Annotated in this window: 215 protein-coding genes, 4 tRNA genes, 1 pseudogene and 1 riboswitch (1 of these 221 only partly in view); of the genes and pseudogenes, 118 read left to right on the top strand and 102 right to left on the bottom strand. The window is 67.2% G+C overall.

Translation table 11 applies throughout. The features are described 5' to 3' along the window. The 3 genes in view from AC1DYD_RS06635 to AC1DYD_RS06625 are tightly spaced (at most 48 nt apart) and all read left to right on the top strand, a layout consistent with a single transcriptional unit that may run on beyond the window. Positions 1-1,781, top strand: the 3' portion of a protein-coding gene (locus tag AC1DYD_RS06635) for a hypothetical protein (protein WP_478171946.1). It extends 451 nt beyond the left edge of the window; 1,781 of the gene's 2,232 nt are visible here — the last part of the coding sequence; the start codon falls outside the window, past its left edge; the stop codon is at positions 1,779-1,781. Next, on the top strand, positions 1,778-4,084 hold the full coding sequence (locus tag AC1DYD_RS06630) for a LamG-like jellyroll fold domain-containing protein (protein WP_478171945.1): 2,307 nt from the start codon (positions 1,778-1,780) through the stop codon (positions 4,082-4,084). The genes AC1DYD_RS06635 and AC1DYD_RS06630 overlap by 4 nt, the downstream gene beginning before the upstream one ends. 48 nt (positions 4,085-4,132) lie before the next feature. Then, positions 4,133-4,387 (top strand): hypothetical protein, encoded by a 255-nt coding sequence (locus AC1DYD_RS06625; protein ID WP_478171944.1) that lies wholly within the window; start codon positions 4,133-4,135, stop codon positions 4,385-4,387. Positions 4,388-4,769: 382 nt separating this feature from the next. Here the strand turns inward: AC1DYD_RS06625 and AC1DYD_RS06620 are convergent, their stop codons facing one another. Continuing rightward, a complete protein-coding gene (locus AC1DYD_RS06620) occupies positions 4,770-5,528 on the bottom strand; it encodes a 3-hydroxyacyl-CoA dehydrogenase (protein WP_478171943.1) in 759 nt (252 codons plus the stop codon). A gap of 121 nt (positions 5,529-5,649) precedes the next feature. Further along, positions 5,650-6,207: a phasin family protein gene (locus tag AC1DYD_RS06615; protein WP_478171942.1), complete on the bottom strand. Its 558-nt coding sequence runs from the start codon at positions 6,205-6,207 to the stop codon at positions 5,650-5,652. A gap of 167 nt (positions 6,208-6,374) precedes the next feature. Between AC1DYD_RS06615 and AC1DYD_RS06610 the strand changes: the two genes are divergently transcribed. Further along, on the top strand, positions 6,375-7,313 hold the full coding sequence (locus tag AC1DYD_RS06610; RefSeq protein WP_478172026.1) for a histone deacetylase family protein: 939 nt from the start codon (positions 6,375-6,377) through the stop codon (positions 7,311-7,313). Further along, complete coding sequence (locus AC1DYD_RS06605; protein WP_478171941.1) at positions 7,310-7,744, top strand: acyl-CoA thioesterase; 435 nt, start codon at positions 7,310-7,312, stop codon at positions 7,742-7,744. Before AC1DYD_RS06610 ends, AC1DYD_RS06605 begins: the two co-directional genes overlap by 4 nt. A gap of 83 nt (positions 7,745-7,827) precedes the next feature. Here the strand turns inward: AC1DYD_RS06605 and AC1DYD_RS06600 are convergent, their stop codons facing one another. Further along, positions 7,828-8,061: a CsbD family protein gene (locus AC1DYD_RS06600; RefSeq protein WP_478171940.1), complete on the bottom strand. Its 234-nt coding sequence runs from the start codon at positions 8,059-8,061 to the stop codon at positions 7,828-7,830. A gap of 188 nt (positions 8,062-8,249) precedes the next feature. Between AC1DYD_RS06600 and pncB the strand changes: the two genes are divergently transcribed. From pncB to AC1DYD_RS06575, 5 genes are read left to right on the top strand one after another with little or no spacing between them, the layout of a single operon-like run. Beyond that, positions 8,250-9,467, top strand: a complete 1,218-nt coding sequence (gene pncB / locus AC1DYD_RS06595) for a nicotinate phosphoribosyltransferase (protein ID WP_478171939.1) — start codon at positions 8,250-8,252, stop codon at positions 9,465-9,467. Further along, positions 9,467-10,894, top strand: a complete 1,428-nt coding sequence (locus AC1DYD_RS06590) for a sodium:proton antiporter (protein WP_478172025.1) — start codon at positions 9,467-9,469, stop codon at positions 10,892-10,894. The genes pncB and AC1DYD_RS06590 overlap by 1 nt, the downstream gene beginning before the upstream one ends. A gap of 2 nt (positions 10,895-10,896) precedes the next feature. Beyond that, positions 10,897-11,883 (top strand): 2-hydroxyacid dehydrogenase, encoded by a 987-nt coding sequence (locus tag AC1DYD_RS06585; protein ID WP_478171938.1) that lies wholly within the window; start codon positions 10,897-10,899, stop codon positions 11,881-11,883. A 5-nt stretch (positions 11,884-11,888) separates the two neighbouring features. Then, positions 11,889-13,235, top strand: coding sequence for a DNA recombination protein RmuC (locus tag AC1DYD_RS06580; RefSeq protein WP_478171937.1), 1,347 nt, complete (start codon positions 11,889-11,891; stop codon positions 13,233-13,235). A 58-nt stretch (positions 13,236-13,293) separates the two neighbouring features. Next, the gene (locus AC1DYD_RS06575) at positions 13,294-14,475 is read left to right on the top strand and encodes an MFS transporter (protein ID WP_478171936.1); all 1,182 of its coding nucleotides are present in this window, start codon (positions 13,294-13,296) and stop codon (positions 14,473-14,475) included. Positions 14,476-14,578: 103 nt separating this feature from the next. Here the strand turns inward: AC1DYD_RS06575 and AC1DYD_RS06570 are convergent, their stop codons facing one another. From AC1DYD_RS06570 to earP, 3 genes are all read right to left on the bottom strand, one after another. Next, positions 14,579-15,451: an LOG family protein gene (locus AC1DYD_RS06570; RefSeq protein WP_478171935.1), complete on the bottom strand. Its 873-nt coding sequence runs from the start codon at positions 15,449-15,451 to the stop codon at positions 14,579-14,581. A gap of 117 nt (positions 15,452-15,568) precedes the next feature. Then, on the bottom strand, positions 15,569-16,123 hold the full coding sequence (gene efp / locus AC1DYD_RS06565) for an elongation factor P (protein WP_478171934.1): 555 nt from the start codon (positions 16,121-16,123) through the stop codon (positions 15,569-15,571). A gap of 146 nt (positions 16,124-16,269) precedes the next feature. After that, on the bottom strand, positions 16,270-17,340 hold the full coding sequence (gene earP / locus AC1DYD_RS06560; RefSeq protein ID WP_478171933.1) for an elongation factor P maturation arginine rhamnosyltransferase EarP: 1,071 nt from the start codon (positions 17,338-17,340) through the stop codon (positions 16,270-16,272). 47 nt (positions 17,341-17,387) lie between these two features. Here earP and AC1DYD_RS06555 point away from each other — a divergent pair, with 47 nt between their 5' ends. The 4 genes from AC1DYD_RS06555 to AC1DYD_RS06540 all read left to right on the top strand — a co-directional run bounded on the left by AC1DYD_RS06555 (position 17,388) and on the right by AC1DYD_RS06540 (position 21,512). Further along, a complete protein-coding gene (locus AC1DYD_RS06555) occupies positions 17,388-17,870 on the top strand; it encodes an OsmC family protein (protein ID WP_478171932.1) in 483 nt (160 codons plus the stop codon). Positions 17,871-17,875: 5 nt separating this feature from the next. Beyond that, the gene (uvrC, locus tag AC1DYD_RS06550; RefSeq protein ID WP_478171931.1) at positions 17,876-19,840 is read left to right on the top strand and encodes an excinuclease ABC subunit UvrC; all 1,965 of its coding nucleotides are present in this window, start codon (positions 17,876-17,878) and stop codon (positions 19,838-19,840) included. Between the two features lie 233 nt (positions 19,841-20,073). Next, a complete protein-coding gene (gene pgsA / locus AC1DYD_RS06545) occupies positions 20,074-20,640 on the top strand; it encodes a CDP-diacylglycerol--glycerol-3-phosphate 3-phosphatidyltransferase (protein WP_478171930.1) in 567 nt (188 codons plus the stop codon). Further along, positions 20,637-21,512, top strand: a complete 876-nt coding sequence (locus AC1DYD_RS06540; protein ID WP_478171929.1) for a DMT family transporter — start codon at positions 20,637-20,639, stop codon at positions 21,510-21,512. The genes pgsA and AC1DYD_RS06540 overlap by 4 nt, the downstream gene beginning before the upstream one ends. Here the strand turns inward: AC1DYD_RS06540 and AC1DYD_RS06535 are convergent. Further along, positions 21,502-22,437 (bottom strand): LysR family transcriptional regulator, encoded by a 936-nt coding sequence (locus AC1DYD_RS06535; protein ID WP_478171928.1) that lies wholly within the window; start codon positions 22,435-22,437, stop codon positions 21,502-21,504. The two genes, AC1DYD_RS06540 and AC1DYD_RS06535, sit on opposite strands and share 11 nt — an antisense overlap. A gap of 75 nt (positions 22,438-22,512) precedes the next feature. Between AC1DYD_RS06535 and AC1DYD_RS06530 the strand changes: the two genes are divergently transcribed. The 7 genes from AC1DYD_RS06530 (at position 22,513) to AC1DYD_RS06500 (ending at position 27,733) form a co-directional block, all read left to right on the top strand. After that, complete coding sequence (locus AC1DYD_RS06530; RefSeq protein WP_478171927.1) at positions 22,513-23,409, top strand: alpha/beta fold hydrolase; 897 nt, start codon at positions 22,513-22,515, stop codon at positions 23,407-23,409. Continuing rightward, positions 23,406-24,491, top strand: a complete 1,086-nt coding sequence (locus AC1DYD_RS06525) for a tartrate dehydrogenase (RefSeq protein WP_478171926.1) — start codon at positions 23,406-23,408, stop codon at positions 24,489-24,491. The genes AC1DYD_RS06530 and AC1DYD_RS06525 overlap by 4 nt, the downstream gene beginning before the upstream one ends. Before the next feature lie 224 nt (positions 24,492-24,715). Then, entirely contained in the window at positions 24,716-24,988 is a 273-nt protein-coding gene (locus tag AC1DYD_RS06520) for an HU family DNA-binding protein (RefSeq protein WP_007830705.1), read from the top strand. Positions 24,989-25,004: 16 nt separating this feature from the next. After that, positions 25,005-25,080, top strand: a tRNA-Val gene (locus tag AC1DYD_RS06515). A gap of 74 nt (positions 25,081-25,154) precedes the next feature. Beyond that, entirely contained in the window at positions 25,155-27,068 is a 1,914-nt protein-coding gene (locus AC1DYD_RS06510; RefSeq protein WP_478171925.1) for a SurA N-terminal domain-containing protein, read from the top strand. A gap of 30 nt (positions 27,069-27,098) precedes the next feature. Further along, positions 27,099-27,174, top strand: a tRNA-His gene (locus AC1DYD_RS06505). Between the two features lie 220 nt (positions 27,175-27,394). Then, positions 27,395-27,733 carry an H-NS histone family protein gene (locus tag AC1DYD_RS06500; protein ID WP_478171924.1) on the top strand — a complete coding sequence of 113 codons (339 nt, stop codon included), beginning with the start codon at positions 27,395-27,397 and terminating at the stop codon, positions 27,731-27,733. A 192-nt stretch (positions 27,734-27,925) separates the two neighbouring features. On the opposite strand, the gene AC1DYD_RS06495 is transcribed toward AC1DYD_RS06500, so the two are convergent. After that, positions 27,926-28,912: an NADPH:quinone oxidoreductase family protein gene (locus AC1DYD_RS06495; RefSeq protein ID WP_478172024.1), complete on the bottom strand. Its 987-nt coding sequence runs from the start codon at positions 28,910-28,912 to the stop codon at positions 27,926-27,928. 129 nt (positions 28,913-29,041) lie between these two features. On the opposite strand from AC1DYD_RS06495, the gene surE reads away from it, so the two are divergent. The 5 genes from surE to rlmD are packed head-to-tail and all read left to right on the top strand — an operon-like array spanning position 29,042 to position 34,014. Then, positions 29,042-29,815, top strand: coding sequence for a 5'/3'-nucleotidase SurE (gene surE, locus AC1DYD_RS06490; RefSeq protein ID WP_478171923.1), 774 nt, complete (start codon positions 29,042-29,044; stop codon positions 29,813-29,815). A 2-nt stretch (positions 29,816-29,817) separates the two neighbouring features. Further along, positions 29,818-30,591 (top strand): protein-L-isoaspartate(D-aspartate) O-methyltransferase, encoded by a 774-nt coding sequence (locus AC1DYD_RS06485; protein WP_478172023.1) that lies wholly within the window; start codon positions 29,818-29,820, stop codon positions 30,589-30,591. 11 nt (positions 30,592-30,602) lie between these two features. Continuing rightward, a complete protein-coding gene (locus tag AC1DYD_RS06480; RefSeq protein ID WP_478171922.1) occupies positions 30,603-31,547 on the top strand; it encodes a peptidoglycan DD-metalloendopeptidase family protein in 945 nt (314 codons plus the stop codon). A gap of 4 nt (positions 31,548-31,551) precedes the next feature. After that, positions 31,552-32,538: a sigma-70 family RNA polymerase sigma factor gene (locus AC1DYD_RS06475; protein WP_478171921.1), complete on the top strand. Its 987-nt coding sequence runs from the start codon at positions 31,552-31,554 to the stop codon at positions 32,536-32,538. Between the two features lie 42 nt (positions 32,539-32,580). Beyond that, entirely contained in the window at positions 32,581-34,014 is a 1,434-nt protein-coding gene (gene rlmD, locus AC1DYD_RS06470; protein ID WP_478171920.1) for a 23S rRNA (uracil(1939)-C(5))-methyltransferase RlmD, read from the top strand. A gap of 49 nt (positions 34,015-34,063) precedes the next feature. Here rlmD and AC1DYD_RS06465 read toward each other — a convergent pair whose 3' ends face one another. After that, positions 34,064-34,765 (bottom strand): Bax inhibitor-1/YccA family protein, encoded by a 702-nt coding sequence (locus tag AC1DYD_RS06465; RefSeq protein WP_478171919.1) that lies wholly within the window; start codon positions 34,763-34,765, stop codon positions 34,064-34,066. A gap of 167 nt (positions 34,766-34,932) precedes the next feature. Here AC1DYD_RS06465 and AC1DYD_RS06460 point away from each other — a divergent pair, with 167 nt between their 5' ends. Then, positions 34,933-35,340, top strand: coding sequence for a GlcG/HbpS family heme-binding protein (locus AC1DYD_RS06460; protein WP_478171918.1), 408 nt, complete (start codon positions 34,933-34,935; stop codon positions 35,338-35,340). A gap of 175 nt (positions 35,341-35,515) precedes the next feature. On the opposite strand, the gene hemP is transcribed toward AC1DYD_RS06460, so the two are convergent. From hemP to bfr, 13 genes are all read right to left on the bottom strand, one after another. Then, on the bottom strand, positions 35,516-35,728 hold the full coding sequence (gene hemP, locus AC1DYD_RS06455; protein ID WP_478171917.1) for a hemin uptake protein HemP: 213 nt from the start codon (positions 35,726-35,728) through the stop codon (positions 35,516-35,518). A 93-nt stretch (positions 35,729-35,821) separates the two neighbouring features. Further along, a complete protein-coding gene (locus AC1DYD_RS06450; RefSeq protein ID WP_478171916.1) occupies positions 35,822-36,235 on the bottom strand; it encodes an ExbD/TolR family protein in 414 nt (137 codons plus the stop codon). 5 nt (positions 36,236-36,240) lie between these two features. Continuing rightward, on the bottom strand, positions 36,241-36,957 hold the full coding sequence (locus tag AC1DYD_RS06445; RefSeq protein ID WP_478171915.1) for a MotA/TolQ/ExbB proton channel family protein: 717 nt from the start codon (positions 36,955-36,957) through the stop codon (positions 36,241-36,243). Positions 36,958-36,976: 19 nt separating this feature from the next. Then, positions 36,977-37,675 carry an energy transducer TonB gene (locus AC1DYD_RS06440; RefSeq protein WP_478171914.1) on the bottom strand — a complete coding sequence of 233 codons (699 nt, stop codon included), beginning with the start codon at positions 37,673-37,675 and terminating at the stop codon, positions 36,977-36,979. A 101-nt stretch (positions 37,676-37,776) separates the two neighbouring features. Continuing rightward, entirely contained in the window at positions 37,777-38,049 is a 273-nt protein-coding gene (locus AC1DYD_RS06435) for a (2Fe-2S)-binding protein (protein WP_478171913.1), read from the bottom strand. 115 nt (positions 38,050-38,164) lie between these two features. After that, positions 38,165-38,845 carry a Fe2+-dependent dioxygenase gene (locus tag AC1DYD_RS06430; protein ID WP_478171912.1) on the bottom strand — a complete coding sequence of 227 codons (681 nt, stop codon included), beginning with the start codon at positions 38,843-38,845 and terminating at the stop codon, positions 38,165-38,167. Positions 38,846-38,929: 84 nt separating this feature from the next. Beyond that, complete coding sequence (locus AC1DYD_RS06425) at positions 38,930-41,326, bottom strand: catecholate siderophore receptor Fiu (RefSeq protein WP_478171911.1); 2,397 nt, start codon at positions 41,324-41,326, stop codon at positions 38,930-38,932. A gap of 220 nt (positions 41,327-41,546) precedes the next feature. Beyond that, positions 41,547-42,911 (bottom strand): sulfite reductase subunit alpha, encoded by a 1,365-nt coding sequence (locus tag AC1DYD_RS06420; RefSeq protein WP_478171910.1) that lies wholly within the window; start codon positions 42,909-42,911, stop codon positions 41,547-41,549. Beyond that, on the bottom strand, positions 42,908-43,819 hold the full coding sequence (locus AC1DYD_RS06415; protein WP_478171909.1) for an FAD:protein FMN transferase: 912 nt from the start codon (positions 43,817-43,819) through the stop codon (positions 42,908-42,910). The genes AC1DYD_RS06420 and AC1DYD_RS06415 overlap by 4 nt, the downstream gene beginning before the upstream one ends. A gap of 125 nt (positions 43,820-43,944) precedes the next feature. Further along, on the bottom strand, positions 43,945-44,748 hold the full coding sequence (locus tag AC1DYD_RS06410; RefSeq protein WP_478171908.1) for a DUF4198 domain-containing protein: 804 nt from the start codon (positions 44,746-44,748) through the stop codon (positions 43,945-43,947). Positions 44,749-44,783: 35 nt separating this feature from the next. After that, positions 44,784-45,305: a DUF2271 domain-containing protein gene (locus AC1DYD_RS06405; RefSeq protein ID WP_478171907.1), complete on the bottom strand. Its 522-nt coding sequence runs from the start codon at positions 45,303-45,305 to the stop codon at positions 44,784-44,786. A gap of 20 nt (positions 45,306-45,325) precedes the next feature. After that, entirely contained in the window at positions 45,326-45,970 is a 645-nt protein-coding gene (locus AC1DYD_RS06400; RefSeq protein WP_478171906.1) for a PepSY-associated TM helix domain-containing protein, read from the bottom strand. 196 nt (positions 45,971-46,166) lie between these two features. Further along, positions 46,167-46,643: a bacterioferritin gene (gene bfr, locus AC1DYD_RS06395; RefSeq protein ID WP_478171905.1), complete on the bottom strand. Its 477-nt coding sequence runs from the start codon at positions 46,641-46,643 to the stop codon at positions 46,167-46,169. Between the two features lie 217 nt (positions 46,644-46,860). Between bfr and ahpC the strand changes: the two genes are divergently transcribed. Further along, positions 46,861-47,433, top strand: coding sequence for an alkyl hydroperoxide reductase subunit C (gene ahpC / locus AC1DYD_RS06390; RefSeq protein WP_478171904.1), 573 nt, complete (start codon positions 46,861-46,863; stop codon positions 47,431-47,433). 82 nt (positions 47,434-47,515) lie between these two features. Then, positions 47,516-49,093, top strand: coding sequence for an alkyl hydroperoxide reductase subunit F (gene ahpF, locus AC1DYD_RS06385; RefSeq protein WP_478171903.1), 1,578 nt, complete (start codon positions 47,516-47,518; stop codon positions 49,091-49,093). Positions 49,094-49,113: 20 nt separating this feature from the next. Here ahpF and ppsR read toward each other — a convergent pair whose 3' ends face one another. Further along, the gene (gene ppsR / locus AC1DYD_RS06380; protein ID WP_478171902.1) at positions 49,114-49,935 is read right to left on the bottom strand and encodes a posphoenolpyruvate synthetase regulatory kinase/phosphorylase PpsR; all 822 of its coding nucleotides are present in this window, start codon (positions 49,933-49,935) and stop codon (positions 49,114-49,116) included. Positions 49,936-50,124: 189 nt separating this feature from the next. On the opposite strand from ppsR, the gene ppsA reads away from it, so the two are divergent. From ppsA to dnaB, 7 genes are all read left to right on the top strand, one after another. Then, positions 50,125-52,518, top strand: coding sequence for a phosphoenolpyruvate synthase (gene ppsA / locus AC1DYD_RS06375; RefSeq protein WP_478171901.1), 2,394 nt, complete (start codon positions 50,125-50,127; stop codon positions 52,516-52,518). A gap of 209 nt (positions 52,519-52,727) precedes the next feature. After that, the gene (locus tag AC1DYD_RS06370) at positions 52,728-53,243 is read left to right on the top strand and encodes a hypothetical protein (RefSeq protein WP_478171900.1); all 516 of its coding nucleotides are present in this window, start codon (positions 52,728-52,730) and stop codon (positions 53,241-53,243) included. A 183-nt stretch (positions 53,244-53,426) separates the two neighbouring features. Continuing rightward, positions 53,427-53,801 (top strand): 30S ribosomal protein S6, encoded by a 375-nt coding sequence (gene rpsF, locus AC1DYD_RS06365; protein ID WP_478171899.1) that lies wholly within the window; start codon positions 53,427-53,429, stop codon positions 53,799-53,801. 1 nt (position 53,802) lies between these two features. Then, complete coding sequence (gene priB / locus AC1DYD_RS06360) at positions 53,803-54,099, top strand: primosomal replication protein N (RefSeq protein ID WP_478171898.1); 297 nt, start codon at positions 53,803-53,805, stop codon at positions 54,097-54,099. A gap of 57 nt (positions 54,100-54,156) precedes the next feature. Continuing rightward, positions 54,157-54,438 carry a 30S ribosomal protein S18 gene (gene rpsR, locus AC1DYD_RS06355; RefSeq protein WP_007830781.1) on the top strand — a complete coding sequence of 94 codons (282 nt, stop codon included), beginning with the start codon at positions 54,157-54,159 and terminating at the stop codon, positions 54,436-54,438. Positions 54,439-54,451: 13 nt separating this feature from the next. Beyond that, positions 54,452-54,904, top strand: a complete 453-nt coding sequence (gene rplI, locus AC1DYD_RS06350; RefSeq protein ID WP_478171897.1) for a 50S ribosomal protein L9 — start codon at positions 54,452-54,454, stop codon at positions 54,902-54,904. A 170-nt stretch (positions 54,905-55,074) separates the two neighbouring features. After that, positions 55,075-56,475 carry a replicative DNA helicase gene (gene dnaB / locus AC1DYD_RS06345; RefSeq protein WP_286367287.1) on the top strand — a complete coding sequence of 467 codons (1,401 nt, stop codon included), beginning with the start codon at positions 55,075-55,077 and terminating at the stop codon, positions 56,473-56,475. Here dnaB and AC1DYD_RS06340 read toward each other — a convergent pair. The 7 genes from AC1DYD_RS06340 to AC1DYD_RS06310 form a co-directional block, all read right to left on the bottom strand. Beyond that, positions 56,472-57,176: a helix-turn-helix transcriptional regulator gene (locus AC1DYD_RS06340; RefSeq protein WP_478171896.1), complete on the bottom strand. Its 705-nt coding sequence runs from the start codon at positions 57,174-57,176 to the stop codon at positions 56,472-56,474. The two genes, dnaB and AC1DYD_RS06340, sit on opposite strands and share 4 nt — an antisense overlap. Before the next feature lie 28 nt (positions 57,177-57,204). Next, positions 57,205-57,654, bottom strand: coding sequence for a GyrI-like domain-containing protein (locus AC1DYD_RS06335; protein WP_478171895.1), 450 nt, complete (start codon positions 57,652-57,654; stop codon positions 57,205-57,207). Positions 57,655-57,674: 20 nt separating this feature from the next. Continuing rightward, positions 57,675-58,124, bottom strand: a complete 450-nt coding sequence (locus AC1DYD_RS06330) for an EVE domain-containing protein (RefSeq protein WP_478172022.1) — start codon at positions 58,122-58,124, stop codon at positions 57,675-57,677. A 13-nt stretch (positions 58,125-58,137) separates the two neighbouring features. Further along, entirely contained in the window at positions 58,138-58,509 is a 372-nt protein-coding gene (locus tag AC1DYD_RS06325) for a VOC family protein (RefSeq protein WP_478171894.1), read from the bottom strand. Positions 58,510-58,824: 315 nt separating this feature from the next. Next, positions 58,825-60,573 carry a PhoH family protein gene (locus AC1DYD_RS06320; RefSeq protein ID WP_478171893.1) on the bottom strand — a complete coding sequence of 583 codons (1,749 nt, stop codon included), beginning with the start codon at positions 60,571-60,573 and terminating at the stop codon, positions 58,825-58,827. A 190-nt stretch (positions 60,574-60,763) separates the two neighbouring features. Beyond that, positions 60,764-61,240, bottom strand: a complete 477-nt coding sequence (locus tag AC1DYD_RS06315) for a peroxiredoxin (RefSeq protein WP_478122107.1) — start codon at positions 61,238-61,240, stop codon at positions 60,764-60,766. Between the two features lie 130 nt (positions 61,241-61,370). Then, the gene (locus AC1DYD_RS06310) at positions 61,371-61,754 is read right to left on the bottom strand and encodes an Mth938-like domain-containing protein (RefSeq protein WP_478171892.1); all 384 of its coding nucleotides are present in this window, start codon (positions 61,752-61,754) and stop codon (positions 61,371-61,373) included. 66 nt (positions 61,755-61,820) lie between these two features. Here AC1DYD_RS06310 and AC1DYD_RS06305 point away from each other — a divergent pair, with 66 nt between their 5' ends. Genes AC1DYD_RS06305 through AC1DYD_RS06280 form a run of 6 tightly spaced genes read left to right on the top strand, consistent with a single transcriptional unit; the run spans position 61,821 to position 67,943 of the window. After that, positions 61,821-63,044 (top strand): pyridoxal phosphate-dependent aminotransferase, encoded by a 1,224-nt coding sequence (locus tag AC1DYD_RS06305; protein WP_478171891.1) that lies wholly within the window; start codon positions 61,821-61,823, stop codon positions 63,042-63,044. Positions 63,045-63,072: 28 nt separating this feature from the next. After that, a complete protein-coding gene (locus AC1DYD_RS06300) occupies positions 63,073-64,395 on the top strand; it encodes a homoserine dehydrogenase (protein ID WP_478171890.1) in 1,323 nt (440 codons plus the stop codon). After that, complete coding sequence (locus AC1DYD_RS06295) at positions 64,395-65,891, top strand: threonine synthase (RefSeq protein WP_478171889.1); 1,497 nt, start codon at positions 64,395-64,397, stop codon at positions 65,889-65,891. The genes AC1DYD_RS06300 and AC1DYD_RS06295 overlap by 1 nt, the downstream gene beginning before the upstream one ends. 12 nt (positions 65,892-65,903) lie before the next feature. Next, positions 65,904-66,449 carry a molybdopterin-guanine dinucleotide biosynthesis protein B gene (gene mobB, locus AC1DYD_RS06290; protein ID WP_478171888.1) on the top strand — a complete coding sequence of 182 codons (546 nt, stop codon included), beginning with the start codon at positions 65,904-65,906 and terminating at the stop codon, positions 66,447-66,449. Then, positions 66,442-67,689 carry a molybdopterin molybdotransferase MoeA gene (locus tag AC1DYD_RS06285; protein ID WP_478171887.1) on the top strand — a complete coding sequence of 416 codons (1,248 nt, stop codon included), beginning with the start codon at positions 66,442-66,444 and terminating at the stop codon, positions 67,687-67,689. Before mobB ends, AC1DYD_RS06285 begins: the two co-directional genes overlap by 8 nt. Before the next feature lie 2 nt (positions 67,690-67,691). Then, complete coding sequence (locus AC1DYD_RS06280; RefSeq protein ID WP_478171886.1) at positions 67,692-67,943, top strand: MoaD/ThiS family protein; 252 nt, start codon at positions 67,692-67,694, stop codon at positions 67,941-67,943. Here the strand turns inward: AC1DYD_RS06280 and dapA are convergent. After that, a complete protein-coding gene (gene dapA, locus AC1DYD_RS06275; RefSeq protein ID WP_478171885.1) occupies positions 67,930-68,820 on the bottom strand; it encodes a 4-hydroxy-tetrahydrodipicolinate synthase in 891 nt (296 codons plus the stop codon). The two genes, AC1DYD_RS06280 and dapA, sit on opposite strands and share 14 nt — an antisense overlap. Positions 68,821-69,070: 250 nt before the next feature. Between dapA and AC1DYD_RS06270 the strand changes: the two genes are divergently transcribed. Continuing rightward, positions 69,071-69,547 carry a molybdenum cofactor biosynthesis protein MoaE gene (locus AC1DYD_RS06270; RefSeq protein WP_478171884.1) on the top strand — a complete coding sequence of 159 codons (477 nt, stop codon included), beginning with the start codon at positions 69,071-69,073 and terminating at the stop codon, positions 69,545-69,547. A 150-nt stretch (positions 69,548-69,697) separates the two neighbouring features. On the opposite strand, the gene AC1DYD_RS06265 is transcribed toward AC1DYD_RS06270, so the two are convergent. Beyond that, positions 69,698-70,690: a Bug family tripartite tricarboxylate transporter substrate binding protein gene (locus tag AC1DYD_RS06265; RefSeq protein ID WP_478171883.1), complete on the bottom strand. Its 993-nt coding sequence runs from the start codon at positions 70,688-70,690 to the stop codon at positions 69,698-69,700. A gap of 93 nt (positions 70,691-70,783) precedes the next feature. Between AC1DYD_RS06265 and clpB the strand changes: the two genes are divergently transcribed. Continuing rightward, positions 70,784-73,405: an ATP-dependent chaperone ClpB gene (gene clpB / locus AC1DYD_RS06260; protein WP_478171882.1), complete on the top strand. Its 2,622-nt coding sequence runs from the start codon at positions 70,784-70,786 to the stop codon at positions 73,403-73,405. A gap of 5 nt (positions 73,406-73,410) precedes the next feature. Continuing rightward, positions 73,411-73,749 (top strand): hypothetical protein, encoded by a 339-nt coding sequence (locus AC1DYD_RS06255; RefSeq protein WP_478171881.1) that lies wholly within the window; start codon positions 73,411-73,413, stop codon positions 73,747-73,749. On the opposite strand, the pseudogene AC1DYD_RS06250 reads toward AC1DYD_RS06255, so the two are convergent. Next, positions 73,750-74,091, bottom strand: a pseudogene (locus tag AC1DYD_RS06250) (long-chain fatty acid--CoA ligase); the annotation flags it as partial. An 87-nt stretch (positions 74,092-74,178) separates the two neighbouring features. On the opposite strand from AC1DYD_RS06250, the gene arfB reads away from it, so the two are divergent. Further along, complete coding sequence (gene arfB, locus AC1DYD_RS06245) at positions 74,179-74,592, top strand: alternative ribosome rescue aminoacyl-tRNA hydrolase ArfB (protein WP_478171880.1); 414 nt, start codon at positions 74,179-74,181, stop codon at positions 74,590-74,592. Here the strand turns inward: arfB and AC1DYD_RS06240 are convergent. Further along, entirely contained in the window at positions 74,561-76,273 is a 1,713-nt protein-coding gene (locus AC1DYD_RS06240; RefSeq protein ID WP_478171879.1) for a SulP family inorganic anion transporter, read from the bottom strand. The two genes, arfB and AC1DYD_RS06240, sit on opposite strands and share 32 nt — an antisense overlap. A gap of 70 nt (positions 76,274-76,343) precedes the next feature. Here AC1DYD_RS06240 and AC1DYD_RS06235 point away from each other — a divergent pair, with 70 nt between their 5' ends. Next, positions 76,344-77,741, top strand: a complete 1,398-nt coding sequence (locus tag AC1DYD_RS06235; protein ID WP_478171878.1) for a coniferyl aldehyde dehydrogenase — start codon at positions 76,344-76,346, stop codon at positions 77,739-77,741. Between the two features lie 9 nt (positions 77,742-77,750). On the opposite strand, the gene AC1DYD_RS06230 is transcribed toward AC1DYD_RS06235, so the two are convergent. Further along, positions 77,751-78,581: an AraC family transcriptional regulator gene (locus AC1DYD_RS06230; RefSeq protein WP_478171877.1), complete on the bottom strand. Its 831-nt coding sequence runs from the start codon at positions 78,579-78,581 to the stop codon at positions 77,751-77,753. Positions 78,582-78,669: 88 nt separating this feature from the next. Here AC1DYD_RS06230 and AC1DYD_RS06225 point away from each other — a divergent pair, with 88 nt between their 5' ends. Further along, entirely contained in the window at positions 78,670-79,908 is a 1,239-nt protein-coding gene (locus AC1DYD_RS06225; RefSeq protein WP_478171876.1) for an MFS transporter, read from the top strand. A gap of 47 nt (positions 79,909-79,955) precedes the next feature. Here AC1DYD_RS06225 and AC1DYD_RS06220 read toward each other — a convergent pair whose 3' ends face one another. Continuing rightward, positions 79,956-80,468: a 6,7-dimethyl-8-ribityllumazine synthase gene (locus AC1DYD_RS06220; protein WP_478171875.1), complete on the bottom strand. Its 513-nt coding sequence runs from the start codon at positions 80,466-80,468 to the stop codon at positions 79,956-79,958. A gap of 85 nt (positions 80,469-80,553) precedes the next feature. Next, a riboswitch (FMN riboswitch) is annotated at positions 80,554-80,716 on the bottom strand. Positions 80,717-80,823: 107 nt separating this feature from the next. Beyond that, a complete protein-coding gene (locus AC1DYD_RS06215; protein WP_478171874.1) occupies positions 80,824-81,921 on the bottom strand; it encodes a DNA glycosylase AlkZ-like family protein in 1,098 nt (365 codons plus the stop codon). Positions 81,922-82,159: 238 nt separating this feature from the next. Between AC1DYD_RS06215 and AC1DYD_RS06210 the strand changes: the two genes are divergently transcribed. The 3 genes from AC1DYD_RS06210 (at position 82,160) to AC1DYD_RS06200 (ending at position 84,987) form a co-directional block, all read left to right on the top strand. Continuing rightward, entirely contained in the window at positions 82,160-83,014 is an 855-nt protein-coding gene (locus AC1DYD_RS06210) for a hypothetical protein (RefSeq protein ID WP_478171873.1), read from the top strand. Positions 83,015-83,093: 79 nt separating this feature from the next. Then, positions 83,094-84,167: a TAXI family TRAP transporter solute-binding subunit gene (locus AC1DYD_RS06205; RefSeq protein WP_478171872.1), complete on the top strand. Its 1,074-nt coding sequence runs from the start codon at positions 83,094-83,096 to the stop codon at positions 84,165-84,167. Positions 84,168-84,333: 166 nt separating this feature from the next. Then, positions 84,334-84,987 carry a peroxiredoxin gene (locus AC1DYD_RS06200; RefSeq protein ID WP_478171871.1) on the top strand — a complete coding sequence of 218 codons (654 nt, stop codon included), beginning with the start codon at positions 84,334-84,336 and terminating at the stop codon, positions 84,985-84,987. 70 nt (positions 84,988-85,057) lie between these two features. Here AC1DYD_RS06200 and AC1DYD_RS06195 read toward each other — a convergent pair whose 3' ends face one another. Both AC1DYD_RS06195 and AC1DYD_RS06190 read right to left on the bottom strand, forming a co-directional pair. Then, positions 85,058-85,492 carry a cupin domain-containing protein gene (locus tag AC1DYD_RS06195; RefSeq protein WP_478171870.1) on the bottom strand — a complete coding sequence of 145 codons (435 nt, stop codon included), beginning with the start codon at positions 85,490-85,492 and terminating at the stop codon, positions 85,058-85,060. A 111-nt stretch (positions 85,493-85,603) separates the two neighbouring features. Continuing rightward, positions 85,604-86,239 (bottom strand): FABP family protein, encoded by a 636-nt coding sequence (locus AC1DYD_RS06190; protein ID WP_478171869.1) that lies wholly within the window; start codon positions 86,237-86,239, stop codon positions 85,604-85,606. 400 nt (positions 86,240-86,639) lie between these two features. Between AC1DYD_RS06190 and AC1DYD_RS06185 the strand changes: the two genes are divergently transcribed. Continuing rightward, the gene (locus AC1DYD_RS06185; RefSeq protein WP_478171868.1) at positions 86,640-87,290 is read left to right on the top strand and encodes an FMN-binding negative transcriptional regulator; all 651 of its coding nucleotides are present in this window, start codon (positions 86,640-86,642) and stop codon (positions 87,288-87,290) included. Between the two features lie 4 nt (positions 87,291-87,294). Continuing rightward, positions 87,295-87,720 carry a hypothetical protein gene (locus AC1DYD_RS06180; protein WP_478171867.1) on the top strand — a complete coding sequence of 142 codons (426 nt, stop codon included), beginning with the start codon at positions 87,295-87,297 and terminating at the stop codon, positions 87,718-87,720. 63 nt (positions 87,721-87,783) lie between these two features. On the opposite strand, the gene AC1DYD_RS06175 is transcribed toward AC1DYD_RS06180, so the two are convergent. From AC1DYD_RS06175 to AC1DYD_RS06140, 8 genes are all read right to left on the bottom strand, one after another. Then, entirely contained in the window at positions 87,784-88,662 is an 879-nt protein-coding gene (locus tag AC1DYD_RS06175) for a sugar phosphate isomerase/epimerase family protein (protein ID WP_478171866.1), read from the bottom strand. Between the two features lie 12 nt (positions 88,663-88,674). Beyond that, on the bottom strand, positions 88,675-89,577 hold the full coding sequence (locus AC1DYD_RS06170) for an NAD(P)-dependent oxidoreductase (RefSeq protein WP_478171865.1): 903 nt from the start codon (positions 89,575-89,577) through the stop codon (positions 88,675-88,677). A gap of 11 nt (positions 89,578-89,588) precedes the next feature. Then, complete coding sequence (locus AC1DYD_RS06165) at positions 89,589-90,284, bottom strand: SDR family NAD(P)-dependent oxidoreductase (RefSeq protein WP_478171864.1); 696 nt, start codon at positions 90,282-90,284, stop codon at positions 89,589-89,591. Continuing rightward, entirely contained in the window at positions 90,281-91,246 is a 966-nt protein-coding gene (locus AC1DYD_RS06160) for a Bug family tripartite tricarboxylate transporter substrate binding protein (RefSeq protein ID WP_478171863.1), read from the bottom strand. The genes AC1DYD_RS06165 and AC1DYD_RS06160 overlap by 4 nt, the downstream gene beginning before the upstream one ends. 25 nt (positions 91,247-91,271) lie before the next feature. Beyond that, the gene (locus AC1DYD_RS06155) at positions 91,272-92,459 is read right to left on the bottom strand and encodes a dihydrodipicolinate synthase family protein (RefSeq protein WP_478171862.1); all 1,188 of its coding nucleotides are present in this window, start codon (positions 92,457-92,459) and stop codon (positions 91,272-91,274) included. A 10-nt stretch (positions 92,460-92,469) separates the two neighbouring features. Beyond that, entirely contained in the window at positions 92,470-93,645 is a 1,176-nt protein-coding gene (locus tag AC1DYD_RS06150; protein WP_478171861.1) for a Gfo/Idh/MocA family protein, read from the bottom strand. 25 nt (positions 93,646-93,670) lie between these two features. Beyond that, entirely contained in the window at positions 93,671-94,645 is a 975-nt protein-coding gene (locus tag AC1DYD_RS06145; protein WP_478171860.1) for a tripartite tricarboxylate transporter substrate binding protein, read from the bottom strand. Between the two features lie 190 nt (positions 94,646-94,835). Continuing rightward, positions 94,836-95,483 carry a TetR/AcrR family transcriptional regulator gene (locus AC1DYD_RS06140; protein WP_478171859.1) on the bottom strand — a complete coding sequence of 216 codons (648 nt, stop codon included), beginning with the start codon at positions 95,481-95,483 and terminating at the stop codon, positions 94,836-94,838. 99 nt (positions 95,484-95,582) lie between these two features. On the opposite strand from AC1DYD_RS06140, the gene AC1DYD_RS06135 reads away from it, so the two are divergent. Next, positions 95,583-97,304 carry a thiamine pyrophosphate-binding protein gene (locus tag AC1DYD_RS06135; RefSeq protein WP_478171858.1) on the top strand — a complete coding sequence of 574 codons (1,722 nt, stop codon included), beginning with the start codon at positions 95,583-95,585 and terminating at the stop codon, positions 97,302-97,304. Positions 97,305-97,365: 61 nt separating this feature from the next. On the opposite strand, the gene AC1DYD_RS06130 is transcribed toward AC1DYD_RS06135, so the two are convergent. Continuing rightward, the gene (locus tag AC1DYD_RS06130) at positions 97,366-97,788 is read right to left on the bottom strand and encodes an SWIB/MDM2 domain-containing protein (RefSeq protein ID WP_478171857.1); all 423 of its coding nucleotides are present in this window, start codon (positions 97,786-97,788) and stop codon (positions 97,366-97,368) included. A gap of 172 nt (positions 97,789-97,960) precedes the next feature. Beyond that, positions 97,961-98,827, bottom strand: coding sequence for a DMT family transporter (locus AC1DYD_RS06125; RefSeq protein ID WP_478172021.1), 867 nt, complete (start codon positions 98,825-98,827; stop codon positions 97,961-97,963). 90 nt (positions 98,828-98,917) lie between these two features. On the opposite strand from AC1DYD_RS06125, the gene AC1DYD_RS06120 reads away from it, so the two are divergent. Together AC1DYD_RS06120 and aceA are read left to right on the top strand one after the other, a co-directional pair. After that, positions 98,918-99,322, top strand: a complete 405-nt coding sequence (locus AC1DYD_RS06120; protein WP_478172020.1) for a gamma-glutamylcyclotransferase family protein — start codon at positions 98,918-98,920, stop codon at positions 99,320-99,322. A 398-nt stretch (positions 99,323-99,720) separates the two neighbouring features. Further along, positions 99,721-101,040, top strand: a complete 1,320-nt coding sequence (gene aceA, locus AC1DYD_RS06115; RefSeq protein ID WP_478171856.1) for an isocitrate lyase — start codon at positions 99,721-99,723, stop codon at positions 101,038-101,040. An 85-nt stretch (positions 101,041-101,125) separates the two neighbouring features. On the opposite strand, the gene AC1DYD_RS06110 is transcribed toward aceA, so the two are convergent. Further along, positions 101,126-102,094 (bottom strand): GlxA family transcriptional regulator, encoded by a 969-nt coding sequence (locus AC1DYD_RS06110; protein ID WP_478171855.1) that lies wholly within the window; start codon positions 102,092-102,094, stop codon positions 101,126-101,128. Positions 102,095-102,209: 115 nt separating this feature from the next. On the opposite strand from AC1DYD_RS06110, the gene AC1DYD_RS06105 reads away from it, so the two are divergent. The 10 genes from AC1DYD_RS06105 (at position 102,210) to AC1DYD_RS06060 (ending at position 110,780) form a co-directional block, all read left to right on the top strand. Continuing rightward, positions 102,210-102,521 (top strand): putative quinol monooxygenase, encoded by a 312-nt coding sequence (locus AC1DYD_RS06105; RefSeq protein ID WP_478171854.1) that lies wholly within the window; start codon positions 102,210-102,212, stop codon positions 102,519-102,521. 221 nt (positions 102,522-102,742) lie between these two features. Continuing rightward, complete coding sequence (gene thrS, locus AC1DYD_RS06100; RefSeq protein WP_478171853.1) at positions 102,743-104,650, top strand: threonine--tRNA ligase; 1,908 nt, start codon at positions 102,743-102,745, stop codon at positions 104,648-104,650. A 97-nt stretch (positions 104,651-104,747) separates the two neighbouring features. Continuing rightward, on the top strand, positions 104,748-105,365 hold the full coding sequence (gene infC / locus AC1DYD_RS06095) for a translation initiation factor IF-3 (RefSeq protein ID WP_478172019.1): 618 nt from the start codon (positions 104,748-104,750) through the stop codon (positions 105,363-105,365). A 155-nt stretch (positions 105,366-105,520) separates the two neighbouring features. Then, positions 105,521-105,724 (top strand): 50S ribosomal protein L35, encoded by a 204-nt coding sequence (gene rpmI, locus AC1DYD_RS06090; protein WP_028253491.1) that lies wholly within the window; start codon positions 105,521-105,523, stop codon positions 105,722-105,724. Positions 105,725-105,748: 24 nt separating this feature from the next. Continuing rightward, on the top strand, positions 105,749-106,108 hold the full coding sequence (gene rplT, locus AC1DYD_RS06085; RefSeq protein WP_012747009.1) for a 50S ribosomal protein L20: 360 nt from the start codon (positions 105,749-105,751) through the stop codon (positions 106,106-106,108). Positions 106,109-106,240: 132 nt separating this feature from the next. Then, complete coding sequence (gene pheS / locus AC1DYD_RS06080; protein ID WP_478171852.1) at positions 106,241-107,317, top strand: phenylalanine--tRNA ligase subunit alpha; 1,077 nt, start codon at positions 106,241-106,243, stop codon at positions 107,315-107,317. A 25-nt stretch (positions 107,318-107,342) separates the two neighbouring features. After that, positions 107,343-109,775 carry a phenylalanine--tRNA ligase subunit beta gene (gene pheT / locus AC1DYD_RS06075; protein WP_478171851.1) on the top strand — a complete coding sequence of 811 codons (2,433 nt, stop codon included), beginning with the start codon at positions 107,343-107,345 and terminating at the stop codon, positions 109,773-109,775. Beyond that, positions 109,772-110,143: an integration host factor subunit alpha gene (locus tag AC1DYD_RS06070; RefSeq protein ID WP_478171850.1), complete on the top strand. Its 372-nt coding sequence runs from the start codon at positions 109,772-109,774 to the stop codon at positions 110,141-110,143. The genes pheT and AC1DYD_RS06070 overlap by 4 nt, the downstream gene beginning before the upstream one ends. A 63-nt stretch (positions 110,144-110,206) precedes the next feature. Further along, on the top strand, positions 110,207-110,677 hold the full coding sequence (locus AC1DYD_RS06065) for a MerR family transcriptional regulator (RefSeq protein ID WP_478171849.1): 471 nt from the start codon (positions 110,207-110,209) through the stop codon (positions 110,675-110,677). Positions 110,678-110,703: 26 nt separating this feature from the next. Further along, positions 110,704-110,780 (top strand) — tRNA-Pro (locus AC1DYD_RS06060). Between the two features lie 23 nt (positions 110,781-110,803). Here AC1DYD_RS06060 and AC1DYD_RS06055 read toward each other — a convergent pair. Continuing rightward, the gene (locus tag AC1DYD_RS06055) at positions 110,804-111,229 is read right to left on the bottom strand and encodes a hypothetical protein (RefSeq protein WP_478171848.1); all 426 of its coding nucleotides are present in this window, start codon (positions 111,227-111,229) and stop codon (positions 110,804-110,806) included. Positions 111,230-111,306: 77 nt separating this feature from the next. Here AC1DYD_RS06055 and AC1DYD_RS06050 point away from each other — a divergent pair, with 77 nt between their 5' ends. Both AC1DYD_RS06050 and AC1DYD_RS06045 read left to right on the top strand, forming a co-directional pair. Beyond that, positions 111,307-111,522 (top strand): hypothetical protein, encoded by a 216-nt coding sequence (locus AC1DYD_RS06050; RefSeq protein ID WP_478171847.1) that lies wholly within the window; start codon positions 111,307-111,309, stop codon positions 111,520-111,522. Beyond that, positions 111,519-111,692 (top strand): hypothetical protein, encoded by a 174-nt coding sequence (locus tag AC1DYD_RS06045; protein ID WP_478171846.1) that lies wholly within the window; start codon positions 111,519-111,521, stop codon positions 111,690-111,692. Before AC1DYD_RS06050 ends, AC1DYD_RS06045 begins: the two co-directional genes overlap by 4 nt. A 49-nt stretch (positions 111,693-111,741) precedes the next feature. On the opposite strand, the gene AC1DYD_RS06040 is transcribed toward AC1DYD_RS06045, so the two are convergent. Then, complete coding sequence (locus tag AC1DYD_RS06040) at positions 111,742-112,377, bottom strand: Crp/Fnr family transcriptional regulator (protein ID WP_478171845.1); 636 nt, start codon at positions 112,375-112,377, stop codon at positions 111,742-111,744. A 294-nt stretch (positions 112,378-112,671) separates the two neighbouring features. Between AC1DYD_RS06040 and AC1DYD_RS06035 the strand changes: the two genes are divergently transcribed. Then, positions 112,672-114,522: a lipoxygenase family protein gene (locus AC1DYD_RS06035; RefSeq protein WP_478171844.1), complete on the top strand. Its 1,851-nt coding sequence runs from the start codon at positions 112,672-112,674 to the stop codon at positions 114,520-114,522. Positions 114,523-114,558: 36 nt separating this feature from the next. Here AC1DYD_RS06035 and AC1DYD_RS06030 read toward each other — a convergent pair whose 3' ends face one another. Continuing rightward, the gene (locus AC1DYD_RS06030; RefSeq protein ID WP_478171843.1) at positions 114,559-118,362 is read right to left on the bottom strand and encodes a serine/threonine-protein kinase; all 3,804 of its coding nucleotides are present in this window, start codon (positions 118,360-118,362) and stop codon (positions 114,559-114,561) included. Positions 118,363-118,483: 121 nt separating this feature from the next. Here AC1DYD_RS06030 and AC1DYD_RS06025 point away from each other — a divergent pair, with 121 nt between their 5' ends. The 5 genes from AC1DYD_RS06025 to AC1DYD_RS06005 all read left to right on the top strand — a co-directional run bounded on the left by AC1DYD_RS06025 (position 118,484) and on the right by AC1DYD_RS06005 (position 122,232). Continuing rightward, positions 118,484-120,343, top strand: a complete 1,860-nt coding sequence (locus AC1DYD_RS06025) for an FHA domain-containing protein (protein WP_478171842.1) — start codon at positions 118,484-118,486, stop codon at positions 120,341-120,343. 9 nt (positions 120,344-120,352) lie between these two features. Beyond that, positions 120,353-120,625, top strand: a complete 273-nt coding sequence (locus AC1DYD_RS06020; RefSeq protein WP_478171841.1) for a hypothetical protein — start codon at positions 120,353-120,355, stop codon at positions 120,623-120,625. Positions 120,626-120,780: 155 nt separating this feature from the next. Further along, a complete protein-coding gene (locus tag AC1DYD_RS06015; RefSeq protein WP_478171840.1) occupies positions 120,781-121,206 on the top strand; it encodes a hypothetical protein in 426 nt (141 codons plus the stop codon). Between the two features lie 107 nt (positions 121,207-121,313). Then, a complete protein-coding gene (locus tag AC1DYD_RS06010; protein ID WP_478171839.1) occupies positions 121,314-121,622 on the top strand; it encodes a hypothetical protein in 309 nt (102 codons plus the stop codon). A 19-nt stretch (positions 121,623-121,641) separates the two neighbouring features. Then, positions 121,642-122,232, top strand: coding sequence for a hypothetical protein (locus AC1DYD_RS06005; RefSeq protein WP_478171838.1), 591 nt, complete (start codon positions 121,642-121,644; stop codon positions 122,230-122,232). A gap of 170 nt (positions 122,233-122,402) precedes the next feature. On the opposite strand, the gene AC1DYD_RS06000 is transcribed toward AC1DYD_RS06005, so the two are convergent. Both AC1DYD_RS06000 and AC1DYD_RS05995 read right to left on the bottom strand, forming a co-directional pair. Further along, entirely contained in the window at positions 122,403-124,034 is a 1,632-nt protein-coding gene (locus tag AC1DYD_RS06000) for an adenylate/guanylate cyclase domain-containing protein (RefSeq protein ID WP_478171837.1), read from the bottom strand. A gap of 175 nt (positions 124,035-124,209) precedes the next feature. Next, positions 124,210-124,887: a DUF4148 domain-containing protein gene (locus AC1DYD_RS05995; RefSeq protein ID WP_478171836.1), complete on the bottom strand. Its 678-nt coding sequence runs from the start codon at positions 124,885-124,887 to the stop codon at positions 124,210-124,212. A gap of 301 nt (positions 124,888-125,188) precedes the next feature. Between AC1DYD_RS05995 and AC1DYD_RS05990 the strand changes: the two genes are divergently transcribed. Further along, a complete protein-coding gene (locus AC1DYD_RS05990; RefSeq protein WP_478171835.1) occupies positions 125,189-125,764 on the top strand; it encodes a sigma-70 family RNA polymerase sigma factor in 576 nt (191 codons plus the stop codon). Further along, positions 125,751-126,434 (top strand): anti-sigma factor family protein, encoded by a 684-nt coding sequence (locus AC1DYD_RS05985; protein WP_478171834.1) that lies wholly within the window; start codon positions 125,751-125,753, stop codon positions 126,432-126,434. Before AC1DYD_RS05990 ends, AC1DYD_RS05985 begins: the two co-directional genes overlap by 14 nt. A 46-nt stretch (positions 126,435-126,480) precedes the next feature. Here the strand turns inward: AC1DYD_RS05985 and AC1DYD_RS05980 are convergent, their stop codons facing one another. Further along, positions 126,481-127,167, bottom strand: coding sequence for a hypothetical protein (locus tag AC1DYD_RS05980; protein ID WP_478171833.1), 687 nt, complete (start codon positions 127,165-127,167; stop codon positions 126,481-126,483). Positions 127,168-127,374: 207 nt separating this feature from the next. On the opposite strand from AC1DYD_RS05980, the gene AC1DYD_RS05975 reads away from it, so the two are divergent. Together AC1DYD_RS05975 and AC1DYD_RS05970 are read left to right on the top strand one after the other, a co-directional pair. Further along, positions 127,375-128,316, top strand: coding sequence for a metallophosphoesterase family protein (locus AC1DYD_RS05975; RefSeq protein WP_478171832.1), 942 nt, complete (start codon positions 127,375-127,377; stop codon positions 128,314-128,316). A gap of 44 nt (positions 128,317-128,360) precedes the next feature. Continuing rightward, on the top strand, positions 128,361-128,717 hold the full coding sequence (locus AC1DYD_RS05970; protein WP_478171831.1) for a cupredoxin domain-containing protein: 357 nt from the start codon (positions 128,361-128,363) through the stop codon (positions 128,715-128,717). A gap of 316 nt (positions 128,718-129,033) precedes the next feature. Here AC1DYD_RS05970 and AC1DYD_RS05965 read toward each other — a convergent pair whose 3' ends face one another. Both AC1DYD_RS05965 and AC1DYD_RS05960 read right to left on the bottom strand, forming a co-directional pair. Then, the gene (locus tag AC1DYD_RS05965) at positions 129,034-129,267 is read right to left on the bottom strand and encodes a hypothetical protein (RefSeq protein WP_478171830.1); all 234 of its coding nucleotides are present in this window, start codon (positions 129,265-129,267) and stop codon (positions 129,034-129,036) included. A gap of 948 nt (positions 129,268-130,215) precedes the next feature. Next, entirely contained in the window at positions 130,216-130,353 is a 138-nt protein-coding gene (locus tag AC1DYD_RS05960) for a hypothetical protein (protein ID WP_478171829.1), read from the bottom strand. A gap of 295 nt (positions 130,354-130,648) precedes the next feature. On the opposite strand from AC1DYD_RS05960, the gene AC1DYD_RS05955 reads away from it, so the two are divergent. After that, a complete protein-coding gene (locus AC1DYD_RS05955) occupies positions 130,649-132,073 on the top strand; it encodes a phenylacetate--CoA ligase family protein (protein ID WP_478171828.1) in 1,425 nt (474 codons plus the stop codon). Between the two features lie 6 nt (positions 132,074-132,079). Here AC1DYD_RS05955 and AC1DYD_RS05950 read toward each other — a convergent pair whose 3' ends face one another. The 3 genes from AC1DYD_RS05950 to AC1DYD_RS05940 form a co-directional block, all read right to left on the bottom strand. Continuing rightward, positions 132,080-133,066 carry a zinc-dependent alcohol dehydrogenase family protein gene (locus AC1DYD_RS05950; protein ID WP_478171827.1) on the bottom strand — a complete coding sequence of 329 codons (987 nt, stop codon included), beginning with the start codon at positions 133,064-133,066 and terminating at the stop codon, positions 132,080-132,082. A gap of 11 nt (positions 133,067-133,077) precedes the next feature. Next, positions 133,078-133,803, bottom strand: a complete 726-nt coding sequence (gene phbB / locus AC1DYD_RS05945; RefSeq protein WP_478171826.1) for an acetoacetyl-CoA reductase — start codon at positions 133,801-133,803, stop codon at positions 133,078-133,080. Between the two features lie 111 nt (positions 133,804-133,914). After that, on the bottom strand, positions 133,915-135,624 hold the full coding sequence (locus tag AC1DYD_RS05940; protein ID WP_478171825.1) for a PHA/PHB synthase family protein: 1,710 nt from the start codon (positions 135,622-135,624) through the stop codon (positions 133,915-133,917). 161 nt (positions 135,625-135,785) lie between these two features. Here AC1DYD_RS05940 and AC1DYD_RS05935 point away from each other — a divergent pair, with 161 nt between their 5' ends. After that, positions 135,786-136,607 (top strand): universal stress protein, encoded by an 822-nt coding sequence (locus AC1DYD_RS05935; protein WP_478171824.1) that lies wholly within the window; start codon positions 135,786-135,788, stop codon positions 136,605-136,607. A gap of 27 nt (positions 136,608-136,634) precedes the next feature. On the opposite strand, the gene AC1DYD_RS05930 is transcribed toward AC1DYD_RS05935, so the two are convergent. From AC1DYD_RS05930 to lon, 3 genes are read right to left on the bottom strand one after another with little or no spacing between them, the layout of a single operon-like run. Further along, the gene (locus AC1DYD_RS05930; RefSeq protein WP_478171823.1) at positions 136,635-137,432 is read right to left on the bottom strand and encodes a L,D-transpeptidase; all 798 of its coding nucleotides are present in this window, start codon (positions 137,430-137,432) and stop codon (positions 136,635-136,637) included. Then, positions 137,429-137,824, bottom strand: a complete 396-nt coding sequence (locus tag AC1DYD_RS05925; protein WP_478171822.1) for a CBS domain-containing protein — start codon at positions 137,822-137,824, stop codon at positions 137,429-137,431. The genes AC1DYD_RS05930 and AC1DYD_RS05925 overlap by 4 nt, the downstream gene beginning before the upstream one ends. Before the next feature lie 25 nt (positions 137,825-137,849). Continuing rightward, positions 137,850-140,303, bottom strand: a complete 2,454-nt coding sequence (gene lon, locus AC1DYD_RS05920; protein ID WP_478171821.1) for an endopeptidase La — start codon at positions 140,301-140,303, stop codon at positions 137,850-137,852. Between the two features lie 171 nt (positions 140,304-140,474). Between lon and AC1DYD_RS05915 the strand changes: the two genes are divergently transcribed. From AC1DYD_RS05915 to AC1DYD_RS05895, 5 genes are all read left to right on the top strand, one after another. Next, positions 140,475-141,461, top strand: coding sequence for a DHHA1 domain-containing protein (locus tag AC1DYD_RS05915; protein ID WP_478171820.1), 987 nt, complete (start codon positions 140,475-140,477; stop codon positions 141,459-141,461). Positions 141,462-141,897: 436 nt separating this feature from the next. Next, on the top strand, positions 141,898-145,050 hold the full coding sequence (locus AC1DYD_RS05910) for an AAA family ATPase (RefSeq protein ID WP_478171819.1): 3,153 nt from the start codon (positions 141,898-141,900) through the stop codon (positions 145,048-145,050). Position 145,051: 1 nt separating this feature from the next. Next, positions 145,052-145,954, top strand: a complete 903-nt coding sequence (locus AC1DYD_RS05905) for a DUF3237 domain-containing protein (RefSeq protein WP_478171818.1) — start codon at positions 145,052-145,054, stop codon at positions 145,952-145,954. 39 nt (positions 145,955-145,993) lie between these two features. After that, positions 145,994-146,917, top strand: coding sequence for an encapsulin (locus tag AC1DYD_RS05900; RefSeq protein ID WP_478171817.1), 924 nt, complete (start codon positions 145,994-145,996; stop codon positions 146,915-146,917). A gap of 1 nt (position 146,918) precedes the next feature. Further along, the gene (locus AC1DYD_RS05895; protein ID WP_478171816.1) at positions 146,919-149,882 is read left to right on the top strand and encodes an FAD-dependent oxidoreductase; all 2,964 of its coding nucleotides are present in this window, start codon (positions 146,919-146,921) and stop codon (positions 149,880-149,882) included. Positions 149,883-149,934: 52 nt separating this feature from the next. Here AC1DYD_RS05895 and AC1DYD_RS05890 read toward each other — a convergent pair whose 3' ends face one another. The 4 genes from AC1DYD_RS05890 to AC1DYD_RS05875 form a co-directional block, all read right to left on the bottom strand. Continuing rightward, positions 149,935-150,474 (bottom strand): murein hydrolase activator EnvC family protein, encoded by a 540-nt coding sequence (locus AC1DYD_RS05890; RefSeq protein ID WP_478171815.1) that lies wholly within the window; start codon positions 150,472-150,474, stop codon positions 149,935-149,937. A gap of 186 nt (positions 150,475-150,660) precedes the next feature. Then, entirely contained in the window at positions 150,661-151,137 is a 477-nt protein-coding gene (locus AC1DYD_RS05885) for a CreA family protein (protein ID WP_478171814.1), read from the bottom strand. Next, entirely contained in the window at positions 151,134-151,685 is a 552-nt protein-coding gene (locus tag AC1DYD_RS05880; RefSeq protein WP_478171813.1) for an NUDIX hydrolase, read from the bottom strand. Before AC1DYD_RS05880 ends, AC1DYD_RS05885 begins: the two co-directional genes overlap by 4 nt. Before the next feature lie 187 nt (positions 151,686-151,872). Next, on the bottom strand, positions 151,873-152,574 hold the full coding sequence (locus AC1DYD_RS05875; protein WP_478171812.1) for a fumarylacetoacetate hydrolase family protein: 702 nt from the start codon (positions 152,572-152,574) through the stop codon (positions 151,873-151,875). Positions 152,575-152,677: 103 nt separating this feature from the next. Between AC1DYD_RS05875 and maiA the strand changes: the two genes are divergently transcribed. Together maiA and pgeF are read left to right on the top strand one after the other, a co-directional pair. Beyond that, a complete protein-coding gene (gene maiA, locus AC1DYD_RS05870) occupies positions 152,678-153,316 on the top strand; it encodes a maleylacetoacetate isomerase (protein WP_478172018.1) in 639 nt (212 codons plus the stop codon). A 59-nt stretch (positions 153,317-153,375) separates the two neighbouring features. Beyond that, complete coding sequence (pgeF, locus tag AC1DYD_RS05865) at positions 153,376-154,131, top strand: peptidoglycan editing factor PgeF (protein WP_478171811.1); 756 nt, start codon at positions 153,376-153,378, stop codon at positions 154,129-154,131. On the opposite strand, the gene AC1DYD_RS05860 is transcribed toward pgeF, so the two are convergent. Continuing rightward, a complete protein-coding gene (locus AC1DYD_RS05860; RefSeq protein ID WP_478171810.1) occupies positions 154,063-154,359 on the bottom strand; it encodes a hypothetical protein in 297 nt (98 codons plus the stop codon). The two genes, pgeF and AC1DYD_RS05860, sit on opposite strands and share 69 nt — an antisense overlap. A 103-nt stretch (positions 154,360-154,462) precedes the next feature. Here AC1DYD_RS05860 and phaC point away from each other — a divergent pair, with 103 nt between their 5' ends. The 3 genes from phaC to AC1DYD_RS05845 all read left to right on the top strand — a co-directional run bounded on the left by phaC (position 154,463) and on the right by AC1DYD_RS05845 (position 158,242). Next, entirely contained in the window at positions 154,463-156,193 is a 1,731-nt protein-coding gene (gene phaC / locus AC1DYD_RS05855; protein WP_478171809.1) for a class I poly(R)-hydroxyalkanoic acid synthase, read from the top strand. Positions 156,194-156,381: 188 nt separating this feature from the next. Then, positions 156,382-157,560: an acetyl-CoA C-acetyltransferase gene (locus AC1DYD_RS05850; RefSeq protein WP_478171808.1), complete on the top strand. Its 1,179-nt coding sequence runs from the start codon at positions 156,382-156,384 to the stop codon at positions 157,558-157,560. Between the two features lie 4 nt (positions 157,561-157,564). Beyond that, on the top strand, positions 157,565-158,242 hold the full coding sequence (locus tag AC1DYD_RS05845) for an RraA family protein (protein ID WP_478171807.1): 678 nt from the start codon (positions 157,565-157,567) through the stop codon (positions 158,240-158,242). A gap of 42 nt (positions 158,243-158,284) precedes the next feature. Here the strand turns inward: AC1DYD_RS05845 and AC1DYD_RS05840 are convergent, their stop codons facing one another. Genes AC1DYD_RS05840 through AC1DYD_RS05820 form a run of 5 tightly spaced genes read right to left on the bottom strand, consistent with a single transcriptional unit; the run spans position 158,285 to position 163,311 of the window. Then, positions 158,285-159,160, bottom strand: a complete 876-nt coding sequence (locus AC1DYD_RS05840) for an endonuclease/exonuclease/phosphatase family protein (RefSeq protein WP_478171806.1) — start codon at positions 159,158-159,160, stop codon at positions 158,285-158,287. Next, positions 159,157-159,993: a carbohydrate ABC transporter permease gene (locus AC1DYD_RS05835; RefSeq protein WP_478171805.1), complete on the bottom strand. Its 837-nt coding sequence runs from the start codon at positions 159,991-159,993 to the stop codon at positions 159,157-159,159. Before AC1DYD_RS05835 ends, AC1DYD_RS05840 begins: the two co-directional genes overlap by 4 nt. A 58-nt stretch (positions 159,994-160,051) precedes the next feature. After that, positions 160,052-160,954 (bottom strand): carbohydrate ABC transporter permease, encoded by a 903-nt coding sequence (locus tag AC1DYD_RS05830; RefSeq protein WP_478171804.1) that lies wholly within the window; start codon positions 160,952-160,954, stop codon positions 160,052-160,054. Positions 160,955-160,970: 16 nt separating this feature from the next. After that, complete coding sequence (locus AC1DYD_RS05825; protein WP_478171803.1) at positions 160,971-162,269, bottom strand: ABC transporter substrate-binding protein; 1,299 nt, start codon at positions 162,267-162,269, stop codon at positions 160,971-160,973. A 25-nt stretch (positions 162,270-162,294) separates the two neighbouring features. Then, complete coding sequence (locus tag AC1DYD_RS05820) at positions 162,295-163,311, bottom strand: ABC transporter ATP-binding protein (protein ID WP_478171802.1); 1,017 nt, start codon at positions 163,309-163,311, stop codon at positions 162,295-162,297. A 132-nt stretch (positions 163,312-163,443) separates the two neighbouring features. Here AC1DYD_RS05820 and phbB (AC1DYD_RS05815) point away from each other — a divergent pair, with 132 nt between their 5' ends. The 3 genes from phbB (AC1DYD_RS05815) (at position 163,444) to AC1DYD_RS05805 (ending at position 165,922) form a co-directional block, all read left to right on the top strand. After that, complete coding sequence (gene phbB / locus AC1DYD_RS05815; RefSeq protein WP_478171801.1) at positions 163,444-164,181, top strand: acetoacetyl-CoA reductase; 738 nt, start codon at positions 163,444-163,446, stop codon at positions 164,179-164,181. A 116-nt stretch (positions 164,182-164,297) separates the two neighbouring features. Then, complete coding sequence (locus AC1DYD_RS05810; RefSeq protein WP_478171800.1) at positions 164,298-165,647, top strand: dicarboxylate/amino acid:cation symporter; 1,350 nt, start codon at positions 164,298-164,300, stop codon at positions 165,645-165,647. Positions 165,648-165,793: 146 nt separating this feature from the next. After that, positions 165,794-165,922: a hypothetical protein gene (locus tag AC1DYD_RS05805; RefSeq protein ID WP_478171799.1), complete on the top strand. Its 129-nt coding sequence runs from the start codon at positions 165,794-165,796 to the stop codon at positions 165,920-165,922. Between the two features lie 14 nt (positions 165,923-165,936). Here AC1DYD_RS05805 and AC1DYD_RS05800 read toward each other — a convergent pair whose 3' ends face one another. Then, complete coding sequence (locus AC1DYD_RS05800; protein WP_478171798.1) at positions 165,937-166,341, bottom strand: hypothetical protein; 405 nt, start codon at positions 166,339-166,341, stop codon at positions 165,937-165,939. A gap of 234 nt (positions 166,342-166,575) precedes the next feature. On the opposite strand from AC1DYD_RS05800, the gene AC1DYD_RS05795 reads away from it, so the two are divergent. Together AC1DYD_RS05795 and AC1DYD_RS05790 are read left to right on the top strand one after the other, a co-directional pair. Next, complete coding sequence (locus AC1DYD_RS05795) at positions 166,576-166,794, top strand: hypothetical protein (protein ID WP_478171797.1); 219 nt, start codon at positions 166,576-166,578, stop codon at positions 166,792-166,794. Positions 166,795-166,823: 29 nt separating this feature from the next. Further along, entirely contained in the window at positions 166,824-167,396 is a 573-nt protein-coding gene (locus AC1DYD_RS05790; protein ID WP_478171796.1) for a hypothetical protein, read from the top strand. A 39-nt stretch (positions 167,397-167,435) separates the two neighbouring features. On the opposite strand, the gene AC1DYD_RS05785 is transcribed toward AC1DYD_RS05790, so the two are convergent. The 15 genes from AC1DYD_RS05785 to AC1DYD_RS05715 all read right to left on the bottom strand — a co-directional run bounded on the left by AC1DYD_RS05785 (position 167,436) and on the right by AC1DYD_RS05715 (position 185,615). Next, positions 167,436-168,788: an amidase gene (locus AC1DYD_RS05785; protein WP_478171795.1), complete on the bottom strand. Its 1,353-nt coding sequence runs from the start codon at positions 168,786-168,788 to the stop codon at positions 167,436-167,438. After that, the gene (locus AC1DYD_RS05780; protein ID WP_478171794.1) at positions 168,788-169,507 is read right to left on the bottom strand and encodes a DUF2848 domain-containing protein; all 720 of its coding nucleotides are present in this window, start codon (positions 169,505-169,507) and stop codon (positions 168,788-168,790) included. The genes AC1DYD_RS05785 and AC1DYD_RS05780 overlap by 1 nt, the downstream gene beginning before the upstream one ends. Positions 169,508-169,509: 2 nt before the next feature. After that, a complete protein-coding gene (locus AC1DYD_RS05775) occupies positions 169,510-170,850 on the bottom strand; it encodes an MFS transporter (protein ID WP_478171793.1) in 1,341 nt (446 codons plus the stop codon). Positions 170,851-170,889: 39 nt separating this feature from the next. Next, entirely contained in the window at positions 170,890-171,579 is a 690-nt protein-coding gene (locus tag AC1DYD_RS05770) for a hypothetical protein (protein ID WP_478171792.1), read from the bottom strand. A gap of 141 nt (positions 171,580-171,720) precedes the next feature. Further along, entirely contained in the window at positions 171,721-172,638 is a 918-nt protein-coding gene (locus AC1DYD_RS05765; RefSeq protein WP_478171791.1) for a LysR family transcriptional regulator, read from the bottom strand. 52 nt (positions 172,639-172,690) lie between these two features. Beyond that, complete coding sequence (gene xylB / locus AC1DYD_RS05760) at positions 172,691-174,157, bottom strand: xylulokinase (RefSeq protein WP_478171790.1); 1,467 nt, start codon at positions 174,155-174,157, stop codon at positions 172,691-172,693. A gap of 176 nt (positions 174,158-174,333) precedes the next feature. Then, positions 174,334-175,275 (bottom strand): AraC family transcriptional regulator, encoded by a 942-nt coding sequence (locus tag AC1DYD_RS05755; RefSeq protein WP_478171789.1) that lies wholly within the window; start codon positions 175,273-175,275, stop codon positions 174,334-174,336. A 27-nt stretch (positions 175,276-175,302) separates the two neighbouring features. Continuing rightward, positions 175,303-176,730 (bottom strand): D-arabinitol 4-dehydrogenase, encoded by a 1,428-nt coding sequence (dalD, locus tag AC1DYD_RS05750; protein ID WP_478171788.1) that lies wholly within the window; start codon positions 176,728-176,730, stop codon positions 175,303-175,305. Between the two features lie 14 nt (positions 176,731-176,744). After that, the gene (locus tag AC1DYD_RS05745) at positions 176,745-177,776 is read right to left on the bottom strand and encodes an ABC transporter ATP-binding protein (RefSeq protein WP_478171787.1); all 1,032 of its coding nucleotides are present in this window, start codon (positions 177,774-177,776) and stop codon (positions 176,745-176,747) included. A 169-nt stretch (positions 177,777-177,945) separates the two neighbouring features. After that, complete coding sequence (locus AC1DYD_RS05740; RefSeq protein WP_478171786.1) at positions 177,946-178,770, bottom strand: carbohydrate ABC transporter permease; 825 nt, start codon at positions 178,768-178,770, stop codon at positions 177,946-177,948. A gap of 10 nt (positions 178,771-178,780) precedes the next feature. After that, on the bottom strand, positions 178,781-179,638 hold the full coding sequence (locus AC1DYD_RS05735; protein WP_478171785.1) for a carbohydrate ABC transporter permease: 858 nt from the start codon (positions 179,636-179,638) through the stop codon (positions 178,781-178,783). A gap of 38 nt (positions 179,639-179,676) precedes the next feature. Beyond that, complete coding sequence (locus tag AC1DYD_RS05730) at positions 179,677-180,984, bottom strand: ABC transporter substrate-binding protein (RefSeq protein ID WP_478171784.1); 1,308 nt, start codon at positions 180,982-180,984, stop codon at positions 179,677-179,679. Positions 180,985-181,213: 229 nt separating this feature from the next. Further along, positions 181,214-182,377, bottom strand: a complete 1,164-nt coding sequence (locus AC1DYD_RS05725; protein ID WP_478172017.1) for an MFS transporter — start codon at positions 182,375-182,377, stop codon at positions 181,214-181,216. 38 nt (positions 182,378-182,415) lie between these two features. Then, positions 182,416-183,684: an MFS transporter gene (locus AC1DYD_RS05720; protein ID WP_478171783.1), complete on the bottom strand. Its 1,269-nt coding sequence runs from the start codon at positions 183,682-183,684 to the stop codon at positions 182,416-182,418. 110 nt (positions 183,685-183,794) lie between these two features. After that, a complete protein-coding gene (locus AC1DYD_RS05715; protein ID WP_478171782.1) occupies positions 183,795-185,615 on the bottom strand; it encodes a hypothetical protein in 1,821 nt (606 codons plus the stop codon). A 125-nt stretch (positions 185,616-185,740) separates the two neighbouring features. On the opposite strand from AC1DYD_RS05715, the gene dusA reads away from it, so the two are divergent. Continuing rightward, positions 185,741-186,718 carry a tRNA dihydrouridine(20/20a) synthase DusA gene (dusA, locus tag AC1DYD_RS05710; protein WP_478171781.1) on the top strand — a complete coding sequence of 326 codons (978 nt, stop codon included), beginning with the start codon at positions 185,741-185,743 and terminating at the stop codon, positions 186,716-186,718. 141 nt (positions 186,719-186,859) lie between these two features. Here the strand turns inward: dusA and AC1DYD_RS05705 are convergent, their stop codons facing one another. Then, entirely contained in the window at positions 186,860-187,507 is a 648-nt protein-coding gene (locus AC1DYD_RS05705) for a GntR family transcriptional regulator (RefSeq protein WP_478171780.1), read from the bottom strand. Between the two features lie 126 nt (positions 187,508-187,633). Here AC1DYD_RS05705 and scpA point away from each other — a divergent pair, with 126 nt between their 5' ends. Genes scpA through AC1DYD_RS05675 form a run of 6 tightly spaced genes read left to right on the top strand, consistent with a single transcriptional unit; the run spans position 187,634 to position 196,016 of the window. Continuing rightward, positions 187,634-189,793, top strand: coding sequence for a methylmalonyl-CoA mutase (gene scpA / locus AC1DYD_RS05700; RefSeq protein ID WP_478171779.1), 2,160 nt, complete (start codon positions 187,634-187,636; stop codon positions 189,791-189,793). Positions 189,794-189,795: 2 nt separating this feature from the next. After that, positions 189,796-190,857, top strand: a complete 1,062-nt coding sequence (gene meaB / locus AC1DYD_RS05695; protein WP_478171778.1) for a methylmalonyl Co-A mutase-associated GTPase MeaB — start codon at positions 189,796-189,798, stop codon at positions 190,855-190,857. A 46-nt stretch (positions 190,858-190,903) separates the two neighbouring features. Then, positions 190,904-192,436: an acyl-CoA carboxylase subunit beta gene (locus AC1DYD_RS05690; RefSeq protein WP_478171777.1), complete on the top strand. Its 1,533-nt coding sequence runs from the start codon at positions 190,904-190,906 to the stop codon at positions 192,434-192,436. Positions 192,437-192,453: 17 nt separating this feature from the next. After that, positions 192,454-194,502: an acetyl-CoA carboxylase biotin carboxylase subunit gene (locus tag AC1DYD_RS05685; RefSeq protein ID WP_478171776.1), complete on the top strand. Its 2,049-nt coding sequence runs from the start codon at positions 192,454-192,456 to the stop codon at positions 194,500-194,502. Then, positions 194,503-195,543 (top strand): biotin synthase BioB, encoded by a 1,041-nt coding sequence (bioB, locus tag AC1DYD_RS05680; protein ID WP_478171775.1) that lies wholly within the window; start codon positions 194,503-194,505, stop codon positions 195,541-195,543. Next, a complete protein-coding gene (locus tag AC1DYD_RS05675) occupies positions 195,540-196,016 on the top strand; it encodes a VOC family protein (protein WP_478171774.1) in 477 nt (158 codons plus the stop codon). Before bioB ends, AC1DYD_RS05675 begins: the two co-directional genes overlap by 4 nt. Positions 196,017-196,145: 129 nt before the next feature. Here AC1DYD_RS05675 and AC1DYD_RS05670 read toward each other — a convergent pair whose 3' ends face one another. From AC1DYD_RS05670 to AC1DYD_RS05650, 5 genes are all read right to left on the bottom strand, one after another. After that, complete coding sequence (locus AC1DYD_RS05670) at positions 196,146-196,778, bottom strand: LysE family translocator (RefSeq protein ID WP_478171773.1); 633 nt, start codon at positions 196,776-196,778, stop codon at positions 196,146-196,148. Further along, on the bottom strand, positions 196,775-197,404 hold the full coding sequence (locus tag AC1DYD_RS05665) for an RnfABCDGE type electron transport complex subunit B (protein ID WP_478171772.1): 630 nt from the start codon (positions 197,402-197,404) through the stop codon (positions 196,775-196,777). The genes AC1DYD_RS05670 and AC1DYD_RS05665 overlap by 4 nt, the downstream gene beginning before the upstream one ends. A gap of 4 nt (positions 197,405-197,408) precedes the next feature. After that, on the bottom strand, positions 197,409-198,806 hold the full coding sequence (locus AC1DYD_RS05660) for a polyhydroxyalkanoate depolymerase (protein WP_478171771.1): 1,398 nt from the start codon (positions 198,804-198,806) through the stop codon (positions 197,409-197,411). A 114-nt stretch (positions 198,807-198,920) separates the two neighbouring features. Further along, positions 198,921-199,532, bottom strand: coding sequence for a nucleotidyltransferase family protein (locus AC1DYD_RS05655; RefSeq protein ID WP_478171770.1), 612 nt, complete (start codon positions 199,530-199,532; stop codon positions 198,921-198,923). Then, positions 199,505-200,701: an amino acid aminotransferase gene (locus AC1DYD_RS05650; RefSeq protein ID WP_478171769.1), complete on the bottom strand. Its 1,197-nt coding sequence runs from the start codon at positions 200,699-200,701 to the stop codon at positions 199,505-199,507. Before AC1DYD_RS05650 ends, AC1DYD_RS05655 begins: the two co-directional genes overlap by 28 nt. A 106-nt stretch (positions 200,702-200,807) precedes the next feature. Between AC1DYD_RS05650 and uvrB the strand changes: the two genes are divergently transcribed. The 13 genes from uvrB to AC1DYD_RS05585 all read left to right on the top strand — a co-directional run bounded on the left by uvrB (position 200,808) and on the right by AC1DYD_RS05585 (position 211,823). After that, on the top strand, positions 200,808-202,916 hold the full coding sequence (uvrB, locus tag AC1DYD_RS05645) for an excinuclease ABC subunit UvrB (RefSeq protein WP_478171768.1): 2,109 nt from the start codon (positions 200,808-200,810) through the stop codon (positions 202,914-202,916). Between the two features lie 335 nt (positions 202,917-203,251). Beyond that, entirely contained in the window at positions 203,252-203,788 is a 537-nt protein-coding gene (iscR, locus tag AC1DYD_RS05640; RefSeq protein WP_158720462.1) for a Fe-S cluster assembly transcriptional regulator IscR, read from the top strand. A gap of 75 nt (positions 203,789-203,863) precedes the next feature. Further along, the gene (locus AC1DYD_RS05635) at positions 203,864-205,084 is read left to right on the top strand and encodes an IscS subfamily cysteine desulfurase (protein WP_478171767.1); all 1,221 of its coding nucleotides are present in this window, start codon (positions 203,864-203,866) and stop codon (positions 205,082-205,084) included. A gap of 19 nt (positions 205,085-205,103) precedes the next feature. Further along, on the top strand, positions 205,104-205,517 hold the full coding sequence (gene iscU, locus AC1DYD_RS05630; protein WP_478171766.1) for a Fe-S cluster assembly scaffold IscU: 414 nt from the start codon (positions 205,104-205,106) through the stop codon (positions 205,515-205,517). A gap of 1 nt (position 205,518) precedes the next feature. Further along, positions 205,519-205,842 (top strand): iron-sulfur cluster assembly protein IscA, encoded by a 324-nt coding sequence (gene iscA, locus AC1DYD_RS05625; RefSeq protein WP_286368289.1) that lies wholly within the window; start codon positions 205,519-205,521, stop codon positions 205,840-205,842. 49 nt (positions 205,843-205,891) lie between these two features. Then, on the top strand, positions 205,892-206,410 hold the full coding sequence (gene hscB / locus AC1DYD_RS05620; RefSeq protein ID WP_478171765.1) for a Fe-S protein assembly co-chaperone HscB: 519 nt from the start codon (positions 205,892-205,894) through the stop codon (positions 206,408-206,410). 42 nt (positions 206,411-206,452) lie between these two features. Continuing rightward, positions 206,453-208,309, top strand: a complete 1,857-nt coding sequence (hscA, locus tag AC1DYD_RS05615) for a Fe-S protein assembly chaperone HscA (RefSeq protein WP_478171764.1) — start codon at positions 206,453-206,455, stop codon at positions 208,307-208,309. Between the two features lie 3 nt (positions 208,310-208,312). Further along, on the top strand, positions 208,313-208,651 hold the full coding sequence (fdx, locus tag AC1DYD_RS05610; protein ID WP_478171763.1) for an ISC system 2Fe-2S type ferredoxin: 339 nt from the start codon (positions 208,313-208,315) through the stop codon (positions 208,649-208,651). After that, positions 208,651-209,370, top strand: coding sequence for a DNA polymerase III subunit epsilon (gene dnaQ / locus AC1DYD_RS05605; protein WP_478171762.1), 720 nt, complete (start codon positions 208,651-208,653; stop codon positions 209,368-209,370). The genes fdx and dnaQ overlap by 1 nt, the downstream gene beginning before the upstream one ends. A gap of 76 nt (positions 209,371-209,446) precedes the next feature. Continuing rightward, positions 209,447-209,521 (top strand) — tRNA-Val (locus AC1DYD_RS05600). Positions 209,522-209,604: 83 nt separating this feature from the next. Then, complete coding sequence (locus AC1DYD_RS05595) at positions 209,605-210,702, top strand: NAD(P)/FAD-dependent oxidoreductase (protein WP_478171761.1); 1,098 nt, start codon at positions 209,605-209,607, stop codon at positions 210,700-210,702. Between the two features lie 92 nt (positions 210,703-210,794). Beyond that, on the top strand, positions 210,795-211,103 hold the full coding sequence (locus tag AC1DYD_RS05590) for a glycine zipper domain-containing protein (RefSeq protein WP_478171760.1): 309 nt from the start codon (positions 210,795-210,797) through the stop codon (positions 211,101-211,103). Between the two features lie 33 nt (positions 211,104-211,136). Further along, the gene (locus AC1DYD_RS05585; RefSeq protein ID WP_478171759.1) at positions 211,137-211,823 is read left to right on the top strand and encodes a phage holin family protein; all 687 of its coding nucleotides are present in this window, start codon (positions 211,137-211,139) and stop codon (positions 211,821-211,823) included. 11 nt (positions 211,824-211,834) lie between these two features. Here the strand turns inward: AC1DYD_RS05585 and AC1DYD_RS05580 are convergent, their stop codons facing one another. Then, on the bottom strand, positions 211,835-212,902 hold the full coding sequence (locus AC1DYD_RS05580; RefSeq protein ID WP_478171758.1) for a quinone-dependent dihydroorotate dehydrogenase: 1,068 nt from the start codon (positions 212,900-212,902) through the stop codon (positions 211,835-211,837). A gap of 74 nt (positions 212,903-212,976) precedes the next feature. On the opposite strand from AC1DYD_RS05580, the gene rpiA reads away from it, so the two are divergent. Next, positions 212,977-213,711, top strand: a complete 735-nt coding sequence (gene rpiA / locus AC1DYD_RS05575) for a ribose-5-phosphate isomerase RpiA (protein ID WP_478172016.1) — start codon at positions 212,977-212,979, stop codon at positions 213,709-213,711. A 16-nt stretch (positions 213,712-213,727) separates the two neighbouring features. On the opposite strand, the gene AC1DYD_RS05570 is transcribed toward rpiA, so the two are convergent. The 5 genes from AC1DYD_RS05570 to AC1DYD_RS05550 all read right to left on the bottom strand — a co-directional run bounded on the left by AC1DYD_RS05570 (position 213,728) and on the right by AC1DYD_RS05550 (position 220,766). Beyond that, positions 213,728-214,354 carry a glutaredoxin family protein gene (locus tag AC1DYD_RS05570; protein WP_478171757.1) on the bottom strand — a complete coding sequence of 209 codons (627 nt, stop codon included), beginning with the start codon at positions 214,352-214,354 and terminating at the stop codon, positions 213,728-213,730. A gap of 34 nt (positions 214,355-214,388) precedes the next feature. Next, positions 214,389-216,437, bottom strand: a complete 2,049-nt coding sequence (locus AC1DYD_RS05565; RefSeq protein ID WP_478171756.1) for a M3 family metallopeptidase — start codon at positions 216,435-216,437, stop codon at positions 214,389-214,391. 34 nt (positions 216,438-216,471) lie between these two features. Beyond that, positions 216,472-217,353 carry a bifunctional methylenetetrahydrofolate dehydrogenase/methenyltetrahydrofolate cyclohydrolase FolD gene (gene folD, locus AC1DYD_RS05560; RefSeq protein WP_478171755.1) on the bottom strand — a complete coding sequence of 294 codons (882 nt, stop codon included), beginning with the start codon at positions 217,351-217,353 and terminating at the stop codon, positions 216,472-216,474. 246 nt (positions 217,354-217,599) lie between these two features. Beyond that, the gene (locus tag AC1DYD_RS05555; RefSeq protein WP_286368208.1) at positions 217,600-218,232 is read right to left on the bottom strand and encodes a response regulator transcription factor; all 633 of its coding nucleotides are present in this window, start codon (positions 218,230-218,232) and stop codon (positions 217,600-217,602) included. After that, on the bottom strand, positions 218,229-220,766 hold the full coding sequence (locus AC1DYD_RS05550; RefSeq protein WP_478171754.1) for a PAS domain-containing sensor histidine kinase: 2,538 nt from the start codon (positions 220,764-220,766) through the stop codon (positions 218,229-218,231). Before AC1DYD_RS05550 ends, AC1DYD_RS05555 begins: the two co-directional genes overlap by 4 nt. A 197-nt stretch (positions 220,767-220,963) precedes the next feature. On the opposite strand from AC1DYD_RS05550, the gene aceE reads away from it, so the two are divergent. Continuing rightward, a complete protein-coding gene (gene aceE, locus AC1DYD_RS05545; protein WP_478171753.1) occupies positions 220,964-223,678 on the top strand; it encodes a pyruvate dehydrogenase (acetyl-transferring), homodimeric type in 2,715 nt (904 codons plus the stop codon). A gap of 37 nt (positions 223,679-223,715) precedes the next feature. After that, positions 223,716-224,025: biotin/lipoyl-containing protein (locus tag AC1DYD_RS05540; RefSeq protein ID WP_478171752.1), on the top strand; the 310-nt coding region annotated here is incomplete at its 3' end.

Below are 224,025 nucleotides of genomic sequence, written 5' to 3'. Positions count from 1 at the left end.
CGCTGACATCTCCGCTCACGATTGCAACGACACAAGCTGGCATTGCAACAACGAAGGCAGCAGAGGCAGCAGCAAGCGCAACGTCCGCTTCAACATCTGCCAGCACTGCAACGACAGGTGCAGGTACAGCTACAACGAAAGCGAGCGAAGCTTCCACGTCAGCAACGAATGCAGCGAACAGCGCAGCATCAGCAAACAACAGCGCCATCGCAGCAGCTAACAGCGCAGCGGCAGGTGTCGGTGTTGTCGCAAGTGCTGAAGCAGCAGCAGACGATGCAGCACTAAGTGCATCGACCGCACTGACCTACAAGGACAACGCTGCGACTTCAGCATCAGAGGCATCGGCTTCCTCCGCTGCTGCGCTGATCTCCAAGAACAGCGCAAGCGCTTCCGCAACATCGGCTGCAAATGCGGTTGTGGCTGCTGAAGGCTTCCGTGATGAAGCACAAACAATCGTTGACGACTTCGCAGCGTCTGGTGGTGTTGCTTCCGTCAATGGCCGCACAGGCGCGGTCACGCTGGCGAAGGCAGACGTTGGTTTGTCGAACGCAGACAACACATCCGATGCGAACAAGCCAGTCAGCACGGCAACACAGACTGCACTGGACCTGAAGGTCAACAGCTCGCTGATCGGTGCCAACAACGGCGTCGCTTCTTTGGACAGCGGCGGCAAGGTTCCATCCTCGCAACTGCCAAGCTACGTTGACGATGTACTTGAGTACGCGAACCTGGCTGCATTCCCGGGTACGGGTGCTGCTGGTGTGATCTACATCGCAGCGGACACAAACAAGACGCACCGTTGGAGTGGTTCAGCTTACGTTGAAATCAGCGCGTCACCGGGCAGCACCGATGCCGTCACGGAAGGCTCAACGAACAAGTACTACACAGACACGCGTGTTCGTGCTGCGGTCCTGACCGGTTTGTCCACTTCCACGAATGCCGCAATCACCGCGACCGACACGGTGTTGTCTGCTGCTGGCAAATTGCAGAAGCAGATCACGGACCACGACACATCAATTGCCGCGAAGGCGAACACGTCAAGCCTTGGCACGGTTGCGGCTCTGAGCTACCCAGGTGGCACAACGAACTTCCTACGTGCTGACGGTACGTTCGCTGCGCCTCCTGGTGGCGGTGGCGGCACATGGGGTTCGATCACGGGCACACTGTCAAGCCAAACGGACTTGAACACAGCACTGGGTCTGAAGGCGACCGTTGCTTCTCCAACGTTCACAGGCACGGTCACGATTCCGTCTGGTGCTTCAATCTCTGGCTTCGCTACGCTTGCATCACCAACGTTCACTGGCACGCCTGCCGCACCTACAGCTACTGCTGGCACAAACACAACTCAGCTTGCAACGACCGCGTTCGTTACGACAGCAGACAACCTGAAGGCCAACCTTGCTGGTGGCGCTCCATTCACTGGCGCTGTCACGATCAGTTCTGCTGGCTCGTTGGTTGTGTCCTCGAAGGCATTGACGGCACCTGTGAGCGTTTCGTTCTCAGCGACGCCAACGTTCAACGCTGCGACAAGCAACGTCTTCTACTTCGGTGCGCTGACAGCAAACGTCACCTCCGTGACGATCAGCAACCCAACAGACGGACAGACGATCCAGATTCGTTTCGTTCAGGACGCAACAGGCTCACGCACTGTGACTCTTCCTTCATCCGTGAAGGCTGACGGCACGATGCTGGCTACGGCGTCTCGTGCATCTTGGTTGAGCCTCACCTACGTGTCCTCTGCGTCACAGTGGGAAGGCGGTTGGACACAGGTGCCAGCATGACATTTTCTGTTCGACCTTACCGCATCTACGCTGTCCCAATCGATCCGTACGCAAGCTACGTTCGTTCATTGCTGCACTTCGATGCAAGCGGAACCACGATTACAGATGTGTACTCACTGAACCTATGGACGGCGTACGGCACGGCTACACAAAGCTCGTCGTCACCGATCTATGGTTCCGGTAGCTACTACTCAGCTTCAGGAACGGACGGCGACAACGTCCGCACAAAGACAGCGCCAGCGAACTTCAACTTCGGCACAGGTGACTTCACGGTTGAGTTTTCGATCAAAGCGCCTGCACAGACTGCATCGTTCCCTACTGCAATCGAGCTGTACAACAACTCGGGCGGTGGTGCTTACGCCGATGCGAACATCATCTGGCAGCTCTACTTCAACCCTGCAAGTGGTGATGCTTCTCGTTGGTACTGCGGCGCCGCCGGCGACATTGTCACAGGCAGCGCATCCACAATCTTCAACGACGCAACACACTACGTCGCGTACTCTCGCGTTAGCGGTGTTGGCTACTTGTACGTTGATGGTGTGCGAGTTGGTACTGCTGCTGACACACAGAACTACACGGGCGGCACTGTGCTTTCCGTAGGAAGCACGAACGGCAGCAGCGACACGGTCAAGGGCAAGCTCGATGAAGTTCGAATCACGAACGGCGTCGGTCGTTACTCAGGATCGACCTACACGGTGCAAACAACTGCGTTCCCTGACATTGGCGTTGGCAAGGGCGAAACAGCTTGGATGTCTCCTACGACTGCTGTCCCTGCGGACGCATCGGGTGCGCCTGATTGGTCGAACCTGACGAACATCTTGTCGAGTGACAACAGCTATGCAACTGTGACTGTTGACGGTGCTTCGCCAACGATCTACTGGAGCGACTATGTGTACGCTCAGAACTTCGGCTTCTCGATTCCTACCGGCAACGTGATCACTGGCCTCGACATCAAGTACGAAGGCTATGCTTCTACGGCAGACGGAAAGATGTGGGGCTTCATGGTGCAAGGAGCTGGTAGCTCCTACTCGTGGAACGTTAGCCCGATGCCAACCACAGAGGGAACAATCACTGTGTCTTCCAACGTCGATGGCATCTCGAACAACAACACGAAGGCTGGCGCTCAGTACATGGTGATGGGTCAGACAGCGCTGACGCAGGCGATGGTGAACGATTCAACCTTTGGCATTGGCTTCCAGTACCGCCCAGGCTCGCTGTCGACACTGACGCTCGACAACGTTCAGATGAAGGTGTACTACGCACTTCCAACTTCGCCAATGGCTCGCTACGCGGTTGACACAACTACGTCTAGCTCCGGCACGGTGAATTGGACCTTCGCTAGCGGCGATTCGTACTTTGCTCCTGACGGTGGGTTTGCTACTCAGGCGGTCTCGACCACAACTGCGAACAACAAGGGTCTGCACRACTTCGCGTACGGCTTTGACATTCCATCAACCGCAACGATTGACGGCATTGAAGTTGCCTACACATGGAAGAAGGATTCATCCCCGAACATCACACCGGTAACAGTGCAGCTCGCAAAGGACAATGGAAGCGGTAGCTGGGCAACTGCGGGCTCGAACCTTGGCGATGCAACTGCGTTGCCTACGACGGTGGGCACGAGAACGTTCGGCGGTCCGACGAACCTGTGGGGTACGACATGGACGCCAGCAGAAATCAAGGCAGCGAACTTTGGTCCGTACGTTCAGTTCGCTCGTTCGGGTGGCACCGGCAACGCGTACGTCGATGCTGCGCAGGTCAAGGTGTACTGGCACATTGACGTCCCAACATCGCCGACTTCCTTGCGCTATGCAACCAACTACGGCCCGCACGGCGGCTCTGCAAGCTGGACGAACCCGAACTACGGGATGGCCGCACCTAACGGCTTGTTCGCTACACAGACGCCAACAACGGTAACTGCGGACAACAATGGCTTGGCCTTGTACGAGTACCTGTCCAATGTTCCATCTGACGCAATCATTGACGGCATTGAACTCATCTACACGTGGAAGCGAGACTCAGCTGCGACGATTACGCCTGACATTATCCGGGTCATTCGGGAGGACGCTGGGGGTGGCACTTACAACGCATCTCTCGGTTCGAACCTCGGGAACGCAACCGCGCTGCCAACAACACTCAGCACGACTACGTTCGGTGGCCCAACGGAACTGTGGGGCTACACGTGGACGGCAGCACAAATTAATTCGAAGTGGTTCGGGTCGTACATGCAGTTTGGTCGCACAGGCAGCTCTGGTGTCGTGTCGGTTGACTCATGCCAGATCAAGGTTTACTGGCATCAGTGATTGAGCGGCGAACAATAAATAAGGGGCAACCCAACTATGACAATCACAATGGCAACATCAGCAAACCAACCCATCAGCTTGACGAAAGCTGCAGCAACAATCCTCGGGCCTTTGCTCGTGTCACTCATCATCGGTGGGTTCACTTTGATCTGGAAGATCGACAAGTTGACGGAGACGTTGACGTACCGCTTCGAGACGGTCTCTGGTCAAGTTAAGGGGCACGACAGCCGCCTTGATGAGATCGACCGCCGTCTTCGGCTTCTTGAGATCGAAGTGGCGATGACCGGGAAGAGAGGACGTTGATGCTCGTCCCTAAGTTCTGGAAGTCATGGAGCTGGCTCGTTGCCAGCTTCGGCCTTGTGCTGCCTGAGGTGCTTCAGGTCGTAGCCGATCACTCAGACCTCATTCCGTACTTGGAGCCAGACACGAAGAATGCGATTCGTCTCGCATGTCTGGTAGCTGTGATCGTGGTTCGCCCAATCCAGCAGAAGTCGCTCCGTTGACCTATCGAGTGACCCCGGAGGATTCAGTCAATGAATCCTGCTGCGTAGGTCACTGATCCCAATTTCAGCTCCCGCTCATCCCGCATGATTCGTGGGGTTTATCAAAAGGGTCAAAGCGATAGTGACCCTTTATCTTTTGGTGAGTAGAGGCTAACCTCTAATCGCGCATGTACTGCGGCGTCTCACCTAGGGGCAAGTCTGATGGCTCCATCCAAACGAATGACTTCGCCGTTGAGCATGTCGTTCTCGATGATGTGCCTGGCCAGCTTGGCGTAGTCCTCGGGCGTGCCCAGGCGCGAGGGGAAGGGCACGCTGGCGGCCAGGGCGTCCTGCACCTCCTGCGGCATGCCGAACAGCATCGGCGTGCCGAAGATGCCGGGGGCGATCGTCATGTTGCGGATGCCGCTGCGCGCCAGGTCGCGGGCGATCGGCAAGGTCATGCCGACCACGCCGCCCTTCGAGGCGCTGTAGGCGGCCTGGCCGATCTGGCCGTCGTAGGCCGCCACGGAGGCGGTCGAGATCAGCACGCCGCGCTCGCCGGTGGGCTCGGGCTCGTTCTTGCCCATCGCGTCGGCCGCCAGGCGGATCATGTTGAAGCTGCCGATCAGGTTGACCGTGACCGTCTTGCTGAACACCGCCAGCGCGTGCGGGCCGTTCTTGCCCACGGTCTTCTCGGCCGGCGCGATGCCGGCGCAGTTGACCAGCCCGACCAGCTTGCCGAGCTGGAGCGCCGCCGCCACCGCGGCCTGGCCGTCGGCCTCTTGGCTGACGTCGCACTTGACGAAGACACCGCCGATGTCCTTCGCCACGGCCTCGCCCTTGTCCGCCTGCATGTCGGCGACGACCACCTTGCCGCCGTTGGCCGCCAGCATGCGCGCCGTGCCTTCGCCGAGGCCCGAAGCGCCGCCGGTCACGATAAAAACCTTGCCGTTGATTTCCATGCCAATCTCCAAATGGTGTGGCGGCCATTATCGAAGACCCGACTCGGGCGCAAAAAAAAGGCCTCGTCCGAAGACGAGGCCCTGAATTGGATCCCGAAGGACCCAAGGAGACAATGCTAGCTCAGCGCTTGCGGGTCGCGGTTTGAGCGGTGCTCTTCGCTGCGTTCACGGCGGTGGTCGACACGGCCTGGAAGTTGGCTTCGGCAACGTCGGAAGCTTGCTTGACAGCCTTTTGCACCGATTCGAAAGCGTTGTTGGCGGCAGCCACGGCGCTCTTCATCACGGCGACGGCGGTTTCCGAACCGGCCGGGGCGTTCTTGGCGGCGCTGTCGACCAGGCCGACGAAGGCTTGCTGGGCTTCAGCGGCCTTGGATTCGAAAGCCTTGGTGAACTCGGCGCTGGTGCCTTGGGCGATGTCGTACAGGTGACGGCTGTAGGCGGCGGTCTTCTCGGCCAGGGGCTGGAACAGGCTGGCTTGCAGCGACATCAGTTCTTGCGCATCCTTGACGCTCAGCAGAGCCTGGCTGGTGCCGGCGGCTTCGGTCAGGGCGGCCTTCGAGGCGGTCACATTGAGTTCGACGAGCTTTTCGACGCCTTCGAATGCCTTGGTGGTCAGGCCGAACAGCGTTTCGAGGGTGGCTTTTTGCGAAGAGATGATTTGGTCGGCGGTGAGGGCCATGTGGGTGCTCCAGTTGAATTGAAAGGGTAGATTCGCGCTTGAGCTGCCCCTCTACTTTTGTTGCGGTGCAGCATGGGCTCAAGTATAGGCAGCCACGCGTTTGGGACAAGGGGTTTTTGTTGCGTCGCAGCAATTTAGAACGCGCTTTCTAAAACCTCTCCATGAGAATGTTCCGCATGCGTGCATTCAATTCCGGCCAGTTCGTATTGCCGCTTCCAACCGGCCACCGCTTCCCGATGGGGCGCTATGCGATGCTGCGCGAACGGCTCGAGGCGCAATTGCCCGAAGTGCGAATGATGGAGGCGCCGCGCGCCAGCGACGGCGAGCTGGCGCTGGCGCACACGCCGCAATGGATCGCCGCGATCAGCGAAGGCAGCGTGGCTCCCGCCGCCATGCGCGAGATCGGCTTTCCGTGGAGCGAGGCCATGGTCGAGCGCTCGCGCCGTTCGGCCGGCGCGACCATTGCGGCCTGCCGAACCGCATTGGCGGAAGGCATCTCGGCCAACATGGCCGGTGGCACCCACCACGCAAGTGCGGGCAAGGGCGGCGGCTTCTGCGTCTTCAACGATGCGGCGGTGGCGGCGCGCCTGATGCAGGCCGAGCAGGGGCGGCGGGCCCGGCCGCCGCTCAAGGTCGCGGTGATCGATCTCGATGTCCACCAGGGCAACGGCACGGCCAGCATCTTCCGGGACGACCCCAGCGTCTTCACGCTGTCGCTGCATGGGCAGAAGAACTTTCCGTTCCGCAAGGAGGCGAGCGACCTCGACGTCGAACTGCCCGATGGTTGCGGCGACGCCGACTACCTGAGCGCGCTGGAGCAGGCGCTCGACGAACTGGAGCGGCGCTTCACCCCAGGCTTGATCATCTATCTGGCGGGGGCCGATCCCTTCGAGCGCGACCGGCTGGGGCGCCTGAAGCTGAGCTTCGACGGCCTCGAGGCGCGCGACCGGCGGGTCTTCGACTACGCCTGGCAGCGCCGGCTGCCGCTGGCCTTCGCGATGGCCGGCGGCTATGCCAGCGATATTTCCGAGACGGTGCAGGTTCAACTGGGCACGTTCAGGGTGGCCTTGGCGTACTGGCGGCGCTGGCAAAATGCCCGGCCATGAGCGCTCGACCGACCCCCCATTCCCGTGGCAGCTACCGCGCCTTCCGCAGCATCCCGACGCGCTGGGCCGACAACGACATGTACGGCCATGCCAACAACGTCGTCTACTACGCCTGGTTCGACACGGCGGTGAACGCGCTGCTGATCGAGCGCGGCGCGCTGGACATCCACCAGGGCGCGACGATCGGCTTCGTGGTCGAGACCCAGTGCAACTATTTCGCCCCGCTGGCCTTCCCGCAAACGGTGGAGGCGGGCATCCGGGTGGCGCAGGCCGGCAGCTCCAGCGTGCGCTACGACATCGCGTTGTTCGCCGAAGGGGCCGAAACGGCGGCGGCGCAAGGGCACTTCGTCCATGTGTACGTCGATCGGGCGACCCGGCGCCCGGTCAAGTTGCCGGCGGCCCTGCAGGCAGTCATCGACGACCTCCAATGACAACACCCCCTGTCAGTTCGGGCGCCCTCGCGGAACCGGCTTCGCCGGACCGCTGAGGGCGCCCTCGATCTCAGCCTTGCCCTTCAGACCCGCTCCATCCAGATCGCGGCGGGCGTGCGGCCATCGCGGCGCTCCCAGTCGGCGACCTGACTTTCGGCTTCTTCGCGGCTGATGCCGTGGCGCTGCTGGATGCGGCCCAGCAGCTTGTCGCGCTGGCCGGCGATGACGTCGAAATCGTCGTCGGTCAGCTTGCCCCATTGCGCCTTGATCTTGCCCTTGAACTGCTTCCAGTTGCCTTCGACGGTGTCCGTGTTCATGGCGTATCTCCTTCAGGTTCAGATGGTTGCTCGCCGGTCGGAACACTCGCCCACCGGCGTGAAGCCACTGTCGCCGCGGGCTGTCGGCGGCACGGTAGGACGCCCGGGGAAGGGCTCGTAGGCACTTGCCGACGCGGCCCGTGATAATCGAACGCACACCCGAAATCCGGAGACCAGCGCGCCGCACCATGATCATCCACAGCCTGCTCGATACCGATCTCTACAAGTTCACGATGATGCAGGTGGTCCTGCACCACTTTCCGGGCGCGCGCGTGGAGTACCGCTTCAAGTGCCGCAACCCCGGAATCGACCTGGCGCGCTTCGCGGTACAGATCCGCGAGGAGGTGCGGCATCTCTGTTCTCTGCAGTTCCGCGAACCCGAGCTGAGCTACCTGCGATCGATGCGCTTCATCAAGAGCGACTTCGTCGACTTCCTCGGGCTGTTCCGGCTCAACGAGAAGTACATCGACATCGTTCCCCAGCCCTCGGGCGACCTCGAGATCAGCATCAAGGGGCCGTGGCTGCACACCATCCTGTTCGAGATCCCGGTGCTGGCGATCGTCAACGAGGTGTACTTCCGCAACACCCAGCCGCAGCCCGACCTGGCCGAGGGCCGGCGCCGCCTCGAGACCAAGATCGCCCAGCTGCAGGACGACCGGCTGGCCGACCTCAAGATCGCCGACTACGGCACGCGCCGGCGCTTCTCCAAGGACTGGCACGAGGAAGTCCTGCGCACGCTGTCCAGCCGCCTCGGCGCGGTCACCGCGCCGGCGCCGCTGCACGCGAGCGCGAAGCTGCCGCAGCTCGCCGGCACCAGCAATGTGCTGTACGCGATGAAGCTCGGCCTGATCCCGCTCGGAACCATGGCGCACGAGTACCTGCAGGCCTGCCAGGCCCTGGGCCCCCGGCTGCGCGACAGCCAGGTCTTCGGCTTCGAGTCGTGGGCCCGGGAATACCGCGGCGACCTCGGCATCGCGCTGTCCGACGTCTATGGCATGAGCGCCTTCCTGCGCGATTTCGACCTCTATTTCTGCAAGCTCTTCGACGGTGCGCGCCACGACAGCGGCGACCCGTTCCAGTGGGGCGAGCGCATGCTGGCCCACTACATCGCCAATCGCGTCGACCCGTTGACCAAGACCCTGATCTTCAGCGACGGTCTCACCGTGCCCAAGACCATCGAGCTCTACCAGCAGTTCCGCGGCCGTTGCCAGCTGGCTTTCGGCATCGGCACCAACCTCACCAACGACCTCGGCTACGAGCCGCTCCAGATCGTGATCAAGATGATTCGCTGCAACGATCAGCCGGTGGCCAAGCTCTCGGACACGCCGTCGAAGAACATGTGCGAGGACGAACGCTACCTGGCCTACCTGCGCCAGGTGTTCGAGATCGCGCAGCCCGCCGCGTGATGGGGGCGCGGTTTCCGAGCCGATGGCTGCGGCTGCTGACGGCCGGCGCCTTGACGATGGCCTTCCCGGCGCTGGCCGCCGCCGCCGAATTCGATGGCGGCAGCCTGTCGCCGCTGTGGGGCTTGCCCTTTGCCGGCATCCTGTTGTCGATCGCACTGCTGCCGCTGCTGGCGCCGTCGTTCTGGCATCACCACTACGGCAAGGTGTCGGCGGCCTGGTCGCTGGCCTTCCTGCTGCCCTTCGGGGCGATCTACGGCGCCCCGCAGGCCGGGGCGCAATTGGTGCATGCGCTGGTGGCCGAGTACATCCCGTTCATCATCCTGCTCGCGGCCCTGTTCGCGGTGGCCGGCGGCATCCACATCCGCGGCAACCTGCACGGCTCGGCGGGCCTCAACACCGCGATCCTCGCGATCGGCGCGGTGCTGGCGAGCCTGATGGGCACCACGGGCGCCTCGATGCTGCTGATCCGGCCGCTGATCCGCGCCAACGACAACCGCAAGCACAAGGTGCACGTGGTCGTGTTCTTCATCTTCATCGTGTCGAACGTCGGCGGCTCGCTGACGCCGCTGGGCGATCCGCCGCTGTTCCTCGGCTTCCTGAAGGGCGTCGACTTCTTCTGGACCGCGAAGAACATCTTCCCCGACACCCTGTTCGTGGTCGGTGCGTTGCTGGCGCTGTTCTATGCGCTCGACCGCTGGTACTTCAGGCACGAGGGCGTCGCGCCCTTCGACCCGACGCCCGACACCCGCGGCGTCGGTTTCGACGGCGTGGTCAATTTCTGGCTGCTGGGCGGCGTGCTGTTCCTGGTGCTGCTCAGCGGCATCTGGAAGTCCTCCATCGGTTTCGATGTCCATGGCACGCCGGTCGGCCTGCCGGGCATCGTGCGCGATGTCGGGCTGGTGGCGATCACGCTGCTGTCGCTCAAGCTCACCGCCGCCAAGGTGCACGCCGACAACCAGTTCGGCTGGGGCCCGATGATCGAAGTGGCCAAGCTGTTCGCGGGCATCTTCCTGACCATCGTGCCGGTCATCGCGATGCTCAAGGCCGGCCTCGGCGGCCCCTTCGGCGCCGTCGTCGCGGCCGTGACCCGGCCCGATGGCCAGCCCGATCCGGCGATGTACTTCTGGGCCACGGGCATCCTGAGCTCCTTTCTCGACAACGCGCCGACCTATCTGGTGTTCTTCAACACCGCCGGCGGCGACCCGCAGGCGCTGATGACCACCTACGCGACGACGCTGGCGGCGATCTCGGCCGGCGCCGTGTTCATGGGCGCCAACACCTACATCGGCAACGCGCCCAACCTGATGGTCAAGGCCATCGCGGAGAGCCGCGGCGTGCGCATGCCGAGCTTCTTCGGCTACATGCTGTGGTCGGGCGCGATCCTGATCCCCTTGTTCATCCTTTCCACCTTCATCTTCTTCCGTTGACCATGACCCAAGCCAAAGTCCTCGTCGCCCGTTCGATCTTCCCCGAGACCCTCGCGCGGCTCCAGGCGCACTTCGAAGTCGAGTCCAACCAGGCCGACGAGGACTGGAGCGCGGCCCAGCTGATTGAAAAGCTGCAGGGCAAGCAGGGCGTCTTCACCACCGGCAGCGAGCGCATCGATGCCGCGCTGCTGGCGGCCTGTCCCGAGCTGAAGATCTGCGCCAACATGGCGGTGGGGTACAACAACTTCGACCTCGACGCCATGACCGCGCGCGGCGTGCTCGCCACCAATGCGCCGGACGTGCTGACCGAGAGCACGGCCGACTTCGGCTTCGCGCTCTTGATGGCGACCGCCCGGCGGATCGCCGAGAGCGAGCATTTCCTGCGCGCCGGCAAGTGGCGCAAGTGGCGCTACGACATGTTCTCCGGCTCCGACATCCATGGGTCGACGCTCGGCATCATCGGCATGGGACGCATCGGGCAGGGCATCGCGAAGCGCGGTGCCTTCGGTTTCGGCATGAACGTGATCTATCACAACCGTTCGCGGCTCGATGCCGCGCTCGAGGCCGAGTGCAAGGCGCGCTACGTGAGCAAGGAAGAGCTCCTCAAGACCTCTGACCACGTTGTCCTGGTGGTGCCCTACACGGCGGCTTCGCACCACACCATCGGCGCCGCCGAGCTGGCACTGATGAAGCCGACCGCGACCCTGGTCAACATCGCGCGCGGCGGCATCGTCGACGATGCGGCACTCGCGGCCGCCCTGCGCGAGCGCCGCATCGCCGCCGCCGGCCTGGATGTCTTCGAGGGCGAGCCCAAGGTGCATCCGGACCTGCTCACCGTGCCCAACGTCGTGCTGACGCCGCACATCGCCAGCGCCACCGTGCCGACGCGGCGCGCCATGGCCGACCTGGCGGTCGACAACCTGATCGGCTTCCTGGTCGACGGCAAGCCGGTCACGCCGCTGAATCCAGCGGTGCTGGCAGCGCGCTGAGCGTCGTGGTCGAACTCTGGATCCTGCTGGCCCTCGCGGCCCTGAACATCGCGCTCGTGCTGTGGCTGCTGCTGCGCCCGCCGCCGGCGCCCGACCAAGCGGCGCTGGTCGCCACGCTGGCTGCCGGCAACGAGCGCATCGAGCGCGAACTGCGCCGCGAGATCAGCGAAAGCTCGCGCGGCGCCCGACAGGAAAGCACGCAGGCGTTCGCCACCTTCCAGCAGTCGCTGCTGCACCAGGGGGCGGAATCCACGCGGACCCAGAACGCGCAGATCGACGCCTTCGCGCAGCAGCTCGCGCTGCTCCAGAAGACGCTGGCCGATACCTTGAACACGCAGCTGCAGGGCCTGAGCGAATCGAATGCGCGCCGGCTCGCCGAAGTGCGCGCAACGATGGAAACCCAGCTCGCGCAGCTGCAGCAGAGCAACACGGCCAAGCTCGACGAGATGCGAAGGACGGTCGACGAGAAGTTGCAGAGCACGCTCGAGGCCCGGCTCGGCGAGAGCTTCAAGCAGGTGGCCGACCGGCTCGAGCAGGTGCACAAGGGGCTGGGCGAGATGCAGTCGCTGGCCGTGGGTGTCGGCAGCCTGCAGCGCGTGCTGACCAACGTGAAGACTCGCGGCGTGTTCGGCGAGGTGCAGCTCGAGGCGCTGCTCGAGCAGGTGCTGACCGCCGAGCAGTACGCCCGGCAGGTCGAGACCAAGCCGCGCAGCGGCCAGCGGGTCGATTTCGCGGTCCGCTTCCCGGGCCGCGGCGGCGACGGCGCGCCGGTCTGGCTGCCGATCGATGCCAAGTTCCCGCGTGACGACTACGAGCGCCTGCTCGACGCCCACGAGCGCGCCGATGCGCCCGCAGCCGAACTGGCCGCCAAGGCACTCGAGGCACGCATCCGCACCGAGGCCCGGTCGATCGCCGACAACTATCTGGCGGCGCCGCACACCACCGACTTCGCGATCCTGTTCCTGCCGGTCGAGAGCCTTTACGCCGAGGTGTTGCGCCGTCCCGGCCTGATGGATGCGATCCAGCGCCAACACCGCGTGACGCTGGCCGGCCCGACCACGCTCCTGGCCATGCTCAACAGCCTGCACATGGGCTTTCGAACGCTGGCGCTCGAGCACCAGGCTTCCGAAGTCTGGAAGGTGCTGGGCGCGGTCAAGACCGAGTTCGAGCGCTACGGCGAATGGGTGGCGCGCATCAAGGAGCAGGTGGCCAAGGCCTCCGACACGCTCGACAAGGCCGACACCCGCGCCCGCCAGATGCGGCTGGCGCTGCGCAAGGTCGAAGCGCTGCCCGAAGCGCAGACCCAGGCGTTGCTGCCGCTGACCGACGACGAGGACGACGGCACCCTGTGAACGCCGCCCGGCCGCCCGAAGGCGTTGTCACCGCAGTGCGAAGCACGCAGGTTCACCTATGAATGCTGGGTTGTTGCGCCTGATCCTGGCGCAGGTCTGCCTGCACGCGGCGATGACGGGCACCCGGCTGGCGGCCCCGCTGCTGGCCTTGCGCGAGGGCTACAGCCCGGCGGCGGTCGGGATGCTGCTGGCGCTGTTCGCGCTGACGCAGGTGTTCCTGGCGCTGCCGGCCGGGCGTTTCGCCGATCGGCACGGCCTCCGGCGGCCGCTGGGCATCGCGGTGACTGCGGCGACCTGCGGGGCCGCGTTGGCCGGCGCCTGGCCGGTGTTCCCGGTGCTTTGCCTGGCGGCGCTGCTGACCGGCGGCGCCACCGGCATCGCCGTGATCGCGCTGCAGCGCCATGTCGGCCGCGCGGCCACCAACCCGACCCAGCTCAAGCAGGTGTTCAGCTGGTTGGCCATCGCGCCGGCGGCGGCCAATTTCGTCGGGCCTTTCGCCACCGGGCTGCTGATCGACCATGCCGGGCCGGTGCCCGGCGACCTGATCGGCTATCGCGTGGCTTTCGGACTGCTGGCGCTGCTGCCGATCGCCTGCTGGCTGCTGGCGCGCGGCGCGGCCGAGCTGCCCCTGTCCCGGCCTGCTGTCGGCGCGCCCCGGCCGCGCGCATGGGACCTGCTCGGCCAGCCGATGTTCAGGCGGCTGCTGTTCGTGAACTGGCTGCAGTCCGCCTCCTGGGACGTCCACACCTTCGTGCTGCCGCTGCTGGGCCACGAGCGCGGCCTGAGCGCCTCGATGATCGGAACCATCCTCGGCGCCTTCGCGGTGGCGGCGGCCGGCATCCGCCTGGTGCTGCCGCTGGTGGCCTCGCGCTCCAGCGAGCGCGGCGTGATTGCTGCGGCCAATGGGGTCACGGCCCTGGTGTTCGCGGTCTATCCGCTGATGAACTCGGCGCTCGGCATGGGCGCCTGCTCGGTAGTGCTCGGCATCGCGCTCGGCGCGGTGCAGCCGATGGTGATGAGCATGCTGCACCAGATCACGCCGCATGCCCGCCACGGCGAGGCGCTCGGCCTGCGCGTGATGACGCTCAATGCCTCCAGCGTCGCCATGCCGATGCTGTTCGGCGCCGCCGGCGCGCTGATCGGCGTCGCCGGCGTGTTCTGGATCGTCGGCGGCGTGGTGGCCCTGGGCACCCGCTCGGTGTTCGGACTTCAGGTCCCGCGCAGCGAGGTCACGCGCTGACCACGCACTGACGTCTTTGCATCGGCCGGCGCAGCCAGGGCCGCTGCCTCTGGCAGCGACTCGAGGCGCCCGGACACGAAGCGCCGGGCAACCTGGGGGCGAGCTACAGCTTGTAGAAGGTCTTGATGTAGTCCCACGCATCGGCGGGCGCATCGACGTACTCGATCAGCCTCACGTCCTCGGGCGAGATCACGCCTTCCTCGGCCAGGAACTCGAAATTGACCAGCTGCTTCCAATAGTCCGAGCCGAACAGCACGATCGGCACCGGCTTGGCCTTGCGGGTCTGCACCAGCGTGATGACTTCGAACAGTTCGTCCAGCGTGCCGAAGCCGCCCGGGAAGGCCACCAGCGCCTTCGCCCGCATCATGAAATGCATCTTGCGGATCGCGAAATAGTGGAACTTGAAGCTCAGCGCCGGCGTCACGTACGGATTGGCTTCCTCTTCCATCGGCAGCGCGATCGCCAGCCCGACCGAGAGGCCGCCGCCCTCGTAGGCGCCGCGATTGGCCGCCTGCATGATGCCGGGCCCGCCGCCGGTGCAGACGAAGAGCTTGTCCTGCGGCTCGCGGTCGTTGCTGTACTGCGCCACCATCTTGCCGAAGGCGCGCGCCTTCTCATAGTAGTGCGAGCTGCGCGCGAGCTTGCGCCAGCGGTCGGCCGCCGCGCTGTCGCCGGCGGCCTCGGCCTGGGCGATCAACGCGCCCGATTCCTCCTCGCTGCGGAAGCGCGCGCTGCCGAACACCACCACCGTGTTCTCGATGCCGTGGGCCCGCATCTCGAGGTCGGGTTTCATGAGCTCGAGCTGCATGCGCAACCCGCGGGTTTCGCGGCGCAGCAGGAACTCGGGGTCGGCGAAGGCCAGCCGCGAAGGGTCGTTGTGCAGCGGCAGCCCCTTGTCCGAATGGGCCTGCAGGGTGGCCCAGGCGTCGGCCAGCCGCTTGTCGTGAAGGTCGTGTGTGCTGTTGTGCATGGTCATGCCGGAATAACGGTTCTGGATTGTGCGCGTTGCAGGTTCCGGGCCGCTTTGTGGAGTTTCAGGAAAAAATACGCAAAAAAGGCTCCCGCGGGAGCCTTTTCGCCGAGTCGCAGCCGTTCAGACGCGCTTGCGGTATTCGCCGGTGCRGGTGTCGATTTCGATCTTGTCGCCCTGGGCGACGAACAGCGGCACGCCGATCTCGAAGCCGGTGGAGATCTTGGCCGGCTTCATGACCTTGCCCGAAGTGTCGCCCTTGACGGCCGGCTCGGTCCAGGTGATTTCGCGCTCGACGCTGGTCGGCAGTTCGACCGAGATCGCCTTGCCGTCGTAGAACACCACTTCGACCGGCATGCCGTCCTCGAGGTAGTTGAGCGAGTCGCCCATGTTCTCGGCTTCGACTTCGTACTGGTTGTACTCGGTGTCCATGCAGACGTACATCGGGTCGGCGAAGTAGGAGTAGGTGCACTCCTTCTTGTCGAGCACGATCTGGTCGATCTTGTCGTCGGCCTTGAAGACCACTTCGGTGTTGAAGTTGGCGATCAGGCTCTTGAGCTTCATGCGCACCGTGGCGGAGTTGCGGCCGCCGCGGCTGTATTCGGTCTTCAGGACGACCATCGGGTCCTTGCCGTGCATGATCACATTGCCAGCGCGGATTTCTTGAGCGATTTTCATAAACAGGGTCTCTGGATGTTGGCCGCTCGGAGCACGGTCAGGCCCCTTGGCCCTCTGGCGCATTCACCGCGGCGGGTTCAGCGGAAGCTTCGACTGACCCAACCAGCGGGCTGGTACGGCGTCGGAATCCCGCAAAGCCCGCAATTTTAGCTTTTTTGGACGATGCATCGGCGAAGCCGGGTCAAAAGGTCGTCCTGCGCGAGCAGTCGTGTGCGCGCTGCCTGCGTGGTGCGGGCCCAGGAGGCGAGGGTCGCGGGGTCCAGCAGCGGCAGCTCGCCGGCGCCGATGCCGCTCCACAGGTGATGGAAGCCGCGCAGCGAAGGCGGCGCCTCCAGCCAGTCCAGGAAGGCGTTCAGCTTCTCGTGGTGGGCGTCGTCGTCCTGGGGATAGATCTGCCAGACGAAAGGCGCGCCGGCCCAGAGCGCCCGCACCAGCGAATCCTCGCCGCGGACGAAATTGAGGTCGCAGGCCCAGAGCAGGTGGTCGTACTCCGGTTGCGGCAGGGCGGGCAGCCAGGTGATGGCCAGCGCCCCGCGCTGCGCCGGGCCGGGCGGCAACGCGGCGCTGGCGCGCCCGGCGGTGACCAGCAGGCGGGTCGGCCCGGCCGCGTGCTCGAACTGCGCCAGCAAGGCCGCCAGCGCCGGCGGCTCGTAGCAGAACAGGGAGACCAGCCGTTCGCCTTGCCACGCGATGCCCTGCCGCGCCAGCCAGGCTGCGCGGTCGAAGCGCTCGCGCCGTGCCATCAATCCGCTCCCGCGCAGCAGGCCGCCCGTGCGCACGGTGAATCCCGGGTAGAAGAAATGCTTGGTCAGGCCAGCGCCGGGTTGCCGGAATACCGGGGAGGGCAGCCCGTGGAGGCGCTCGACGTACGGTTCCGCCGACAGGTATTCCAGGTTGATCCAGCGGTGGCTGGCGCCGTCCCGGCGTCTTTGTTCGGCGAAGCGGGCGACGGCCTCTGGCGCGGGATCGCAGCCGAAGGCCTCGATCAGCACGTCCGGTGCCGGGGCCTCGGCGGCCGCGCGCGCCGCATCGGCCGCAGTCCAGGGGATGACCGTGACGCCCTCGCAGCCGTCCGGCGCCATCCACGCCAGCGCGGCCGGGTCGTCGATCCACAGCCGCACCGTGTCGCCCTCGGCGGCCAACCCGGTCGCCAGCCGCCAACAGACGCCAACGTCGCCATGGTTGTCGATCACCTTGCAGAAAATTTCCCAGCGCATCGCGGGATACTCTACAGCCCCTCATGAAGACACCGGAGACAGCGTCCATGCCACACCATTCGGCCGACATCCTCTGGCAGCGCGGCGACCAGGACTTTCTGGGCAACCGCTACAGCCGCCGCCACACCATCCGCTTCGACGGCGGCGCCGAATGGGCCGGCTCGTCCTCTCCCCACGTGGTGCCGCTGCCCTTGTCGGACGCCTCCGCGGTCGATCCCGAAGAGGCCTTCGTCGCCTCGCTGTCGAGCTGTCACATGCTGTGGTTCCTCTCGATCGCGGCCTCCCGCGGCTTCTGCGTCGAACGCTATGCCGACAGCGCCAGCGGAAAGATGGGGCGCAACGCCGACGGGAAGATCGCGATGACCATCGTCACCCTGCGCCCCGTGGTGCAGTTCTCGGGCGACAAGCTGCCGTCGCCGGAGCAGCACGAGGCGATGCACCACTCGGCGCATGACCAGTGTTTCATCGCCAACTCGGTCAGGACCGAGGTGCGCTGCGAGCCGGTGCTGGCGGCCGCCACGCCACAATGAAGACGATGTCAGAGACCCGACCCGCGCATTCCGATCAACTGCTCAGCGAAGTGGCGGCCTTGCCGCAACTGCCCGGCGTCTACCGCTATTTCGACGCCGCCGGCGCGGTGCTCTATGTGGGCAAGGCGCGCAACCTCAAGAAGCGGGTGGCGAACTACTTCCAGAAGAACCATGGCGGCACGCGCATCGGCCACATGATCTCGAAGATTGCGCGCATGGAGACCACCGTGGTGCGCTCCGAGGCCGAGGCGCTGCTGCTCGAGAACAACCTGATCAAGTCGCTCAAGCCGCGCTACAACATCCTTTTTCGCGACGACAAGAGCTACCCGTACCTGAAGATCGCCTCGCACGATTTCCCGCGCCTGGCCTACTACCGCGGCGCGGTCGACCGCAAGCACCGCTACTTCGGCCCCTACCCGAGCGCCTGGGCGGTGAAGGAATCGATCCAGCTGCTGCAGAAGGTGTTCAAGCTGCGCACCTGCGAGGACACGGTCTATGCCAATCGCACGCGACCCTGCCTGCTCTACCAGATCAAGCGTTGCACCGCGCCCTGCGTCGGCCATATCACGCCCGAGGCCTACGCGCAGGACGTGGCCAACGCCGAAGCCTTCCTGATGGGCGACACGCAGGCGGTGCTGACGCAGCTCGAGGCCCGCATGATGGCGCATGCCGAGAAGCTGCAGTTCGAGCAGGCGGCCGAGCTGCGCAACCAGATGTCGGCGCTGTCGCGCGTGCTGCACCAGCAGTCGATCGAGATCGCCTCCGACAAGGACGTCGACATCCTCGTGGTCAAGGTGCAGGGCGGCAAGGCCTGCGTCAACCTGGCGATGGTGCGCGGCGGCCGGCACCTGGGCGACCGGGCCTACTTCCCGGTGCACGTCGAGGACGCGTCGCAGATGCAGCATGCCGAGGCCGAGGCCGAGGGCGACGACGGTCCGCCGCCGGCTGACGCGGTCGAGGTGCAGGTGCTCGAGGCCTTCATTGCCCAGCACTACATCGACGTGCCGGTGCCTGCCACGCTGGTGCTCAGCGAGCCGGTGAGCCGCGAGCTGATCGAGGCCGTGTCGCAGCAGTCCGGGACGCGCATCACGGCCGTGTTCCAGCCGCGCGAGCAGCGCCGGCTGTGGCTCGAGATGGCGAGCAAGAATGCCGGGCTGCAGCTGGCCCGCCTGCTGGCCGAGGAAGGCTCGCAGCAGGCCCGCACGCGGGCACTGGTCGATGCGCTCGAACTGGTGCCCGACGACCTCGACACCTTCCGCATCGAGTGCTTCGACATCTCGCACACCGCGGGCGAGGCGACCCAGGCCTCGTGCGTGGTGTTCGAGCACCATGCGATGCAGAACCGCGAGTACCGGCGCTACAACATCGAGGGCATCACGCCGGGCGACGACTACGCGGCCATGCGCCAGGTACTGCACCGCCGCTACGGCAAGCTGGCCGAGGCGATGGCAGCCGAGACCGAGGCGCCGCCGGCCGGCGATGCCGCCGGCGCCGATGCGAAGCCGGGCACCCGGTCGGCGCGCATGCCCGAGCTGGTGCTGGTCGATGGCGGCAAGGGCCAGGTGTCGATGGCGCGCGAGGTGTTCAGCGAACTGGGCCTGCCGCTGTCGCTGATCGTCGGGGTCGAGAAGGGCGAGGGCCGCAAGGTCGGTCTGGAGGAACTGGTGTTCGCCGACGGGCGCGAGAAGGTCTACCTGGGCCGCGATTCGGCCGCGCTGATGCTGGTGGCGCAGATCCGCGACGAGGCGCACCGCTTCGCGATCACCGGCATGCGCGCCAAGCGCGCCAAGGTGCGGGTCGGCGGCAGCCAGCTCGAGGACATCCCGGGCATCGGGCCCAAGCGGCGCGCGCGCCTGCTGCAGCGATTCGGCGGCATCCGCGGCGTGGCGGCGGCGAGCGTCGAGGACATCGCGTCGGTCGACGGCATCGCCTTCGACCTGGCCGAAGAGATCTACCGCGCATTGCACTAGGCCACACGAAGTGAGGGAGCGTGGGGGCGACCCAGGCCGCCGCCGGGCCGCTCCCAAGGCGGCCTGCGGCCCCCTCGGGGGGCAGCGACCACACGAAGTGAGGGAGCGTGGGGGCGACCCAGGCCGCCGCCGGGCCGCTCCCAAGGCGGCCTGCGGCCCCCTCGGGGGGCAGCGACCACACGAAGTGAGGGAGCGTGGGGGCGATCCACTCCGGCCCCATATACTCCAACGCAATGTTCTGGACCCTGCCAACGATCATGACCTGGACGCGCATCGTCGCGATTCCCTTGATCGTGGGCGTGTTCTACCTGCCGCTGGCCGAGCCGATGCGCAACCTGATCGCCACGGTCATGTTCATCGTCTTCGCGGCCACCGACTGGCTCGACGGCTTCCTGGCGCGCCGCCTGAAGCAGACCTCGGCCTTCGGCGCCTTCCTCGATCCGGTGGCCGACAAGTTCCTGGTCTGCGCCTCGCTGCTGGTGCTGGTTCACCTGAACCGCGCCGATGTCTTCGTGGCGCTGATCATCATCGGCCGCGAGATCGCGATCTCCGCGCTGCGCGAATGGATGGCGCAGATCGGCGCCAGCAAGAGCGTCGCGGTCCACATGGTCGGCAAGGTCAAGACCGTGGTGCAGATGGTGGCGATCCCGTTCCTGCTCTTCGATGGCAACCTGTTCGGCCGGATCGACACCGGCACCTGGGGCCAGTGGCTGATCTGGATCTCGGCCGTGCTGACGGTCTGGTCGATGGTCTACTACCTTCAGAAAGCGATTCCCGAAATCCGGGCGCGCGCGAAATGAGCGCCGCGGCCCGCTCGGCGGGCTGGCTGCGGGCGATGCCGGGGGTCTTCGTGCTGATCTGGAGCACCGGCTTCATCGTGGCGCGCTACGGCATGCCCTATGCGCCGCCGCTCAAGTTCCTCACGGTGCGCTATGCGCTTTCGGTGCTCTGCTTCCTGGTCTGGGTGCGCTGGGCCCGGGTGACCTGGCCGCGCGATCGCGCGCAATGGGCGCATCTGGCCGTGACCGGCGTGCTGATGCAGGCCGGCTATCTCGGCGGCGTCTGGGCGGCCGTGCGCGCCGGCATGGGTTCGGGGCTGGTTGCGCTGCTGGTCGGCATCCAGCCGGTGCTCACCGCGGTCTGGCTGTCGATGCGCGGCGGCAGCATCACCCGCTCGCAATGGGCCGGCTTGTTCCTCGGCTTCGCGGGGCTGGTGATGGTGGTCTCGCGCAAGCTGGGGCAGGGCGGGGAGGTGAGCGTGCCGACCATGGCGCTGGCGCTCACGGCGCTGTTCTCGATGACGGCCGGAACGCTCTACCAGAAGCGCTTTCTCGCGCCCTGCGACGTCCGCAGCGCGAGCGCGATCCAGCTCGGGGCGGCACTGCTCGTCACCTTGCCTTTCGCGGCCATGGAGTCCGACAGCATCCAGTGGAACCTGGCCTCCGGCGGGGCCATGGCCTGGTCGGTGCTGGCGCTGTCGCTGGGCGGCAGCTCGCTGCTCTACCTGTTGATCCAGCGCGGCACCGCCACTGCGGTCACGAGCCTGCTCTACCTGGTGCCGCCCTGCACGGCCGTGATGGCCTGGCTGCTGTTTTCGGAGCCGATCACGGCCCTGACGCTGGCGGGCATCGCGACCACCGCGGTCGGGGTCAGCCTGGTCGTCAGGCGCTGAGCTGCTTCCACGGTTCGCCGCGGAATCGCTCGACCAGGAAATCGATCAGGAGCCGGACCCGGCGCGGCGTCTTCGGGCGCCAGGGGGCGAGCCACTGGATGTCGGCGTCGGGCATCGCGAACTGCGGCAGCACGCGGACCAGCGCACCCGACGCGAGTTGCGGCGCGATGTCCCACAGGCTGCGCAGCATGATGCCGCGGCCGGCCAGGCACCAGTCGCGCACCATCTCGCCCGAGTTGCTCGACAGCGGACCGCGCACGCGCACGCGCGCCGTCGTGCCGTCACGGGCGTGGCGCAGGGTCCAGAGCGCGAACTCGCGTTCGTTGCCCTCACTGTTCTCGCGCGTCACAAGGCAGTCGTGCGAAGCCAGGCCGGCGACGTCCGCCGGCGTGCCGCGCCGCGCGAGGTAGGCCGGGCTGGCGGCCAGCACCCGCTGATTGCGCGCGATGCGCCGCGCGACCCAGTCGCCGGCCCGAAGGTGTTGCGGTGTCCAGAGCCAGACCGCGCCGTCGAAGCCCTCGGCGCCGAGATCGGGCAGCTTCTCGGCCAGCATCAGCTGGATCTCCAGCCCCGGGTGCCGCTGGTTGAAGTCCGCCAGCACCGGGCCGAGCCAGCGCCGGCCGAAGCCGAAAGTGCCGACCAGCCGCACCGTGCCGCTCAGCTCGCTCTGCCGCTCGCCCAGTTCGTCTTCGAGGGCGGCAAAGGCTTCGAGCAGGCCCTTGGCGTGCTGGCACACCGTCTCGCCTTCGACGGTGGCGCTGAGGCGGCGCGTGGTGCGGTCGAACAGCCGCTGGCCGATCCGGGCCTCCAGCGCGCCCAGCCGCTTGGTCACGACCGACGGCACCACGTCCAGTGCCAGCGCGGCGCCGGCCAGGCTGCCACGGCTGCGGATCGCCAGCACCAGTTCGAGGTCATTGCGGTCCATTGTTGCCATTCAGGAAATTATCAATTGGTTCATTGTTGCTTGATGCTCCATGGGGCGCAACGCACAATCGGCCGGATGTTCGATGCCTTCTCCTCCTTCGGCCTGTCGCGCGACGGGGTCCGCGTGCATGGCCGCATCGGCGGCAACGGGGCACCCTTGCTGTTGCTGCACGGCCACCCGCAGACCCACGTCAACTGGCACCGCGTGGCACCGCGCCTGGCGGAGCATTTCACGGTCGTCCTGCTCGACCTGCGCGGCTACGGCGATTCGGGCCGGCCGCCGGCCGACGAGTCGCATCGGACCTACAGCAAGCGCGAAATGGCGCTCGATGCGCTCCACGCGATGCGGCAGCACGGCTTCGAGCGCTTCGGCGTGCTGGCGCACGACCGCGGTGCGCGGGTCGCCCATCGGCTCGCCGCCGACCATCCCGAGGCGGTCGAGCGGCTGCTTCTGCTCGACATCGCGCCGACGCTCGCGATGTACGAGAACACTTCCGAGGCCTTCGCACGGGCCTATTGGCACTGGTTCTTCCTGATCCAGCCGCCGCCGCTGCCGGAAGCGTTGATCGAGAGCGATCCGGGGCGCTACATCCGCAGCGTGATGGGCGGCCGCCACGCGGGTCTCGCGCCTTTCGCGTCCAAGGCCCTGGCCGAATACGAGCGCTGTGCCGCGATCCCCGGCAGCGCGCAGGCCATCTGCGAGGACTACCGTGCCTCGGCCGGCATCGACCTCGCGCACGACCGGGCCGACATCGCCGCGGGCCGCAAGCTGAAGCAGCCGCTGCGCGTACTGTGGGGCGAACACGGGGCGGTCGGGCGCTCGTTCGACGTGCTGGCACTGTGGCGCGAGCGGGCCGAGGACGTGGCCGGCGGCGCCCTGCCGTGCGGGCACTACATTCCCGAGGAGGCGCCGGTCGAACTGTTGACCGAAGCGCTCTCCTTTTTCAAAGCGAACCCAAGGATCGTGACATGAGCACCCAACGCATCGCAGTCATCGCCGGCGACGGCATCGGCAAGGAAACCATGCCCGAGGGCCTGCTCGTGCTGGACGCCGCGAGCCGCAAGTTCGGCATCGACCTGAAGTTCGACCACTTCGATTTCTCGAGCTGGGACTACTTCGAGAAGCACGGCAAGATGCTGCCCGACGACTGGAAGGATCGGATCGGCGGCCACGACGCGATCTACTTCGGCGCCGTCGGCTGGCCCGAGAAGATTGCCGACCACGTCTCGTTGTGGGGCTCGCTGCTGCTGTTCCGGCGCGAGTTCGACCAGTACATCAACCTGCGGCCGGCGCGCCTCATGCCTGGCATCGTGGCGCCGGTGGTGCGGCGCGACGGCACGCCGCGCGAGCCTGGCGAGATCGACATGTACATCGTGCGCGAGAACACCGAAGGCGAGTACTCGAGCATCGGCGGGCGCATGTACGAAGGCACGGCGCGCGAGATCGTGGTGCAGGAAACCGTGATGTCGCGCATCGGCGTCGACCGGGTGCTCAAGTTCGCCTTCGAACTGGCCCAGTCGCGGCCCAGGAAGCACCTGACGAGCGCGACCAAGTCGAACGGCATCTCGATCACCATGCCCTACTGGGACGAGCGCGTGGCAGCGATGGCGAAGCGCTATCCGGAGATCAAGCTGGACAAGTTCCACATCGACATCCTGACCGCGCACTTCGTGCAGCGGCCCGACTTCTTCGACGTCGTGGTGGCCAGCAACCTGTTCGGCGACATCCTGTCCGACCTCGGGCCGGCCTGCACCGGCACCATCGGCATCGCGCCGAGCGCCAACCTGAACCCCGAGCGCACGACGCCGTCGCTGTTCGAGCCGGTTCACGGTTCGGCGCCTGACATCGCGGGCAAGGGCATCGCGAACCCGATCGGCCAAGTCTGGTGTGGCGCCATGATGCTGGAATTCCTCGGCCACAAGGCCGCGCACGATGCCATCCTGGCCGCGATCGAGAAGGCGTTGGCGCCCGGCAGCGGCGCGCCGCGCACGCCGGACATCGGTGGAACCGCCGGGACTGTTGATCTAGGTAAAGCGATTGCCCAGGCGCTTTGAAAAGCGGTTCGCCAAAACGCCACTAAAATCGCGCTCCTCGCTGTGCTTCAGGGGGCAGCGTCGTATTGACACCCCCGAGACCAGTGGTTGTAATCCTTGTCGGCAGCGCGCTGCCGGCGCGTCAGAGCTGCCACCCATCTTCTGTACCCACCCCCGTGGCGTCGTCACGGGGCTGGCGCCGCTTCTGACGACCCTGATCAACAATTTTTCTGCAAGGGGCCCTTGTGAACAAAACCGAACTGATTGAGCACATCGCAAAGAACGCCGACATCTCCAAAGCCGCGGCCACGCGGGCACTCGAATCCACCATCGGCGCCATTCGTACCACGCTCAAGAAGGGCGGTTCCGTGTCGCTCGTCGGTTTCGGCACCTTTGCGGTCGGCAAGCGCGCCGCCCGGACCGGCCGGAATCCCCGCACCGGCGACGCGATTAAAATCAAGGCCGCCAAGATCCCCAAGTTCCGTCCCGGCAAGGCGCTCAAAGACGCGCTGAACTGAGACATTGTTTAAGGTGGGGTGCTTAGCTCAGTTGGTAGAGCGGCGCTCTTACACGGCGTAGGTCGGGGGTTCGAGCCCCTCAGCACCCACCACCCGATGCAAAGGCGAACGGACCGTTCGCCTTTTTTCTTGCTGCGTCAATATCCGTCCTAGAGAGTGCTCAAGCATGTTTGATTCCTTCCGCAAGTACAACAAGATCATCATGGTGTTCTTGTTCTTGCTGATCATTCCCTCGTTCGTGCTGTTCGGCGTCGATCGCTACCAAGGCGGCGGCCAGGGCGAGAAGGTCGCGCGGGTTGCCGGCGTCGACATCACGCGGCCCGAGTGGGACGCCCAGCATCGCAGCGAGGTCGACCGGATCCGCCAGCAGGCACCCAACATCGAGCCGTCGCTGCTCGACTCCGACGCCGCGCGCTATGCGACGCTGGAGCGCATGGTGCGCGAACGCGTGCTCGCCGCGGCGGCATCGAAGTCCAACATGACGGTGTCCGAGGAACGGCTGGCACGCCTGTTCGCTGCCGATCCGGGCCTGGCCAGCTTCCGGACCGCCGACGGCAAGTTCGATCGCGAGGCCTTCATGCGCGCGACCGGCCGCACGCCTGAGCAGTACGAAGCCTCGGTGCGTGCCGACCTCGCAACGCAGCAGGTGTCGCTGGGCGTATCGGGAACGGCCTTCGCGACGGCGGCCCAGGCCGCGGCCACGCTCAATGCCTTCTACGACCGTCGCGAGATCCAGGTCGCGCTGTTCAATCCGGCTGATTTCGCGTCCAAGGTCAGCGTCAGCGATGCCGACCTGGAGGCCTTCTACAAGTCGCATGCGGCGCAGTTCCAGCAGCCCGAGCAGGCCAAGGTCGAATACCTGCTGCTCGATCTCGAGGCCGCCAAGAAGAACATTGCGGTCAGCGAGGCCGATCTGCACAGCTACTACGACCAAAATGCGGCTCGCTTCGGCAGCAAGGAAGAGCGCCGCGCGAGCCATATCCTGATTGCCGTGCCACAAGGCGCGCCGGCCGCCGAACGCGAGCAGGCGCGCAAGAAGGCCGAGCAATTGCTGGCGGAGGTCCGCAAGGCCCCCAACAGCTTCGCCGAGGTGGCGCGCAAGAACTCGCAGGACCCCGGTTCGGCGGAGAAGGGCGGCGACCTCGACGTCGTGACGCGCGGCGCGATGGTCAAGCCCTTCGAGGATGCGCTGTTCTCGCTCAAGAAGGGCGAGATCAGCGGCCTGGTGGAAACCGAGTTCGGCTACCACATCATCCTGGTCGGCGACATCAAGCCGGCCGTGGTGCCGCCCTTCGACAAGGTGCGCGCGACGATCGAGAACGAAGTGCGCAGCCAGCAGGCGACGCAGGAGTTCGCCAAGGCTGCCGAGGCCTTCACCGACATCGTCTACCAGCAGCCCGACAGCCTGCAGCCGGCGGCCGACAAGCTCAAGCTGACGATCCAGACCGCGAACAACGTCGCCCGCACGCCGGTCCCGGGGGCCACCGGCCCGCTGGGCAACCGCAATTTCCTGAATGCGCTGTTCGCCCCCGATACGCTCGAGCGCAAGCACAACACCGAGGCGATCGAGATCGGTGCCAACCAGCTGGCCTCCGGCCGCGTGGTGCAGTACGCGCCGGCGCGCACGCTGCCTTTCGACGAGGTCAAGGACAAGGTCCGCACGCAGCTGGTCGCCGAACGCGCCGCGGCCCTGGCCCGCGCCGAAGGCGAGTCGAAGCTGGCGGCCTGGAAGTCCGATCCCGCCGGTGCCGGCTTCGGCGCTCCCGTCACCGTGTCACGGCTCGAGACGCAATCGCAGCCGCTGCCGGTGATCGAGGTCGCGCTGCGCGCCGACGCCGGCAAGCTGCCGGCCCTGGTCGGCGCCGACCTTGGCGCTCAGGGCTACGCCGTGGTACGCGTGATCAAGAGCGTGCCGCGCACGCCGCCGGCGCCCGACATGGCCAGGCAGGAGAACGAGCAGGTCGCCCAGGCCGTGGGCGCGGCCGAGACCGCCGCCTACTACAACCTGCTGAAGGACCGCTTCAAGGCCGAGATTCTGGTGCCGAAGCCCGCGGTTTCGACGCCGGGCGCTGGACGCTAGTTTTTTCACGCTACAATTGAAGGCTTGACGGTGGCTGTAGCTCAGCTGGTAGAGTCCCAGATTGTGATTCTGGTCGTCGTGGGTTCGAGTCCCATCAGCCACCCCAAAGACATTCGGCAGTCAAACAGGCACTTCGGTGCCTGTTTTGCTTTGTGGGCATGGCGAGTCAGCCGTATCGCGCACCGGACCGGTCTCCCTTCCTTCACGATGCTTCCATTGAAGCAGCGCCACCCGGTGAATACCAAGCACTTTTTTGTGAGGGGCTTGCTTGCGGCAATTTGGATTTGAATTAGAATTTTGGCTTTCCAATTAGAGGATAAGCACAGATGGCTTCAACCCTTGCCGACATCAATTCCCAGATCAAGAAGCATGATGAGCAGATCGCGCAATTGCGGAAGCAAGCGGAGGATCTGCGGAATCAGGAGCGGGCTGGCGTCATCGAAGAAGTCCGCAAGAAGATTGCTGAATACGGTCTGACCGCCAGCGATCTCAAGCTCGGCGTGCGCGGCGGCAAGCGCAGCGTGGGCGCGGCGGCACCCAAGAGCGCCGCCAAATACCGCAGCCCTACCGGCGAAACCTGGTCCGGTGGCCGCGGCCGCAAGCCGCGCTGGATCACCGAAGCCCTGACCGCCGGCAAGTCCCTGTCGGAATTCGAGATCAAGTAAGCGCGAAGGCCTCACTGCCCACAGAAAGCCCGCATCCGCGGGCTTTTTTGCGTCCAAAGGCCGGCGCAGCCTGGCCCGTCGGTGAAACACCGCGGAACCGGCAACGCCCGGCCGCTGGTGTTGCCCCCGGCAGGGGGTGGGCGCCCGGACACGAAGTGCCGGGCAACCTGGGGCGAGCCACATGCCTCGAGTTCAGTTCACCAGCACCAGCTTCCCCTTGACACCCCGCGAGCCCATGCGGGCATAGGCGGCGCGGAGTTCCGACATCGGCAGGGTCTGGTCGATCACCGGCTTGATCTTGCCCTGCCCATACCACTTGGCCAATTCGGCCATCATTTGCGTATTGGCCTTGGGTTCGCGCCTTGCGAAATCGCCCCAGAACACGCCGACCAGCGAGGCCCCCTTGAGCAGAGGCAAATTCAAGGGCAGCGACGGAATCGGACCGGCGGCGAATCCGACGACCAGGTAACGGCCGCGCCAGGCGATCGAGCGGAATGCGGATTCGGCGAATTCACCGCCCACCGGGTCGTAAATGACATCCGGCCCCTTGCCGTCCGTCGCCGCCTTGATCGCGTCGCGAAAGCCATTGGGTAGCGCATGCGTGCTGTAGTTGATCGCCGCATCGGCGCCAATGGACTTGCAAAGCTCGCATTTCTCGTCGGTCGATGCCGCCGCAATGACCCGGGCCCCTGCGGCCTTGGCAATCTGGATGGCTGCAGTGCCGACGCCTCCGGCCGCGCCCAGCACCAGAACGGTTTCTCCGGCCTTCAATTGAGCGCGGTCCATCAATGCGTGCCAGGAGGTCGCATAGGTCATGATGAATGCCGCCGCGTCGACATGGCCGAAGCCGTCGGGCAATGGCATGCACAAAGCCGCCGGCGCCAGCGTATGGGTGCCGAAGCCGCCGGTGCCCGAGAGGCAGGCGACGTTCTGCCCGATCTTCAGGTGGGTGACGCCTTCGCCTACCGCGGCGACCACTCCGGCGTACTCGGAGCCGGGCACGAAAGGCAGCGGCGGTTTTATCTGGTATTTGTTCTGAACGATCAGCAGATCCGGGAAATTCAGGCTGGCGGCCTTGATTTCGATCAGTACCTGTCCGGGGCCCGGGGTGGGCGTCGGCAGTTCTTTCCATGTCAGCGCCTCGACGCCGATGGGGTTCTCGCAGAGCCATGCGTGCATGCTCGTGTCTCCTGTGAATGAGTCTGGGGGCAACGAAAAATCCGGGTCATGATAGGCGGGCGCCGCCGCCATCGCATGTCCCTGCCGTGACGTAGGCGCGGCCTACAATCGCCGCCACTGACTGACGCCATGAAGATACTTATTTCGAACGACGACGGTTTCCAGGCACCCGGCCTTGCCGCCCTGCACGACGCCTTGAAAGACATCGCCGAGGTCGAAGTGGTCGCCCCCGAGCACAACAACAGCGCGAAATCGAACGCCCTGACGCTGGCCGCGCCGCTGTACGTGCACAAGGCGCACAACGGCTTCCGCTACGTCACCGGCACGCCGGCCGACTGCGTGCACATCGCCCTCAAGGGCCTGCTCGACTATCGGCCCGACCTGGTCGTGTCCGGCATCAACAATGGCGCCAACATGGGCGACGACACGATCTATTCGGGCACCGTCGGTGCCGCCATGGAGGCTTATCTGTTCGGCATTCCTGCCATCGCCTTCTCGCAGATCGAGAAGGGCTGGGCGCATGTCGATGCCGCGGCGCAGGTCGCGCGGCGGCTGGTCCAGCAGATCGAGCGCGAGCGGATGATCGACGGCAATGCCTTCCTGCTCAACGTCAACGTGCCGAACCTTCCCTTCGATGAGCTCAAGCCCATCAAGGTCTGTCGCCTGGGCCGCCGCCACGCGGCCGAGAAGGTCATCACGCAGGACAGCCCGCGCGGCGAGACCATGTACTGGATCGCCGGTGCCGGCGGGGCCAAGGACAGCGGCGAAGGCACCGATTTCCACGCCACCTCGGCGGGCCACGTCGCCTTGACTCCCTTGCAGATCGACCTCACCGACCACGCGAATCTCGGCCATTGGCACGACACCATGGCGCGCGTCGCACGCAGCTCGGCGAGGGGCTGACTTTGGCAAGCCAACGGCCCGGATTCCCGGTACGCCTGAGCCCCACGGCTTCCGCAGCGACGCGCGGGCGCCTGCCGGCGGTGCCGGTCAAGCCGATCGTTCCCACCACCCCGTCGATGGCGTCGGACGCGGTGCGGGCGCGCATGGTCCAGCGCCTGGCGGCCCAGGGCATTGCCGACGGCCGGGTGCTGCGCGCCATGGGCACGGTCGAGCGCCATCTGTTCGTCGACAGTGCCCTGGTCAACCAGGCTTACGAAGACACCAGCCTGCCGATCGGCCTCGGCCAGACGATCTCGAAGCCTAACGTGGTGGCGCGAATGATCGAGCTGTTGCTCGGTGCCCCGGCGCTGGCCAACAAACCCGGCGAGCGCCTCGGGCGGGTGCTCGAGATCGGCACCGGCTGCGGCTACCAGGCGGCGGTGCTGAGCCATGTCGCGGCCGAGGTCTACAGCATCGAGCGCTTGCGCGGGCTGCACGAGAGGGCGCGGGTCAATCTGCGCTCGTTCCGCCTGGCCACGGTTCATCTGATGCTGGGCGACGGCATGGTCGGCTACCCGAAGGGCGCGCCCTACGCGGGCATCATCGCCGCGGCGGGCGGCGAGGCCGTGCCCGAAGCCTGGATCACGCAGCTGGCGGTCGGTGGCCGGATTGTCGCGCCGACCCAGTCCGCGACCGGCGGTCAGGCGCTGGTCGTCATCGACAAGACCGCCCGTGGCGTCGAGCGCCGCATTCTTGAGGCGGTCCACTTTGTCCCCCTAAAATCGGGAATTGCTTGAAGGAAAGAACAATGCAGGGTATTGGCAATCGGAGCTGGCTAGCCGGCGTTTCGCTGGTGAGTGCGCTCGTGATTGCGGGGTGTGGCGCACCGCGCGGTCCGGTGCCGGTCGAGGACCGCGGCACCATGACGCAGGCACCGGGCGCGACGACCAACGGCTCCGGCGTCCCCGGTGGACCTCCAATCACCACCGATGCATCGGGCAAGCCGCTGGCGGGCATCGAGAACTACGGCAAGCCCGGCTACTACGCCGTGCGACCGGGTGACACCATCCGTCGCATCGGCATCGAGACCGGACAGACCTGGCAGAACATCGCCCGCTGGAACAATCTCGACAATCCCGATCTGATCGAAGTCGGTCAGGTCCTGCGCGTGATTCCGCCGACCGGCGCAACGGCCTCGGTCGCCGATGCGCGGCCCGTCGCGCAGCCGATCGTCGCGCCTGCCACTTCGGCAGCGGCTGCGGCTGCGCAAGCGGGCTCGGCGGCGGCAGGCGCCGCGACGCCGGCCCCGGCCGCCAGCGCGGCAACCAAGCCCGCCGCGACGGTCACTGCCTCGCCGACCCCTCCGGCCGCCGCTTCCGGTGACGAGGACGTGGGTTGGATCTGGCCCGCGCAAGGCTCCCTGATCGCCGGTTTCGACGAAGCCAAGAACAAGGGCCTCGACATCAGCGGCAAGGCCGGCGATTCGGTGCTGGCCGCCGCGGACGGCCGCGTCGTCTACGCGGGTGCGGGCCTGCGCGGCTATGGCAACCTGATCATCCTGAAGCACAACAACACCTACCTCACGGCCTATGCGCACAACCGCACCTTGCTCGTGAAGGAAGACCAGTCGGTCCAGAAGGGCCAGAAGATTGCCGAGATGGGCAACAGCGACGCCGACCGCGTCAAGCTGCATTTCGAGATCCGCCGCCAGGGCAAGCCGGTCGATCCGGCCCGCTACCTGCCGGTGCGCTAGCGCCATGGCCGCCTCTCGCCCTCATCGCACCGCGGACGTGCGGCGAGTGGCGGGCAACGGCGGCGTCCCACCCTTGCTGCACATCGCCGAGCCGGATCCGGACGGCAGGGCCGGCGAGGCGCTGCCGCCCGAACTGGGCGGCGGCGATTCGCTGACCATCTACCTGCGCGAGATCCGGCGCACCCAGCTGTTCACGCCCGACGAGGAATACCGCACCGCCTGCGCCGTTCGCAGCGGCGACTTCGCGGCCCGGCAGTCGATGATCGAGCACAACCTGCGCCTGGTGGTCAATATCGCCAAGAGCTACCTGGGGCGCGGCGTGCCGATGGCCGATCTGATCGAGGAGGGCAATCTCGGCCTGATGCACGCGATCAACAAGTTCGAGCCCGAGCGCGGCTTTCGCTTTTCCACTTACGCGACCTGGTGGATCCGGCAATCGATCGAGCGCGCGGCGATGATGCAGGCGCGCGCGATCCGCCTGCCGGTGCACGTGGTGCGCGAACTGCATCAGGTGGTGCGCGCCCGCCGGACCCTCGAGGGCGACGCCGAGTTCCTGGCCCGGCGGCCCGATGGCGTTCGGGTCGAGGATGTGGCGGCGCTGCTCGGCCGCGAGGTGCAGGAGGTCGCCGAACTGCTGGCGCTCGCCGAGGCGCCGCGTTCGCTCGATGCCGGTGGCGAGCGCGGCGACGACAGCTTCACGCTGGCCGACACGGTGGCTTCGGACGACGAGGGCGGCGATCCCACCGGCGTCACGCAGACGCACGAGGTCGAGACGCTGCTCGACCGCTGGATCCTCGTGTTGAGCGAGCGCGAGCGCGAGGTGCTCGAAGGCCGCTTCGGCCTGCATGACCGCGACCCGGAGACGCTCGAGGTGCTTAGCGTACGACTGGGTCTGACGCGCGAGCGCGTGCGGCAGATCCAGAACGAGGCGCTGGCCAAGATGCGCCGGCAACTGGCGCGGGCGGGCGTGCAGCGCGACGCGCTGCTGTGAGGGGCGGAGCCTGGGCCCCCGCCGGCCTGAGACAATCCGGGGATGACGGAAGCTACAGAGAAAAAAGCAGCGCCTCCCGTGCGCGATGAATGGCTGCAGGTCGAGTCGCTCGACCTCGACGCCCAGGGCGTGGCGCACAAGGCCGACGGCATGGTGGTGTTCATCGAGGGCGCACTGCCCTTCGAGGAAGTGCGCTTCAACGTGCACCGCAAGAAGAACAACTGGGAGCAGGGTACGGTGAGCGCGATCAACCGCGAGTCCTCGCAACGCGTGCGCCCGGGCTGCCCGCATTTCGGCCTGCACGCCGGCGCTTGCGGCGGCTGCAAGATGCAGCATCTCGACGCGGCGGCGCAAGTCGCGGTGAAGCAGCGCTCCCTCGAAGACAACCTCTGGCACCTCGGCAAGGTGCGGCCCGAGAACGTGCTGCGGCCGCTCGAAGGCCCGGCGTGGCACTACCGCTACCGGGCCCGCCTGTCGGTGCGCCACGTCGTCAAGAAGGGCACGGTGCTGATCGGCTTCCACGAACGCAAGAGCCGCTACCTGGCCGACATGAAGGTCTGCCCCGTCCTGCCGGCGCAGGTCAGCGACATGCTGATGCCGCTGCGCGAACTGATCGGGTCGATGGACGCACGCGAGACCTGCCCGCAGATCGAGCTGGCCTGCGGCGATGCACCCGTCGGCAACGGCCTCGGCGTGATCGCCCTGGTGCTGCGGCACCTGGAGCCGCTGTCCGATGCCGACGTGGCGCGCCTGAAGGCCTTTGCGGCCCGCAACGAGGGTGTCCAGTGGTGGCTGCAGGCCAAGGGCCCGGAGACGGTCAGGCTGCTCGAAGAGGACGGTCCGGTGCTGTCCTACGCGCTGCCCGAATTCGGCGTCACGATGCCGTTCAAACCGACCGATTTCACCCAGGTCAATCCGCACATCAACCGCGTGCTGGTCGGGCGTGCGCTGCGCCTGCTCGACGTCCGGCCCGACGAGCGCGTGATCGATTGGTTCTGCGGCCTCGGCAATTTCACGCTGCCGCTCGCGAGCCGCGCCCGCGAGGTGCTGGGCATCGAGGGCAGCGACACGCTGGTGGCGCGTGCCACCGCCAATTTCGAGCGCAACCGTCCCGCAGTGCCGGGCCGTCGCGCGCTCTCGCCGACGACCTTCGTAGCCCGCAACCTGTTCGAGATGACGCCCGCGATGCTGGTCGCCGACGGCGCCGCCGACAAATGGCTGGTCGACCCGCCGCGCGAAGGCGCGTTCGCGCTGGCCAAGGCGCTGGCCGACCTGCACCAGCAGGTCGAGCCTCACGACGGCGGCTGGACACCGCCGAAGCGCATCGTCTACGTCAGCTGCAACCCCTCGACGCTGGCGCGCGACGCCGGCCTGCTGGTGCATCAGGCGGGCTACCGGTGCACCCACGCCGGCGTGGTGAACATGTTCCCGCACACGGCGCACGTCGAGTCCATCGCCGTCTTCGAGCGCGCATGAAAAAAGGGCCCCTCGGGGCCCTTCGCGATGGCCTTCGCAGGCCGCGCGTTCAGTCGCGCTCGCCGCCGAAGATGCCCAGCAGCGCCAGCAGGCTCTGGAACACGTTGAACAGATCCAGGTAGAGGGCCAGCGTGGCGCTGATGTAGTTGGTCTCGCCGCCGTCCATGATCTGCTTCAGATCGTAGAGCATGAAGGCCGAGAAAATGCCGATGGCCGCCACCGAAATGGCCATCATGCCGGCGCTGGAGCCGACGAAGATGTTGATGATGGCGCCGAACATCAGCACCATCGCACCGACGAAGAGCCACTTGCCCATGCCCGACAGGTCGCGCTTGATCACGGTCGCCAGCGATGCCATGACGAAAAACACGCCGGCGGTGCCGCCGAAGGCGGTCATGATCAGCTCGGAGCCGTTCTTGAAGCCCAGCACCATCGCGATCAGGCGCGACAGCATCAGGCCCATGAAGAAGGTGAAGCCCAGCAGCACCGGCACGCCGGCGGCCGAGTTCTTGGTCTTTTCGATCGCGAACATGAAGCCGAAGGCGCCGCCCATGAAGACGATCAGGCCCAGACCGCCGGTCAGCGGGCGGGTGATGCCGGTGGCGACGCCCAGCCAGGCGCCGAGCACGGTCGGCAGCAGGCTCAGGGCCAGCAGCCAGTACGTATTGCGCAGGACGCGCTGGCGTTCTGCCTGCGGCAGCGTCTGGCCGTAGCCGACGGAAGTGTCGAGGGTGTTGACGCGGTCGTTCATTGCTGAAAGCTCCTGGGTTGCCTGCAACGCTGCAGGTGGGCGCATTCTAGGGGGCTGCAAGGCCGGCCTCGCACAAAAACCCCGCCATTCGACATTCCTACCGCCGGCTCGATCCGTCTTCATCCTGAACGCTATGCTCCAGGGTTGCTCAACTTTCCTGGAAGACCATGAAGACCAAATCCTTTCTCGAGCTCGCGGACCTCAAGGCCATCGCTGCCGCAGCCGAAGCGGAGGCGCTCAAGAACAACTGGGCCGTGACCATCGCGATCGCCGACGATGGCGGCAACCTGCTGTGGTTGCAGCGCCTGGACGGCGCAGCGGCGCTGTCGGCCCGCATCGCGCCTGCCAAGGCCCACACGGCCGCCATGGGCCGCCGCGAAAGCAAGACCTACGAGGACATGATCAACGGCGGCCGGACCTCCTTCCTGACCGCGCCGGGCATCGAAGGACTGCTCGAGGGCGGCGTGCCGATCGTCAAGGACGGCCAGGTGATCGGCGCCGTGGGCGTGAGCGGCGTCAAGTCGAACGAGGACGCGCAGATCGCGAAGGCGGGCATCGCTGCCATCGGCCTCTGATCCAGGCCCGCGACAAGGCAAAACGCCATCCCTGGGGACGGCGTTGTTCGGTGGTCAGCGTGAAAAAAAAAGCTTGGCTGGTCGGCGAACCGTTGGCTAGCTAAAAACGACCCTTCGGAGATGAATCTCCTCGAGTCGCCCCACGATGAAACTTGCGCGGGAGGCGGGCTGATCGCTACTTGGTCAGGATCAGCTTGCCGAGTTTGGTGGCTTGCAGGCGATACAGCGAGCCGTTGTGCAGGATGCCGACCGCCTTGCCGCCCTTGAGGAGTTCCGTGCTTTCGAGCAGCGGGGCGGGACGGGCCGATTCGGCCGCCGCACGGCCCCCGCCCGCGTGGTCCAGCGAGGGATGGTTCAGCACGGTGAAGGCGTTGGGCGTTGCGGACATTCGATGAATCCTGTGTCGAAGCGATTTGGTAATGATAACCATTCTCAATTAAAAATCAATCGCCACGATTGATTTTTTTGGCTGATCGCGCTGCTACTTCGCGTCGGGCTCGGTCACGAAGCCGATCTTGCGCACGCCGGCCTCGCGTGCCGCCGACATCGCCTTCGCCACGCGCTCGTAGCGCACCGCCTTGTCGCCCCGGATATGCAGTTCGGGCTGCGGTTCCTTGGCCGACTCAGCGGCCAGCCGGCCGACCAGTTCGGCATCCTCGATCTTCTGTTCGTTCCAGTAGTAGCTGCCGTCGGCTGCGACCGTGAACAGGATGTTCTGCGGCTTGGTCTGCTCCGGCTCACTGCTGGCGCGGGGGAGGTCGATGTTCACCGCGTGCTTCATCACCGGCACGGTGATGATGAAGATGATCAGCAGCACCAGCATGACGTCGACCAGCGGCGTCATGTTGATCTCGTTCATGACCTCGTCGGGTTCGTCCTGTGTTCCGAAGGCCATGGCGGTCAGACCTTCTTGAGCGGAACGACCGTGGCTTCGCCGCCGCTGCTCTGGACGCGGGCGCCGGTCACGAAGTAGGCGTGCAGGTCGTGCGCGAAGCTGTTGAGCTTGGTCAGCACGAACTTGTTGCCGCGCACCAGCGCGTTGTAGCCCAGCACGGCGGGGATCGCGACCGCCAGGCCGAGGGCCGTCATGATCAGCGCCTCGCCGATCGGGCCGGCCACCTTGTCGATGGTCGCCTGGCCGGCGGAACTGATGCTCATCAGCGCGTGGTAGATGCCCCAGACGGTGCCGAACAGGCCGATGAAGGGCGCCGTGGAGCCGACCGATGCAAGGATCGCGAGCCCGGTCTGCAGGTGCGCCGTGAACTCGTCGATGCCGTTGCGCAGCGCCCGGGTGATCCAGTCGCTGACATCGAGCGCGTCGTGCAGGTGGGCCTTGGTATTGCGGTGGTGGGCGGCCGCTTCGCGGCCTTCGAGTGCCAGCGCGCGGAACGGGTTGCCGTCGCCCTTTCCGAGCTTGGCCAGGGCGGTGGCGAAATCCTCGCTGTGCCAGAAGTCCTGCGAATGGCGTGCGAGGCGCTTGTACTTGATGACGTCGAGCGCCTTGATCAGGATCACGATCCAGGAGGCGAGCGACATGCCGATCAGCAGCAGCGCGACAGCCCTGGTGACGAAGTCGCCTTGCTGCCAGACGTTCATCAGGCCAAAGTGGGAATCCATACGAAACTACTCCAGAAAATTAATTGAGAACCCAGTTGATCGGCACGTTGAACTCCATCGGTTCGACGACCCCGTTGCGTTTGCCCGGCACGTAGCGCCAACTCATCACGGCGGTGCGCGCGGCCTCGTCGAGCCGCTCGTAGCCGCTCGATTGACGAATGCTGGCCTGCGTGGGAAGCCCGTCGACCCCGATCAGCACCCGCACGATCGTCTTGCCTTGCTCGCCGAGCCGCTTGCTCATGGCCGGGTAGACCGGCTTCGGGTTCTGCAGGTAGTCGGCGTTGCTCGACGGCAGCTGGACCGAGGGCGGGGCTGGCGGGGCCGGCGGTGGCGCGGGCGGCTCCGGCGGCGCGGGCGGGGCGGGCGGTGCTGGTGGCGGCGGTTCGATGCTTCCCGTCGGCGCGTTCGGCGCCGGCGTCGGCTTGGCCTCGCGGATGGCCTGGGGCCGGGGCGGCGGCGGTGTCTTGGTCACCTGGCGCTTGGGTTCGGGCGGTGGTGGCGGAGGCGGAGGCGGCGGAAGTTCCTTGGGCTTCGGCGGTTCGATGATCTCGCTCAGGATCTCGACCGGGATCACCACTTCGGCGGCGCGGCGCAACAGGCCGCTTTGCAGGGCCCAGAGCGCCGCGACGTGGAACAGCACCACGCTGCCGGCGATGACGGCGTTGCGCGACAGGCCGAAGGCCGAGGGGGGCGAAGAAAAGCGGTCAGACACGTTCAACCATTCGAATGCGGGCGCCCACGAAGGTGCCCGGTGCAGCAAAACCGCTACGCTAACGACTTACTTGCGAAGAATCCACCAGACCGAGCTGGCGACCAGGATCAGGCTGCCGCCGAGTGCCGAGACGAGTTCCATGCGTTGCTTTCCTTGATGGAATTGGCAAGCTGGATCGCCTGGGGGCCGGACTCGCGGTGAAGCGCGGCGACCGGGTGCGAGGCGCTGCATTGCGCGACCACGTCGCGTGCGCAACCTTCGCACTGGCCGCACTGGGTGGCCACGCCGAGTTCGAACTGCACCTCGTCGAAGGTCATGCCGGCGCGCGCATGGCGCGCGATTTCACGGTCGGAGATTCGGCGGCAGACGCAGACGATCATGGCGGTGAAGGCGGCTTGTAGCTGGCTTGTTTGAAGAAGGCTCGATTATAAATACGAATTCTTCGCATTTGCAATAACTATCGCGGCTGCAGGGTCGGGCCTTGGGCGGACCTGCCTAGACTTCGGACCACATGCGCAGCAGGTTGTGGTACTGGCCGGTGAGCGCGACCGTTTCCTCGCATTCGCCGAGTCGGCCGCGCAGTTTCTGGATCACCTGGTCGAGCTCGAACAGCATCGCGCGCTGGCGCTCGTCGCGGACCATGCTCTGCAGCCAGAAGAAGGAGCACACGCGGGCGCCCGCGGTCACCGGGTGGACGCGGTGCAGGCTGCTGGAGGGGTAGAGGATCAGGTCGCCCGCGGGCAGCTTGACCTCGTGGGTGCCATAGGTGTCGACCACCTCGAGTTCGCCGCCTTCGTAGTCCTCGGGATCGCAGAGGAACAGGGTGCAGGACAGGTCGGTGCGCAATTGCTCGCCGGTGCCCGGCACCGAGCGCACCGAGCCGTCGACATGCAGCCCGTAGTGCTCGCCGCCCTCGTAGCGGTTGAACAGCGGCGGCACGAAGCGCAGGGGCAGGGCGGCCGAGAAGAAGAGATGGCTCCGGGCCAGCGCGCCGAGGATCGCCTTGCCCAGTTCGCGGCCCACCGGCGATTGCTCCGGCAACTGCCGGTTGCGCTTGACCCGGGCGCCCTGATCGCCGACCGTCTCGCGGCCGTCGACCCAGTCGGTGGCGTCCAGGACGGCTCGAATCTCGCGCACCTGCTCTGGGTTCAGCACGTCGGGCACATGCAGCATCATGTTGCGGTTTCCTCAAAGAAAAAGCCCCGGGCCAGGCCGGGGCTCGAGTGTCGCATCGCGCGGATGCGACGGTGTTGACCCCGGTCAGAACGCGAAATTGGCCGTGATGCGGGCCGAGCGCGGAGTGCCCGGCACGTAGCGATAGCCGCTCTTGTTGATCGCCGCCACGTATTCCTTGTCGAACAGGTTGTAGAGGTTCAGCTGCAGCTCGACATTCTTGTTGACGCGGTAGGAGGCCATCGCGTCGAACACCCAGTAGGCGTCTGTGTAGGCCGGCGTGCCGACCGCGCCGTCGAAGCCGCGGGTGAGCTTGCCGTTGTAGCGCGCGCCGCCGCCGATCGTGAGGCCGAACGGGAGCTGGTAGCTGGTCCAGGCGGTGAAGGCCTGTTTCGGCGTGTAGGGGATCACGTCGATCCGGTCCGCCGCGTTGGTGGCGCCGTTGACCTTGGTGTCCATCGTGGTGAAGCCCGCGCTGATGCCCCATTGGTCGGTGATCGCGCCGGCCACGCCGAGTTCGATGCCCTGCACCCGCTTCTTCCCGTCCTGGGTGTAGAGCGCGGTGTTGGTCGGGTCCTGCACGATCTCGTTGCGGACTTCGGTCCGATAGAGCGCCGCAGTCAGGGAGAGGTGCTTGTTGAGCACATCCCACTTGGTGCCGATTTCGTAGGTGTCGGCCTTCTGCGGCACGAAGTCCACGCGCGAGGCGCTGTTGCCGGTGCCCGAGGCGGCCAGCGAGAAGTTGGCACCGCCCGGGGGCTGCGCCGAATTGCCGTAGGCGGCAAAGAAGCTGGCGTTCTCGACTGGCTTGTAGACCACGCCGATCTTGCCGGTCCAGAGGTCGCCGGAGGTCGACAGGCTGGTCGGCGTGATCGCGAAGGCGGGCCCGGTGCCCATCGTGGTCGCCCAGTAGTCGGTGCTGTAGTGGTCGTAGCGCAGGCCGCCGGTGAGCTGCCATTGCTCGTTGATCTTCATCGTGTCGAAGGCATACAGGCTGACGGTGTCGGTCTTGCCGTAGTTGCCGGTGCCGTTCGGGATCCGGTTGTAGCCGGTCACGTAGGGGTTCGGGTTGTACAGGTTGGCGACCGGCCATGAGCCTGCCGGTGCGAAGGTCGTGTTGGCCGACGCGAAGCCCGGGCCGAAGTAGTTCGTGTTGTCCTGGCTTTCGCGCATCAATTCCAGGCCGATGTTCGCGGTGTGGCTGAAGCTGCCGGTCTTGAACTTCGACGACAGGCTGGTCTGGTTGACGAAGATGTTGTTTTCGACGTCCTTGTTGGTCGGCAGGTTGCGCGTCACGGTCCAGGTCGATGGATTGCCCGGCACGACCGTGTTGATGAAGCCCGCGGTCACCGCAGGCACCGTGCCGCGGTAGGTGTTGCTGTTGCCGACCTGGGTGGCAGTCAGTCCGCCGAGCATGAAGGACGTCAGCATGTAGTCCTGCGAGCTCTGGCCCCAGCGCGTGACGTTGCGCACGGTCATGTCGGGCGTGATGTCGTGCTCGACCCGTGCCGTGAACATGTTGCCCGTGACGTCGTTGAAGTCGGAGCTGGTGCCGTAGAAGTTGCTCGAGTCGACCTTCGCCGCGTAGTTCAGGAAGGTGCGGCGCAGGGTCGGCGAATTGATCAGCAGCGCGTCGGGCGTGGTGTAGCCCGGCAGGCCGATGGTGGGCACGCCGCCGTCCGGGATGTTGTTCTGCTTGACGTACAGGTAGTCGAGGAACACGCGGGTCGGCGTGTTGAGGCCGAAGGCCAGCGAGGGCGCGATCGCCGAGCGCTTGTTGTTGACGATGTCGCGGCCGTCGACGCCGGCGTCTTCGGCCACCGCGTTCAGCCGGAAGGCCGTGCCCGAGCCGTCGGCGCCGCTCACCACCTTGTTCCAGTCGATGGTGCCGCGCTTGTAGCTCGCGGTGCCGAAGCCGAGCGAGCCCGAGAAGCTGTCTTCCAGCTTGGGCTTCTTGGTGATCAGGTTGATGTAGCCGGTCGGCGAGCTGCGGCCGACGTCGGTGCCCGACGGTCCCTTGACCACTTCGACCTGTTCGATGTTGAAGACGTCGCGCGAGAACGAACCCAGGTCGCGGATGCCGTCCACGAAGATGCTGCCCGAGGCGTCGAAGCCGCGCATGAAGATCGAGTCGCCGGTCGTGGTGTTGCCGTTCTCGCCGAGGAAGAAGGCGCCTGCGCCCGGCGTGTTGCGCAGCGCTTCGGTCAGGGTGGTGGCGCCTTGCTCGCGCATCAGCGTTTCCGGAATCACCTGGATCACCTGCGGGATGTCGATCAGCGGTGCGGTGAACTTGGGGTTGGCCGATTGGTCGACCTTGAAGTCGCTCGCGGCGCTGTCTTCGACGCGCACTTCCTTGAGCGTGTTCGACGGGGTCTGTGCGGCGGCAGGAAGGGTCAGCGCGAGCAGCGTGGCGGCGGCAGCAGCACTGCCGAACGGGGGCAGCGCGCGCGCGACGGCGTGCTTGCGGCTCTTGATGTAGGCCATGAAGGGTTCCCAGGTGAAAGCAAGACTGAGAGCTCGACTGGCGGGTCCCGCGCAGCATCGGCGAGCGAGCGGCAGGATTGGCTGGGTGAGCTGATTCGCGGAAGCGCGAATTCAGTAAATGATAATGAATCTCAATACGTTTGTTAACACAGCGTTCATACTGGGAGACATTTCAGAGACGAGCGCGGCGTTTTCGTTGCGTCTGCACAACCTGTTGGGCTCAGTACACGTCGCGACGGTACCTGCCGCTTGCCAAAAGCCGTCCCATTGCGGCTTCGCCGACGATCTGCCGGAGCGCCGCATCGACGCCGCTCGCCATGCCTTGCAGGCTGCCGCAGACGTAGATCGCAGCATCGCGCGCGAGCCAGGCGCGCACTTCGTCGTGAAGCTGCAGCAGCCGGTGCTGGACGTAGCGCCGCTCCGGCTGGTCGCGCGAGAACACCATGTCGAGCCGCTGCAGGACGCCATTGCGCTGCCAGGCCTCGAGTTCGCCGCGGCAGAGGTAGTCGTGCGCTTCGTTGCGTTCGCCGAAGACCAGCCAGTGGTCCTGCCGGCCCAGCGCCGCGCGGGCGCGCAGATGGCCGCGCAGGCCGGCCAGCCCGGTGCCGTTGCCGATCAGGATCAGCGGGCGCTGCGCATTCTCGCCGAGGCGGAAATTGCGGTGCGGGCGCAGGCGCAGCGAGACCGTGTCGCCCGGGCTCAAGGTCGAGGTCAGCAGGCCCGAGCCGGCGCCGAGGCTGCCGTCCGGGTGCAGTTCCTGGCGCACCAGCAGATGCAGTTCGCCGTCGGCGGGGATGGATGCGATCGAGTAGTCGCGCGGTCGCCCGGGATCGCTCGCCAGGCTGAGCTGGGCGATGTCGCCGGACTCCCAGTCGGGCGCCGGGCTGCGGACCGGCGCGAAGGCGAGCAAGTAGACCGGTGCGCCGGCGCTGCCGTCGTTCAGCACGCTGCGCCTGGCCAGGCGCCAGGGTGCGGCAACGGATTCGACCGCGGCGGCCGGACCGGCGCCCGGCGTGCCGCCGCACTGCGCCTGCCAGGCGGCCAGCGCCGCGGGCTCCGCGTTGTCGACCTCGATGCGATCGAAGCTGCGCGTCGCGCCGGCTGCATGGAGCCATTCGTCGAGCAGGCGCCCGAAGCGGCAGAAGTTGGCGTACTGGCGGTCGCCCAGCGCCAGCACCGCGTAGCGCAACGAGGACAGGTCCGCCGTGGCGCCCATCATGCGCTCGGCGAACACGCTGGCGCCGTCGGGCGCGTCGCCCTCGCCGTAGGTGCTGGCGATGAACAGTGCGCGCGGTGCGCCGCGAAGGAGAGCCGTGTCGGCATCGTTGAGCGGCATCACGCGCGCCGGCATCCCGGCATCGTGCAGCCAGCGGCCGGTTTGCCAGGCCAGGGCTTCGGCCTGGCCGGTCTGGCTTGCGAACAGCACCAGCGTGGCGGCGCCCGGGTCGTTGCCGGCGAGGGCCGCGGCCCGTTGCGCCACGGCATCGCGCTGCCGGCGCTGCTGCAGCCAGATGGCCGTGCACAGCCCGGCATAGGCGAGCACCGTCAGGCATGCGGCCAGCGCGCGCAGTGCGGAATCGTTCATGGGCCCGCCGCGTGGGTCGGCCAGCGGACGCTGGTGAACGACCGCGCTTGCTCGCCGTCCCGGCAGACGAAGAGCGCCGGGAGCGCGTGGCGGTCGGCGAAGACCAGGCCGTCCTCCGGCCCGAGCACGGTCAGCACCGTGGCGAGCGCGTCGGCCTGCATGCATTCGCGGTGCAGCACCGTGACCGATGCAAGCGCGTGGCCGACCGGCTCGCCGGTGCGCGGATCGAGGGTGTGCGACCAGCGCCGGCCCTGGTGTTCCCGCGTGTGCCAGCGGTCGCCGGAGGTGGCGATCGCCATGTTGTCGAGCGCCACCCGGTGCGTCGTTTCGGGCCGCGCCTCCACCGCCACCTGCCAGGGATCGCCGCCGGGGCGGCGGCCGGCCGCCCGCAGTTCGCCGCCGACCTCGACCAGGAAGTCGGACAGTCCGAGCGCCTGCAGTGCGGCCGCGGCCTGGTCGACCGCGAAACCCTTGGCGATGCCCGACAGGTCGAGCTCGGCACCGCCCGGTTGCACCACGGTGCGCCCATCGGTGTCGAGCACCAGGCGCTGCCATCCGACCTGCTCGCGCGCCCGGGCCAGCGCCGCCGGGGAGGGCGGGCCCGCGACGGCTGCGTCGGCGTGGGCGCCGAAGCCCCAGAGTGCGACCAGCGGCCCGATGCTCGGATCGATCGCCCCGCCGCTGGCGGCGGCCCACCGCAGGGCGCAGGCCAGCACGTCGGCAAACCCGGGCGCCAGCACATGCCGGCTGCCGGCGTCGGCGCGATTGAAGCGGCTGAGGTCCGAATCCGGCTCCCAGGTGCTCATCTGCGCAACCACCCGGTCGAGTGCGGCCTGGGCGCCGGCGCGCACCGCGTCGAGCGCGATCATGCGCGGATTGTCGAAGCGCAGCGACCAGGTCGTGCCCATGCTGCGGCCCGCCAGGGACTGCAGGGTCGGCGGGTCGGCGCGGCGCGGCCGTGGCGTGTTGGCGTAGCCGCCCGCGCGCCAGGTCGCGAACGAAGGGCGCGGCGCGGCCGGATCGTCCGTGGAATTCAGGGCATCACTTCCAGGGTGGCGGCGTAGCTCAGTCGGCGCTCCTTGGCCTTCGGCACCGAGGTGTTCTTGTCCGTCGTGCTGGCGTCGAGCCAGTACATGCCGGCTTCCGGCCAGGTCACGCTGAACTGGCCCTTGGCGTCGGTCTTGAGCTTGAGCTCGTCGAGCTTGTCGCGATAGCGGGTGTTGCCCAGCGTGACCGTGACCTCGAGCGCCTTGGCGGGCTGGCCGTCGAGCTGCAGCGTGAAGCTGGTCTTCTCGCCTTTCACCAGATCCGTCGGGTTGGCCGTGACCAGCTCGAGGCCCTTGCCGGTCGGGCGCAGCGCGCTGGGCTTGCCGACGGTGACGAAGGTCTCGTTGCGGCCCGCCGACTGCGTGATCTCGACCTCCAGCGCATCGGCCGGGATCTGGGCCGCGAAGTTTTCGGGCGTGCCGCGGGCGCGCTTGGGCTGGCCGGTGGCCTTGTCCTTCCAGCGGGCGAAGACGCCCTCGTTGAGCAGCGCGACGCGGTAGGTGCCGGACTGGGTCAGGTTCAGGTCGAACACGCTGCGCAGCTTGCCCTTGAAGACGTTCTCGGGCTTGAGCGTGCTGCCGTCGGGTGCGGTGACCGCCAGGCTGTCGATGTTCAACGGGACGTGGTTGAAGAAGAAGAGGTCGTTCGACACCGCGGCGTCGACCGTGATCCAGTCCGCCTTCGACAGCACGGTGCTCGACGGCATCAGCCAGGCGTTGTGGGCCTGGACGGCCGCGGTGCCGGCGCAGAGGGCGAGGCCGAGGGCGAGGGTGCGCAAAGTGACTTTCATGATGGATTCCGAAGAGCTTGGAGACGAAGAAGGGGTCAGGGCTTGAGTTCGAGCGAGACTTCGCCGAGCTCGCTGCTGCCCGCGACCTGCGATTGCTCGGCCTTCGCGGGCGGCCACTGGAAGGGGATGCTCACGATCTCGCGGCCGCCGACCTCGCGCGCCGCCTCGACATACAGCTTGTAGGCACCGGGCGCCAGCTTGGGCAGCGCCACGGCGCCTTCCGATACAGCGATCTGATGCTTGCCGGCGGGCCGTGTGGCGCTGCTGACCCCATCGATGGGCATCTGCAGCTCGCGGCCGGTGCGCCGCCACCACTGGCGCATGTCCTTGAGCCACTTGGTGCCTTCGCCTTCCGCGTTGCCCTTGTTCTTGACGTCGTACCAGACCGCCAGCGTGCCGGCCACCGACTGGTCGGGCCGCTCGATCCAGGCCGCCACGTAGGGTCGGTGGTACTCGGCCACGTTGAGGCGCGGCACTTCGATGTTGACCGTGAGCCCCGCGGCGAAGGCCGGTGCGCCGAACAGGGCGGCGAGCGCAAGGGAGTAGCGAACTTGCACGAAAAACCTCTTTTCCTGAATCAGTGGATGAACAGCAGCGCAAGCAGCACCGGGATGACCAGGCCCATGCCGACCATCGGCCAGGTGAAGGGCCGGTTGCCGGCGTGCATCTTGAGGATGAAGAGCCCGGTGATCGAGAACACCAGCGTGGCGGCCGCGAAGAGGTCGATGAACCAGCTCCAGGCGGCGCCGCTGTTGCGGCCCTTGTGCAGGTCATTGAAGTAGGAGAGCCAGCCGCGGTCGGTGCGCTCGTACTCGGCCTCGCCGTCGGCGAGGTTCAGCCGCAGCCAGGCGTCGCCGCCGGGGCGGGGCAGGGACAGGTAGATCTCGTCGTCCGACCACTCGGCATCGCGCCCGGCCGTGTCGATGGCCCATTGTTTCCGGATCCAGTGCTGCAGATCCGCGGGCAATTCGGCCTTGCCCTTCTGCGCCTTGGCCGCGGGCAACCGCTCCAGTAGCGCCTCGCGCAGCGCATCGTCCACCGTCGCGGTCCGGCTCGTGACCTTCGGCTTGGCTTCGATGCCGGCCGCGTGATTGAGCGTGAAGCCGGTGATGCCGAACAGCAGCAGGCCGATCAGGCAGAGCGCCGAACTGACCCAGTGCCATTCATGCAGGGTCTTCAGCCAGTAGGCGCGGCGGCGGTTGTCGGAGGGGGCGGCGGTCATCGGAGCGGAGGATTCTAGCCGCTCAGATGCGAATGAATTCTATTTGCAAGTGCGGGGACCGACCCCGTCGAAGCGAGCGGATGTCGCTTCAGGCATTACTGTGCCTAAGCTTCGTGCTCGCATTTCGATAGCAATGAAGTTTCGTAAAGTCGAAAAAAAGCGGGGCCTTGCCCCGCTTGCCTGGCGTCCTGCCCGCCTACTCGATCTCGCCCATCTGCGACTGCAGGTAGTTCTGCAGCCCGACCTTGCCGACCAGGTCGATCTGGGTCTCGAGGAAATCGATGTGCTCCTCGGTGTCGTCCAGGATCTCCTGCAGCAGGTCGCGCGAGACATAGTCGCGCACGCTTTCGCAATGGGCGATGCCGGCCTTGATCGTCGCCTGCGCGCCGGTCTCGGACCGCAGGTCGCATTCGAGGATCTCGGGCACGTCCTCGCCGATCTGGAGCTTGGCCAGGTCCTGCAGGTTCGGCAGGCCGTCGAGCATGAAGATCCGGTCCATGAGCTTGTCGGCATGCTTCATCTCGCCGATCGACTCGTCGTATTCCTTCTTGGCCAGCTTGTCCAGGCCCCAGTGCTTGAGCATCCGGTAATGCAGGAAGTACTGGTTGATCGCCGTCAGCTCGTTCTTGAGCTGCGCCTGCAGGTGATCGATGACTTGCGGGTCGCCCTTCATGATTTTTCCTTGTTCTTCAAAAGGGTCGATTGTGAGAGCCCGCCGCGGGGCGGCGCAAGTAAACCCATGCGCCGGCACTCTGCATGCGGGTGAGGGTGATAGGTGTTCGCATTCATAGGGGTGCCCAATGCTTTTAATAGCGCATCACTATTGGTTGGCAATGATTGGTAGTTATACTAATCGCTCGCACTTTTCATCAGCCACCAAGGAAACCTACATGTCCCTGATCAACACCGAAATCGTCCCGTTCAAGGCCACCGCCTATCACAATGGCAAGTTCGTGCCCGTCAGCAACGAGAACTTCAAGGGCAAATGGTCTGTCGTCGTGTTCTACCCGGCCGACTTCACCTTCGTGTGCCCGACCGAACTGGGCGACCTGGCCGACCACTACGCCGAATTCCAGAAGCTCGGCGTCGAGGTGTATGGCGTGTCGACCGACACCCACTTCACCCACAAGGCCTGGCACGATACGTCGGAGACCATCGCCAAGGTCCAGTATCCGCTGATCGGCGATCCGAGCCAGCAGCTGGCGCGCGCCTTCCAGGTGCTGATCGAAGAAGGCGAAGACGCCGGCCTGGCCTACCGCGGCACCTTCGTGATCGACCCCGAAGGCAAGATCAAGACCATCGAAGTGCACGACAACGGCATCGGCCGTGACGCCGCCGAATTGCTGCGCCGCGTGAAGGCGGCCCAGTACGTCGCCGCTCACCCGGGCGAAGTCTGCCCCGCCAAGTGGACCGAAGGCGCGGAAACGCTCAAGCCCTCGTTCGACCTGGTCGGCAAGATCTAAGCCGCCTCGTTCGCGCCACGGCCCGGGCGCGTTTGCTCCCGGGCTTTTTTGTTCCCATTGCATTCAAGAAGAGAGTCTCGCCATGCTCGACGCCGGCACCAAATCGCAACTCAAGAGCTACCTCGACCGCATCACGCAGCCGGTCGAGATCGTCGCATCGCTCGATGACGGCAAGGCGTCAGGCGAACTGCAGGCGCTGCTGAAGGACGTGGCCGAATCGTCGCCGCTGGTGAAGGTCACCGAGAGCCGCGACGACAACCATCGCAAGCCTTCGTTCTCGATCAACCGGCCCAGCGAGAACCACGGTCCGCGCTTCGCGGGCCTGCCGATGGGCCATGAATTCACCTCGCTGGTGCTGGCGCTGCTGCAGGTCGGCGGCTACCCGCCCAAGGTCGACGACGCGGTGCTGCAGCAGATCCGCGCGCTCGACGGCGACTTCGAGTTCGAGATCTACATCTCGCTGACCTGCCACAACTGCCCGGATGTGGTGCAGGCGCTGAACCTGATGGCGATCCAGAACCCGCGCATCAAGACCACCATGATCGACGGCTCGCTGTTCCAGGACGAGGTCAAGGAACGCCAGATCATGGCCGTGCCGACCGTGTTCCTGAATGGCACCGAGTTCGGCCAGGGCCGCATGAGCCTGGAGGAAATCCTCGCCAAGATCGACACCAGCGGCGTCGAGCGCGAGGCGAAGAAGATTGCGGGCAAGGATCCGTTCGACGTGTTGATCGTCGGTGGCGGCCCGGCCGGCGCGGCTGCGGCGGTGTATGCGGCGCGCAAGGGCATTCGCACGGGCGTCGCCTCGGAGCGCTTTGGCGGCCAGGTCCTCGACACCATGGGCATCGAGAACTTCATCTCGATCAAGGAAACCGAAGGGCCGAAGTTCGCGCTGGCGCTCGAGGAGCACGTGCGCGACTACGACGTCGACATCATGAATCTGCAGCGTGCCGCGGCATTGGTTCCGGGCCAGGAGTTCATCGAGATCAAGCTCGAAAGCGGCGCCACCCTGAAGAGCCGCTCGGTCGTGATCTCGACCGGCGCGCGCTGGCGCAACATCAACGTGCCGGGCGAGCACGAGTACAAGAACAAGGGCGTGGCCTATTGCCCGCACTGCGACGGCCCGCTGTTCAAGGGCAAGCGCGTGGCCGTGATCGGCGGCGGCAACTCGGGCGTCGAGGCGGCGATCGACCTGGCCGGCATCGTCGGTCACGTGACCCTGATCGAGTTCGACACCCAACTGCGCGCCGATGCGGTGCTGCAGCGCAAACTGCGCAGCCTGGCCAACGTCAAGGTCATCACCAACGCGCAGACCACCGAGATCACCGGCGACAGCCAGAAGGTCAACGGCCTGGTCTTCGAGGATCGAGCGAGTAACGAAAGCCATGCGGTGCCGCTCGAGGGCGTGTTCATCCAGATCGGCCTGGTGCCGAATACCGATTGGCTCAAGGGCACGGTCGAGCTGTCGAAGCACGGCGAGATCGTGGTCGACGCCAAGGGCCAGACCTCGGTCCCCGGCGTGTTCGCTGCCGGTGATGCAACCACGGTGCCGTTCAAGCAGATCATCATCGCCGCGGGCGACGGTGCGAAAGCCGCGCTGAGCGCCTTCGACCACCTGATCCGTACGTCGGCCCCCGCAGAGGAAGCCGTCCCCGCCTGACCCGGCCGGCGCGGCGGCGCTCAATACGTCAGACGCTCGGGCCGAAGCTCCTGCAGGATGGTGGTGGCGATCTCCTCGATCGACTTGGTGGTGGTCGACAGCCAGCGGATGCCGGCCCGCCGCATCATGGCTTCGGCCTCGCTGACCTCGTGGCGGCAACTCTCGAGGCTCGCATAGCGCGAGTTCGGGCGCCGCTCGTTGCGGATCTCGCTCAGGCGCTCGGGCTGGATCGTCAGGCCGAAGATCTTCTTGCGGTGCGGCATCAGCGCCGGCGGCAGTTGGCGGCGCTCGAAATCCTCGGGGATCAGCGGGTAGTTGGCGGCCTTCAGGCCGTGCTGCATGGCCAGATAGAGCGAGGTCGGCGTCTTGCCGCTGCGGCTGACCCCGACCAGGATCACGTCGGCCCCCTCGAGGTCGCGGTTGCTCTGGCCGTCATCGTGCGCCAGGCTGAAATCGATGGCCTGGATCCGGGCGTCGTATTCCTTGCTCTTGCTGACGTCGCTGAAGCGGCCGATGCGATGGTTCGACTTCATGGCCAGCTCGATCTCGAGCGGCCGCACGAAGGTGCCGAACATGTCGAGCAGCATCCCCTTGCAACCGGTCTCGATGACTTCGAGCACCTCCATGTTCGCCAGCGTCGTGAAGACGATCGGCCGCAAGCCCTCGATTTCGGCCGTGTGGTTGATCTTCCGCACCGCCTGGTGGGCCTTGTCGACGGTGTCGGTGAAAGGCAGCCGCACGTGGCGGGGCTTCATCTCGAACTGGGCCAGGACGGCATTGCCGAAGGTCTCGGCGGTGATGCCGGTGCCGTCGGAAACGAAGAAAACTGTGCGTGTATGCATATTTGGGGGGCCTTGTCCTGCGGCAGGCCAAAGCCGGCCGCGCCTACAATCCGGCCCATTATCGGGAAAGCCGAACGCATTTCCCGGCCCAAATTCCAGCATGCACCTCCCGCCGATGCCCAGAGCAAGAAGAACGATCGCGTTGTGCCGTCCGCATGCAGCCACAGTTTCAACTTCTGGAGCTTTCCCATGTCTGACCTCTTCGAAGCGACCGCCCTGGTCGTACCGTTCGAACAACTGAGAATGACCGACGTCGAGTCGGTCGGCGGCAAGAACGCCAGTCTCGGCGAGATGATTTCCCAACTGCCGCAGGGCGTTCGCGTCCCGACCGGCTTCGCGACCACCGCCCACGCCTTCAGGCAGTTCCTGGCCCACGACGGCCTGGCCGACAAGATCAGCGCCCGCCTCGCCAGGCTGGACACCGAGGATGTCCGGGCCCTGGCCGTCGCCGGCGCCGAGATCCGCGCCATGGTCGAGGCCCAGCCCTTCCCGGCCGACCTGCAGAAGGCGATCACCGAGGCCTTCGCCACCCTGTCGGCCGGCAATCCGCAGGCCAGTTTCGCGGTCCGCTCGTCCGCCACCGCGGAAGACCTGCCCGACGCCTCCTTCGCGGGCCAGCAGGAAACCTTCCTGAACGTGGTCGGCATCGAGGACGTGCTGCACAAGATGAAGGAGGTCTTCGCCTCCCTCTACAACGACCGCGCGATCAGCTACCGGGTCCACAAGGGATTCGCCCACGACGTGGTGGCGCTTTCGGCCGGCGTCCAGCGCATGGTGCGCAGCGACCTCGGCGCCGCCGGCGTGATGTTCACGATCGACACCGAATCGGGCTTCGAGGACGTGGTCTTCATCACTTCGAGCTACGGCCTCGGCGAGACCGTGGTGCAGGGCGCCGTGAACCCCGACGAGTTCTATGTCCACAAGCCGACGCTGCGCGCCGGCAAGCGCGCGGTGATCCGCCGCAACCTCGGCTCCAAGCTGATCCAGATGGAGTTCGCGACGGCCGCCGAGAAGGCCGCCAGCGGCAAGCTGGTGAAGACCACCGATGTGCCGACCGAGCAACGCAACCGCTATTCGCTGAGCGACGCCGACGTCGAGCAACTGGCGAAGTACGCGCTGGTGATCGAAGAGCACTATGGCCGCCCGATGGACATCGAGTGGGGCAAGGACGGCACCGACGGTCAACTCTACATCCTGCAGGCGCGCCCCGAGACCGTGAAGAGCCAGCAGCAGGGCAAGGCCGAGCAGCGCTACAAGCTGCTGGGCCGTGGCGCCATCCTGGCCGAGGGCCGCGCGATCGGCCAGAAGATCGGCACCGGCCCGGTGCGCCTGGTCCACAACATCAGCGAGATGGACAAGGTCCAGGCCGGCGACGTGCTCGTGACCGACATGACCGATCCCAACTGGGAGCCGGTGATGAAGCGCGCCGCCGCGATCGTCACCAACCGCGGCGGGCGCACCTGCCACGCGGCGATCATCGCGCGCGAGCTCGGCATCCCGGCCGTGGTCGGCTGCGGCGACGCCACCGACCTCCTCAAGGACGGCACGCTGGTCACGGTCAGCTGCGCCGAAGGCGACACCGGCTTCATCTACGACGGCCTGCTCGAGACCGAGGTGACCGAGGTTCAGCGCGGCGAGATGCCCTCGATCGACCTCAAGATCATGATGAACGTCGGCAATCCGCAGCTGGCCTTCGACTTCGCCCAGCTGCCGAACCACGGCGTGGGCCTGGCGCGGCTCGAGTTCATCATCAACAACAACATCGGCGTCCATCCGAAGGCGATCCTGGACTACCCGAACGTCGATGCCGACCTCAAGAAGGCGGTCGAGTCCGTGGCCCGGGGCCATGCCTCGCCGCGCGCCTTCTACGTCGACAAGGTGGCCGAGGGCATTGCCACCATCGGTGCGGCCTTCTGGCCCAAGCCGGTGATCGTTCGCCTGTCGGACTTCAAGTCGAACGAATACCGCAAGCTGATCGGCGGCAGCCGCTACGAGCCCGAGGAAGAGAACCCGATGCTGGGCTTCCGCGGCGCGGCGCGCTACCTCAGCGGCGAGTTCAGCGAGGCCTTCGCGATGGAGTGCGAGGCGCTCAAGCGCGTGCGCAACGAGATGGGCCTGACCAACGTGCAGATCATGGTGCCCTTCGTGCGCACCCTGGGCCAGGCCGAGCGCGTGACCACGCTGCTGGGCGAGCACGGCCTGAAGCGCGGCGAGAACGAACTCAAGCTGATCATGATGTGCGAGGTGCCGAGCAACGCGATCCTGCCGGAGGAGTTCCTGAAGTTCTTCGACGGCTTCTCGATCGGCTCGAACGACCTGACCCAGCTCACGCTGGGCCTGGACCGCGACTCCGGCCTGGAACTGCTGGCGGCCGACTTCGACGAGCGCGACCCGGCGGTCAAGGCGCTGCTGGCGAAGGTCATCAAGACCTGCAAGGCCCAGGGCAAGTACGTCGGCATCTGCGGCCAGGGCCCCAGCGACCATCCGGACTTCGCGCTCTGGCTGGCGGAGCAGGGGATCGAGTCGATCTCGCTGAATCCCGACAGCGTGATCGAGACCTGGCAGCAACTGGCCAAGCGCTGAAGCTGCGCCTGACAGCGCGGCGGGGGCAGGGGTGTCACCGCCGTGCAACGACTTGCGTCACGGTTTTCGTGTAATCCTGGTGTCAGCTTGGTGTATTTGCAACCAAATGCATCTTTGGTGTCAAACTCCAGGCCAATCGGGGCGCGGTGGCGCACCAGGACCGTCTCCGGCCCGCTGGCGCTCCCAGACCTTGGCGTCGAGGAAACCCCATGATTCTTGTCAAGACCGAAGCCGGGCAGCGCGTTCTCAAGGACCGCTCCATCGCGCTGACGCCGCGTCAGCGCACCGCGTTCATCCTGTTCGATGGCAAGCGCAGCGTCAGCGAGGTGCTCGAAGGCGGGATGGGCGTGAGTCGCGAGGACATCGACCAGATGGTCGCGCAGGGCTTGCTGCAACAGGTCGGCGAGAGTGGGGCGCCTGCTGCTGCCGCTGCCGCACCCGATCGCACGGCGCCGCCGCTGTCGGCGCCAGCCGCCATTGCACCCGTGCCCGCCTCGGTGACGATGCCGCCGGCTGCGGCTCGCTCCGACCAACAGCGCTACAAGGACGCCTACCCGATCGCTACCCAGCTGACCGGCAGCCTGGGCTTGCGCGGCTTCAGGCTCAACCTCTCGGTCGAGGGCAGCTCGACCTGCGAGCAATTGCTGGAGCTTTTTCCCAAGATCCAAGCCGCGGTCGGTCCCGAGAAGGCCGCTCCGCTCGAACGGGCGCTGCGCGGGAGCTGAGCCCCCACGGGCCTCGCTTCGCGTGGGCGCTGCCCCCAAGGGCGCGCATGCCGCCTCGGGGCTGCCCGGTGCCGGTCAGGGTGCTATAATTTATGGCTTTGCCTTGCCACACCACGTCTGACGCCGCGGGTGGCTCAACCCCTTTCCTCGAAAAACATCGGGGGAAATCCACAAGGAGTGCCAATGCGTCACTATGAAATCATTTTGCTGATCCACCCGGATCAGAGCGAACAGGTTCCGGCCATGCTGGAGCGCTACAAGGGCCTGATCACGGCCGGCGGCGGCAAGGTCCACCGCGTCGAAGACTGGGGCCGTCGCCAGCTGGCCTACCAGATCAACAAGCTGAACAAGGCGCACTACCTGTGCGTGAACATCGAGGCCGAGCAGACCGTCATGGCCGAACTCGAGCACGCGTTCAAGTTCAACGACGCCGTCCTGCGCCACCTCACCGTGGTCAAGAAGAAGGCCGACACCGGTCCTTCGTCGATGATGAAGACGGTCGAGCGCGAAGAGGCCCGCAAGGCCCAGCAGGCCGAGTACGCTGCCAACAACGGATGATGTGAATACTGCCGCGGTCAATCAGCTGCTGCTGACTGCCTGCGTCGCCGAACTCGGAGCCTTGCGTTACACGCCTGCCGGATTGCCCGCCGTCGACCTGCGACTCGAACACGAGTCGACAGTGACCGAAGCGGCCCAGCCCCGACAGGTCAAGGCGGCCATCAAGGCCGTCGCCTTCGGCGCAGTGGCCGAGCGGCTCGCAAGACAGGAGCTGGGCAGTCTCTGGCGATTCCAGGGCTTCCTCGCGACACCGGGTACGGCCAAGCATCCCGTGCTTCACATTCAAGAATTTTGTTAATTCATCGCGGGACAGATCTTCAGCTCTGTCCTCGACTATTTAAATAGAGGTCCAAAAATGGCCACGTTCAAGAAATTCAACAAGGACAAGCGTCCGAAGCGCAACACCCAGTCGCTGCTGTTCAAGCGCAAGCGCTTCTGCCGCTTCACCGTCGCCGGCGTCGAAGAGATCGACTACAAGGACATCGACACCCTGCGCGACTTCATCAGCGAAAACGGCAAGATCATCCCCGCACGCCTGACCGGCACGCGCGCGATCTACCAGCGCCAGCTCAACACCGCGATCAAGCGTGCGCGCTTCCTCGCGATGGTGCCGTACAGCGACCAACACCGCGTCTAAGGAGCGACACACCATGCAAGTCATTCTTCTGGACAAAGTCGTCAACCTCGGCGTCCTCGGCGAAATCGTCAAGGTCAAGGACGGCTACGCCCGCAACTTCCTGATCCCCTCGGGTCGTGCGCGCCGCGCCACCGAAGCCAACAAGGCCGAATTCGAAGCCAAGCGCGTCGAGCTCGAAAAGGCTGCGGCCGCCAAGCTGGCCGAATCGCAAGCCCAGGGCGAAAAGCTCGGCGGCACCACCGTCAAGCTGACGCAGAAGGCCGGCGTCGACGGCCGCCTGTTCGGCTCGGTCACCAACGCCGACGTCGCCGAAGAGCTCAACAAGCAAGGCTACAAGGTCGCGAAGGCGCAAGTGCGCATGCCCAACGGCCCGATCAAGGTCGTCGGCGACAGCACCGTCAGCGTCGCGCTGCACACCGACGTGGTGGTCGAGATCACCGTCACCGTGTACGGCGAGAGCGCCTGATCGTCCGACGCGCTTCACGCGCGTGAAAGAGCCGCCTTCGGGCGGCTTTTCTTTTTCCGGTCGGCCCGGTTGTCCCGCGCGCTGCACCGGAAGATCACTGCTTATTCACAGCCTTGTCCACGTGACGCCGCGCCCGGCCCGGCTTAGCATGCATGGTTGCAAGGAACTTCATGTCCGCACTCTTTTCCTACGCCGACAACGACCCGTCGTCCGACCGCCAGATCGCGCAACTGCGCATCCCGCCGCATTCGATCGAGGCCGAATCGAGCGTGCTGGGTGGCCTGCTGCTCGACAACGGCGCCTGGGACCGCATGGGCGACGTGGTGGTCGACGGCGACTTCTATCGCCATGAGCACAAGCTGATCTACGCCGCCATCGGCACGCTGATCAATGCCAGCAAGCCGGCCGACGTGATCACGGTCTACGAGCAGCTGCAGAACCTCGGCAAGGCCGACGAGATCGGCGGCCTGGCCTACCTCAACTCGCTGGCGCAGTACGTGCCGAGCGCCAGCAATATCCGCCGCTACGCCGAGATCGTGCGCGAGCGCTCGATCCTGCGCAAGCTGGTGAGCGCCAGCGACGAGATCGCGACCAACGCCTTCAACACGCAGGGCAAGGCGGTCGACAAGATCCTCGATGAGGCCGAGCAGAAGATCTTCAACATCGGCGAGGAAGGCTCGCGCATGAAGCAGGGCTTCCAGGGCATGGACTCCCTGGTGGTCGAACTGCTCGACCGCGTGACCGAGATGGCCGAGAACCCGAACGACATCACGGGCGTGCGCACCGGCTTCTACGAGTTCGACAAGATGACTTCCGGCCTGCAGCCGGGCGACATGATCGTGCTGGCTGCCCGGCCGTCGATGGGCAAGACCTCGCTGGCGATCAACATCGCCGAGCACGTGGCGCTCAACGAAGGCCTGCCGGTGGCGGTGTTCTCGATGGAAATGGGTGCCTCGCAGCTGGCGGTGCGCATCGTCGGCTCGATCGGCCGCATCGACCAGGGCCACCTGCGCACCGGCAAGCTGACCGACGAGGAATGGCCGCGCCTGACCGAAGCCATCGAGAAGCTGCGCAACGTGTCGCTGCACATCGACGAGACGCCCGGTCTCACGACCAGCGAGCTGCGCGCCAATGCGCGCCGGCTGGCGCGCCAGTACGGCAAGCTCGGGCTGATCGTGGTCGACTACCTTCAGCTCATGAGCGTGTCGAGCAGCATGAACGACGAGAACCGCGCGACCGCCGTGGGCGAAATCTCGCGCGGCCTGAAGATGCTGGCCAAGGAACTCAAGTGCCCGGTGATCGCGCTGTCGCAGTTGAGCCGTGGCGTCGAGAGCCGGACCGACAAGCGCCCGATGATGAGCGACCTGCGCGAGTCCGGCGCGATCGAGCAGGATGCCGACATCATCATGTTCATCTACCGCGACGACTACTACGACAAGAACAGCAAGGAGCCCGGCGTCGCCGAGGTGATCATCAGCAAGCACCGCAACGGCCCGACCGGCACCGTCAAGCTGGCCTTCCTGAAGCCGCTGACCAAGTTCGAGAACCTCGCGGGCGGCAACGACTTCTAGCGTGTCGCGCCGGTATTGTCCGCGTCGGCCTTGAGCCGGCGCAGCATGTCGGCCAGGGTCTTGCCGGGCTCGTCCCTGAAGCGCTCCGGCAGCACTTCGATCTGGTCGATGCGGTCGAGCCGGAAACCGCGAAAGTCGTCGCGCAGCTCGCACCAGGCCGAGAAGGTCCAGACCTTGCCCCAGTAGAAGCAGCCCAGCGGCCGCACCGTGCGCTGGCTGGCGGCGCCGGCGACGTCGCGGTAGTCCATGCGCAGCTTGTGGCGCGATTGCACGGCCTCGCGCAAGGTCTGCAGGCGCTCGCGCGTGCCGGCGTCGAGCACATAGGCCGGGGCGTAGAGCGCCAGGCTTTCGGCCGACACCCGGGCCGCCGGCGGCAGCACCGACAAGATCTTGCCGAGCGCCGATTCGATGTCGCGCGCCATCGCGGCATCGACCCAGCTCTGCGCCAGCCGCGCCGACGCCACCAGTGCGGCCGCCTCGTCCTGCGTGAACATCAGCGGCGGCAGGTCGAAGCCGGCGCCGAGGCGGTAGCCGACGCCGGCCTCGCCCTCGACCGGTACGCCCTGGCGCTGCAGGTCGGCGACATCGCGGTAGACCGTGCGCTCCGACACCTCGAGCCGCCGCGCGAGAAAGGCGGCCGTGGTGAGACGGCGCCCGCGAATGATCTGGACGATCTGGAACAGGCGGTCGGCACGGCGCATCGAACGAGCTTAACGCTGCCGAGATCCCTTACAGGACCCCGATATGGATCGCCACCTCTTCGGGCCCGCTGTAGGCCTCGAAGTCGCTGCGATAGCGGCGCTGGATCTCCGGATGGGCGTCGAAGTAGGCCCAGATCGTGTCCCAGAGGTCGATCACCATTTGCGGCATCTGTCCTTTCGCGCTGAAGACCAGGTAGTTGCCGCCTTCGATGCGCACGCTCGCGGGCCCGTCGGCCACCGCAACGCCGGTCGTGATGTCGAAGGCGCCGTGGACGTCGGCCTCATAGCCCGAGTAGACGCCGTAAAGCCGCATGTCGTCGACCCGGTGTGGCGTCTTTTCATAGATCCGCTCGCCGAAGAAGCGGTCCCACAGGGTGCCGATGCGCGCGGCCTGGGGATCGCTCTCGTCGCGGTTCGTCGTGCGCGCCGTGAGTCCGGCAACCTTGAAGGGGTCGAGGCGTTGAAGTTGGGGTTGCATGATTTTCTCCATCGTCGGGTTCAAAGGCCGAGGCCTTGGCGATCGGCGTTCATGGCGGCGGCGATCAGGTTGAAATCGTGGTCGTTGACCTCGAGGACGCCGAAGCGGAACTTGCTGCCCCAATGCTTCGGATCTTCGACGAAATCGAACTGGTCGATCAGCGGCACGATGGGCGCCTCGCGGGCCGCGGCGTAGCGTACGTCGCGCCGCCACGGCACGAAGCCATTGCCCATGTCGGCCTCGTAGGGGGCATCGCCCTGCACGACACCGATCGAAACGAAGCTCTGCAGCCTGTCGGCCACGCCGAGCTCGGTGGTCGGGGCGTAGTAGGCCACGCGGTCGCCGGCCTTGATGCGCTTGAGGGGGGCCAGCTTGCCGTGTCCGACCTGCATGAAGCCGCCCGCGGCGTTGTCGCGCCCGCGGCGCGCATGTTCCGCGCTGGCGATCGCGATCCAGTTCCTGTGCGTCAGGGTGCTCATGGTTTCAGGCCAGGGCGTGCAGTCCGACTTCGTTGCCTTCGGTGTCGCGCAGAACGGCGAAAGATCCCATGTCCGCCGGCAGCGCGGTCTTCGGTGTCACGATCTGCCCGCCTGCCGCGGCGACGCGAGACAGCGCCGCGTCGATGCTCGGCATGCAGTCGAGATAGATGCGCACGCCGCTGCCCGCCGCGGCGGCGCGCGGGCTGCCGGCCACCAGGCAGCCGCCGGTGGCGGGCTGCTCGTAGGGAAAGATCGCCATCGGCTCGCCGCCCATGTCTTCGCGCTTCAGCGCGCGGCCGAGCACCTTCTCGTAGAAGGCCTGCGCCCGGTCCAGGTTGGCGACGGGGATTTCGAACCAGTTGATGGTGGTGTTCATGGTGGTTTCCTCAGTGGGTGAAAGAAGCCTCCATGCTGCGCGCCGCCTGCTGACAGCGTAGTGTCAGCAGGCTTCAGCAGTGTGAGGAACGGCGGCCGCGCGCAGCGCAGGCCTGTTCGTGAAACACCGCGGAACTGGCTTTGCCAGGCCGCTGGTGTTGCCCCCGGTAGGGGGTGGGCGCCCGGACACGAAGTGCCGGGCAACCTGGGGGCGAGCAACAGTCCCACCGCGGAACTGGCTTTGCCAGGCCGCTGGTGTTGCCCCCGGTAGGGGGTGGGCGCCCGGACACGAAGTGCCGGGCAACCTGGGGGCGAGCTAAAGGACTTCGCTGGCGAAGTCGGCGAGTCGCGAGCGTTCGCCGCGCGCCAGCGTGATGTGACCGCTGTGCGGCCAGCCCTTGAACTTGTCGACCGCGAAGGTGAGGCCGGAAGACCCCTCGGTGAGGTAGGGCGTGTCGATCTGCGCCAGGTTGCCCATGCAGATGATCTTGGTGCCCGGGCCGGCCCGCGTGACCAGCGTCTTCATCTGCTTGGGCGTCAGGTTCTGCGCCTCGTCGATGATCACGTACTTGTTCAGGAAGGTGCGCCCGCGCATGAAGTTCATGCTCTTGATCTTGATGCGGCTGCGGATCAGCTCGTTGGTCGCCGCGCGGCCCCATTCGCCGGCGCCGCCGCCGTCGCCCTTGGCCAGGAACTCGAGGTTGTCGTCGAGCGCGCCCATCCACGGACCCATCTTCTCTTCCTCGGTGCCGGGCAGGAAGCCGATGTCCTCGCCCACGCTGACGGTCGCGCGGGTCATGATGATCTCGGTGTAGCGGCGGTCGTCGAGCACCTGCGTCAGGCCCGAGGCCAGCGCCATCAGCGTCTTGCCGGTGCCGGCGGTGCCGGTCAGCGTGACGAAGTCGACGTCCGGATCCATCAGCAGGTTCATTGCGAAGTTCTGCTCGCGGTTGCGGGTATTCACGCCCCACACCGCGTTCTTGACCGAGCCGTAGTCCTTGAGCGTCTTGAGCACCGCGGTCTTGTCGCGGATCTCGGTCACGCGCGCATACATGCTGGGCTCGCCGGGCGCCTCGAAAAACACGAACTGGTTGATGTAGAGGTTCGGCACGATCGGGCCGCTGACGCGGTAGAAGGTGCTGCTGCCGCTCTGCCAGCTCTCGACCGTCTTGCTCTGGCGGGTCCAGAAATCGGCTGGCAGGGCCAGCGAGCCGGCGTAGAGCAGGTCGCCGTCTTCGAGCGTCTTGTCGTTCTGGTAGTCGTCGGCGGCAAGCCCGAGCGCGCGCGCCTTGACGCGCATGTTGATGTCCTTCGACACCAGCACCACTTCCTGCTTCGGCCGGCCGGGCGCGTCCTCGGTGTAGAGGTCGCGCAGCGCCTGCACCACGCCCAGGATCTGGTTGTCGGCCTTGCCCTGCGGCAGGCTGGTCGGCAGCGTGTAGTCGAGCGGCGCGGTCTGGAAGAACAGCTTGCCGCCGGACTCGCGATGGCCCGTCGTGTCCAGCCTCAGGCCCTTGCCGATGTCGGCACCCTGCGCGCCCGCCAGCGCGTCGAGCGTGCGGCTGGTCTGGCGGCCGTTGCGCGCGACTTCGGTGGTGCCTTTCTTGTGGCCGTCGAGCTCTTCCAGCACGATCATCGGCAGGAAGATGTCGTGTTCCTCGAAGCGGAACAGGCACATCGGATCGTGCAGCAGCACGTTGGTGTCGAGCACGAAAAGTTTGGGCGGGCCGTTCGACTTGCTGCGCTTGGGGCGCGGCGCTGCCTGCGGCGCCGGGGCGGGCGCCGAGACCCTGGCGCGCGTCTCGACCTGGATGGCCGGCTCCGGGGCCGGGCGTGCAGGCGCCTTGGCCTTGGGCGGCAGCGCTGCCGGCTCGATCGCGCCGCCGGCTTCGGCGGCGTGGCGGTCGAACAATTCGAGCGGCTGGGGTCCGTTCGAGCCGCTTTGCTCAGTCCTGCGGTCGGACGAGCGGCGGCCGCTGCGTCCGTTCGAGGAGCGGGCGGGCGCGTCGTGCGCGTCCGGCGAAAGCAGTGCAGCGCGTTTCGTGGGGGCGGGAGGCAGGGGCATGAGGGGTGTCGCTCGCAAAAAGAAGGGGGCCAGAAAGCGAAAAAGCCGCCTGAAGACCAGGGCGGCTTTTTTCGGTGGATGCGGTCGTGGAGCTCAACGGCATGGGGCCATTATGCACATCGCACGTGACGCAACCGGTGATCGTTGCGCTTCGCCAACGCGAACGCGCAAAACCACACGAATTCAGGCTTCAGGCGGATTTCTTGAGCGCCTTGACAGCCTTCAGGACGTCGTCGACATGTCCCGGGACCTTGAGGCCGCGCCATTCGGCCTTCAGGACGCCGTCGGCGCCGATCAGGAAGGTGCTGCGCTCGATGCCCTTGACCTTCTTGCCGTACATGATCTTGTTCTTGACCACACCGAACATGTGGCACATCTTTTCTTCGGTGTCGGCGATCAGCTCGAAAGGAAGTTCGAGCTTTGCCTTGAATTCGTCGTGCGACTTCATGTTGTCGCGCGAAACGCCGAACACCGTGGCACCGGCCTTCTCGAAATCCTTGTAGCGGTCGCGGAATTGCATCGCTTCGGTGGTACAGCCGGGGGTATTGTCTTTGGGGTAGAAATACATGACCAGCACGTGGCCAAGATGAGAAGTGTTAGAAACCTTCAGGCCGCCGGTCGCATTGGCGTCGAATTCGGGAATGGGTTTGTTGACAACGATCGCCATGAAACTTGTTTTCTCCGTTTGATTCCATGCCCGACCCGGTCGAAGTCTGTCGGGAGCATGGAGGATTGGTCGTTGCTAACTGAGGGCGGGCCGCCGGTTCGCAACCCGCGATTTTACCCCGAAATAGCTCCTATTGGCCTGCAGGTTTCTCGATCAGGAGGGCTGCGAGCACATGGCGGCCCTCGCTCGCGAGAATGTTGTAGGTGCGGCAGGCGGCGGGCGTGTCCATGGTCTCGACGCCTGTGCGCTGCGCCATCAGGGGTTGGAGCCAGGCCGGCTGCGGGAAACGGATGCGCTTGCCGCTGCCGAAAATGATCAATTCGGCGCCGAGTTCTGCCAATTTTGCGAAATGTTCCGCCCCGAGCTGGCCGAAGTCGCAGGCGTCCCACTCGAAACGCTCCCCGCGGGAGCCGACCACGACGCTGGATTCGACCCGTTCGTTGTTGATGGCGACCCAGCCCGGGCCGTGCGCAGTGAGGGTCTGGACGTCGGATTTGTCAGGCTGGAGCTTCATCGGGGACGGGGTTGAAATGTGGTCAAATTATAGGTTTTCCCCTGCGCAGACCCCCTTGGAGGGACTTTGAAACCGCTCAAGAAATCGGCCAAGCTGGCCAATGTGCTCTACGACATCCGCGGGCCGATCATGGACGCCGCCAAGCAGATGGAGGAAGAGGGCCAGAAGATCATCAAGCTGAACATCGGCAACCTGGCCGTGTTCGGCTTCGATGCGCCCGAAGAGGTGCAGCAGGACATGATCCGCAACCTGCCGGCCTCGGCCGGCTATTCGGACAGCAAGGGCATCTTCGCGGCGCGCAAGGCGGTGATGCACGAGACCCAGAAGCAGGGCATCGCGGGCGTCACGCTCGACGACATCTACCTCGGCAACGGCGCCAGCGAACTGATCGCGATGGCCACCAACGCGCTGCTCAACGACGGCGACGAGTTGCTGGTGCCGATGCCCGACTATCCGCTGTGGACCGCGGTGGCCAGCCTTTCGGGCGGCCGGCCGGTGCACTACCTGTGCGAGGAGGACAACGGCTGGATGCCGAGCCTGGACGACATCCGCGCCAAGATCACGTCGCGCACCAAGGGCATCGTGGTCATCAACCCGAACAACCCCACCGGCGCGCTGTACTCGGACGATTTGCTCAAGGGCATCGTCACGATCGCGCGTGAGCACGGCCTGGTGATCTTCGCGGACGAGGTCTACGACAAGGTGCTGTACGACGGCGTGAAGCACACCGCGATCGCCAGCCTGTCGAAGGACGTGCTGACGCTGACCTTCAACTCGCTGTCCAAGAGCTACCGTTCCTGCGGCTACCGCTCCGGCTGGCTGGTGGTGTCGGGCGACAAGAAGATGGCCCGCGACTACATCGAGGGCCTCAACATGCTGTCGAACATGCGGCTGTGCGCCAACGTGCCGGGCCAGTGGGCGATCCAGACCGCACTGGGCGGCTACCAGAGCATCAATGACCTGGTCCATCCGGGCGGGCGCCTGCGCCGGCAACGCGACCTGGCTTACGAGCTGATCACCGCGATCCCGGGCGTCAGCTGCGTCAAGCCGAGCGCGGCGCTCTACATGTTCCCGAAGCTCGATCCGAAGGTCTATCCGATCGAGGACGACCGGCAGTTCTTCCTCGAGCTGCTGAAGGAGACCAAGGTGATGCTGGTGCAGGGCACGGGCTTCAACTGGGCTACGCCCGACCATTTCCGCATCGTGTTCCTGCCGCACGAAGAGGATCTGCGCGAGGCGGTGGACCGCATCGCCGGCTTCCTCGAACGCTATCGAAACCGGGGCGCCTGAGCCCCATTTGCTCCAGAAGACGAATCGAATGAACCCCATCCAAGTTGGCCTGCTCGGCATCGGCACGGTCGGTAGCGGTACTTTCCAGGTGCTCCGGCGCAACCAGGAAGAAATCAAGCGTCGCGCCGGCCGCGGCATCGAGATCACCATGGTCGCGGACCTCGACACGGCACGCGCGAAGGCCGTGGTCGGCGAGGGCGTGCAGGTGGTCGCCGACGCCCGCGCCGTGATCGCCAATCCCGAGATCGACATCGTGGTCGAGCTGATCGGCGGCTATGGCATTGCGAAACAGCTGGTGCTCGAGGCGATCGCCGCCGGCAAGCACGTGGTCACGGCCAACAAGGCGCTGCTCGCGGTGCACGGCACCGAGATCTTCGCGGCCGCCCATGCCAAGGGCGTGATGGTGGCTTTCGAGGCCGCGGTGGCGGGCGGCATCCCGATCATCAAGGCGCTGCGCGAGGGCCTGACGGCCAACTCGATCCAGTGGATCGCCGGCATCATCAACGGCACCACCAACTTCATCCTGTCGGAGATGCGCGACAAGGGCCTCGACTTCGACACCGTGCTGAAGGAGGCGCAGCGCCTGGGCTACGCCGAGGCCGACCCGACCTTCGACATCGAGGGTGTCGACGCCGCGCACAAGGTGACGCTGATGAGCGCGATCGCCTTCGGCATCCCGGTGCAGTTCGACCGCGCGCACGTCGAGGGCATCACGAAGCTGGCGGCGCAGGACATCAAGTACGCCGAGCAGCTCGGCTACCGCATCAAGCTGCTCGGCATCACCAAGCGCAAGGCGCAGGGCATCGAGCTGAGGGTGCATCCGTCGCTGGTGCCGTCCAAGCGCCTGCTCGCCAACGTCGAGGGCGCGATGAATGCGGTGGTGGTCAACGGCGATGCCGTCGGCACCACGCTCTACTACGGCAAGGGCGCCGGCAGCGAGCCGACCGCCAGCGCCGTGATCGCCGACCTGGTCGACATCACGCGCCTGCACACCGCCGACGCGGCCCACCGCGTGCCGCACCTGGCTTTCCACCCGGACGCGATGAGCGACCTGAAGGTGCTGCCGATGGCCGAGGTCGTGACCAGCTACTACCTGCGCTTGCGCGTGGCCGACGAGGCCGGCGTGCTGGCCAAGGTGACCGGCCTGCTGGCCGGTGCCGGCATCAGCATCGACGCCGTGCTGCAGCGCGAAGCCGACGAAGTGGGCGGCGAGGGCTCGACCCAGACCGACCTCATCATCCTCACGCACGACACCCGCGAGGGCACGCTCGACGACGCCATGGCGCAGCTGCAGGCACTGCCGACCGTGCTGGCGCCGATCGTGCGCATCCGCAAGGAAGAGCTGTCCTGATGCGCTACCTGTCCACGCGCGGTCACCCCGATCGCCGCCGCTTCTGCGACATCCTGCTCGAAGGTCTGGCGCCCGATGGCGGGCTCTACCTGCCCGAGCAGTACCCCCAGGTCGACGCCGCCACGCTCGAGAAATGGCGCGGCCTGCCGTACGCCGAACTGGCATTCGAGATCCTCTCGCTCTACATCGACGACATTCCACCGGCCGATCTGAAGGCGATCTGCGCGCGCACCTACACCGCCGAGGTGTTCGGCAGCGACGAGATCGTGCCGCTGCGCGAACTCGAGGACGGCGTCTACCTCGAAGCCCTGTCGAACGGCCCCACGCTGGCCTTCAAGGACATGGCGATGCAGCTGCTGGGCAACCTGTTCGAGTACGAGCTGGGCCGCCGCGGCGAGCAGCTCAACATCCTCGGCGCCACCAGCGGCGACACCGGCAGCGCAGCCGAGTACGCGATGCGCGGCAAGAAGGGCGTGCGGGTCTTCATGACTTCGCCCGACGGCCGCATGAGCCCGTTCCAGCAGGCCCAGATGTTCAGCCTGCAGGACGCGAACATTCACAACATCGCGATCGGCGGCGTGTTCGACGACTGCCAGGACATCGTCAAGGCGGTGTCGAACGATCTCGGCTTCAAGCGCAAGTACAAGATCGGCACGGTCAACTCGATCAACTGGGCGCGTTTGATGGCGCAGATCGTGTACTACTTCGCCGGCTACTTCCAGGCGACATCGGCCCCCACGCTCGGCACTGGCGTGTCCTCGCTGCCCCCCGAGGGGGCTCTTTCATCTTGGGGCGGCCCGGCGATGAAGGGCTTCAACGACAAGCAGGTCAGCTTCACCGTGCCCTCGGGCAATTTCGGCAACGTCTGCGCCGGCCACGTGGCGCGCATGATGGGCCTGCCGATCCGCACGCTGGTGGTGGCGACCAACGAGAACGACGTGCTCGACGAGTTCTTCCGCAGCGGCGTCTACCGCGTGCGCTCGGCCGCCGACACGCATGAGACCTCCAGCCCGTCGATGGATATTTCGAAGGCCAGTAACTTCGAGCGCTTCGTGTTCGACCTGGTCGGCCGCGACGCCGCCAAGACGCGCGCGCTGTTCGAAGGCGCACTGGGCAGCGTCGGCCGCTTCGACCTCAGCGCCGACCCGGCCTTCGCCGGGGCCGCGACCCGCTTCGGCTTCGTCAGCAGCCGCAGCACCCACGCCGACCGGCTGGCGACCATCCGCGACACCGACAAGCGATTCGCCACGCTCATCGACACCCACACCGCCGACGGCCTGAAGGCCGCGCGCGAGCATCTGGTGCCAGGCGTGCCGATGATCGTGCTGGAGACCGCGCTTCCGATCAAATTCGCCGAGACCATCGTCGAGGCACTGGGCCATGAGCCCGACCGACCCGCGCGCTTCGAAGGCATCGAAGCGCTGCCGAAGCGCGTCGTCAAGCTGCCGGCCGATGCCGAGGCGGTCAAGGCCTACATTGCACAGAACTGCGACTGACGTGGCGGGTGCATGAAAGTCATCGGCTTCGCCGGCTATTCGGGCGCGGGCAAGACCACGCTGGTCGAGCGATTGATCCCGGTGCTCAAGCTGCATGGCCAGCGGGTCTCGGTGGTCAAGCACGCGCACCACAAGTTCGACATCGACCACCCGGGCAAGGACACCTTTCGCCATCGCGAGGCCGGTGCTTTCGAGGTGGTGGTGGCCTCCGACAAGCGGCTGGCCCTGATCCGCGAGTTCGAGCAACCGACCCAGCTCGAGGTGCACGACCTCATCGCCGAGCTCGACCCGGGCGTCGACTGGGTGCTGGTCGAGGGCTTCAAGCACAGCGACCTGTGCAAGATCGAGATCTGGCGCGCCCCCGCCGAGGGCGAGGCCGCGCGGCCGGCACGCTACATCGATGACCCCTTCATCGTCGGCATCGCGACCGACGATCCGGCGGGCCTGCCGCGGCCGACCGGGCTGCCGATCTTTGACCTCGACGACGTCGATGGCATCGGCGACTGGCTGCTGCGCCACGGCGATCGTTTCGACTACAAGGTGGAGCACCATGGCTAGCATTTCCAACCGTCCGTCCCTGATGCCGCTCGACGAGGCGCTGGCGAAGCTGCTCGCCGCCGCCACGCCGGCCGTGGGCAGCGAGAGCGTCTCGACCTTCGAGGCCGACGGCCGGGTGCTGGCGCAGGACGTGGTGTCGGCCCTCACCGTGCCGCCGCGCGACAACAGTTCGATGGACGGCTATGCGGTGCGCAGCGCCGACTGTGCGGCACCCGGCGCAGTGCTGCGGGTGGCGCAGCGGATTCCGGCCGGCAGCGTGGGCACGGCGCTCGCCGCGGGCACGGCCGCGCGGATCTTCACCGGCGCCCAGATCCCCGCCGGCGCGGATGCGGTGGTGATGCAGGAGGACACGGCCGCGCTGCCCGACGAGGGCAGCCTGGGCAGCGTGCGCATCGAGATCGCGCCGGCTGCCGGCCAGTGGATCCGCCGTGCCGGCGAGGACGTGGCGTCCGGCGACGTGGTCCTGTCGCGCGGCGAACGGCTCACGCCGGCCGGCCTCGGCCTGGCGGCCAGCGTCGGCCTCGACCGGCTGCAGGTCTCGAAGCGGCCCAGAGTCGCGCTGCTGTCGACCGGCGACGAACTCGTGATGCCCGGCGAGGTGGCGCCAGAGGCCATGAAACCGGGCTCGATCTACAACTCCAACCGCTTCTTCATGCGGTCCCTGCTGCTGCGGCTGGGCTGCGAGGTGAGCGACCTGGGCATCGTGCCGGACCGGCGCGAGGCCACCATCGACGCGCTGCGCACGGCCTCGCTCGGCAACGACCTGATCATCACCACCGGCGGCGTGTCGGTCGGCGAGGAAGACCACATCAAGGCCGCGGTCCAGCACCTGGGCCAGCTCGACCTGTGGTCGCTGTCGATGAAGCCGGGCAAGCCCTTCGCCTATGGCCGGATCGGCGATGCGCACCTGACCGGCCTGCCCGGCAATCCGGTGTCGAGCTTCCTGACCTTCCTGCTGCTGGTGCGCCCCTTCCTGCTGACCTTGCAGGGTGCCAAGCGCGTGGCGCCCGAGCCGATCGCGATGCGGGCCGATTTCGACTGGCCCAGGGCCGATCGTCGGCGCGAGTTCCTGCGCGCCCGGCGCAACGCGGCCGGCGGGCTCGATGTGTTCGGCAACCAGAGCTCCGGCGTGCTGACCTCGATGGTGTGGGGCGACGGCGTGATCGATACGCCCGCGGGCCAGCCCTTCAAGGCCGGCGACATCGTGCAGTTCATTCCCTTCGCTTCGCTGCTGGGCTGATCATGAAAGTCAATGTCCGCTACTTTGCCTCGGTGCGCGAGGCGCTCGGGACCGGCAGCGAGACCGTCGAGACGGCCGCGACCGACCTCGGCGCCTTGCGCGACGAACTGATCGCGCGCGGCGAACCTCATGCCAGCGCGCTGGCCCGGGGCCGGGCCGTGCGCATGGCGCTCGACCAGATCATGAGCGGCGAAGGTGCCTCGCTGCGCGAGGGCAGCGAGGTCGCCTTCTTCCCGCCTGTCACGGGCGGCTGAGGGCTTCCAGCGTGGCGAGCAGGCGCCTGCGCCGCTCGGCCGCGACAGGCGTCATCGGCGAGCGCAGTTCTTCCTGCAGCCGGCCCTCGGCGGCCAGCGCGGCCTTCAGCGGGCCCGGGTTCGGGTCGGAGAACAGGGCTTCGATCAAAGGCAGCAGCGGCTGCCACGCGGTGCGCGCCTCTGCCAGCCGGCCCGCGCCCAGCAGCTGCAGCATCCGCACGAAGTGCTCCGTCCGCAGGTGCGCGCTGGCAGCGATCGCGCCGGCGCCGCCTTCGGCCACCGTGGCGAACATCTGCGCGTCCTCGCCCGCCAGCACCTGCAACCGGCCGTCGGCGATCAGCGCGCGGGTCTTGGCCATGTCGCCGCCGCAGTCCTTGATGCCGCGGATGCGCGGATGGGCCGCCAGCGCCAGCAGCGTCTCGCGCTCGATCGCCACGCCGGTGCGGTAGGGAATGTCGTAGACCAGCAGCGGCACCGCGCTGGCGTCCGCGATGGCGCCGAACCATTCGACCAGACCCGCTTGCGAGGGCCGGATGTAGCTCGGCGCCGGCACCAGCAGGCCGGTCAGGCCGCAGGCCGACAGGTTGCGGACCCAGGCCAGCGTCTTGCCCAGGTGGTAGCCCGAGAGGCCCATGATGCGGGGCAGCGAGGGGGCCGCCTGGGCGACGGTGGCCAGCACCGCCAGTTGCTCGTCCTCGTCGAGCGCGGCCGCTTCGCCGGTCGAGCCGCAGACCACGAAGCCCGCGATGCCGGTCGGTGCCAGCCGCGCGGCCAGCGCCGCCAGCGCGGCATGGTCGACCCCGTGGCTGCGGAACGGCGTCACGAGCGGGATCCAGAGGCCCGAGAAATCGGGGGAGGGTGAATGAGCGTCTTGCACGCAGGGTCCTTTCAGGAATCGACCGATGGAGGAAACCACCGTCGAATGCGCGCACGCCACCCACTCTGGCCAGAGGCCTTGCAGTTCCGTCGCTCATCCGACGACGGAACCGAAGCTCCGGTCAGACGAGCTCGGGTTTTTTGGATTTGCCCTGCAGGCGCGTGCGGGCCGCTTCTTCAAGAGAAGAAAGGCGGTGTCGCAGAGCGCTGGAAGGCATCGCGCGAGTGTATCGCGGTGCCACAATCGGGTCATGACTGCCGCCCGTGTTTCGATCCAGAATGAAGACTTCGACCTGCAGCAGGAGATTGCCGCGTTGCGCTCCGGCGACGCCCGGGTCGGCGCGGTCTGCAGCTTCATCGGCACGGTGCGCGACCGCAACGACGGCAGCGCAGTCGCGTCGATGGAGCTCGAGCACTACCCCGGCATGACCGAGAAGGCGATCGAGGCCATGATCGACGAGGCCCGCCGGCGCTTCGACATCCTCGGCGCCCGCGTGATCCACCGCGTCGGACTGCTGCAGCCGCAGGACCAGATCATGATGGTGGCCGTGACCTCGGCGCACCGCGGCGAGAGCTTCCAGGCCTGCGAGTTCCTGATGGACTACCTCAAGACCCAGGCGCCGTTCTGGAAGAAGGAGCAAACGCCCGAGGGCGCGCGCTGGGTCGATGCGCGCGCCACGGACGACGAGGCGCTGGCGCGCTGGGGCATCACCCACAGCAATGCCTGAAGCATGACCGCGGACCCCGCGCCGGCCGCGCAGAGCGCGTGCCGCCTTCGTGGGCTGCCGCGGAACCGGCTTCGCCGGGCCGCTGGCAGCGCCCCCCGGCAGGGGGTGGGCGGGCTACACGCAGTGAGCCCAACCTGGGGGGCGAGCCAATTATTGCGGCTGGAAGCCGCTGGCCTTGATGATCTGCGCCCAGGTCTGGGTGTAGCTGCGCACGCGGCCGGCGAACTGGCCCTGCGGCATGAATTCGACCGACAGGCCCATGGCGGTCAGGCGCTCGCGCACATCGGGCATCTTGAGCACCTTGGCCAGCGCGACGCCGAAGCGGTCGATCACGGGCTGCGGCGTGCCCACCGGCGCGAAGATGCCGTAGTAGGGCAGGTCTTCCAGGCCCGCGAGGCCGAGTTCGGCGAAGGTCGGCACCTGCGGCAGCACGGCCTGGCGCTTGTCGCCGATCACCGCCACGACGCGGATCTTGCCGGCCTTCTGGTTCTCGATGAAGTCGGGGACAGAGCCGATGCCGGCGGAGATCTGATTGCCCAGCATGTCGGCCAGCATTGGCGCGCTGCCGCGGTAGGGTGCGGCCTGAACGTCGATCTTGTATTTGGTGCCGATCAGCTTGACCAGGAATTCGGGGATCGAGGCCGGTGCCGGAACGCCGATGGTGTCCTTGCCGCCGCGCTCCTTCTTGACCCAGGCCACGTACTCGTTGACCGACTTGGCCGGCGTGCCGCCCGACACCGCGAGCGCGTTGGCGAAAGTGGCGAAGCCGGCCACAGGCACGAAGTCGCGCGCCGAATCGAAGCCCGGGTTCTTCACCACCAGCGGCAGGATGGAGATCGAATGGTCATGCGAGAGGAACAGGGTGTGGCCGTCGGCCGGCGATGCCTTGAGCGCCTGGGCCGCAATCTGGCCACCGGCACCGGCGCGATTCTCGACCACCACCGGCGAGCCCAACTCGTCCTTGAGCTTCTCGGCCAGCGTGCGGGCGATCACGTCCGTGCCGCCGCCGGCGGGAAATCCGACCAGGAGCCGGATCGGCGTGCCGGCCGGCTGGGCCAGTGCCAATCCCCCGGCGGCGAGCAGGCCGGCCGCGAGAATTCCGCGTGCGAGGCGCGTCGCGCCACGCCATGTTGACTTGAGCATCTATCGACTCCAAATGATTGCGTGTAGAAAAGTGATCCGGGCGGTCTTGATAACGGTCCGGAACGACCCTATTTTGAATGCAGGAATCAAGCCATGCGCCAAGACAAACTCACCACCAAGTTCCAGGAAGCCCTCGGCGACGCCCAGTCGCTCGCCCTCGGCAACGACAACGCCTACATCGAGCCGGTCCATCTGCTGGTCGCCATGCTGCGCCAGGACGATGGACCGCGCGCGCTGCTCGAACGCGCCGGCGCCAACGTGCCGGGCCTGCTGCAGGCCGCCGAGGCGGCGATCAAGAAGCTGCCGCAGGTCGAGGGTCATGACCAGGTCCAGGTGGGCCCCGAGCTGGGCAAGCTGCTGCAGGCGACCGAGAAGGAATCGATCAAGCGCAACGACCAGTTCATTGCCAGCGAACTGTTCCTGCTCGCGGTGGCCGACAGCAAGGCCGACATCGGCAACCTGGCGCGCAGCAACGGCGTGACGCGCAAGTCGCTCGAGGCCGCGATCGATGCGGTGCGCGGCGGCCAGGGCGTGAACAGCGCCGATGCCGAAGGCCAGCGCGAAGCCCTCAAGAAATACTGCCTCGACCTCACCGAGCGCGCCCGCCTGGGCAAGCTCGACCCGGTGATTGGCCGCGACGAGGAAATCCGCCGCGCGATCCAGGTGCTGCAGCGCCGCACCAAGAACAACCCGGTGCTGATCGGCGAGCCGGGTGTCGGCAAGACCGCCATCGTTGAAGGCCTGGCCCAGCGCATCGTCGCCGGCGAAGTGCCCGAGTCGCTCAAGGGCAAGCGCGTGCTGTCGCTCGACATGGCGGCGCTGCTGGCCGGTGCCAAGTTCCGCGGCGAGTTCGAGGAGCGGCTCAAGACCGTGCTCAACGAACTCGCCAAGGACGAGGGCCAGACCATCGTCTTCATCGACGAGCTGCACACCATGGTCGGCGCTGGCAAGGCCGAGGGCGCGATGGACGCCGGCAACATGCTCAAGCCCGCCCTGGCGCGCGGCGAGCTGCACTGCGTCGGCGCCACCACGCTCGACGAATACCGCAAGTACATCGAGAAGGACGCCGCGCTGGAGCGCCGCTTCCAGAAGATCCTCGTCGGCGAGCCGAGCGTCGAGGCGACGGTCGCGATCCTGCGCGGCCTGAAGGAAAAGTACGAGGTGCACCATGGCGTCGACATCACCGACCCGGCGATCGTCGCCGCGGCCGAACTGTCCGACCGCTACATCACGGACCGTTTCCTGCCCGACAAGGCGATCGACCTGATCGACGAGGCCGCGGCCAAGATCAAGATCGAGATGGACTCCAAGCCCGAAGTCATGGACCGGCTCGACCGTCGCCTGATCCAGCTGCAGATCGAGCGCGAGGCCGTGCGCCGCGAAAAGGACGAGGCTTCGCAGAAGCGCTTCGGCCTGATCGAGGACGACATCGCGAAGCTGCAAAAGGAGATCGCCGACCTCGACGAGGTCTGGCAGGCCGAGAAGGCCCAGGCCCAGGGCAGCGCGCAGATCCGCGAGGAGATCGACAAGATCAAGTTCCAGATCGCCGAGTTCACCAGCAAGGGCGACTTCAACAAGGTCGCCGAGTTGCAGTACGGCAAGCTGCCGGGGCTCGAGAAGCGGCTCAAGGAAGCGCAGGACACCGAGGCCCACAAGGGCAAGTCGAGCGCACCCACCTTGCTGCGCACCCAGGTCGGCGCCGAGGAGATCGCCGAGGTGGTGGCGCGCGCCACTGGCATCCCGGTGTCCAAGCTGATGCAGGGCGAGCGCGACAAGCTGCTCATGATGGAAGAGAAACTGCACGAACGCGTGGTCGGCCAGGACGAGGCCATCGGCGCGGTCGCCAACGCGATCCGCCGTTCGCGCTCGGGCCTGTCGGATCCGAACCGCCCGACCGGCTCCTTCCTGTTCCTCGGCCCGACCGGCGTCGGCAAGACCGAGCTGTGCAAGGCGCTGGCCGGTTTCCTGTTCGACAGCGAGGACCACCTGATCCGCCTCGACATGAGCGAGTTCATGGAGAAGCATTCGGTCGCCCGCCTGATCGGTGCGCCTCCCGGCTACGTGGGCTACGAGGAGGGCGGCTACCTGACCGAGGCCGTGCGCCGCAAGCCCTACAGCGTGCTGCTGCTCGACGAGGTCGAGAAGGCCCACCCCGACGTCTTCAACGTGCTGCTGCAGGTACTCGACGACGGCCGCCTGACCGACGGCCAGGGACGCACCGTGAACTTCAAGAACACGGTGATCGTCATGACCAGCAACATCGGCTCGCCGATCATCCAGTCGATGGTCGGCCGACCGGGCGAAGAAATCAAGGACGCGGTCTGGGACGAGCTCAAGAACTACTTCAGGCCCGAGTTCCTGAACCGCATCGACGAGACCGTGGTGTTCCATGCGCTCGACGCCAAGAACATCGAGGCGATCGCGGCGATCCAGCTCAAGGTGCTGAAGGACCGCCTGGCCAAGATGGACCTCGGCCTCGAGGTGTCGCCGGCGGCGCTGGCCGAGATCGCCAAGGTCGGCTTCGACCCGGTGTTCGGTGCGCGGCCGCTCAAGCGGGCGATCCAGCAGCGGATCGAGAATCCGCTGTCGAAGCTGTTGCTCGACGGCAGCTTCGGGCCGAAGGACACGATCAGCGTCGGCACCGATCCGATCCGGGCGCCGGGGGAGTTCTCGTTCACGAATGACCGGGAACCCTCCGCCGAGGCCGTAGCCTAAGCGTGATGCTGAATTTCCTTCTTCGCCTGGTCTTCTTCATGCTGGGCCTCGTGTTCGCGGCCAGCCTGGCAGTCGCCCTGCTGCTGCTGGCGGCGGTCTGGGGCCTGCGCTATGCCTGGGCGCGACTCACCGGCAAGCCGGTGCAGCCGTGGGTGATGCGCTTCGACCCGCGCGGCGGCTTCGACCGCTTCCGTGCCGCCGGCCGGCCGGCCGAGCCGACGGCGGCCGATGTGGCGGGCGCCCGGGCCCAAGGCCAGGCGGCCGACGCCCCGGTACGGTTGCGCGATCCGGGCGTGGTCACCGACGTGCACGCCCGTCCGGTGTCGCGCGACGACAGCAACTGATCAAGCGCCGTAAAGCGCCTCGATCTCGCGGGCGTAGCTCTGGTAGATGCTGGCGCGCCGCAGCTTCATGGTCGCGGTGACTTCGCCGTCGTCGTGGTCGAGTTCCTTGGTCAGCAGGTGGAAGCGCCGCACCTGCGACACCTGCGCCAGCTGCGCATTGCCGCGCTGGATCTCGGCGTCGATCAGTTCGCGCACCCGCGGCTGGTCGACCAGAGAGCGGAAGTGCGTGAACGGGATGCGCGCGGCCTCGGCCCATTTGCCGACGGTCTCGTAGTCGATCTGCACCAGCGCACCGACGAACTTGCGGCCATCCGCCACCGCGATGCATTCCTTGATGAAGGGGACCAGTGCATCGCGCTGCTGATGTCCGGCGTGCAGCAGCGGCCCGCGCCGGCCGCCAGGCGCACGGCGCGCAAGTCAAAATAGCGGATGCCCACGCCGCGCCCGCCCGTCCTCATCGATCCACTGGAAGTCGAGTTCAGCGCGATCCGGGCCCAGGGCGCGGGGGGCCAGAACGTCAACAAGGTCTCGAGCGCGGTGCACCTGCGCTACGACATTCCCGCCAGTTCGTTGCCGGAAGATGTCAAGGAGCGGTTGCTCGCCCTGCGCGACAGCCGCATCACCCAGGAGGGGGTGCTGGTGCTGAAGGCGCAGCGCCATCGCAGCCAGGACATGAACCGTGCCGATGCGTTGGCGCGGCTGCAGGAGCTGGTCGATGGCGTCGCCACGCCGCCGCGCGCGCGGCGCGCCACCAAGCCGAGCTATGGCTCGAAGCAGCGCCGGCTCGAGGGCAAGAGCCAGCGCTCGGAGATCAAGAGCTTGCGCGGACGGGTGAAGGAATGAGTTCCGCTGGCATGCCCGCAGGCCGCGAAAGTGCCGCCAGCGCTTCCCCGTCCGTCCGGTAGCTGAACAGCATCGGCCCCGGCGCCAGCAGTCCGGCGCGTTCGAGCACCTGTTGTGCCGGCAGTTTCAGCCCCGAGATGTGCAGCCGCACGCCCTGCGACTCGAGCAGCCGGCGGATGCTGCCGAAGACCTCGGCGCCCGTGACGTCGATCCGGTTGATCGGGTAGGCGAACAGGCAGACGTCGGTCAGCCCGGGCCGCTGGGCCAGCGCGACGGTGATCGCGCGCTCCAGCGTGCTGGCCGAGGCGAAGTCGAGTTCGGCATCCATGCGCAGCGCGTAGAGCTCGGGCGCCAGAGGCGGCAGGTGCCACAGGTGGCGGTCGCGCAGACTGCCGTCCGGGTGCAGGCCGACCTCGATGATGCGCGGATGCAGGTGCCGGTACATGTAGTGCGCCAGCGCCGCCAGCAGGCCGCCCAGCACGCCCCAGTAGATCGACGGTGCGGTGGCGATGGTCAGCGCGAAGGTGGCGAGCGCGATCGCCGCCTCGATGCGCGAGATGCGCCACAGCGCGACGAAGGCCGAAGGCCGCAGCAGGCCGATGGTGGCGGTGGCCACGATCGCGGCCAGCACCGCCTGCGGCACGTGGTACAGCAGCGGCATCGCCCACAGCAGCGCAGCCGCCACCACGGCGACGCTGAACAGCGTCGCCCACTGCGTCTTGGCGCCGGCATAGAGCGTGATTGCCGAGCGCGAGAACGACGAGCTGGTGGGAAACGAGCCGGTCAGGCCCGATGCGATCTTGCCCAGGCCCTGGCCGATCAGGTCCTGGTTCTCGTTCCAGAGCTTGCCGGCGCGGGCGTTGTCCACCTTGGCGCTGGATGCGGTCTCGAGAAAGCTCACCAGCGTGACCAGGAAGGCCGGCAGCAGCAGGTTGCCGAGTTCGTTGACCGACAGGCCACCGGGCCAGTAGAAGTGCGGCAGGCCCGAGGGCAGCCTGCCGATCACCGCGCCGCCATTCAGCGCATAGCCGACCGCGGCGCTGATCGCCGCGGCGGCCGCGACCAGCGCCATGGTGGTCGGAAAGCGCGGCGCGAGCCGCTTGCCGGTCCACAGCGCCGCCATGCCGCCGAGCCCGAAGGCGATCGCGACCAGGTCGGGCAGCGGGCCGTGCATCAGTTGCGTTAGCGAGCGGCCGGTGTAGCCCAGCAGGGCCGGCAATTGCGAGAGCGTGATCAGCACCGCCGCGCCCTGCGTGAAACCCATCAGCACTGGCGAATTGACCATCCGCAGCAGCCAGCCGAAGCGGGCCGCGCCCAGCACCACCTGCATCAGGCCCGACAGCAGCGTGAGCCAGACCGCATAGGCCACCCATTCGCGGCTGCCCGGAATCGCCAGCGGTGCCAGCGAGGCACCGACCAGCAGGCTGGTCAGGGCGGTGGGGCCGACCGAGAGCCGGGCGGAAGAGCTGAAAAGCAGCGCGATCAGCGCCGGCAGCAGCGCGGCGTAGACCCCGGTCACCAGCGGCATGCCCGCCAGCGCCGCATAGGCCACGCCCTGCGGGATGACCATCAGCGCCACGGTGACGCCGGCTGCGGCCTCGTTGACGAGCAATGCCCGGTCGGGACGCGGCCAGGCCAGGAAGGGAAGCCAGCGCTCGAGCTGGTCGCGGGTCAGGGCCATGGGCGCGGCCCGCGGGAAGTGGGGGAATGCACCCGCCGATGATACGAAAGCGCCAAGGTAGATTCGCCCCATGACCGAACTGCGATCCCTCTTCGATGCCCAGCACCGGGCCAGCCGCGATGACGCCGACGTGCCGATCGCCCTGCGCCGGGACCGCGTGCGGCGGGTGCAGCGCCTGCTCGACCGGCGTGGCGAGGCGATCGCGGCGGCGGTCGAGGCCGACTTCGGCGTGCGCTCCGCGGCGCTCACCGAGGTGGCCGACCTGCTGGTGCTGCGCAACCTGCTGGGGCAGTTGTCGCGCCGCCTCGAAGCCTGGAGCCGGCCGGTGCGCGTGCACACGCCGATGCAGCTGAAGCCGGCCCGGGCCTTCATCCAGCGCCAGCCGCTCGGCGTGGTCGGCGTGATCTCGCCCTGGAACTACCCGCTGCAGCTCTCGCTCGGGCCCGCGGCCACCGCGCTGGCGGCGGGCAATCGCGTGCTGCTCAAGCCCAGCGAGCTGACGCCGCGCACCTCGGCGCTGCTGGCCGAGGGGGTGGCCGAGGCCTTCGCCCCCGACGAGTTCGCGGTGGTGCAGGGCGATGCCGGCGTCGCGTCGCAGTTCGCGGCGCTGCCTTTCGACCACCTGTTCTTCACCGGATCGACCGCGGTCGGCCGCAAGGTGGCCCAGGCCGCGGCGGCCAACCTGACACCCACCACGCTCGAGCTGGGCGGCAAGTCGCCCTGCATCGTGGACGCCTCGGCCGACCTCGACCAGGCGGCGCTGCGCATCGCGCACGGCAAGCTGCTGAACGCCGGCCAGACCTGCATCGCGCCGGATTACGTGCTGCTGCCGCGCGGCCGCGAGGATGCCTTCGCGGCGGCCTGGCAGCGCGCGGTGGCACGCCTGTTCCCGCGCATCGAAGGCAATCCCGACTACGCCTCGATCCTGGGCCAGGGGCACCTGGAGCGGCTGCATGCGCTGCTGCAGGAGGCGAGGGTGAGCGGTGCCCGCGTCGAGCAGGCCGGCGGGGCCGCCGACCCCGGTGCGCGGCAGCTGGCGCCGGCGCTGGTGATCGGCCCGGACCCCGGCCTGCGGCTGCTGCAGGAGGAGATCTTCGGGCCGATCCTGCCGGTGCTGCCCTGCGACGACAGCGACGAGGCGATCCGCTACATCAATGCCCGACCGCGGCCGCTCGCCCTCTACTGGTTCGGCACCGACACGGCCGCGCGCGACCGCGTGCTGGCCCGCACCGTGAGCGGCGGCGTTAGCGTCAACGACACGCTGATGCATATCGCGCACGACAACCTGCCCTTCGGTGGCGTCGGCGAAAGCGGCTGGGGCTCCTATCACGGCGAGACGGGTTTCCTGCGCTTCACGCAGCAGAAGGCGGTGCTGGTGCAGTCGCGCTGGTCCGGCGGCGCGATGGTCTATCCGCCCTACGGCGAGAAATTCAGGCGGATGATGAAGCTGCTGCGCTGGCTCGGATGAAACCGCGAATCAAGCGCGCTTGCGGTGCTGAAAGGCGGTCGGCGACTGTCCGGTCGCGGCCTTGAACATCGCGCAGAAAGCGCTGTCGGTCGCATAGCCGCTGGCCGAGGCCACCAGGCTCACCGCCATACCGCGCGCCAGCAGCGGCAGCGCATGCGCCAGCACGGCCTGCTGGCGCCACGCCTGCCAGCTCATGCCGAGCTGGTCGCGGAACAGGCGCGCCACGGTGCGCTCGCTGGCGCCGATCTGCCGCGCCCGCTCGGCCAGCGTGGCCCGGTTCGCCGGATTGCGCAGCAGCGCCTCGCACAGCTGGCGCAAGCGCTTGTCGGCGGGCAGCGGCACGTCGATGCGGATCTGGGTGGCGCGCTCGAGTTCGTCGACCAGCAGCGGCGCGATCCAGCGTTCGCGTTGCGCCGCGTGCGGATCGACCGGCGGCAGGCCGTCGGGCGTGGTGTCCAGCGCCAGCATCAGCGCGCGCAGCAAGGGGCTGATCTCGAGCACCTCGCAGCGCTCCCAGGCCGGGCCGAGCCAGCTGTGCAGGTACACGGTGCGCAACTCGGCATCCTCGATCACTGAGGTGCTGTGCGGCATGTCGGCCGGCACCCAGAGGGCGCGCGAGGGCGGCACGATGTAGCTGCCGTCCTCGGTGGTCAGGCGGATCACGCCTCGGGTCGAGAAGGTCAGCTGCGGCCATGGATGGCGGTGCAGCTCGACCCGCGTGTCGGCGCTGAGGAAATGCTCCTTGGCCCGCAGAGGTCGCAGGGCGTCGGGCGCGTAGAGGTGCGGCGTGAGCGGGCCGACGCTGTTGGCGGGGGCGGTCGGTGCATCGATAGGCGGCATAAATTCGACAAATCTTGTCTCTGTATCGCCATTCTGCCGCTCCCGGCCCGCTTAGGATCGACCCCGAGCCAGTTTCTTGTAGCAATCCATGTCTTCCGCCTCCCTTTCCAGTGCCGCGCCGACCGTGCGTTCCGACGTCAAGCTGATCGGCCTCGTCGGCCTGGCGCATGCCGTCAGCCATTTCAGCCAGCTGCTGCTGGCGCCGCTGTTCCCGTGGCTGAAGGAGGCGTTCAACGTCAGCTACACCGAGCTCGGTGCCGTGCTGACCGCGTTCTTCGTGGTCTCGTGCCTGGTGCAGGCGGCTTCAGGCTTCATCGTCGACCAGCTCGGCCCGCGGCCCGTGCTGTTCGTCGGGCTGGCCCTGCTGGGCCTGGCGGGCTTGGGCTATGCGCTGGCGCAGAGCTACTGGATGCTGCTCGGTGCGGCGGTGATGGCCGGGGTCGGCAACGGCGTGTTCCATCCGGTCGACTACACGCTGTTCAACCGCAAGGTGGCGCCGACGCGGCTGGGCCACGCCTACAGCGTTCACGGCATCACGGGCAGCCTGGGATGGGCACTGGCGCCGGCCCTGATGGTGCCGTTGGCGATGGCTTTCGGCTGGCGCGTGGCGCTGGCGACCGGCGGCGGGGTGGCGGTGCTGGTGCTGCTGGTCCTGTGGCTCAACCGCAGCGTGCTGTCCCTCGACGTCAAGCCGGTGCAGCACGCGGCCGGCGCGCCAGCCGTCGGCGGCGAGTTCGCCTTCCTCGGGATTCCCGCGGTCTGGATGTGCTTCGGCTTCTTCTTTTTCTATGCGATGGCGTTGAGCGTGGTGCAGACCTTCGCTCCGTCCGCGGCCGGTCGCCTGCACGACGTGCCGGTCGCGCTGATCGCGATGTGCCTGACGATCTACATGGTCGCCAGCGCCGCTGGCATGGTGGCGGGCGGCTTCCTGGCCTCCGACCCGGCCCGCTGCGAGCGCATCGTCGGCGCCGGCTTCGGCGTGGCGGCGGCCATTGCGCTGGTGCTGGCCCTGGCCGACTTGGCGCCGGTGCTGGTGCCCGTGATGTTCGGCGCCATGGGTTTCGCTTCGGGCATCGCCGGGCCGTCGCGCGACCTGCTGGTCAAGCGCTCGACACCGGCCAACGCGACCGGCCGGGTCTACGGCGTGGTCTATGCCGGGCTCGACATCGGCCAGGCCGTGGCGCCGCTGATCTTCGGCCGCCTGATGGACCATGGCCAGCACGCCAGCGTGATCGTCGGGCTGGCGGTGGTGCAGGGCGTGCTGATCGCCAGCGCTTTCAACGTCCGGCGCGTGCGGCGAGAAGCCCTGGTGCCGGCCTCGGTCTGAGGCTCGGACCTGCGCCGCCGTCGCTGGATACCGCAGGGGCTCGCCGCTCAGGCGGCGATCAACGCATCGACGCGGCGCAGGCCCTCGATGGTTTTCACGCAGGCCTCGGCCGCTTCGGTGCCCTTGACCGCGAAGTGCCGGTGGAAGTACTTGCGATGCTCCACGTGCTCGTGGAAGTGGTGCGGCGTGAGCACCGCCGACAGCACCGGCACGCCGGTCTCGAGCTGCACCGTCATCAGCGAATTGACGACCGTGCTGGCCACGAAGTCGTGGCGGTAGATGCCGCCGTCGACCACCAGCGCGCAGCCGACGATCGCGGCATAGCGGCCCGAGGTCGCGAGGCGCTTGGCGTGCAGCGGGATCTCGAAGGCGCCGGGCACGTCGAACACGTCGATGGTGTCGACCGGTACGCCCAGGCGCTTCATTTCGGCCAGGAAGGCGTCGCGTGCCTGGTGGACGATGTCCGAATGCCACTGTGCCTGCACGAAGCCGATGCGCTGGCCGCGCGGTGCACCGGCAGCGGGAATGGCGGAAAGGGGAAGGTCGTTGATCTGACTCATGGTTTGCCTTTGCAAGGATTTCCTGAATCAGGGCGCACGAACCCGGCGCGGGGGCCGGCGCGAACGCACCCGCCCCGCAGTGGGGTCGCGCTCTCTTTCATCCGGACTGTGACCGTCGGCCCCGGGATCGCACCGGGTCTGCTGACCCTGCGGCGAACACAAGGTGTCGCCGCAGGCGCTCGCGGGCTCGTGCGGCTTTCGCCGCCATCACCGCCGGTGGGGAATTTCACCCCGCCCTGAGAACGCTTGGCTCCGGCTTGCGCCGAAACAGGGGGGATTCTAGGCAAGTCGACCGCTCCCTGCTGTCGCCCACGAGCCAAGGCCCCAGGCGGCGGGGGGGCGGCGCGGCAGCGCGTCAGCGGGCGGCGAGGAATTGCGCCATGCGCTGCAGCTCGTCGTCGAGTGCGGCACGAAAGGCGGGTCCCTTCGGCGCGGCGCCGGCGGCGTAGCCGAACGCGGGCTGCAATCGTCCTTCGCGGGCCGACACGTTGGCCCAGCCGATCACTTGCTCGTGCCACAGCATCGGCAACGCGTAGTAGCCGAGCCTTCGCTTCGGCGGCGGCGTGTAGGCCTCGAACTTGTACGACCAGCCCCACAGCAGCTCGAAGCGGCGGCGGTCCCAGACCACCGGGTCGAAGGGCGCGAGCAGGCGCAGCGCATCGTCGGGCGCATGGCGGCGCGAACGCGGGTTCTCGTCGGCCGGCCAATACCAGGTGCCGCCGTCGATGCGGCAACTGGCGAGCTGTTCGCGCGCCATCCGGAGGGCGGCCTGGGTCTGCGCCGACAGATGCGGGGCGCCGTAGCCGAGCAATCGCACCAGATAGGTCAGGCTGGCGGCCGGCAGGGGCGCGTACTGGCGCACCACCAGGTCGACCAGCGCGGCGGCGCGCCGGGCGCGGCCGGCCGGGCTGTCGTCAGCGGGCGGATGCGTCACCGCCTCGTAGATGCGGGTGCCGCCGTCGCGCCGCTTGACGCGCAGCAGGCCGCGGTAATGCATGCCGTCGAGCAGGTGCGTGCTGGCGTTGCTCGAGCCGCCCCAGTGGTTCTTCATGCGGCCGTGCGCGAAATGCTGCTCGACCTCGCGCGGATGCACCGGCCCGCGCTCGCGCACGAAGGCCAGCAGCTCGGCCGCCTTGCGCCGGGTCTCGGCATCCCAGGCGGGCGCGGCCTGGCGCGGATGCATCAGCGCCAGGTGCTCGCGCGGCAGGAAGCCGTAGTTGACGAGGCAGTCTTCCTCGACCGCGAGCCGCGTGTAGCGGTTCTCGAGATCGCCGGCACGGTAGTCCTTGACGCGATGGCGCAGGGTCAGGTCCTGCGCGCGCGCCGGGGCGCGGATCGGATCGGCTTGCACGAAACCCAGCCGCCGGATCGCGCCTGGCAGCGTCGTGGGCCGGAAGAGGGTGCGCGCCACCGCGTAGCGGCGCAAGTCGTCGAGGCTGGTTTCGGCAGGCATGCGGCGAATTGCAGCACAGCTTCGGGGAGCCTGCAGCGTGGCCGGCCTGCCCGTGGGCGGCCTCGACCACCGGGCCGCCGCGGCGTATGGTCGATCCCCTGCCTGCCCGGGGGTGCGTAGGACAAGGCGCACAAATGGCGACGGCGGCCGCCGACGCGACCCTCTTGGTCGGGCGCGAAAGTAGATTCAAAATGGGCAAATGGCTCGACCGCCGCGAGCATGGATCTTGTGTCGAAACATGGCGAACCTGGCCGATCTGGACCCATCGTTCTCAGTTCCCTGCAGGCGATGCGCCGCGATGCTGCAGAAGGGGAACCGCTTTTGCCCATTCTGCTTCGAGGACCAGTTCGCCACGGTCGACACCGACGATGCTCGACCGCCGGTCCAGCGCGGGCGGGGCCTCTCTGTCGCAGCGCAAGCGCCGGCCCCCGTGCTCATCGACTTTTCGGACACGGCGCAGCCGGATGCGGAGGAAGTCATCCACATCCCCGGCCCGACGGGTGCGACCCTCGAGGAGGCCGACCCCGGGATCGGCCTTGTCCGACCTGGCGCCTTCGGGCATATGGAGGTTCTGGTTGGCGGCGATACCGCGCAGGGGGCGGCCCGCTTGACAACCCCGCGGCGCGTGGTGATCGGCATCGCGGGCGTGCTGGTCTTGATTGCGCTCGTCCTCATGGGTCTCGGGCATTTCGGCGATCGGAACGAGGCCGGCGGACTGCCAGCGTTCAGGGCCGACATCGAGCGCGTGCAGGCCGCCTTGAACCGTGGCGACCTGGGTGCCGCCGAGCCGATGCTCGCGGCCTTGGACGCCGAGCATGCGGACGACCCGGTCGTTCAGGCGCTGAAGGAGGCTTTCGATCGGCGCGTGCAAGAACTGGCCGCGAAGCGAGGACAGCTCCCGGAGGCCGTGCTGAAGGCCTCCACGGCGCTTCGACTGAACGAGAGCACGGTTCCTCCGGCCCCTGCCGCTGCCTCCTTGCCGCGGGAGGCGCCGGTGGCCGTCGACGCTGCACCGGCCACCAGCCAGGGGGGGGCGGAGGACAAGGAGTGTGGCCAGGCGCTTGCGGCGCTGGCTTTGTGCCAGAAGAAGTAGAGGGTGCGAACGGGACAGCGAGCCGCACGAATGAGCCAGGCATCACCTGGCGGTAAAAGCAAACTTCGATGGAGCCAGCATGCCAATCAGAGCCTTGTTGACCGCGCTGTTGTGGATGGTCTTCCTCGGGTACGCGGCGGCGGCACCCCGGGCGGAGTACAAGATCGTCACCGCATCGAAAACCGGTACCTACATTCAGATCGGCCGAGACCTTGCCACCTGGGTCGCCGCGCCCGCCGACATCGATCTCGAAGTGCTCGAGTCGAAGGGCTCGGCGGAGAACGTCCAGCGCATGCGCTTCGAGGCCGGCGTCAAGATGGCCCTGGTGCAGTCCGATGTCTACCAGGCTTTCCTGGACGAGGCGAAGGCGGGCAACGCCGATGCCGGCAACATCATTCGTCCGCTGCGGCTCATCATGCCGCTCTATGACGAGGAGATCTACTTCATCGCCCGCGCGGACTCGCCGCTGAACAGCATCCACGAGATCCGGAACCAGAAAATCGGCGTCGGACCGCTCGGCAGCGGCACCGCACTCACCTCGAGAACGCTCTACCAGCTGATGTTCGGGGAGCCGCTGCCGCCCGACAACACGCAGTACCTGAGCAACGAGGAGGCGCTGGCCAGGCTCACGGTCGACAAGTCGATCGACGTCGTCATCATCGTCGCCGGACAGCCGGCCAAGCTGTTCTCGGACATGAAGGCCGAGGCGCGCAACTACATCAAGATCCTGAAGCTCGACGACGCGGCGCCGGAGACGGTGCGCGCGAAGAAGACCTACTTTCCCGGGGCCATACGTGCTGCCAGCTATTCGACATGGCTCAAGGCCGACGTGCCCACCCTGACCGTGAAGGCCTACCTCGTCACCTACGACTACGGACTGCAGTCGACGGTCGGAAATCTGACCCGCTTCGCCGAGTCCCTTTGCACCAATTTCGACAAGCTCCAGGCCAACGGCCACCCCAAGTGGAAGCAGGTTCGCCTGGAGCTGCCGGCCCTGGGCCAGGGGTGGCGCTACTACGCGCCGATGGAAAAGCGCATGCGCGCCTGCATCGCCCGCCGCACGGCCCCCGGCGCAGCGTCTCCTGCCTATGCGCCGCCGCCAACGCGCGCCTGCACGGAGCAGGAACTGGTGCTGGGCATCTGCAGGCGGTGAATGTGGGGGTACCTTCAAATCCCTGTCCTGGCGAGCGGCGCGCCACGCGGCCGGCGATGGAGAGCGGGCGTGCCGCCGAAGAGCCTGCTCCCGGTCCTCGGCCTGTTCGCCCCGCCGCGATAGTCTGGCAAACTTGCAGTCGCTCGACAACCTGGAGAACATCGCCATGGCATTGCGTATCAACGACACGGTCCCCGACTTTTCAGCCGAGACCGATCAGGGCCCCATCACCTTTCACGACTGGATCGGTTCGGGTTGGGCGATTCTTTTCTCGCATCCGAAGGACTTCACGCCGGTGTGCACCACCGAATTCGGCGTGGTCGCGCAACTGGCTGACGAGTGGGCCAAGCGCGGCACCAAGGTGATCGGCGTATCCGTCGACGGCGTCGACGCGCACAAGAAGTGGAAGGGCGACATCGAAGGCTTCGCGGGCACCAAGTTGGGCTTCCCCATCATTGCTGACGAAGGCCTGGCCGTGTCCAAGGCCTTCGACATGCTGCCTGCCGAGGCCTACCTGCCCGATGGCCGTACCGCCGCGGACACGGCCACCGTGCGTTCGGTGTTCATCATCGGTCCGGACAAGAGGCTCAAGCTTTCCATGACCTACCCGATGTCGGTCGGTCGCAACTTTGCAGAGGTGCTTCGCGCCCTGGATGCCTTGCAGCTGACCTTCAATGTTCCGCTGGCGACTCCTGCCAACTGGACCGCAGGCGAGGACGTCATCGTCGCACTCGCCCTCAATGACGATCAGGCCCGCGAGAAGTACGGCAGCATCGACATCAAGCTGCCGTACCTGCGCACGACCAAGGCGCCGAAGTAATCCGGATCCGAGGCGTCCGAGCTCTCGTGTCGAGCGCATCGGTCGCCTTGGACATCCGGCGTGCGAGACGCTAGGTCGGGGCTGGCGCCGCCGGGACCAGTCCGTAGCGGGTCATGACGGCGACCAACGCCGCCTTGTCCGGCGGCCCGCCGGCGCTGACCACTCCAGCGACATCGCGAAAGTACTGGGCGCCAATGTCCGGCGATTGCACGACGAGGGCCTGGGCTGTCGCTGCGAAGGGGTTCGAGAACTGGTGGACACTGCCCTTGGGACTGAACATGGCCTCACCGGCGGCGAGGTCACGGGTGTCGGCGTCGACGGAATATCGCAGCGTTCCTTCCAGCACGTAGACGCATTCGTCGTTGTTCGTATGGCTATGCGGAGGCGGTACGTTCGAGCCGGGCGGCACGGTGAGTTCAAACAGGCCGACACTGCCAGTCTGCGACCCGTCCACCAGGTAGCGAATGGACAGCTGGCCGACGCTGATTGCTGACGAATCGTTCATTTTTCAGTCTTCCATCGCATGATGCAGGGCCGGCCATCATGCCGGAATCGACCCGCCCTGGGAATGGCGGCGAGGGGCGGATGCCCGGTCCGGGTCGTGCTGCCGAGGCCCTCAATCCTGCGCTGCCAGCGGATTCGGCGACGGCTCGCCGATCTTCGTGAGCGTGTTGCGGTCGGTGTGATGAAAGGGTTCGGCCAGCCCTTGGATCTGCATGACCGTGTCCTGGTCGTACGACCAGGTGCCGTCGGCATGGAAGCCGACCTTGATACGCCACTCCAGCGTGGTGAATGCATGCTCGAGGAAGGGGTTGGAGACGATGCCGTTCACGAGGCTGCCGTGCGTGGCGACCAGTTCGAACTGGTCTGCATCGGCATCGACGCGGCCGCTCGCCATCGCGACCTGGCCGCGAGGAATCGCCAGCGTGAGCATGACGGTGCGGGTGGCGGGCTCCCACAACCAGTAGCCGACCTGGTCGTGATACATCTTGGTCAGCCCAGGCTTGTGAATGTAGGTGTGATAGCGCAGGCCATAGAGCACTTGCGGGCCGTTGGTCTGGGGATCGATCGGCTGCAGTTCATAGTGCTCCACATAGACCTGCGTCTTCGGTCCCTGCGCCTTCGGCTTGACGTCCACGCCCTTCTCGCCGCGCCAGAGGCCTGCCATCCGGCGCAGGGGGCCGAGGTTGGCGAGGGTGTTGCCATCCAGGGGGGAAGGCTCGGTGTAGATGTCGTTGGGGAAATTGGGCATGGAATCGCTGGGAAAGGTTGAGCGGTTGGAATCATGCCGCAAACAGTTCCGGCAGGGCGCATGGTCCGCCGTCGATCGACAATGATCGCCGTGATGCGCCAGTTGGGTCCCGCGGCGCGGACGAACGAAACAATGCCTGCTGGCACGGGTTTGCGAGCACTCGGTCGAATGGGATCGCCAGGCCAGTGAGAGCGATGGCGACCGCGGTCGAGGGCCGGGCATTCGACTCAATGGTCGGTCGTTATTTCAGAAGTTTCCGAGTCTTCGCCCCGGGCCACCGCAGCTACCGTTGAGCCGACCGCAGGACTGCGCCGTGCCACCCCTGCCATCGTGCCTTGTACGATCTTTTCGTCCTTCTGGGCTACCGCAGGCGGTTCGCCGCCATGACCTGAATCTCCGCATGTACATCCGCAAGCACCATGAACTGCCCGGCACCGTTGCCGCCCATGCGTTGATCGAGGCTCATCCGCTCGGGGCCTGGGTTGCGCCGGGGGACGTCGGGCTTCTTGCCAACCACGTCCCTTTTCTTCTGGACCGCTCGCGCGGCCAGTTCGGAACCCTCCTTGGCCACGTCTCGCGCGCCAATGCTGTCTGGCGGCAACTCCCGGCATCGGGGCAATCGCTCGTCATTTTCCAGGGGCCCCAGGCCTATATCACCCCGGGCTGGTATCCGGGCAAACAGGAGCACGGAAAGGTTGTCCCGACCTGGAACTACGTCGTCGCGCACGCGCGTGGTGTCGCGCGCGCCATCCACGACGAGGCCTGGCTGCGCGATCTGCTGGCTCGACTTACGGCCATCAACGAGAGGGCGAGGCCGATGCCATGGGCGATGGCGGACGCGCCAGCTGACTTCATCGACAAGCTGTTGCGTGCCGTGGTGGGGATCGAAATTCCGATCGATGCCCTCGTCGGCAAACTCAAGGCGAGCCAGGACGAGGAGTTGCAAGACAGGTGGGGCACCGTGGAAGGCCTGACCGCCGAGGGCACCGAGAGCGCACTGGCAATGGCTTCGCTCGTGCGCAAGGCCATCGATCGGTCCGAAGGCGACTGAGACCATGCGCAAGAAGCCATTCCTGCCCACGCACATGCGGGTGCTCGTCGCGGTGTATTCCATCGCCAGTCTGGCGCACTTCACGCACAACGCCGAGTTCATCGCCTTCTATCCCAACATGCCGACCTGGCTCACCCGGGAGTATGTGTACCTCGCGTGGCTGGCGGTTGTCAGCCTGGGCGTCGGGGGGCTGCTTCTCGCCCGGCTGGGATTGCGTGCCTCGGGGTTGGTCCTCATCGGTGCCTACGGGGCCATGGGGCTCGATGCCCTGGGCCACTACACCCTTGCGCTCTGCTCTGAGCACTCTGCCGCAGCCAATTTCACGATTGGGTTCGAGGTCATCAGCGGTTTGGCCCTGATGCTCGCGTCGGTGCTGCTGCTGAGGCGCGGTCGGTTTCTGGCGCGACCCGGATCGCGTGTTCACCTGTGACCGTCGACGACGCGATCCGAATTCGATGCGGCGGATGCCCGAGCCGCTGGCGAGCCAGCCCGCTCAGACCACGCTGCGGTGCCGCTCGATGCAGGTCGCCAGCGTCTCCTCGCCGGAGCGCTGCCACCAGTCCAGCGCCGAGAAGATCTCGACCTCGCTGAAGCCCGCGAAGCCCGCCGCCTCGACCCAGCCGCGGATCTTGCGCAGCTCGATCACGCCGTCGCCCATCATTCCGCGGTCCGACAGCAGGTCGCGGGTCGGCGTGAGCCAGTCGCAGACGTGGTAGGCGAGCAGGCGCTCCTTGCCGGCACGCGCGATCTGCCGCTCGAGCTTCGGATCCCACCACACGTGGTAGACGTCCAGCGCCACGCCCAGCATGCCGGAGCGCCCGGCATCGAGTTCGTCGCACAGGTCCAGCGCCTGCTCCAGCGTGTTGATGCAGGCGCGGTCGGCGGCCTGCATCGGGTGCAGCGGCTCGATCGCGAGCGGCATGCCGACCTCGCGCGCGTAGGCCAGCGACGCCGCGATGCCGTCGCGCACCTCGCCGCGTGCGCGGCCGATGTCCTTGTAGGCGACCTTGCCCTCGAGCGCACCGGGCAGCGCGCCGACCACCAGCACCAGGCAGGGCGCGCCGAGGGCCCTGGCCTCGTCGATGGCGCGGCGGTTGTCGTCCAGCGCGGCCCTGAGGCCGGCGGCGTCGGGCGCGGGGAAGAAGCCGCCGCGGCAGTAGCCCGAAAGCCCGATGCCATGCGACTTCAGCTGCTTCGCGACCTTGTCGATCCCGACCGCGGAGACCTGGTCGCGCCACGGGCTGATCGCGCGGATGCCGCGTTCGGCGCACTGGTCGATGATGCGGTCCAGCGGCACCTCGGCGCCGCGCTGCTTTCGCACGGTCGCGGTGTTGATGGACAGCCAGTGATGATCCTTCGAGAAATCGCGCATTTCGCTTCAGCCTCAGTCTTTGTGCCGCTCGCGCCGAAACTGGCGCAGGATGGCGGCGTTGTCGAGATCGCCATCGCCGGCGGCGACAGCGGCGCGCATCAGCGCGGCGTGGGTTTCCGAGAGTGGCAACCGCTGGCCCGTGGCCCGACTGCTGTCGAGCATCAGCTCGACATCCTTCAGGTGCTGGCGGATGCGCGACTGCGGTGCGAAGTCGCCGGCGACCATCATCGCGCCCTTGGCCAGCGCAGCGTCGGAGCGCGCGGGCGTCGCGAGCACCAGTTCCAGGAACTGTGCCGGCGCGATGCCCATGCTCTCGGCCAGCACCATGCCTTCGGCCAGCGCGGCGCGGTTGAGGCCCAGCACCAGGTTGGTCGCGAGCTTGGCGCGCGCGCCCATGCCGGCGCCTCCGACCCGGATGCGGCGTGACGAAAGCGCCGCCAGCACGGAGTCGCTGGCGCGCACCGCGTCTTCGTCGCCGCCGATCAGCATCGTGGCGTCGCCCGCCGCGATCTGGCTGCTGGAGCCCGACAGGGGGGCTTCGATGAGGTCGATGCCCTGCGCCTCGAGGCGCTTCGCCAGAGCCTCGAGTGCCTCGGGGTCGCCCGTCGAGCAGTCCACCAGCACCCGCACCGCGCCACCCGCCAACAGGCCCTGCGGGCCCTCGGTCGCATCAAGCACGCCTCGGGTGTCGAACACGGCCAGCACGACCGTCGCGCAGGCGCTGCCGATCTCGCGCGGCGAGGCGGCCGTGCGAACGCCGGACGCGCGCAGCGCATCGCGCGCTTCGTCGCGCAGGTCGTAGCCGATGACATCGAAACCGCCCGCGACGAGGCGACGGGCCAGCGCGCTGCCGACGAGACCGAGGCCGATCAGCCCGACGGGGTTCACGGCGTCTACAGCTTCCTGAGCAGGCATGCGTTCCCGCGTCACAGCGACGCGCCTCCGCAGATCCGGATGTCCTGGCCGGTGATGGCGGCGGCGTCTGGCGACAGCAGATAGGCCACCAGCGCCGCGATCTCCCGCGGCTCGATCAGGCGGCCCAGCGGCGGCAGCTTCGGCGCCACCGACTGGCGCGCCGGATCGTCGAGCATGGCGGTAGCGGTCGCGGCAGGCGACACCACGTTGACCGTGACGCCACTGGCAACCACTTCGGCCGCCCAACTGCGCGCCAGCGCGACCAGCGCCGCCTTGCTCGCCGCGTACTGGCTGCGCCCGGGCATGCCTCGCGACACCCGGCTGCCCACCATCACCACGCGGCCGCGGCCCGCCTGCGCCATGGCGGGCACGGCGATGTCGGCCATGCGGGTCAGTGCGTCGACATGCAGCCGCCACATGAGCCTGCCGTCCTCCGACGCCAGCGCGCCCAGCGCACCGACGCGCAGCACGCCGGCCGCGTGGACCAGTGCGTCGGCGACACCGGCCGCCCGGGTCGCCGCCTCGGTGGCCGCGCCGTCGCACAGGTCGACCCTGACCGGGAGGAAGTCCTCGTGCACGATGTGCGCCGGGGCGAGATCGAAGCCGATCACCTGCCAGCCGTCGGCCAGCAGCCGATGGGCAATCGCCTGGCCGATGCCCGAACTGGTCCCGGTGACGATGGCGCGCTGCTGTGCCACTTCGGTCATTCGAGACGGATGTTGCCGTCGGTGATGATCTTCTGCGAGCGCGCCATGTCCTCGCGCTGGAAATTCGCGAACTCTTYGGCCGAACCCGGCGTCAGGAGCAGGCCCTGCTGCATCAGCTTGTCGCGCATGTCGGTCGCAAGCGCCTTGTTGACCTCGGCGTTCAGGCGCTGCGTGATTTCGGCCGGCAGCTTCGCGGGGCCCCACAGCCCGTACCAGCTGTAGAACTCGTAGCCCGGGATCGTCTCGCCGACCGTGGGCACGTCCGGCAGATTGGGCGCCCGCGTCTTGGAAGTCACCGCGATCACGCGCAGCATGCCGCTCTTGTGGTACTGCACGGAGCCGAGGATCGGGTCGATGAAGCCGTCGATCTGTCCGCCGATCAGGTCCTGGAAGGCCGGCGCCGTGCCCTTGTAGGGCACGATCAGGTAGTTGATCTGGCCGGCGCGTTTCAGCAGTTCGGTCGACAGGTGGCCGGCCGAACCGATCGAGCCCACCGCGAAGGTCATCTTGCCGGGATTGGCCTTTGCATACGCCAGCAGCGACTTGACATCGGTGATCGGCAGGTCCTTGTTGATCGCGACCGACAGCGGCGCCTTGGCGACCAGCGCCACCGGCGTGAAGTCGTTGACCACGTTGTAGGGCGTGGACTTCATCGTCATCGGCGCCGTGACGAAGGTCGATGCGTTGAAGAGCAGCGTGTAGCCGTCGGCCGGCGCCTTGGCCACCGCGTCGGCGCCGATGGTGCCGTTGCCGCCCGGCTTGTTGTCGACGACGAAGGTCTGGCCCAACTGCTCGCTCAACTTCTGCGCCAGCGCGCGGCCCACGGTGTCCAGCGTGCCGCCGGGCGGGAATGGGATGATGACGCGCACCGGCCGGACCGGCCAGGACTGCGCCATCGCGCCCGCCGCGGTGAAGGCCAGGATCAGCGTCAGCAAGGACTTGGCGAACAACGGAGTCTTCATGGCTTGTCTCCTTCGTGGAATCGGATCAGGCGTCGACGCCGTGCAGCGCCAGCAGCGTTTTCATGCGCCGCACTGCCAGTTCGGGCTGCTCCAGCAGGTTGGCCGCATCGGCCAGCCGGAACAGCTCGGCGAAGTGCTGCAGCGAGCGCGTGCTCTGCTGGCCGCCGACCATCGTGAAATGATTCTGATGGCCATTGAGCCAGGCCATGAAGACCACGCCGGTCTTGTAGAAGCGGGTCGGCGCCGCGAAGATGTGGCGCGACAGCGGCACCGTAGGGCCGAGGATGGCGTGGAACTTCTCGACATGGCCCTGCGCCAGTTCGCCCAGCGCCGCGCTGGCCGCCGGCGCGATGGCGTCGAAGATGCCGAGCAGCGCATCGCTCTGGCCGTGCGTCTTCTCGCTGCCGTGGCCGTCGCCCGCGATCATCTCGGCATAGTTGAAGTCGTCGCCGGTGTACATGCGCACGCCCGGCGGCAGCCGCCGCCGCATCGCGATCTCCTTGTCCTTGTCGAGCAGCGAGATCTTGATGCCGTCGACCTTGTCCGGATGGGCCGCGATGATGCCGAGCGCGGTGTCCATCGCGCGGTCGACATCGGCCGTTCCCCAGTAGCCCGCCAGCGCCGGATCGAACATGTCGCCGAGCCAGTGCAGCACCACCGGCTGCCTGGCCTGGCTCAGGATGCGGTCGTACACGCGCTCGTAGTCGGTCGGACCCTTCGCGACCCGGGCCAGCGCGCGGCTGGCCATCACGATCAGCTTGCCGCCGAGCGCCTCGATCGCTGCCATCTGCTCCTCGTAGCCGCGAATGACGTCGTCGACGCTGCGGACCTCGTCGATGTTCAGGTGGTCCGTGCCGCAGCCCGAGGCCACCAGCGCCCCCGGCACGTCCTTTGCGGCATCGAGCGAGCGGCGGATCAGCTCCAGCGAGGTCGGCCAGTCCAGGCCCATGCCGCGCTGCGCCGTGTCCATGGCCTCGGCCACGCCGAGCCCCAGCGACCACAGGTGCCGGCGCAAGGCGATGGTCGCGTCCCAGTCGACCGCGCATTGCAGCCACGGGTCGACCGCGGCCAGCGGATCGGCCACCACGTGCGCCGCCGAGTAGGCGATGCGGTTGAATTTGACGCCCGCGGGCGGCCGAACCGGCGTGCTGCCGCGCAAGGCGTAGGGCGCGAGCGCGCCGCCGGCGCCGGGGAGGGTGAGCGAGAGGGCCATCGGGGTCACCTCAGATCTTCAGCGCCGGCACATCGACCCAGCGCCGGTCCTTCCAGCTCTCGAGCGCGGTCTCGACCAGCTGCACGCCCTTGGCGCCTTCGGGCAGCGTCCACCTGTAGGGCGCGTTCTCGACCACGTGGCGGATGAAATGCTCCCACTGGATCTTGAAGCCGTTGTCGTAGACCTGCGAGTCGGGGATCTCCTGCCATTGGTCGAAGAAGTTCATGGTCTGCTTCTCGTCCGGGTTCCAGATCGGCCGCGGCGTGGCGACGCGCGACTGCGCGCGGCACGACGACAGGCCCGCCACGGCCGAGCCGTCGGTGCCGTCGACATGGAAAGTCACGAGGTCGTCGCGCCGCACGCGCGTCACCCAGCTCATGTTGATCTGCGCGATCACCGGCTCGCCGTTGTGGCCCTTGAGCTCGCAGGTGGCGTAGGCGGCGTCGTCGGCCGTGGCCTCGTAGGGCTTGCCGGCTTCGTCCCAGCGCTTCGGAATGTGGGTGGCGCCGATGCACGACACCGACTGCACCTCGCCGAACAGGTTGTCCAGCACGTAGCGCCAGTGGCACATCATGTCGAGGATCATGCCGCCGCCGTCTTCCTTGCGGTAGTTCCACGAGGGCCGCTGGATCGGCTGCAGGTCGCCCTCGAACACCCAGTAGCCGAACTCCAGGCGCACCGACAGCATGCGGCCGAAGAAGCCGGCGCGGCGCAGCATGTCGAGCTTGCGCAGGCCGGGCAGGAACAGCTTGTCCTGCACCGCGCCGTGCTTCAGGCCCTTGGTTCTTTCGGCCTCTTCGGCCAGCCGGGCGATCTCGACCGCCTCGTTGAGATTGGTCGCGATCGGCTTCTCGCAGTACACGTGCTTGCCGGCGCGGATCGCCTTGGCCAGCAGCGTCGGGCGCATCTGCGTGGTGCCGGCATCGAAGAAGATCGTGTCGTCCTTGTTCTCGAGCGCGCGGTCGAGGTCGGTCCCCCAGCGCGCGATGCCGTGCGCCTTGGCAAGCGCTTCGATCTTCTCGGCGTTGCGGCCGATCAGGATCGGGTCGGGCATCACGGTGTCGCCGTTCGAGAGCGTCACGCCGCCCTGCGCGCGGATCGCGACGATCGAGCGGATCAGGTGCTGGTTCATGCCCATGCGTCCGGTGACGCCGTGCATGATGATTCCGAGTCGTTGTTGTGCCATGGGGTGGTTCTCCGCTGAAAGTGGCTTAAGGGGCTGGCGACAGGCCGGCGGCCTTGACCAGGCTTGCGTTGCTCGCGATCTCGTCCTTGATGTAGGCGTCGAACTGCTCGGGCTTGAGCGTCCAGGCATCGGCGCCGAGCTTCAGGAAGCGTTCCTTGACTTCGGGGCTGGCGAGCGCCTTCGCGACCTCGTCGTGCAGCCGGTTGACGACATCGCGCGGCGTCTTGGCCGGCGCCATCATCCCGATCCAGAAGTTGAACTCCGAGCCGGGCACGCCGGCCTCTGCAGTGGTTGGCACCTCGGGCAGCGCGGCCGCGCGCTTCGGCGAGCCGACGGCGAGAGCCAGCAGGTGGCCTTCGCGGATCTGGCCGATCACCGGTGCGATCGGCGAGAAGTAATAGTCGACCCGGCCCGACAGCACCTCGGTCACGGCGTCGGCCGAGCCCTTGAACGGGATGTTGGTGGCAGCTATCTTGGCGGCCAGCTTGAACTTCTCGGCGTTCAGGTGGGTCGCGCTGCCTTGCCCGGCCGAGGCGAAGTTGATGCTGTCCGGCTTGGCCTTGGCGGCGGCGACCAGCTCCTTCAGTGTCTTGATGTTCTTGGACGGCGAGATCACCAGCGCGTTCGGCAAGGTCGAGATCGGCGTGATGCCGGCGAAGTCGTTGACCGTGTCGAAGGGCAGCTTGGCGAAGGTCGACGGGCTCACCGTGTGCGACGACGAGTGGATCATGATCGTGTAGCCGTCCGGCGAAGCCGTCGCCACGGCCTGCTGGCCGATGGTGCCGCTGGCGCCGCCGCGGTTGTCGATCACCAGCGTCTGGCCCATGCTGGCGCTCATCTTGTCTGCGATGGCGCGGGCGATGATGTCGGTGGTGCTGCCGGCCGCGAAGGGCACGATCACCCGGATCGGCTTGGTCGGGTAGTGGGCCTCGGCAGCGGCACCGAAGGCGGCGGTGAGGGCGATGCAGGCCAGCAGGCCGGCGCGGCGATTGGGTTTCATGATGTCTCCTTGTGCTTTGGGGTCGGCGACGGTGCCTGCATCGGCAGGTTGCGAAGCGTCGACGAGGATGGGAGTTGACCTGGAGCCGGATGGTGCTGTCGCAAGCTTCAATTCACCAATAAGTGAATTAGCAATTCTAGGAATGCCATCGTCGGCCAGTCAACCGGCGAGCCCCTAGGAGATACCCGTATCAGCGCAGGACGTAGCCGAGCACCAGGTCGGTCATGTGCGACAGGCGTTGGGCCATCGCCTTCGGCGCCCGCAGGTCACGCCCGAAGACCGCCGACAGGGTGTCGTTGTTCGACAGGTAGAAGTAGCACAGCGACGCGATCGAGATGTAGAGCTGCACCGGGTCGACGCCGGCGCGGAACAGGTTGTCGCGGCGGCCGCGCTCGAGCACGCCGTCGAGCAGCGCGACCAGCGGCGAGTTCATCTCCTGGATGCGTTCGGAGCGCTTGAGGTGTGCGGCCCGATGCAAGTTCTCGCTGTTGAGCAGCGTGATGAACTCGGGATGCTCGAGGTAGTAGTGCCAGGTGAAGGAGACCAGCCGGCGGATCGCCTCCACCGGCTCGACCGCGTCGAGGTGCAGTTGCTGCTCGGCCTCGCGGATGTCGGCGTAGGTGCGTTCGAGCACCGCGAGGAAGAGGTCGTCCTTGCTGCCGAAGTAGTAGTAGATCAGGCGCTTGTTGAGGCCCGCGCGCTCGGCGATGCTGTCCATGCGGGCGCCTGCCAGGCCGCGCTGCGAGAACTCGTCGCGCGCCGAGGCGAGGATCGCGAGCTGCGAGCGGTCGGCGTCGCGCGAGCGCGGTTCGGCGGCGACCGGGGTGGGAGCTTTCATGGGGAGAATTTAACCAATTGGGGAATTAAGGCAAGCAGGCGCGGGCCGAACCGATAATTCGAACACCCCATTGCACCAGAGAGAAAGAGGCGCCCGTCCATGCATACAACCCAACCCGCCGGCCATCTGATTGTCGAATGCCTGGTCGAGCAAGGCGTCGAGCTGGCCTTCGGCGTCCCCGGTGAGAGTTTTCTCGCGGTGCTCGACGGCTTCCATGCCTACGGCGATCGCATCCGCTTCGTCGTCAACCGCCAGGAGGGCGGCGCGGCCTTCATGGCCGAGGCGCACGGCAAGCTGGGCAACCGGCCCGGCGTCTGCTTCGTGACGCGCGGGCCCGGCGCCACCAATGCCTCGATCGGCGTCCACAACGCCTTCCAGGATTCGACCCCGATGGTGCTCTTCGTCGGCGATGTCGGCAGCGACTTCCGCGACCGCGAGGCTTTCCAGGAGGTCGACTATGCGAGCTTCTTCGGTCCCAGCACCAAGGGCTTCGCCAAGCGCGTGGAGCGCATCGACGATGCCGACCGCATCCCCGAATACGTGGCGCGCGCCTTCGCCACCGCGATGAACGGGCGCCCGGGCCCGGTGGTGCTGGTGCTGCCCGAGGACATGCTGCGCAGCATGACCGCTGCCCGGCCGCTGAAGCGGGTCGAGGCGGTGGCGGCCTGGAGCGACCCCGGTGCGCTGCGCACCCTGCGCGAGCTGCTGATCAAGTCGGAGCGTCCGCTGGTGATCGCCGGCGGCGGCGGCTGGACTCCGCAGTCGGCGCAGGCGCTGCAGCGCTTCGCCGAGAACTGGAGGCTGCCGGTGACCAACGCCTTTCGCTTCCAGGACACCTTCGACAACCACCATCCGCTGTATGCCGGCGATGTCGGCATCGCGATCAATCCGAAGCTGGCCGAGCGCGTGCGGCAGAGCGACCTGATCCTCGCGATCGGTCCTCGGCTGGGCGAGATGACCACGGGTGGCTACACGCTGCTCGAGGCGCCGAAGGCGAGGCAGACGCTGGTCCACATCCATGCCGGCGCCGAGGAGCTCAACCGGGTCTACCAGGCCGACCTGGCGATCAATGCCGGCATGGCCTCGGCCGCGCGCAGCCTCGAGGTGCTCAGCGCGCCGCCGGAGCTGCCGTGGGAGGCCTGGACCGCGGCCGCCCATGCCGACTACCTTGCCAACCTGGAGCCGCAGCCGCTGGCCGGCCTGCCGGCCGAGGCGCCGCGCGGCGCGGTCGACATGGTGGCGGTGGTGCAGTTGCTGCAGAAGCACCTGCCGGCGGATGCCGCGATCACCAACGGCGCCGGCAACTTCGCGAGCTGGGTGCACCGCTACTTCCGCTATCACGGCCTCGCCAAGGGCCACAAGACGCAACTCGCGCCGACCAGCGGCGCGATGGGCTACGGCGTGCCGGCGGGCATCGCGGCCAGCATTGCGACCGGGCGCGTCGCCTTCACGATCGCGGGCGACGGCGACTTCCTGATGAACGGGCAGGAGCTTGCCACCGCCTCGCAGCATGGCGGCAAGAGCATCATCGTGCTGCTCAACAACGGCATGTTCGGCACCATCCGCATGCACCAGGAACGCGAGTACCCGAACAAGGTGAGCGGCACCGCGCTTCGCAACCCCGACTTCTGCGCGCTGGCGCGGGCCTATGGCTACGCCGCCGAGCGCGTGACCGAGACCGCGCAGTTCGAGGCGGCGCTGTTGCGCGCGCTGGCGGCCGATACCGGCACGCTGATCGAGATTCCGCTCGACCCCGAGGTGATCACCACCCGTGGCACCCTGAGCGCGATCACCCGGTCGGCCGAGGCCGCGGGCCGCTGAAGCCAAAAAAAAGCCGGCTGCTGCCGGCTTTTCCAGGCAAGCGCACGAGGCGCTCGCGGGTTCACTTGACGTGCTTGCCGATCAGCGAAGCCAGTTCGAACATCGACACTTGGGCCTTGCCGAAGATTTCCTTCAGCTTGGCGTCGGCGTTGATGTTGCGCTTGTTGGCCTTGTCCTGAAGGTTGTTCTTCTTGATGTAGTCCCACAGCTTGCTCACCACGGCGGTGCGCGGCAGAGGCGTCGAGCCGACCACGGCGGCGAGCGCCGGGCTGGGGGTCAGTGCCTTCATGAACGCAGCGTTCGGGGTGCGCTTCTTGGCGGGAGCCGCCTTCTTCGCAGGAGCCTTCTTGGCCGGAGCAGCCTTCTTGGCGGGTGCCGCCTTCTTTGCAGGAGCAGCCTTCTTCGCCGGTGCCGCCGCCTTCTTGGCCGGTGCGGCCTTCTTCGCGGGAGCTTTCTTGGCCGGAGCCTTCTTTGCAGTTGCCATGGTTGAATTCCTTTTTTGGTTGGACACTTTCACCAATGAAAAGCAGTGTCTCCATCGGCATTGCGGATGCTAAAGGAGAAGAAACGCGTTTCCAAGGGAAAAAGAGACTTTTTCATTGGGAGCTGTTGTTTTTTCAGAGGGAGAAAGCACGTTCGTTCCCCTCGGAGAGCCTTCAGTTGCGGCGCGCGGGCCATGTCGCGAGCACGACGCCGAGCAGCGCGAGCGCGAAAGCGACCACCTGCGCAGTCGCGAGGCCCTCGCCGAGCACCAGCACGCCGACCACCGCGGCGCTCACCGGCAGCATCACGGTGAAGACGCCGGCCTGTGACGCCGGCACGCTCCTCAGGCCCGTCATCCAGAGCCATACGGTCCAGATGCTCGCGGCCAGCGCGTAGACGAAGAGCAGGCTCCAGAGGCCGATCGACACGGCGCCGAAGTCGAAGCGCAGCGCGAACCAGAGGCCGAAGGGCGTCGACAGCACGAAGCCCCAGAGGTTGATCAGCGAGGAGATGCGCCTGGGTCCGAGCCGTCCGGTCAACGACTTCCCGATCACCGCGTAGGCGGCCTCGCAGAGCACCGCGCAGAACACCAGCAGGTTGCCCAGCCAGGGCATCGAGGAGGTGTTCGCGGTGCCGGCATGCGGGGCCGCCGTCGCCGGCGCGAGCGCCAACAAGCCGATGCCGAGCGCGGCGCAGGCGATCGCCAGTCCGACGCGCGCGGCGATGCGCTCGCGCAGGAAGGCCCAGCTGCCGATCGCCACCACGGCCGGGATCGAGGCCATGATCACGCCGGCCGAGACCGCGCTCGTCAAGCTGACGCCGAACAGCATGCAGATCGAGAACAGGAAGTTGCCGAGGAAGGATTCGAGGAACACGAGGCCGCGCGTGCGGCCGGTCATCGGCGGTTCCCCGGCCGGTCGCCGCAACCAGTGCGGCATCGCCAGCGCCGCGATGCCGAAGCGCAGCCACGCCAGCAGCAGGACCGGAAAGGCGGCCACCAGCGGCTTGGAGAGGGCGACATAGCTGCCGACCAGCGACATGCTCAAGGCGAGGCAGCCGTAGGCCACCAGGCGGCCGGGTGCGTGGGATGCGGAGTTCAATAGCTGATCGTTCAGAGGATTGATTTGATGATGCCCGATTCGAATGCCCGCCCCGCCTCGCCCCGCCATGTCTTCGTCTACGGCACCTTGCGCGCGGGCGGCAGCAACGACATCTCCCGCTTCTCGCCCGCGCCGGTGCGCATCGCCGATGGCGAGATCGACGGCACGCTCTACGACCTCGGCCCTTATCCGGGCGCGGTGCTGGACGGCGAGGGCAGGGTGCGGGGCGAGATCTACTGCATCGCGCCGGAGCTCGAGCGGCAGTTAGACCGGCTGGAAGAGGTCAGGCCCGACGACAGCGGCGAGTACATCAAGCGGGAGGTGCAGGTACGCGTGGCCGGCGCGCTGCTGGCCTGCCTGGTCTACGAGATCCATCCGGACCGGATCGCCGGTCGCGTCGCGATCGGTAGCGGGGACTGGTTCCGGCGAAACTGAAATGAAACACCCCCGAAGCGCCTGCGGCGCCTCCCCCCTGAAGGGGGGCGATACCGGCGGCCCGGCAAAGCCGGTTCCGCGGTATCCCTGGTATCGGACTGCGCCGGTTTCATGGGTCGCGGAAGGCGCATCGCGCCATGGACCACCGAATTTCAGCTCCCGCCCTCAACGGTTTCACGCGCGAAAAACTCGCTTCGCATTATGAAAAGAACGACTGCTGCGCCGCAATATTTTTCTCAATACGAGAAAATTAATTTTGCATTGAGAAAAGTGATTGTAAGTTGTTGATTTTGCTCATACAAAAATATGTCTTCTATAAGACATAAGAGTGGGGCTCTCGCTTAAAGTAACTTCCACGACGCGACAGCGCCACCTCTCAATCAACCCTCGGAGTGACCATGCCCCAGACCATCACAGAACAACTGAGCCGCGAACAGCAGATTGCCGCCCTCGAAAAGGATTGGGCGACCAATCCGCGCTGGAAGGGCATCAAGCGCGGCTACAGCGCGGCCGACGTCGTGCGCCTGCGCGGCTCCTTCCCGATCGAGTACACGCTGGCCCGCCGCGGTGCCGAGAAGCTGTGGGACCTGGTCAACAACGAGCCCTACGTCAACTGCCTCGGCGCCCTGACCGGCGGCCAGGCCATGCAGCAGGTGAAAGCCGGCGTCAAGGCGATCTACCTGTCGGGCTGGCAAGTCGCCGCCGACAACAACAGCTACGCCTCGATGTACCCCGACCAGTCGCTGTACCCGGTGGACTCGGTGCCGACCGTGGTCGAGCGCATCAACAACACCTTCCGCCGCGCCGACGAGATCCAGTGGTCCAAGGGCACGAACCCGGGCGACGAGGCCTATGTCGACTACTTCGCGCCGATCGTGGCCGATGCCGAAGCCGGCTTCGGCGGCGTGCTCAACGGCTTCGAACTGATGAAGGCCATGATCCGCGCCGGCGCCGGCGGCGTGCACTTCGAAGACCAGCTCGCCTCGGTCAAGAAGTGCGGCCACATGGGCGGCAAGGTGCTGGTTCCGACCACCGAAGCGGTGCAGAAGCTGATCGCCGCGCGCATGGCGGCCGACGTCTGCGGCACGCCGACGCTGGTCATCGCCCGCACCGATGCCGAAGCCGCCGACCTGCTGACCAGCGACTACGACGAGAACGACAAGCCCTTCCTGACCGGTGAGCGCACCGCCGAAGGCTTCTACAAGACCAAGAAAGGCATGGACCAGGCGATCTCGCGCGCCATCGCCTACGCCTACTACGCCGATCTGGTGTGGTGCGAGACCGGCACGCCCGACCTCGAGTTCGCCCGCAAGTTCGCCGAGGCCGTGCACAAGGTGCACCCGGGCAAGATGCTGGCCTACAACTGCTCGCCGTCCTTCAACTGGAAGAAGAACCTCGACGACGCCACGATCGCCAAGTTCCAGCGCGAACTCGGCGCCATGGGCTACAAGTACCAGTTCATCACGCTGGCCGGCATCCACTCGATGTGGTTCAACATGTTCGACCTGGCGCAGGACTACGTGAAGCGCGGCATGTCGGCCTATGTCGAGAAGGTGCAGGAGCCCGAGTTCGCGGCCCGCGACCGCGGCTACACCTTCGTGTCGCACCAGCAGGAAGTCGGCACCGGCTACTTCGACGAAGTGACCACCGTGATCCAGGGCGGCAAGTCGAGCGTCACCGCGCTGACCGGTTCGACCGAGGAAGAACAGTTCCACTAAGACCCGAGGGTCTCTGATTCATATCCCCGCGTGAGCGATCACGCGGGGATTTTTTTGTCTGCGGGCAGTGACGAGCGTGGGGGTCTCAGTCGGCGGCCATGCGAAGGTCGCGTACACCCCTGTCCAGGCGCCGGCGAAGCAGCGCACGCAGCGTGACGCCCTCGGCGTAGCCGACCAGGGTCGCGATCTGCTCCAGGCTCTTGTCGCTGGTCTTCAGCAGGTGCACCGCACGCTCGACCCGCAGGTCCTGGAAGTACGACAGCGGCGTCTTGCCGAGCACCTGCTGCATGCGGCGCGCCAGCGTGCGCTTGCTGGTGCCGGCGGCCAGCGCCGCATCGTCGAGCGAGAAGCCTTCGGCCAGCCGGCCGCGGGCCCAGCGTTCGAAGCGCTCGACGGTCGGATCCGAATGGCTCAGGTGGTCGGTGATCACGTAGGCCGACTGCGAGGGCCGCGAGTCGACGATCAGGTACTTCGCCACCAGCGTGGCCAGCTCGGGGCTGGCCTGGCGCACCAGCAGCAGCGCCATGTCGACATGGCTCAGCGCGGCACCCGCGGTCACGAAGGCGCCGGAATTCACCAGCATGCGCGACTCGTCGAGCCGCACCGCCGGGTAGCGCTGGCGGAACAGCGTCGACAGCCACCAGGTGGTGGTTGCGTTCTGGCCGTCGAGCAGGCCCGATTCGGCGAGCACGAAGGTGCCGATGCAGGCCGCGGCGATCCGGACGCCGCGCGCCGACTGCGCGCGCAGCGCGGCCGTGGCGTCCGCGATGTCGCGGCGCCGCAGCGCGGCCTGGAGCCCGTCAGGCGTCTTCTCGCCGATCGCCGGGATCACCGTCCAGTCGGGCGTGCGTGCCGGGCCGGCAGGCAGCACCGGCACGCCGAGCCCCTGCGCGGTGCGCACCTTCCGGCGCATGCCGACCAGCGCGACGTCGAAAGGCGGTCCCGCCTCCAGGCCGAGCATGCCGGCCAGTTCGTTGGCGGTGCCGAAGACGTCCTGCACCGTCGCCAGGCCGGTGTCGAACACGCCGTCGAGCGCGAGGACGTCGATTTTCATGGCAATAACGATATCAAAGATGTCAAAAATGCCAATAGGACAAAGCCGAGCCCGGGCCTAGAGTTTCATGGCAGGTCGACGCAATCCCGCGCAACCGCAGTCACAGGAGACCCTCATGATCAAGTACGCACTGTTCGCCCGCCTCGAAGCCAAGCCGGGCAAGGAAACCGAAGTCCAGCAGTTCCTCGAAGCCGGCCTGGCGATGGCGCGGGACGAGAAGACCACGCCGATCTGGTTCGCGCTGCGCCTGTCGCCGAGCACCTTCGGCATCTTCGATGCTTTCGAGGACGAGGCCGGGCGCCAGGCTCATCTGGCCGGGCCGATCGCCCAGGCCCTGATGGCGAAGGCGCCGGACCTGTTCGCCAAGCCGCCGTCGATCGAGCAGATCGACGTGCTGGGCCTGAAGAATGCCGCGCCGGCGCGTTGATCGGCGCAGCGGATAGAATCTGCGCCTCAGTCTCAGCACCCACAAGAGCGAGAAAGGCACCCTGGTTATGACACCGCGAACTACACCGCACGCAACGAGCGGTCTTTTCCCCGAAGGAAAAGGCCGGTAGGCCGCGCACGCTGGAAATCTCTCCAGCCCATGAACCAGAGCCAAGCGCGGTCCACGACCGCGCTTTTTTTATTTCTCGTCGAGGTTTTTCCATGATCCAGATCACGCTTCCCGACAACTCGCAGCGCGAGTTTCCCGGCCCGGTTTCGGTGGCCGACGTTGCCAAGGCCATCGGCCCCGGACTGGCCAAGATGACGGTGGCCGGCAAGGTCGACGGTCGGCTGGTCGATGCCAGCGACATCATCGGCCACTCCGCCAAGCTGCAGATCATCACGCCCAAGGACGACGAGGGCCTGGAGATCATCCGCCACTCGACGGCCCACCTGGTCGGCCACGCGGTGAAGCAGCTCTACCCGACGGCCAAGATGGTGATCGGCCCGGTGATCGACGAAGGCTTCTACTACGACATCTCGTATGAGCGCCCGTTCACGCCCGAGGACATGGCGGCGATCGAGGCCCGCATGCGCGAGCTGATCGCGCAGGACTACGACGTCATCAAGAAGATGACGCCGCGCGACGAGGTCATCGACGTCTTCAAGTCCCGCGGCGAGGACTACAAGCTGCGGCTGGTCGAGGACATGCCCGACGAGCAGGCCATGGGCCTCTACTACCACCAGGAATACGTCGACATGTGCCGCGGCCCGCACGTGCCGAACACGCGCTTCCTGAAGGTCTTCAAGCTCACGAAGCTGGCCGGCGCCTACTGGCGCGGCGACGCCAAGAACGAGCAGTTGCAGCGCATCTACGGCACGGCCTGGGCCGACAAGAAGCAGCTCGACGACTACATCAAGCGGATCGAGGAGGCCGAGAAGCGCGACCACCGCCGGCTCGGCAAGGAACTCGACCTGTTCCACATCGACGAGGCCGCGCCGGGCCTGGTGTTCTGGCACCCGAAGGGCTGGTCGATCTGGCAGCAGGTCGAGCAGTACATGCGCAAGATCTACCGCGAGACGGGCTACCAGGAGGTCAAGGGCCCGCAGATCCTCGACAAGAGCCTGTGGGAGAAGACGGGCCACTGGCAGAACTACCGCGAGAACATGTTCACGACGGAGTCGGAGAAGCGCGACTACGCGCTGAAACCGATGAACTGCCCGGGCCACGTGCTGATCTTCAAGTCGGACCTGCGCAGCTACCGCGACCTGCCGCTGCGCTACGGCGAGTTCGGCCAGTGCCATCGCAACGAGCCGTCGGGCGGCCTGCACGGCATCATGCGCGTGCGCGGCTTCACGCAGGACGACGGCCACGTGTTCTGCACGGAAGACCAGATCCTCGAGGAGTGCGTGGCCTACACGGCGCAGTTGCTCAAGGTGTATGCCGATTTCGGCTTCACGGACATCCTCTACAAGGTCGCGACGCGGCCCGACAACCGCATCGGTTCCGACGAGCTGTGGGACAAGGCCGAGAACGCGCTGATGGAGGCGCTGCGACGCTCGGGCGTGGAGTTCGTCATCTCGCCGGGCGAGGGCGCGTTCTACGGCCCCAAGATCGAGTACACGCTGCGCGACGCGATTGGCCGCCACTGGCAGTGCGGCACGATGCAGGTCGACTTCAACATGGCCGAACGCCTGGGCGCCGAGTACGTCACGGAATCCAGCGGCCGCGCCCACCCGGTGATGCTGCACCGCGCGATCGTCGGCAGCCTCGAGCGCTTCATCGGCATGCTGATCGAACACCATGCCGGCGCGCTGCCCGCGTGGCTCGCTCCGACACAGGTGGTGGTGCTCAATATCAGCGAAAACCAGGCCGATTACGCCGCGGAAGTTGCCAAAACGCTGCAGAATCAAGGGCTTAGAGTCTCGCTCGACCTGCACAACGAAAAGATTACGTATAAAATACGGAAGCATTCGTTGCAAAAGCTTCCCTACATCCTGGTCGTAGGCGACAAGGAGAAGGAAGCTGGTGCCGTCGCAGTGCGCGCCCGGGGCAATGTTGACCTCGGTGCCATGTCGGTGGAGGCCTTCTCTCAAAAGATCGCCCACGACATCCAACACAAGCTTTGAATTCGACCGGATTCAAGGGCTGATTTTTTTGATCAGGCTGCTTGTGGGCGTGGATTCGACGGTGTTCGCTACAGAAATGTGGCAAATTGTTTGAAGGATTCTGACCATCGCTACTGCATTTCGCGACCGCCGCCACCGCGAGGAACGCCAACACCGCCTGAACCGGGAAATCATGGCCCCGGAAGTCCGCCTGATCGGGCCCGAGAACGAGCCATTGGGTGTAGTGAGTCTTGCCGAGGCTTTGCGCCTGGCTGGTGAACAAGACGTCGACCTGGTCGAAGTCGTCGCGGCGGCCAATCCGCCCGTCTGTCGGCTGATCGAGTACGGCAAGTTCAAGTACCACGAGCAGAAGAAGGCGGCCGAGGCGAAGTCGAAGCAGAAGGTCATCGAGGTCAAGGAAATCAAGTTCCGGCCCGGTACTGACGATGGTGACTACAACATCAAGATGCGCAACATCCGGCGCTTTCTTGAAGAGGGTGACAAGTGCAAGATCACGCTGCGGTTCCGCGGTCGTGAAATCACTCACCAGGAGCTCGGCCTGGCGCTGTTGCAGCGCATCCGTGACGAACTCGCCGACCTGATCGTCGTCGAGCAGTTCCCGAAGCTCGAGGGCCGGCAGATGATCATGATGATCGCGCCGGGCCGCAAGAAGGCGGGTGGGGCTGCAAAGCCGGCGGCCGAAGCCGCGCCGGCAACCGCTCCGGCGGCGGTCTGAGTCGTCGCCCGCCTGGGCGGGCCAGTTTTCGAAGGATTTCGCTGTGGCCTTCGCCCTCGGGTGAAGGCCACAGCGAGATAAAGAAGTGTCTCGGGGCCAACAAGCCCGTGGAGTTTCCGCGGCGCCTCACGAGCACAAACTAAAGGAGCATTCACATGCCCAAAATGAAGACCAAGAGCAGCGCGAAAAAACGTTTCCGCGTTCGTCCCGGTGGCACCGTCAAGCGCGGTCAAGCCTTCAAGCGTCACATCCTGACCAAGAAGACCACCAAGAACAAGCGTCACCTGCGGGGTGCAACGGCAGTTCACGAGACCAACATGGTTTCGATGGCCGCCATGTTGCCCGGCAGCGGCATTTAATCCAGACGAACAAGGAGTACACACATGCCTCGCGTCAAACGTGGTGTAACGGCTCGCGCCCGCCACAAGAAGGTTCTCGCACTCGCCAAGGGTTTCCGCGGTCGCCGCGGCAATGTCTTCCGCATCGCCAAGCAGGCGGTGATGAAGGCAGGCCAATATGCCTACCGTGACCGCCGCACCAAGAAGCGCGTGTTCCGTCAACTGTGGATCGCGCGTATCAACGCCGCCTCGCGTGAACTGGGCCTGACCTACAGCCAGTTCGCCAATGGCATCCGCAAGGCCGGAATCGAGATCGACCGCAAGATGCTGGCCGATATCGCCGTGCACGACAAGGCCGCTTTTGCCGGCATCGTGGAGCAGGTCAAGGCCAAGCTGGCTGCTTGATCCTGCAAAGCAGGTGGCGGTCTCCGGACTGCGGCCTGCGCCCACGTCAAGGGCTGGCGCTTGAAAGGGCTCCAGCCCTTTTTTCATCGCTCTTGCCCGCCCGTCTTCTTTTTGATCTCGAAGAATTTCTCCATGAACGAGTTGGACTCCCTGGTCGACACCGCACGCGCCGCCTTCGCCACAGCGTTGGTCCCGGCCGAACTCGAGAACGCGAAGGCGCAGTTCCTCGGCAAGTCCGGCCGTATCACCGAACTGATGAAGGGCATGGCGGCACTCGGCGTCGACGAGAAGAAGTCGCGCGGCGCCCAGATCAACGTTGCCAAGCAGGCGATCGAGGCCGCGCTCACCGAGCGCCGCCAGCAACTGGCCGACGACGAGCTCGCGGTGCAGCTGCGGGCCGAGGCGCTCGACGTCACGCTGCCCGGCCGGCGCCGCGTGGCCGGCGGGCTGCATCCGGTGAGCCGCACCATGGAGCGCATCGAGGCGATCTTCTCGAGCATGGGCTTCGATGTCGCCGATGGCCCCGAGATCGAGAGCGACTGGCACAGTTTCACCTCGCTCAACAACCCGCCGAACCATCCGGCGCGCTCGATGCAGGACACCTTCTACGTCGACATCGACGGCGAGGACGGCGTGCCCTACAACCTGCGCCCGCACACCAGCCCGATGCAGGTGCGCTACGCGAACCAGCACGTCAAGAAATACGCCGCGCAGTTCGAGGCCGCGGCAGCCGACACCACCGGCACCGTGAAGGCGCCCGAGATCCGCGTGATTGCGCCGGGCCGCACCTATCGCGTCGACAGCGACGCCACGCACTCGCCGATGTTCCACCAGTGCGAAGGCCTGTGGCTGGGCGAGAACGTGAGCTTCAAGGACCTGAAGGTCGTTTTCACCGATTTCTGCCGCACCTTCTTCGAGAGCGATGACCTGGTGCTGCGCTTCCGGCCCAGCTTCTTCCCCTTCACCGAGCCGAGTGCCGAAATCGACATCCAGTTCCAGCACGGCCCGCTGGCCGGCCGCTGGCTCGAGGTCGCGGGCTCGGGGCAGGTGCATCCGAACGTGGTGCGCAACATGGGGCTGGACCCCGAGCGCTACATCGGCTTCGCCTTCGGCATGGGCCCGGACCGGCTCACCATGCTGCGCTACGGCGTCAACGACCTGCGCCTGTTCTTCGACGGCGACCTGCGCTTCCTGAGCCAGTTCCAGTAAACACAGCTACAACGAGATCGACGAGATGCAATTCCCCGAGTCCTGGTTGCGCGAATTCTGCGACCCGCAGCTCAGCAGCGAAGCACTGGCCGAGACGCTCACGATGGGCGGCTTCGAGGTCGAGGAGCGCCGGCCGGTGGCGCCCCCGTTCAGCAAGGTCGTGGTCGGCGAGATCAAGGAAGCCGTCCAGCACCCGAACGCCGACCGGCTGCGCGTGTGCCAGGTCGATGCCGGGCAGGGCACCCTGCTCAGCATCGTTTGCGGTGCGCCGAACGCGCGCGTCGGCATCAAGGTGCCGCTGGCGCTGGTTGGTGCCGAACTGCCGCCGGGCGAGGACGGCAAGCCCTTCCTGATCAAGCTCGGCCAGCTGCGCGGCGTCGAGAGCCAGGGCATGCTGTGCTCGGCGCGCGAACTCAAGCTCAGCGAGGACCATGGCGGCCTGCTCGAGCTGGCCGCCGATGCACCGATCGGTGCCGACATCCGCGAGGTGCTGAAGCTCGACGATTCGCTGCTGACCCTCAAGCTGACGCCGAACCTCGCGCATGGATTGAGCGTCTACGGGATCGCGCGCGAGCTCGCGGCGCTGACCGGCGCGCCGCTCAAGAAGCCGGCGATCGCGCCGGTGAAGGCGGCCTTCGCCGACAAGCTGGCCGTGAAGGTCGAAGCGCCCGAACTGTGCGGACGCTTCTCGGGCCGCATCGTGCGCGGCGTCGACACCCAGGCCGCGACGCCGGCCTGGATGGTCGACCGGCTGGCCCGCTGCGGTCAGCGCAGCGTGACGCCGCTGGTCGACATCTCGAACTACGTGATGTTCGAGTACGGCCAGCCCAGCCACATCTTCGATCTCGACAAGATCCACGGCGGCCTCACGGTGCGCTGGGGCAAGGCCGGCGAACAGCTGAAGCTGTTGAACGGCAACACCGTCACGGTCGACGAGAAGGTCGGCGTGATCGCCGACGAGCGCGAGGTCGAGTCGCTGGCCGGCATCATGGGCGGCGACGCCACGGCGGTCTCCGACGACACCCGCAACATCTACATCGAAGCGGCCTTCTGGTGGCCCGAAAGCATCCAGGGCCGTTCGCGCCGCTTCAACTTCTCGACCGATGCCGGGCACCGCTTCGAGCGCGGCGTCGACCCGAGCCGCACCGTCGAGATCATCGAGCGCATCACGCGGCTGGTGACCGAGATCTGCGGCGGCGAGGCCGGCGCCATCGACGACCGGACGCTGCGGCTGCCCGAAGCGAAGCCGGTCACTTTGCGCGTGGCCCGTGCGGCGCGCGTGATCGGCATGCCGCTCACCCAGGCCGACTGCGCCGGCGCGCTGCGCCGCCTGTCGCTGCCGCTGGAGGAGGGCGATGGCACGCTGGTCGTGACGCCGCCGCCGCATCGTTTCGACCTGCTGATCGAGGAGGACCTGATCGAGGAGGTGGCGCGCCTCGTCGGCTATCAGAATCTCCCGACCACGCCGCCGCTGGCGCCGATCACCGCGCGGCTGCGGCCCGAGGCGGAGCGCAGCCGCTTCGCGGTGCGCTACCGGCTGGCGGACCTCGGCTACCAGGAGACCATCAACTTCAGCTTCGTCGAGGCCCACTGGGAGCAGGAGATCGCCGGCAATGCCGATCCGATCAAGCTGCTGAACCCGATCGCCAGCCAGATGAGCGTGATGCGCTCGTCGCTGCTCGGCTCGCTGCTGCAGGTGCTCAAGTTCAACCTCGACCGCAAGGCGACACAGGTGCGCGTGTTCGAGCTCGGCCGCGTGTTCCTGCGCGACGCCACGGTCGTCACCACCGACAGCACCGTCAAGGGCATCCACCAGCCGATGCGGGTGGCCGGCCTGGCCTGGGGCGATGCCGAGGAAGGGCGCTGGGAAGGCAAGGCCGAACGGGTCGATTTCTTCGACATCAAGGGCGACGTCGAGGCCTTGCTGGCCCCGCGCCTGCCGACCTTCGAGCCGGTTGAGCATCCGGCGCTGCACCCGGGACGCGCGGCGCGCGTGCTGCTCGACGGCCGCGCGATCGGTGTCGTCGGCGAGCTGCATCCGCGCTGGCGCCAGAAATGGGACTTCGCGCAGGCGCCGATCCTGTTCGAGCTGGAGCTCGATGCGGTCACGGCGCGTCCGGTGCCGGTCGCCAAGCCGGTGCCCAAGCTGCAGCCGGTCGAGCGCGACCTGGCGGTGGTGGTGGCCGAGTCGGTCACGCACGACGCGCTGATGGGCGTCATCCGCGCCGCTTCCGACGCCAGCCTGCTGAGCGAGCTTTCGCTGTTCGATATCTATCGCCCGGCGGTGGCCCGCGATGGCACGGTCGCCGGCGGCGGCCTTGCAGTGGGCGAGAAGAGCATGGCGGTTCGCCTCAGTTTCAGCAGCCACAGCGCACTGACCGACGAGCAGGTCGAAGCGGCGGTGCGCAAGATCATCGATCAACTCGGCGCCCGGCTCGGTGCCCGTCTGCGGGTATGAACGCCATGGATTTCACGCTCGAGGCCCTCGAAACACCGGCGCTGACCAAGGCGCACCTGGCCGATCTGCTGTTCGAGCAGATCGGCCTGAACAAGCGCGAGTCCAAGGACATGGTCGAAGCCTTCTTCGACCTGATCGCCAACAGCCTGATCGAGGGCACTGACGTCAAGATCTCCGGCTTCGGCAACTTCCAGATCCGCGTCAAGGCGCCGCGCCCCGGGCGCAATCCGCGCACCGGCGAGGCCATTCCGATCGGCGAGCGGCGCGTGGCGACCTTCCACGCGAGCGCCAAGCTGAAGGAACAAATTCACGGAAGCATCGGCGACGCCGCCCCACATGAGGTCGAATGGAGCCTGGGCGCCGAATAACATTGGTGCTCCGTGCGGCGGTGGAGTAACCTATGAGGTTTCGCTCGCACTGTCTTGATTTCAATGGAGAAAACCCTCCCGCCGATCCCCGTCAAACGCTACTTCACGATCGGTGAGGTGGCCGAGCTCTGTGGCGTCAAGCCGCATGTGCTGCGCTACTGGGAGCAGGAGTTCACGCAACTGCGCCCGATGAAGCGGCGCGGCAACCGGCGCTACTACCAGCACCACGAGGTGCTCATGATCCGCCGCATTCGCGACCTGCTCTACGACCAGGGCTTCACGATCAGCGGTGCGCGCAACAAGCTGCAGGAGCTGGTCCAGTCCGAGCGCGACCGCCGCAAGGCGGGCGAGATCCCGCTCGAAGGCATGGAGGCGATCGAGATCGACCAGGAGGAGTTCGACGCGGCGCTGCAGGACGACATGGAGGTGCCCGAGAGTGCCGGGGCATCCGGCCGGACCATCGATCTGTCGCAGTTGGTCCAGTTGCGGCGCGAACTGATTGAAATTCGTGAGCTGCTCGGCTCGAGTCACTGAAATCTGGCGGCTATAATTGAGAGCTTCGGTGTGTGGCGCAGCCTGGTAGCGCACTTGCATGGGGTGCAAGGGGTCGAAGGTTCGAATCCTTTCACACCGACCAAAATCGTCAGATAGATCAACGGCTTACGCCCACAAGGCGCAGGCCGTTTTTCTTTGCGCGTGACAAATCCGGTGGTTTTTGACTCGCGCGCCTCGAGCTTCAGCTTCGTGCGCACCACGCGCCACAAACGCTTGAACGATTCCTTCCCGCAAGGCCTGCCGTTCTTCGTGATGAAGAGGTAGTCGCTGGGCAGGCTGGCTGCGCCGCCGCGCCGCTTTTTCCGCAGCTCGAGCGCGCGGCTGCTGTAGGCCGCGCGGGCCGTAGGCAACATCGCGAATTTGCTGGAACTGTAGATAGAGGCGGCGCGGCATCTCTGCTGTCACGGAGATGCGCGCCTCACAAGCCTGACGAGAATCTTGGGAGTAGAAGAAATGGGGTCGTTCATTGGCGGCCTGCTGGCCGTCTTCGCCGTCGTGCTCTTCGGGGCGGGAATCGTGAGCCTGGTTCACCCGTCCTTCGCGCGAGATCGCAAGACTGGCGAAGTGCCATCGCGCAAGCGTCTCCTGCTCGGGACGATAGTGGTCCGATGCTCTGCCTGTTGGTAGCCGATGCGTTGCTTCCCGAGAATCCGAAGGGCGAGCAGGTCGCATCGGCAAAGCAACCCAAAGATGCAAAAGGCGAGCCTGCTTCAAAGGCGCAGGACACCGCCGGGCTCGAAATTCAGGAGCCCCCACCTCTCAAGCCCATCAGGTCCCCGAGCGAACTCTGGGGCTGGACCGCGAGCAGTTTCGACAGCGCATGAGCGCCGGCCTCGCCAAGGTCGAGGCCGACTGGAAGGTGGCCGAATTCGAGGTGGAGGAGGGCGACGTCAACGATCTCTGTCTTTCTGGCTCGCACCTTGGCCAAAGCGGAGGCAGTCTCGCTTTTCATTCCCACGCCGTGGGCGCAAACTCCACAGGCTGCAGCCACTGACACCAAGGTCTAGCTAGTCATGGTATTTACGTTTCCGTCTACGAGTGACTCACCACTTCGGCGGCAACTTTCTGAGCAGCACGATGCGCTCGCGCGAGACTTCGATGTAGCCACCCTTGGCCAGGTCGGTCAGCAGCCGGTTGACCATCGCCTTCGAAGCGCCCACGCGCTCGGCGATGCGCTGCTGGCTCAACGGCCCGGGCACCACGCGCAGGCCTTTGTCGTCGACCGCCAAGGCATCGAAGAGCCCCACGAGCCGGCCGTAGACGTCCACCGAAGCCAGGCGGCCCACCGTGCGCGTCAGGGTGCGCACGCGCTGCACCAGGCGCTGGATCAACTGAAACGCAAGCTCGGGCCGCTGCGCCAGCACGCGCTCGGCATCGGCCCGTGTCACGCGCGTCAGCCGCGCTCGCGTGGTGACCTGCACCGTGGCGGAGCGCAGTTCACCACTGAGCATCAGCTCGCCGAAGAGCTCACCCGCGTGCAGCGTATTGAGCTCCACCACGCGCCCGCCGTCCCCGGCCACGAACGCGCGCAGCTCGCCTTCGTGGATGAGATACATGCAGTCGGCCATGTCGCCCTCGGTCACCACCGAGGCACCAGGCTCCCAGGTACGCGTCTCGCCCAGCCGCGCCAACTCGGCCAGGAAGTCGCCGGAATTCTCTGCCCTCGACCCATCGAACATGCCTGCTCCTAGCTTGCACCTGAGGCCGGGACTGTACGGCACGGCCGGTCCGCGCATGGGATGGCGGGCCGGGCCTGGCTTTAATTCCACGCAAATGTCCACCGAGCCGTTAGTCTTGCCGACTGCGCCTTTCAAACCGTCTGCGGACCCGGAGAACCCCTCATGCCAGCGATGACCGTACCCATTCCCACCTTGCCGGTTCCGGACAACGCGGCGCAACGGGAGGCGCAGCTGTCGCTGGCCCGCACGGCCTACAACTACGTTCGAAGCTACCCCCATCTCGAGGAAGTGCCGATGTGCGCGGGCGTGCCGCCTGGCGAGGAGTTCAGCGCCGCCTACAACGCGCTGGTCGCGCAGACCAGTGCGGAGATCGCCGAGAACTTCGCCGTGAATGTGCGCAGATTGCTGGAGCATGAAATCAAGGCCGACTTGGACGTCAAGGGTGCGCTTGGCTTGCTCCTTCTCAAGATTGATGTTCAAAAGCTGGTCGAAGGCATGTTTGCAGCCGCCGTCGAGGCGGTTCAAGAAGGACCTACGGCGATTCTGAAGTCGACCTTGTTCGACATGTTGCGGCCGGACCAGCTTCAGGCCAAGGAAGAGTCGGACTACGAGAAACTGACCGCCACGCTGCCAAAGCCCCAGATGATGGCGATCGACGAAAAGGCTTGGATGCGGGGGCCAGACAGGCCCTGCGAGCAGGATTGGTTCTTCGGCTATCTGCAACTCGCCGGCTTCAACACCACCAATTTGCGCCGCGTCGCGCATGACAAGGTGACCGGCAGCAAGGCCCTGGCGTGGAGCGAGCTGAAGGCAAAAATGACGATCCCCGAGACGGTGAAAGTCCTGAGCCGAGACGGCTCCACCACTCATTCGCTGGCCGAGATGATCAGCGCCGGCAAGCTCTACGCCTGCGACTACGCCGCCCTGATCGGCGACGGGAAGCTGGAACCCAAGGAGAGCTGCCTGCACGGCAGGCACCGCTACCTGCCGTCGCCCATCGCCCTGTTCTATTGGAACGAGTCACCCCCCGAGGGCTATCCGCCGGCCTACGGGAAAGGCCAGGCCGGCGTGTTGCAGCCCATCGCGATCCAGTTGGGGCAGACCCCGGACTCAGCCATCTTCAGCCCGAACGATGTTTTCGATGCGAACGATGCCAATCATCTGAAGTGGAAAATCGCCAAGTACTTCGTCAACGTGGCCTGCGCGATTCAACACGAATCGGTCGCCCATCTCGGGGACTGCCACTTGATCATGGAGGCCGTCGCGGTGGCCACGCACCGCCAATTGGCAAAGGAACACCCGCTGTTCCAGCTGCTCGAACCGCATCTGCGGTTCACCATCAGCATCAACGATGGCGCCGCACACAACCTCATCGTCCCGGGTGGCGTGGTGGCCGCCAACGTCGGCGCCAACATCGCCTGGACGCTGCAGATGGTCAACGACGCGCGCATGGCCTGGCGCTGGGGCGAGAACAGCCCGGACAAGATCTTTTCCCTGCGCGGCGTAGACCGGCTGACGGCCTACCCGTTTCGCGACGACACGCTGCTGCTGTGGAAGGCCATCAAGGATTTCGTCGCCGGCTACGTGGCGATCTACTACACCAACGACCACGCCGTCAGTACCGACCGGGAACTCAAGGCTTGGGTGGACGAACTTGGCTCCGCCCAGTACGGCAATCTGCCGGGCTTTCCCGAGACGCTGAACACCCGTGACCAACTCGTTGAAGTCGTCGCGCAGATGATCTACACCGCAGGCCCTCTGCACGCGTCGGTCAACTACGGTCAATATCCCTTCGCGGGCTTCGCGCCCAGCGTGGCCGCGGCGATCTACAAAGCCGCGCCGACGCGCGACGACCTGATCGCTGACGAGACGAAGTGCCTGGAGTGGTTCCCGCCGCTGGACGTCGCGCTGTACACGGTGTCGTTCGTGTACCTGCTCAGCAGCATCCAGTTCGACGCGCTGGGGCACTACGCCGGCAACCCGCAATACCCGCACTTCGCGCACCGCCCGGCCCAGAAGGCTCTCGAGGCCTTTCAGGCGGCGTTGGCGCAGGCCGAGATCACGATCCACCAGCGCAACCTCGAACGGCCGATTCCCTATCTTTTCCAGTTGCCGTCCAGGGTACCCAACAGCATCAGCATCTAGCGCCGGCCGTGCGCAACCAGCGTGGCTCGTGGGTTGTCAGAGAGCCCCTGGCTGGCATCCCGGTGCCAGCATCTCGGTCGTTGCTTCGACGTCGATCACGCCTTGGCTGTGCATGACGGCCTCTCCAGCCATCACCAGCGCGCGGCCTGCCTCGCCGCCCATCCATTGCCCCTGCCTGCGCCGCGCGGCGGCGCTGTACAGCTTCAATCCCGTGGCGTCGAAGGTCACTGTCGCAGCCTGCAGCCACTCTGCCGCCCGAGCCGGTTGCCGCTTTTCGCACGCCAGGCCAGCTTCAAGCACCGCGGCCCAACCGGGCAGGTGGGGCAGGCGGGTCTTGTTCATCAGCCTGACAGTCGTTCTGGCAATCTCCAGAGCTTCGGCGACGTCCGTCGAGCCTTGCCGCGCGGCAGCCAGTGCACAACCGGCTCGGTAATAACTCATCAACCCGAACGCAGTCTTCATGCGCAGGAGCTGCGATTTTTCAAGCGCCGACCACTGTTGCGCTGCCAGCAAGACGCCTCGCGCCGGCTGGCCCTCGTAAAGCGCCAGGTTCAGATCGGCCAAGAGGATCAGGTAGTCAGCCCATTGATAGATGCTTTGAACTTGATAGCTGGCCTTGGCCTGGCCGAGCCGCCGGCCCGCGTCGGCAAGACCGCGGTGCGCCAGCAAGGCAGGCGCTGCAAAACCGACCACGCCGCAAGCCAGATACTGGTCGCCCCGTCGCAAGGCGTTCTCGACAATGCCAGGCGCTGTGGTCGAGGTCTGGGCATAGTCGCCAAGATGATTCGCCGCATTCACGCAGTAGAGTTGGGTGCCGGCCAACTCGAACGGCACCTCCGTGCATTGAGAGCCCAACCACTCCAGGACATCTTGCAGTACCGGCTGGGCTTCGGCAAACCGACCTTCGTGAGCCAGCACACAGCCGCGAATTTGCCGAACCCATCCCGTCAATTCGTTCTGCGACACCTCACTGGCCAAACGCTCGGCTTGCAGCATGATCGGTTCCGTCTTTGCGCGCGTGCCCAGGCCATCGAGGCTGACCATGTAGGCCTCCATGGTCAGGGCCCGCGCCGCATGCGCACGTGAGCCCGTGTTCAGGGCCAGCCGCGCATAGCGGGCCGCCATGTCGACCATCACGAAGGCATTGTTGCCGACCGAGCCCTGGACCACCGACCACATCGCGCCCAGCCGGGCTTGATCGCCGGGTCCGGGTACTGCGCCTGGGTCGATCTTCAGACCTCTGCACATCAGCAGGAAGCGCGAAGCCAGCGCCGCGGCCATCGCTGCCCGTGGCGACCGCGGCATGGACAGGCCGATGGCGGCCAGCACCTCGCCCAACAGGACTCGCGCCTCGTCGGTAAAGCCACTGGTGCTGAGCAGATGCGCCGCTGCGCGCTTGTGTTCGAGCGCTTCCTGCGGCGGCGCACCGATGCTCGCAGCGCGATAGACCTCTGCGGCCTCGCGGCTGTTGCCCATCGATGCCAGCATCGCGGCGAGCTTGACTTGCACATGCCGGAACCGCGCAGGGTCGGCACCGATGAGGTCCAGGCACTGTCGATACTGGCGGGAAGCGAACTCGAACGCCAGCGCGGCTGCAAAGACATCGCCCGCCTTCTCGTAGTAGACGCTGGCACGCTGGCTGTCCCCGGCACCATGGAAGTGCAACGCCAGGTGCTCCGGCTCCGAGTCCTCCTGCGCGGACAGCGCTTCGGCCAGGCGGGCGTGTATGCGGCGCAGGGCATCGGGGGCCAAGGCGTCGGCCACCGACTCGCGAATCTTGTCGTGATAGCACTCCAGCACGCGACTGTGCGCACTGACCCTTGCGGTGCGTGCGAGCCGCTCGAACAACAAGGCGTCGAGGGCTTCATGCGTCGCATCGGCGGCATCCACGGCCAACTGCGCTGCCATCGGGCGCCCTGCCACTGCCAGCACATTCAGCACATCGCGCGCCTTCGCAGGCAGCAGGCCGACGTGCCTGTCCACGGTCTGGCCCAGCGTGAGCGCGGTCGGACCGACCCCCGTCAGCCGGGCCGAGAGCGCCTGGCGAACCAGTTCACCGACGAAGAAGGGGCTGCCTCGGCCCTCGGCCGCGATCGACGCGGAGTCCGCGGTGCTGGCCGAACCGAGCAGGCGCTGCGCCAATAGCACCGAAACTGCCGGCGGCAGTGGGCCCACATGCAGAGAACGGCACTCCACCCGCGGACTTTTGGCTGCGATACCCAGGATTTGCTGCAAGTGCGCGTTGTCCTTGGCGCCTTCGCTGCGGTGCGTCGCCACCCACAGGAACGGCGTCGGTTCGGGCTGGCTCAACAGGTACTCGAAGACGACGATCGAATCGCTGTCGGTCCATTGCAGGTCGTCCACGAAGATGACCAACGGCCGCCGGTCGCGCATGCGTCCGAGCAGTTCACTCAGCGCGGCGAACGCGCGCAGCCGCAATTCCTGGAGATCGGGGATGACCTTCCTCGGCCCCTGGGCCACGGCGTCGACACGCTCGAGCACGGGGAAGAGACGGGCCAAGGCGTACATCTCGCGCGGCATCAGATCGCCGGCTTCTTCGCGCGACAGCCCGTGCAGGTGGCTGCTGAGCTCGTCCATCACCGAGTCGAAGGCCTTGAAAGGCACGCTTTCACGGTCGTAGCAGCGCCCCTCGAGCGCGACCGAGCGTCCACTGCCTCTCACCTGGTCGAGAAACGCATGCAACAACGCACTCTTGCCCATGCCCGATTCGCCGCTGACGAACATCACGACCGGACGGCCGGCCAGCATGGACGCATGGGCGGCGTGCAGCGCGGCCATTTCGCTCTCGCGTCCGAGCAGGATGTCGGCCCGGAGCGCCATGCCCCTCAGTTCCGCGTGTGCAGGGCCCGATACGGGGGCCACTTGGCCTGGCGCGTCCGCCCGGTCAAGGGCTGCCTGCACCTGGGCCGCATCGGGCCGCGCTGCGGGGTCGCGCTGCAGCAGCGCATCGCACAGCTTGGCAAGGTCGTGCGGCGCGTCCGCACACAGGCTGTGCACGCGGGGTGCGGCCTGGTGCCGTTTGAGCTCGAGCACGGCACTGAGCGGCCCTTCGAACGGCAGCCTGCCGGTCAGGGCAACGAACAACATCGAGCCGATCGCGTACAGGTCGCTGGCGGTCGTCGGAGCCGAATTCGCCGCGCTCGAAGTTTGCTCGGGTGCCAGGTAGCCGGGTGTGCCGCTGAAGCCGACTTCGACCGCCGGGCGCCCGGCCGCGCGGGCATGCCAGTCCACGACCAAGCCGAAGTCCAGGATCACGACCCGCCCGTCCTTTTGAACGAGGACGTTCGACGATTTCAGGTCCCGGTGCAGCATGCCGGCGCCATGGATCGCCACCACGCCCTGCAGCAACTGTTTCAGGGCGGCGCGCAAACGCTGCTCATCGAGCCGCCCGTCAGGGCGCACCCACTCGTTGAAGCGCTCGCCGTCGACGAGCTCCATGCTGAAGAACCAGCCCTCGTCGCTGAACAACTCGTGCAGACGGCACAGGTTCAGGTGATTCATGTCGGCCAGCGAGCGGAACTCGTTCTTCAGCCGGTAGACGCTGCCCGGGTCGAGCCAACTCAGGGTCTTGATCGCGACGGCGCTGCGCCTGAGGTCGTCATAGGCTTCAAACACCACCCCCATGCCGCCCTCGCCAATTTGGCGCAGGATGCTGAATCGGCCATCAAGCACGCTGGTTCCGGGCAGCGGTCGAAAGCCCGAGCCCAGCAACTGCGCTCCGGGGACCGGCGAGGCTTGCTGAAGCATGTCCAGAAACGACCCGCCGCGACCCTCGACCGTGAGATCGAGTCGGGCTGGTTCAATTTCTTTTGGTGACATGACGCCTTCGCAACCACCATGGAGTGCTTAAATCATTATCAATGAACATCAAGTCAATTTGTGACCAGTCACGGGGTTTTGCTACGGATTCACCCCCGCCGCCATCCTTCTCGAGGGTGCCGTGCGCCTGATCCTGGAAGCCACTGCCGCAGGTGCCGTCAAGCGCCTGGACTTCTGGGCCGCCGAACCTGTGACGATCGGGCGCTCGCCCGGCTGCCAGATCCAGATCGACGCCGACCAGGGCAGCGTGTCTCGGCTGCATGCCCAGCTCGTCCCTACCGCACGAGGCTGGGTGGTGGAGGATCACAGCAAGGTCGGAACCCTGGTGAACGGCATGAAGCTTGGGCATGGACAGCGTTGTGCGCTGCGCCTGCACGACGAGTTGCGGGTCGGACCCCTGCGCCTGCGGGTGCTTGAGCTCGGGGGCCAGATCGAGCAGACGCTGGCCACCGAGCTCAAGCTGACGGCGGTGAACTTCGCGACGCTGGACCCGCAATTGATCCTGAAGTCGGCGCTGGAACTGCCTCGCTTGTTCGGTGAGGCGCACGCCGAAGGCGAGGTGCTGCAGAAGGCTTGCGCCTTTCTGGTGCAAGTGCTCGCGCCCGTCGTCAGTTCGGCCTATGTCGTGCAAGCGCATCCGGAGCGCATCGAGTCGTCGCGCATGCTCGCAACGTACTCACTGAACGGAGAACGCGCCCCGGTGCTCAGCCGCAGGGTCATCGGCGGCGCGCTCCACCTTGACGGCTCGGTCGCCTTTTTCAACCACGCCACCTCGACCGAAATCGATGCCACCGTGCACGACACGACGCGAACGGTCGGGGCCTGCCTGATCGAGTGCAGCAGCACCGGCGAGCCCATCGTGATCTATGTCGTCGGCGAGCAAACCTTGCCGAACAACAACGCCGACATCGCTGCCGGTTACCTCAGCCTGGTCAGCACGCTCACGCGCCAGCATCTGGTGGCCCAGAGGCAGGCCCATTTGACCCAGTACTTCTCGCCCAAGGTCGTTGATCTGCTGATGCGCCCTGGCGGACGCTCGAGTGCCGAAGGCGACCCTCGTATCATGGAGGCCACCAGTCTGATCTTCGATCTTCGAGGTTTCTGCCTTTCCACCGAGGCGGCGGCGACAGACTTGCTTCGATGGCAGAAAGAACTCCGAAGCACGATGGACACCGTCTCGCGGGAAGTCTTTGCTCACGAGGGAACGGTGATCGACTACCAGGGCGATGGGTGTTTCGCCGCCTGGGGGGTGCCGTTCGAGCAACCCGGCCAGGCCCAACTGGCGGTTGACTGCGCGCTGCGGATTCTTGAGCAGTTGAAGACAACCCCTTTGCAGTCCTTGTCGTCGCCGTCCGGCCCGGTGTGTGGCATCGCCATTGCCAAGGGGCAGGTGCTGGCCGGTTCGATGACATCGAGCCGGCATTTCAAGTACGGGTTGCTGGGCACTTCGGTCAACTGCGCATCCCGTGTGGAGACGCTCACCAAACCCGGCCGACTCGACGCGCCGCTGCTCGTCACCGAAGAGGTGGCCAGGCTTCTGGACGTGACACGCACGCCATTTGTTCGGGCAGCCCGCGTGGCCTTGGCAGGCATGGAAACCCTCTTCGATGTCTACGAGGTGCTCGATCCCACACGAAGCCTGTCGTCGGCCGGCCATGCCGCACGCTGGGAGACCCTTTTGTGCATGCTGGAAGGGGTGCGCCAGCTAGCCGATCTGCAAGCGCTCCAAGCGGCGATTGGCGCGCCCGCGTGGGCAGACGATCCCCGCGTGCGCTGGCTGCAAGCACAGTGCAGACAGTTGGAAGACCCGGAGCAGCTGTCCCGGTGGGACGGCGTCGTGCGCTACGAAAAGTWGGGCGGTTGCCAGCGGAGTGGCAACCGCTCGACGGCCGACGCCAGGGCCCGCCGGTCAGTATTGAACGCAGGCGCGCCGGGCAGCTCAGGCACCGCGACCATGCCTCCATCGGTTGTTCAACCATAGGAGACTTTCATGATCACCGCCAAGACCATCCCTTCCGTCGCCAACCTCGAAGTCCTCGACGCCGGCCACGAGACCACACCCCGCGTGCCGGAAGCCTCCACGCTGATGGAAGAACTGCGCAAGGCGGTGACCCACGCGACCCAGTGGGTGGCTGGGTTCGACCCCGATCTGGCCCGCGACCGCTTCCTCGGCGAAGCCACAGATCCGGCCGACTTGGAGCGCCGCATCGTTGCCTGGGAACGCGCGCAGGAGACGCGCCGCGCGCTGCCGCCGGTGCTCTGAAGGCGCGCGGGCGCCGGCCACGGTGTTCGTGCGGCTTGGAAAACGCAAGCTCCAGAGCACGCATCAAGCCTGAGGCCTTATGGCTTGTTCTTGTTTTTTTTGATGAACCAAGGTTGCTTCAACTCCACATGGGTCCTCTCAAGGAGAGCTTGCCAATGTTCGATCGATCCCTTCGATACCTGACCACCGCCGCATGGCGGACCTCCCCACGCTACGTCGTGGCGCTGCTCGCCTGCGTTCTGTTGGCGCTTGCCTGGCGCGGTCCGACCGGGCATGTCGAGGCAGCGATGAAGCATCCTCTGCCCAACGGCGGCGCCGCATTCGTTTCGACGGATTCCCGCTTCGATTCACTGCGCAACCAGGCAGCGAGCGGCGACGAACGCTCCAACCTCGAACTCAGCAGTGCCTTGATGGACAGGTACGACCTGACGGGCGATTCGAACGACCTCTACGAGGCGCTGGAATGGGTCGACAGGCGCTGGGACGTGTCCGACCACGCGGAACAGGTCAGCCGCATCGTCGCGCAGTACTGCGGTCATCGCGTCGTGCAGTGGCATCGCCTGTGCGTGCTGGGCGAATGACCGAGACAGCGTCATGCATGCCGTACGGCTGTCCTCCTCGCCTGCGAATGATGGGCGAACGGCAGCGCTCTGCCTTCGCAGGCTCACCCCAAAAAAAAGGCTTTGTCATGGTCAAGTTGCCTACGGTTCTTCTTCTTCTTCTTCTTGTGCTTCTGCATACAGCCGCTCACTCCCAACGGCAGCTTGCGCCCATTGCGCCTCTCGACGCAGGAAAGTCGACCCCTCAACGCCTCACGTCCGTGATCTACGAGTGCGAGCGGCGCGCATTGCGGCAGCAGTTGAGGGTGGACGACACATACCGGTGCGATTACACGAAGAAGTTCTCGGAGGACCGCATGTTCGGCGGCGATTCGGGTCGCATGCGCGCATGGCTCGCGGAGCAGCGGTACTTCATCGAAGCCGAGTTGACGCCTTGATGGAGACGGGGTCGCAGGCATGAGCTTCAAGCCCGAGACCTTCATCGCGGCGAACGATCCGGGCCTCGCGCACGCGGTCGCGCGGAGCTTCCTGACGGCCGACGCCGCGGAGACGGCTGCGCGCCATCGGCGCGTGGAGCGCCTCGGCGCAAAGGCTGGAAGTCTCGCCGCATGGCGCGCCTTCTTCGCCGAGGACATCGTCGCCGAATCGGTCCTTCGCGGCTACGGCGATCGCGCGCTTTGGAGCGTCGCCGGCTACGCCACGATCGATTTCGGCGAGGCGCTGTCGTCCGGTCACGGTCTCCACGTTCACGCTGTCGCCCGGCAGCGCAGCGTCGATTTCTCGCCGATCGCGGTGACGTCCCACGCGGTCGCCCGGATGATGGCGCGCACGCTCCACCAGGCTGATCGACATCTCGTGAAGGCGACGCTGATGCCGTTCTTCCGCGCGTGGTGGGCGCAGCTCGCCAACGAGAACGTCGCCGACGAGCTGCCGGAGGGCGCCGACCTCGCGCCGGCCTTCGTCTGCGGCCTCAACCGCCTCGGGCCGGGTTCACGCTGGGCGCCGTTTACCACGGTGGATACGATGGTCCTGAGCCGAAGCTCCTAGTCCACTGAAGCATTGAATTGGCTGTGTATTCTCCCAATCAATGCGAACCTGCTGTTCAGATGGAGACGGAGCCGGTCGAACCCGACTGGGGAAGACCGGACCCGCTGCATACGCGACCTTCCTCATGAGCGCTCCTTGCGCTGGCCGCGCAGACTTTGGGTCCCCCGGCGTCATGCGTCCGGGCGAGGCATCTGGCGCGCATCGGGCAACACACGGACGCGCACCGCCTCATCACGGCCTCGCAGGCGCGCATTGAGCGACGCCAGGCCGGTTGCCGAAACCCCGGCGTGCCGGAACACCGCGTCCGAGACGATGGCCTCGCAGCCGACGTCCCTTGTCAACTGCTGAAGCCTGGAGGCCACGTTCAACGCGTCCCCCAACGCCGTGAACGTCACGTGCTCGCGGAAGCCGATCTCACCCATGACCGCGCGGCCGCAATGCACCCCGATGCCAAATCGTATGGGCTGCTGCAACTGAGGTTCGAGCGCCTCGTTCAGCGCCGCGATATTCATCGCGACCAGTGGAACCGCGCTCAGCGCCTGGCGGCATGCGGTGGCAGGCTCGGTATCCAGACCGAATATGGCGAGGACCCCGTCGCCCAGGAACTGGTTTGGCAGCCCGCCTTGCTGCACCACGGCGGCGCAGGCCGCACCCAGGAAACGACTGACGAAGAACAGGCTGTCGAACGGCAATTGCACCGCTGCGAGCCGTGTGGAATCACGCATGTCCACGAACATGAACGCGCCGAATCGCTCTTGCGGCATGGCGCCCCATCGGCTCCCCTGCTGGAAGGCCGCGGATGCCGCCGGCGGTACCAGGGGCCACACGGCAAGATCGGCTTTCGGACGCAACTGGCATGCGAGCCGCACGTATCGCCAATCAGCGCCGAGCCGCTCCAGCACGCGCCGTTCCGCCTCCGCTGGCGCCGGGAGCGCCACATCACTGACCACGCGCACCTGGCACAACGAGCATCGGGCGCGGCCCCCGCAGGCGCTCGCGTGGGGTATGCCAGCCATCCGGCTTGCCTCCAACACCGAAAATCCGAATGGCACATGGACTTGCCTTCCCTCCGGATAGCGCACGCAAAATCGCCCATTCCTGCGCTCCCACAGCGCACGCATCACTCGCGCCGAGAGCACCAGCAGCAGCGCGCCACCATCGAAGAGAAAGAAGTCATTGCGCAAATCGACGAGCCAGCGATTTTGCGCTGCCGTCCCGACGACAGTCTGCGCCAGTGCTTGCCCGCGCCAGTCCGAGTTCTGGGCCAGCGCCATCACCTCGCGGCCGCCTTGCAGATAGCCCAGCAAGGCAAGCACCGGCAATAGCACTGCCGCGCTCAGCAGCACACTGCGCCAAGCCCCGAACCATGGTTTCAAACGCAACCAGAACCAGATGCCGTAGCACCCATGCAGCCACGCAACCACGAGCAGCATCAGCTGCACCCAGCCGAACGCTGGCTGAGCGATCCAGAGCGAGTACAGCAGTTGGGCATAGCCCTTGTTCAAGCCAAACTCGGCAAAGGCGATTCGCGTGTTCACGAGGTGGTTGGCAAGCAGCGGCGGAATGCACAAGCCCAGAGTGAGCTGCGCCACCTCGTTCGGAGTCCAATGCAGCGAGCGCCGTTCATACAGCGCCCATAGGCCCAGGAAGAAGTGCATGACCAGGGCGCTGTACAGGAAGGTCGTGCCAAGCCACCCCTGCCAGACGAACTTCTGCACCAACAGGCCTCGCTCGAGCCAAGCGAGAGAGGCATTGCCGAGCGAATGATTCAGCAGGTGAGTCCCGATATAGCCAAACAGCACGAGCCCGCTCGCCAGCCGAACCGAGCGCGCTCCGGCCGGGCGCAGGGTTCGGAGAAGTCTGAAGCCTGGCATGGTGCCCCCGCGCGAATTATGCGGCAGCGCCGGCCGCGCCGCTGCACGGGAGCGAGCGACGCAGACCGGCCGCGACGGACTCCGGCCGGCCTGCGTGAACGCGTCACTGCGTGGCGCCGCCCGAGGCCGAGGGTTCCTCAGCGGCCACCAGCCGAGACGCGCCGCCATTTGTCGCCCGCGCTTTGGCGTAGCGCTGCGGGCGCTCTTCGTTGAGCCTCAGGCCGGTTTCGTCGTTCGCGAGCATGTCGCCCGTTCGGATCGCTTCGACCAATTCGGCCTTGACCTGAGCGCGGGTCTTCCCCGCCGCCACAACCTGCGCACGGTAGAGTTGCGGGTGCTCCTCGTTGACCCTCAGCCCGCTCTCGTCATTGGCCATGATGTCGCCCGTTCGGATCGCGTCGGCCAGTTCCGTTCTAACCTGTGCGCGCGTCTTGCCCTCTGCGACAACCGGGGCAGGATAGCCCCGCGGATTCAACTCCCTGAGGGTCAAGCCGCTTTCGCCCGAGGCGAGCATGTTGCCCGTTCGCATCGCTTCGGCCAGCTCGGCCTTGACCTGCGCGCGCGTCATGCCCCCTTCGGCATGGACTGCTGCGCCGAGTGCAGCGAGAAGGAACAAAGTGCCAGTGGCGCGAGCGAACTGCCAGCGGCCAGGCGCGTCGCGTCTTGTCGCGCACGCGCTTGCACATTGAAGCGTTCGAGCATCGCCGTCGTTGGCCTGGAGTTGCGGACCGGCAACTGCCGAGCCGGCTTGGGGGACAGATTTTGGATCGAATGTACGCATGCTGATCTCCTGGGTTGAGCGGCACCGCCTGTGCCGTGGTTGAGGCCTCTCAGCCTCTTGATGCAGTACGGCGGCGATCCGCGGAATATTCCTGGCTGATCAACGGCGACCCATGCCCTCGCATGCATTGCTCCTGAAAGCGTGAACAACTACCGGAAACGACTTGAAGAGGCTGCTTCCTGTGCAGTTGCGCGGTTGGAGCGGGAACGGAACAGAACTTTCAGCACGCATGACGGATCGAAAACCCGACGCACGCCCGGAATAACCCGGCGCCCGGCCCCGTCATGCAAGGAAGAAACCCATGATGGATCGCACCCGCAAATTCGAGGCCGCAACCTTGATGCATCTTCCTGCCGCCTACAACTTGGCGCGCTGGTTGCTGCGCGACGCGCAGCAGGCCGAAGACGCAGTGCAGGAGGCCTACTTGCGCGCCTTGCGCTTTTTCGACGATCTGCGCGGCGAAGATGCCAGACCCTGGTTGATGGGCATCGTGCGCAACGCCTGCTACGACTGCATGCGCGAACGGCGCCGTCTGGGCGATCAGATCGAGTTCGACGAAATGCGCGACAGCGAAACCACCGGTCTGGCCACGGCTGCGTGGCCGGACAGCAGCATCGATCCTGCCGACCTGTGGGACAAGCATGTCCTCGGCAAGCGCGTCAATGCGGCGATCGAGGCGCTTGCACCGGCGTTCCGCGAAGTGATCGTGCTGCGCGAGTTGGAGGAGATGTCGTATGAGGACATCGCGCGGGTCGCCGGCATCCCGCTCGGAACGGTGATGTCACGCCTGTCGCGCGCCCGTGCCCTGCTGCGCGAGGCGCTGCGGCCCGAGCATGGAACCACAATTGCAGCAAGGAGGCGCGATGCGAACGCATGAAGACGACGCCCTCGGGACGCTGATCCGGAGCGAGGCCACCCGGTACGCACCACCTGCCGGGTTGACTGGCCGCATCCTGGCCCGAGTGCGGACAGCGGCCGCGCCGACGCCGACACCTCCCGCAGCGAGTCCGGTCGCGGCGCGCTGGCGTCGCTGGCTGGAGGCGGCGGCCGTATACGGCGCCGGCGCCGCGACCGCCTGGGGCATTGCTTTCAGTCTGCTCGTGGTGCCCGCGCAGGACCTGACGCGCGATGCCGTGATGGCCAGCCACGTCCGCTCACTGATGGGGTCTCACTTGGTGGACGTTGCCTCGTCCGACCATCACACCGTCAAACCGTGGTTTGCCGGCAAGCTCGACTTCTCCCCGCCGATCATCGACCTCGCGGCCGAAGGCTTCCCGCTGACTGGCGGCCGGCTCGACTACCTGGACGGTCGGGCTGTCGCTGCGCTGGTCTATCAGGCCGGACCGCACGTCATCAACCTGTTCGTCTGGCCGACGCCTGACAGCGAGTCAGTCCCACCCGAATTGCTCGTGCGACAGGGCTATAACATCGTGCACTGGCGACAGGCCGGAATGCAGGCCTGGGCCGTATCAGACATGAATGCTGCGGAGTTGCAAACCTTCACGGGGCTGGTACGCAAGCGCCTGGCAGCGCCCGACGCCGGATAGTAGCCCCGGGGGCGAGCTGTTTTCTGCCGCGGGCGACCGGCCCAGGTCACGGCGCTGCCGAGTCGCTCGTCTTCGCATCGCGCCATCGGCCGGCTACAAACGAGCCAGCGAGCAGCGACAGGTAAGTGCCCAGCAGGGCTCGACGCCATGCAGCGAGCGCCGCCGCACGAGGGCGCGTCTCTGCCGCATGTGTCACAAGGATGGCTGCGCGAGGCTCGATGCTGCGGCTCATGCGGATGAACCCCGCAGCCGAGAGCAGCGGCACCACAACGAGAATCGCGGCCAATACGAGCCGGGCGCGGCGCAACGGAACCCGATGACGCGCCGTGATCCACAGGCCCAGGCAACCATGCACCCAGCCTGGCGCGAGCAGCGCGATCTGCCAACCCTGCGTGCCGCCCGAGATCAGTCCGGCGATGATCTTTTCGTAACTCGGCTCGAATGCGTAGAAGGACGTCGCTAGCCGCGTGTTCACGGCGTGGCCGATCAGCAGCAAAGGAAGGCTGAAGCCCGACCACAGACGAAGCCATTCCGTGGCCGGCAAATGCCATTCGCGGCGTTGGTAGATCGTGCGCAATGCAAGCGCAAAGTGCAGCGCGAACGCACCGTACAGTGCCGCTGTGCCCGGCGTGCTTTGCCACAGCCGGATCGACAAGCGCAACCCGGCCTCCGCGAGCGGCAACGAGACGATGCCCAGCATGTGATTGAACAGGTGCAGCGAGATGTAGCTCATGAGCACCACGCCCGAACCCAGGCGCAGGTGATGGGCGGTCAAGGTCATATGCGAGTCCTGTTGTCAACACACATGAAGCGATGACTGCGCCCGAACGGAATCTATTCCGCAGGCGAGTGCGCACTCGCGCAAAAAGGCGGGAATAAATCTCTGCCTTGCTTCGTATTGCCTTTGCAACGACCTTCAACCCATTGACAGGAGCAGTTCATGAATACGTACGATCCGGGCCGACGTCGCGCCCTCAGTTGTCTATCCGCATGGGGCGGCGCAGCCGTCGTCTGGACCGTGAGCGGCGGCATACCGCGCGCCCTGGGTGCAACCGGTACTGGCATGCCGCCAGGCGCTACGCGCGGTGCACTGACCTTCGTTCAGATCAGCGACACCCACATCGGCTTCCACAAAGAGGCCAACCCCGATGTCGTTGGCAGCCTGCGCCACGCCATCGCCGACATCAATGCGCTGCCTCAGGCTCCTGCATTCGTCGTGCATACGGGCGATGTCAGCCACTTGTCAAAACCCGAGGAATTCGGCAGCGCCAAGGAAATCCTCAAGGAGATTCGCGTCGACCGCGTCCATACCGTACCGGGTGAGCACGACACGATCGACGATGGTGTCACCGGCTACCTGAAGTTCTTCGACCACGACGGCAAGGGCCGCGCCTGGTACAGCTTCGATCAGGGCGGCGTGCACTTCATCGGGCTGAACAATGTGCTCAACTTCAAGGCAGGCATGTTGGCCGCACTGGGCGACGAGCAACTGGCGTGGCTCAAGAGCGATCTCGCCGGTGTCTCGCGCTCGACGCCGATCGTCGTCATGGCGCACATACCGCTCTGGACGATTTGGGAACCTTGGGGCTGGGGCACGGCCGATTCTGCCCAGGCGCTTGCGCTTCTGCGCCCTTACGGATCGGTCACGGTCCTCAACGGGCATATTCACCAGGTGCTGCAAAAAGTCGAGGGCAGCGTTGCGCTGCACACGGCGATGTCGCTCGCCTATCCGTTGCCCACGCCAGGCCAGGAGGGGATTGGCGAGCCCGGCCCGGTCAAAGTCCCCGCCGGTGAGCTCGGCAAGCTGCTCGGCACTCGGCAAATCAGCCTGGTCCGCGGCAAGAGCGAGCTTGCCATGGTCGACCGGCCCCTCGAAGGCTGAGCCCATCCCGACTTTATCTCACGACCAATTCGAGGAGCCACGCCATGTTCGATCAACTCAGTCTGAATCGTTGGGGCGCACTGTTTGCGCTGGTCGCTTGCGGCGCGTTGAGTCCTTCGGCTGGCCTTGCGGCCGACGCCGCGACGACCGTCGACGTCAGCAAGTTCGTCTTCGGGCCCAAGGAGATCACGATTGCGCCCGGATCCAAAGTGCGCTGGGTCAATCACGACGAGGTGCCACACACTGTTGCCAGCGCGCCGGGCCAGGACAAGGTCATCGCCTCGAAAGCGATGGACACCGACGATCGGTACGAGGTTACCTTTTCAATGGAAGGCGACTACGCCTACTACTGCACCGTGCATCCGTTCATGACCGGCGTCGTCCACGTGCACAAGCCATAGATGGCCCCGGGGGGCCGCTTGGGCCAGTTGTTCGGCAGCCTTCTGTCGAATTCGCTCGGGACGGTAGGCGGCGAGTCTCGGCCTGGATCGGAAGTTTGTCACCCCCTCCAGCTCGTCTTCACGATCAACGTGGATGGTCATTTCCAGAAAGCCGGCTTCGATCCGACCCTCATCGCTGAATGCCACGGCTCGATTCCATCGCTGCGGTGTCTGAACGGCGGCAGGGCCAGTATCTGGAGTGTCGACGAAGTTGAACTCGAGATCGATCGACTGGAGCAGGTCTTTTTCGAATTGCTCCATGTCCGGGTCTTTGGTCTTAGGCATCGAGAGCCTCCTTCAGCTTCATCAGGGTTGCGGCGGGGATGTTGTCGAACTTGGCCTTCACGTAGACGAGCAGCAACACCAGATCGCCGCGCTCTTTGCGGGTGAAATAGATCACACGGGCACCACCGCGCTTGCCCATGCCGGGACGGGTCCAGCGCACCTTGCGCAACGCGCTGGTGCCCTTGATCACGTCGCCGGCTTCGGTGTTCTCAGCGATCCAGGACACGAAATCCAGACGCTCTTCCTGGCGGCGTACCCTTCGGACAGACAGTCTGCCGGCGCTGGTAGAGCTTGCTTCGGCGCCCGCCCATCAAGGACGGTTCCTCGATGCCGGCGACTGTCCCGATTTCAGCGCTTGCGTTGCCACTTTTGTGGGCACAGCGTCGCGACGGCCGACTGGTAACGGGTTGCAACGAAGCGCCCATGCTTTTCCACAGGCTTGTCCACCGCCACGGTGGAGAACCCGCCACTCAGGATTCGGCGCCATCCACGCGATGCCGCTGCGAAGTTGTGCACATTTGTATTACATGTGGCGATGGGCAACCGCGGAAGGAGATCTGGCACCAAGGTGCCGCCCGCGGCAAGACCAGCCTCAGGTCTGCCGCTCCTCGACCCTGCACGGGCCAACGACTCACCAAAACCGCCACCACGAGCGTCGACTGACAGGTATTTTCTCCAGCGGGGCTGACAGCGTCGTAGCCATGCTGAAGCGGCGTCTCGCTTCGGCTTCGAGAGCTTGGGCAGCTCTGCGCGCTTCGCTGTCACCGTGGAGTCCCTGAAGGCGGAGCGCCTTAGCGTGCTCGAAGAGTTCTTCGTCCGAGAGATCGCCTGTCTGGGTCATGCTTTCATTCTGTCGCACGATGCGAGCAGAGCAAATATTGACCGCGTCGCTTTTTCCTCAGATCTGGGTAAATGTCACAAAATGTCACTGAACACGTCGCCGCAAGATTCGGGCTACGCCTTCCGTGGCGCATCGGCCGGTTCCAGGACAGTGCCGCGCCTGGCGTGGCGCAGAGACCTGACAAACGCGCCCCCAGGGGTCGAGGGTTCGAATCCTTTCACACGACCAAAATCGTCAGATAGATCAACGGCTTACGCCCACAAGGCGCAGGCCGTTTTTCTTTGCGCGGGACGAATCCGGGGGGCGCTTGATAACGCAGTCGAGGAGGCTGGCTCAATCCCGGGTGACCCATGCGACCAGCGCATTGAGCGCGAGCCACAGCACCCCGGCTCCCAGCAGCGCCAGGGTGGCCGCCGTCAATCCGACGGCGCGTGCGCTGCCTTGCACTGTCGAAGGGGCAGTGACTTTCATGGCGATTCGATGGTCCCGATGGTGTGAATCATGGTGCGAACTCCTTGCCGCTGAAGCGCTTGTATGGTGCGCGCGCCACGGGTGGGAGGGCTTGCGCTGGATCAAGCTTGCGGGAAGCAGCGTTCCCTTGACGCGCATCAAGCCGATGCGCGCGTCGACTGCCAAGCTCCCATGTTCGAAGGAGCGGCGATGACCATTGGATTGCTCGACGGGACGGGCGCGAGGCCGGCATGAGCGCCGCGCCGGGCCGCCCCAAGCAAGCTCGCACCGCAGTGCGCAGCACGGAGCTTGCCCTATGAGCCCGGCCCCACCGGTGCCGGTCGATCCCTGGTTGTCCGGGACGGTGGCGATGGACGTCGCACTGGCCTCGCACGCGTCCGCCGACTCGATCGCCGCCCGTCAGGCACGCCGCCTGGGCGAATTGCTCGCCGCGGCGAGGCTGCGGTCGCCGCTGTACTGCCGCCTGCTGGCGGGCCGTGACCTGGGCAGCCTGCGCCTCGGGGACCTGCCGGTGATGCACAAGGCCGATCTGATGCAGTGCTTCGACGAATGGGTGGCCGACCCCGGTCTCCGGCTGGACGACATGCGCCGCTTCGTGGCCGACCGGCAGCGCATCGCCGAACCCTTCCTCGGTCGCTACGTGGTGTGGGAGAGCTCGGGAAGCAGCGGCGATCCCGGGATCTTCGTGCAGGATGCAACGGCGATGGCGGTCTACGATGCGCTCGAGGCGCTGCGGCGGCCGGCCCTGCGGCCGCTGCAACGCCTGCTGGACCCGTGGGGGCTGGCCGATCGCATGGCCTTCGTCGGCGCGACCGGCGGCCACTTCGCGAGCACGGTGTCGATCGAGCGCCTCCGCCGTCTCAATCCGGCCATGTCGGTGCGCATGCGCAGCATCTCCTTCCTGCAGCCGGTCGACGGCATCGTGGCGGAACTGAACGCCTTCGCCCCGACCGTCATCGCCACCTATCCCAGCGCGGCCGTGCTGCTGGCCGAGGAACGGATGGGCGGGCGCCTGAGCGTGACGCTGGGCGAGATGTGGACCGGCGGCGAAGAGCTGTCGCAGGCCAAGCGCGAGTTCGTGAAGCGGGCCTTCGGCTGCCCCGTGGCCAACAGCTACGGCGCGTCGGAGTTCCTGTCCCTGGCGTCCGAGTGCCAGCACGGTCACCTGCATCTCAACAGCGACTGGGCGATTCTCGAGCCGGTGGACGCACGGGGCCGAGCCGTTGCGCCCGGCGAGGCGGCAGCGACGACGCTGCTGACCAACCTGGCGAACCACGTGCAGCCCCTGATCCGCTACGACCTGGGCGATCGCGTCACGGTGCAGGAACGCGCATGCCCGTGCGGCTCCTGCCTGCCCGTGATCGAAGTGCAGGGCCGCAGCGAGGACACCCTGCATCTGGGCCGCGCCAGTTCGGGCCCGGTCAGCGTGCTCCCGCTGGCGCTGAGCACGATGCTGGAAGAGGAGGCCGGCCTGTTCGACTTCCAACTCGTGCAGGAGGGGCCGTGCAAGCTGCTCCTGCGCACGGGCCTGTCCGGTGCCGAGGCCGAACTCGCGCTGCAGCGGGCGCGCCGGGTGCTCGGCGACTTCCTCGAATCCCTGGGCGCGGTGGGGGTGCACGTCCATTGCCGCAGCGGCGAACCCGGCCACGCCGGCCGCAGCGGCAAGGTGCTGCGCGTGGTTGCGGCGCCGGACCGGATATCAGGGTCCGGTGCCACTTGAATCCGCTCAGGGCAGCAGCACCGCCGCGCCCTGCAGCCGGCCGGCCCGCAGATCCGCCATCGCTTCGTTGGCCTGCTCCAGCGGGTAGGTGGCGACGTGGACCTGCGGTGGACGCGAGCGCACCAGCGCAAGGAATTCATGGGCGTCGGCGCGTGTGAGATTGGCCACCGAGACCAGCTCGCGCTCCTCCCAGAGCAGGCGGTACGGGAAAGCGGGGATGTCGCTCATGTGGATGCCGCCGCACACCACCCGCCCGCCTTTGCGAACCGCCCGCAAGGCCGTCGGCACCAGTTCGCCGGCGGGCGCGAAGATGATCGCGGCGTCCAGTGCCTCGGGTGGAATCTCGTCCGATCCTCCCGACCACGCGGCGCCGAGGCTGCGGGCGAAGGCCTGGCTTTCGGTGTCTCCCGGCCGCGTGAACGCGAAGACCCGGCGCCCCTGGCCGACGGCCACCTGCGCGATCAGGTGGGCGGCGGCGCCGAAGCCGTAGAGGCCAAGGCGCGCGCCGCTGCCGGCCGCCTTCAGGCAGCGCCATCCGATCAGGCCGGCGCACAGCAGGGGCGCGATCCGGGCCGGCTGCTGCGTCAGCCGGCCCAGAGGCAGGCAGAAATCGGCCTCCGCGAGGACGTGGCTCGCGAAGCCGCCGTCGCGGTGGTAGCCGGTGAAGCGCGGGGTGTCGCAGAGGTTTTCCCGGCCCTCGGCGCAGAAGGCGCAATGCCCGCAGCTGTGGCCGAGCCAGGGCACGCCGACCCGGTCGCCGACGCGATGCCCCTGGACGCCCGCGCCGAGCGCCTCGACCTCGCCGACGATCTCATGGCCCGGCACGATCGGCATCAGGGGCAGCGGCAAGTCGCCGTCGACCACGTGCAGGTCGGTGCGGCAGACCGCGCAGGCCAGCACGCGAAGTCGCAGCTCGCCGGCCGCAGGCTCCGGCAGCGGGCGATGTTCCAGTTTCAGTGCCTGCCCGACGGCATGAAGCACCATCGCGCGCATCGCCGTCGTCCTCAGGGCATGTACTTGCCGCCGTTGATCGACAGCGTGACGCCGGTGATGAAGCCGGCATCGTCCGCCGCGAGAAAGACCACCGCACGCGCAATCTCGGCGGTCGTCGCCAGGCGTCCGGCCGGAACGGACTTCAGGATCTGCGCCAGCACCTCCGGCGGCACGTCGCCGACCATCGACGTGTCCGTGTAGCCGGGGGCGATGACGTTGGCCGTGATGTTGCGCGACGCCCCCTCGAGCGCCAGCGATTTCGTGAAACCGATCAGGCCGGCCTTGGTGGCCGCGTAGTTGCATTGGCCGGCCTGGCCCGAGAGCCCGTTGACCGAACCCATGCTCACGATGCGGCCGAAGCGGCGCTCCCGCATGCCGTCGATCACCGCGCGGCACATGTTGAAGCAACCGCCCAGGTTGATGTCGAGCACCTCGCGCCATTGCTCGAAGCTCATCTTGTGCAGCATGGCGTCGCGCGTGATGCCGGCGTTGTTGACCAGCACCTCGACCGGGCCGAGTTCGGCCTCGACCCGCGCCACCCCGTCGCGGCAGGCGGCCGGGTCGGCCACGTTCCAGGCAAAGGCGGGAATGCCGGTCCGCGAGGCGAATATTTGTGCGGCTTCGGCGTGAGTGCCGTAGTTGGCCGCAACGCGGTAGCCCGCGGCGAGCAGGGCCTCCGCCGTGGCGGCACCGATGCCGGCCGTCCCTCCGGTGACGAGTGCGACGCGCGTGGTCATTCCGGCTTCCTTTCAGCGGTTGGAAGGCGCACGGCGCCCATGAGCCCACTCTAAGGTGCGGGGGCGGCGCCGGGCTTGCGCTGGATCAAGCGCTGCGAAGGTGCGTCAGGGCTATCGCGACAGGACGTAGCGGCCCGGTGCGTCGCAGACCGGCGCCAGGCCGCGTCGGGCGTCGCCCATGCGTGGCGGCTTGCGGCGCGCTCCCGAGTGGTCGGCCAGCCAGGCCTGCAAGGCCGGCCACCAGGAGCCTTCGATACGCTGCGCACCGGCCTCGTAGGCCTCCGGCGGAACATAGGGGGCACCCGCCGCGCGGCGCAGGAGCTGGTAGCCGCGGTGCGGGTGCCCGGGTTCGCTCACGATGCCCGCGTTGTGTCCGCCATCGGTGAGGACGAAGGAGATGTCGGTATCGCACAGCAGGTTCAGCTTGTAGACCGAAGGCCAGGGCGCGACATGGTCGGTGCGGGTGCCGACGGCAAAGATCGGCGCCTTGATGTCCCCGAGCGAGACCGGGCGACCCTTCACCCGGAAGCGGCCCTCCGCCAGGTCGTTCTCGAGGAACAGGCTGCGCAGGTAATCGGCGTGCATCCGGTAGGGCATGCGCGTGCCGTCGGCGTTCCACGCCATCAGGTCGGTCATCGGCGCCCGCTCTCCCAGGAGGTAGTTGTGCACCATGGGCGTCCAGATGAGATCGACGGCGCGCAGCAGGGCGAAGGCACCGGCCATCTGGCTGGAATCGAGGTAGCCCTGGCGCGCCATGACGTCTTCCAGGAAGGTCAGCTGGCTTTCGTCGATGAACAGGCCGAGCTCGCCCGGTTCGGTGAAGTCGGTCTGCGCGGCCAGCAGCGTCACCGAGGCCAGGCGCTTGTCGTGGTCGCGTGCCATCGCGGCCGCCCCGATGGCGAGCAGCGTCCCGCCGAGGCAGTAGCCGAGCGCGTGGATGCGCTGGGCGGGAACGATCGCCTCGACGGCATCGAGGCTTGCCATCAGGCCCTGGGCCAGGTAGTCCTCGATGCCCAGGTCGGCATCCGCGGCCTCGGGGTTCTTCCAGGAGATCGCGAACACCGTGTGGCCCTTGTCGACCAGGTAGCGGATCAGCGAGTTGTGCGGGGACAGGTCGAGGATGTAGAACTTCATGATCCACGCGCTCATGATCAGCACCGGTTCGGGGTGCACGGTCGGCGTGGTCGGCGCGTACTGGATGAGTTCCATGAGGCGATTGCGCAGCACGACCTTGCCCGGCGTGCAGGCCACGCGCTGGCCGGGAACGAAGTCCTCGGCGCCTTTCGGCGGCAGGTGCTGGAGATTTCGCTGCAGGTCGTCGGCCCAGTTCTGTGCCCCTTGCAGCAGGTTCATGCCCGCGCTGGCCACGGTCCGCCGCAGGGCCAGGGGATGGGTGGCGAGCGAATTCGCCGGCGAGAGCAGCAGCTGCAGCTGCTGCGCCGCGAAGGCGACCACCCGCCCGTGGTGGCGCTCCACGCCGGGCACGCCTTCCGTGAGGTCCCGCAGAGACTGCTCGCCGGCGCGGAAGGCCTGCCGGTAGATGCTGAACGGCCACTCGTCCCAGCAACGATCTGCGAGGCGAGGGTCGTACGCGCGGGCGGGCGGGTGCGCCGGAGCCTGCTCGGTGCCCTGGCCTTCCATTCGCAGTGCATTCAGCCACGGTCGCAGCATGAGAACCTGGGCGCTGCGGGCAGGCTGCGCCGCCAGGTGGATGGCCCAGTCCGACCAGGCCAGCAGCAACGAAGCGGGCGAGAGTCCCCGCGTCCACTTGGCTATGGCGGCGTGCAGCGTGCGGTCCAGTTCGTCCTTCGGGTCATTCATTCAGGGGTCCTTGGTTTCGGGCCTTGCCAGGCCTTCGGCCCGCGCCTCGTCCGGAGTCTGCCGGATCGCGTGCCGCTTGCGATTTGACGCCGCGCAAGGAAAGTTGCCGTCGACGACGCTAATGTCCTCGCATGCCGGCGATGGCCCTGAAAGGATCTTTCATGCAAACACCGAAGACGATATTGCTGCACCTGGACAGTTCTGCGCGTGCGGCGGAACGGGTCAGGGTCGCGCGGCAACTGGCAGAGGCTTTCGACGCCGAAGTCACGGGCCTGCCTTGCACGACTTCGGCGCTGATGCGCTATCCGTACGCGCTGGAGGGCGCGGGGCAGGCCATGGCGATCATGCAGGAGCTCGACCAGGCGTGCCGCGACAAGGCGCATGCGATCTTCACGGAGGCCGCCGGTGGCTCGCCCCGCCTTCACTGGTCCGAGCCCTTGAGCGATGCGCCCTGGGGTTTCGCCCGGCGCGCTCTGTATGCCGACCTGATGATCCTGGGTCAGCGCGACCCCGATGATCCCGCGGCCGACGAGTTGCCTGTCGACTTCCTGCCGAGCACGCTGGTCCAGAGCGGCCGTCCTGCGTTGTTGCTGCCCTATGTGGGACCGGTGAGCGCCGTCGGGCGCAGCGTGCTGATCGCGTGGAAGGAGACACGCGAGAGCGCGCGTGCGGTATCGGCCGCGATGCCGTGGCTGGTCCGTGCGGATTCCGTGCGGGCGGTCAGCTATGGCAACGCCGCCGAGGCGTCGCTGCGCAGCCTGCAGGCCTATCTGAAGGCCCAGGGCGTGGCCGCCGAGGTGCATTCCGGGGGGCCGGAGGTCAGCGATGTCGGAGAGCACCTGCTGTCGACGGCCGCCGAAACGAATGCGGACCTGCTCGTGATGGGGTGCTACGGCCACAGCCGGGCGCGCGAATGGGTGATGGGCGGGGCCACGCGCTCGATCTTCCAATCCATGACGCTGCCGGTGCTGATGTCGCACTGAGCGCGATACAGGACTCGCGGCGACCGGTCAGCGGGCGCTGCCCCGCGGGGGCTGCCGTGCCGGCACCGACCAGGCGGGGCGCTCCGTGCGCTGGGTCTCGATGACGACGAGGTAGCGTCCGGGGTCCTCGACCGGCGTCTGCGCGGCGGGCAGCACCCATGGCGTCGCGCCTTCCGAACTGGCCTGCAGGTAGTCCGCATCCAGCACGCCGAAACGGTCGAGCAGGCGGTTCAGGCTCGCGGGAATGCGTACGCAACCCTTTGATTGCACGCTTCCGAGGCGCTGTTCCAGCCGGTCGGGATCGGTGGCGTGCATCTGGAGCCGCATCATGCTCGTCCCGCCGCGTCCCCAGAGGCGCTCGGCCTCCTGCCAGCCGAAATCGAAGACCCGCATGCCGGCCGCTCCGTAGCCCCGGATACCGTTCTCGTTGCGGGTGCCTTCGGCGCGGAAGTCGGGATTCGACAGCGTGTGCTCGAAGACGCCGAGGGGCGTCTGGAAGTGATCGAACTCGCCGCCGCGGCCCGTCGAAACCGGCGAAGCACCGATCAACTCGGGTGCGCTGTCGGCGGCCAGCCAGAAGATGAAGATGGCCTGGACCCTCGGGCTGCGGTCGACCAGCGCCAGGTACTGCGCGGGGGCCGCTTGGATGCCGGCGCTGGCCAGGGCGTCGAGCGCCCGTGCGCCGTAGCGCTGCGATTCTTCGGCAGGAACCTCGAGCCGCCGGTCGACCTGGTCGCTGTAGGCGGCGCGAAGTTCCAGCGGCCCGGTGGTGGCGCAGGCCGTCGTCAGGCCGAAGGACAGGGCGAAGAGCAGGGCACGCTTCAATTCCGTTCCGGTGCAGGCAGGAAGGTCCGTACGAAGTCCAGCGAGGAAACCACGCCGGCGATACCGTTGCGATCGGTCACGATCACGTGATGGATCCCGCGCTCGACCATCAGCGCCGCGACCATGGCCACCGGCGTCTCGGCGTCGACGACGATCGGCTTGTAGTTGCACATCTGCCAGGCGCGGGTGGCGGCGGCATCCCGTCCCTGGGCGTGGAATCCGACCAGGTCCGTGGCGCTGATCACGCCGATGGCCTCGTCCCGCGGCGGCTCCAGCACCGGCACCCATTGCAGGTGCTTGCTCGTCAGGAGCGCTTCAACCTGCGCCACGCTGTCGTCCATCGCGACGCTGATCACCGGACGCCGCATCAGGGAAGAAATGACGGTGCTCATGAAATTCCTCCTTGGGTAGGACACCTCAGGGCGACATTAGTTCGGACGAGGGCGCCTGCGCTTGATCGGGCGCAAGCGAGCCCGCCGCGCCGGGCGTGCCGATGCCACCGGCATCGGCTTCGACCACGGCGGCGCGCATGGCGTCGTCCACGGTTTCGAGTGCGACGAAGCGCATCGTGGCGCGTGCGCTCTCGGGAACTTCGCGCAAATCCTTGAGATTGCGCGCGGGCAGCAGCACGGTCGAGATGCCGGCGCGCTGCGCCGCCAGCACCTTCTCCTTGACGCCGCCGATCGGCAGCACCAGGCCCCGAAGGCTGATCTCTCCCGTCATCGCCACGTCGTGCCGGACCGGGCGGTCGGTGAACAGCGACGCCAGCGCAATGAACATCGCGACGCCGGCGCTCGGCCCGTCCTTCGGTATGGCGCCGGCCGGAATGTGCAGATGGACGTCGATGTCCTCGAAGCCCCCGGCCGCGATGCCCAGGGCGGCGGCACGGGCCTTGACCAGGGTGAGCGCGGCCTGCGCGCTTTCCTTCATCACCTCGCCCAGTTGCCCGGTGAGGCTCAGCTTGCCTTTTCCCGGCACGCGGGTGGCTTCGATGAAGAGGATGTCGCCGCCGGCCGGCGTCCAGGCCAGCCCGGTGGCGACCCCGGTGACGCTGGTGCGCAGGGCGAGCTCGCGCTCGAACCTGGCCGGGCCGAGGATGGGATCCAGGTCGGTGGCGTCGATGCGCACCGCGGCGGTCGACCCGTCGGCCACCTTCATCGCCGCATGGCGCATGGCGCGGCCGATCTCCCGCTCGAGTTGCCGCACGCCGGCCTCGCGGGTGTAGTCGGCGATGATGGCCTTCAGCGCGGCGGTGCTCAGTTCGCACTGGCCTTCCTTGAGCCCGTTGGCTTCGCGCTGGCGCAGCACCAGGTAGGTCTTGGCGATCTGCAGCTTCTCCTCCTGCGTGTAGCCGGGGAGGTCGATCACTTCCATGCGGTCGCGCACGGGCGGCGGGACGTTGTCGATCACGTTGGCCGTGGTGATGAACACGACGCGGCTGAGATCGAAGGGCACGCCGAGGTAGTTGTCCCTGAAGCTGTTGTTCTGCTCCGGGTCGAGCACCTCGAGCAGCGCGGCGGACGGGTCGCCGTGCGCGCTGGCGCCGAGCTTGTCGACTTCGTCGAGCATCATGACGCAGTCGCGCGCGCGGGCCCGGCGCAGACCCTGGACGATGGTTCCGGGCAGGGCGCCGATGTAGGTTCGGCGATGGCCACGGATCTCGGCCTCGTCGTGGACGCCGCCGAGCGACACCCGGACGAAGGGTCGCTGGATCGCCCGTGCGATGCTCTGGCCGAGCGAGGTCTTGCCGACGCCCGGCGGCCCGACGAAGCAGAGGATCGGCGCGCGGCCTTCGGGGTTGAGCTTTCGCACGGCCAGAAACTCGAGGATGCGCTGCTTCACCCTTTCGAGGCCGAAGTGATCGGCTTCCAGCGTCCGGCGGGCGGCGGCCAGGTCGATCGGCGTCGCGGCCGCGATCGTCCATGGCAGGTCGACCAGGCATTCGAGGTAGGTTCGCAGCATCGAATACTCGCCCGAGGCGTCAGGCATGCCGCGCAGCCGGTCCAGCTCCTTGCGCGCGTGAGCCTCCGTGTCGGCCGGCATGCCGGCCTTGGCGATCGCCGCATCGAGCTGCGCCATGTCCTCGGCGTTGCCGCCGCCTTCGCCGAGCGCGTTCTGGATCGTCTTCATCTGCTCGCGCAGCAGGAACTTGCGTTGGTGGTCGTCCAGCTGTTCCTTGGTGCGCTCGCCGATTTCCTTCGAAAGGCGCAGGACCTCGAGCCGGTGCGCCAGCAGCTTCAGCAGCCGGGCGACCCGTTCGGCCGGCGCGATGGTCTCGAGCAGCACCTGCTTCTCGCGCACCTCGGCATCGATCACGCTGGCCGTGATGTCGGCCAGCGCCGAGGGGCCGCGGGTCGTCTGCAGCGCGTGCACCAGTTCGGCCGGCACGCTGGGCAGGAAGGACATGAGCGCGACGGCACGCTCGCGCAGCTGGAGCGCCAGCGCCTCGGCCTCGGCCGACTCGTCGGCGACCTCCTCGATGAGCGCGATCCTTGCCGCGAGGAAGGGATGGCCCTCGACCGGGGCGATCATCCGGAAGCGCTGGATGCCCTGGCACACCGCGTGGTGCTGTCCTTCCTCCGGCTCGAAATGATGGACCACCCGCGCGAGGGTGCCGACGGCACAGAGCCCGTCGAAGCCGGGGTCGTCGTCGGCGGGCTCCTTCTGCAGCACGATGCCCACCGCGGTGCCGCCCTCGAGCGCGTGCCGGAGCGCGGCGATCGACTTCTCGCGCCCCAGGCTGACGGCCGTCAGCACGTGCGGGAACATCACCAGGTTGCGCATGGGAATCAGGGCCACCACGTCCGCAGGCAGCGCGAGCGGTGGCTGCTCGGGCGGGGTCGACGGGCCGGAGGCGGCGGGTGGTGTCATCGCGATTTCTCCTGCGTGAACCTGCGGGAATGAAGCCGACGGTAGGGCGGCCGCAGAGGCCGCGGCTTGATCGTGCGCAAGCGGCGTTGACAGCGCGGCGGCCCTCCTTGTAGCGTACCGGATTTGCGCTGGATCAAGTCTGCGCCGCGGACCTTGCGCAATGCTTGAAAGATGACCGCTCGACGCTTCGATGTCTGCAATGGCGATGCCGACGGCCTGTGCGCGACGCTTCAGTGGCGGCTGCACCAGCCAGCGTCCGCGCAGCTGCTGACGGGCCTGAAACGCGAGATCACGCTGGTGGAGCGGGTCAGTGCCCAAGCGGGCGACGAAGTCAACGTCTTCGATCTGTCGATGTCGCGCAACCGCGAGTCGGTGCAGCGTCTGCTGGGTGCCGGTGTGCGGGTTCGCTATTTCGATCACCACGCGGTGCAGGACATCCCCTCGCACCCGCTCTTCGAGCCGCATATCGACTGCGCCGACGACGTCTGCACCAGCTTGCTGGTCGACCGGCATCTGGGCGGCGCGTTTCGGGCCTGGGCACTGGTCGGTGCCTACGGCGACAACCTCGCGGCGGTGGCCGATCGCCTGGCGCTCCATGCCAGCTTCGAACCCGGCACCGGCGCGCTGCTGCGACGGCTCGGGGAGGCGATCAACTACAACGCCTACGGCGACGACGAGCGCGACGTGCACATCGCGCCGCAGCGCCTGTACGCCCTCATGGCGCGCTACCCGGACCCGCTCGACATGCTGGCGCACGAGGCGGTGGTCGACGAGATCGACGCCGTGCGCCATGCCGATCTGCGGCAGGCCCTCGATGTTCCGCCGGCCTGGCAGGACGACGGCGGCAGCGTGCATGTCCTGTCCGACGCGCCGTGGAGTCGTCGCGTGCTCGGCTGTCTCGCCAACGAACTGGCGAATGCCGATCCGCGGCGAGCGCATGCGGTGCTCAAGCAGCAGGGCAAGGGTTACGCGGTGAGCGTGCGCGCACCGCTCGAGGCGCCATCGGGGGCCCATGAGTTCTGCAGCCGATTCGGTGGCGGCGGGCGGGCGCGGGCGGCCGGCATCGACGCCCTCCCGCCGGAGGAACTGACCCGCTTCGTTTGCGCCTTCGCGACGGCGCGGTGGGGCAGCGTGAGGTCGCGCGAGACGCAGGCCTGACAGGCACCGGGCGGTCGCCGCCGCACGGGTTAGACCCGGCCGTCGAGATCGCATCGCATGCGGAGTCGGGCCCGTTGCGCGGTGCCGGTCCTGGTGGCGAGATGAATACTAATTTCTGGATAGAACTAGTATCAAGCGGTAATCTTCGGTAAAGTCCCTTCATGCACCTCCTGCGACCAGTAGGGAGGGACTTCCGAGGAGGTACGCCGTTCTCTCGTGATCTGCGTGAACAGGCCGGCCCTGCTGCGGCTGTTCCCGACACCCTTCAACCCGACCCGCGCGACCTCGTCGCCCGGGCCTGTGCGCTTCTTGCCCAGGAATCCGACGCCTGGCGAGAGCGACAGCGTGCCGATCTGTTGCCGGGGAGTGGACGTTGATCTGCCCTTCGTGCGCCTTTGTGAATTCGGAGAGCGCGCGTTTTTGCGGCGGCTGTGGCGTGCTTCTGGACTTCGCCGCGCAACGCTCCGACGGCGAGCGACGGCAGATCACGGTGTTGACCTGCGATGTGGTGGGGTCGACCGCCCTGTCGCAGACGCTCGACCCCGAGGACCTGCACGAAATGCTCGCCGACTTCCAACGGGTCTGCCAGGAGACGGCCGAGCGCTACGACGGCTACATCTCGCAGTTTCTCGGCGACGGCGTCCAGATCTATTTCGGCTTTCCCCGCGCGCACGAGGACGATGCCCGGCGGGCCGTGAGTTGCGGGCTCGAGATCCTGCAGGGGACGGAGCAGCTGAACCAGGCCGCGGCGCGTTCCTCGGGGGCGCCGCTGCGGGTTCGCGTGGGCGCGGACACCGGTCGGGTGGTGGTCAGCCCGGTCGGCACCGGGGCCCGCCGCGAGAACATCGCGATGGGCGACGCTCCCAACATCGCCTCGCGCGTGCAGGCCCTCGCGGAGCCCGACACGCTGTGGGTCACCGACGCCACATGGCGGATCGCCCATGAGCACTTCCAGGGCGAGCCGCGGGGCGTCCACGCGCTGAGGGGCGTGTCGGCGCCGGTCCACCTCTGGCGCGTCACCCGGGCCGGCGGCGTCGTCCCGGGCCTCGAGCGGGTCGACCTGCTGACGCTCTACGTCGGGCGCGGCCACGAGCATGCCCTGCTTGCAGCGCACTGGACGGCGGCCCGGTCTGGTGCTGCGCGCTTCGTCACCGTACGCGGCGAACCAGGCATCGGCAAGTCGCGATTGGTGGCCGAGTTCAGAGGTCAGGTGGCGACCGCGGAAACCACGGTGCTGGCCGTTCGTTGCACGCAGTATGCGAAGAACAGCGCCTTCCTGCCGGTCATCGAACTGCTCGAGCGCGTGCTGGCGCTCGATGGCGCAACCGACGCGCCCGAGCGCCTGGACCGCATCGACCAGCAACTCGGGGTGCTCGGCATCGGGGCTGCGGACGCGGCGCCGCTGCTGGCGGCGTTGCTGTCGATTCCGGTCGACGACCGCTACCCGCCGCTGGAGCTGTCGCCCACGCGCCGCCGCGTGCGAACGATCGAGACCCTGGTCGCCGTCATCGAGGCCATCGCCTCGAGAAGGCCCACCATGTTCGTGGCCGAGGATCTGCACTGGGCCGATCCCTCCACGCTCGAAGTGCTCGATCTGCTGGTGGCCCGGGCCCGGCGACTGCCGCTGCTCGGCCTTTTCACCGCCCGTCCCGAGTTCGAGCCGGCCTGGCCGGACGACGAGGCGACGCCGCTGGTCGAGGTCTCGCGGCTCGACCATGCCGAGGTCGAGGCGGTGGTTCGCCACGTCGCCCATGGGAAGCCGGTTCCGGGCGACGTGATCCGCGAGATCATCCAGCGTTGCGACGGCGTGCCGCTGTTCATCGAGGAGGTGGCGCGTGCCGTGATCGAGGCGGGCGTGCTGCAGGAGAACGAATTCTCGTGGGCACTCACCGGCGCGCTGCCGCTGGACCTGATCCCGGCCAGCGTCGACGCCTCGCTGATGGCGCGGATCGATCGGCTGGGCGACGCGCGCGGCACCGCGCAACTCGCAGCGACGATCGGGCGCGAGTTCACCTATGCGCAGCTGCGCGCCGTCAGCGAGCGCACAGAGAACGAACTGAGCGAGGACCTCCAGCGCATCCTGGCCGCGGGCCTGGCCTGGAAGGTCTCCGCCACGTCGCCGACCACCTTCGTCTTCAAGCATGCGCTGGTGCAGATGGCGGCCTACGAGTCGCTRCTGCGATCGACGCGCCAGCGCTTCCACGAGCGGATCGCGCGTGTGCTGCTTTCCGATTTCGGCGGCGAGGTGGCGCTGCGACCCGAGATCGTGGCCCGCCACCTGTCAGGCGCCGGCCATCACGCCGAGGCCAGCGACCACTGGTTTGCCGCCGGTCAGCGCGCCCTGACGCGGATGGCGGTTCCCGAGGCGCACGGACACTTCACCCGGGCGCTCGACGGCCTGGCCAAGCTGCCGACTTCGGACGAGGTGCTGACCAAGGAGCTGGATCTCCAGATCGCGATCGCACCGACGCTGATGACACTGTACGGATGGGCCTCGCCGACGGTGGCGCAGGCCTGCGAGCGCGCGCGCAGCCTGAGCCACCAGCTCGAACGGCCCGACAAGCTCTACGAACCGATCTGGGGCCTGTGGACCAACCTGTTCGTGGGCGGCCAGCTGGACCGCGCCCTCGAGACCGCGAACGAGGCGCTGTCGATGGCACTGGCGAGCGGCGTGCCGATGCTGGAAGTGACGGGCCGGCATGCGGTCTCCTACACCCGCTACTACCGGGGGGAGTGGACCGAGTGCATCGAGCATGCGCAGGCCGGCATCGCGCTCTACGCGCTGGACCAGGAACGGGCGCTCACCAACACCTTCCAGATCAGCTCCACCGTCAATCTGGTGGCGGGGCTGGCCAGCAGCTTGTGGATGATGGGTCACCAGGACCGGGGCCTGGCGGAACTCGACCGCATGATCGCGATGGCGCGCGAGCTGGACCATCCTTCGGCGCTCAGCAATGCGCTCGGCGTCGCCTGCTACATGCTGACCTTCCACCACGACCCGCCGCGGATGCTCGGCCATGCCTCGGAAGTGAAGAGCTTCGCCCGCGCGGAAGGATGGGAGCTCTGGTATGCCGTCGGGGTGATGAGCAGTGGCTGGGCGCGCCTGCGCCTGGGCGACCGCGCCGACGGGCTGAGGGAGTTGTTCGAAGGCGTCGCGCTGTTCCGGGCCACGCGCTCCGATCTCATGGGGCCGACCGTCGCCGTGATCCACGCCGAAGGGCTGCGCGCTGCCGGCCGCGACGACGAGGCGCTCGAGATGCTGGCCGCCACCGCCGAGACCGCCCGTCGGGGCCACGTCGGCGTGCTGCTGCCGGACGTCCACCGGCTGATGGGCGAAATCCATCAGCAGGCCGGTGCGCTGGCGCAGGCCGAGGCCGCCTTCGAGCTGGCCCTGGAGACGGCCCGCGCGCAGCAGGCCCTGTCGCTGGAACTGCGGGCGGCGATGTCCTGCCATGGCCTGCTGGCGAAGACCGGGCGGGATGCCGAGGGCGTCGCGCTGGTGCGGCAGTGCTACGAGCGCTTCACCGACAGTTTCGATCAGCCCGAGCTGCGCGCGGCGCGCGCAGTGCTCGAAGGCGGCGACCACTGACATGGGTGCATCGCCGGGTCCGGTGGCTTTCGACACCTTGCGCCCGGAGGTGGCGGCCGGCACGCCGCTCGATGTCTGGTGGCAGCTATCGCCCGCGCACCCGAGCCACCGGCTGGAGGTCGAGCGGCGCGTCAACGGCGTGCAGAAGACGCCGGTACGGGCGTGGCCCGACAGCCAGCGGTCGGATGCCGGCTCGCAGCGCTTCCGCGCGCTGCTGCCGCCCTGCGAAGTCGGCGACACGGTGGAGTACACGCCCGTGCTGTCCCGCGCCGGCCTGGTGGTCGCCGAGCTTCCGGTGCGTCGCGTGCGCGGCGTGCCGCCGCCGCCCGCCGCCCCTGGCGACGCCGCGCCGTCACCGGCCTCCGTGTCGGCCACCGGCACGGTGCCGCGCTACGACTGGGGCGCGGATTTCCTGGGGGCCTTCACGGTCCAGCTCGCGAAGCCGCCCGAATCGTTCGGGCCCGCGCCGGATGGGCTGCACATCACCTTCTACATCGCCTCGGGCGAGATCCATGGTCCGCGGATCAACGCCCGGATCCGGGGCGAGGGCGGCGACTGGATGCTGGTGCGCCGCGATGGCGTGGGTGTTGCCGACGTGCGCATCACCTACGAAACCGACGATGGCGCACTGCTGCTGTCGCGCTACTACGGCATCTTCGATCTCGGACCCGGCGGCTACGAGCGCGCCTTGCGCAACGAATACGACCCGCTGCCCCCGCTGGTGCTGGCGCCGCAGTTCGTCACCTCGCACCCCGATTGGCTGTGGCTGAACCGGCTGCAGTGCCTCGCGGTCGGCCGGGTCACGATGGCCGACCTGCTGGTCCGCTTCGATCTCTATGCAATTCGGGTCGGGCAGCCGCTGCCGTCCTCGGGGCTGCCGCGCGCACCCGACAGCGCCTCCTGATTCACACCGGTTCTCGAGCACAACAAACAAGGAGTTGACATGGCCGACAACAACCAACAGGTTCCATGGACCGACGAGCAGTGGGCTCGGGTGCGCAAGACGATCCAGGAGGAGGCGGCGCGGGCTCGCGTCGCCGCGAATTTCCTGCCCCTGGTCGGGCCGCTGCCGGGCAGCGCCGACTACGTGACGGCCGACACCCTCAGCTACGGGGACGACAAGAATCCGAAGCTGCAGATCGAGGACAAGACGACGGTCCAGCTGCCGACGCTGCAGGTGCGCGTGTTCCTGCGCGGCGCGCAGATGGCGGACCCGGACATGGAGAGCGCCTTGCAGTTGTTCCGGCGTGCGGCAAATATCCTGGCGCGGCTGGAGGACAACATCGTGTTCGGCGGCCTCGCCGGAGCGGGCAAAGTGCCTCCGAGGGCGTCGCCGGTGGCCCAGGTGCTGGGTGGCCAGCTGACCAACGGCCTGCTGCAGGCCAATCCCCCGGAGATGGCGCATATCGTCGGCCCGAAGACCAAGGACGACCGACTGGTGCGCGCCGTATCGGCCTGCATTGGCGACCTCGAGGCCGACGGCCACTTCGGGCCTTTTGCGGTGGTGTTCGGCCATGGTTTCTTCACCGAGGTCCAGACACCCGATCCCGGCTCCCTGGTGCTGCCGCAGGATCGCATCATTCCGTTCCTCGGCGGCGGGCCGCTGCTGCGCACGTCGACGCTGCCCGCGGAGTCTGGCGTGGTGGTGGCGTTGGGGGCCGCGCCGGTCGAACTCGTGGTCGCGACCGACGTTTCACTCAACTTCCTGCAGGTCACCGACGAGCCGCAGTTCGTGTTCCGCGTCTACGAGAAGATCCTGCTGCGCATCAAGGAGGCCAAGGCGGTCAAGGTGATCCGCGTCAAGGGCAGCACGCCTTACGACCCGGGAAAGGTCGTGTTGCCGGAAGAAGAGAATAAGCAGTCCTGAGATGAAGCCTGAAAAGGTCGTCATCCTCGGCGGTGGCGTGGCCGGCATGAGCGCGGCCCACGAGCTGATCGAGCGCGGATTCGAGGTGGTCGTGCTCGAGCGCCGCGACATCGCGGGCGGCAAGGCGCGCAGCATTCCGGTGAGCGACAACGACGACGGCGGCGCCGGCCACGAGCTGGCCGACCGCGGCGTGGCCGACATCGAGCACCGCCTGCCCGGCGAGCATGGCTTCCGCTTCTTTCCGGGCTTCTACAAGCACGTGGTCGACACCATGCGGCGCATCCCGTCCTACGACGGACGCCCGGTGGCGGACCATCTGGTGGCGACCACGCGCGTCGGCTTCACGCAGTACGACCAGCCGAACTTCGAGGTGCCGGCCAACTTTCCGCAGACGCCGGGCGATGCCGCAACGGTGCTGCGCGACATCCTGCTCGCCTTTGGCCCGATCACCGGACTCACGCCCGACGACCTGGCCTTCTTCGGCTCGCGGATCTGGCAGATCATGACCTCGTGCGAGCAGCGCCGCCTCGACGAATACGAGGGCATCAGCTGGTGGGATTTCATTGGCGCGGAGCAACGCTCGACCGCCTACAAGAAGTTTCTCGGCGATGGCATCACGCGTTCGCTGGTGGCGGCCAAGGCGAGGCGTGCCAGTGCGCGAACCATCGGCGACATCTTCACGCAGCTGATGCTGACCATCGTCAACCCGACGGGCGGATCGACCGACCGGGTGCTGGACGGCCCGACCAACCTGATCTGGATCGACCCCTGGCTCAGCTGGCTGCAGTCGCACGGCGTGCAGTACCACTTCAATACCGAGGTCGAGCAGATCCTCTGCGCGGGCGACAAGGTGAGCGGCATCGTCGTGTCGGAGAAGGGCGTGCGCACCGTCGTCCAAGGCGACCATTACATCGCCGCCGTGCCGCTGGAACGCATGGCCGTGCTGGTCAACGACGACCTGCTGGCCGCCGACCCCTCGCTCGCCAACCTGCGCACGCTGGCGCCGAACGTCGAATGGATGAACGGCGTGCAGTACTACCTGTACCGCGACGTGCCCGAGGTGCATGGCCACGTGATCCACATCGACAGCGAGTGGGCGTTGACCAGCATTTCCCAATTCCCGTTCTGGCGCAGCGTGGTGCCGACGATGCTCGCCTGCGGGCACGTCAAGGACATCATCTCGGTCGATGTCTCCGATTGGACCGCACCGGGGCCGGACGGGCGGCCTGCCATGCAGTGCTCGCGCGAAGAAGTGGCCCGCGAGACCTGGCGCCAGTTGAAGCGCTCGCTCAACACCGAGCAGGAGATCCTGCGCGATGAAGACCTGCATTCCTGGTTCCTGGACTCGGACACCGCGCCCGATCCCACGCGCCCCGGCTTTCTCGCCAACGCCGAGCCGCTGCTGGTGAACCTGGTCGACACCTGGGCCCTGCGGCCCAACGCCGCCACCGGCCTGTCGAACCTGTTCCTGGCCTCCGACTACGTGCGCACGCACACCGATCTGGCGACGATGGAGGGGGCCAACGAGGCGGCGCGGCGGGCGGTCAATTCGCTGCTCGATGCGGTGGCCTTCGCCGGCCCGCGCTGCGAGGTCTGGCCGCTGCAGGAAGTGGAAGTGCTGACGCCCTGGCGACTGCACGATGCCGCACGCCACCGGGCCGGGCTGCCCTGGGATGCCTCGCTCACGCAAGTGGCCTTGCAGGCGCTGCGCGCGGCGTCGCCGCTGCTCGACCAGGTGCGCCCGCTGATGGCGGCGATGACCCCGTTCGCGACGCCGGTGGCCGATGCGCTCGATGCCGCCGACCAGGGGGTACAGGGATCCGGCGCTGCCTTCGGTGCCGATCCGGCGGTCCGGAAGGGGTCCGCCTACGTGCCGGCGCCGCTTGAAAACGCATTGCGGGTCACCGACCGCGTGCCCGGCATCGGCGACGTGACGGGCCCGGGCGGCTTCGTCGAACGGCTGGCCTGGTACCGCGGCCTGATCGCCGAGACGCTGGAGTCCGGCGTGCCCGACTGGGAACCGCAAACCCACCTGTATGCGCTGGTGAAGGATTTCATGTCGCGCTCGGGCAAGGGCCTGCGGCCGGCCCTGTGCATCGCCACCACGCGTGCATTGGGGGGGCGTGCCGAGCATGCGCTGCCCGCCGCCGCCGGCATCGAGATGCTGCACAACGCCTTTCTCGTCCACGACGACATTGAAGACGGCAGCGAGTCCCGGCGCGGCGTGCCCACCATGCACCGCCGGGCCGGCATTCCGCTGGCCGTCAACACGGGCGATGCGATGAATGCGCTGGCGATGCGGCTGGTGCGCCGCAGCGGCGCCTTCGTCCGGCCGGCCGGCGCCTTGCGCATCCTGGACGAGATCGACCACATGCTGATGGAGACGCTCGAGGGCCAGGCGATGGAACTCGGCTGGGTGCGCGACAACGACCTCACGGTCGGCACCGACGACTACCTGCGTCTGGCGCTGAAGAAGACGGCCTGGTACAGCTTCATCCATCCCTTGCGGATCGGTGCGCTGGTGGCCGACCCCGAGGATCCGAAGCTCGACCGCTTCGACCGCTTCGGCTACCTGCTCGGCCTGGCCTTCCAGATCACCGACGACGTGCTCAACCTGAGCGGGGACGAGGCGCGCTACGGCAAGGAGATCGACGGCGACCTGTGGGAGGGCAAGCGGACGCTGGTGCTGACGCATGCGCTGTCGCACGCCAGCCGGATCGAGCGCGACTGGATGAGCGGTTTCCTGGCCCGCCCGCGCGAGCGCCGGCTGCCGCGAGAGGTCTTGCGGCTGCACGACATCGTGACGGGGACGGGCAGCATCGAATGGGCGCGGCAATCCGCGGTCGCCCTGGCCGAGGCGGCGGCGCGGGAGTTCGATGTCTCGGCCTTTGCCGGCGCCGCGCCGGGCCCCGACCTGGACTGGCTGCGCGCCAGCATCGGCTACCTGGTGCAGCGCGATTCGTAGCGTGGCGCTTCTTTCGGCTCGGCGGTCAGGCCAGGCCGTGGGGACGGATCGCTCAGCGCAGCGTGCCGTTCAGGTAGGGCTCGGGATCGACCGCCACGCCCTGCTTGCGGATCTCGAAATGCAGCTTCACGCGGTCGGCGTCGCTGTTGCCGATCTCGGCGATCTTCTGGCCCTGGCGCACCACGTCCTTTTCCTTGACCAGGATGGTCTTCGCATGGGCGTAGGCGGTCAGGTAGGTGTCGTTGTGCTGGACGATGACCATGTTGCCGTAGCCGCGCAGTTCGCCGCCTACATAGACCACGCGGCCGTCGGCGGCAGCGAGCACCGGGTCGCCCAGGTTGCCCGCGATGTCCACTCCCTTGTTGCGCGTGCCGTCGAAGCCGGAGAGCGTGCGGCCCGGGGCCGGACGGATGAAGAGGGCCTGCGGCTTTGGCGGCGTCGCGGCCGGCGGGGCCGCCTGGCCGGAGGGCGGCAGGGGGTAGAAGGGCGGACTCGGGCCCTTCGGCGGCGTCGTACAGGCCGTCAGGGCGACGATCGCAACGGTGGTGGCCGCCCTGGCGGTGGCGCGAGAGAGAGGATTCTGAATGTGCATAGCCTTTTTTTGGAACGTAGTCGCGGCGAAGGGTTCCCCGGCGCGTGACCGGAGCGCAGTTTTAGCATGCGGCGGCGGCAGTGGGTGCGACCATCCGTTGCAGCAGCGGCTGGCGGGCCAGCACGGCCTCGCGCGGCCCCGCTTCGACGACCCGGCCGGGCTGCTGCTCATCCCAGGGCGTCCGCGCTACTTCTGCGGTATCGGCGTGGCGCGATCGATGGGCACCGCGGTGACTGCGTTCTTGGGCGAGCCGTCGATCAGCAGGTCGGAGTAGGTCAGGTAGACCAGCGTGTTGCGCTTCGCGTCGACCATGCGCACCACGCGCAGCCGCTTGAAGAGCACCGACAGCCGTTCGCTGTAGACCTCCTCGCGCTTGGGCAGCGGCTGGGTCACGCTGACCGGGCCCACCTGGCGGCAGGCGATCGAGGCCTCGGACTTGTCTTCGGCCAGGCCGAGCGCGCCCGAGACGCCGCCGGTCTTGGCGCGCGAGACGTAGCAGGTCACGCCGCTGACCTTCGGATCGTCGTAGGCCTCGACCACGATCTTGTGGTCGGGGCCGATCAACTTGAAGGCGGTGTCGACCTCGCCGACCTGCTCGGCGCCGGCGATCGTGGCGGCGAATGCCGCACAAAGGAAGATCGGCGACCGCAGCCAGTGCTTCATACGATGTCCACCGTATGAACGCGGTCGAAGCTGCCGCGCCGGCGGTCCTCGAAGTAGCGCTGCAGTGCCTCGCGCACCGTGCGGAAGGCGATCTCCTCCCATGGAATCTCGTCTTCCTTGAACAGCCGCGCCTCGAGGGTCTCGTGGCCCGGATCGAAGCGCTCGCTCAGCAGCCGGGCGCGATAGAAGAGGTGGACCTGGCCGACGCGCACCACGCTCATCACGGCGAACAGGCCTTCCATCTCGTACTCGGCGCCGGCCTCTTCGTCGGTCTCGCGCGCCGCACCCTGCTCGGTGGACTCGCCGAGCTCCATGAAGCCGGCCGGCAGGGTCCACTTGCCCCAGCGCGGTTCGATGTTGCGCTTGCACAGCAGCACGCGGTCGCCGAGCACGGGAATGGTGCCGACCACGTTGAGCGGGTTCTCGTAGTGGATCGTGTCGCAGGCCGGGCAGACCGCGCGCTCCTTGGTGTCGCCGTCGTCCGGGATGCGGTAGACGACGGCGGTGCCGCAGTTCTTGCAGTGCTTGATGGGGACGCGCAGGATCATTGCATCAGGCCGCCCGCCGGGCCGCCCCAAGGGCGGACTGCACCCCCTCGGGGGGCAGCGAATACACGCAGTGATGAGCGTGGGGGCATCATGATCAGGCCGCCCGCCGGGCCGCCCCAAGGGCGGACTGCACCCCCTCGGGGGGCAGCGAATACACGCAGTGATGAGCGTGGGGGCATCATGATCATCAGATGATCTTGACGCTGAGGCTGGGCAGTCCGGTGATCTCGCCGGCCAGCGTGTCGCCGGCCACCACGGCCGCCACGCCTTCCGGCGTGCCCGTGAAGATCAGGTCGCCGGGCTGCAGTTCCCAGGCGGCCGACAGGTGCTCGATGGTCTCGGCCAGGTTCCAGATCAGCTTGCTCACGTTGCTGCGCTGGCGGTCGGTGCCGCCGACCTGCACCGAGATCTCGGCGTGCTCGATGTCGCCGGCCTGCGCGGCGGGCACGATCGGGCCGATGGGGGCGCTCTGCTCGAAGCTCTTGCCGATGTCCCACGGGCGGCCCTGCTTCTTCATGTCGTTCTGCAGGTCGCGGCGCGTCATGTCGAGGCCGACCGCATAGCCGAAGATGTGCTTCATGGCGTCGGCGGCGGCGATGTTCTTGCCGCCGATGCCGATGGCCGCCACCAGTTCGATCTCGTGGTGCAGGTTCTTGGTCAGGGTCGGGTAGGCCATACTGCCGGTGGTGCCGGCATCGACCACCACCACGGCATCGGCCGGCTTCATGAAGAAGAAGGGCGGCTCGCGGCCGGTGAAACCCATTTCCTTCGCATGCTCCTCGTAGTTGCGGCCGACGCAATAGATGCGGTGCACCGGAAATCGCGCGGCCTGGCCGACCACCGGAATCGACACGACCGGGTGGGGGGTGAAAACAAACTCGGAAGTCATGGGAAAAGCGTCCTTTTTCAGCGAAATCGGCAGTGTGCCAGAGGGCAGGGCGGGTTGCCGGGGAGTGGCCGCCTCCGGCCGGCGCGGCTATGCTTGCCGGATGATGAAGCTGCACAACTATTTCCGTTCCTCCGCGTCCTTCCGCGTGCGCATCGCGCTGAACCTGAAGGGCCTCGACTACGAGTACATCCCGGTGCACATCGCACGCGGCGAACACAAGACCGGCCCCTTCGCGGCCATCTCCCCCGACCAGCTGGTGCCTCTGCTCGAGGACGAGGGCGAGCGTTTCACGCAGTCGATGGCCATCATGGAGTACCTGGAGGAGATCCAGCCCGAGCCTGCGCTGCTGCCGCACGATCCCGTGGGCCGTGCCCACGTGCGGGCGCTGGCCGAATCGATCGCCTGCGAGATCCATCCGTTGAACAACCTGCGCGTGCTCAAGTATTTGGTGCGCGAACTGAAGCTCGACGACGAGGCCAAGAACAGCTGGTATCGCCATTGGGTGCGCGTGGGCATGGAGGCCTTCGAACGCCAGCTCGCGCAACACCCGGCCGGCACCTACTGCTACGGCAACACGCCGACCATGGCCGACTGCTGCCTGGTGCCGCAGGTCTTCAACGGTCAGCGCTTCGATTGCGATTTCAGCGGCCTGCCGCGCACCATGGCGGCCTTCGAGGCCTGCATGCAGCTCGATGCGTTCCAGCGCGCCCAGCCGTCGCACTGCCCCGACGCCGAGGCATGAGACATCCGCCGGGCTGCTCCCAAGGCGAATACCGCAGCGCGTCGCGCGGCGCTTGACCCATGAGCCTGCCGCAAGCCTTGATTCCCGACTGGCCGCTTCCGCCTGGCGTTCGCTCGCTCTGCAGCACGCGCGAAGGCGGTGTCTCGGCAGGCGCCTGCCATAGCCTGAACCTGGGCGGGCATGTCGGCGACGACCCCGCCCATGTGCGGGTCAACCGGGCTCGACTTCAGGAGGCGCTGGGGGTGCGGCCGGTGTTCCTGCAGCAGGTGCACGGTACCGGGCTCGTGTCGCTCGATGCCCGGAGCGCCGACGGCGCCAGCGCCGATGCCTGTACCACGACCGCGCGCGGCATCGCCTGCACGATCATGGTCGCCGACTGCCTGCCGGTGCTGTTCACCGACGAAGCGGGCCGCCGCGTGGCGGCCGCGCACGCCGGCTGGCGCGGGCTGGCCGACGGCGTGCTCGAGCGCACCGTGGATGCCTTTCAAGCCGAGGGCGGCGCATCGAAGCTCATGGCCTGGCTCGGCCCCTGCATCGGTCCCGATGCCTTCGAAGTCGGCGACGAGGTTCGTGCGGCCTTCGAGGCCGCTTCAGCGGCGGCGAATGCGGGCTTCCGTCCGGCCGGCGCCCCCGGCAAGTGGATGGCCGACCTGGCGGGACTGGCGCGCCAGCGGCTCCAGGCGGTCGGCGTCGCGCGGCTGCACGGCAACGACAGCAGCGAGGCCTGGTGCACCGTGCACAACCCGTTACGTTTTTTCTCGCACCGGCGCGACCGGGTCAGCGGGCGCTTCGCTGCCTGCATCTGGCGTGTCTGAACGGGCCCTGGCCGCCTGGATCGCGGCCTCGCGCTCGGCGGCTTCGCGGGCCTTGATCGCCCGCCGCCGGGCCGGCGTGCCCATCAGGTAAACCACCAGTGCCACCGGCAACAGGCCGTAGAGTAGAAAGGTGAAGATCGCACCTAGCACGGTGCCGGTGGTGTTGGTGGCCTCGGCGACCGCCATCATCAGGGCAACATAGAGCCAGGCGATCACGACGAGGTGCATAGATGAAGTTTTCAGGAAGGTATGGCGGGCCGCACTGGTGGGGCCTTTGCGAATGCAGCATACTCAAAACCCGTTTGGACGAGGCGAGGCACCAGGAGACAGCATGAATCACGCACAGGCCATCGGGGCCGAGACTTTCGCGCCCTTTCAACAGGCGCTCACGCAGGGATGGGAGAAAGCCCTCGAATCCTTTCAATCGCTGGGCGCCCAGGGGGCTTCCTCGGCGGGAGCGCCCTGGAGCCAGGTGCCCAAGCTCTCGATGTCCCCCGACAAGCTCCGGCAGTTGCAGGAGCAGTACGTCGGCGAGGCCACCCAGCTCTGGCAGAGCGGCTTCGCGGCCCAGGCCAGCGCCGACAAGCGCTTTGCCGCCGCGGCTTGGGGCAGCAATCCGGTCTCGTCCTTCTCGGCCGCGATCTACCTGCTGAACGCGCGCACCCTCATGAGCATGGCGGAAGCGGTCGAGGCCGACGACAAGACCCGTTCGCGGCTTCGCTTCGCGGTCGAGCAATGGATGGCGGCCTCGGCGCCCAGCAACTACCTGGCTTTCAATGCCGAGGCGCAGAAGAAGGCGCTCGACACCCAGGGCGAGAGCATCGCCAAGGGCATCCAGAACCTGCTGCACGACCTGCAGCAGGGGCATGTGAGCATGACCGACGAAAGCGCCTTCGAGGTCGGCCGCAATGTCGGCAGCACCGAGGGCGCGGTGGTGTTCGAGAACGACCTGTTCCAGCTGCTCGAATACAAGCCGCTGACGGCCAAGGTCTTCGAGAGGCCGCTGCTGATGGTGCCGCCGTGCATCAACAAGTTCTACATCCTCGACCTGCAGCCCGAGAACTCGCTGATCCGCTATGCGGTGGAGCAGGGACACCGGGTGTTCGTGGTGAGCTGGCGCAATCCCGATCCGTCGATGGCGCACTACACCTGGGACCAGTACATCGAGGACGCGGCCATCAAGGCGATCCATGTCACCCGGGAAATCACCGGCCAGGACAAGAAGGGCGGCCAGATCGACACCCTCGGCTTCTGCGTCGGCGGCACCATCCTCTCCACCGCGCTGGCCGTGCTGGCGGCGCGCGGCGAGCAGCCGGCCGCCTCGGTGACGCTGCTGACCACCTTGCTCAATTTCACCGACACCGGGGTGCTCGACATCTTCATCGACGAGAACTTCGTGCAGTTCCGCGAGCTGCAGATGGGGCAGGGCGGCCTGCTGCAGGGCGGCGAACTGGCCTCCACCTTCAGCTTCCTGCGGCCCAACGACCTGGTCTGGAACTACGTGGTGGGCAACTACCTCAAGGGCGAGACGCCGCCGCCTTTCGACCTGCTCTACTGGAACAGCGACGCCACCAACCTGCCGGGCCCGATGTACTGCTGGTATCTGCGCAATACCTACCACGAGAACAAGCTCGCGGTGCCGGGTGCGCTGACCGTGGCCGGCGAGCAGGTCGATCTCGGCGCCATCGACGCGCCGGTCTACATCTACGGCTCGCGCGAGGACCACATCGTGCCGATCGGCGGTGCCTATGCGTCGACGCAGCTGCTGAGCGGCAAGAAGCGCTTCGTGATGGGCGCCTCGGGCCACATCGCCGGCGTGATCAATCCGCCGGCCAAGAAGAAGCGCAGCCACTGGATCCGCGCCGACGGCAAGCTGCCGAAGGCACAGGCCGAATGGCTGGCGGGCGCGACCGAGCATCCCGGCAGCTGGTGGACCGACTGGTCCGACTGGCTGAAGACCCACGCGGGCAAGCAGATCGCTGCCCCCAAGGCTTATGGCAAGGGCAGCGCCTACAAGGCGATCGAGCCGGCGCCGGGCCGCTATGTCAAGGCGAAAGCCTGATTCCTTTTTTTTGTCAGTCCCCCACCACCCTTTGCACGACCTGCATCGCATGAAACCGACACACCCGAGGCCGGGGCACCCGAGGAACCGGCTCTGCCGGGCCGCCGGGTGCGCCCCTTCAAGGGGGTGTCAGAGCCACACGAAGTGGGCGAGGCTGGGGGTGATTCTTTAGTACTGGAGAGCACACCATGGAAGACATCGTCATCGTTTCAGCCGCACGCACCGCCGTGGGCAAGTTCGGCGGATCGCTGGCCGGCATCCCGGCCACCGAGCTCGGCGCCCTCGTGATCAAGGAGGTGCTGGCGCGCGCCAAGGTCGGCAGCGACCAGATCGGCGAAGTCATCATGGGCCAGGTACTGGCCGCGGGCAGCGGCCAGAACCCGGCGCGCCAGGCGCTGCTGAAGAGCGGCATCACCAAGGAGACGCCGGCGCTGACCATCAACGCGGTCTGCGGCTCGGGCCTCAAGGCCGTGATGCTGGCGGCGCAGGCGGTGGCCACCGGCGACAGCGAGATCGTCATCGCGGGCGGCCAGGAGAGCATGAGCCTGGCGCCTCACGTGCTGCCCAATTCGCGCAACGGCCAGCGCATGGGCGACTGGAAGCTGGTTGACACCATGATCGTGGACGGCCTGTGGGACGTCTACAACCAGTACCACATGGGCATCACGGCCGAGAACGTGGCCAAGAAGTACGACATCAGCCGCGCCGCCCAGGACGAGCTGGCGCTCGGCAGCCAGACCAAGGCGGCGGCCGCGCAGGACGCCGGCAAGTTCAAGGACGAGATCGTCGCGGTCAACATCCCGCAGAAGAAGGGCGACCCGGTGGTCTTCGCCCAGGACGAGTTCATCAATCGCAAGAGCAGCGCCGAGGGCCTGGCCGCCCTGCGCCCGGCCTTCGACAAGGCGGGCGGCGTCACGGCCGGCAACGCCTCGGGCCTCAATGACGGCGCCGCCGCCGTGATGGTCATGACCGCCAAGAAGGCGGCTGCGCTGGGCCTGAAGCCGCTGGGCCGCATCGCCAGCTTTGCCAGCACCGGCCTCGATCCGGCCTTCATGGGCATGGGCCCGGTGCCGGCCTCGCAGAAGGCGCTGCAGCGCGCCGGCTGGAAGCCGCAGGACCTCGACCTGCTCGAGATCAACGAGGCCTTCGCGGCCCAGGCCTGTGCGGTGAACCGCGAGATGGGCTGGGACGTCAGCAAAGTCAATGTGAACGGCGGTGCGATCGCCATCGGCCACCCGATCGGCGCGTCCGGCTGCCGCATCCTGGTGACCCTGCTGCACGAGATGCAGCGCCAGAACGCCAAGAAGGGCATCGCCTCGCTGTGCATCGGCGGCGGCATGGGCGTGGCCCTGACGATCGAACGCTGACCCCTTGAACGACGAAGCGCTCTTCCGGCAGATCCGCGACGAGCTCTTCGTCGCCGCAGTGGGGGACGTGCTGGACACCCTGGGGTACCAGCACCAGTTTCTGCCGGCCGGCATTGCTCCGCTCGAGAAATCGATGCGCCTCGTCGGCCGCGCGATGCCGGTGCTCGAGGCCGATGTCATCAACGACGGCGCGCGTTCGGCCGGGCCGCTGTCGGGCAAGCCCTTCGGCCTGATGCTGGAGGCGCTCGACGACCTGAAGCCGGGCGAGATCTACATCGCGACCGGCGCCTCGCTGCGCTATGCGCTGTGGGGCGGCCTGATGTCGACGCGGGCGCAGCACCTGAAGGCGGCCGGCGCCATTCTCGATGGCTACGTGCGCGACGCCGGCGAGATCGAACGACTGGGCTTCGATGTGTTCTGCCGCGGCACCTATGCGCAGGACCAGGGCGTGCGCGGCCAGGTGATCGACTACCGCTGCACGATCGAGATCGACGGCGTCCGCATCGCACCCGGCGACCTGCTGTTCTGCGATCGCGAGGGCGTGCTGGTGATCCCGCGCGCGGTCGAGGCCGAGGCGGTGGCCAAGGCGCTCGAGAAAGTGCGCACCGAGAACAAGGTGGCCGACGCGATCCGCGACGGCATGAGCGCCTGCGAGGCGCTGGCCACCTTCGGCGTGATGTAGGGCTTCGGCAAGACCGAAGCCCCGGTCCGTGCCGCAGACAGCTCAATCGCCCAATTCGAGAAGCACGGGCTGATGGTCGGAGGCCTGCGTCTGCAGGTCGACCTCGACCCGACACACGCGCGGCGCCAGCGCATCGCTGACGAAGACGAAGTCGCAGGCCATCGGATCGGGGCCGTACGTGCGGTCGAAGAGCCGGAAGGTCGGGTCGTGCGGCCGCTCGGGATGGGCCAGCGGCCAGGCGTCCTGCAGCCGCCTGGCGAGTGTGCCGCCGGCCGGCAGCGCCGGATCGACGAAAGGCTGCACGATCTCGTCGTAGGCCGGGTCGGTGGCGGCCATGTTGAAGTCGCCGCACAGGACCGCCTGCGGCGTGTGCCGCTTGGCCTGGAAGGGCGAGACCTCCATCGGGTCCACGGGCGGCGCCGCAGCCTGCTCGCAGGCTTCCAGATGCAGTGCCCGCAGGGCGCGGGCCTGCGCCAGGCGCTGGCTCGCCGAGTAGTACTCGAGGTGCGTGGTCATCACCCGCAGCGGGCCCAGTTCGGGGCTGCTCAACGTGACCACGGTGCACATGCGCGGCATGCTGGTCACGGTGGGATCGGCCGGCCAGGGCAGGGGGTGATGCTGGACGCGCGATACCGGCAGCCGGGTGGCGATCAGATTGCCGAAGCGCATCGACCGGCCGTCGGCGCCGAACTCCTCGACGGCGGCGCCGAAGAACAATCGGAAGCCCGGTAGCAAGGCCTGAAGTTCGGCCGGCTGGTCGCCGGGGCGGCCCGGCATGCCGCCGAAGCCCGAGGCGACTTCCTGCAGGCACAGCACGTCGAAGTCGGCCATGGCGCGTGCGCCGTCGACGATGCGCCGCGTGCTGACGACGCCGTCGAGGCCGCAGCACCACTGGGTGTTCCAGGTCACGAGTTTCATTTGATGCCGGCCCTCATGAAGCTCTGCACGAACTGTCGCTGAAAAAGCAGGAACGCGATCAGCAGCGGCGCCGAGGTCATCAGCGTGGCGGCCGTGATGACCGACCAGTCGACGCCCTGGTCGACCGAGGAGAACACCTGCAGGCCGACCGTCAGCGGCCGCGCGTTGACGCTGTTGGTGATGATCAGCGGCCAGAGGAAATTATTCCAGTGGAAGCTCACCGACACCAGTGCGAAGGCGGTGTAGACCGGCCTGGCGAGTGGCACGTAGACGCGCCACAGCGTCTGCATCGCGCTCGCGCCCTCGACCCGCGCCGCGTCGTCGAGCTCCTTCGGGATGCCCATGAAGGTCTGGCGCAGCAGAAAGATCGCGAAGGCGGAGGCGAAGTAGGGCAGGCCGATCGCCAGCAGCGTGTCGACCAGGCCGAGCCGGGCCATGGTCTTGTAGTTCTCGACCAGGAGGATGTCCGGCATGATCATCAGCTGTACCAGCACCAGGGCGAAGGCGATGCCTCGGCCCTTGAACTCGTAGCGCGCAAAGGCATAGGCCGCGAGCGTGCCGAGCACCAGTTGCACCGCCAGCACCATGGCGACCAGCAACGTGGTGTTGAGGAAGTAGCGCGCGAAGGGCGCGGCTTCCCAGGCGCGGCGGAAGTTCTCCAGGGTGAGCGGCGCCGCCAGCGCGAAACGCGTCGCGTACTCGGCCGGATGGAAGGCGGTCCAGACCGCGTAGGCCAGCGGCAGGATCCACAGCAGCGCGAGCAGCCAGGCGGCCAGCGTGTCGAGCAACGTCGGCTCGTTATAGGCCAGTCTCTGCGCCGGAGCCGTGCTCACAAGGCAAGCTCCGTGCTTCGCACTGCGGTGCGAGCGCCTTCGGGCGGCCGGGCGGCGTTCATTTGTAGTGAACCTTCTTGTCGAGCACGAAGAACTGGAACAGCGCGATGCCGGCGAGCACCACCACCAGCACCACCGTGATGGCCGAAGCGTAGGCCGTGTCCCAGAAGCTGAAGCCCACCTCGTACAGGTGATACAGCAGCAGGATCGACGCGTTGTCGGGCCCGCCGCGGGTCAGCACGAACAGGTGGTCGACCATGCGGAAGGCGTTGATGAAAGCGTTGACCAGCACGAACAGCGTGGTCGGCATCAAGAGCGGCCACTGCACCCGGCGGAAGAAGTACCAGCGCGAAGCGCCCTCGATGGCGGCCGCCTCGCGCAGGCTCGGATTGAGGGTCTGCAGCGCCGCCAGGTAGAAGATCATGAAGAAGCCGGCTTCCTTCCAGATCGCCACCAGCGTCACGGCGCCGAGCGCGGTCGAGGGGCTGCCGAGCCAGTTGTGCGAGGGCAGGCCGAGGGCGCCCGTGATCTGCTCGAGCAGGCCGTACTGCGGCGTGTAGAAGAAGAGCCAGATGTTGGCTACGGCGATCATCGGCAGCACGGTCGGCGTGAAGAAGGCCATGCGCAGGAAGGCGCGGCCCGCGATGCGCTCGTTGACCCACAGCGCCATCGCCAGCGCCAGCGCGATCGACAGCGGGATGGTGGCGCCCGCGAACCAGAGGTTGTTGCGCACCGCTTTCCAGAACACCGGGTCGCCGGCCATCAGCTGGTAGTTCTCGAGCCCGACCCAGACGCCGGCCCGGCTGCCCTTGGGCGTCGAGTAGAAGCTGTCGACCAGCGTCGAGACCGCCGGCCAGTGCGTGAACGCGACCAGCAGCACCAGCGCCGGCAGCAGCAGCAGCCAGGCGTGCACCGCGTGGCGCGCTGCACGGCTGCCGGCGGCAATGCCGTGTGGGCTCATGAACGCGCGCCGGGCCTCACTTGAACGCGCGCAGGATGCGGTCGGCCTCGCGCTGCGCGTCCTGCATCGCCTGCGCCGGCGTCTTGCTGCCGGTCAGAGCGGCCTGCAGGCCGTCGTTGAGCGCCTTGGTCACGCGCTGGTTGTCGTGGGTGGAGAACTCGGCCACCGACACCGGCAACTGGTCGCGCGCCACCAGCGCCTGCGGGAAGTCGCGGCCGTACTTGCGCAGCGTGTCGGTCTCGTAGGCGGCCGGCGAGACCGCGACGTAGCCGGTGTCCATGCTCCACTGCGCGGCGCGCTCGGGCTGGCTGATCCACTTGATGAACCTGAAGGCCGCTTCCTGCTGGGCCGGCGTCGACTTCTTGAACAGGTAGAAGTTGCCGCCGCCGGTCGGAGATCCCTTGCGCCGGTTGCCCGGGATCATGGCGACGCCGAAGTCGAACTTGGCGTTGGCCTTGATGTTGGTCAGGTTGCCGGTGGTGGTGTAGATGATGGCGGCCTTCTTCTCGAAGAAGTCCTTCGGCGTCGTGCCCCACTCGACCACGCCGGGCGGATGGATGCCGGCCTTGCCGAGGTCGACCCAGTACTGGAGCGCCTCGATCACCTTCGGGTCGTCGAACCTGACCTGGGTGCCGGCTTCGTTCGAGAGGATCGTGTCGTTCGGCGTGGTCAATGTCTGGAACAGCCAGTAGGGGAAGCCGCTGGAGGGAATCTGCACGCCCCATTGCGTGACCTTGCCGCTGGCGTCCTTTCGGGTCAGCCTGGTGGCGGCCGCCTTGAGTTCGGCCCAGTTCGTCGGCGGCTTCTCGGGATCGAGGCCGGCTTCCTTGAACAGTTCCTTGTTCCAGTACATGACCACGGTCGAGCGCTGGAACGGAATGCCCCAGGTCTTGCCGCCGGTCTGGCTGTTCATCATGAAGGCCTTGTAGAAACCGTCGAGCCAGGCCTTGTCTTCGGCGGTCTTGACGAAGTCGTCGAACGGGACGATCGCCTCCTCGTCGATCAGCGTGAACATGTCGGTCGACAGCAGCACCGAGGTGACCGGCGGCGTGCCCGACTTGTGCGCGGTCAAGGCCTTGACGATGGTTTCCTGGTAGGTGCCGGCGTAAATCGGCGAGACCTTCACGCCCGGGTTCTCCTTCATGAAGCCGGCCGCGAAGCCGTCGATGGTCTTGGCGATCGGGCCGCCGACGGCCACGGGGTAGTAGAACTGCAGGTCCACCGGTGCCTGGGCATGCACCAGGCCGGTGCCGGCCGCGAACAGGCCGGTCGCGGCCAGCAGGGCCAGGCCCCGGACGAAGGTCTTGCGTTTCATGGTCGTCGTTTTCCTCGGGAGTGAATCAATGTGTGCGGCGGCCGGCGGCATCGAAGCCATGGCCGTCCTCGGCGGCCCAGCGCAGGCCGACCCGCTCGCCCGGCTCGGCCTGTCGCCGGCCGTCGGTGCGCACCAGCAGGACCTGGCTTCCGACCGCGCAGCGCAGCACCAGGTCGGCACCCAGGTATTCCAGGCTCTGCACCGTCGCGGGAATGCCCGCGGCGTCCAGGGTGATCGCTTCGGGCCGCACGCCGAGGGTCGCGGCCGCGAGGCCGGCGGCGACGTCGCTGCCGGCGATCCGGCCGCCTTCGAGCGCCACCAGGTTCATCGCCGGCGTGCCGATGAAGCGGGCGGCGAAGGTCGTGGCGGGGCGGGCGTAGAGCGCGCGCGGCTTGCCGGCCTGCTCGACCCGGCCGCGGTTCAGCAGCACCACCTGGTCGGCCATGCTCATGGCCTCGGTCTGGTCGTGCGTGACGTAGACCACCGTGAGGCCCAGCTGGCGCTGCAGGTCGCGCAGCTCGCGGCGCATGTCCTGCCGCAACTGGGCGTCGAGGTTCGACAGCGGCTCGTCCATCAGGCAGACCTTGGCCTGGGCCACCAGCGCCCGGCCCAGGGCCACGCGCTGCTGCTGGCCGCCCGAGAGCTGGCCCGGCTTGCGATCCAGCAGCGTGTCGAGGCCCAGCAGGGCCGCGGCCTCGCGCAGCCGGCGCGCGCTTTCGGCCGCGGGCGTCTTGCGCACCGACAATCCGAAGCCGATGTTCTCGGCCACGCTCAGGTGGGGGAACAGGGCGTAGTTCTGGAACACCATGGCGATCCCGCGTTGGGCGGGCGGCAGCCGGGTGACGTCGCGGCCGTCGATCAGCACCCGGCCCGCGCTGGCGGTTTCCAGCCCGGCCAGGATCCGCAGGGTGGTCGACTTGCCGCAGCCGGAAGGGCCGAGCAGGACGCAGAAGGAGCCGGGCTCGATGCGGAGGTTGACCGCCTGCAGCGCGGTGGCGTCGCCCCATGACTTGGCGATGTCGATCAGCTCGATGGAGGACATCGAATCAGTATATGGACCGCTTGTGACACCCGGTTGCATTGAGGGGTCAGTGTTTTCCTCATCGGGCGGGCTGCAAAAACTTCGCTAAAGTGATCAGCGCCTGTTCAGGCTCGCAAACACCAAGGAATCTTCATGAGCAAAAAAGTCGCATACGTCACCGGGGGCATGGGGGGCATCGGAACGGCCATTTGCCAGCGCCTGGCCAAGGACGGGTTCACCGTCATCGCCGGCTGCGGCCCCACCCGCGATCACGCCAAATGGCTGGCGGAGCAGAAGGCCGAGGGCTACGAGTTCCATGCCTCGGTCGGAAACGTCGGGGACTGGCAGTCCACCGTCGAGGCCTTCACCAAGGCCAAGGCCGAGCACGGCAACATCGATGTGCTGGTCAACAACGCGGGCATCACGCGCGACCGGATGTTCCTCAAGATGACCCCTGAGGACTGGAGTTCGGTGATCGAGACCAACCTCAACAGCATGTTCAACGTCACCAAGCAGGTGGTCGGCGACATGGTCGAGAAGGGCTGGGGCCGGATCATCAACATCAGTTCGGTCAACGGCGCCAAGGGCCAGGCCGGCCAGACCAACTATTCGGCCGCCAAGGCCGGCATGCACGGCTTCACGATGGCCCTGGCGCAGGAGCTGGCCGCGAAGGGCGTGACCGTCAACACGGTCAGCCCGGGCTACATCGGCACCGACATGGTGAAGGCGATCCGCCAGGAAGTGCTCGACAAGATCATCGGCACCATCCCGGTCAAGCGACTGGGCGAGCCGAGCGAGATCGCCTCTATCATCGCCTGGCTGGCGACGGACGAAGGTGGCTATTCCACCGGGGCCGATTTCTCGGTCAACGGCGGGCTTCACATGCACTGAGGAGCGCTCCGCACAAGACCACGAGGAAACCCGCTACGGCGGGTTTTTTCATTTGCGCGAAGCCTTCGCCGGCCTCTGTCTCCCAATCCAACACATCACAACCAGGAGATCCTCGCATGACTCCCTCACCGACGCCGGCCGTGCCGGCAAAGAAACTCCCGCTCTACCGCTCGCTCTACTTCCAGGTCATCACCGCCGTGATCATCGGCGTGCTGCTCGGGCATTTCTATCCCTCGGTCGGCGAAACCATGAAGCCGCTCGGCGACGGCTTCATCAAGCTGATCAAGATGATGATCGCGCCGATCATCTTCTGCACCGTGGTGGTCGGCATCGCGGGCATGGAGGACATGAAGAAGGTCGGCAAGACGGGCGGCCTGGCGCTGCTGTACTTCGAGATCGTCAGCAGCATCGCGCTGGTGGTCGGGCTGGTGCTGGTCAACCTGTTCCAGCCGGGCGCCGGCATGAACATCGACCCGGCTTCGCTCGACACCCGGGCGCTGGCGGCCTACACCGGCCCGGGCAAGATGGAGGGCACGGTCGACTTCCTGCTGCACGTCATTCCCAACACCCTGGTCGACGCCTTCGCCAGGGGCGAGATCCTGCAGGTGCTGCTGATCGCGGTGCTGTTCGGCTTCGCGCTGCATCGCTTCGGCGGCCGCGGCACGCTGGTGTTCGACCTCATCGAGAAGGGCTCGCACGTGCTCTTCGTGATCGTCAACTACATCATGAAACTGGCGCCGATCGGCGCCTTCGGCGCCATGGCCTTCACCATCGGCAAGTACGGCATCGGCTCGCTGTTCTCGCTCGGCAAGCTGATGGGCACCTTCTACCTGACCTGCCTGCTGTTCATCTTCGTGGTGCTCGGTCTCATTGCGCGCTTCCATGGCTTCAGCATCTGGAAGTTCATCAAGTACATCAAGGAAGAACTGCTGATCGTGCTGGGCACCTCGTCCTCCGAATCGGTGCTGCCGCGCATGATGGAGAAGATGGAGAACCTGGGCGCCAACAAGACGACGGTCGGCCTGGTGATCCCGACCGGCTATTCCTTCAACCTCGACGGCACCTCGATCTATTTGACGATGGCGGYAGTTTTCATTGCCCAGGCCACCAACACGCCGATGACGCTGATGCAGGAGATCACGCTGCTGGGCGTGCTGCTGCTGACCTCGAAGGGCGCCGCCGGCGTCACCGGCAGCGGCTTCATCGTGCTGGCGGCCACGCTCTCGGCGGTCGGCCACGTCCCGGTGGCGGGGCTGGCGCTGATCCTCGGCATCGACCGCTTCATGTCGGAAGCACGGGCGCTGACCAACCTGATCGGCAATGGGGTGGCCACCATCGTGGTCGCCAAGTGGACCGACGCGCTGGACACGGAACGCCTGCAGGCGGGCCTCAACAACGAGACCTGGATCGAGGCCCAGGAGCCCGAGGAACTGGTCAACGCCCGTACCGGAAAGATGGCCACCTGAGGCCGTCGCGGGCGTCGTTCTTGCAGAATGCAAGGCGATGCCCCACAGCGTTTCACTGATCAACACCGTCGCGGCCGGCCTCGGCCTGGCGCTGGTGCTGGGCTTCCTGGCGACCCGGTTGCGGCTGCCGGCGCTCGTGGGCTACCGTGATCCGCAGCCACAACGAGGACGAGGCGCGCCTGCTGACGCAGCAGGGCGCGGTCACGGTCTGCCTGGGCGAGCAGGAACTGGCGCAGGCGATGGCCCGTACGGTGCTGCGGGCCGCCGGCGCCTGATCCGGCGCCGACTGTCAGAGGTCCTCGATCACCAGCAGGCGGTAGCGCTGCGCAATCGAGAACGGCGCCGTGCGCACATGCCTCATCAGCCGGCTTGCGGCGGCTTCGTCCCGGGTCTTGACCAGCAGCGCCGTGTGGCCTTCGCGCGCCAGCTTGGTGTAGGCGCGGACCGTGGCGGCATCGGTGCCGGCAGAGGGCAGCGTGCTGTCGGTCTCCCGCACGGTCGGCGTGATCTGTTCGAGGACCACGTGGGGCGGTATCAGGTAGATCTCGTCGCCGCTGAAGCCGTCTTCCAGCAGCAGATGGCCCACGCGGCTGGCTTCTTTCGCGTCCGGAAACATCACGATGGTGTGGCCGGTCGGATAGAAGGCGCCGCCGACCGCAGCGGTCATGTGGGGGTCCAGGTTGAAATGCTTCATGTCTCCTCCGCGCGTGGATGGGATGCTTCAGCTTAGGCCGCTGCGGGAGAATTGCACGTAGGTGAAACTTGGCGGAAGTTGCAAACCGCCTACAAATGCGCATTTGGCGCATGCGGTTCTTGCGTTTTTATTTACGAGTAGTCACATTTGCAACGATTCGTGAAATTGTGACTAGGTGTTGTTGGAGGGGCTGAATAGGATTCAAACGTCCAATCCAAAAAACCTCCTAACTTCATGTCGCAATTGCGGAATATCGCGCTGACCGTGCAAGAACTCGAAGAGGGCGAGTTCTATTGGGTCTTGCTGGAGGCGACCGACTACGCGATGGAAGAAGCGCTTCCTTATCTGCCCATCGAGGCGGCCGTCGAACCGCAAGCGAACTACGCCAACGCCCTGGTGGCCGGCATCGCGGCGATCCGGAAGATGTTCGGCAAGGTGGGGCCGCGCGACTGAGCGAAGCGGCCCCGCATCCTGGAATGACCATGCAAAAACTTGGCGCGGCGATCGCCGCCGGCAGCATTGCGTTGGGGCTCGTGGGGTGGTTCTTCCGTCCCTCGACCTCCGCCGAATGGGCGGCATGGGTGCAGACCGTGGGCGTGCTGCTGGCGATCGCCTGGGCGGCGCGGCTGCAATTGGCCGCGTCGCGGCAAAGCCTGCGCCAGGCGGGGCAGGTGGCGGCGATGTTCGCCAACAACATGCACTGGGTCTTCCGCGAACTGAACGATGCCTGCGTGAAGCGCAGCTGGGCCGACTACGCGGTGCACCGGCGGGTCCTCGGGGAGATCCTGGCCCAGGGTCGCGAGGTGACGCTGCAATTGCTGGACGGCCGCTCGCTGGCCATGGTGACCAGCCTGCGGACCATCGCGGTCGAGGCGCTCGAGATCACCGAGGCCCACAGCGACAGCGGCAACTGGGCGTCGCTGCAGCTGTATTTCGACCGCCGGCTGCCGAGCATCGCGGCCTGGCTGTCGGCAACCGGGAATCCGCCGGAAAGCAGCGGTCCGACGGACTATGCGGGCCTGCGGACTTCCTTCGGCCAGCTGGGCGGGCCCTGACGGGCGCGGGCCGGCCGCGCCCGGACTCGCCTGCCGCGATCAGGCGACGGCCAGCGCAGCCTCCGCTGCGAGCGCCACGCCTGCCAGCCGCGCATCGTCGCCGCGCACGGAGGCGAGCATCAGCCCCGCAGGCAGCTCGCCGGCAGCGTGGCACGGCAGGCTGAAGGCACAGCCATCGAGCAGATTGATGGCGAAGGTGTTGCGCAGCAGGAGCCCGTTGGCCTGGAAGAAGGCGTCGTCCCGGGCCAGCGCCTCGATGGCCGGCGCGACGATCGGCACCGTGGGGCACAACAGCGCATCGAAGCCGTCGAGCGCATGCTCGACGCGCGCGATCCAGTCCTGCCGCCGGTCCTGCATGCCGATGTAGTCGGCCGCGCGCACCTCGGTGCCCAGTGCGATACGGGCCGCCACGCGAGGGTCGAAGCTTGCACGCCGGTTTGCGAAGCGCTCGCGGTGCACCGCGGCGGCTTCGACCGGCGAGAAGCCACCCGGTGCGTTGACGGTCGCGATCTCCGCCAGTTCGGCCAGCGGGATGTCGACCACCTTCGCACCCGCTGCCGAAAGGACCTGCACGGCGCGGTCGAAGGCCCGTCCGACGGCGGCTTGGATGCCGTCGAACATCAGCGTCCTCGGCACCGCGAGGCGCATGCCTTCCAGCGGTCGCCTGTGCACTTTCAGCCGGGTGTCGGCGATCGCCGAATCCGCGATCAGGCAATCCGCCACGCTGCGCGCCATGGCGCACACGGTGTCGAGGGAGCGCGCGAGTTCGAAGGCGCCCGTGCGCGGCACCCGCGACTGCGTGCTCTTGAATCCCACCAGTCCGCAGAGCGCCGCCGGAATGCGGATCGAGCCGCCGGTGTCGGAACCCAGTGCCGCGACCGCGAGGCCGAGTGCCACCGACACCGCCGCGCCCGAGGACGAACCGCCCGGAATGCGCGCGGTCACCGGGTCGGCGGGATTGCACGGCGTGCCCAGGTGCGGGTTGATGCCCACGCCCGAGAACGCGAACTCGCTCATGTTGGTCTTGCCGATGATGGCGGCCCCGTGCGCCCGCAGCCGTGCCACGGCGACGGCGTCGTGCGCCGCGGGCGGCTCGCCTTCGCAGGCGACGGAGCCGGCCATGGTGGTCTCGCCGCCGATGTCGTACAGGTCCTTGACCGACACCGGCAGGCCGGCGAGCGGGCCGGACTCGATCCCGGCCTTGCGTGCGGCGTCCGCGTGGCGGGCGGCGGCGCGCGCGGCATCGGCATACAGGCGGGTGAACACGTGCCGGGCGGCCGGAAGGGCCGCGCCGGCCAGCGCTTCGTCGACCAGGGCCTCGTGCGTCGTCTCGCCGCGGGCGATGCGTTCGCGCAGCGCCGCGATCGGGGAAGAGGGGGCGGGCCTGGCCATCAGGCCACCACCGGAAGCGGCTGCACCGCATAGCGATGCACGATGCGCCGCTGCAGCCGCGGGTCGTGCAGTTCGATTTCCATCCGCGCGGCCGGCCGGATGCCTTCGCCGCGCCCGTTGGGCAGTGCGCCGAGCGTGCCGCAGGTCATGAAGAGGCCTTCGGCGGGCGGGGCGCTGCGCGCCATGCCGTCGCGCAGCGCGGCCAGCGGCCGGATCGAGGCCAGCGTGCCTCGCTGGTAGTCGATCCAGCGGCCGTCCTCGTGGATGCGCGAACGCAGCGCCAGCGTGTCCTGGTGCGCCTGGACGTCGCGCCAGCGCCACGCCACCTCGGCCAGCGGCTTGGCGCACATCTGCTTGGAGACGGCGACCGAGTAGCTTTCCACCTGGCGGTCGGTGTGGTCCGAGCCGACGCTCAACCACCATTCGCCCTTCGAGAAGAAGAGCACCGGCTCGGCCTCGCCGGAGCTCTGGCCGCCCAGCGCCTCGATCGTCGGCGACTGGGTCAGCAACTGGGCCGCCACGCGGTAGTACAGCGGCACGCTGGAAGGGCGTGGCACCCCGAGGGCGGCGAGCTCCTCGATATGGTGCTCGATGGCCATGAGGTCGCGGCCGGTCCAGCCGGCGACCACCAGCGCGCTCGGCGCGATCCGGTGCAGGTCGATGGAGCGGGTGCCGTCCTCGGCGATGGCCTCGCAGGCGAAGTTCAACTGCGGGCTCATTCTCAGTCCTCCAGCGGCTTGCCCGCGGTTTCGCGTGCCGCCACGAGGGCGATCAAGGTCAGGCACAGGGCGGCGGCGACATAGAGCGACACGGCGGTCGTCGAGCCCGAGGACTTGAACAGGCTGGCGATGATCAGGGGTGCAAAGCCGCCGCCCACGATGCCGGCCAGCGTGTAGGCCAGCGAAGAGCCCGCATAGCGCACGCGGCTCGGGAACTGCTCGGTCACGAAGGCGGCCTGCGGGCCGTACATCATCGCGTGGATCAGCAGTCCGACCACCACGGCGGCGCAGATGGCCAGCGGCCGGGCCTGGTCCATGAGGACGAAGAACACGAAGGCCCAGACCATGCCGAGCAGGGCGCCTGCGATGTACACCGGGCGCCGCCCGATGCGGTCCGACAAGCTGCCGAAGAAGGGCACGGCAAGCGCGTTGCAGGCCGCGCCGATCATCGTGGCGGTGAGTGCCATGGGACGCGACAGGTGCAGCACCGTCGTCACGTAGGTCAGCGTGAACACCACCACCAGCGCATAGAGCACGTCGGAGCCGATGCGCGAGCCGCCTGCCACCAGCAGCCGGCGCCAGTGCTGGCTCAGCACTTCCTTGATGGGCGTCTTGGCGGTGGCCTTCTTCTGCTCCATCTCGAGGAAGACCGGTGTCTCGTCCACCCCGCGGCGCAGCCAGAGGCCGAACAGCACCAGCGCCACGCTGGAGATCAGCGGAACGCGCCAGCCCCAGGCCTGGAATTCCTCGGGGCTCAGCCAGGCCGACACCAGGGCGATGAAGCCGGTGCCGATCAGGGTTCCGCACGAGGGGCCGACCTGCGTGAACGACGCGTTGCGGCCGCGCTCGTCGGGCTTGCCGTGCTCCATCGACAGCAACACCGCGCCGGCCCATTCGCCGCCGAGCGCAACGCCCTGCACGAAGCGCAGCGCGACCAGCGCCACCGGTGCCCAGATGCCCCAGCTGGCGTAGGTCGGCAGCAGGCCCATCAAGCCGGTGGAGATGCCCATGATGACCAGCGTGGCCACCAGCACGAAGCGCCGGCCCAGCCGGTCGCCGAGGTGCCCGAACACCACGCCGCCCAGCGGGCGCGAGATGTAGCCCACCGCGTAGGTCGAGAAGGCCAGGATGGTACCGGTCAGCGGATCGAAGGACGGGAAGAAGATCGCGTTGAAGACCAGCGCGGCCATGATGTTGTAGACGGTGAAGTCGTACCACTCGAGTGTGGTGCCGACGGCGCTGGCCATCGCCAGGCGGCCCATCCGGGGCGACTTTCGGGTGGCCGCCGGGGCCAGCGGCGAGGCCGCGGCCGAAGCCGGCGGGTGGAGTGTGTATTCGGTCATGGGGAAGCTCTCGGAGTTCGGTAGGGGGGTGAATTCGGATCAGTTCGGGGCCAGTTCGTCGGCGCCCAGCTTCCAGCCCAGCGCCAGCAGCCAGGTGCCGGCCGGATCGGCATCCAGTGCGTCGGCGGCCGTGCCGCCTGCGGTACGCGCCGCCTCGGCGCCGCTGGTTTCGATGACCAGCATCGGCTGCAGCACGCGGTGGTCGGTCGACTCGCGCGGCAAGGGCGTGCTGAGAGCGGGATCGGGCACCAGCAGGTAGGACTGCACGAAGCCCGGCTGGGCCGCCAGCCTGCGGCCGGTCTCGGCGGCGCGCGCCGCCAGCGCATCGGTGGCCGGGTTCGGGGCGAGCGGCAGGACCGCGAGATGGCTGCCGCTGCCGAAGCCGGTCACCGCACGCACCGCGCAGACGCGGCGGATCGGCTGGCGCATGCGATCGAGCTGGGCCACCGACCACGGCGTCTGCCGCTCGAAGGCCGCGCGGTAGCCGGCGGAGCCGAACACGTCGAGCGAACGGGTACGGTACAGGCCCAGGTACTTGCGCCCGCCTGCCAGCGAGACGTAGCGCGCGCCCGACAGGAAGCCGGGAATGCGCACGCGCTCTTCCACATGCTCCTGGTCGTACCAGCGGTTGAAATCGGCCTCGTCAGCGGCCTCGATGTCGCAAGCGACGAACAGCAGGCCCGGAGCGGCTGCCGGCGTGTGGGGGCGAAGGGATTCGGGGGAGTTCATGCGGTGAAAGAGGGCGGGCCTTCGAGAAAGGAAGGCGCAATCTTCGGCCGCGAGGGCGCGCTGTCACAAACGGATTTTTGTGGGCGACAGGCACAAGAATTAATGGCCCCGTTTTGGGGCGCCCACGCCTCCAACTGAGGGTTAATCCCCTGTTGAAGGGTTCCAGCTTGGTGCTGTGACCGACGAGGTGAACTGGTCCGACGCCCGGCAGGCCAACTCTGCGACGAGGCGGATCGCGTCGGAATCGGCGGCCTCCAGATGGCTCACGACGAGCCGCTGCGGCGAGATCAGCGCATCGCATTCGATGATCCGCAGGTCGCCGCTGGCAACGTACTCGTAGATCGGCGGCAAGGGCACCAGCGCATTGCCGAAGCCGGCCTTGACCAGCCGGGCCAGCGCCGAGATCGAACTCACGCAATGGACCTTGCCGAGCGGAATGCCGGCGGCCCGATAGAGATTCTTGAGCGCTTCGTGCGGCTGCGATCCCGGGCTCATCGTGAGCACGGGCTGGCGCAGGAGCTGTTCCACCGGCTGCGCCGGCTCGGCGGTCGGCGGGCCGACCCAGCCCATGGGCATCGGCAGGCAGGGTGTGCTCACGATGCCGGCGCCGCCGATGTGGTCGGTCTGCAGGGCGATGTCGAGCGCGCCTTCGCGCAGGCCGCGATGCAGCGCGCGGGTGGTTTCGGAGGTCAGTTGCACCTCGATGCCGGGATAGGTCGAGCGCAGGTTGGTGAGAAAGCCCAGCAGCCACGTATGGACCACGGTCTCGATGGCGCCGATGCGCACCAGCCCGAGCAGGGCTTCGCGCGGCCGGCCGAGCGAGACGATCTCGCGGCGAAGTTCGAGCAAGCGCTCGCCGTAGTCGAGCAGGCGCACGCCGACGGGCGTCAGCCGCAGTTCGCGCGGGTCGCGCTCGAACAGGCGGGCGCCGATGTCTTCCTCGAGCGAGGCCACGCGATTGGACACCGCCGCCTGCGTGATGTGCAGGCGGTCGCCCGCCGCACGGAAGCTGCCCAGCCGCGCGGCCCAAAGGAAGGCTTCGACAAATCGTGTGTTCATGCGGGACCCTGCGGTCGATTCTGACAGCGTCCGGCCGCGCCGGGCCGGACGGCTACGCGCCGCTGGCGAGAAACGACGGGCCCAGCGCTGCATAGAGCGCCCGGAAACGCCCATGGCGCGCGGCCAGCGCATTCCGGTGCGCGCGCCCGGGCTCGAAGCGCTCGCGCGTCCGCGGCCGGCGGCAGACTTCGGCTTCCGTTCCTCCGTCCGCCAGCCAGGCCAGCCGGGCCGCCCCCACCGCGCCCCCGGCCTCGCTGCCTTCGCAGATTGCCAGTGGAACGTCGAGTACGTCGGCCAGCAACTGCGCCCAGAAGGCGCTGCGCGCGCCGCCGCCGACCAGCACGAGGTCGCCCGCCGGCCGCGCGAGCGTGTCCAGGCCGTCGCGCAATCCGAAGCTGATGCCTTCGACCACTGCGTAGGCGATATCGGCCGGGCCATGCGCCTGGGTCAGGCCGAACAGCACGCCCTGCGCCCGTGGGTCGTTGTGCGGCGACCGTTCACCCGACAGGTAGGGCAGGAACAGGGGCGCCCGCCGGCGACCATCGGCATCGAGGCTGGCCGCCGCGGCGAGCAGCGCCGGCGCGTCGCCGAGCCCGAAGCAGCGCGCCGCCCAGTCCACCGCGCTCGAGGCCGAGAGCATCACCGACATCTGGTGCCAGCGCCCGGGCAGGGCGTGGCAGAAGGCATGCACGGCCGCCGCGGGCTTGGGCTCGAAGCGTTCGCCGCCGATGAAGATGACGCCCGAGGTGCCGATCGACACGAAGCCCTGGCCGGCGCCGACGAGGCCCATGCCCACCGCGCTGGCTGCGTTGTCGCCCGCGCCGCCGGCGATCGGAATGCCGGCCGGCAGGCCCCATCGGGCGGCCAGCTCGGGCTTGAGCCGACCCGCCACGGCGCTGCCTTCGACCAGCCCGGGCATCTGCCCGCGGGCGAGCCCGCAGGCGGCCAGCAATTCATCGGACCAGTCGCGCGCCGCAACGTCCAGCCACAGCGTGCCCGAGGCGTCCGACATGTCGCTGGCGAGCGTGCCGCTCAGCATGAAGCGCAGCCAGTCCTTGGGCAGCAGCACGCAGGCCGTGCGTGCGAACAGGGCCGGCTCGTGGGTGCGCATCCAGAGCAGCTTGGGCGCGGTGAAGCCGGGCATCGCGAGGTTGCCGGCGATGGCCGCGAGTCGTGGCACCCGCGCCGCCAGTTCTTCGCACTGGGCGGCGCTGCGGCCGTCGTTCCAGAGGATCGCCGGACGCAGCACCTCGCCGGCCGCATCGATCGCGACCGCACCGTGCATCTGGCCGGACAAGCCGATCGCGCGCACCGCGCCCAGCGATTCGGCATGACCCTCCCGCAGCGTCGCCATCACCGACTCGAGCGCCATCCACCACTGCGCTGGCGCCTGCTCGGACCACAGCGGCGCCGGCCGGCTGACCATCAGCGGCGCGCGCGCGAGGGCGATGATGCGGTGCTCGCGGTCGAGCAGCAGCGCCTTGAGCTCCGAGGTTCCGAGATCCAGTCCGAGGTACATGGCGAATGATCAGGCCGGCGCCGGGCCGCCCCAAGGCGGCCTGCGGCCCCCTCGGGGGGCAGCGAGTACACGAAGTGACGGAGCGTGGGGGCTCAGGCCGGCGCCGGGCCGCCCCCAAGGCGGCCTGCGGCCCCCTCGGGGGGCAGCGAGTACACGAAGTGACGGAGCGTGGGGGCTCATGGCACCAGGCTGCCGAAGCGGCTGTCGCTTTGCCGGCGGAACTCGGTCGGCGTCATGCCCTTGATCTCGAGGAAGCGGCGGTTGAAGTTGGCGACGTTGTTGAAGCCGACCTGGTAGCAGATGTCGGTCACGTAGTGGTCGGTCTGCATCAGCAGGTGGCAGGCGCTGTTGATGCGCACGCGGTTGACGAAATCGGTGAAGCTGTTGCCGGTCGAGCGCTTGAAGAAGCGGCTGAAGCGACTCTCGCTCATGCCGAGTTCGCTGGCGATGTCGGCCATCGCCACCGGCTCCGCGAGGTTCGAGGTGATGCGGTTGACGATGGCGTTGACCTGGTCGACCTCGGCATCGCCCTCGACGCCCTGCATCTGCACGTTCGACAGCAGGCGGTAGTCGCTGCAGCGCGCCAGCTCGGCCAGGTATCCGAGGAAGAGCGCGAGGCGCTGCAGGCCGCGGGCGGCCTTGATCGCGTCCCAGTGCGCCAGCGCTCGCTCCTCGAAACCGAAGAACTCGATGCCGTGGCGGGCCCGGCCGAGCAGCTGCAGCGCTTCGCGCAGCTCGGGGATCTCGGCCGCGGCGCGCTCGATCGGATCGTGGCGGAACTGGATCACGCGGTCGCGCCCGGTGGCGCCGCCTTCGGGGACGTCGAGCGAGATCCAGTTGTGCGGCAGGCGAGGCCCGCACAGCACCAGGTGGCCGGGATGGAAGGGCCCGATCCAGTCGCCGACGAAGGCCCGGCCCGAGGTCTCGGTGATCAGGTGGAGTTCGTATTCCTCGTGGAAATGCCAGCGCACCAGCGGACTCGGGAAGCCGTGCGCCAGGCAGCGCACCAGGCCGGTGTCCTCGGGCGCTTCATAGCCCAGCGAGGGCGAGCGCGCGATCTCGCGCTCGAGCTCGGGCTTTCGATCGCGGGGCAGATGGCGTTGGCGCAGCGATGTCATGCGGCGGTCCTTTCCCCTGAACCTCTTTCAGCTCGTGACGTTACCACCGTCGACATTGAACTGCCGGACCCGCACGCTGGCGCCGCGCAGCGCGTCGACCAGCCGCGGATCCCCGGCGGCGTCGCCCCACAAGCCGCGGTCGGCCCCCAGCGCCGCCACCGGGTCGGCGGCGGCGCAGATGGCATGCGCCGCCGCCTCGTCCATGCCCTGGTCCTGGTAGGCGTAGGGCAGCGTGCCCTGGTGCCAGCGCTGCAGGAAGGCCAGGAACAGGGCCGGCAGCAGCGCGACGCTGGCGATGCTTTCGCCGCGGGCCAGACGTTCGCGCACGGTCGGGGCGATGAAGCCCGGGATCTTCGAGAAGCCATCCATCGCCACGCGCTGGTTGGTGTCGCGGATCGCCGGATTGCCGAAGCGCTCGAGCACCACGTCGCGGTAGGCGGGCAGGTCGACCGGGCTCGGCTGGCCCGGGCGGTCCAGGCAAGGGATGACGTCGTCCGTGACGTAGTCGAAGGCCATGCGCCGGATCGCCGTGCGCTGGGTGCCTTCATGGATGTACTGCAGCCCGGCCAGCGTGCCGGCCCAGGCGATGCAGCTGTGGCTGGCGTTGAGGATCCGGATCTTCGCTTCCTCGTAGGGCGCGACCGAATCGACCAGCTGCACGCCGACTTTCTCCCACGCGGGTCGGCCGTTCGCGAAGTCGTCCTCGATCACCCACTGGATGAAGCTCTCGCCGGTCACCGGGGCGGCGTCGTCCCAGCCGGTGGCGTCGCGCACCCGCTGGCGCAGCTCGGGCGGCGGCCGGGGCGTGATGCGGTCGACCATCGCGTTCGGGCTGCGGGTGCTGCTGCGCACCCAGTCCAGCAGGTCGCGGTCGCCGGCGCGCTCGATGAACTCGAGCAGGCCCTTGCGAAAGCGCTCGCCGTTGTGGCGCAGGTTGTCGCAGTTGAGCAGGGTCACCGGCCCTGCGCCGGCGAGGCGCCTGGCGCGCAGGATCGCGCTGACCGCGCCGTAGATGGTCGAGCCCGCCAGGCCCCGGCGTGCGCGCTCGAGGTCGGCGGCAAGATCGCTGGCGCCGAGGTCGAGCCGATCGTGCGGGTCGAGGTAGTAGCCGGCCTCGGTCACCGTGAACGAGACGATCCGGGTGCGCGCTTCGGCGCCGCGCGCGATCACCGCGGCCAGGCTCGGGTCGTAGGCCAGGACCTCGCGGATCGCCTCGATGCGCTGGTAGCGGCAGTCACCGGCCGGGGATACCGTCTCCAGCGTGTAGCGGCCGCCTTGCGCGCGCAAGGCGGCTTCGATCTCGGCCATGTCGGGCCGCAGGTTGGCGCCGGTGATCGACCAGCGCGTGTCGCCGGTGTCGATCAGCTGCTGCAGGTAGGCGGCCTGGTGCGCGCGATGGAAGGAGCCGAGCCCGAGGTGCAGCACCACCAGGCCGGAAGAGGTGGGGGAAGTCATGGCGCTGGTCCCTGTCAGGCGCTGACCGTCCGGCCTTCGCGGTTGAAGAAATGCAGCACCGAAGGATCGAGTTCGACGCTCACTGCGTCGCCGGCCTGCAGCGCGGTGCGGTCGTTCTGCCGCGCCACCAGCGGCACGCCGCCGACGTCGATGTGGATCAGCGTGTCCGCGCCGAGCGCCTCGATCAGCTCGACGCGGGCCGGGGCACCGGTGCCCTGGCCCGGATGCACGCGCAGGGCTTCGGGCCGGACGCCGAGGAAGCCATCGGCCGGCAGCCGGCCGCCGGTCAGCGCCGAGAAGCTCGGAATCGCCTTGGCCTCGACCATGTTCATCGATGGCATGCCGATGAACTGGGCGACGAACTGGTTGGCCGGGCGGTCGTAGAGGTCCATCGGCGTGCCGACCTGCTCGATCAGGCCGTCGCGCAGCACCACGACGCGGTCGGCCAGCGTCATCGCCTCGACCTGGTCGTGCGTGACGTAGATGCTGGTGGCGCCGAGCGCGCGGTGCAGCTTGTGGATCTCGACCCGGGTGTTGCCGCGCAGCGCCGCGTCGAGATTGGACAGCGGCTCGTCGAACAGGAACACCTTGGGCGCCCGCACGATCGCGCGGCCGATCGCCACCCGCTGCCGCTGGCCGCCCGACAGTTCCTTCGGCGTGCGGCCCAGGTAGTCGGTGAGGTTCAGCGTCCTGGCCGCGTACTCGACCTTGGTCCTGATCACGTCCTTCGACACCTTCGCGAGCTTGAGCGCGAAGGACATGTTGTCGTACACGCTCATGTGCGGATAGAGCGCATAGCTCTGGAACACCATCGCCAGGTCGCGCTTGCCGGACGGCGTGTTCGTGATGTCCTTGCCGTCGAGCGAGAGGCGGCCGCTGGTGATCGGCTCGAGCCCCGCGATCAGCCGCAGCAGGGTCGACTTGCCGCAGCCCGAGGGGCCGACGAAGACGATGAACTCGCCCTTGTCGATCTCGAGGTTGACGCCCTTGATGATGTGCGCGTCGCCGAAACTCTTCTTGATGTTGTCGAGCTGGAGGTAGGCCATCAAATGACTCCTTGAAGATTGATCGAGAGGCCCTGCAGCGATGTTGGCGCGGTGCCTGAGACGCGATGCCTTTTCATGGGCTGCCGCGGAACCGGCTTTGCCGGGCCGCTGGCGGCGGCGCCGGTAGGGGGTGGGCGGCTACACGAAGTGAGCCAACCTGGGGGCGAGCTCATTTCACGGCGCCGAAGGTCAGGCCCTGGACCAGTTGCTTCTGGCTGAACCAGCCGAAGACCACGATCGGCGCGATGGCCATCAGCGAGGCCGCGGACAGCTTGGCCCAGAACAGGCCCTCGGGGCTCGAGTAGGAAGCCATCAGCGTGGCCAGCGTGCCGGCCTTGGCCGAGCTCAGGTTGAGCGCCCAGAAGGCCTCGTTCCAGCTCAGCACCAGGCACAGCAGGCCGGTCGATGCGAGACCGCCGACCGACAGCGGCAGCACCACGTGGCGGAATTCGGTCCACAGGTTGGCGCCGTCCATGCGCGCGGCCTCGAGGATCTCGTTCGGGATGTCCTTGTAGGCCGAATAGAGCATCCAGACCATGATCGGCAGGTTCGACAGCGTGAACACCACCGTCAGCGCGGTGCGCGTGTCGAGCAGGCCGGCGGTCTGCGCCAGCACGTAGATCGGCACCAGCGCGCCGACTGCCGGCATCATCTTGGTCGACAGCATCCACATCAGGATGTCGCGCGTGCGCCGGGTGCGGAAGAAGGCCATCGAGTACGCCGCCGGCGCGGCGATCAAGAGGCCGATGACCGTCGAGCCCACGCTGGTGATCAGCGAGTTGCGCGCGAACAGCAGGTAGTCGCTGCGCCGCTGCACCTCGGTGAAGTTCTCCAGCGTCGGCTCGAAGACGAACAGCGGCGGCACATGGATCGCCTGCAGCTCGGTCTTGAACGAGGTCAGCACCAGCCAGCCGAGCGGGAAGAACAGCAGCAAGGTGGCGGCCCAGGCCCCGACCGCGCGCAGCGTCAGGAAGAGGAAGTTTTCGGATTGCATGCGTCGCTCCTCAGTCGAGGTTCTTGCCGATGATCCGGATCAGGAAGGCGGCCACGATGTTGGCCAGCACCACCGCGAACAGCGCACCCGCCGACGCCACGCCGACGTCGAAGTTCATCAGCGACTGCTTGAAGATCAGGTAGGTGAGGTTGGTGCTCGCGTTGCCCGGACCGCCGTTGGTGGTGACGGCGATCTCGGCGAAGATCGACAGCAGGAAAATCATCTCGATCATGATCACCACCGCCATCGGTCGGCCCAGGTGCGGCAGCGTCAGGTAGCCGAAGCGCTGCACCGCGCTGGCGCCGTCCATGCGTGCGGCCTCCATCTGCTCGCGGTCCAGCGACTGCAGCGAGGTGATGAAGATCAGGCAGGCGAAGGGCAGCCACTGCCAGGCCACCATGATGATGACCGAGAACAGCGGCAGGTCGGTCAGCCAGTCGACCGGCTCGGCCCCGAAGGCGCGCCAGAGGTCGGCCAGCACGCCGTAGATCGGGTTCATCATCATGTGCTTCCAGAGCAGCGCGTTCACCGTCGGCATGACGAAGAAGGGCGAGATCAGAAGTACGCGCACGATGCCGCGGCCGGGGAAGGGCTCGTTGACCAGCAGCGCCAGCCCCACGCCCAGCACCACCGTGATGACGATCACGCTGCCGATCAGCACCAGCGTGTTCCACACCGCCGGCCAGAAGTCCGGGTCGGTGACGAAGTAGTGGAAGTTGTCCAGTCCGTTGAAGGTGCGCTCGCCCGGCTGCATCAGGTTGTAGTTGACGAGCGAGAAGTAGATCGTCATCAACAGGGGCACGAGCATCCAGAGGACGAGCGTGACCACGGCCGGCGCCATCAGCGCGCGGGGCAGGAGTCGATTCATGGCGCGGTCCGGTCGTTGTTCTTCTCGGTGCCGTGCGGCTACTTGTAGTAGCCCGCCTTCTTCATCTCGCGCTCAGCCGCCGTCTGCGAGGTCTTCAGCGCCTGGTCGACCGTGACCTTGCCCGACAGTGCCGCGCTCATCTGCTGGCCGACCGCCACGCCGATGGCCTGGAACTCGGGGATCGCCGCATACTGCACGCCGACGTAAGGCGACTTGGGCAGCGTGCTGTCGCTGGCATTGGCGCTGTCGATGGCCTTCTTTTCGGCTTCGGCGAAGCGCGCCGCCTTCATGAACTCGGGCGAAGCGTAGGTCGACTTGCGGGTGCCGGTCGGCACCGCGCCCCAGCCTTCTTCCTTGGCCACCAGGTTGATGTAGTCCTTGGAGGTGGCCCACTTGACGAAGGTCTGCGCCGCGTCGACCTTCTGCGAGCCGGCCGGGATCGCCAGCGCCCAGGCCCACAGCCAGTTCGCGCCCTTGGGCGTGACCGCCACCGGTGCCTGCGCGAAGGCCACCTTGTCGGCCACCTTGGACTGCTTCGGATCGCTCACGAAGGAGGCCGCGATGGTGGCGTCGACCCACATGCCGCACTTGCCTTCGTTGAACAGCGCCAGGTTCTCGTTGAAGCTGTTGGCCGAGGCGCCGGGCGGGCCGTAGGCCTTCATGAGGTCGACGTAGAAGCCGATCGCGTCATGCCAGGGCTTGCTGTCGATCTGCGGCTTCCAGGCCATGTCGAACCACTGGCCGCCGTTGGTATTGACCATGGTCGTCAGCAGCGCCATGTTGTCGCCCCAGCCCGGCTTGCCGCGCAGGCACATGCCGTAGACGCCTGCCTTCGGGTCGTGGATCTTGCCCGCGAGCTCCTTCACCTGGGCCCAGGTCGGCTGGTCGGGCATCTTGAAGCCCACCTTGTCGGCCAGGTCCTTTCGGTACATCAGCATCGAGCTCTCGCCGTAGAAGGGCGAGGCGTAGAGCTTGCCGTCGGCCGACAGGCCGTTGCGCATCGCCGGCAGCAGGTCGTCGACGTCGTAGGCAGCGTCGGTGGCGATCGGCAGCAGCCAGCCCTTCTTGGCCCAGATCGGCGTCTCGTACATGCCGATCGTCATGACGTCGAACTGGCCGCCCTTGGTGGCGATGTCGGTGGTCACGCGCTGGCGCAGCGTGCCCTCTTCCAGCGTGACCCATTTGAGCTTGATGTCGGGGTTGGCCTTCTCGAAGAAGGGCGTCAGCTTCTGCATCTCGATCATGTGGCCGTTGTTCACGGTCGCGATCACCAGTTCGGTCGCGGCATGGGCCCAGCCTGCACCGGCCATTGCGAGCGCCAGGCCCGCCTTGAGAAAACGCTTCATGGATGTCTCCTTGTGATCGACGAGGGGTCGCCGTGCACCGATTGTGGAGACATCAATTTCCCGTTTTGGTACTTCCTATGCTCGCAACGATACTTCGATGCATTGAATGCTCGGTGTCATCCCTAGTTTTGGCAATTGAGAGTGCATTTGCGCGCACTGTGACGGGGGTTCAGGCGCCGTCGAAGGCCTTCCCCGGAACTGGACATCGGTCCGCTGTTGAGCGCTCGGCTCAGGCGGTCTGCAGGATGGGTGCGCGGCCGCCGAGCCGGCTGCTCCAGGCCGCCAGGGCCAGGGCGCCGAGCGTGATGGCGGCGCTGGCCCAGGGCAGCCCGGCCAGCGGAACGCCCGCGGCCAGCATGCCGCTGCCGATCCACGCGCCGGCGGCGTTGCCGAGGTTGAAGGCCCCCTGGTTCAGGGTCGATGCGAGGTTCGGCGCGGCGCCGGCATGCTGCACGATCAGTGTTTGYAGCAGCGGCACCAGCGCGAACTGGAGCGTGGTCCAGAGCAGCATCAGCAGCACCGTGGGCGCCTTCAGAGGCAGCGCGAAATACAGCAGCGCCAGCACCATCGCGTTGAGCCCCAGCACCACCAGCATCGACGGCACCAGCCGCTGGTCGCCGAGGCGCCCGCCGACCGTGCTGCCGATCGTCAGGCCGACGCCCAGCAGCAGCAGGATCGGTGCCACGGCCGCGTTCGAGAAGCCGCTGACCTGGGTCAGCAAAGGCGCGATGAAAGTGAAGACGCAGAACAGGCTGGCCGAGGCCAGCGCGCTGGTGGCCAGCGCCAGCAGCACGCGGCGGTCGGCCAATACCGTGAACTCGCGCAGGATGTTGCCCTCCTGCATCTCGACCTGCCTCGGAAGCAGGGCCACCAGGGCCGCCACCGCAGCCAGCGCGATCAAGACGATCGCGGCGAAGGTCATGCGCCAGCCGAAATGCTCGCCGATGATCCGGCCCATCGGCACGCCGAGCACGTTGGCCAACGTGAGGCCGGTGAACATCAGCGCGATCGCCTGCGAGCGCCGGTTCGCCGGCACCAGGCCTGCGGCCACCACCGAGCCGATGCCGAAGAAGGTGCCATGGGCGAGCGCGGTGATCACGCGGGCCGCCATCAGCAGGCCGTAGTCCGGCGCCAGCGCGCACAGCAGGTTGCCGAGGACGAACAAGGAGGCCAGTGCAACCAGCGTCGCCTTGCGCGGCAGCCGCGCGGTCGCGACCGCGAACACCGGCGCGCCGACCACCACGCCCATCGCATAGCCGGTGACCAGCAAGCCTGCCTGCGACAGCGTGACGCCGAGATCGAGCGCCATGTCGGGCAGCAGTCCCATGACGACGAATTCGCTGGTGCCGATGGCGAAGGCCGCGGCGGCCAGGGCGAGCAGGGCGGCGGGCATGCGCGGCGAAGTGCTGGACGCAGAGGCGGTCGGCGCTGTCATCGGGGGTTGTCCTGGAGCGCAGCCATGGCGGGGCGCGCCAGGGGATTTCGTCTGAATTCGGTGCCGTAGAACAACAGGGCGACGCCTCCGAAGGCCGCGCCGAGGACGCACAGCGCGCCCCATCCATGAAAGGCATAGAGCGCTGCCGCCAGCGCCGAGGCGACGGCGGCGCAGAGGAAGATCGAGGTCAGGAACAGCCCGTTGAGCCGACCGCGCAGTTCCGGCGCCAGCATGTAGAGGCTGCGCAGGCTCAGCACGTTGCACAGCTGCACCGCGCCGTCGAGCAGCACCGCGGCGGCGACCAGCGCCATCAGCGAATGGGTCCGGAACCCGAGCGCCGCGATCCCGAACGAGAGCAGCGCGACGCCGATCGCGGCGCCGGTGGCCGGCTGGGTACGTCCCTGGTCGGCCAGGCGGCCGGCCCATGGGGCGGCCAGGGCGCCGGCGGCACCGGCCAGGGCAAACAGCGCGATGCCGCCCTGGACGAGGCCGAATTCATGGACGAGCGCCAGTGGCACTGCGGTCCAGAAGGCCTGGAAGGCCGCGAAGAGCATTCCTTGGTAGACCGCTCGGCGGCGCAGCAGGGGGATGCGCCGGACCATGCCCGGCAGCGAGGCCAGGGTGCGTGCGTAGCCGATCGAGCCATGTGGGTGGCGCCGGGGCAGGGCGCGCCACAGCACCAGCGCCAGCAGCGTCATCAGCAGGGCCGAGATCGCGAACACCGCGCGCCAGTTGAAGGCCGAGGCCACAAGGCTGGAAAAAGGCCGCGCCAGCATGATCCCGGCCAGCAGCCCGGCCATGATGTTGCCGACCACCTTGCCGCGGGTCGCATCGGCCACCAGGTGGGAGGCCAGCGGCACCAGCACCTGGGCCGCGACGGCGCAGCTGCCGACCAGGAAGGACGCCGCCAGGAAGGTGAGGGCCGAGTTCGACAGCGCGATGCCGACCAGGCCCAGCACGGCCCCGGCCATGGCCGCCAGGATCAGCCGCCGGTTCTCCACCACGTCGGCCAGCGGCACCAGGAACAGCAGCCCGGCGCCATAGCCGAGTTGGGTCAGCGCCATGATCAGTCCGGCCAGGCCGGCATGCATCTGCAGCGAGGCCGCGATCGGGCCGATCAGCGGCTGGGCGAAGTAGATGTTGGCGACGCACAAGCCGCAGGCCACCGCGAACAGCAGCGTGAGCGCGGGGGGCAGGCCGGCGGCCGCGGCGGGCACGGCCGGGGCCGACTGCCCGCCATGGATGGGAGCATTGGGAAGAGGCACGGGGAGGGGGGTCGCGGTGAGTTGAGGGTTAACCCTGAGTGGCGACCTTAGCACTTCCGGCGCGGCGGCGCTGGCGCGCTGTCTTCCGGGTGAAGGCCCGGCAACAGGGTTCAGCCGAACTCGCAGTTCAGCGCGAGGTTGTTGCCCAGGCCGTGCGCGCCTTCGAAGAAGCAACGCGCGACGACCGTGGTCGCCGAAGCACTGTCGATCGCCTTGCCATCGGAACCCGCGCCGATGAATTGGCAGCCCACGAAGAGCGGGTAGTTCGCACCGCCATCGATGAAAGGCGCCGCGCGGTTGTTGCGGAAGGTGCATTGAGTCCAGGAAATCATGTTGTCGGCGCGTTTGATGCGCAGGTCCAGCGGACGACCGCAGTTCTCGAAGAGGCACTGCCACGAATGGAATTTGTCGATGTAGCAAAGGCTCGGGTTGGCGTCGCTCCGCGGCCCGTCGCCCGGCGTCTGCAGGATCCCCGCGGCGCAATCGATGAAGGCGCAGCGCGCCACGCCGCCGTTGTCGAGCGCATAGGCGTTGTCGATGTGCACAGCGGCCTTCGATTGGCCACGGAAGGTGACCCCGTACCAGCAGAAGGTGGTGAGCTGCAGGCCCGGGACCGTCAGATACAGCCCGACGCTGCCGCCCTGGAACTGGAGGTCGTAAAGGTTGACCGGCGCGGAACCGGACCCGTCGATTTTCAGGATCGGGAAGTCCCCCGAGGCGACCAGGGTGGTCTGGCCCCAGGTCCCTGCGAGCGAGTCGCCCGGCTTGATGCGCAAGGTGCCACGCACGCCGTAGGCGCGCGGTTCGAGCACCACCACGCCGCCGCCGCCATCCAGCATGCGCTGCAGTTGCTGCGTATCGTCGCCCAGTGCGCCGTCATGCCTGGGCGCCGGCACGATGACCGGCGGGCGCTGCCAGGCGGCCAGCACGGCCACGCCAGGTGGCGGTGCGTCCTGGTTGGGCAGGCCCGCGGACCGGGCATAGCGCGCGCTGCGCACGACGGCGCCACCGGCGCCCAGCCTGGCCAGGCGCCTGCCGGCGTCCGAATTCTGGTCGCTCAGGATCACCGTGGTGGCGGCACTGTCGCTGTCCAGGCCGTCGGAATCGCGCGGATGGCCGCCCACGCCCACCAGGGTTGCGCCGGGGCTCTGCCGCAGCAATATGCTCGGGCCGCCGTCGTCATGCGCCTTGTAGGTTTCCTCGTCGAAGCCGATGAGCGTGAAAGAGCGCTGGTTGGCCACCGACAGCGGCATGCGCCTCGCGCTGAGCGCGTTGAAGGCCACGACGACGTTGCCGCTGCCCGGGCCGGAGAGCACGAAGATCGGGTGATCGCTCTGCCAGCCGCCATCATGGCTTTGCTCGTGCACCCAGGTGCAGTCCTTGACGCGGCTGTCGCGGAAGTCGCTGCCACCCTCGACGCAGGCAAAGAAGACCATGCGTTCCAGCGCCGCCCCACGGCCGACAACGCCGCCGAACTTGGCGCCCACCAGGCCATCGCGGGTGACTGCCTGCGAGGGCGGGAATATGACGTTGCCGCTGACCCCGAGAACGGAGAAGTCGTGCGAGCCCGGTTCGATGGTCAGGCGCTCGATCCGCGTCTTGCGCGTGGACCCGCGCAGGTGCTGGCCCGAACGCAGCGTGCAATTGCGGTAGGTGCCCTCGCCCAGCCGCACCGCGCGATGCTGGTCGAGCGCCGCCTGCAGGTCCTCGCCGGGGCTCAGCACATGCGCGGCGGCCGGGAAGTAGCGGGCCGCGGGCGCAGCCGCCGCGGGTTGGCCCGCACGGCCGGGCCCGGTGCCGGCTACCGTTGGCTTCGCAGGCGCTGTCGCGGCGACAGCCGCATTCGTCAGAGCGTCGATCGCGAACGTGAGCGCGCTGACGAGGTGGGCACGCTTGAGGACATCGAGCGTCTGAACTTTGGAAACGGGCATGGGACACGATGATAGAAGTCGCAGCCTCCAAACCGCACGGCGCAGGCCTTTTGCTGAGCGATGGTGTGCAATACAAGGCCTTCGGATGGCAAAATTCGCCGCTCGCCACATCCGGGGTCCGTTCATTGAAAGCAGAAAAGATCCTCTCCGTCGCTCCCATGATGGATTGGACCGACCGCCATTGCCGCTACTTCCATCGGCTGCTGACCCGACGCGCGCTGCTCTACACCGAGATGGTGACCACCGGCGCGCTGATCCACGGCGACGTGCCGCGCCACCTGCGCTTCAACGCCGAGGAGCATCCGGTGGCGCTGCAGCTCGGCGGCAGCGAACCCGCCGATCTCGCCCACTGCGCGAAGCTGGGCGAGGACTGGGGCTACGACGAGATCAACATCAACTGCGGCTGCCCGAGCGAGCGCGTGCAGCGCGGCGCCTTCGGTGCCTGCCTCATGAACGAGCCACAGCTGGTGGCCGACTGCGTGAAGGCGATGGTCGATGTCGTCGACCTGCCGGTCACGGTCAAGCACCGCATCGGCATCGACAAGATCGAGAGCTACGAGTTCGTCCGCGACTTCGTGGGCAAGGTCAGCGAGGCAGGCTGCGAGACCTTCATCGTGCATGCCCGCAATGCCTGGCTCAAGGGGCTGTCGCCGAAGCAGAACCGCGAGGTGCCGCCGCTGCGCTACGAGCTGGTGCATCGGCTCAAGCACGACTTCCCGGCGCTGGCCTTCTCGATCAACGGGGGCTTTGCGGACAACGCCGCGATGCACGCGCACCTGCGCCTGCTCGACGGCGTGATGGTCGGCCGCGAGGCCTATCACAACCCCTGGTGGCTGGCCGGGTGGGACGCGGCTTTCTACGGCGAGTCGCCGTCGCTGCTGACGCGCGAAGAGGCCGAGCTGCAGATGTGCGATTACATGGCCCGCGAAGCGGCCGAGCACGGCACGCCGTGGTCGAACATCGCGCGCCACATGCTGGGCCTGCGCAACGGCTTGGCCGGCGCCCGCCGCTGGCGGCAGGTGTGGAGCGACCACAAGCTCAAGACCCGCGCGCCGCACGAAGTCATGGCCTTGGCGCACGAGACGGTTGACCAGCCGGCCTGATCACAAAACCCGAAGTTCCCCTGGCCGGCGAAGCCAGGCCCGTTCGTGAAACACCGCGGAACCGGCTTTGCCGGGCCGCTGGTGTTGCCCCCGGAAGGGGGTGGGCGGGCTACACGCAGTGAGCCCAACCTGGGGGCGAGCTCAGTTCGCCGCTTCCAGCCCGTTGCGGAAGTGCTGCTGCATCCGCTGCATCGCGACCGCGGCGTCGCGCGCCTTGATCGCCTCCATGAGCGCCCGGTGCTCCTTCAGCGATTCGCCGATGCGCCCGGCCTTCAGCAGCGAGTTGTGCCGGTTCAGCTTCATCACCTTGCGCAGGTCGGCCACCATCTGGTCGCGCCAGCGGTTGTTCGCGATCGCCAGCAACCGCATGTGGAAGCGCTCGTTGATGGCGAAGAAATGCCCGCGGTCCACGTGCCCGGGCTTGGCGGCGGACTCGAGCTCCGCGTGCAGCCGCTCGAGTTCGGCCAGCTCGGCGTCGGTGGCCTGCCGTGCCACCACGCCCGCTGCATCGCTCTCGAGCAGGCTCAGCAGGTGGTACACGTCCGCCAGGTCCTTCTCCGACACCTCGGTCACGTAGGCGCCGCGCCGCACCTTCATCGTCACCAGCCCCTCGGCGGCCAGCACCTTCAGCGCCTCGCGCAGCGGCGTGCGGCTGATGCCGTATTCCTCGGCCAGCTTGAGTTCGTCGATCCAGCTGCCGGGCTCGAGTTCGCGGTTGAAGATGCGCTGGCGCAGCAGTTCCGCCACCTCTTCGTAGAGGGCGCGCGGGGTGAGGGTGACAGCGGACATGGCTGAAATGTACCTCAAGTTGGTTCTTTGAATTAATAATTACAGATGGGTTAAACTCGGTTGAGTTGTCCGGCGACTGCGCCGACACTCCTCCCCGAACCTCGCATGACCTCCAAAGCGGCGCCCATGAGCAAAACCGAATACACCTTCACGCCTGCGACCCTCGAAGCCTGGACCCGGGCTGCCGCCAAGTCCGCCCCGGGTGGCAACCTCGAAGCGTTGAACTGGGTCACGCCGGACGGCATCACGGTCAAGCCGCTCTACACCGCGGCCGACCTGCAGGAGCTCAAGTACACCGACACGCTGCCCGGCTTCGAGCCCTACCTGCGCGGCCCGCAGGCCACCATGTACGCTGTGCGCCCGTGGACCATCCGCCAGTACGCCGGCTTCTCGACCGCCGAGGAATCCAACGCCTTCTATCGCAAGGCCCTGGCGGCGGGCGGGCAGGGCGTGTCGGTGGCCTTCGACCTCGCCACCCACCGCGGCTACGACAGCGACCATCCGCGCGTCACCGGCGACGTCGGCAAGGCCGGCGTGGCGATCGACTCGGTCGAGGACATGAAGATCCTGTTCGACCAGATCCCGCTCGACAAGGTCAGCGTCTCGATGACCATGAACGGCGCGGTGCTGCCGGTGCTGGCGGGCTACGTGGTCGCGGCCGAAGAGCAGGGCGTGGCGCAGGACCAGCTGAGCGGAACCATCCAGAACGACATCCTCAAGGAGTTCATGGTCCGCAACACCTACATCTTCCCGCCGGCGCCGAGCATGCGGATCATCGGCGACATCATCGAGTACACGGCGCAGAACATGCCGAAGTTCAACTCGATCTCGATCAGCGGCTATCACATGCAGGAAGCCGGCGCCAACCAGGCGCTCGAACTGGCCTTTACCTTGGCCGACGGCAAGGAATACGTGAAGACCGCGCTGGCCAAGGGGCTCGACGTCGACGGCTTCGCGGGCCGGCTCAGCTTCTTCTGGGCCATCGGCATGAACTTCTACCTCGAGGTCGCGAAGATGCGCGCCGCGCGCCTGCTGTGGTGCCGGATCATGAAGGAGTTCGATCCCAAGAACCCCAAGAGCCTGATGCTGCGCACGCACTGCCAGACCTCGGGCTGGTCGCTGACCGAGCAGGACCCGTACAACAACGTGGTGCGCACCACCATCGAAGCGATGGCCGCGGTGTTCGGCGGCACCCAGAGCCTGCACACCAACGCGCTCGACGAGGCCATCGCGCTGCCGACCGAGTTCAGCGCCCGCATCGCGCGCAACACGCAGCTGATCGTCCAGGAAGAGACCCACATCACGAGCGTGATCGACCCCTGGGCCGGCAGCTACATGATGGAGAAGCTGACGCAGGACATGGCCGATGCCGCCTGGGCGATCATCGAGGAGGTCGAGGCGATGGGCGGCATGACCCGCGCCGTCGACAGCGGCTGGGCCAAGCTCAAGATCGAGGCCGCGGCCGCCGACAAGCAGGCGCGCATCGACTCGGGCAGGGACGTGATCGTGGGCGTCAACAAGTACAAGCTCAAGGAAGAGGATACCCACGACATCCTGCAGATCGACAACGTCAAGGTGCGCGAGGGCCAGATCGCCAAGCTGAAGGCCATCCGCGAGAAGCGCGACAGCGCCGCCGTGCAGGCCGCGCTCGACGCACTCACCGCCGCGGCGGAAAGCGGCCAGGGCAACCTGCTCGATCTCAGCATCCAGGCGGTGCGCCTGCGCGCCACGGTCGGCGAGATCAGCGATGCGCTCGAGAAGATCTATGGCCGGCACCGCGCCGACACGCAGAAGGTCACGGGCGTCTATGCCGCCGCCTACGACTCGGCCGAAGGCTGGGAGACGCTGCAGCACGAGATCGCGGCCTTCGCCGAGGAACAGGGCCGGCGCCCGCGCGTGATGATCTCCAAGCTGGGGCAGGACGGCCACGACCGCGGCGCCAAGGTGGTCGCCACCGCTTTCGCCGACCTCGGTTTCGACGTCGACATGGGCCCGCTGTTCCAGACGCCCGAGGAATGCGCGCGCCAGGCGATCGAGAACGACGTCCATGCCGTGGGCGTCAGCACGCTGGCCGCCGGCCACAAGACCCTCGTGCCGGCGATCATCGCGGAGCTCAAGAAGCAGGGCGCCGACGACATCATTGTCTTCGTCGGCGGCGTGATTCCACGGCAGGACTACGACTTTCTCTACGAGGCCGGCGTCAAGGGCATCTACGGACCGGGCACGCCGATCCCGGCGAGCGCCAAGGACGTGCTCGAGCAGATTCGCGCGGCGGTTGCGGCCTGAAGATGCCGCCCGCCAAGTCACCGGCCACGGTGGACGCGCTGCTGGCCAGCGGTGGTCCCTCGCAGCGCCGCGCGATCGCCAAGACGATCACGCTGCTCGAATCGACCCGCGCCGACCATCGCGCCCAGGCCGATGCGCTGCTCACGGCGCTGCTGCCGCACACCGGCAAGTCCTTCCGCCTCGGCATCTCGGGCGTGCCCGGCGTCGGCAAGTCGACCTTCATCGAGACCCTGGGGCTCTTCCTGATCGATCAGGGCCACCGCGTCGCGGTGCTCACCATCGATCCATCGTCCACCGTCTCGGGCGGCTCCATCCTCGGCGACAAGACGCGCATGGAGCGGCTCTCGATGGATGAGCGCGCCTACATCCGGCCCAGCCCCTCGAGCGGCACGCTGGGCGGCGTGGCCGAGAAGACACGCGAGGCGATGCTGGTCTGCGAGGCCGCCGGCTACGACATCGTGATCGTCGAGACGGTCGGCGTCGGCCAGAGCGAGACCGCGGTCTCGGGCATGACCGACATGTTCGTGCTGCTGCAGTTGCCCAACGCAGGCGACGACCTGCAGGCGATCAAGAAGGGCGTGATGGAGCTGGCCGACCTGGTGGTGATCAACAAGGCCGACATCGAGCCGGATGCCGCCACCCGCGCGCAGGCCCAGATCACCTCGGCCTTGCGCCTGTTCGGCCACCACGGCAATCCGGCGCACGCGCAGGCCATGCACGCCGCCCATGCCACCCCGGGCACGCCCGAAGCCGAAGTTCGTTTCTGGCAGCCCAAGGTGATCCAGATCAGCGCGCTGCGGGGCACCGGGGTCGACGCCTTCTGGGCCGCCGTGCTGCAGTTCAAGGCGCTGCAGACGGCCAACGGCCGCTTCTCCAGCCGGCGCGAAAAGCAGGCGCTGGCCTGGATGTGGGAACGCATCGACGCCGGCCTCAAGCAGGCCTTCCGCCAGCATCCGCAGGTGCGGGCGCTGCTGCCCCGCACCGTGGCCGAGGTGGCGGCCGGCACCTTGCCCGCATCGACCGCTGCGCGCCAGCTGCTCGCCGCGCAGGCCGGACAGGCGTAGCCTGCGGCAGTCCCTTTCAAAAGATCAACTCTTACGACGGAACGTCATGAAAGAAATCCTCGAACAACTCGAAAAACGCCGCGCCCAGGCGCGTCTCGGCGGCGGCCAGAAGCGCATCGACGCCCAGCATGCCAAGGGCAAGCTGACCGCACGCGAGCGCATCGAACTGCTGCTCGACGACAACACCTTCGAAGAATGGGACATGTTCGTCGAGCACCGCTCGAGCGACTTCGGCATGGCCGACCAGAAGATCCCGGGCGATGGCGTGGTCACGGGCTACGGCATGATCAACGGCCGCCTGGTCTTCATCTTCAGCCAGGACTTCACGGTCTTCGGCGGCGCCCTCAGCGAGGCCCACGCCGAGAAGATCTGCAAGGTGATGGACCAGGCCATGAAGGTCGGCGCCCCGGTCATCGGCCTCAACGATTCGGGCGGCGCCCGCATCCAGGAAGGCGTGGCCTCGCTCGGCGGCTATGCCGACGTCTTCCAGCGCAACGTGATGGCCTCGGGCGTGGTGCCGCAGATCAGCATGATCATGGGCCCCTGCGCCGGCGGCGCGGTGTATTCGCCGGCCATGACCGACTTCATCTTCATGGTGAAGGACAGCAGCTACATGTTCGTCACCGGCCCCGAGGTGGTGAAGACCGTGACGCACGAGGACGTGACGGCCGAGGAGCTCGGCGGCGCCTCGACCCACACCACCAAGAGCGGCGTGGCCGACATGGCCTTCGAGAACGACGTCGAGGCGCTGATGATGCTGCGCCGGCTCTACAACTACCTGCCGCTCAACAACCGCGAGAAGCCGCCGGTGCGCCCGAGCGGCGACCCGGCCGAGCGCGCCGACCTGTCGCTCGACACGCTGGTGCCCGACAACCCGAACAAGCCCTACGACATGAAGGAGCTGATCACGAAGGTGGTCGACGACGGCGAATTTTTCGAGCTGCAACCCGATTACGCGAAGAACATCGTGATCGGCTTCGCGCGCATGGACGGCCAGAGCGTGGGCATCGTCGCCAACCAGCCGCTGGTGCTGGCCGGTTGCCTGGACATCAAGTCGTCGATCAAGGCGGCGCGTTTCGTGCGCTTCTGCGATGCCTTCAACATCCCGGTCGTGACCTTCGTCGACGTGCCCGGCTTCATGCCCGGCACCAGCCAGGAGTACGGCGGCATCATCAAGCACGGCGCCAAGCTGCTCTACGCCTACGCCGAATGCACGGTGCCGAAGATCACGGTGATCACGCGCAAGGCCTACGGCGGCGCCTACGACGTGATGGCCTCCAAGCACCTGCGCGGCGACGTGAATCTCGCCTGGCCGCGCGCAGAGATCGCCGTGATGGGCGCCAAGGGGGCGGTGGAGATCATCTTCCGCGAGGACAAGAACGACCCCGAGAAGCTCGCCGCGCGCGAGGCCGAGTACAAGGCGCGCTTCGCCAATCCCTACGTGGCCGGCACCCGCGGCTACATCGATGACGTCATCCTGCCGAGCGAGACGCGCAAGCGCATCTGCCGCAGCCTGGTGATGCTGCGCGAGAAGAAGCTCGAGAACCCGTGGCGCAAGCACGGCAACATTCCCCTCTGAGATCGGGAGACCCCAACATGTTCAAGAAGATCCTGATTGCGAATCGCGGAGAGATCGCCTGCCGCGTCATCAAGACCGCCAAGAAGATGGGCATCCGCACGGTGGCCGTCTATTCTGATGCCGACAAGGACGCGCGCCACGTCGAGCTGGCCGACGAGGCGGTGCACATCGGCGCCTCGGCCAGCCGCGAGAGCTATCTGCGGGCCGACCGCATCATCGCGGCCTGCAAGAAGACCGGCGCCGAAGCGGTGCATCCGGGCTACGGCTTCCTGTCGGAGAACGAGGCCTTCGCCCGCAAGGTCGAGGAGGAGGGCATCATCTTCATCGGCCCGAAGCACTATTCGATTGCCGCGATGGGCGACAAGATCGCCTCGAAGAAGCTCGCGAACGAGGCCAAGGTCAATACGATCCCGGGCTGGAACGACGCGATCGAGACCGCCGAGCGCGCGGTGGAGATCGCCAAGGACATCGGCTACCCGGTGATGATCAAGGCCTCGGCCGGCGGCGGCGGCAAGGGCCTGCGCGTGGCCTTCAACGACAAGGACGCGTTCGAAGGCTTCACCTCCTGCCGCAACGAGGCGCGCAACAGCTTCGGCGACGACCGCGTGTTCATCGAAAAGTTCGTCGAAGAGCCGCGCCATATCGAGATCCAGGTGCTGGGCGACTCTCACGGCAGCGTGATCTACCTCAACGAGCGCGAATGCTCGATCCAGCGCCGCCATCAGAAGGTGATCGAGGAGGCGCCGTCGCCCTTCATCAGTGAGGCCACGCGCAAGGCGATGGGCGAGCAGGCCGTGGCGCTGGCCAAGGCCGTGAACTACCAGAGCGCGGGCACGGTCGAATTCGTGGTCGGCAAGGACCAGAGCTTCTACTTTCTCGAGATGAACACCCGGCTGCAGGTGGAGCATCCGGTGACCGAGGCGATCACCGGTCTCGACCTGGTCGAGCTCATGATCCGCGTCGCCGCCGGCGAGAAGCTGCCGCTGGCGCAGAAGGACGTCAAGCGCGAAGGCTGGGCCATCGAGTGCCGCATCAACGCCGAGGATCCGTTCCGCAACTTCCTGCCCTCGACCGGCCGGCTGGTCCGTTTCCAGCCGCCGAAAGAGACCATGTTCTCCGCCGACACCGAGCACCTGCACGGCGTGCGGGTCGACACCGGCGTCTACGACGGCGGCRAGATCCCGATGTTCTACGACTCGATGATTGCCAAGCTGATCGTGCACGGCCGCGACCGCGCGCACGCCATCGCGCTGATGCGCGAGGCGCTCAACGGATTCGTGATCCGCGGCATCAGCAGCAACATTCCGTTCCAGGCGGCGCTGCTCGCGCATCCGAAGTTCGTCAGCGGCGACTTCAACACCGGCTTCATCGCCGAGCACTACGGCCGCGGCTTCCATGCCGAAGACGTGCCGCACGACGATCCCGATTTCCTGGTCGCGTTGGCGGCCTACATGCACCGCCGCTACCGGGCGCGCGCCTCGGGCATCAGTGGCCAGCTCGACGGCCATGGCGTGAAGGTGGGCGAGCAGTTCGTGGTGGTTGTGATGGATGACAAGGGTCTGCATGTGCACAAGCCCGTGTCGGTCACCGATTTCCATGGCCACACCGGCTCCAGCGCGGTGGCGGTGGGCAGCCACGTCTACAAGATCGACAGCAAGACGTCGCTCGGCAGCATCCGGGTCGAAGGCATGGTCAACAACCGGGCCTTCGTCGCGCAGGTCGAACGCGGCGCCGGCAAGAATCCGCTGTCGCTGCGGGTGGCGCACAACGGCACGCAGATCGAGGCGACGGTGCTTTCGCCGCTCGGCGCGCGGCTGCTGTCGCTGATGCCCTACAAGGCGCCGCCGGACCTGAGCAAGTTCCTGATGTCGCCGATGCCGGGGCTGCTGGTCGAGGTCTCGGTGCAGCCCGGCCAGCAGGTCCAGGCGGGCGAGAAGCTCGCGGTCATCGAGGCGATGAAGATGGAGAACGTGCTGTTCGCGGCGCAGGACGGCGTGGTCGGCCACATCGCGGCGGCCAAGGGCGAATCGCTCGCGGTCGACCAGGTCATCATGGAGTTCGCATAGATGGGTGCCAACGACCTGAAGGCGGCCGAGTCCCGGACCGTCACGCTGCATCGTCCGCCGGCAGCATCCGCCACGCCGCGCGGCCCCTGGTCGGTGGCGGCGGTGCAAGCGCTGCTCGACAAGCCTTTCAACGACCTGCTGTTCCAGGCGCAGACGGTGCACCGCGAGAATTTTCCCGGCGGCGATATCGAGCTCGCCACGCTGCTGTCGGTCAAGACCGGCGGCTGCCCCGAGAATTGCGGCTATTGCCCGCAGTCGGCCGAATTCGACACCGGCGTCAAGGCGCAGAAGCTGATGGAAGTCGACGAGGTGCTGCGCGCCGCGCGGGCCGCCAAGGCGGCCGGCGCCACGCGCTTCTGCATGGGCGCCGCCTGGCGCGCACCCAAGGACCGCGACGTCGAGAAGGTCGCGGTGCTGGTCGAGGCCGTCAAGGGCCTGGGCCTGCAGACTTGCGCGACCCTCGGCATGCTCGAGCCGCAGCACGCGCTGCAGCTCAAGGCCGCCGGCCTCGACTACTACAACCACAATCTCGACACCGCCCCCGAGTACTACACCGACATCGTCGACACGCGCAGCTACCAGGACCGGCTCGACACGCTGGCCCATGTGCGTGCCGCCGGCATCAGCGTCTGCTGCGGCGGCATCGTCGGCATGGGCGAGGCGCCGGTGCATCGCGCGGGGCTGATCGCCCAGCTGGCCAACCTGGATCCGTACCCCGAGTCGGTGCCGATCAACAGCCTGGTGCGCGTGCCCGGCACGCCGCTGGCCGATTCGGAGCCGATCGATCCGCTGGATTTCGTGCGCATGATCGCGGTCGCGCGCATCACGATGCCGAAGGCGCGCGTGCGCCTGTCGGCGGGCCGGCAGCAGCTCGGCGAGGCGGTTCAGGCGCTGTGCTTCCTGGCAGGCGCCAATTCGATCTTCTACGGCGACAAGCTGCTGGTCACGGGCAACCCCGACGTCGAGGCCGATGTGCAGTTGCTGGCCAAGCTGGGCCTCAAGGGGCGTTCGACCTCCGAAAAACAGGGAGCATGCGCATGACGCGTCCATTCAAGGTGCTGGGCATCCAGCAGATCGCGATCGGTGGTCCGGACAAGACCCGCCTGCAGAAGCTGTGGGTCGAGATGCTGGGCCTCGAGGTCACGGGCACGTTCAAGAGCGAGCGCGAGAACGTCGACGAGGACATCTGCGCGATCGGCAGCGGTCCCTTCAAGGTCGAGGTCGACCTGATGCAGCCGCTGGACCCCGAGAAGAAGCCCGCGGTCCACGCCACGCCGCTCAACCACGTGGGCCTGTGGATCGACGATCTGCCCGCGGCGGTCGAGTGGTTGACCGCGCAGGGCGTCCGCTTCGCGCCGGGCGGCATCCGCCAGGGCGCGGCCGGCTTCGACATCTGCTTCCTGCATCCGAAGAGCAACGACGAATTCCCGATTGCGGGCGAGGGCGTGCTGATCGAGTTGGTGCAGGCGCCCCCGGAAGTGGTGACGGCCTTCTTAGCGCTGGCCGGGGGTTGACGCCTGGCCCGCGCAGCGCGGCCCGTTGGTGAAACACCGCGGAACCGGCTTTGCCGGGCCGCTGGTGTTGCCCCCGGTAGGGGGTGGGCGGGCTACACGCAGTGAGCCCAACCTGGGGGCGAGCAACAATTATCCGGGGCGACGCCAAAGCGCCAGCGTCGCCGCCAGCAGCCACATCCCCGCCGCGCAACCACGGTTGAGCGCGCGCAGGCTGCGCTGCGAGAGCCAGCGCACGGCCTGTGTGCCGGCGGTCGCGTAGGCCAGCATCACCAGGGTGTCGATGCCGACGAAGATCGCGCCCAGCACCACGTACTGCGGCCCTTGGGGCTGGGCGATGACGACGAACTGGGGCAGGAAGGCGGCGAAGAACAACAGTGACTTCGGGTTCGACAAGGCCACGGCCAGGCTTCGCAGAAGCGCCAGCCGTCCGCGCAGCGGCCGGCTCGGCGAGGCGGCCAGCACGGCGCCAACGTCCGCCGGCGGGGTGCGCCAGAGCTTGATGCCGAGCCAGACCAGGTAGAGGACGCCGGCGACGCGGATCGCATTGAAAAGCCACTCGGACGCTGCCAGCAGGGAGCCCAGTCCGAGCGCCACCGTGGCAATCACGATGCTGCTGCCCAGCGACGCACCGGCAATGCCCCAGGCCGCCGCGCGCATGCCGCCGGAGATGCCGTTGGAGAGTGCCAGCAGCATCGTCGGGCCGGGCGTGATGGCCAATGCCGTCGAGGCCAGGACGTAGAGCAGCAGGGTGTCGAGGCTCATGGCTTGGGCGTGGCTTTGGCGGCAGCGGCTCGGGCCCGCGCCAGCGCGGCTTCGACGATCGCGCGCTTGCGCTCGGCAGCCTCGGGCGCGTCCGGCGGCACCTCGCTCTGCGGCGCAACCACGGGCCCGCTGCGGGCATGTCGTGCGGCATGTGCGGCGTAGCGTGCGCGTGCGTGCTCGGCCTGCGCCCGGGACCAGGCCTGCCAGCCGCTGCGGCCCGGCGTGACGGTCTCGAGCGAGATGCAGTCGACCGGGCAGGCCGGAATGCACAGTTCGCAGCCGGTGCAATGCGCATCGATCACGGTGTGCATGCGCTTGTGGATGCCGACGATGGCATCGGTGGGGCAGGCATCGAGGCACAGCGTGCAGCCGATGCACCAGGCTTCGTCGATCACCGCCAGGGCGCGCGGCCCCTCGACGCCGAACTGCGGATCGATCGGCCGCGCCGCCTTGCCCGTGATCCGCGCCAGTCGCGCGACGCCCTCGGCACCCCCGGGCGGGCATTGGTTGATGTCGGCCTCGCCGGCGTCGATGGCTTCGGCGTAGCCGGCGCAATCGGGGTAGCCGCAGCGGGTGCACTGCGTCTGCGGCAGCGCGTCCAGCAGGCGGGCGGCCGTCGGCGTCACGGCCTCAGCCGGCCTTGCGCCGGGCCGGGGCCGACCGGCGCGCCGGCGTTGTCTTGCTCGCGGCCGCCGTCTTCTTCCTTGCCGGGCTGGCCTTGATCGGGTCTTCGGCGGCCAGGATCGTGCGGCTCGCGCGCTTCTGCGGCTTGTCGTACGCCGCGATGAAGGCGCGTACCTCCGGGTAGACATGCTCGCGCCATCGGCGTCCGCTGAAGATGCCGTAGTGTCCGGCACCCTTGACCTCGAGATGCCGTTGTTCCTTGGCGGCGACGCCGGTGCACAGTTCGTGCGCGGCACGGGTCTGGCCCGAGCCGGAGATGTCGTCCAGTTCGCCTTCGACCGTCAGCAGGCCGGTCAAATGGATGTCCTGCGGTCGCACAGGCTCGCGCTCGCCGGCCGCGTTCGTCACTTCCCAGGTGCCGTTCACCAGGTCGAACTTCTGGAACACCGTGCGGATCGTTTCGAGGTAGTAGTCGGCGTCCATGTCGAGCACCGCGTTGTACTCGTCGTAGAACTTGCGGTGGGCCTCGGTGCTGGCGTCATCGCCCTTGATCAGGTCCTTGAAATAGTCGTAGTGGCTGCTGGCATGGCGGTCGGGGTTCATGGCCACGAAGCCGGTGTGCTGCAGGAAGCCCGGATAGACGCGCCGTCCGGCGCCCGGGAAGCCGTCCGGCACCCGGTAGATCACGTTGTTCTCGAACCACTCGAAGCTCTTGTTCATCGCCAGGTTGTTGACCGCCGTGGGCGACTTGCGGGCGTCGATCGGACCGCCCATCATGGTCATCGACAGCGGCGTCTTCTCGCCGCGGCTGGCCATCAGAGACACCGCGGCCAGCACCGGGACCGTCGGCTGGCAGACGCTGATCACATGGCAGTTGCCGTACTCGGCCTGCAGGTAGCCGATGAAGTCCTCGACGTAGTTGACGTAGTCGTCGAGGTGGAATTCGCCTTCCGAGAGCGGCACCAGGCGCGCGTTGATCCAGTCGGTGATGTAGACCTTGTGGCCCTGGAGCATGGTGCGCACCGTGTCGCGCAGCAAGGTCGCGTAGTGGCCCGAAAGGGGCGCCACGATCAGCACCACCGGCTGGCTCTTGAGCGTCTGCAGGGTGTCGGGCTCGTCGGTGAAGCGCTTGAATCGGCGCAGCTGGCAGAAGGGCTTCTCGATTTCGACGCTTTCGTGGATTACCACGTCGTGGCCGTCGACCTTGACCGTCTTGATGCCGAATTCCGGCTTCTCGTAGTCCTTGCCGAGTCGATACAGCAGGTCGTAGCCGGCGGCCATGCGCTGTGCCATCGGCGTCTGCCCGAAGGCCGCGCCCTGGCCGTAGAGTTTGGAGGCCGCCTGCGCGAAGTCCGCGAACGGTTCCATGAGGGAGCGCTGCGCTTCATAGAGTTGGTAAAGCATCGGAGGGCCTGAACTGAAAGTTGTTGCGATGCAATATATCAGCAGCGCCGCGGCCGAAGTAGGGGGCGCGCCCCACTTCAGTTCTTTCCGCGTGACATCTTCCCGTTTGTCGGACTAGCCGGGGATTGCGAACGAATCGAGCACCGTGAGCCAGGGCCAGCGGGCCTGGTAGTCGGCCGCCTTGGCCGCGTACAGGCGCGGCTGGTGGCAGCGCGGATTGGGCCGCAGGACACCCTCGTACAGCGCCTGCAGGCCGTGGGGCGCATAGAGCGTCAGGCCGCCTTCGCCCGGCTGCAGGCCGACGCAGGTGCAGTCCACCAGGAAGCGGTCGATACCGTCCTGGGCGCACTGCGATGCCGCATAGCTGCCGCCGAAATAGTCCGCGTACCAGGTGTGAACGCGGGCCTGGTTCTTGGTCTCGATGGTGACGGGCAGCCCGCAAAAATGCCGCTGCACGCGCCCGTCGACCCGCCGTTCGGCTTCCGCCGACAGATCGGAGGCGTCGAAGTAGAACAGGTCGTAGTCGCGGATGCCCGCCTCTGGTGGCCGTCCGCACTGCCCGTTCCAGACGCTCTGGAACAGGCAGCCGGCCACCAGCCAGGCATCCGGCAGCGCCAGCGCGGGCAGGCCCTCGAGGATCGCGCGGTTGTGCGGGTTGCGCAGCGCGTCCTCGATGAAGCGGCCGGACAGGGCCGGGCTCAGAGAACCTTGGCGATGCTCTCGCAAACGTAGCCGATGTTCTTGCTGTTGAGCGCAGCGACGCACATGCGGCCGGTGTCGGTGCCGTAGACGCCGAACTCCTCGCGCAGCCGCACCATCTGGTCCTTGGTCAGGCCCGAGTAGCTGAACATGCCGATCTGGGAGGTGATGAAGCTCATGTCCTGCTTCACGCCGGCGGCCTTGAGGCCGTCGACCAGCTTCTGGCGCATGGCCTTGATGCGCACCCGCATCTCGGCCAGTTCCGCTTCCCAGACGGCGCGCCGTGCCGGGTCGTTGAGCACCGCCGCCACCACCGCGCCGCCGTGGATCGGCGGGTTGCTGTAGTTGGTGCGGATCGCGATCTTGAGCTGCGACAGCACGCGCGCGGCTTCTTCCTTGCTCTCGCAGAGCACCGAGAGGGCGCCCACGCGCTCGCCGTAGAGGCTGAAACTCTTGGAGAACGAGGTCGAGACGAAGAAGGTCAGTCCGGCTTCGACGAACTTGCCGATCACGGCGCCGTCTTCCTGGATGCCGTGGCCGAAGCCCTGGTAGGCCATGTCGAGGAAGGGGGTCAGCTCGCCGGCCTTGACGGCGGTGATGACCTGGTCCCACTGGGCCGGCGTGATGTCGTAGCCGGTCGGGTTGTGGCAGCAGGCATGCAGTACCACGATGGTGCCCGCGGTCGCCGCCTTCAGCGCCGCCAGCATGCCTTCGAAGTCGATGCCGCGCTTGGTGGCGTCGTAGTAGGGGTAGCTTTCGACAGTGAAGCCGGCGTTGGTGAACAGCGCACGGTGGTTTTCCCAGCTCGGGTCGCTGATCAGCACCTTGGCCTGCGGCGTCAGCTTCTTCAGGAAGTCGGCGCCGACCTTCAGGCCGCCGGTGCCGCCGATGGCCTGGATGGTGGCGACGCGGCCGGAATTCACCGGTTCGCTGTCGGCGCCGAAGACCAGTCCCTTGACCGCGTTGTCATAGGCGGCGATGCCGTCGATCGGCAGGTAGCCGCGGGCGCTGGGCGCCTTCATCATGTCCTCTTCCGCGGCCTGCACGCACTTCAGCAGCGGCAGCTTGCCGTTGTCGTCGTAGTACACGCCCACGCCGAGGTTGACCTTTTTCGGATTGCCGTCGGCCGCAAATTGCTCGTTGAGGCCCAGGATCGGGTCGCGAGGCGCCATTTCGACGGCGGTGAACATTGACATGGAAAGTCCTTTGGATGATCGGTTCACGTGAAGCCGGGTCCTGCGTTACGCTGCCCGGTTAGCTTGAATTTTACCGGCCGCGCCACCAGCTTCCGGAGTCCACGCCATGCCAGAAATGTCAGAAGTCATTCCCGAACCGCAACACGCCGACCCGGTGGGCCCGCAAAAGCAGGGCGAATTCGTCAGCTTTCCCGGTTCCCCGTTCGAACTCTTCCAGCCCTATCCGCCGGCCGGCGACCAGCCGAAGGCCATCGAGGGCCTGGTCGAAGGCGTGCAGGACGGCGAGGTGTTCCAGACCCTGCTGGGCGTCACCGGTTCCGGCAAGACCTTCACCATGGCCAACGTGATCGCGCGGCTGGGCCGCCCGGCGATCGTGTTCGCTCCCAACAAGACCCTGGCGGCCCAGCTCTACAGCGAATTCCGCGAGTTTTTCCCGAAGAACGCGGTCGAGTACTTCGTCAGCTACTACGACTACTACCAGCCCGAGGCCTACGTGCCGCAGCGCGACCTGTTCATCGAGAAGGACAGCTCGATCAACGAGCACATCGAGCAGATGCGGCTGTCGGCGACCAAGAGCGTGCTGGAGCGGCGCGACACGGTGATCGTCGCGACCGTGAGCGCCATCTACGGCATCGGCACGCCCGAGGACTACACGCAGATGCGCTTCATCATGCGGCAGGGCGACAAGATCGGCCAGCGCGACGTGATCGGGCGGCTGATCCGCATGCAGTACACGCGCAACGAGCAGGATTTCTCGCGCGGGACTTTCCGGGTGCGCGGCGACACCATCGACGTCTTCCCCGCGGAGCACAGCGAACTGGCGATCCGGATCGAGCTGTTCGACGACGAGATCGAGTCGCTGCAGCTGTTCGACCCGCTGACCGGCCGCATCCGGCAGAAGATCCCGCGCTTCACGGTCTATCCGTCGAGCCACTACGTGACGCCGCGCGACAAGGTCCTGAGCGCGGTCGAGACCATCAAGCTCGAGCTCGACGAGCGGCTGAAGTTCTTCGTCGGCGAAGGCAAGCTGGTGGAAGCGCAGCGGATCGAGCAGCGCACCCGCTTCGACCTCGAGATGCTGGCCGAGATCGGCCACTGCAAGGGCATCGAGAACTACACCCGCCACCTGTCGGGCGCCGCGCCCGGGGAGCCGCCGGCGACCCTGACCGACTACCTGCCGAAGGACGCGCTGATGTTCCTCGACGAGAGCCACCAGATGATCGGCCAGCTCGGCGGCATGTACAACGGCGACCGGGCGCGCAAGACCACGCTGGTCGAATACGGCTTCCGGCTGCCTTCCGCCCTGGACAACCGGCCGCTCAAGTTCGAGGAATTCGAGACGCGGATGCGCCAATGCATCTTCGTCTCGGCGACGCCGGCGCAATATGAAAAGGACAAGGCCGGCAACGTGGTCGAGCAACTGGTGCGGCCGACCGGCCTGATCGACCCCGAGGTCGAAGTCCGGCCCGCCACCCATCAGGTCGACGACGTGCTGCAGGAGATCCGCCTGCGGGTCGACAAGAACGAGCGCGTGCTGATCACCACGCTGACCAAGCGGATGGCCGAGCAGCTGACCGACTACCTGAGCGACAACGGGGTCAAGGTGCGCTACCTGCACAGCGACATCGACACCGTCGAGCGGGTCGAGATCCTGCGCGACCTGCGCCTTGGGGCATTCGACGTGCTGGTCGGCATCAACCTGCTGCGCGAAGGCCTGGACATCCCGGAGGTCTCGCTGGTGGCCATCCTGGATGCCGACAAGGAAGGCTTCCTGCGGGCCGAGCGCTCGCTGATCCAGACCATCGGCCGGGCGGCGCGCAACCTGAACGGCAAGGCGATCCTCTACGCCGACCGCATGACGGACTCGATGAAGAAGGCGATCGACGAGACCGAGCGGCGCCGGGCGCGCCAGGTCGCGCACAACGAGGCCCATGGCATCACGCCGCGCAGCATCCTGAAGGAGGTCCGCGACCTGATCGACGGCGTCTACAGCGAGAAATCGGGCAAGGAGGCGGCCAAGCGCGAGCTGGAGCGCGCCAAGGTCGAGGACATGTCCGAAAAGGACGTGGCGCGCGAGATCAAGCGGCTCGAGAAGCTCATGCTCGAGCACGCCCGGAACCTCGAATTCGAGAAGGCGGCCCGCGTCCGCGACCAGCTGGCCGAACTGCGCGAGCAGGCCTTCGGCGCCTCCGGCCACGACAACATCGCTCTCTGAGTCATTGCGGGACAGACCAACAAACCGCGCAGCGGTTTTTGCTCTGTCCCCAACTGACTAGCGATTGCGGGACAGACTAAGAAACTGCGCAGCAGTTTTTGCTCTGTCCTCAACCGATCAGAGCGGCGGCCGGCGCAATCGGGTTTACCCGAGCAGGCCTGAGGGGCTTCTGCTATACTTGACCGAAATACTCAAGAACAAAAGAACTTCGCGATGAAGGGCGACTCCAACCGATCGGCACACCAGCCGGACGAGGGTCGTGCAGGGCGGAGACGAGGTCACCGCGGCCCTTGGGCGCGGTGTCATTTCCACGGTAAGCACTCAAGGAGCTTGCGATGCGTCTCACTACCAAAGGCCGCTTTGCGGTTACGGCCATGATCGACCTGGCGCTGCGCCAGAATACCGGTCCGGTCACGCTGGCCGCGATCAGCCAGCGGCAGCAGATTTCGCTGTCCTATCTCGAGCAACTGTTCGGCAAGCTGCGCCGCCACGAGCTGGTCGAGTCGACGCGCGGCCCCGGCGGCGGCTATTCCCTCGGCCGCAAGGCGGCGGACATCACTGTGGCCGACATCATCGTCTCGGTCGACGAGCCGATCGACGCCACCCAATGCGGCGGCAAGGAAAACTGCCTCGGCGAAGCGGGTCGCTGCATGACCCACGAGCTGTGGGCCTCGCTCAACCAGCGCATGGTCGAGTTCCTCGATTCCGTCACGCTGCAGAAGCTGGTCGATGACCAGATCGCCAAGGGCGTGCAGATCGAGAACAAGCCGGCCGTCAAGCGCGCGATCTCGGCGCAGCCAGTGGTCAAGCCGATCCGCGTCAACGCGCCGAACTCGGTCTTCGCACTGGGCAACGCGTTCGCCAAATCCTGATCCGGCGGCGCCTTCGGGCGCCTCCCTTTGAATCACTCCGAACAAAGATCAACCCCACGCCAGCCTGAGCCAGCCATGGACGTCACTCCTCATTTCCCCATCTACCTCGACTACGGCGCCACGACGCCGGTCGATCCGCGCGTCGTCGACGCGATGATTCCCTGGTTGCGCGAGCATTTCGGCAATCCGGCGTCGCGCAGTCACGCTTGGGGGTGGGAGGCCGAGGATGCGGTCGAGAAGTCACGTGCCGAAGTGGCCGGCCTGATCGGCGCTGACCCGCGCGAGATCGTCTGGACCTCCGGCGCCACCGAGTCGAACAACCTCGCCCTCAAGGGCGCGGCGCATTTCTACAAGGGCAAGGGCAAGCACCTCATCACGGTCAAGACCGAGCACAAGGCGGTGCTCGACACCATGCGCGAGCTCGAGCGCCAGGGCTTCGAAGTGAGCTACCTGGATGTCCAGGAAGACGGCCTGCTCGACCTCGAGGCGTTCAAGGCCGCGATCCGGCCCGACACCATCCTGGCGAGCGTGATGTTCGTCAACAACGAGATCGGCGTGATCCAGGACGTGGTCGCGCTCGGCAACATCTGCCGCGAGAAGGGCGTGATCTTCCACGTCGACGCGGCGCAGGCCACCGGCAAGGTCGAGATCGACGTCAAGACGCTGCCGATCGACCTGATGAGCCTGGCGTCGCACAAGACCTACGGCCCGAAGGGCATCGGTGCGCTGTACGTGCGCCGCAAGCCGCGCGTGCGGCTCGAGGCCCAGATGCACGGCGGCGGCCACGAGCGCGGCATGCGCTCGGGCACCCTGCCGACGCACCAGATCGTCGGCATGGGCGAGGCCTTCCGCCTGGCCAAGCTCGAAATGAAGGCCGATGTGGCCAAGGCCGCAGCGCTGCAGAAGCGCCTGCTAGACGGCCTGAAGGACGTCGAGCAGGTCTTCATCAACGGCAATCTCGAACACCGCGTGCCGCACAACCTGAACATGAGCTTCAACTACGTCGAAGGCGAGTCCCTGATCATGGGCATCAAGGGCCTGGCGGTGTCCAGCGGCTCGGCCTGCACCTCGGCCAGCCTGGAGCCCAGCTACGTGCTGCGCGCGCTCGGGCGCAGCGACGAGCTGGCCCACAGCAGCCTGCGCATGACCATCGGCCGTTTCACGACCGAGGAAGAAATCGACTACGCGATTTCGACCATCAAGCACAACGTCGCCAAGCTGCGCGAACTCAGCCCGCTGTGGGAGATGTTCAAGGACGGCATCGACATCAGCACGATCCAGTGGTCGGCTCACTGAAAATTCAAAGAGGTACCCCATGGCTTACTCTTCCAAGGTCATCGACCACTACGAAAATCCCCGCAACGTCGGCTCGTTCGAAAAGGGCGACGACTCGGTAGGCACCGGCATGGTCGGCGCACCGGCCTGCGGCGACGTCATGAAGCTGCAGATCAAGGTCAACCCCGAGACCGGCGTCATCGAGGACGCGCGCTTCAAGACCTACGGCTGCGGCTCGGCGATCGCCTCGTCCTCGCTCGTGACCGAATGGGTCAAGGGCAAGACGCTCGACCAAGCGGCGGCGCTCAAGAACGCCCAGATCGCCGAGGAACTGGCGCTGCCGCCGGTCAAGATCCACTGCTCGATCCTGGCCGAAGACGCGATCAAGGCGGCGGTCAGCGACTACAAGGCCAAGCACGGCGTGGCGGCCGCAACCACGGAAGCCACTCACTGACATGGCTGTGACACTGACCGAATCGGCCGCGCGCCACGTCACCCGCTATCTCGGCAAACGAGGCAAGGGCGTGGGCGTGCGGCTGGGCGTCAAGACCACGGGCTGCTCGGGCCTGGCCTACAAGCTCGAGTACGTGGACGAGTTCGCGCCCGAAGATGTGGTCTTCGAGGACCACGGCGTCAAGGTGCTGGTCGACCCGAAGAGCCTGGCCTACATCGACGGCACGCAGCTCGACTTCGTGCGCGAGGGCCTCAACGAGGGCTTCAAGTTCAACAATCCGAACGAACGCGACCGCTGCGGCTGCGGCGAAAGCTTCCGCATCTGAGCCTGACCGGCCCCAGACCGAGCCGCCAACATGGCGGCTTTTTGATGTCATGAATCTGAACGATACCGATTTCCAGCTCTTCGCCGTGCCGGCGACCTTCGCGCAGGACCGCGGTGTGCTCGACACACGCTGGAAGGAACTGCAGCGGGAAGCCCATCCGGACCGCTTCGCGGCGCAGGGCGCAGCGGCGCAGCGGCTGGCGATGCAGTGGTCGGTGCGCATCAACGAAGCCTACCAGCGGCTCAAGAACCCGATCAAGCGGGCCACCTACTTGTGCGAACTGAATGGCGCGGGCATTCAGGCCCATACCAATACCGCGATGCCGCCCGAGTTCCTGATGCAGCAGATGGCATGGCGCGAGGAGCTCGACGACGCCGCCGATGCCGTCGCGCTCGACAAGCTGCGCGCCGAGGTCGAGGCCGGACGTGCCCGCGCGCTGTCCTCGCTCGACTGGCTGATCGACGAGAAGGGCGACTACGCCGAGGCGGCGCGGCAGGTGAGAGCCCTCATGTTCATCGAGCGTTTTGCCGAGGACATCGAGGCCAAGGCCGATCAGTGGGGACAATAGCGGCATGAATCATTTCCCCGTCCATCACCTCGAGGAGGCCTGATGGCATTGCTCCAGATTTCAGAACCGGGCCAGGCGCCCGATCCGCACCAGCGCCGAATCGCCGTCGGCATCGACCTCGGCACCACCCACTCGCTGGTCGCGGCGGTGCGCAACGGCGTCGCCGAATGCCTGCCGGACGCCGAAGGCCGCGTGCTGCTGCCTTCGGCGGTGCGCTACCTCGACACCGAGCGCCGCCAGATCGGCCACGACGCGTTGGCGGCGCGGGCCGTCGACCCCGCCAATGTCATCACCTCGGTCAAGCGGCTGATGGGCCGCGGCCTGTCGGACATCGCCAACCGCGATGCGATGGCCTACCACCTGACGGGTGACGGCGGCATGGTCAAGGTGCGGACCGCGGCGGGCGAGAAGTCGCCGATCGAGGTCAGCGCCGAGATCCTGGCGACCCTGCGCTACCGGGCCGAAGACACCTTCGACGACGACCTCCACGGGGCTGTGATCACGGTCCCGGCCTATTTCGACGAAGGCCAGCGGCAGGCCACCAAGGATGCGGCCCAGCTCGCCGGGCTCCGTGTGCTGCGCCTCATCAGCGAGCCGACGGCGGCTGCGATCGCCTATGGGCTGGACAACGCCAGCGAAGGCGTTTACGCGGTCTATGACCTGGGCGGAGGCACCTTCGACATCTCGATCCTGCGGTTGACGCAGGGTGTGTTCGAGGTCGTCGCGACCGGTGGCGATTCGGCCCTGGGCGGCGACGATTACGACCATGCGCTGGTCGACTTCGTGCTGTCGCAACGGGGCCTCGAGGCCCGCAGCGACGCCGATCGGTCGGCCCTGCTGGTGGCCGCCCGGGCCACCAAGGAGGCGCTCTCGAATGCCGATTCGGCCACCTTCAGTGCCCGCCTGTCGGGTGGGGAGTCCGGCATCGAGGTCCGGCGCGAGCAGTTCGAGGCCACCACGGCCGAATTGACCGCGCGCACCATCACGGCCGTGCGGCGCGTGCTGCGCGATGCGCGGCTGGCGTCGGGCGAGTTGCAGGGCATCGTGCTGGTCGGCGGCGCCACGCGCATGCCGCAGATTCGCCGCGCCGTGGCCGAATGCCTCGGCCGCGAGCCCTTGACCAACCTCGATCCGGACCAGGTGGTGGCGCTCGGCGCCGCGATCCAGGCGAACCAGCTGGCCGGCAACGGCGGCACCGACGACCTGTTGCTGCTCGACGTGATCCCGCTGTCGCTGGGCATCGAGACCATGGGCGGCCTGGTCGAGCGGATCGTGCCGCGCAACCAGACCATCCCGACCGCCATGGCGCAGGACTTCACCACCTACAAGGACGGCCAGACCGCGCTGGCGCTGCACGTGGTGCAGGGCGAGCGCGACCTGGTCGCCGACTGCCGCAGCCTGGCGCGCTTCGAGCTGCGCGGCATCCCGCCGATGGCTGCGGGTGCGGCGCGCATCCGCGTGACCTTCACGGTCGACGCCGACGGCCTGCTCGGCGTGAGCGCGAAGGAGCAGGGCAGCGGCGTGGAGGCGAGCGTCACGGTCAAGCCGTCCTACGGGCTTTCCGACGAACAGATCGCGACCATGCTGAAGGACAGCTTCTCGACCGCGCAGCAGGACATGCAGGCCCGCGCGCTGGTCGAGGCGCGGGTCGATGCCGACCGCATGCTGATGGCGACGCAGAGCGCGCTGGATGCCGATGCATCGCTGCTGTCGGCCGAGGAGCATGCAGTCATCGAACAACTGATGGCCGCTTTGCGCAGCGCGCGCTCGGCCAATGAAGCCGCCGTCGTGGAGGCCGCCACCAAGGCGCTGGCGGACGGCACCGAAGCCTTCGCGGCGGCCCGGATGAATGCAGGCATCGCGCGCGCGCTCGCCGGCCGACAGATCGACTCTCTCTAGAACATGCCCACGATCAAGATCCTTCCCCATCCCGAGTACTGTCCGCAAGGCGCCGAGATCACGGCCGCCGCCGGCACCTCGATCTGCGAGGCCATGCTCGAGAACCACATCAACATCGAGCATGCCTGCGAGATGAGCTGTGCCTGCACCACCTGCCACGTGATCGTGCGCAAGGGCCTCGAGTCGCTCAACGAGGCGGAGGAGGGCGAGGAAGACCTGCTCGACCGGGCCTGGGGCCTGGAGCCGCAGTCGCGGCTGAGCTGCCAGGCGATCCTCGCGCAGGCCGATCTGACGGTCGAGATCCCGAAGTACTCGATCAACCACGCCAAAGAGAAGCACTGATGAGCCGACTGATCGTCCTCGACACCGAAACCACGGGCCTGTCGGCGGAGAACGGCGACCGCATCATCGAACTCGGATGCGTGGAGCTGTTCAATCGCAAGCTCACCGGCAACGACCTGCACATCTACTTCAACCCCGAGCGCGAGAGCCACGAGGACGCGCTCAAGGTGCACGGGCTGACCACCGATTTCCTGCGCGACAAACCGAAGTTCCCGACGCTGGCCAAGGACATCGTCGACTACCTGCGCGACGCCGAACTGATCATCCACAACGCGGCCTTCGACGTCGGCTTCCTCAACAAGGAACTCGAACTCGCAGGCCTGCCGCCGCTCGCCAGCTTCGTCGGCGAGGTGACCGACACGCTCGCGATGGCCAAGGCGGTGTATCCGGGCAAGCGCAATTCGCTCGATGCGCTGTGCGACCGCTTCGGCGTCGACCGCTCGAACCGCACCTTCCACGGCGCCAAGCTCGACGCACAGCTGCTGGCCGATGTCTACATCAGCCTGACGCGCGGGCAGGATGCGCTGTTGATCGACATCGCGTCGAACGAGCCCGCGCACGGCACGGTGGTGTCGATCGACCTCGGCGCCTTCGAGTTGCCGGTGCTGGTCGCGACCGAGCACGAACTCGCCGCGCACGAGGAAGTCCTGGCGCAGCTCGACAAGTCGAGCAACGGCCGCACGCTTTTTCGCCAGACTGTCGAGAAAGCTGTGGCATAATCTGAGGCTTCGCGCCACACGGTGCGAACATCCAGATGGCAAGCAGTCCGAGGTTCACTCGGGCGTCGCGCGCCGAGGGCGGTTAGCTCAGGGGTAGAGCACAGCATTCACACTGCTGGGGTCGGAGGTTCGAAGCCTCCACCGCCCACCATTCACTTCCTTTCCTTGTCGTGCCGCATTCGGCCCTGGCCGGAGTGCGTCCGGGGCCCTGCTCCATGGCGCTAAGCTCGCGGAATGGACGAATTCGATTGCGCCGTCATCGGCGCCGGTGTTGTGGGGCTGGCCGTTGCGCGTGCGCTGGCGCTGAAAGGCCGCGAGGTCATCGTGCTGGAGTCCGAGGGAGCGATCGGGACCGGGACCAGTTCGCGCAACAGCGAGGTCATCCACGCGGGCATCTACTACCCGGAAGGCTCTCTCAAGGCGCGGCTGTGCGTCGAGGGCAAGCAGCTTCTCTATGCGTATGCGGCTCAGCGCGGGCTGCCGCACCGGCGCTGCGGCAAGCTGATCGTCGCCACCAGCGAGGCGCAAGTCGGTCAGCTCGATGCGATCGCAGCCAAGGCCCGGGCCAATGGCGTGGATGATCTGGCGCCGCTCACCCGGGCCCAGGCCCAGGCCATGGAGCCGCAACTCGAATGCCTGGCCGCGCTGCATTCGCCGAGCACCGGCATCGTGGACAGCCATGCGCTGATGCTGAGCCTGCAGGGCGACCTCGAGAATGCCGGCGGCGTGGTCGCGCTGAAATCTGCGGTCATCGGCGCCGAGTGCGGCAGCAGCGGCATCGTGCTGGAGTCCGCAGACGGGACGGCCTTGCGCTGCGACAGCGTCGTCAACGCGGCCGGTCTCGCCGCGCCGCTGCTGGCCCGCCGGTTCGAGGGCCTGCCCGCCGGTTCGTTGCCGGGGGCCTGGTATGCCAAGGGCAGCTACTTCACGCTCGCCGGCCGCGCGCCCTTCAGCCGCCTGATCTATCCCGTGCCCGAGGCCGCGGGCCTGGGCGTTCACCTGACGCTCGATCTCGGCGGCCAGGCGAAGTTCGGTCCGGACGTGCAGTGGGTGGCCTCGCCCGACGACCTGGTCGTGGACCCGGCGCGGGGCGACGGTTTCTACGCCGAGGTCCGCAAGTACTGGCCGGCGCTGCCGGACGACGCGCTGGTGCCGGGCTATGCCGGCATCCGGCCCAAGATCTCGGGCCCGGGCGAGGCCGCGRCCGACTTCATGATCGAGGGGCCCGAGGCGCACGGGGTGCCGGGCCTCGTCAACCTGTTCGGGATCGAGTCGCCAGGGCTGACCAGCAGCCTCGCGATCGCCCGGCGCGTGGTGGATCTGCTGTCGTAGAGCCGCGCGGGCATGTACCATGGAACGGCGCGCCATTTGTCGGCGCTGTGTCGCCGGCGCGGTGCCGGCTTGACTGAGGAGGACCTTTTTCGATGACTGCTTCCACCAACCTCGAAGCCGCGGCCAACGCCGTGGCCGAAGACATCGCGAGCGACGTCCGTGGCGTGCTCGCCAGCAAGGACCTCGATTCCGTGCCGCAGATCAAGGCGCTGCGCCAGCGCATCGACAGCAAGCTGGCGATCGCGCGCGAACTCGCGGCCGAGAAGAGCCGGATTGCCGCCAAGAAGGCCCGCGAAGCCGCCAACACGGCCAACGCCTATGCGCACGACGAGCCGTGGCAGATCGCCGGCGCCGCGCTGGCCGTGGGTGTGCTGGTGGGCCTGCTGCTTGGGCGCCGCTGATTTGACGCGCCAGGGCGCGGCGGAGCTGACGCGATGAGCTTCGCCGGCCTGTTCGGCCTCAAGTCTCGCCTGCGCCGCCTGCGCATCCTGGCCGGCGAAGGCGCGCTGGCCGCCGAAGATCGTGCGCAGCTCCTGAGGCTGGCCTGGGACGAAGAGAAGAAGCGCCTGCGGCAGATGCTCGCGCTGGGGGTCTTGGTGGTCGGCCTGACGACCGTCGTCATTGCGCTGCTGTCGGTGGCGATCGTGGTCCATTTCTGGGACACGCCGTACCGAACCACGGCAGCCTGGGTGCTGGCGCTGCTCTGGACCGGGCTCTGGGCGGCGGCCGTGCTGCTGCTGATGGGCACGCTGCACAGATCCTCGGCCTTCGCGTCGGCGCGCCAGACTTTCGAGCGCGATCTCGAATGGATCCACCACCGCTTCGGCGTCGAGCATGACGAAGAGCTTCCGGATACCTCGGTGTCCCTGAGCAGCGAGCAGCTGGTCGCCCGGATCGAGCGCCAGCGATTGCGCATCGCGACGCTCGAGGCAGCGGCGACGGGCGCCGGCGAGGCGCCGGTCCCGAAGGAATCCGCCACCGCCGCGGCCATGCGCATGGCGCGCGAGCATCCGGTGGCCACCGGCGTCGCGGCCGCAGCGGTGATCGCGGTGTTGGGCCCGCGTCGCGTGGTCCGCTGGGCGACCGTGATCGCGCCGGTGCTCTGGCGGATGCGCGGCTGAGGCCCCCCGGCTCAGGCCCTGCGTTTGCGCAGTGCCTGGGCCGCCTGGCGCACCAGGGCCGGGCCGCGGTAGATGAGACCGGTGTAGATCTGCACCAGGTCGGCGCCGGCATCGATCTTGGCCAGCGCGTCCGCAGCGCTCAGCACGCCGCCCGCACCGATGATCGGGAAGTCGCGGCCCAGCGTCGCGCGCAGCTGGCCGATCACGCGGTTGCTGGCTTCCCGCACCGGCGCCCCCGACAGGCCGCCGGCTTCCTCGGCATGGGGCAGGCCCGCGACGGCATCGCGCGCCAGCGTCGTATTGGTCGCGATGACCCCGTCCATGCGGTGGCGCAGCAGCGTGGCAGCGATCACCTTGACCTGGGAGGCGTCGAGGTCGGGCGCGATCTTGACGAACAGCGGCACCCGCTTGCCCTGGCGCGCGGCCAGCAGCTCGCGCTTGTCGGCGACGGCGCCGAGCAGCGCGTCGAGCGCTTCGTCACTCTGCAGCGAGCGCAGGTTGGCGGTGTTCGGGCTCGAGATGTTGATCGCGACGTAGTCGGCGTGCGGATAGACCCCGTCCAGGCAGATCAGGTAGTCGTCGACCGCGCGCTCGATCGGCGTGGCGGCGTTCTTCCCGATGTTGAGGCCCAGCAGCATCGGCGGCTTCGAGGTATCGCGCCGGAAGCGGGCCCGTTGCACATTGGCGATGAAGGCCTCGAGGCCCTCGTTGTTGAATCCGAGCCGGTTGATCAGCGCGTCGCGCTGCGGCAGGCGGAAGATCCGCGGCTTCGGGTTGCCGGGTTGCGCCTTGGGCGTGACCGTGCCGACTTCGACGAAGCCGAAACCCATGGCACCGAAGGCGTCGATGCAGCGGGCGTTCTTGTCGAGGCCGGCCGCCAGTCCGATGCGGTTCGGGAAAGTCAGCCCGGCGAGCGTGACCCGGTCGACCACGCGCGGTGCCGCGTAGGCGCAGGCCAGCGGCGTGTTCTGGGTCCGTGCCAGGGCGTTGAGCGTCAGTTCGTGGGCGCGCTCGGCGTCGACGCCGAACAGGAAGGGGCGGGCGAGCCCGTAAAGAGAGGAGGGCAGCGGCAGGAGCATCGGATAATTCTCGACTTCAGACTTCAATCAGCCCAGGATTCTCCCCGATGACTTCCCCTGCACCCGCTCCCGCCATGAGCCGCCCGGCCGCTCCGAAGGCGAATACCGAAGCGCTGCTGCGCGAAGGCAGTCCAGTGGCACAGGACGAACTCAAGGCACAGGTCGGCCGCGCTGCGCTGGACTATGTGGTCAAGGGCGAGATCATCGGCGTCGGCACCGGCTCGACCGTCAACAAGTTCATCGAGGCGCTGGCCGGCATCAAGGACCAGATCCGCGGCGCCGTCTCCAGTTCGGTGGCCTCGACCGAGCGCCTGCGGGCGCTGGGCATCGAGGTGTTCGACAGCAACGCGGTCGAGGAGCTGGCGGTCTACATCGACGGTGCCGACGAGATCGACGGCCGCGGCTACATGATCAAGGGCGGCGGCGCCGCGCTCACGCGCGAGAAGATCGTCGCGGCGCAGTCGAAGCGCTTCGTCTGCATCGCCGACGCCTCCAAGCTGGTGAACACGCTCGGCGCCTTCCCGCTGCCGGTCGAGGTGATTCCGATGGCGGCCCAGCGCGTGATGCGGCAGTTCGCCCGGCTGGGCGGCCTGGCGCAGGTGCGCGAGAAGGACGGTGCGCCGCTGGTGACCGACAACGGCCAGCACATCATCGACGTGACCGGCTTGCGGATCACCGATCCGCTGGGTTTCGAGGCCGAAGTGAACCAATGGCCCGGTGTGGTCGAGGTCGGTGTCTTTGCCCACCAGCGCGCCAGCGTCTGCCTGCTGGCGACGTCCTCGGGCGTGCAGACACTGCGCTTTGGCTAGGGCCTGTGGACAGGCCCTAGAACCTGATGCCGGCGGGGTTGCTCGGGGTCGGCCCGGATGCCGGTGCGGGCGTGTCGGCCGCCGTCGGGGCCGGTGCGGCAGCGGCAGGCGCGGGTTCTGCCGCGGGTTGCAGTGCCACCAGCGGCTGGGCCGGCGGATTGCGGTAGCCGGCCGGCAGCCGTGTGCTCTTGGGATAGCCCGCGGCGTCCAGGTACTGGGACCACTCCGAGTCCGAGAAACCCTTGAGCTGCTGCGCGCCGATCGTCAGCAGCGGCAGCGAGGTCTGGCCGCTCAGCCGCTGCAGCGAGGCGATGTCCTCGTTCGACTTGACAGTCCGTTCGTCGAAGGGCACGCCGCGCGTGATCAGCAGCGAGCGGCCGGCGCCGCAAGGGCCGCATTCCTCGCTGGTGTAGAGCGTCACCGGGTAGCGCTGGACCACCTGCTGCAATTCGTAGGGCAGGCCGGCGCGGGCGCTGACCGTGTTGCCGGCCCGGACCGGCGCCACAGGCGCTTCGGCGCTCGGCGGCTGGTCGGAGAAGGTGACCTTGCCATTCTTGTCGACGTGGCGATAGACCGCCTGCGCCAGCGTGGCGCTGGCGACCAGCAGCAGGGCGAGGCCCGCGAGGGCGCTGTTGAGCTTCATCGATGGTTTCCGAGATTCGATGGGGCGGAGTATGTCAGGCTGGCTGCGCCTCGGCCATGCCCTGGTGCCGCAACAACGCATCGAGCTGCGGCTCGCGGCCGCGGAAGGCCTTGAAGGATTCCATTGCGCTGCGGCTGCCGCCGGCCTCGAGGATGGCCTCGCGGTACTTGCGCCCGGTCTCGACACTGGGCTCGCCATTGGCGCCGGCCGTCTCCTCGAAAGCCGCATAGGCGTCGGCGCTCAGCACCTCGGCCCACTTGTAGCTGTAGTAGCCGGCCGCGTAGCCGCCCGAGAAGATGTGGCTGAAGGTGTTCGGTGTACGGCTGAAGTCCGGCGAGGGCATCACCGCGACTTCCTCGCGCACCTTGGCAAGCAGCGCCATGACCTCGCCCGGCTGGGCGGCGGCGGCGTCGTAGCCGGTGTGCAGCAGCATGTCGAAGAGCGAGAACTCGATCTGGCGCAGGGTCTGCAGGCCGCTCTGGAAATTCTTGGCGGCGGTCATCTTGTCGAACAGGGCGCGCGGCAGCGGCTCGCCGGTGTCGACGTGCGAGGTCATGTGCGCAAGCACGTCCCACTCCCAGCAGAAGTTCTCCATGAACTGGCTCGGCAGCTCGACCGCGTCCCACTCGACGCCGCTGATACCGGAGACATCGCGCTCGTCGACGCGGGTCAGCATGTGGTGCAGGCCGTGGCCGAACTCGTGGAACAGGGTGGTCACGTCGTCGTGCGTGAGCAGCGGCGGCTTGCCGTCGACGCCTTCGGCGAAGTTGCAGACCAGCTGCGCGACCGGCGTCTGCAGCGTGCCGGTGTCGGGGCGCAGCCAGCGCGCGCGGACATCGTCCATCCAGGCGCCGCCGCGCTTGGCGGCGCGGGCCGAGGGGTCGAGGTAGAACTGACCGACCTTCTGGCCGGCCCGCTCGATGCGATAGAACTCGACGCTGGGGTGCCACACCGGCGCCGTGTCGCGCCGGATCGAGACTTCGAACAGCGTCTCGACGATCTTGAACAGGCCCGCCATCACCTTCGGCGCCGTGAAGTACTGCTTGACCTCCTGTTCGCTGAAGGCGTAGCGCGCTTCCTTGAGCTTCTCGCCGATGTAGGTCCAGTCCCAGGGCTGCGGATCGGCGAGCCCGAGGTGTTCGGCGGCGAAGGCCCGCAGGTCGGCCAGGTCGCGCTCGCCGTAGGGCTTCGCCTTGGCGGCCAGGTCGCGCAGGAACTTGATCACCTGGTCGGCCGACTCGGCCATCTTCGGCACGATCGAGAGCTCGCCGAAGTTGGGGTAGCCGAGCAGCTTCGCCTCTTCCTGGCGCAGCGCGAGGATCTCGCGGATCAGCGCGGTGTTGTCGAAGGCCGGATCCCCGAACTCGCTGGCCCGCGTGACGTAGGCGCGGTACAGCCGCTCGCGCAGCGCGCTGTTCTTCGCGAACTGCATCACCGGCAGGTAGCAGGGCATCTTGAGCGTGAGCTTGTAGCCGTCCTTGCCCTCCGCGTCGGCGGCCGCACGGGCGGCGCCGATGACGTCCTCCGGCACGCCCTCGAGGTCTTCGAGCACCGCATGCCAGGCGAAGGCGTCGGTGGCGTCGAGCGCGTTCTCGCTGAACTTCTGGCTCAGTTCGGCCTGCCGCTCCTGGATCTCGGCGAAGCGCGTCTTGGCGGCGCCTTGCAATTCGGCGCCGCCGAGCACGAAGTTGCGGATCGCGTAGCGGTGCGCCTGGCGCTGCTCGGGGTTCAGCGTCGCGGGGTCGATGGCCTTGTACTTGGCGTACAGCCGCTCGTCGGAACCCAGGCGGGTCCAGAAGGCGGTGACGCGCGGCATGGCCTCGTTGTAGGCGGCCCGCAACTCAGGGGTGTCGGCCACCGCGTTGAGGTGGCCGACCGCGCCCCAGGCGCGGCTGAAGCGCTCCGAGGCCACGTCCAGCACCTTGGCGATCCCGGTCCAGTCGGCCGGGAACCCGGGCGCCGTCGCTTCCTGCAAGGCCGCCTCGGCGCCGGCGAGCAGGGCGTCGACCGCCGGGGCGACATGCTCCGGCTTGATCTGGTCGAACAGCGGGAGATCGTTGAAGTCGAGGAGCGGATTGGTCATGGTCTTGTTCAGATGGCGGACAGGGGGCGCGAGTTCAAGTGGCGCTGGCGCCGGCGGTCACCCGTTCGGCGGCCACCCGTTCGGCGGCCTCGATCGTGTTGACCAGCAGCATCGTGATGGTCATCGGGCCGACGCCGCCGGGCACCGGCGTGATCCAGCCCGCGACCTCGCGCACGCCGGCGAAGTCGACGTCGCCGCAGAGCTTGCCTTCGTCGTTGCGGTTCATGCCGACATCGATCACGACCGCGCCGGGCTTGACCATGTCGGCTGTGAGCACGTTGCGCTTGCCGACCGCCGCCACCACGACGTCGGCCTGGCGGGTCATGGCGCCCAGGTCGGCGGTCGCGCTATGGCAGATGGTGACGGTGGCGCTCTTGGTCAGCAGCATCAGGGCCATCGGCTTGCCGACGATGTTGCTGCGGCCGATGACCACCGCGTGCTTGCCGCGCAGCTCGTAGCCGATCGACTCGAGCATCTTCATGCAGCCGTAGGGGGTGCAGGGCCAGAAGCCGGGCGAGCCGGTCATCAGGGCGCCTGCGCTGGCGACGTGGAAGCCGTCGACGTCCTTGGCTGGCGCAATCGCCTCGATCACCTTCTGGGCATCGATGTGGGCGGGCAGCGGCAATTGCACCAGGATGCCGTGGATCGCCGGGTCGTTGTTGAGCGCGTCGACGCGGGCCAGCAGGTCGGCCTCGCTCAGGTCGGCCGGGTACTTCTCGAGCACCGAGTGCAGGCCGTTGTCCTCGCAGGCCTTGACCTTGTTGCGCACGTAGACCTGGCTGGCCGGGTTGTCGCCGACCAGCACCACGGCCAGGCCGGGGACCACGCCGCGGGCCTTGAGCGCGGCGGCGCGGGCGGCGACGTCGGTGCGCAGCGTCCTGGAGAGCGCGTTGCCGTCTATCAGTTGAGCTGTCATCGTTTTTCGATCTTCAGAAATGGAAACGCCCGCTTGCGCAGGCGTGGAGGTTGCAACCGGCTGCCGGGGGCGGTACAGGCCGGCGCCGGGCCGCCCCAAGGCGGCCTGCGGCTCCCTCGGGGGGCAGCGACACACGAAGTGAGGAGCGTGGGGGCCATCCCAGGCCGGCGCCGGGCCGCCCCAAGGCGGCCTGCGGCCCCCTCGGGGGGCAGCGACACACGAAGTGAGGAGCGTGGGGGCAAGTGACTAGGCCTTGGCCGGCGTCGCCGCCTGTCCGAGGGCGATCTTGAGCAGGTCCGCCACCGTGTTGGCGTTGAGCTTTTCCATGATGTTGGCGCGGTGCGCCTCCACCGTCTTGATGCTGATGCCGAGGTCGTCGGCGATCTGCTTGTTGAGCCGACCGGCAACGATGCGCTCGAGCACCTGGGCCTCGCGGCCGGTGAGCTTGGACAGCAGCGCGTCGCGGCTGGCCGACTGCTGGTGCTGGGCGAAGGCGCCGCGGGCATGTTCGAGCATGCGCTCGACCAGCGCCACCAGGGCCTCGTCGTTGAACGGCTTCTGGATGAAATCCATCGCGCCCTTCTTCATCGAGTCGACCGCCATCGGCACGTCGCCGTGGCCGGTGATGACCACGATCGGCAGCGGCGAACGGCGTTCGATCAGCCGGTCCTGCAGTTCGATGCCCGACATGCCGCCCATGCGGATGTCGACGATCAGGCAGGCGACCTCGCGCGGGTCGTAGCGCGACAGGAAGGACTCGGCCGAATCGAAGCAGCGGACCCGGTAGTCCTTGCCCTCGAGCAGCCATTGCAACGAATCGCGGACCGCCTCATCGTCGTCGACGACATACACAGTGCCCTTCTTCGGAATCAAACTCATGCAGGTACTTTCGCCTCGTTGCTTGCTACGGAATCGATAGCGTCCAACACCGGTAACCAGAAGGAAAAACGGCATCCGACGATGTCCGGCCCATTGTAGATGTTCTCTGCCTGCATCCGGCCGCGGTGCGACTCGACGATGGTGCGGCAGAGGTTGAGCCCGATGCCCATGCCTTCGGGCTTGGTGGAGAAGAAGGCTTCGTAGAGCCGGTCCATCACTTCGGGGGCCAGGCCCATGCCGGTGTCCTGGACCGAGAACTCGACCGCCGGCTGGCCGTCGATGGTCTTGGGCAGCACCCGCAGTTCGACGCTGCGGCGCGCCAGCGGGCGGTTCGCGAGGTCGATCGACTCGGCCGCATTCTTCAGCAGGTTGACCATCACCTGCTCGATCAGGATCGGATCGACCCGCAGGATCGGCAGCCGCGCCGCGACGTAGTGGTTCAGCCGGACGTTGCGCCGGCGCAACTCGATGCCGGCCAGTTCGACCGCCTCGCTGACCATCGTCGAGACCTCGGCCGGCGTGCGGTTGGGCTCGCTGCGCTTCACGAAGGAGCGGATGCGCTGGATGATCTGGCCGGCGCGCTGGGCCTGCTTGGAGGTCTTCTCGAGCGCCGCGAGCAATGCTTCCGAATCGATCTGCTGGCCCTTGATGCGCGACACCATGCCGTTGCAGTAGTTGGTGATCGCGGTCAGCGGCTGGTTCAGCTCGTGGGCGACGCTGGAGGCCATCTCGCCCATGGTGATCAGCCGGCTGGCGGCATGGGCCCGGTCGGCCTGGGCCGCTGCCAGGTCCTCGGCGTCGCGCCGCGGCGTGATGTCGGTGGCGATCACCAGCTGCGCCAGCCGGCCGTCGACCCAGGTCAGGTAGCGCGACCGCACCTCGAGCCACTTGCCGAGCTCGGGCACGAAGATCTCGTTGTTGGCCGGCTGGGCGGTGGTCAGCTGGTCGATCGGCAGACCGGCGAAGGAGTCGACGTCGTCCAGTTCTTCGTCGCGCGCCTGGGTCGCCGGCACGCCGGCCTGCGCCACCATGCCCAGGTGGCCGACGGTGTTCGACCCGAACCAGAGCCGGTAGAGCTTGTTGGCGAACAGCAGCTCCTCGCTGCCCAGCGGGGCCACCGAGACCGAGGCGTCCAGCGCTTCCAGCACCGTGGTGAAGCGCTCGTAGGAGGCCGACAGCTGCTCGCGGATTCGGGTCGGCTCGGTGATGTCGGTCATCGAGGTCATCCAGCCGGTCTGGTGACCGCGGGCGTCGATCAGCGGCGAGACATAGAGCCGGGCATTGAAGACGCTGCCGTTGCGGCGCTTGACCCGGACCTGGAAGCCGCCGGGCAGGGCACGCCCGTGCAGTTCTTCTTCGAGCCGCTCGTTCATGACCTCGCGGTCGGATTCGAGCCAGTAGGGGAAGGGCGGGGTCTGGCCGACCAGCTCGTTCTCGTTCCAGCCGGTCATGGCGCAGAAGGCCGCGTTGACGTAGGTGATGCGGCCCTCGAGGTCGAGCACCCGCATGCCGGTCAGCATGGAGTTCTCCATCGCCCGGCGGAAGTTGGTCTCGGCCACCAGCGCCTGCTGCGCCTGCAGCCGCCGGCGCGTGTGGCGCCAGGTGCCGATCAACATCCAGCTGGTGAGCACGCTGAGCGCGCCGACCAGCCAGAAGAGGCCGTTGCCGACCACCCCCTGGGAGGTTCGATAGGCCTGCGCCCGCAGCACCAGCGCATTGCCGACTGGCGAGACCGGGACTTCGTATTCGTTGGTGCGCACGGTCCAGGGCAGCAGCCGGGTGCCGGCCCCGCGCGGCTTGGCGACCGTGTTGCCGGCGATCAGGCCGCCCTTGGCGTCGAGCAGCGAGACCGCATAGCGGGCCGAGACTTCGGAGGGCATGCCGTAGCGCAGCAGGCCGTCGATGGAGAACTCGCCCAGCAGCATGCCGGCGAACAGCCCCTGGTCGAACAGCGGGATGTAGAGCCCCAGCATCGGCGGCGGCTCGCCACCGGCCAGGGGTTGCGAGAACACCGGCTGGCGCAGCTCGCGCGCCAGCGCGTAGTTGCTCTCGATATCGCCCGGTCGCAGCACTTCGCCGACTGCATGCTGCAGCGCCGGATGGACGCTGGGCGCCGCGTAGTTGGCCTTGAAGCGGCGGCGGTCGTCGATCCAGCTGACCGATTGCAGCTCCGGGAACTGGCTCACCAGCGACTCGGCACGGCTGGTGAATTCCGCCGCGTCGATTTCTCGGTTGGAGGCGTCGCGCGCCAGCCGCATCAACTGCTCCTGGCGCTCCAGCAGCCGCAGGCGGACGCGCTGCTGGGCGTACTCGACATCGCGCTTGACCGATTCCTGGACCCGTTCCACTTCCTCGGCCCGCAAGTACCAGAAGGCCGAGACGATGGCGGCGAGGAACAGCAGCACCGCGGCCAGCGGCGCGAGCATCGCGACCGCGTCCTGCAGCACCGGCGTCTGGCGGCGCCACCAGCGGCGCAGCCACGAGAGCGGCGACGCGGCATTGCGTGCGACGGCGATCGGAGAGGAAAGGGACATCGGCGAAGTTTAGGTGAAGGCTCCCGCGCAAGGCGGGCGGTGCCGAAGTGCCATGGATCCGAGTGCGGCCGAGTCGATGATTTCATAATAAGAAATCGATAGGCACGATTTGAAATCTGGATAATTCTGTGAGAAACTCCCGCGCGCTGCCGGATACGGCACTAAATTACGGCCACAACCCTCACAAGGAGACAAGCATGTCGGCAAATCCCGAGAACCTCTACGGCTCGGCTGCGAACGACCTGGACGCGCAGGAAACGCGTGAATGGATGGACGCACTGTCCGCCGTGATCGAGAGCGAGGGGCCCGACCGCGCGCACTTCCTGCTCGAGCAACTGCTCGAGCACGCGCGCCAGAACAGCATCGACAAGCCCTTCTCGGCCAACACCGCCTACGTCAACACCATCGAGGCCAACCAGGAAGAGCGCTCGCCCGGCAATGCCGAGATCGAGGAACGGCTGCGTTCCTATATGCGCTGGAACGCCATGGCGATGGTGGTCAAGGCCAACCGCCACCATCCGCCCGAGGGCGGCGACCTCGGCGGCCACATCGGCTCCTTCGCCTCGCTGGCCAGCATGTTCGGCGCCGGCTTCAATCACTTCTGGCACGCCGAGAGCGAGAACCACGGCGGCGACTGCCTCTACATCCAGGGCCACGTGTCGCCCGGCATCTATGCCCGCGCCTACCTCGAAGGCCGGCTCACCGAAGAACAGCTGCTCAACTTCCGCCAGGAAGTCGACGGCAAGGGCCTGTCGAGCTACCCGCATCCGAAGCTGATGCCCGAGTTCTGGCAGTTCCCGACGGTGTCGATGGGCCTGGGCCCGCTGATGGCGATCTACCAGGCGCGCTTCCTCAAGTACCTGCATGCACGCGGCATCGCCAACACCGAGAACCGCAAGGTCTGGGTGTTCTGCGGCGACGGCGAGATGGACGAGGTCGAGTCGCTGGGCGCGATCAGCCTGGCGGCGCGCGAAAACCTCGACAACCTGGTCTTCGTCATCAACTGCAACCTGCAGCGGCTCGACGGTCCGGTGCGCGGCAACGGCAAGATCATCCAGGAACTCGAAGGCGAGTTCCGCGGCTCGGGCTGGAACGTGATCAAGCTGATCTGGGGCAGCAACTGGGATCCGCTGCTGGCGCGCGACAAGGAAGGCGCGCTGCGCAAGATCATGCTGGAGACCAACGACGGCGACTACCAGTCGTTCAAGGCCAACGACGGCGCCTACGTGCGCAAGCATTTCTTTGGCCGCGATCCGCGCACGCTCGAGATGGTCGCCAAGATGAGCGACGACGAGATCTGGGCCTTGCGCCGCGGCGGCCACGACTCGCAGAAGGTCTATGCGGCCTTCGACGCCGCCGTCAAGCACAAGGGCCAGCCGACCGTGCTGCTGATCAAGACCGTCAAGGGCTTCGGCATGGGCAAGATCGGCGAGGGCAAGAACACGGTCCACCAGACCAAGAAGCTCGGCGACGAGGACATCAAGGCCTTTCGCGATCGCTTCAACATCCCGATCCCGGACAGCCAGATCGCCGACCTGCCGTTCTACAAGCCGGCCGACGACACGCCCGAGATGAAGTACCTGCACGAGCGCCGCAAGGCGCTGGGCGGCTACCTGCCGCACCGCCGCGTGAAGGCCGACGAGAGCTTCACGGTGCCGTCGCTCGAGACCTTCAAGGCGGTGCTGGAGCCGACCGCCGAAGGGCGCGAGATCTCGACCACCCAGGCCTACGTGCGCTTCCTGACGCAGCTGCTGCGCGACCAGGCGCTCGGCCCGCGCGTGGTGCCGATCCTGGTCGACGAGGCCCGCACCTTCGGCATGGAAGGCCTGTTCCGCCAGATCGGCATCTACAACCCCGCGGGGCAGCAGTACACGCCGGTCGACAAGGACCAGGTCATGTACTACCGCGAGGACAAGGCCGGCCAGATCCTGCAGGAAGGCATCAACGAGGCCGGCGGCATGTCGAGCTGGATCGCGGCGGCCACCTCGTACAGCACCAACAACCGGATCATGGTGCCGTTCTACGTCTACTACTCGATGTTCGGCTTCCAGCGCATCGGCGACCTGGCCTGGGCGGCCGGCGACATGCAGGCGCGCGGCTTCCTGCTCGGCGGCACCTCGGGACGCACCACGCTGAACGGCGAAGGCCTGCAGCACGAGGACGGCCACAGCCATATCCTGGCCAACACGATCCCGAATTGCGTCAGCTACGACCCGACCTTCGCGCACGAAGTCGGCGTGATCCTGCACCACGGCCTCAAGCGCATGGTCGAGAAGCAGGACAACATCTACTACTACATCACGCTGCTCAACGAGAACTACCCGATGCCCGGCCTCCAGCCCGGCACCGAGGAACAGATCATCAAGGGCATGTACCTGTGCAAGCAGGCGCCGGCGCTCAAGGCCAAGGCGCCCACGGTGCAGCTGCTGGGCAGCGGCACCATCCTGCGCGAGAGCTTCGCGGCCCAGGAACTGCTCGAGAAGGACTGGGGCGTTTCGGCCGCGGTCTGGAGCTGCCCGAGCTTCAACGAGCTGACCCGCGACGGCCAGGAGGCCGATCGCTGGAACCTGCTGCACCCGACCGAGACGCCGCGCGTCTCCTTCGTCGAGCAGCAGCTGTCGGCCAGCAGTGGCCCGGTGGTGGCGTCGACCGACTACATGAAGGCCTACGCCGAGCAGATCCGCCCGTTCGTGCCCAAGGGCCGCAACTACAAGGTGCTGGGTACCGACGGCTTCGGCCGCAGCGATTTCCGCAACAAGCTGCGCGAGCACTTCGAGGTCAACCGCCACTTCATCGTGGTGGCGGCGCTCAAGGCGCTGGCCGAGGACGGCACCGTGCCGGCCCAGAAGGTGGCAGACGCAATCAAGAAGTACGGCATCAACGCCGAGAAGATCAACCCGCTCTACGCATAAAACCAATCAACGGCGCCCGAAGGGCGGGAGACACGACATGGCAACAGTGGAAATCAAGGTGCCGGACATCGGCGACTTCGACGAGGTCGCGGTGATCGAGGTGCTGGTGAAGGTCGGCGACACGGTGAAGGCCGAGCAGTCGCTGATCACGGTGGAGTCGGACAAGGCCTCGATGGAGATTCCGTCGAGCCAGGCCGGGGTGGTGAAGGAACTCAAGGTCGAGGTCGGCAGCAAGGTCAAGGAAGGCTCGGTGGTGCTGGTGCTCGAAGGCGAGGGCGCTGCGGCGCCGGCGGCTTCCGCCCCTGCGGCTGCAGCCGCTCCGGCAGCCCCGGTGCCTGCTGCGGCCC

It is taken from the genome of Variovorax sp. P4_B11 (genome assembly GCF_056402355.1).
Note: the sequence above shows the minus strand (reverse complement) of the source record. Positions and strands in the feature narration are given on the sequence as shown.

Coding starts and splice junctions, on each gene's coding strand:
- iscA (WP_286368289.1), top strand. CDS start 205,519: ATGGCTGTGACACTGACCGAATCGGCCGCGCGCCACGTCACCCGCTAT.
- AC1DYD_RS05880 (WP_478171813.1), bottom strand. CDS start 151,685: ATGATCCTGCGCGTCCCCATCAAGCACTGCAAGAACTGCGGCACCGCC.
- AC1DYD_RS06035 (WP_478171844.1), top strand. CDS start 112,672: ATGTGCGCGGGCGTGCCGCCTGGCGAGGAGTTCAGCGCCGCCTACAAC.
- AC1DYD_RS06185 (WP_478171868.1), top strand. CDS start 86,640: ATGTACATCCGCAAGCACCATGAACTGCCCGGCACCGTTGCCGCCCAT.
- AC1DYD_RS05555 (WP_286368208.1), bottom strand. CDS start 218,232: ATGAGTTTGATTCCGAAGAAGGGCACTGTGTATGTCGTCGACGACGAT.
- AC1DYD_RS06065 (WP_478171849.1), top strand. CDS start 110,207: ATGGAGAAAACCCTCCCGCCGATCCCCGTCAAACGCTACTTCACGATC.
- AC1DYD_RS06445 (WP_478171915.1), bottom strand. CDS start 36,957: ATGGATTCCCACTTTGGCCTGATGAACGTCTGGCAGCAAGGCGACTTC.
- AC1DYD_RS05765 (WP_478171791.1), bottom strand. CDS start 172,638: ATGAACACACGATTTGTCGAAGCCTTCCTTTGGGCCGCGCGGCTGGGC.
- AC1DYD_RS05745 (WP_478171787.1), bottom strand. CDS start 177,776: ATGGCCTACCTCCAGCTCGACAACATCAAGAAGAGTTTCGGCGACGCG.
- AC1DYD_RS05550 (WP_478171754.1), bottom strand. CDS start 220,766: ATGTCCCTTTCCTCTCCGATCGCCGTCGCACGCAATGCCGCGTCGCCG.
- AC1DYD_RS06335 (WP_478171895.1), bottom strand. CDS start 57,654: ATGCAACCCCAACTTCAACGCCTCGACCCCTTCAAGGTTGCCGGACTC.
- ppsR (WP_478171902.1), bottom strand. CDS start 49,935: ATGCATACACGCACAGTTTTCTTCGTTTCCGACGGCACCGGCATCACC.
- AC1DYD_RS05895 (WP_478171816.1), top strand. CDS start 146,919: ATGAAGCCTGAAAAGGTCGTCATCCTCGGCGGTGGCGTGGCCGGCATG.
- AC1DYD_RS06600 (WP_478171940.1), bottom strand. CDS start 8,061: ATGAACACGGACACCGTCGAAGGCAACTGGAAGCAGTTCAAGGGCAAG.
- AC1DYD_RS05730 (WP_478171784.1), bottom strand. CDS start 180,984: ATGAAGCGTTTTCTCAAGGCGGGCCTGGCGCTCGCAATGGCCGGTGCA.
- AC1DYD_RS06005 (WP_478171838.1), top strand. CDS start 121,642: ATGAGCTTCAAGCCCGAGACCTTCATCGCGGCGAACGATCCGGGCCTC.
- folD (WP_478171755.1), bottom strand. CDS start 217,353: ATGACAGCTCAACTGATAGACGGCAACGCGCTCTCCAGGACGCTGCGC.
- AC1DYD_RS06070 (WP_478171850.1), top strand. CDS start 109,772: ATGAACGCCATGGATTTCACGCTCGAGGCCCTCGAAACACCGGCGCTG.
- meaB (WP_478171778.1), top strand. CDS start 189,796: ATGCCGCCCGCCAAGTCACCGGCCACGGTGGACGCGCTGCTGGCCAGC.
- AC1DYD_RS06010 (WP_478171839.1), top strand. CDS start 121,314: ATGGTCAAGTTGCCTACGGTTCTTCTTCTTCTTCTTCTTGTGCTTCTG.
- lon (WP_478171821.1), bottom strand. CDS start 140,303: ATGACACCACCCGCCGCCTCCGGCCCGTCGACCCCGCCCGAGCAGCCA.
- iscU (WP_478171766.1), top strand. CDS start 205,104: ATGGCTTACTCTTCCAAGGTCATCGACCACTACGAAAATCCCCGCAAC.
- AC1DYD_RS05565 (WP_478171756.1), bottom strand. CDS start 216,437: ATGACCAATCCGCTCCTCGACTTCAACGATCTCCCGCTGTTCGACCAG.
- AC1DYD_RS06125 (WP_478172021.1), bottom strand. CDS start 98,827: ATGTCGCTGGTCGGCAGCTATGTCGCCCTCTCCAAGCCGCTGGTGGCC.
- AC1DYD_RS05985 (WP_478171834.1), top strand. CDS start 125,751: ATGCGAACGCATGAAGACGACGCCCTCGGGACGCTGATCCGGAGCGAG.
- ahpC (WP_478171904.1), top strand. CDS start 46,861: ATGTCCCTGATCAACACCGAAATCGTCCCGTTCAAGGCCACCGCCTAT.
- AC1DYD_RS05995 (WP_478171836.1), bottom strand. CDS start 124,887: ATGCGTACATTCGATCCAAAATCTGTCCCCCAAGCCGGCTCGGCAGTT.
- pncB (WP_478171939.1), top strand. CDS start 8,250: ATGATCATCCACAGCCTGCTCGATACCGATCTCTACAAGTTCACGATG.
- AC1DYD_RS05925 (WP_478171822.1), bottom strand. CDS start 137,824: ATGAGCACCGTCATTTCTTCCCTGATGCGGCGTCCGGTGATCAGCGTC.
- AC1DYD_RS06615 (WP_478171942.1), bottom strand. CDS start 6,207: ATGGCCCTCACCGCCGACCAAATCATCTCTTCGCAAAAAGCCACCCTC.
- dalD (WP_478171788.1), bottom strand. CDS start 176,730: ATGACTTCCCCCACCTCTTCCGGCCTGGTGGTGCTGCACCTCGGGCTC.
- AC1DYD_RS06195 (WP_478171870.1), bottom strand. CDS start 85,492: ATGAACGATTCGTCAGCAATCAGCGTCGGCCAGCTGTCCATTCGCTAC.
- AC1DYD_RS06450 (WP_478171916.1), bottom strand. CDS start 36,235: ATGGCCTTCGGAACACAGGACGAACCCGACGAGGTCATGAACGAGATC.
- hscB (WP_478171765.1), top strand. CDS start 205,892: ATGAATCTGAACGATACCGATTTCCAGCTCTTCGCCGTGCCGGCGACC.
- AC1DYD_RS06500 (WP_478171924.1), top strand. CDS start 27,395: ATGGCTTCAACCCTTGCCGACATCAATTCCCAGATCAAGAAGCATGAT.
- rplI (WP_478171897.1), top strand. CDS start 54,452: ATGCAAGTCATTCTTCTGGACAAAGTCGTCAACCTCGGCGTCCTCGGC.
- AC1DYD_RS06575 (WP_478171936.1), top strand. CDS start 13,294: ATGAATGCTGGGTTGTTGCGCCTGATCCTGGCGCAGGTCTGCCTGCAC.
- pheS (WP_478171852.1), top strand. CDS start 106,241: ATGAACGAGTTGGACTCCCTGGTCGACACCGCACGCGCCGCCTTCGCC.
- AC1DYD_RS05950 (WP_478171827.1), bottom strand. CDS start 133,066: ATGCGCGCGATGGTGCTTCATGCCGTCGGGCAGGCACTGAAACTGGAA.
- AC1DYD_RS06225 (WP_478171876.1), top strand. CDS start 78,670: ATGTCTTCCGCCTCCCTTTCCAGTGCCGCGCCGACCGTGCGTTCCGAC.
- AC1DYD_RS06215 (WP_478171874.1), bottom strand. CDS start 81,921: ATGCCTGCCGAAACCAGCCTCGACGACTTGCGCCGCTACGCGGTGGCG.
- xylB (WP_478171790.1), bottom strand. CDS start 174,157: ATGTACCTCGGACTGGATCTCGGAACCTCGGAGCTCAAGGCGCTGCTG.
- phbB (WP_478171826.1), bottom strand. CDS start 133,803: ATGACCACGCGCGTCGCACTCGTCACCGGAGGGACGGCCGGCATCGGT.
- AC1DYD_RS06420 (WP_478171910.1), bottom strand. CDS start 42,911: ATGAACGATTCCGCACTGCGCGCGCTGGCCGCATGCCTGACGGTGCTC.
- AC1DYD_RS05820 (WP_478171802.1), bottom strand. CDS start 163,311: ATGTCCTCCATCGAGCTGATCGACATCGCCAAGTCATGGGGCGACGCC.
- AC1DYD_RS06495 (WP_478172024.1), bottom strand. CDS start 28,912: ATGCACGCATGGCTCTGCGAGAACCCCATCGGCGTCGAGGCGCTGACA.
- AC1DYD_RS05785 (WP_478171795.1), bottom strand. CDS start 168,788: ATGGCCAGGCCCGCCCCCTCTTCCCCGATCGCGGCGCTGCGCGAACGC.
- AC1DYD_RS06300 (WP_478171890.1), top strand. CDS start 63,073: ATGAACCCCATCCAAGTTGGCCTGCTCGGCATCGGCACGGTCGGTAGC.
- AC1DYD_RS06230 (WP_478171877.1), bottom strand. CDS start 78,581: ATGCCGCCTATCGATGCACCGACCGCCCCCGCCAACAGCGTCGGCCCG.
- AC1DYD_RS05650 (WP_478171769.1), bottom strand. CDS start 200,701: ATGTCAATGTTCACCGCCGTCGAAATGGCGCCTCGCGACCCGATCCTG.
- aceE (WP_478171753.1), top strand. CDS start 220,964: ATGTCGGCAAATCCCGAGAACCTCTACGGCTCGGCTGCGAACGACCTG.
- AC1DYD_RS06030 (WP_478171843.1), bottom strand. CDS start 118,362: ATGTCACCAAAAGAAATTGAACCAGCCCGACTCGATCTCACGGTCGAG.
- AC1DYD_RS06045 (WP_478171846.1), top strand. CDS start 111,519: ATGAGCGCCGGCCTCGCCAAGGTCGAGGCCGACTGGAAGGTGGCCGAA.
- hscA (WP_478171764.1), top strand. CDS start 206,453: ATGGCATTGCTCCAGATTTCAGAACCGGGCCAGGCGCCCGATCCGCAC.
- AC1DYD_RS06155 (WP_478171862.1), bottom strand. CDS start 92,459: ATGGCCCTCTCGCTCACCCTCCCCGGCGCCGGCGGCGCGCTCGCGCCC.
- AC1DYD_RS05635 (WP_478171767.1), top strand. CDS start 203,864: ATGGACGTCACTCCTCATTTCCCCATCTACCTCGACTACGGCGCCACG.
- dnaQ (WP_478171762.1), top strand. CDS start 208,651: ATGAGCCGACTGATCGTCCTCGACACCGAAACCACGGGCCTGTCGGCG.
- AC1DYD_RS06480 (WP_478171922.1), top strand. CDS start 30,603: ATGCAGGGTATTGGCAATCGGAGCTGGCTAGCCGGCGTTTCGCTGGTG.
- clpB (WP_478171882.1), top strand. CDS start 70,784: ATGCGCCAAGACAAACTCACCACCAAGTTCCAGGAAGCCCTCGGCGAC.
- rpiA (WP_478172016.1), top strand. CDS start 212,977: ATGAGCCGCCCGGCCGCTCCGAAGGCGAATACCGAAGCGCTGCTGCGC.
- AC1DYD_RS06280 (WP_478171886.1), top strand. CDS start 67,692: ATGAAAGTCAATGTCCGCTACTTTGCCTCGGTGCGCGAGGCGCTCGGG.
- AC1DYD_RS06175 (WP_478171866.1), bottom strand. CDS start 88,662: ATGCGCGATTTCTCGAAGGATCATCACTGGCTGTCCATCAACACCGCG.
- AC1DYD_RS05840 (WP_478171806.1), bottom strand. CDS start 159,160: ATGAAACTCGTGACCTGGAACACCCAGTGGTGCTGCGGCCTCGACGGC.
- AC1DYD_RS05580 (WP_478171758.1), bottom strand. CDS start 212,902: ATGCTCCTGCCGCTGCCCTCCTCTCTTTACGGGCTCGCCCGCCCCTTC.
- rpmI (WP_028253491.1), top strand. CDS start 105,521: ATGCCCAAAATGAAGACCAAGAGCAGCGCGAAAAAACGTTTCCGCGTT.
- AC1DYD_RS06530 (WP_478171927.1), top strand. CDS start 22,513: ATGTTCGATGCCTTCTCCTCCTTCGGCCTGTCGCGCGACGGGGTCCGC.
- AC1DYD_RS06285 (WP_478171887.1), top strand. CDS start 66,442: ATGGCTAGCATTTCCAACCGTCCGTCCCTGATGCCGCTCGACGAGGCG.
- AC1DYD_RS06235 (WP_478171878.1), top strand. CDS start 76,344: ATGACCGAACTGCGATCCCTCTTCGATGCCCAGCACCGGGCCAGCCGC.
- fdx (WP_478171763.1), top strand. CDS start 208,313: ATGCCCACGATCAAGATCCTTCCCCATCCCGAGTACTGTCCGCAAGGC.
- AC1DYD_RS06625 (WP_478171944.1), top strand. CDS start 4,133: ATGGCAACATCAGCAAACCAACCCATCAGCTTGACGAAAGCTGCAGCA.
- ahpF (WP_478171903.1), top strand. CDS start 47,516: ATGCTCGACGCCGGCACCAAATCGCAACTCAAGAGCTACCTCGACCGC.
- AC1DYD_RS06585 (WP_478171938.1), top strand. CDS start 10,897: ATGACCCAAGCCAAAGTCCTCGTCGCCCGTTCGATCTTCCCCGAGACC.
- hemP (WP_478171917.1), bottom strand. CDS start 35,728: ATGTCCGCAACGCCCAACGCCTTCACCGTGCTGAACCATCCCTCGCTG.
- AC1DYD_RS06190 (WP_478171869.1), bottom strand. CDS start 86,239: ATGCCCAATTTCCCCAACGACATCTACACCGAGCCTTCCCCCCTGGAT.
- iscR (WP_158720462.1), top strand. CDS start 203,252: ATGCGTCTCACTACCAAAGGCCGCTTTGCGGTTACGGCCATGATCGAC.
- AC1DYD_RS06120 (WP_478172020.1), top strand. CDS start 98,918: ATGCCCGATTCGAATGCCCGCCCCGCCTCGCCCCGCCATGTCTTCGTC.
- surE (WP_478171923.1), top strand. CDS start 29,042: ATGAAGATACTTATTTCGAACGACGACGGTTTCCAGGCACCCGGCCTT.
- ppsA (WP_478171901.1), top strand. CDS start 50,125: ATGTCTGACCTCTTCGAAGCGACCGCCCTGGTCGTACCGTTCGAACAA.
- AC1DYD_RS05875 (WP_478171812.1), bottom strand. CDS start 152,574: ATGACTTCCGAGTTTGTTTTCACCCCCCACCCGGTCGTGTCGATTCCG.
- AC1DYD_RS06370 (WP_478171900.1), top strand. CDS start 52,728: ATGATTCTTGTCAAGACCGAAGCCGGGCAGCGCGTTCTCAAGGACCGC.
- AC1DYD_RS05860 (WP_478171810.1), bottom strand. CDS start 154,359: ATGCACCTCGTCGTGATCGCCTGGCTCTATGTTGCCCTGATGATGGCG.
- mobB (WP_478171888.1), top strand. CDS start 65,904: ATGAAAGTCATCGGCTTCGCCGGCTATTCGGGCGCGGGCAAGACCACG.
- AC1DYD_RS05585 (WP_478171759.1), top strand. CDS start 211,137: ATGAGCTTCGCCGGCCTGTTCGGCCTCAAGTCTCGCCTGCGCCGCCTG.
- AC1DYD_RS06320 (WP_478171893.1), bottom strand. CDS start 60,573: ATGCCCCTGCCTCCCGCCCCCACGAAACGCGCTGCACTGCTTTCGCCG.
- arfB (WP_478171880.1), top strand. CDS start 74,179: ATGCCCACGCCGCGCCCGCCCGTCCTCATCGATCCACTGGAAGTCGAG.
- rlmD (WP_478171920.1), top strand. CDS start 32,581: ATGACGGAAGCTACAGAGAAAAAAGCAGCGCCTCCCGTGCGCGATGAA.
- AC1DYD_RS06400 (WP_478171906.1), bottom strand. CDS start 45,970: ATGACCGCCGCCCCCTCCGACAACCGCCGCCGCGCCTACTGGCTGAAG.
- AC1DYD_RS05980 (WP_478171833.1), bottom strand. CDS start 127,167: ATGAGCTACATCTCGCTGCACCTGTTCAATCACATGCTGGGCATCGTC.
- AC1DYD_RS06460 (WP_478171918.1), top strand. CDS start 34,933: ATGAAGACCAAATCCTTTCTCGAGCTCGCGGACCTCAAGGCCATCGCT.
- AC1DYD_RS06135 (WP_478171858.1), top strand. CDS start 95,583: ATGCATACAACCCAACCCGCCGGCCATCTGATTGTCGAATGCCTGGTC.
- AC1DYD_RS06220 (WP_478171875.1), bottom strand. CDS start 80,468: ATGAGTCAGATCAACGACCTTCCCCTTTCCGCCATTCCCGCTGCCGGT.
- AC1DYD_RS05905 (WP_478171818.1), top strand. CDS start 145,052: ATGGGTGCATCGCCGGGTCCGGTGGCTTTCGACACCTTGCGCCCGGAG.
- pheT (WP_478171851.1), top strand. CDS start 107,343: ATGCAATTCCCCGAGTCCTGGTTGCGCGAATTCTGCGACCCGCAGCTC.
- AC1DYD_RS06105 (WP_478171854.1), top strand. CDS start 102,210: ATGATCAAGTACGCACTGTTCGCCCGCCTCGAAGCCAAGCCGGGCAAG.
- pgsA (WP_478171930.1), top strand. CDS start 20,074: ATGTTCTGGACCCTGCCAACGATCATGACCTGGACGCGCATCGTCGCG.
- AC1DYD_RS06540 (WP_478171929.1), top strand. CDS start 20,637: ATGAGCGCCGCGGCCCGCTCGGCGGGCTGGCTGCGGGCGATGCCGGGG.
- earP (WP_478171933.1), bottom strand. CDS start 17,340: ATGCGCTGGGAAATTTTCTGCAAGGTGATCGACAACCATGGCGACGTT.
- AC1DYD_RS06525 (WP_478171926.1), top strand. CDS start 23,406: ATGAGCACCCAACGCATCGCAGTCATCGCCGGCGACGGCATCGGCAAG.
- AC1DYD_RS05825 (WP_478171803.1), bottom strand. CDS start 162,269: ATGAAACGCAAGACCTTCGTCCGGGGCCTGGCCCTGCTGGCCGCGACC.
- AC1DYD_RS05850 (WP_478171808.1), top strand. CDS start 156,382: ATGGAAGACATCGTCATCGTTTCAGCCGCACGCACCGCCGTGGGCAAG.
- dnaB (WP_286367287.1), top strand. CDS start 55,075: ATGTCCGCACTCTTTTCCTACGCCGACAACGACCCGTCGTCCGACCGC.
- rpsF (WP_478171899.1), top strand. CDS start 53,427: ATGCGTCACTATGAAATCATTTTGCTGATCCACCCGGATCAGAGCGAA.
- AC1DYD_RS06140 (WP_478171859.1), bottom strand. CDS start 95,483: ATGAAAGCTCCCACCCCGGTCGCCGCCGAACCGCGCTCGCGCGACGCC.
- AC1DYD_RS06325 (WP_478171894.1), bottom strand. CDS start 58,509: ATGAACACCACCATCAACTGGTTCGAAATCCCCGTCGCCAACCTGGAC.
- AC1DYD_RS05660 (WP_478171771.1), bottom strand. CDS start 198,806: ATGCTTTACCAACTCTATGAAGCGCAGCGCTCCCTCATGGAACCGTTC.
- AC1DYD_RS05955 (WP_478171828.1), top strand. CDS start 130,649: ATGAGCCCGGCCCCACCGGTGCCGGTCGATCCCTGGTTGTCCGGGACG.
- AC1DYD_RS06295 (WP_478171889.1), top strand. CDS start 64,395: ATGCGCTACCTGTCCACGCGCGGTCACCCCGATCGCCGCCGCTTCTGC.
- AC1DYD_RS06240 (WP_478171879.1), bottom strand. CDS start 76,273: ATGGCCCTGACCCGCGACCAGCTCGAGCGCTGGCTTCCCTTCCTGGCC.
- AC1DYD_RS05990 (WP_478171835.1), top strand. CDS start 125,189: ATGATGGATCGCACCCGCAAATTCGAGGCCGCAACCTTGATGCATCTT.
- AC1DYD_RS05780 (WP_478171794.1), bottom strand. CDS start 169,507: ATGAGCCCGCAGTTGAACTTCGCCTGCGAGGCCATCGCCGAGGACGGC.
- AC1DYD_RS05570 (WP_478171757.1), bottom strand. CDS start 214,354: ATGAAGCTCAACAGCGCCCTCGCGGGCCTCGCCCTGCTGCTGGTCGCC.
- AC1DYD_RS05740 (WP_478171786.1), bottom strand. CDS start 178,770: ATGCAATCCGAAAACTTCCTCTTCCTGACGCTGCGCGCGGTCGGGGCC.
- AC1DYD_RS05830 (WP_478171804.1), bottom strand. CDS start 160,954: ATGAGCCCACACGGCATTGCCGCCGGCAGCCGTGCAGCGCGCCACGCG.
- AC1DYD_RS05940 (WP_478171825.1), bottom strand. CDS start 135,624: ATGAATGACCCGAAGGACGAACTGGACCGCACGCTGCACGCCGCCATA.
- AC1DYD_RS06570 (WP_478171935.1), bottom strand. CDS start 15,451: ATGACCATGCACAACAGCACACACGACCTTCACGACAAGCGGCTGGCC.
- AC1DYD_RS06180 (WP_478171867.1), top strand. CDS start 87,295: ATGCGCAAGAAGCCATTCCTGCCCACGCACATGCGGGTGCTCGTCGCG.
- bfr (WP_478171905.1), bottom strand. CDS start 46,643: ATGAAGGGCGACCCGCAAGTCATCGATCACCTGCAGGCGCAGCTCAAG.
- AC1DYD_RS05775 (WP_478171793.1), bottom strand. CDS start 170,850: ATGACCGAATACACACTCCACCCGCCGGCTTCGGCCGCGGCCTCGCCG.
- AC1DYD_RS06430 (WP_478171912.1), bottom strand. CDS start 38,845: ATGATGCTGCATGTGCCCGACGTGCTGAACCCAGAGCAGGTGCGCGAG.
- phbB (WP_478171801.1), top strand. CDS start 163,444: ATGAGCAAAAAAGTCGCATACGTCACCGGGGGCATGGGGGGCATCGGA.
- AC1DYD_RS06210 (WP_478171873.1), top strand. CDS start 82,160: ATGGCGAACCTGGCCGATCTGGACCCATCGTTCTCAGTTCCCTGCAGG.
- pgeF (WP_478171811.1), top strand. CDS start 153,376: ATGAGCCTGCCGCAAGCCTTGATTCCCGACTGGCCGCTTCCGCCTGGC.
- AC1DYD_RS06510 (WP_478171925.1), top strand. CDS start 25,155: ATGTTTGATTCCTTCCGCAAGTACAACAAGATCATCATGGTGTTCTTG.
- AC1DYD_RS06110 (WP_478171855.1), bottom strand. CDS start 102,094: ATGAAAATCGACGTCCTCGCGCTCGACGGCGTGTTCGACACCGGCCTG.
- AC1DYD_RS06310 (WP_478171892.1), bottom strand. CDS start 61,754: ATGAAGCTCCAGCCTGACAAATCCGACGTCCAGACCCTCACTGCGCAC.
- AC1DYD_RS06610 (WP_478172026.1), top strand. CDS start 6,375: ATGTTCCGCATGCGTGCATTCAATTCCGGCCAGTTCGTATTGCCGCTT.
- AC1DYD_RS06255 (WP_478171881.1), top strand. CDS start 73,411: ATGCTGAATTTCCTTCTTCGCCTGGTCTTCTTCATGCTGGGCCTCGTG.
- AC1DYD_RS05975 (WP_478171832.1), top strand. CDS start 127,375: ATGAATACGTACGATCCGGGCCGACGTCGCGCCCTCAGTTGTCTATCC.
- uvrC (WP_478171931.1), top strand. CDS start 17,876: ATGTCAGAGACCCGACCCGCGCATTCCGATCAACTGCTCAGCGAAGTG.
- AC1DYD_RS06265 (WP_478171883.1), bottom strand. CDS start 70,690: ATGCTCAAGTCAACATGGCGTGGCGCGACGCGCCTCGCACGCGGAATT.
- AC1DYD_RS05770 (WP_478171792.1), bottom strand. CDS start 171,579: ATGAACTCCCCCGAATCCCTTCGCCCCCACACGCCGGCAGCCGCTCCG.
- AC1DYD_RS05800 (WP_478171798.1), bottom strand. CDS start 166,341: ATGAAGCATTTCAACCTGGACCCCCACATGACCGCTGCGGTCGGCGGC.
- AC1DYD_RS06020 (WP_478171841.1), top strand. CDS start 120,353: ATGATCACCGCCAAGACCATCCCTTCCGTCGCCAACCTCGAAGTCCTC.
- AC1DYD_RS06050 (WP_478171847.1), top strand. CDS start 111,307: ATGCTCTGCCTGTTGGTAGCCGATGCGTTGCTTCCCGAGAATCCGAAG.
- AC1DYD_RS06605 (WP_478171941.1), top strand. CDS start 7,310: ATGAGCGCTCGACCGACCCCCCATTCCCGTGGCAGCTACCGCGCCTTC.
- AC1DYD_RS05705 (WP_478171780.1), bottom strand. CDS start 187,507: ATGTCCGCTGTCACCCTCACCCCGCGCGCCCTCTACGAAGAGGTGGCG.
- AC1DYD_RS06425 (WP_478171911.1), bottom strand. CDS start 41,326: ATGGCCTACATCAAGAGCCGCAAGCACGCCGTCGCGCGCGCGCTGCCC.
- AC1DYD_RS06270 (WP_478171884.1), top strand. CDS start 69,071: ATGACTGCCGCCCGTGTTTCGATCCAGAATGAAGACTTCGACCTGCAG.
- AC1DYD_RS06165 (WP_478171864.1), bottom strand. CDS start 90,284: ATGACCGAAGTGGCACAGCAGCGCGCCATCGTCACCGGGACCAGTTCG.
- aceA (WP_478171856.1), top strand. CDS start 99,721: ATGCCCCAGACCATCACAGAACAACTGAGCCGCGAACAGCAGATTGCC.
- AC1DYD_RS05795 (WP_478171797.1), top strand. CDS start 166,576: ATGTCGCAATTGCGGAATATCGCGCTGACCGTGCAAGAACTCGAAGAG.
- AC1DYD_RS06340 (WP_478171896.1), bottom strand. CDS start 57,176: ATGCGCCGTGCCGACCGCCTGTTCCAGATCGTCCAGATCATTCGCGGG.
- thrS (WP_478171853.1), top strand. CDS start 102,743: ATGATCCAGATCACGCTTCCCGACAACTCGCAGCGCGAGTTTCCCGGC.
- AC1DYD_RS06465 (WP_478171919.1), bottom strand. CDS start 34,765: ATGAACGACCGCGTCAACACCCTCGACACTTCCGTCGGCTACGGCCAG.
- AC1DYD_RS05790 (WP_478171796.1), top strand. CDS start 166,824: ATGCAAAAACTTGGCGCGGCGATCGCCGCCGGCAGCATTGCGTTGGGG.
- AC1DYD_RS05900 (WP_478171817.1), top strand. CDS start 145,994: ATGGCCGACAACAACCAACAGGTTCCATGGACCGACGAGCAGTGGGCT.
- AC1DYD_RS06590 (WP_478172025.1), top strand. CDS start 9,467: ATGGGGGCGCGGTTTCCGAGCCGATGGCTGCGGCTGCTGACGGCCGGC.
- AC1DYD_RS06015 (WP_478171840.1), top strand. CDS start 120,781: ATGTTCGATCGATCCCTTCGATACCTGACCACCGCCGCATGGCGGACC.
- AC1DYD_RS06205 (WP_478171872.1), top strand. CDS start 83,094: ATGCCAATCAGAGCCTTGTTGACCGCGCTGTTGTGGATGGTCTTCCTC.
- AC1DYD_RS05935 (WP_478171824.1), top strand. CDS start 135,786: ATGCAAACACCGAAGACGATATTGCTGCACCTGGACAGTTCTGCGCGT.
- AC1DYD_RS05755 (WP_478171789.1), bottom strand. CDS start 175,275: ATGACATCGCTGCGCCAACGCCATCTGCCCCGCGATCGAAAGCCCGAG.
- AC1DYD_RS06145 (WP_478171860.1), bottom strand. CDS start 94,645: ATGAAACCCAATCGCCGCGCCGGCCTGCTGGCCTGCATCGCCCTCACC.
- AC1DYD_RS06150 (WP_478171861.1), bottom strand. CDS start 93,645: ATGGCACAACAACGACTCGGAATCATCATGCACGGCGTCACCGGACGC.
- AC1DYD_RS06170 (WP_478171865.1), bottom strand. CDS start 89,577: ATGCCTGCTCAGGAAGCTGTAGACGCCGTGAACCCCGTCGGGCTGATC.
- AC1DYD_RS05715 (WP_478171782.1), bottom strand. CDS start 185,615: ATGCCCGTTTCCAAAGTTCAGACGCTCGATGTCCTCAAGCGTGCCCAC.
- AC1DYD_RS06535 (WP_478171928.1), bottom strand. CDS start 22,437: ATGGACCGCAATGACCTCGAACTGGTGCTGGCGATCCGCAGCCGTGGC.
- AC1DYD_RS06555 (WP_478171932.1), top strand. CDS start 17,388: ATGCCACACCATTCGGCCGACATCCTCTGGCAGCGCGGCGACCAGGAC.
- maiA (WP_478172018.1), top strand. CDS start 152,678: ATGAAGCTGCACAACTATTTCCGTTCCTCCGCGTCCTTCCGCGTGCGC.
- AC1DYD_RS06130 (WP_478171857.1), bottom strand. CDS start 97,788: ATGGCAACTGCAAAGAAGGCTCCGGCCAAGAAAGCTCCCGCGAAGAAG.
- AC1DYD_RS06410 (WP_478171908.1), bottom strand. CDS start 44,748: ATGAAAGTCACTTTGCGCACCCTCGCCCTCGGCCTCGCCCTCTGCGCC.
- AC1DYD_RS05590 (WP_478171760.1), top strand. CDS start 210,795: ATGACTGCTTCCACCAACCTCGAAGCCGCGGCCAACGCCGTGGCCGAA.
- scpA (WP_478171779.1), top strand. CDS start 187,634: ATGAGCAAAACCGAATACACCTTCACGCCTGCGACCCTCGAAGCCTGG.
- AC1DYD_RS06415 (WP_478171909.1), bottom strand. CDS start 43,819: ATGGGCACGACCTGGTCGCTGCGCTTCGACAATCCGCGCATGATCGCG.
- AC1DYD_RS05970 (WP_478171831.1), top strand. CDS start 128,361: ATGTTCGATCAACTCAGTCTGAATCGTTGGGGCGCACTGTTTGCGCTG.
- phaC (WP_478171809.1), top strand. CDS start 154,463: ATGAATCACGCACAGGCCATCGGGGCCGAGACTTTCGCGCCCTTTCAA.
- rpsR (WP_007830781.1), top strand. CDS start 54,157: ATGGCCACGTTCAAGAAATTCAACAAGGACAAGCGTCCGAAGCGCAAC.
- AC1DYD_RS06475 (WP_478171921.1), top strand. CDS start 31,552: ATGGCCGCCTCTCGCCCTCATCGCACCGCGGACGTGCGGCGAGTGGCG.
- AC1DYD_RS06620 (WP_478171943.1), bottom strand. CDS start 5,528: ATGGAAATCAACGGCAAGGTTTTTATCGTGACCGGCGGCGCTTCGGGC.
- AC1DYD_RS05670 (WP_478171773.1), bottom strand. CDS start 196,778: ATGAGCCTCGACACCCTGCTGCTCTACGTCCTGGCCTCGACGGCATTG.
- bioB (WP_478171775.1), top strand. CDS start 194,503: ATGGGTGCCAACGACCTGAAGGCGGCCGAGTCCCGGACCGTCACGCTG.
- uvrB (WP_478171768.1), top strand. CDS start 200,808: ATGCCAGAAATGTCAGAAGTCATTCCCGAACCGCAACACGCCGACCCG.
- AC1DYD_RS06200 (WP_478171871.1), top strand. CDS start 84,334: ATGGCATTGCGTATCAACGACACGGTCCCCGACTTTTCAGCCGAGACC.
- AC1DYD_RS05690 (WP_478171777.1), top strand. CDS start 190,904: ATGAAAGAAATCCTCGAACAACTCGAAAAACGCCGCGCCCAGGCGCGT.
- AC1DYD_RS05915 (WP_478171820.1), top strand. CDS start 140,475: ATGACCGCTCGACGCTTCGATGTCTGCAATGGCGATGCCGACGGCCTG.
- AC1DYD_RS06040 (WP_478171845.1), bottom strand. CDS start 112,377: ATGTTCGATGGGTCGAGGGCAGAGAATTCCGGCGACTTCCTGGCCGAG.
- AC1DYD_RS06435 (WP_478171913.1), bottom strand. CDS start 38,049: ATGATCGTCTGCGTCTGCCGCCGAATCTCCGACCGTGAAATCGCGCGC.
- AC1DYD_RS05890 (WP_478171815.1), bottom strand. CDS start 150,474: ATGCACATTCAGAATCCTCTCTCTCGCGCCACCGCCAGGGCGGCCACC.
- AC1DYD_RS05735 (WP_478171785.1), bottom strand. CDS start 179,638: ATGAATCGACTCCTGCCCCGCGCGCTGATGGCGCCGGCCGTGGTCACG.
- AC1DYD_RS05885 (WP_478171814.1), bottom strand. CDS start 151,137: ATGAAGCACTGGCTGCGGTCGCCGATCTTCCTTTGTGCGGCATTCGCC.
- AC1DYD_RS05960 (WP_478171829.1), bottom strand. CDS start 130,353: ATGAAAGTCACTGCCCCTTCGACAGTGCAAGGCAGCGCACGCGCCGTC.
- AC1DYD_RS05675 (WP_478171774.1), top strand. CDS start 195,540: ATGACGCGTCCATTCAAGGTGCTGGGCATCCAGCAGATCGCGATCGGT.
- AC1DYD_RS06315 (WP_478122107.1), bottom strand. CDS start 61,240: ATGGCGATCGTTGTCAACAAACCCATTCCCGAATTCGACGCCAATGCG.
- rplT (WP_012747009.1), top strand. CDS start 105,749: ATGCCTCGCGTCAAACGTGGTGTAACGGCTCGCGCCCGCCACAAGAAG.